Annotated in this window: 218 protein-coding genes, 3 tRNA genes, 1 other RNA gene and 1 riboswitch (2 of these 223 only partly in view); of the genes, 138 read left to right on the top strand and 84 right to left on the bottom strand. The window is 64.1% G+C overall.

Going from position 1 to position 226,560, the window contains the following annotated elements; genetic code table 11:
- Positions 1–344 carry the 3' portion of a Sir2 family NAD+-dependent deacetylase gene (gene cobB, locus AC1RRE_RS05295; protein ID WP_492980055.1) on the top strand. 370 nt of this gene lie to the left of the window's left edge, so 344 of the gene's 714 nt are visible here — the last part of the coding sequence; its start codon lies beyond the left edge, outside the window; the stop codon is at positions 342–344.
- A 118-nt stretch (positions 345–462) separates the two neighbouring features.
- Positions 463–1,884 (top strand): sensor histidine kinase, encoded by a 1,422-nt coding sequence (locus tag AC1RRE_RS05300; RefSeq protein WP_492980056.1) that lies wholly within the window; start codon positions 463–465, stop codon positions 1,882–1,884.
- Positions 1,885–1,887: 3 nt separating this feature from the next.
- On the opposite strand, the gene AC1RRE_RS05305 is transcribed toward AC1RRE_RS05300, so the two are convergent.
- Complete coding sequence (locus tag AC1RRE_RS05305) at positions 1,888–2,316, bottom strand: metallopeptidase family protein (RefSeq protein WP_492980057.1); 429 nt, start codon at positions 2,314–2,316, stop codon at positions 1,888–1,890.
- On the opposite strand from AC1RRE_RS05305, the gene AC1RRE_RS05310 reads away from it, so the two are divergent.
- The 8 genes from AC1RRE_RS05310 (at position 2,287) to AC1RRE_RS05345 (ending at position 7,771) form a co-directional block, all read left to right on the top strand.
- Positions 2,287–2,733 (top strand): 4a-hydroxytetrahydrobiopterin dehydratase, encoded by a 447-nt coding sequence (locus tag AC1RRE_RS05310; protein ID WP_492980058.1) that lies wholly within the window; start codon positions 2,287–2,289, stop codon positions 2,731–2,733. The genes AC1RRE_RS05305 and AC1RRE_RS05310 overlap by 30 nt on opposite strands.
- An 11-nt stretch (positions 2,734–2,744) precedes the next feature.
- Positions 2,745–3,362: an SCO family protein gene (locus AC1RRE_RS05315; RefSeq protein ID WP_492980059.1), complete on the top strand. Its 618-nt coding sequence runs from the start codon at positions 2,745–2,747 to the stop codon at positions 3,360–3,362.
- 215 nt (positions 3,363–3,577) lie between these two features.
- Positions 3,578–4,819 (top strand): polyhydroxyalkanoate depolymerase, encoded by a 1,242-nt coding sequence (locus AC1RRE_RS05320; protein ID WP_492980060.1) that lies wholly within the window; start codon positions 3,578–3,580, stop codon positions 4,817–4,819.
- Between the two features lie 67 nt (positions 4,820–4,886).
- Positions 4,887–5,357: a YcgN family cysteine cluster protein gene (locus AC1RRE_RS05325; RefSeq protein WP_492980061.1), complete on the top strand. Its 471-nt coding sequence runs from the start codon at positions 4,887–4,889 to the stop codon at positions 5,355–5,357.
- A 125-nt stretch (positions 5,358–5,482) separates the two neighbouring features.
- On the top strand, positions 5,483–5,830 hold the full coding sequence (locus AC1RRE_RS05330) for a hypothetical protein (protein ID WP_492980062.1): 348 nt from the start codon (positions 5,483–5,485) through the stop codon (positions 5,828–5,830).
- Entirely contained in the window at positions 5,830–6,222 is a 393-nt protein-coding gene (locus AC1RRE_RS05335) for a hypothetical protein (RefSeq protein WP_492980063.1), read from the top strand. Before AC1RRE_RS05330 ends, AC1RRE_RS05335 begins: the two co-directional genes overlap by 1 nt.
- A gap of 106 nt (positions 6,223–6,328) precedes the next feature.
- A complete protein-coding gene (locus tag AC1RRE_RS05340; protein ID WP_492980064.1) occupies positions 6,329–6,826 on the top strand; it encodes a KdsC family phosphatase in 498 nt (165 codons plus the stop codon).
- Positions 6,827–6,859: 33 nt separating this feature from the next.
- The gene (locus tag AC1RRE_RS05345) at positions 6,860–7,771 is read left to right on the top strand and encodes an SDR family oxidoreductase (protein WP_492980065.1); all 912 of its coding nucleotides are present in this window, start codon (positions 6,860–6,862) and stop codon (positions 7,769–7,771) included.
- A gap of 4 nt (positions 7,772–7,775) precedes the next feature.
- On the opposite strand, the gene AC1RRE_RS05350 is transcribed toward AC1RRE_RS05345, so the two are convergent.
- Complete coding sequence (locus AC1RRE_RS05350; protein WP_492980066.1) at positions 7,776–9,056, bottom strand: 3-deoxy-D-manno-octulosonic acid transferase; 1,281 nt, start codon at positions 9,054–9,056, stop codon at positions 7,776–7,778.
- A gap of 112 nt (positions 9,057–9,168) precedes the next feature.
- Between AC1RRE_RS05350 and AC1RRE_RS05355 the strand changes: the two genes are divergently transcribed.
- Positions 9,169–9,939 (top strand): crotonase/enoyl-CoA hydratase family protein, encoded by a 771-nt coding sequence (locus AC1RRE_RS05355; RefSeq protein WP_492980067.1) that lies wholly within the window; start codon positions 9,169–9,171, stop codon positions 9,937–9,939.
- Here AC1RRE_RS05355 and mutY read toward each other — a convergent pair.
- The gene (gene mutY, locus AC1RRE_RS05360; protein WP_492980068.1) at positions 9,896–11,005 is read right to left on the bottom strand and encodes an A/G-specific adenine glycosylase; all 1,110 of its coding nucleotides are present in this window, start codon (positions 11,003–11,005) and stop codon (positions 9,896–9,898) included. The two genes, AC1RRE_RS05355 and mutY, sit on opposite strands and share 44 nt — an antisense overlap.
- 113 nt (positions 11,006–11,118) lie before the next feature.
- Here mutY and AC1RRE_RS05365 point away from each other — a divergent pair, with 113 nt between their 5' ends.
- The 4 genes from AC1RRE_RS05365 to AC1RRE_RS05380 all read left to right on the top strand — a co-directional run bounded on the left by AC1RRE_RS05365 (position 11,119) and on the right by AC1RRE_RS05380 (position 17,745).
- Entirely contained in the window at positions 11,119–12,276 is a 1,158-nt protein-coding gene (locus tag AC1RRE_RS05365) for an ABC transporter substrate-binding protein (RefSeq protein WP_492980069.1), read from the top strand.
- Between the two features lie 29 nt (positions 12,277–12,305).
- Positions 12,306–12,839: a DUF721 domain-containing protein gene (locus AC1RRE_RS05370; RefSeq protein WP_492980070.1), complete on the top strand. Its 534-nt coding sequence runs from the start codon at positions 12,306–12,308 to the stop codon at positions 12,837–12,839.
- A gap of 106 nt (positions 12,840–12,945) precedes the next feature.
- A complete protein-coding gene (locus tag AC1RRE_RS05375) occupies positions 12,946–13,563 on the top strand; it encodes a DsbA family protein (RefSeq protein WP_492980071.1) in 618 nt (205 codons plus the stop codon).
- Positions 13,564–13,620: 57 nt separating this feature from the next.
- Complete coding sequence (locus AC1RRE_RS05380) at positions 13,621–17,745, top strand: AAA family ATPase (protein WP_492980072.1); 4,125 nt, start codon at positions 13,621–13,623, stop codon at positions 17,743–17,745.
- 74 nt (positions 17,746–17,819) lie between these two features.
- Here the strand turns inward: AC1RRE_RS05380 and AC1RRE_RS05385 are convergent, their stop codons facing one another.
- The 6 genes from AC1RRE_RS05385 to AC1RRE_RS05410 form a co-directional block, all read right to left on the bottom strand.
- Positions 17,820–18,743: a pentapeptide repeat-containing protein gene (locus AC1RRE_RS05385; protein ID WP_492980073.1), complete on the bottom strand. Its 924-nt coding sequence runs from the start codon at positions 18,741–18,743 to the stop codon at positions 17,820–17,822.
- Positions 18,744–18,822: 79 nt separating this feature from the next.
- Entirely contained in the window at positions 18,823–19,815 is a 993-nt protein-coding gene (locus tag AC1RRE_RS05390; RefSeq protein ID WP_492980074.1) for a 2-hydroxyacid dehydrogenase, read from the bottom strand.
- Positions 19,816–20,018: 203 nt separating this feature from the next.
- Positions 20,019–20,639, bottom strand: a complete 621-nt coding sequence (locus AC1RRE_RS05395; RefSeq protein ID WP_492980075.1) for a hypothetical protein — start codon at positions 20,637–20,639, stop codon at positions 20,019–20,021.
- 193 nt (positions 20,640–20,832) lie between these two features.
- Positions 20,833–21,756, bottom strand: coding sequence for an Hsp33 family molecular chaperone (locus tag AC1RRE_RS05400; RefSeq protein ID WP_492980076.1), 924 nt, complete (start codon positions 21,754–21,756; stop codon positions 20,833–20,835).
- Positions 21,757–21,788: 32 nt separating this feature from the next.
- Positions 21,789–22,733, bottom strand: coding sequence for an ornithine carbamoyltransferase (argF, locus tag AC1RRE_RS05405; RefSeq protein ID WP_492980077.1), 945 nt, complete (start codon positions 22,731–22,733; stop codon positions 21,789–21,791).
- Positions 22,730–23,920 carry an aspartate aminotransferase family protein gene (locus AC1RRE_RS05410; protein ID WP_492980078.1) on the bottom strand — a complete coding sequence of 397 codons (1,191 nt, stop codon included), beginning with the start codon at positions 23,918–23,920 and terminating at the stop codon, positions 22,730–22,732. The genes argF and AC1RRE_RS05410 overlap by 4 nt, the downstream gene beginning before the upstream one ends.
- Positions 23,921–24,169: 249 nt before the next feature.
- On the opposite strand from AC1RRE_RS05410, the gene AC1RRE_RS05415 reads away from it, so the two are divergent.
- From AC1RRE_RS05415 to AC1RRE_RS05430, 4 genes are all read left to right on the top strand, one after another.
- On the top strand, positions 24,170–25,336 hold the full coding sequence (locus AC1RRE_RS05415) for an iron-containing alcohol dehydrogenase (protein WP_492980079.1): 1,167 nt from the start codon (positions 24,170–24,172) through the stop codon (positions 25,334–25,336).
- A 17-nt stretch (positions 25,337–25,353) separates the two neighbouring features.
- Positions 25,354–25,797, top strand: a complete 444-nt coding sequence (locus AC1RRE_RS05420; RefSeq protein ID WP_492980080.1) for an acyl-CoA thioesterase — start codon at positions 25,354–25,356, stop codon at positions 25,795–25,797.
- A gap of 239 nt (positions 25,798–26,036) precedes the next feature.
- Positions 26,037–26,417 carry a RidA family protein gene (locus AC1RRE_RS05425; RefSeq protein WP_492980081.1) on the top strand — a complete coding sequence of 127 codons (381 nt, stop codon included), beginning with the start codon at positions 26,037–26,039 and terminating at the stop codon, positions 26,415–26,417.
- A gap of 148 nt (positions 26,418–26,565) precedes the next feature.
- Positions 26,566–26,754 (top strand): hypothetical protein, encoded by a 189-nt coding sequence (locus AC1RRE_RS05430; protein WP_492980082.1) that lies wholly within the window; start codon positions 26,566–26,568, stop codon positions 26,752–26,754.
- 234 nt (positions 26,755–26,988) lie between these two features.
- On the opposite strand, the gene AC1RRE_RS05435 is transcribed toward AC1RRE_RS05430, so the two are convergent.
- Positions 26,989–27,798 (bottom strand): ABC transporter permease, encoded by an 810-nt coding sequence (locus AC1RRE_RS05435; protein ID WP_492980083.1) that lies wholly within the window; start codon positions 27,796–27,798, stop codon positions 26,989–26,991.
- An 80-nt stretch (positions 27,799–27,878) separates the two neighbouring features.
- Here AC1RRE_RS05435 and meaB point away from each other — a divergent pair, with 80 nt between their 5' ends.
- The 4 genes from meaB to AC1RRE_RS05455 all read left to right on the top strand — a co-directional run bounded on the left by meaB (position 27,879) and on the right by AC1RRE_RS05455 (position 32,444).
- A complete protein-coding gene (meaB, locus tag AC1RRE_RS05440; protein WP_492980084.1) occupies positions 27,879–28,826 on the top strand; it encodes a methylmalonyl Co-A mutase-associated GTPase MeaB in 948 nt (315 codons plus the stop codon).
- Between the two features lie 13 nt (positions 28,827–28,839).
- Positions 28,840–30,003, top strand: a complete 1,164-nt coding sequence (locus tag AC1RRE_RS05445; protein WP_492980085.1) for a pyridoxal phosphate-dependent aminotransferase — start codon at positions 28,840–28,842, stop codon at positions 30,001–30,003.
- A gap of 17 nt (positions 30,004–30,020) precedes the next feature.
- On the top strand, positions 30,021–31,169 hold the full coding sequence (locus tag AC1RRE_RS05450) for an acyl-CoA dehydrogenase family protein (protein ID WP_492980086.1): 1,149 nt from the start codon (positions 30,021–30,023) through the stop codon (positions 31,167–31,169).
- Between the two features lie 90 nt (positions 31,170–31,259).
- Complete coding sequence (locus tag AC1RRE_RS05455) at positions 31,260–32,444, top strand: acetyl-CoA C-acyltransferase (protein WP_492980087.1); 1,185 nt, start codon at positions 31,260–31,262, stop codon at positions 32,442–32,444.
- Here the strand turns inward: AC1RRE_RS05455 and AC1RRE_RS05460 are convergent.
- On the bottom strand, positions 32,441–32,878 hold the full coding sequence (locus AC1RRE_RS05460) for a DUF3293 domain-containing protein (RefSeq protein WP_492980088.1): 438 nt from the start codon (positions 32,876–32,878) through the stop codon (positions 32,441–32,443). The two genes, AC1RRE_RS05455 and AC1RRE_RS05460, sit on opposite strands and share 4 nt — an antisense overlap.
- Complete coding sequence (locus tag AC1RRE_RS05465; RefSeq protein ID WP_492980089.1) at positions 32,875–33,582, bottom strand: lipid-binding SYLF domain-containing protein; 708 nt, start codon at positions 33,580–33,582, stop codon at positions 32,875–32,877. The genes AC1RRE_RS05460 and AC1RRE_RS05465 overlap by 4 nt, the downstream gene beginning before the upstream one ends.
- Positions 33,583–33,737: 155 nt before the next feature.
- Between AC1RRE_RS05465 and AC1RRE_RS05470 the strand changes: the two genes are divergently transcribed.
- The 28 genes from AC1RRE_RS05470 (at position 33,738) to AC1RRE_RS05605 (ending at position 62,032) form a co-directional block, all read left to right on the top strand.
- The gene (locus tag AC1RRE_RS05470) at positions 33,738–34,022 is read left to right on the top strand and encodes an exodeoxyribonuclease VII small subunit (protein ID WP_492980090.1); all 285 of its coding nucleotides are present in this window, start codon (positions 33,738–33,740) and stop codon (positions 34,020–34,022) included.
- Between the two features lies 1 nt (position 34,023).
- A complete protein-coding gene (locus AC1RRE_RS05475; protein WP_492980091.1) occupies positions 34,024–34,944 on the top strand; it encodes a polyprenyl synthetase family protein in 921 nt (306 codons plus the stop codon).
- A gap of 28 nt (positions 34,945–34,972) precedes the next feature.
- Positions 34,973–36,895 (top strand): 1-deoxy-D-xylulose-5-phosphate synthase, encoded by a 1,923-nt coding sequence (dxs, locus tag AC1RRE_RS05480; protein ID WP_492980092.1) that lies wholly within the window; start codon positions 34,973–34,975, stop codon positions 36,893–36,895.
- An 11-nt stretch (positions 36,896–36,906) separates the two neighbouring features.
- Complete coding sequence (locus tag AC1RRE_RS05485) at positions 36,907–38,247, top strand: MATE family efflux transporter (protein WP_492980093.1); 1,341 nt, start codon at positions 36,907–36,909, stop codon at positions 38,245–38,247.
- Entirely contained in the window at positions 38,244–38,999 is a 756-nt protein-coding gene (locus tag AC1RRE_RS05490; RefSeq protein ID WP_492980094.1) for a TlyA family RNA methyltransferase, read from the top strand. Before AC1RRE_RS05485 ends, AC1RRE_RS05490 begins: the two co-directional genes overlap by 4 nt.
- Positions 38,992–40,272 carry a class I SAM-dependent RNA methyltransferase gene (locus tag AC1RRE_RS05495; RefSeq protein WP_492980095.1) on the top strand — a complete coding sequence of 427 codons (1,281 nt, stop codon included), beginning with the start codon at positions 38,992–38,994 and terminating at the stop codon, positions 40,270–40,272. Before AC1RRE_RS05490 ends, AC1RRE_RS05495 begins: the two co-directional genes overlap by 8 nt.
- Positions 40,273–40,335: 63 nt before the next feature.
- Positions 40,336–40,409 (top strand) — tRNA-Gln (locus AC1RRE_RS05500).
- A 247-nt stretch (positions 40,410–40,656) separates the two neighbouring features.
- Positions 40,657–41,100: a hypothetical protein gene (locus tag AC1RRE_RS05505; protein WP_492980096.1), complete on the top strand. Its 444-nt coding sequence runs from the start codon at positions 40,657–40,659 to the stop codon at positions 41,098–41,100.
- 4 nt (positions 41,101–41,104) lie between these two features.
- Positions 41,105–42,022, top strand: a complete 918-nt coding sequence (gene dapA / locus AC1RRE_RS05510; RefSeq protein WP_492980097.1) for a 4-hydroxy-tetrahydrodipicolinate synthase — start codon at positions 41,105–41,107, stop codon at positions 42,020–42,022.
- A gap of 37 nt (positions 42,023–42,059) precedes the next feature.
- Complete coding sequence (locus tag AC1RRE_RS05515) at positions 42,060–42,218, top strand: hypothetical protein (RefSeq protein WP_492980098.1); 159 nt, start codon at positions 42,060–42,062, stop codon at positions 42,216–42,218.
- Between the two features lie 13 nt (positions 42,219–42,231).
- Positions 42,232–42,321, top strand: a complete 90-nt coding sequence (gene kdpF, locus AC1RRE_RS05520; protein WP_492980099.1) for a K(+)-transporting ATPase subunit F — start codon at positions 42,232–42,234, stop codon at positions 42,319–42,321.
- 12 nt (positions 42,322–42,333) lie between these two features.
- Entirely contained in the window at positions 42,334–44,031 is a 1,698-nt protein-coding gene (kdpA, locus tag AC1RRE_RS05525; RefSeq protein WP_492980100.1) for a potassium-transporting ATPase subunit KdpA, read from the top strand.
- A gap of 10 nt (positions 44,032–44,041) precedes the next feature.
- Positions 44,042–46,069 carry a potassium-transporting ATPase subunit KdpB gene (gene kdpB, locus AC1RRE_RS05530; protein WP_492980101.1) on the top strand — a complete coding sequence of 676 codons (2,028 nt, stop codon included), beginning with the start codon at positions 44,042–44,044 and terminating at the stop codon, positions 46,067–46,069.
- Between the two features lie 10 nt (positions 46,070–46,079).
- Positions 46,080–46,652 (top strand): potassium-transporting ATPase subunit KdpC, encoded by a 573-nt coding sequence (gene kdpC, locus AC1RRE_RS05535; RefSeq protein WP_492980102.1) that lies wholly within the window; start codon positions 46,080–46,082, stop codon positions 46,650–46,652.
- A 9-nt stretch (positions 46,653–46,661) separates the two neighbouring features.
- Entirely contained in the window at positions 46,662–49,385 is a 2,724-nt protein-coding gene (locus AC1RRE_RS05540) for an ATP-binding protein (protein WP_492980103.1), read from the top strand.
- The gene (locus tag AC1RRE_RS05545; protein WP_492980104.1) at positions 49,378–50,064 is read left to right on the top strand and encodes a response regulator; all 687 of its coding nucleotides are present in this window, start codon (positions 49,378–49,380) and stop codon (positions 50,062–50,064) included. Before AC1RRE_RS05540 ends, AC1RRE_RS05545 begins: the two co-directional genes overlap by 8 nt.
- 366 nt (positions 50,065–50,430) lie before the next feature.
- The gene (locus AC1RRE_RS05550) at positions 50,431–51,219 is read left to right on the top strand and encodes an ABC transporter ATP-binding protein (RefSeq protein WP_492980105.1); all 789 of its coding nucleotides are present in this window, start codon (positions 50,431–50,433) and stop codon (positions 51,217–51,219) included.
- A 13-nt stretch (positions 51,220–51,232) separates the two neighbouring features.
- Positions 51,233–53,164, top strand: a complete 1,932-nt coding sequence (locus AC1RRE_RS05555; RefSeq protein ID WP_492980106.1) for an AMP-dependent synthetase/ligase — start codon at positions 51,233–51,235, stop codon at positions 53,162–53,164.
- 13 nt (positions 53,165–53,177) lie between these two features.
- A complete protein-coding gene (locus AC1RRE_RS05560; protein WP_492980107.1) occupies positions 53,178–54,065 on the top strand; it encodes a branched-chain amino acid ABC transporter permease in 888 nt (295 codons plus the stop codon).
- A gap of 3 nt (positions 54,066–54,068) precedes the next feature.
- Positions 54,069–55,142: a branched-chain amino acid ABC transporter permease gene (locus AC1RRE_RS05565; protein ID WP_492980108.1), complete on the top strand. Its 1,074-nt coding sequence runs from the start codon at positions 54,069–54,071 to the stop codon at positions 55,140–55,142.
- 51 nt (positions 55,143–55,193) lie between these two features.
- Complete coding sequence (locus tag AC1RRE_RS05570) at positions 55,194–56,444, top strand: ABC transporter substrate-binding protein (protein WP_492980109.1); 1,251 nt, start codon at positions 55,194–55,196, stop codon at positions 56,442–56,444.
- Between the two features lie 6 nt (positions 56,445–56,450).
- Entirely contained in the window at positions 56,451–57,236 is a 786-nt protein-coding gene (locus AC1RRE_RS05575; RefSeq protein WP_492980110.1) for an ABC transporter ATP-binding protein, read from the top strand.
- 76 nt (positions 57,237–57,312) lie between these two features.
- Positions 57,313–58,122, top strand: coding sequence for an alpha/beta hydrolase (locus AC1RRE_RS05580; RefSeq protein ID WP_492980111.1), 810 nt, complete (start codon positions 57,313–57,315; stop codon positions 58,120–58,122).
- 85 nt (positions 58,123–58,207) lie between these two features.
- A complete protein-coding gene (locus AC1RRE_RS05585) occupies positions 58,208–59,407 on the top strand; it encodes a multidrug effflux MFS transporter (protein WP_492980112.1) in 1,200 nt (399 codons plus the stop codon).
- A 207-nt stretch (positions 59,408–59,614) separates the two neighbouring features.
- Complete coding sequence (locus tag AC1RRE_RS05590; RefSeq protein ID WP_492980114.1) at positions 59,615–59,917, top strand: HU family DNA-binding protein; 303 nt, start codon at positions 59,615–59,617, stop codon at positions 59,915–59,917.
- 194 nt (positions 59,918–60,111) lie between these two features.
- Positions 60,112–61,011, top strand: coding sequence for a UDP-2,3-diacylglucosamine diphosphatase (locus tag AC1RRE_RS05595; protein WP_492980115.1), 900 nt, complete (start codon positions 60,112–60,114; stop codon positions 61,009–61,011).
- A gap of 186 nt (positions 61,012–61,197) precedes the next feature.
- Positions 61,198–61,521, top strand: a complete 324-nt coding sequence (locus AC1RRE_RS05600; protein WP_492980116.1) for an FKBP-type peptidyl-prolyl cis-trans isomerase — start codon at positions 61,198–61,200, stop codon at positions 61,519–61,521.
- Between the two features lie 76 nt (positions 61,522–61,597).
- Positions 61,598–62,032: an FKBP-type peptidyl-prolyl cis-trans isomerase gene (locus AC1RRE_RS05605; protein WP_492980117.1), complete on the top strand. Its 435-nt coding sequence runs from the start codon at positions 61,598–61,600 to the stop codon at positions 62,030–62,032.
- Positions 62,033–62,120: 88 nt separating this feature from the next.
- On the opposite strand, the gene acnA is transcribed toward AC1RRE_RS05605, so the two are convergent.
- On the bottom strand, positions 62,121–64,790 hold the full coding sequence (gene acnA, locus AC1RRE_RS05610; protein ID WP_492981332.1) for an aconitate hydratase AcnA: 2,670 nt from the start codon (positions 64,788–64,790) through the stop codon (positions 62,121–62,123).
- 637 nt (positions 64,791–65,427) lie between these two features.
- On the opposite strand from acnA, the gene AC1RRE_RS05615 reads away from it, so the two are divergent.
- From AC1RRE_RS05615 to AC1RRE_RS05715, 21 genes are all read left to right on the top strand, one after another.
- Positions 65,428–67,437: an AMP-binding protein gene (locus AC1RRE_RS05615; RefSeq protein WP_492980118.1), complete on the top strand. Its 2,010-nt coding sequence runs from the start codon at positions 65,428–65,430 to the stop codon at positions 67,435–67,437.
- Complete coding sequence (locus tag AC1RRE_RS05620; protein WP_492980119.1) at positions 67,434–68,243, top strand: ABC transporter ATP-binding protein; 810 nt, start codon at positions 67,434–67,436, stop codon at positions 68,241–68,243. Before AC1RRE_RS05615 ends, AC1RRE_RS05620 begins: the two co-directional genes overlap by 4 nt.
- An 11-nt stretch (positions 68,244–68,254) precedes the next feature.
- A complete protein-coding gene (locus tag AC1RRE_RS05625) occupies positions 68,255–69,139 on the top strand; it encodes a branched-chain amino acid ABC transporter permease (RefSeq protein ID WP_492980120.1) in 885 nt (294 codons plus the stop codon).
- Between the two features lie 15 nt (positions 69,140–69,154).
- Positions 69,155–70,219 (top strand): branched-chain amino acid ABC transporter permease, encoded by a 1,065-nt coding sequence (locus tag AC1RRE_RS05630; RefSeq protein WP_492980121.1) that lies wholly within the window; start codon positions 69,155–69,157, stop codon positions 70,217–70,219.
- 91 nt (positions 70,220–70,310) lie between these two features.
- Positions 70,311–71,618 carry an ABC transporter substrate-binding protein gene (locus tag AC1RRE_RS05635; RefSeq protein WP_492980122.1) on the top strand — a complete coding sequence of 436 codons (1,308 nt, stop codon included), beginning with the start codon at positions 70,311–70,313 and terminating at the stop codon, positions 71,616–71,618.
- Positions 71,619–71,679: 61 nt separating this feature from the next.
- Positions 71,680–72,489 (top strand): ABC transporter ATP-binding protein, encoded by an 810-nt coding sequence (locus AC1RRE_RS05640; protein WP_492980123.1) that lies wholly within the window; start codon positions 71,680–71,682, stop codon positions 72,487–72,489.
- Between the two features lie 20 nt (positions 72,490–72,509).
- Entirely contained in the window at positions 72,510–73,847 is a 1,338-nt protein-coding gene (locus AC1RRE_RS05645) for a phenylacetate--CoA ligase family protein (protein WP_492980124.1), read from the top strand.
- A gap of 30 nt (positions 73,848–73,877) precedes the next feature.
- The gene (gene ccmA, locus AC1RRE_RS05650) at positions 73,878–74,510 is read left to right on the top strand and encodes a heme ABC exporter ATP-binding protein CcmA (protein ID WP_492980125.1); all 633 of its coding nucleotides are present in this window, start codon (positions 73,878–73,880) and stop codon (positions 74,508–74,510) included.
- Positions 74,507–75,172 carry a heme exporter protein CcmB gene (ccmB, locus tag AC1RRE_RS05655; protein WP_492980126.1) on the top strand — a complete coding sequence of 222 codons (666 nt, stop codon included), beginning with the start codon at positions 74,507–74,509 and terminating at the stop codon, positions 75,170–75,172. The genes ccmA and ccmB overlap by 4 nt, the downstream gene beginning before the upstream one ends.
- Before the next feature lie 24 nt (positions 75,173–75,196).
- Complete coding sequence (locus tag AC1RRE_RS05660) at positions 75,197–75,931, top strand: heme ABC transporter permease (protein ID WP_492980127.1); 735 nt, start codon at positions 75,197–75,199, stop codon at positions 75,929–75,931.
- Between the two features lie 83 nt (positions 75,932–76,014).
- Positions 76,015–76,203: a heme exporter protein CcmD gene (gene ccmD / locus AC1RRE_RS05665; RefSeq protein ID WP_492980128.1), complete on the top strand. Its 189-nt coding sequence runs from the start codon at positions 76,015–76,017 to the stop codon at positions 76,201–76,203.
- Positions 76,200–76,664, top strand: a complete 465-nt coding sequence (ccmE, locus tag AC1RRE_RS05670) for a cytochrome c maturation protein CcmE (RefSeq protein ID WP_492980129.1) — start codon at positions 76,200–76,202, stop codon at positions 76,662–76,664. The genes ccmD and ccmE overlap by 4 nt, the downstream gene beginning before the upstream one ends.
- Positions 76,661–78,634, top strand: a complete 1,974-nt coding sequence (locus AC1RRE_RS05675) for a heme lyase CcmF/NrfE family subunit (RefSeq protein WP_492980130.1) — start codon at positions 76,661–76,663, stop codon at positions 78,632–78,634. The genes ccmE and AC1RRE_RS05675 overlap by 4 nt, the downstream gene beginning before the upstream one ends.
- A 4-nt stretch (positions 78,635–78,638) precedes the next feature.
- Complete coding sequence (locus tag AC1RRE_RS05680; RefSeq protein ID WP_492980131.1) at positions 78,639–79,193, top strand: DsbE family thiol:disulfide interchange protein; 555 nt, start codon at positions 78,639–78,641, stop codon at positions 79,191–79,193.
- Positions 79,187–79,654, top strand: coding sequence for a cytochrome c-type biogenesis protein (locus AC1RRE_RS05685; protein ID WP_492980132.1), 468 nt, complete (start codon positions 79,187–79,189; stop codon positions 79,652–79,654). The genes AC1RRE_RS05680 and AC1RRE_RS05685 overlap by 7 nt, the downstream gene beginning before the upstream one ends.
- Entirely contained in the window at positions 79,654–81,036 is a 1,383-nt protein-coding gene (gene ccmI / locus AC1RRE_RS05690) for a c-type cytochrome biogenesis protein CcmI (RefSeq protein ID WP_492980133.1), read from the top strand. Before AC1RRE_RS05685 ends, ccmI begins: the two co-directional genes overlap by 1 nt.
- 112 nt (positions 81,037–81,148) lie before the next feature.
- Positions 81,149–81,436 (top strand): hypothetical protein, encoded by a 288-nt coding sequence (locus AC1RRE_RS05695; RefSeq protein WP_492980134.1) that lies wholly within the window; start codon positions 81,149–81,151, stop codon positions 81,434–81,436.
- Between the two features lie 121 nt (positions 81,437–81,557).
- Positions 81,558–82,592, top strand: a complete 1,035-nt coding sequence (locus AC1RRE_RS05700) for an ABC transporter substrate-binding protein (RefSeq protein ID WP_492980135.1) — start codon at positions 81,558–81,560, stop codon at positions 82,590–82,592.
- Between the two features lie 22 nt (positions 82,593–82,614).
- Entirely contained in the window at positions 82,615–83,388 is a 774-nt protein-coding gene (locus AC1RRE_RS05705) for an ABC transporter ATP-binding protein (protein ID WP_492980136.1), read from the top strand.
- Entirely contained in the window at positions 83,381–84,172 is a 792-nt protein-coding gene (locus AC1RRE_RS05710) for an ABC transporter permease (RefSeq protein ID WP_492980137.1), read from the top strand. The genes AC1RRE_RS05705 and AC1RRE_RS05710 overlap by 8 nt, the downstream gene beginning before the upstream one ends.
- 11 nt (positions 84,173–84,183) lie before the next feature.
- A complete protein-coding gene (locus AC1RRE_RS05715) occupies positions 84,184–85,488 on the top strand; it encodes an FAD-dependent oxidoreductase (protein ID WP_492980138.1) in 1,305 nt (434 codons plus the stop codon).
- Between the two features lie 12 nt (positions 85,489–85,500).
- On the opposite strand, the gene AC1RRE_RS05720 is transcribed toward AC1RRE_RS05715, so the two are convergent.
- Complete coding sequence (locus tag AC1RRE_RS05720; protein WP_492980139.1) at positions 85,501–85,977, bottom strand: MarR family winged helix-turn-helix transcriptional regulator; 477 nt, start codon at positions 85,975–85,977, stop codon at positions 85,501–85,503.
- 187 nt (positions 85,978–86,164) lie between these two features.
- Between AC1RRE_RS05720 and AC1RRE_RS05725 the strand changes: the two genes are divergently transcribed.
- On the top strand, positions 86,165–86,704 hold the full coding sequence (locus tag AC1RRE_RS05725; RefSeq protein WP_492980141.1) for an NUDIX hydrolase: 540 nt from the start codon (positions 86,165–86,167) through the stop codon (positions 86,702–86,704).
- Here the strand turns inward: AC1RRE_RS05725 and ftsY are convergent.
- From ftsY to AC1RRE_RS05750, 5 genes are all read right to left on the bottom strand, one after another.
- On the bottom strand, positions 86,698–87,633 hold the full coding sequence (gene ftsY / locus AC1RRE_RS05730) for a signal recognition particle-docking protein FtsY (protein WP_492980142.1): 936 nt from the start codon (positions 87,631–87,633) through the stop codon (positions 86,698–86,700). The genes AC1RRE_RS05725 and ftsY overlap by 7 nt on opposite strands.
- The gene (gene mtaB / locus AC1RRE_RS05735; RefSeq protein WP_492980143.1) at positions 87,630–88,895 is read right to left on the bottom strand and encodes a tRNA (N(6)-L-threonylcarbamoyladenosine(37)-C(2))-methylthiotransferase MtaB; all 1,266 of its coding nucleotides are present in this window, start codon (positions 88,893–88,895) and stop codon (positions 87,630–87,632) included. The genes ftsY and mtaB overlap by 4 nt, the downstream gene beginning before the upstream one ends.
- Before the next feature lie 4 nt (positions 88,896–88,899).
- On the bottom strand, positions 88,900–89,754 hold the full coding sequence (gene dapF, locus AC1RRE_RS05740; RefSeq protein WP_492980144.1) for a diaminopimelate epimerase: 855 nt from the start codon (positions 89,752–89,754) through the stop codon (positions 88,900–88,902).
- Positions 89,755–89,855: 101 nt separating this feature from the next.
- Positions 89,856–90,362, bottom strand: coding sequence for an Hpt domain-containing protein (locus AC1RRE_RS05745; RefSeq protein ID WP_492980145.1), 507 nt, complete (start codon positions 90,360–90,362; stop codon positions 89,856–89,858).
- A 9-nt stretch (positions 90,363–90,371) separates the two neighbouring features.
- On the bottom strand, positions 90,372–90,863 hold the full coding sequence (locus AC1RRE_RS05750) for a response regulator (RefSeq protein WP_492980146.1): 492 nt from the start codon (positions 90,861–90,863) through the stop codon (positions 90,372–90,374).
- A gap of 220 nt (positions 90,864–91,083) precedes the next feature.
- On the opposite strand from AC1RRE_RS05750, the gene AC1RRE_RS05755 reads away from it, so the two are divergent.
- Positions 91,084–91,800, top strand: a complete 717-nt coding sequence (locus AC1RRE_RS05755) for an MFS transporter (RefSeq protein ID WP_492980147.1) — start codon at positions 91,084–91,086, stop codon at positions 91,798–91,800.
- Complete coding sequence (locus AC1RRE_RS05760; protein WP_492980148.1) at positions 91,794–92,282, top strand: MFS transporter; 489 nt, start codon at positions 91,794–91,796, stop codon at positions 92,280–92,282. Before AC1RRE_RS05755 ends, AC1RRE_RS05760 begins: the two co-directional genes overlap by 7 nt.
- A 15-nt stretch (positions 92,283–92,297) precedes the next feature.
- On the opposite strand, the gene thyX is transcribed toward AC1RRE_RS05760, so the two are convergent.
- A complete protein-coding gene (gene thyX, locus AC1RRE_RS05765; protein ID WP_492980149.1) occupies positions 92,298–93,236 on the bottom strand; it encodes an FAD-dependent thymidylate synthase in 939 nt (312 codons plus the stop codon).
- Between the two features lie 130 nt (positions 93,237–93,366).
- Between thyX and ssrA the strand changes: the two genes are divergently transcribed.
- The 3 genes from ssrA to AC1RRE_RS05780 all read left to right on the top strand — a co-directional run bounded on the left by ssrA (position 93,367) and on the right by AC1RRE_RS05780 (position 96,051).
- Positions 93,367–93,725, top strand: a transfer-messenger RNA (tmRNA) gene (ssrA, locus tag AC1RRE_RS05770).
- Between the two features lie 134 nt (positions 93,726–93,859).
- Positions 93,860–94,381, top strand: coding sequence for an SspB family protein (locus AC1RRE_RS05775; RefSeq protein WP_492980150.1), 522 nt, complete (start codon positions 93,860–93,862; stop codon positions 94,379–94,381).
- Positions 94,382–94,437: 56 nt separating this feature from the next.
- Complete coding sequence (locus AC1RRE_RS05780; RefSeq protein WP_492980151.1) at positions 94,438–96,051, top strand: fumarate hydratase; 1,614 nt, start codon at positions 94,438–94,440, stop codon at positions 96,049–96,051.
- 55 nt (positions 96,052–96,106) lie between these two features.
- Here AC1RRE_RS05780 and AC1RRE_RS05785 read toward each other — a convergent pair whose 3' ends face one another.
- The 9 genes from AC1RRE_RS05785 to AC1RRE_RS05825 form a co-directional block, all read right to left on the bottom strand.
- Positions 96,107–96,814, bottom strand: a complete 708-nt coding sequence (locus AC1RRE_RS05785; protein WP_492980152.1) for an ABC transporter ATP-binding protein — start codon at positions 96,812–96,814, stop codon at positions 96,107–96,109.
- A complete protein-coding gene (locus AC1RRE_RS05790) occupies positions 96,811–97,542 on the bottom strand; it encodes an ABC transporter ATP-binding protein (protein WP_492980153.1) in 732 nt (243 codons plus the stop codon). Before AC1RRE_RS05790 ends, AC1RRE_RS05785 begins: the two co-directional genes overlap by 4 nt.
- On the bottom strand, positions 97,539–98,540 hold the full coding sequence (locus AC1RRE_RS05795; RefSeq protein ID WP_492980154.1) for a branched-chain amino acid ABC transporter permease: 1,002 nt from the start codon (positions 98,538–98,540) through the stop codon (positions 97,539–97,541). Before AC1RRE_RS05795 ends, AC1RRE_RS05790 begins: the two co-directional genes overlap by 4 nt.
- Before the next feature lie 13 nt (positions 98,541–98,553).
- On the bottom strand, positions 98,554–99,423 hold the full coding sequence (locus AC1RRE_RS05800) for a branched-chain amino acid ABC transporter permease (RefSeq protein WP_492980155.1): 870 nt from the start codon (positions 99,421–99,423) through the stop codon (positions 98,554–98,556).
- A 35-nt stretch (positions 99,424–99,458) separates the two neighbouring features.
- The gene (locus AC1RRE_RS05805; protein ID WP_492980156.1) at positions 99,459–100,688 is read right to left on the bottom strand and encodes an ABC transporter substrate-binding protein; all 1,230 of its coding nucleotides are present in this window, start codon (positions 100,686–100,688) and stop codon (positions 99,459–99,461) included.
- A gap of 17 nt (positions 100,689–100,705) precedes the next feature.
- Entirely contained in the window at positions 100,706–101,305 is a 600-nt protein-coding gene (locus tag AC1RRE_RS05810) for a MarR family winged helix-turn-helix transcriptional regulator (RefSeq protein ID WP_492980157.1), read from the bottom strand.
- Positions 101,306–101,581: 276 nt separating this feature from the next.
- The gene (locus AC1RRE_RS05815) at positions 101,582–102,172 is read right to left on the bottom strand and encodes a response regulator (protein ID WP_492980158.1); all 591 of its coding nucleotides are present in this window, start codon (positions 102,170–102,172) and stop codon (positions 101,582–101,584) included.
- Between the two features lie 58 nt (positions 102,173–102,230).
- On the bottom strand, positions 102,231–103,085 hold the full coding sequence (dapD, locus tag AC1RRE_RS05820; RefSeq protein ID WP_492980159.1) for a 2,3,4,5-tetrahydropyridine-2,6-dicarboxylate N-succinyltransferase: 855 nt from the start codon (positions 103,083–103,085) through the stop codon (positions 102,231–102,233).
- 101 nt (positions 103,086–103,186) lie between these two features.
- A complete protein-coding gene (locus tag AC1RRE_RS05825; RefSeq protein ID WP_492980160.1) occupies positions 103,187–103,906 on the bottom strand; it encodes a pyrimidine 5'-nucleotidase in 720 nt (239 codons plus the stop codon).
- Between the two features lie 109 nt (positions 103,907–104,015).
- Here AC1RRE_RS05825 and AC1RRE_RS05830 point away from each other — a divergent pair, with 109 nt between their 5' ends.
- The gene (locus AC1RRE_RS05830) at positions 104,016–105,272 is read left to right on the top strand and encodes a sensor domain-containing diguanylate cyclase (RefSeq protein ID WP_492980161.1); all 1,257 of its coding nucleotides are present in this window, start codon (positions 104,016–104,018) and stop codon (positions 105,270–105,272) included.
- Positions 105,269–106,531 (top strand): DUF2336 domain-containing protein, encoded by a 1,263-nt coding sequence (locus AC1RRE_RS05835; RefSeq protein ID WP_492980163.1) that lies wholly within the window; start codon positions 105,269–105,271, stop codon positions 106,529–106,531. The genes AC1RRE_RS05830 and AC1RRE_RS05835 overlap by 4 nt, the downstream gene beginning before the upstream one ends.
- A gap of 11 nt (positions 106,532–106,542) precedes the next feature.
- Here AC1RRE_RS05835 and xdhC read toward each other — a convergent pair whose 3' ends face one another.
- From xdhC to AC1RRE_RS05860, 5 genes are read right to left on the bottom strand one after another with little or no spacing between them, the layout of a single operon-like run.
- Positions 106,543–107,343, bottom strand: coding sequence for a xanthine dehydrogenase accessory protein XdhC (gene xdhC, locus AC1RRE_RS05840; protein ID WP_492980164.1), 801 nt, complete (start codon positions 107,341–107,343; stop codon positions 106,543–106,545).
- Positions 107,340–109,658 (bottom strand): xanthine dehydrogenase molybdopterin binding subunit, encoded by a 2,319-nt coding sequence (xdhB, locus tag AC1RRE_RS05845; RefSeq protein WP_492980165.1) that lies wholly within the window; start codon positions 109,656–109,658, stop codon positions 107,340–107,342. The genes xdhC and xdhB overlap by 4 nt, the downstream gene beginning before the upstream one ends.
- Complete coding sequence (gene xdhA / locus AC1RRE_RS05850; protein WP_492980166.1) at positions 109,655–111,127, bottom strand: xanthine dehydrogenase small subunit; 1,473 nt, start codon at positions 111,125–111,127, stop codon at positions 109,655–109,657. Before xdhA ends, xdhB begins: the two co-directional genes overlap by 4 nt.
- Positions 111,128–111,164: 37 nt before the next feature.
- A complete protein-coding gene (locus AC1RRE_RS05855) occupies positions 111,165–111,938 on the bottom strand; it encodes an ABC transporter permease (protein WP_492980167.1) in 774 nt (257 codons plus the stop codon).
- The gene (locus AC1RRE_RS05860) at positions 111,935–112,729 is read right to left on the bottom strand and encodes an ABC transporter ATP-binding protein (protein WP_492981333.1); all 795 of its coding nucleotides are present in this window, start codon (positions 112,727–112,729) and stop codon (positions 111,935–111,937) included. The genes AC1RRE_RS05855 and AC1RRE_RS05860 overlap by 4 nt, the downstream gene beginning before the upstream one ends.
- A gap of 205 nt (positions 112,730–112,934) precedes the next feature.
- Here AC1RRE_RS05860 and AC1RRE_RS05865 point away from each other — a divergent pair, with 205 nt between their 5' ends.
- Together AC1RRE_RS05865 and AC1RRE_RS05870 are read left to right on the top strand one after the other, a co-directional pair.
- Positions 112,935–114,140: an MFS transporter gene (locus AC1RRE_RS05865; RefSeq protein ID WP_492980168.1), complete on the top strand. Its 1,206-nt coding sequence runs from the start codon at positions 112,935–112,937 to the stop codon at positions 114,138–114,140.
- Between the two features lie 280 nt (positions 114,141–114,420).
- Positions 114,421–116,682, top strand: coding sequence for a methyl-accepting chemotaxis protein (locus tag AC1RRE_RS05870; RefSeq protein WP_492980169.1), 2,262 nt, complete (start codon positions 114,421–114,423; stop codon positions 116,680–116,682).
- Here AC1RRE_RS05870 and AC1RRE_RS05875 read toward each other — a convergent pair whose 3' ends face one another.
- The 4 genes from AC1RRE_RS05875 to AC1RRE_RS05890 form a co-directional block, all read right to left on the bottom strand.
- Positions 116,683–117,759, bottom strand: a complete 1,077-nt coding sequence (locus AC1RRE_RS05875; RefSeq protein WP_492980170.1) for a PepSY-associated TM helix domain-containing protein — start codon at positions 117,757–117,759, stop codon at positions 116,683–116,685.
- Positions 117,760–117,788: 29 nt separating this feature from the next.
- Positions 117,789–119,924 (bottom strand): TonB-dependent receptor family protein, encoded by a 2,136-nt coding sequence (locus AC1RRE_RS05880; protein WP_492980171.1) that lies wholly within the window; start codon positions 119,922–119,924, stop codon positions 117,789–117,791.
- Positions 119,925–120,069: 145 nt separating this feature from the next.
- Positions 120,070–122,271: a xanthine dehydrogenase family protein molybdopterin-binding subunit gene (locus AC1RRE_RS05885; RefSeq protein WP_492980172.1), complete on the bottom strand. Its 2,202-nt coding sequence runs from the start codon at positions 122,269–122,271 to the stop codon at positions 120,070–120,072.
- 2 nt (positions 122,272–122,273) lie between these two features.
- The gene (locus AC1RRE_RS05890) at positions 122,274–122,735 is read right to left on the bottom strand and encodes a (2Fe-2S)-binding protein (protein WP_492980173.1); all 462 of its coding nucleotides are present in this window, start codon (positions 122,733–122,735) and stop codon (positions 122,274–122,276) included.
- A gap of 306 nt (positions 122,736–123,041) precedes the next feature.
- On the opposite strand from AC1RRE_RS05890, the gene AC1RRE_RS05895 reads away from it, so the two are divergent.
- Complete coding sequence (locus AC1RRE_RS05895) at positions 123,042–123,470, top strand: winged helix-turn-helix transcriptional regulator (RefSeq protein WP_492980174.1); 429 nt, start codon at positions 123,042–123,044, stop codon at positions 123,468–123,470.
- A 4-nt stretch (positions 123,471–123,474) separates the two neighbouring features.
- Here AC1RRE_RS05895 and AC1RRE_RS05900 read toward each other — a convergent pair whose 3' ends face one another.
- Together AC1RRE_RS05900 and efp are read right to left on the bottom strand one after the other, a co-directional pair.
- On the bottom strand, positions 123,475–123,957 hold the full coding sequence (locus AC1RRE_RS05900) for a PAS domain-containing protein (protein ID WP_492980175.1): 483 nt from the start codon (positions 123,955–123,957) through the stop codon (positions 123,475–123,477).
- Between the two features lie 233 nt (positions 123,958–124,190).
- Positions 124,191–124,763: an elongation factor P gene (efp, locus tag AC1RRE_RS05905; RefSeq protein WP_492980176.1), complete on the bottom strand. Its 573-nt coding sequence runs from the start codon at positions 124,761–124,763 to the stop codon at positions 124,191–124,193.
- A 131-nt stretch (positions 124,764–124,894) separates the two neighbouring features.
- Here efp and epmA point away from each other — a divergent pair, with 131 nt between their 5' ends.
- The 9 genes from epmA (at position 124,895) to argE (ending at position 134,335) form a co-directional block, all read left to right on the top strand.
- Positions 124,895–125,965, top strand: coding sequence for an EF-P lysine aminoacylase EpmA (epmA, locus tag AC1RRE_RS05910; RefSeq protein ID WP_492980177.1), 1,071 nt, complete (start codon positions 124,895–124,897; stop codon positions 125,963–125,965).
- A complete protein-coding gene (locus AC1RRE_RS05915; protein WP_492980178.1) occupies positions 125,944–126,609 on the top strand; it encodes an extensin-like domain-containing protein in 666 nt (221 codons plus the stop codon). Before epmA ends, AC1RRE_RS05915 begins: the two co-directional genes overlap by 22 nt.
- Positions 126,610–126,661: 52 nt before the next feature.
- Entirely contained in the window at positions 126,662–127,996 is a 1,335-nt protein-coding gene (locus AC1RRE_RS05920; protein ID WP_492980179.1) for a Y-family DNA polymerase, read from the top strand.
- A 117-nt stretch (positions 127,997–128,113) separates the two neighbouring features.
- On the top strand, positions 128,114–129,136 hold the full coding sequence (locus tag AC1RRE_RS05925; RefSeq protein WP_492980180.1) for a glycosyl hydrolase family 28-related protein: 1,023 nt from the start codon (positions 128,114–128,116) through the stop codon (positions 129,134–129,136).
- Between the two features lie 108 nt (positions 129,137–129,244).
- Positions 129,245–129,326, top strand: a riboswitch (SAM riboswitch).
- A gap of 79 nt (positions 129,327–129,405) precedes the next feature.
- Positions 129,406–130,620: an O-succinylhomoserine sulfhydrylase gene (metZ, locus tag AC1RRE_RS05930; RefSeq protein ID WP_492980181.1), complete on the top strand. Its 1,215-nt coding sequence runs from the start codon at positions 129,406–129,408 to the stop codon at positions 130,618–130,620.
- Positions 130,621–130,781: 161 nt separating this feature from the next.
- Positions 130,782–131,816 carry an OmpA family protein gene (locus AC1RRE_RS05935; RefSeq protein WP_492980182.1) on the top strand — a complete coding sequence of 345 codons (1,035 nt, stop codon included), beginning with the start codon at positions 130,782–130,784 and terminating at the stop codon, positions 131,814–131,816.
- Between the two features lie 185 nt (positions 131,817–132,001).
- Positions 132,002–132,394: a Co2+/Mg2+ efflux protein ApaG gene (apaG, locus tag AC1RRE_RS05940; protein ID WP_492980183.1), complete on the top strand. Its 393-nt coding sequence runs from the start codon at positions 132,002–132,004 to the stop codon at positions 132,392–132,394.
- A gap of 20 nt (positions 132,395–132,414) precedes the next feature.
- Positions 132,415–133,047, top strand: a complete 633-nt coding sequence (folE, locus tag AC1RRE_RS05945; RefSeq protein WP_492980184.1) for a GTP cyclohydrolase I FolE — start codon at positions 132,415–132,417, stop codon at positions 133,045–133,047.
- A gap of 82 nt (positions 133,048–133,129) precedes the next feature.
- Positions 133,130–134,335 (top strand): acetylornithine deacetylase, encoded by a 1,206-nt coding sequence (gene argE / locus AC1RRE_RS05950; protein WP_492980185.1) that lies wholly within the window; start codon positions 133,130–133,132, stop codon positions 134,333–134,335.
- On the opposite strand, the gene AC1RRE_RS05955 is transcribed toward argE, so the two are convergent.
- Positions 134,312–135,691 (bottom strand): formimidoylglutamate deiminase, encoded by a 1,380-nt coding sequence (locus AC1RRE_RS05955; RefSeq protein ID WP_492980186.1) that lies wholly within the window; start codon positions 135,689–135,691, stop codon positions 134,312–134,314. The two genes, argE and AC1RRE_RS05955, sit on opposite strands and share 24 nt — an antisense overlap.
- Positions 135,692–135,762: 71 nt before the next feature.
- Between AC1RRE_RS05955 and hutI the strand changes: the two genes are divergently transcribed.
- Both hutI and AC1RRE_RS05965 read left to right on the top strand, forming a co-directional pair.
- Positions 135,763–137,007, top strand: a complete 1,245-nt coding sequence (gene hutI, locus AC1RRE_RS05960) for an imidazolonepropionase (RefSeq protein WP_492980187.1) — start codon at positions 135,763–135,765, stop codon at positions 137,005–137,007.
- Positions 137,008–137,116: 109 nt separating this feature from the next.
- Entirely contained in the window at positions 137,117–137,461 is a 345-nt protein-coding gene (locus AC1RRE_RS05965) for a hypothetical protein (protein WP_492980188.1), read from the top strand.
- 9 nt (positions 137,462–137,470) lie between these two features.
- Here the strand turns inward: AC1RRE_RS05965 and AC1RRE_RS05970 are convergent, their stop codons facing one another.
- Positions 137,471–138,253, bottom strand: a complete 783-nt coding sequence (locus AC1RRE_RS05970; RefSeq protein WP_492980189.1) for a creatininase family protein — start codon at positions 138,251–138,253, stop codon at positions 137,471–137,473.
- A gap of 134 nt (positions 138,254–138,387) precedes the next feature.
- Between AC1RRE_RS05970 and AC1RRE_RS05975 the strand changes: the two genes are divergently transcribed.
- Positions 138,388–140,310 carry an RsmB/NOP family class I SAM-dependent RNA methyltransferase gene (locus tag AC1RRE_RS05975; protein ID WP_492980190.1) on the top strand — a complete coding sequence of 641 codons (1,923 nt, stop codon included), beginning with the start codon at positions 138,388–138,390 and terminating at the stop codon, positions 140,308–140,310.
- Here AC1RRE_RS05975 and AC1RRE_RS05980 read toward each other — a convergent pair.
- The 3 genes from AC1RRE_RS05980 to AC1RRE_RS05990 form a co-directional block, all read right to left on the bottom strand.
- Positions 140,251–141,012 (bottom strand): glutamine amidotransferase-related protein, encoded by a 762-nt coding sequence (locus tag AC1RRE_RS05980; RefSeq protein ID WP_492980191.1) that lies wholly within the window; start codon positions 141,010–141,012, stop codon positions 140,251–140,253. The two genes, AC1RRE_RS05975 and AC1RRE_RS05980, sit on opposite strands and share 60 nt — an antisense overlap.
- A gap of 112 nt (positions 141,013–141,124) precedes the next feature.
- Positions 141,125–141,886, bottom strand: coding sequence for an SDR family oxidoreductase (locus AC1RRE_RS05985; RefSeq protein ID WP_492980192.1), 762 nt, complete (start codon positions 141,884–141,886; stop codon positions 141,125–141,127).
- Between the two features lie 74 nt (positions 141,887–141,960).
- A complete protein-coding gene (locus AC1RRE_RS05990; protein ID WP_492980193.1) occupies positions 141,961–143,187 on the bottom strand; it encodes a threonine ammonia-lyase in 1,227 nt (408 codons plus the stop codon).
- Between the two features lie 133 nt (positions 143,188–143,320).
- On the opposite strand from AC1RRE_RS05990, the gene AC1RRE_RS05995 reads away from it, so the two are divergent.
- Positions 143,321–143,827 carry a DUF2244 domain-containing protein gene (locus AC1RRE_RS05995; RefSeq protein WP_492980194.1) on the top strand — a complete coding sequence of 169 codons (507 nt, stop codon included), beginning with the start codon at positions 143,321–143,323 and terminating at the stop codon, positions 143,825–143,827.
- On the opposite strand, the gene dapB is transcribed toward AC1RRE_RS05995, so the two are convergent.
- From dapB to dnaK, 3 genes are all read right to left on the bottom strand, one after another.
- Positions 143,824–144,633: a 4-hydroxy-tetrahydrodipicolinate reductase gene (dapB, locus tag AC1RRE_RS06000; RefSeq protein ID WP_492980195.1), complete on the bottom strand. Its 810-nt coding sequence runs from the start codon at positions 144,631–144,633 to the stop codon at positions 143,824–143,826. The two genes, AC1RRE_RS05995 and dapB, sit on opposite strands and share 4 nt — an antisense overlap.
- A gap of 87 nt (positions 144,634–144,720) precedes the next feature.
- Positions 144,721–145,872, bottom strand: a complete 1,152-nt coding sequence (dnaJ, locus tag AC1RRE_RS06005) for a molecular chaperone DnaJ (protein ID WP_492980196.1) — start codon at positions 145,870–145,872, stop codon at positions 144,721–144,723.
- Positions 145,873–145,981: 109 nt separating this feature from the next.
- Entirely contained in the window at positions 145,982–147,934 is a 1,953-nt protein-coding gene (dnaK, locus tag AC1RRE_RS06010) for a molecular chaperone DnaK (protein WP_492980197.1), read from the bottom strand.
- Between the two features lie 198 nt (positions 147,935–148,132).
- Between dnaK and rarD the strand changes: the two genes are divergently transcribed.
- The 3 genes from rarD (at position 148,133) to AC1RRE_RS06025 (ending at position 150,610) form a co-directional block, all read left to right on the top strand.
- The gene (rarD, locus tag AC1RRE_RS06015) at positions 148,133–149,107 is read left to right on the top strand and encodes an EamA family transporter RarD (RefSeq protein WP_492980198.1); all 975 of its coding nucleotides are present in this window, start codon (positions 148,133–148,135) and stop codon (positions 149,105–149,107) included.
- 83 nt (positions 149,108–149,190) lie between these two features.
- Complete coding sequence (pncA, locus tag AC1RRE_RS06020; protein WP_492980199.1) at positions 149,191–149,925, top strand: bifunctional nicotinamidase/pyrazinamidase; 735 nt, start codon at positions 149,191–149,193, stop codon at positions 149,923–149,925.
- A 52-nt stretch (positions 149,926–149,977) separates the two neighbouring features.
- Positions 149,978–150,610: an alpha-ketoglutarate-dependent dioxygenase AlkB family protein gene (locus tag AC1RRE_RS06025; protein WP_492980200.1), complete on the top strand. Its 633-nt coding sequence runs from the start codon at positions 149,978–149,980 to the stop codon at positions 150,608–150,610.
- Here the strand turns inward: AC1RRE_RS06025 and AC1RRE_RS06030 are convergent.
- The 7 genes from AC1RRE_RS06030 to AC1RRE_RS06060 form a co-directional block, all read right to left on the bottom strand.
- On the bottom strand, positions 150,564–151,796 hold the full coding sequence (locus AC1RRE_RS06030; protein WP_492980201.1) for a sensor histidine kinase: 1,233 nt from the start codon (positions 151,794–151,796) through the stop codon (positions 150,564–150,566). The genes AC1RRE_RS06025 and AC1RRE_RS06030 overlap by 47 nt on opposite strands.
- 162 nt (positions 151,797–151,958) lie before the next feature.
- Complete coding sequence (grpE, locus tag AC1RRE_RS06035; RefSeq protein ID WP_492980202.1) at positions 151,959–152,558, bottom strand: nucleotide exchange factor GrpE; 600 nt, start codon at positions 152,556–152,558, stop codon at positions 151,959–151,961.
- A 90-nt stretch (positions 152,559–152,648) separates the two neighbouring features.
- Positions 152,649–153,683 carry a heat-inducible transcriptional repressor HrcA gene (gene hrcA, locus AC1RRE_RS06040; protein ID WP_492980203.1) on the bottom strand — a complete coding sequence of 345 codons (1,035 nt, stop codon included), beginning with the start codon at positions 153,681–153,683 and terminating at the stop codon, positions 152,649–152,651.
- 53 nt (positions 153,684–153,736) lie between these two features.
- Complete coding sequence (locus tag AC1RRE_RS06045) at positions 153,737–154,108, bottom strand: nuclear transport factor 2-like protein (RefSeq protein WP_492980204.1); 372 nt, start codon at positions 154,106–154,108, stop codon at positions 153,737–153,739.
- Entirely contained in the window at positions 154,105–154,896 is a 792-nt protein-coding gene (locus AC1RRE_RS06050) for a transporter substrate-binding domain-containing protein (protein ID WP_492980205.1), read from the bottom strand. Before AC1RRE_RS06050 ends, AC1RRE_RS06045 begins: the two co-directional genes overlap by 4 nt.
- The gene (locus AC1RRE_RS06055; protein ID WP_492980206.1) at positions 154,897–155,706 is read right to left on the bottom strand and encodes a transporter substrate-binding domain-containing protein; all 810 of its coding nucleotides are present in this window, start codon (positions 155,704–155,706) and stop codon (positions 154,897–154,899) included.
- A gap of 129 nt (positions 155,707–155,835) precedes the next feature.
- Positions 155,836–156,432 (bottom strand): hypothetical protein, encoded by a 597-nt coding sequence (locus tag AC1RRE_RS06060; protein WP_492980207.1) that lies wholly within the window; start codon positions 156,430–156,432, stop codon positions 155,836–155,838.
- Positions 156,433–156,541: 109 nt separating this feature from the next.
- Between AC1RRE_RS06060 and AC1RRE_RS06065 the strand changes: the two genes are divergently transcribed.
- Complete coding sequence (locus AC1RRE_RS06065; RefSeq protein ID WP_492980208.1) at positions 156,542–157,471, top strand: LysR family transcriptional regulator; 930 nt, start codon at positions 156,542–156,544, stop codon at positions 157,469–157,471.
- Between the two features lie 34 nt (positions 157,472–157,505).
- On the opposite strand, the gene AC1RRE_RS06070 is transcribed toward AC1RRE_RS06065, so the two are convergent.
- Positions 157,506–157,580: transfer RNA gene (locus AC1RRE_RS06070), tRNA-Gly, on the bottom strand.
- 302 nt (positions 157,581–157,882) lie between these two features.
- On the opposite strand from AC1RRE_RS06070, the gene AC1RRE_RS06075 reads away from it, so the two are divergent.
- Positions 157,883–157,958 (top strand) — tRNA-Glu (locus AC1RRE_RS06075).
- 92 nt (positions 157,959–158,050) lie between these two features.
- Here AC1RRE_RS06075 and AC1RRE_RS06080 read toward each other — a convergent pair.
- Positions 158,051–158,899 carry a hypothetical protein gene (locus AC1RRE_RS06080; protein WP_492980209.1) on the bottom strand — a complete coding sequence of 283 codons (849 nt, stop codon included), beginning with the start codon at positions 158,897–158,899 and terminating at the stop codon, positions 158,051–158,053.
- Positions 158,900–158,979: 80 nt separating this feature from the next.
- Complete coding sequence (locus tag AC1RRE_RS06085) at positions 158,980–159,477, bottom strand: Lrp/AsnC family transcriptional regulator (RefSeq protein ID WP_492980210.1); 498 nt, start codon at positions 159,475–159,477, stop codon at positions 158,980–158,982.
- Between the two features lie 378 nt (positions 159,478–159,855).
- On the opposite strand from AC1RRE_RS06085, the gene AC1RRE_RS06090 reads away from it, so the two are divergent.
- The 4 genes from AC1RRE_RS06090 to AC1RRE_RS06105 all read left to right on the top strand — a co-directional run bounded on the left by AC1RRE_RS06090 (position 159,856) and on the right by AC1RRE_RS06105 (position 166,176).
- The gene (locus AC1RRE_RS06090; RefSeq protein WP_492980211.1) at positions 159,856–161,877 is read left to right on the top strand and encodes a hypothetical protein; all 2,022 of its coding nucleotides are present in this window, start codon (positions 159,856–159,858) and stop codon (positions 161,875–161,877) included.
- A gap of 202 nt (positions 161,878–162,079) precedes the next feature.
- Complete coding sequence (trxB, locus tag AC1RRE_RS06095) at positions 162,080–163,045, top strand: thioredoxin-disulfide reductase (protein WP_492980212.1); 966 nt, start codon at positions 162,080–162,082, stop codon at positions 163,043–163,045.
- 42 nt (positions 163,046–163,087) lie between these two features.
- On the top strand, positions 163,088–163,984 hold the full coding sequence (locus AC1RRE_RS06100; protein WP_492980213.1) for a LysR family transcriptional regulator: 897 nt from the start codon (positions 163,088–163,090) through the stop codon (positions 163,982–163,984).
- Between the two features lie 2 nt (positions 163,985–163,986).
- On the top strand, positions 163,987–166,176 hold the full coding sequence (locus tag AC1RRE_RS06105; RefSeq protein ID WP_492980214.1) for a PAS domain-containing sensor histidine kinase: 2,190 nt from the start codon (positions 163,987–163,989) through the stop codon (positions 166,174–166,176).
- Between the two features lie 260 nt (positions 166,177–166,436).
- On the opposite strand, the gene AC1RRE_RS06110 is transcribed toward AC1RRE_RS06105, so the two are convergent.
- The 5 genes from AC1RRE_RS06110 to AC1RRE_RS06130 form a co-directional block, all read right to left on the bottom strand.
- Positions 166,437–167,081, bottom strand: a complete 645-nt coding sequence (locus AC1RRE_RS06110) for an HAD family hydrolase (protein ID WP_492980215.1) — start codon at positions 167,079–167,081, stop codon at positions 166,437–166,439.
- A gap of 24 nt (positions 167,082–167,105) precedes the next feature.
- Positions 167,106–168,059: a protein-methionine-sulfoxide reductase catalytic subunit MsrP gene (msrP, locus tag AC1RRE_RS06115; protein WP_492980216.1), complete on the bottom strand. Its 954-nt coding sequence runs from the start codon at positions 168,057–168,059 to the stop codon at positions 167,106–167,108.
- Between the two features lie 149 nt (positions 168,060–168,208).
- On the bottom strand, positions 168,209–168,688 hold the full coding sequence (locus AC1RRE_RS06120; RefSeq protein ID WP_492980217.1) for a Dps family protein: 480 nt from the start codon (positions 168,686–168,688) through the stop codon (positions 168,209–168,211).
- Between the two features lie 168 nt (positions 168,689–168,856).
- Positions 168,857–169,933: a bifunctional DNA-binding transcriptional regulator/O6-methylguanine-DNA methyltransferase Ada gene (ada, locus tag AC1RRE_RS06125; RefSeq protein WP_492980218.1), complete on the bottom strand. Its 1,077-nt coding sequence runs from the start codon at positions 169,931–169,933 to the stop codon at positions 168,857–168,859.
- A gap of 71 nt (positions 169,934–170,004) precedes the next feature.
- On the bottom strand, positions 170,005–171,795 hold the full coding sequence (locus AC1RRE_RS06130) for an acyclic terpene utilization AtuA family protein (protein WP_492980219.1): 1,791 nt from the start codon (positions 171,793–171,795) through the stop codon (positions 170,005–170,007).
- A 98-nt stretch (positions 171,796–171,893) separates the two neighbouring features.
- On the opposite strand from AC1RRE_RS06130, the gene AC1RRE_RS06135 reads away from it, so the two are divergent.
- The 3 genes from AC1RRE_RS06135 to AC1RRE_RS06145 are packed head-to-tail and all read left to right on the top strand — an operon-like array spanning position 171,894 to position 173,840.
- A complete protein-coding gene (locus AC1RRE_RS06135; RefSeq protein ID WP_492980220.1) occupies positions 171,894–172,670 on the top strand; it encodes a ComF family protein in 777 nt (258 codons plus the stop codon).
- A 37-nt stretch (positions 172,671–172,707) separates the two neighbouring features.
- The gene (grxC, locus tag AC1RRE_RS06140; RefSeq protein ID WP_492980221.1) at positions 172,708–172,965 is read left to right on the top strand and encodes a glutaredoxin 3; all 258 of its coding nucleotides are present in this window, start codon (positions 172,708–172,710) and stop codon (positions 172,963–172,965) included.
- A gap of 23 nt (positions 172,966–172,988) precedes the next feature.
- A complete protein-coding gene (locus AC1RRE_RS06145; protein ID WP_492980222.1) occupies positions 172,989–173,840 on the top strand; it encodes a carbon-nitrogen hydrolase family protein in 852 nt (283 codons plus the stop codon).
- Here AC1RRE_RS06145 and AC1RRE_RS06150 read toward each other — a convergent pair.
- From AC1RRE_RS06150 to AC1RRE_RS06160, 3 genes are all read right to left on the bottom strand, one after another.
- The gene (locus AC1RRE_RS06150) at positions 173,798–174,628 is read right to left on the bottom strand and encodes an inositol monophosphatase family protein (protein ID WP_492980223.1); all 831 of its coding nucleotides are present in this window, start codon (positions 174,626–174,628) and stop codon (positions 173,798–173,800) included. The two genes, AC1RRE_RS06145 and AC1RRE_RS06150, sit on opposite strands and share 43 nt — an antisense overlap.
- Positions 174,629–174,692: 64 nt before the next feature.
- On the bottom strand, positions 174,693–175,247 hold the full coding sequence (locus AC1RRE_RS06155; protein ID WP_492980224.1) for a GNAT family N-acetyltransferase: 555 nt from the start codon (positions 175,245–175,247) through the stop codon (positions 174,693–174,695).
- Positions 175,244–175,681 carry a class I SAM-dependent methyltransferase gene (locus AC1RRE_RS06160; RefSeq protein ID WP_492980225.1) on the bottom strand — a complete coding sequence of 146 codons (438 nt, stop codon included), beginning with the start codon at positions 175,679–175,681 and terminating at the stop codon, positions 175,244–175,246. The genes AC1RRE_RS06155 and AC1RRE_RS06160 overlap by 4 nt, the downstream gene beginning before the upstream one ends.
- A gap of 169 nt (positions 175,682–175,850) precedes the next feature.
- Here AC1RRE_RS06160 and AC1RRE_RS06165 point away from each other — a divergent pair, with 169 nt between their 5' ends.
- Positions 175,851–176,270, top strand: a complete 420-nt coding sequence (locus AC1RRE_RS06165; protein WP_492980226.1) for a DUF1178 family protein — start codon at positions 175,851–175,853, stop codon at positions 176,268–176,270.
- Here AC1RRE_RS06165 and ubiG read toward each other — a convergent pair.
- Complete coding sequence (gene ubiG, locus AC1RRE_RS06170; protein ID WP_492980227.1) at positions 176,267–177,010, bottom strand: bifunctional 2-polyprenyl-6-hydroxyphenol methylase/3-demethylubiquinol 3-O-methyltransferase UbiG; 744 nt, start codon at positions 177,008–177,010, stop codon at positions 176,267–176,269. The genes AC1RRE_RS06165 and ubiG overlap by 4 nt on opposite strands.
- A 153-nt stretch (positions 177,011–177,163) precedes the next feature.
- Between ubiG and AC1RRE_RS06175 the strand changes: the two genes are divergently transcribed.
- From AC1RRE_RS06175 to AC1RRE_RS06210, 8 genes are all read left to right on the top strand, one after another.
- Positions 177,164–178,384 carry an aspartate kinase gene (locus AC1RRE_RS06175; protein WP_492980228.1) on the top strand — a complete coding sequence of 407 codons (1,221 nt, stop codon included), beginning with the start codon at positions 177,164–177,166 and terminating at the stop codon, positions 178,382–178,384.
- A 66-nt stretch (positions 178,385–178,450) separates the two neighbouring features.
- Positions 178,451–180,724 (top strand): phosphoenolpyruvate--protein phosphotransferase, encoded by a 2,274-nt coding sequence (ptsP, locus tag AC1RRE_RS06180; RefSeq protein WP_492980229.1) that lies wholly within the window; start codon positions 178,451–178,453, stop codon positions 180,722–180,724.
- 62 nt (positions 180,725–180,786) lie between these two features.
- Positions 180,787–181,896, top strand: coding sequence for a helix-turn-helix domain-containing protein (locus AC1RRE_RS06185; RefSeq protein ID WP_492980230.1), 1,110 nt, complete (start codon positions 180,787–180,789; stop codon positions 181,894–181,896).
- Positions 181,897–182,010: 114 nt separating this feature from the next.
- The gene (gene ispG / locus AC1RRE_RS06190; protein ID WP_492980231.1) at positions 182,011–183,144 is read left to right on the top strand and encodes a flavodoxin-dependent (E)-4-hydroxy-3-methylbut-2-enyl-diphosphate synthase; all 1,134 of its coding nucleotides are present in this window, start codon (positions 182,011–182,013) and stop codon (positions 183,142–183,144) included.
- 30 nt (positions 183,145–183,174) lie between these two features.
- The gene (gene hisS / locus AC1RRE_RS06195; protein WP_492980232.1) at positions 183,175–184,416 is read left to right on the top strand and encodes a histidine--tRNA ligase; all 1,242 of its coding nucleotides are present in this window, start codon (positions 183,175–183,177) and stop codon (positions 184,414–184,416) included.
- Between the two features lie 2 nt (positions 184,417–184,418).
- Positions 184,419–185,510, top strand: a complete 1,092-nt coding sequence (gene prfA / locus AC1RRE_RS06200; protein ID WP_492980233.1) for a peptide chain release factor 1 — start codon at positions 184,419–184,421, stop codon at positions 185,508–185,510.
- A complete protein-coding gene (gene prmC, locus AC1RRE_RS06205) occupies positions 185,503–186,366 on the top strand; it encodes a peptide chain release factor N(5)-glutamine methyltransferase (RefSeq protein WP_492980234.1) in 864 nt (287 codons plus the stop codon). Before prfA ends, prmC begins: the two co-directional genes overlap by 8 nt.
- Positions 186,367–186,636: 270 nt before the next feature.
- Complete coding sequence (locus AC1RRE_RS06210; protein WP_492980235.1) at positions 186,637–187,146, top strand: DUF4167 domain-containing protein; 510 nt, start codon at positions 186,637–186,639, stop codon at positions 187,144–187,146.
- Between the two features lie 83 nt (positions 187,147–187,229).
- On the opposite strand, the gene AC1RRE_RS06215 is transcribed toward AC1RRE_RS06210, so the two are convergent.
- Entirely contained in the window at positions 187,230–188,273 is a 1,044-nt protein-coding gene (locus tag AC1RRE_RS06215) for an alpha/beta hydrolase family protein (RefSeq protein WP_492980236.1), read from the bottom strand.
- A gap of 292 nt (positions 188,274–188,565) precedes the next feature.
- Here AC1RRE_RS06215 and trxA point away from each other — a divergent pair, with 292 nt between their 5' ends.
- Positions 188,566–188,889 carry a thioredoxin TrxA gene (gene trxA, locus AC1RRE_RS06220; RefSeq protein ID WP_144068820.1) on the top strand — a complete coding sequence of 108 codons (324 nt, stop codon included), beginning with the start codon at positions 188,566–188,568 and terminating at the stop codon, positions 188,887–188,889.
- Here trxA and AC1RRE_RS06225 read toward each other — a convergent pair.
- From AC1RRE_RS06225 to pyrF, 6 genes are read right to left on the bottom strand one after another with little or no spacing between them, the layout of a single operon-like run.
- Positions 188,886–190,205: a bifunctional folylpolyglutamate synthase/dihydrofolate synthase gene (locus AC1RRE_RS06225; protein ID WP_492980237.1), complete on the bottom strand. Its 1,320-nt coding sequence runs from the start codon at positions 190,203–190,205 to the stop codon at positions 188,886–188,888. The genes trxA and AC1RRE_RS06225 overlap by 4 nt on opposite strands.
- Positions 190,177–191,121, bottom strand: a complete 945-nt coding sequence (accD, locus tag AC1RRE_RS06230) for an acetyl-CoA carboxylase, carboxyltransferase subunit beta (RefSeq protein ID WP_492980238.1) — start codon at positions 191,119–191,121, stop codon at positions 190,177–190,179. Before accD ends, AC1RRE_RS06225 begins: the two co-directional genes overlap by 29 nt.
- 16 nt (positions 191,122–191,137) lie before the next feature.
- On the bottom strand, positions 191,138–191,959 hold the full coding sequence (gene trpA, locus AC1RRE_RS06235) for a tryptophan synthase subunit alpha (RefSeq protein ID WP_492980239.1): 822 nt from the start codon (positions 191,957–191,959) through the stop codon (positions 191,138–191,140).
- Positions 191,956–193,167: a tryptophan synthase subunit beta gene (gene trpB, locus AC1RRE_RS06240; RefSeq protein ID WP_492980240.1), complete on the bottom strand. Its 1,212-nt coding sequence runs from the start codon at positions 193,165–193,167 to the stop codon at positions 191,956–191,958. The genes trpA and trpB overlap by 4 nt, the downstream gene beginning before the upstream one ends.
- Positions 193,168–193,177: 10 nt before the next feature.
- Positions 193,178–193,819 carry a phosphoribosylanthranilate isomerase gene (locus tag AC1RRE_RS06245; protein WP_492980241.1) on the bottom strand — a complete coding sequence of 214 codons (642 nt, stop codon included), beginning with the start codon at positions 193,817–193,819 and terminating at the stop codon, positions 193,178–193,180.
- A 1-nt stretch (position 193,820) separates the two neighbouring features.
- Positions 193,821–194,543 (bottom strand): orotidine-5'-phosphate decarboxylase, encoded by a 723-nt coding sequence (gene pyrF, locus AC1RRE_RS06250; RefSeq protein WP_492980242.1) that lies wholly within the window; start codon positions 194,541–194,543, stop codon positions 193,821–193,823.
- Between the two features lie 84 nt (positions 194,544–194,627).
- On the opposite strand from pyrF, the gene AC1RRE_RS06255 reads away from it, so the two are divergent.
- The 3 genes from AC1RRE_RS06255 (at position 194,628) to AC1RRE_RS06265 (ending at position 197,621) form a co-directional block, all read left to right on the top strand.
- Positions 194,628–195,650: a polysaccharide deacetylase family protein gene (locus AC1RRE_RS06255; RefSeq protein ID WP_492980243.1), complete on the top strand. Its 1,023-nt coding sequence runs from the start codon at positions 194,628–194,630 to the stop codon at positions 195,648–195,650.
- A 101-nt stretch (positions 195,651–195,751) separates the two neighbouring features.
- Positions 195,752–196,504: a substrate-binding domain-containing protein gene (locus tag AC1RRE_RS06260; protein WP_492980245.1), complete on the top strand. Its 753-nt coding sequence runs from the start codon at positions 195,752–195,754 to the stop codon at positions 196,502–196,504.
- Positions 196,505–196,772: 268 nt separating this feature from the next.
- On the top strand, positions 196,773–197,621 hold the full coding sequence (locus tag AC1RRE_RS06265) for an alpha/beta fold hydrolase (RefSeq protein ID WP_492980246.1): 849 nt from the start codon (positions 196,773–196,775) through the stop codon (positions 197,619–197,621).
- Positions 197,622–197,646: 25 nt separating this feature from the next.
- Here the strand turns inward: AC1RRE_RS06265 and AC1RRE_RS06270 are convergent, their stop codons facing one another.
- Positions 197,647–198,225 (bottom strand): TetR/AcrR family transcriptional regulator, encoded by a 579-nt coding sequence (locus tag AC1RRE_RS06270; RefSeq protein ID WP_492980247.1) that lies wholly within the window; start codon positions 198,223–198,225, stop codon positions 197,647–197,649.
- 152 nt (positions 198,226–198,377) lie between these two features.
- A complete protein-coding gene (locus AC1RRE_RS06275) occupies positions 198,378–198,740 on the bottom strand; it encodes a nuclear transport factor 2 family protein (protein WP_492980248.1) in 363 nt (120 codons plus the stop codon).
- Positions 198,741–198,855: 115 nt separating this feature from the next.
- On the opposite strand from AC1RRE_RS06275, the gene AC1RRE_RS06280 reads away from it, so the two are divergent.
- From AC1RRE_RS06280 to ybaL, 5 genes are all read left to right on the top strand, one after another.
- Positions 198,856–199,728 (top strand): AraC family transcriptional regulator, encoded by an 873-nt coding sequence (locus tag AC1RRE_RS06280; protein WP_492980249.1) that lies wholly within the window; start codon positions 198,856–198,858, stop codon positions 199,726–199,728.
- A gap of 1 nt (position 199,729) precedes the next feature.
- Positions 199,730–200,140: a hypothetical protein gene (locus AC1RRE_RS06285; RefSeq protein ID WP_492980250.1), complete on the top strand. Its 411-nt coding sequence runs from the start codon at positions 199,730–199,732 to the stop codon at positions 200,138–200,140.
- 237 nt (positions 200,141–200,377) lie between these two features.
- Positions 200,378–201,598, top strand: coding sequence for a threonine--tRNA ligase (gene thrS, locus AC1RRE_RS06290; protein WP_492980251.1), 1,221 nt, complete (start codon positions 200,378–200,380; stop codon positions 201,596–201,598).
- A gap of 4 nt (positions 201,599–201,602) precedes the next feature.
- Positions 201,603–202,088: a P-loop nucleotide/nucleoside kinase family protein gene (locus tag AC1RRE_RS06295; RefSeq protein WP_492980252.1), complete on the top strand. Its 486-nt coding sequence runs from the start codon at positions 201,603–201,605 to the stop codon at positions 202,086–202,088.
- Between the two features lie 136 nt (positions 202,089–202,224).
- Complete coding sequence (ybaL, locus tag AC1RRE_RS06300) at positions 202,225–203,937, top strand: YbaL family putative K(+) efflux transporter (protein ID WP_492980253.1); 1,713 nt, start codon at positions 202,225–202,227, stop codon at positions 203,935–203,937.
- Here ybaL and AC1RRE_RS06305 read toward each other — a convergent pair.
- Complete coding sequence (locus AC1RRE_RS06305) at positions 203,928–205,400, bottom strand: alginate export family protein (RefSeq protein WP_492980254.1); 1,473 nt, start codon at positions 205,398–205,400, stop codon at positions 203,928–203,930. The genes ybaL and AC1RRE_RS06305 overlap by 10 nt on opposite strands.
- A gap of 166 nt (positions 205,401–205,566) precedes the next feature.
- Between AC1RRE_RS06305 and rph the strand changes: the two genes are divergently transcribed.
- From rph to hemW, 3 genes are read left to right on the top strand one after another with little or no spacing between them, the layout of a single operon-like run.
- The gene (gene rph / locus AC1RRE_RS06310) at positions 205,567–206,283 is read left to right on the top strand and encodes a ribonuclease PH (RefSeq protein ID WP_492980255.1); all 717 of its coding nucleotides are present in this window, start codon (positions 205,567–205,569) and stop codon (positions 206,281–206,283) included.
- Between the two features lie 2 nt (positions 206,284–206,285).
- Positions 206,286–206,897 (top strand): RdgB/HAM1 family non-canonical purine NTP pyrophosphatase, encoded by a 612-nt coding sequence (rdgB, locus tag AC1RRE_RS06315; RefSeq protein ID WP_492980256.1) that lies wholly within the window; start codon positions 206,286–206,288, stop codon positions 206,895–206,897.
- Entirely contained in the window at positions 206,881–208,086 is a 1,206-nt protein-coding gene (hemW, locus tag AC1RRE_RS06320; protein WP_492980257.1) for a radical SAM family heme chaperone HemW, read from the top strand. The genes rdgB and hemW overlap by 17 nt, the downstream gene beginning before the upstream one ends.
- Here the strand turns inward: hemW and AC1RRE_RS06325 are convergent.
- The 4 genes from AC1RRE_RS06325 to AC1RRE_RS06340 all read right to left on the bottom strand — a co-directional run bounded on the left by AC1RRE_RS06325 (position 208,083) and on the right by AC1RRE_RS06340 (position 214,044).
- Positions 208,083–209,192, bottom strand: coding sequence for a DUF2855 family protein (locus AC1RRE_RS06325; RefSeq protein WP_492980258.1), 1,110 nt, complete (start codon positions 209,190–209,192; stop codon positions 208,083–208,085). The genes hemW and AC1RRE_RS06325 overlap by 4 nt on opposite strands.
- Positions 209,193–209,302: 110 nt before the next feature.
- Complete coding sequence (locus AC1RRE_RS06330; protein WP_492980259.1) at positions 209,303–212,446, bottom strand: efflux RND transporter permease subunit; 3,144 nt, start codon at positions 212,444–212,446, stop codon at positions 209,303–209,305.
- Between the two features lie 27 nt (positions 212,447–212,473).
- A complete protein-coding gene (locus AC1RRE_RS06335) occupies positions 212,474–213,595 on the bottom strand; it encodes an efflux RND transporter periplasmic adaptor subunit (protein WP_492980260.1) in 1,122 nt (373 codons plus the stop codon).
- Positions 213,596–213,708: 113 nt separating this feature from the next.
- A complete protein-coding gene (locus tag AC1RRE_RS06340; protein WP_492980261.1) occupies positions 213,709–214,044 on the bottom strand; it encodes a GIY-YIG nuclease family protein in 336 nt (111 codons plus the stop codon).
- Between the two features lie 79 nt (positions 214,045–214,123).
- Here AC1RRE_RS06340 and AC1RRE_RS06345 point away from each other — a divergent pair, with 79 nt between their 5' ends.
- The 4 genes from AC1RRE_RS06345 to AC1RRE_RS06360 all read left to right on the top strand — a co-directional run bounded on the left by AC1RRE_RS06345 (position 214,124) and on the right by AC1RRE_RS06360 (position 218,125).
- A complete protein-coding gene (locus tag AC1RRE_RS06345; RefSeq protein WP_492980262.1) occupies positions 214,124–214,699 on the top strand; it encodes a DUF2239 family protein in 576 nt (191 codons plus the stop codon).
- A 4-nt stretch (positions 214,700–214,703) separates the two neighbouring features.
- The gene (locus AC1RRE_RS06350; protein ID WP_492980263.1) at positions 214,704–215,153 is read left to right on the top strand and encodes a DUF488 domain-containing protein; all 450 of its coding nucleotides are present in this window, start codon (positions 214,704–214,706) and stop codon (positions 215,151–215,153) included.
- Positions 215,154–215,222: 69 nt separating this feature from the next.
- Entirely contained in the window at positions 215,223–216,179 is a 957-nt protein-coding gene (locus AC1RRE_RS06355; protein WP_492980264.1) for a TAXI family TRAP transporter solute-binding subunit, read from the top strand.
- An 86-nt stretch (positions 216,180–216,265) separates the two neighbouring features.
- Entirely contained in the window at positions 216,266–218,125 is a 1,860-nt protein-coding gene (locus tag AC1RRE_RS06360) for a TRAP transporter permease (RefSeq protein WP_492980265.1), read from the top strand.
- Between the two features lie 15 nt (positions 218,126–218,140).
- On the opposite strand, the gene AC1RRE_RS06365 is transcribed toward AC1RRE_RS06360, so the two are convergent.
- The gene (locus AC1RRE_RS06365; protein ID WP_492980266.1) at positions 218,141–219,580 is read right to left on the bottom strand and encodes an FAD-binding oxidoreductase; all 1,440 of its coding nucleotides are present in this window, start codon (positions 219,578–219,580) and stop codon (positions 218,141–218,143) included.
- Between the two features lie 25 nt (positions 219,581–219,605).
- Entirely contained in the window at positions 219,606–220,535 is a 930-nt protein-coding gene (locus AC1RRE_RS06370; RefSeq protein WP_492980267.1) for an L-threonylcarbamoyladenylate synthase, read from the bottom strand.
- Positions 220,536–220,633: 98 nt separating this feature from the next.
- Here AC1RRE_RS06370 and AC1RRE_RS06375 point away from each other — a divergent pair, with 98 nt between their 5' ends.
- The 4 genes from AC1RRE_RS06375 (at position 220,634) to AC1RRE_RS06390 (ending at position 225,091) form a co-directional block, all read left to right on the top strand.
- A complete protein-coding gene (locus AC1RRE_RS06375) occupies positions 220,634–222,427 on the top strand; it encodes an acyl-CoA dehydrogenase (protein ID WP_492980268.1) in 1,794 nt (597 codons plus the stop codon).
- 127 nt (positions 222,428–222,554) lie between these two features.
- Positions 222,555–223,664 carry an MBL fold metallo-hydrolase gene (locus AC1RRE_RS06380; protein ID WP_492980269.1) on the top strand — a complete coding sequence of 370 codons (1,110 nt, stop codon included), beginning with the start codon at positions 222,555–222,557 and terminating at the stop codon, positions 223,662–223,664.
- 68 nt (positions 223,665–223,732) lie between these two features.
- Complete coding sequence (locus AC1RRE_RS06385; RefSeq protein ID WP_492980270.1) at positions 223,733–224,179, top strand: hypothetical protein; 447 nt, start codon at positions 223,733–223,735, stop codon at positions 224,177–224,179.
- Between the two features lie 69 nt (positions 224,180–224,248).
- Complete coding sequence (locus tag AC1RRE_RS06390) at positions 224,249–225,091, top strand: SDR family oxidoreductase (protein ID WP_492980271.1); 843 nt, start codon at positions 224,249–224,251, stop codon at positions 225,089–225,091.
- A 120-nt stretch (positions 225,092–225,211) separates the two neighbouring features.
- Here the strand turns inward: AC1RRE_RS06390 and AC1RRE_RS06395 are convergent, their stop codons facing one another.
- A complete protein-coding gene (locus AC1RRE_RS06395; protein ID WP_492980272.1) occupies positions 225,212–225,856 on the bottom strand; it encodes an OmpW/AlkL family protein in 645 nt (214 codons plus the stop codon).
- A gap of 463 nt (positions 225,857–226,319) precedes the next feature.
- Between AC1RRE_RS06395 and AC1RRE_RS06400 the strand changes: the two genes are divergently transcribed.
- A protein-coding gene (locus tag AC1RRE_RS06400) for a YMGG-like glycine zipper-containing protein (protein WP_492980273.1) crosses the window boundary here: on the top strand, positions 226,320–226,560 show its 5' portion. The gene runs 26 nt beyond the window's last position; only the first 241 of its 267 coding nucleotides appear in the window; it begins with the start codon at positions 226,320–226,322; its stop codon lies beyond the right edge, outside the window.

The following is a 226,560-nucleotide window of genomic DNA, read 5'->3' on the forward strand; positions in this document are numbered from 1 at the left end:
TGCTGGCCTGGCGCGAAGACCTCGATCTCTCCACCACCTGTCCGGCCTGCGCCACCACCGGCCGGCTGCGGCCGCATGTGGTCTGGTTCGGCGAGATGCCGCTGCATATGGAGGAGATTTACGCGGCGCTCGAGGCCTGCGATCTTTTTATCTCCATCGGCACTTCGGGGCAGGTCTATCCTGCCGCCGGTTTCGTGGCCGAGGTGCGACGGTGGCGGCGCGCCCATACGGTGGAGCTGAATCTCGATCCCTCCGATGGCGCATCGCTGTTTGCCGAGAAAATTTTCGGCCCCGCGACCGAAATCGTGCCGGCCTATGTGGCACGACTGCTCACCGGTGCCTAAGCCTGAGATTGACGGTCTGTCCCGCAGGCCCCTCCAAGGCTGCAGGGATGAGAAAACCGAACCGAAAGCAGGGGTTGCCGAGCGTATCCGCCTCTGCGTAGGGTCTGTCTAAGCCGTCATGACTGTTCCCTCCGCCACTGATCCCGCATCACCCGCGCCATCGCTGCGCTGGTACGATGCCGCCTTCTCCGATCCCGTGGTGGAGCGCGAATTCCATCAGGCCGAGGCCGGCGCGACGCAAATCTATGCGCGCTACGCGCTCTGCCTGGCCGCGGTGCTGTTCGCCAGCTTCGGCGTTACCGACTGGCTCTTCGCCACCGAGACCGCGCTCTGGATGATGCTGATCCGCGCCGCCAGCATCGCCGTACTGCTGGCCGGCATGGCGGCCACCTACCGCCCGGCACTGCTCGCCTACAATCAGTGGATCATGCAGATCGGCGCGCTGGCCGTGGGTCTGGGCTTTGTCGGTGTCATCGCGCTGACGCCGCAGCCGCTGCTCACGCTCTATCTCGATTGCGTGATCCTGGTGATCGTCGGTGTATTCGTGGTGTTGCGCCTGGGCACGCTGCGCGCCGTGGTCGCCAACCTGATCATTATCGTCGTGCTCGATGCCGTCTATCTCTCTCAGAACCTTGGTGGTCCGCAGGAATTCGCTGTCTACCAGTTCATGATGTCGGCCGCCTTCGCCATCGGCCTGTTCAGCAATTATGTGGTCGAACGCCAGCGCCGCATCACCTATATCGGGCGTCGCGCCGCCGAGCACCAGGCCGAGAATCTGGCGCAGGCGCTGCGCCATCGCGCCGAGGCGCAGATGCGCGCCGAACAGGCAGCCCGCGTCAAAAGCGATTTCGTCGCCCATGTCAGCCATGAGCTGCGCACGCCGCTGAATGCCGTGATCGGTTTCGGCGAGGTGCTGGAGCGTGAGGTCTTCGGCCCGATCGGCCATCCCAAATACGCCGAATATGCCCGCGACATCCGCGAGAGCGGCCAGCATCTGCTGTCGCTGATCAACGACGTGCTCGATCTGTCCAAGATCGAGGCCGGCCGCATGGAGCTGCATCGCGAGATGCTGGCGCCGCATGAACTGGTTCGCGCCAGCCTGGTGCTGGTCTCCGGGCTGGCGCAGATGCGCGGCACGGCGGTGCGCTGCGAGGTCGACGAAAGCCTGCCGCTGGTACTGGGCGAGGCGCGTGCGATCAAGCAGATGCTGGTCAACCTGCTGTCCAATGCCCTGAAATTCACGCCCTCGGGTGGCGATGTGCGCCTGATTGTGGCGGCAGAGGTCGGCGCGGTGGTTTTCACCATCAGCGACAATGGCCCCGGCATGAGCCCGGAGCAGATGCAGGTGGCGCTGACGCCCTTTGGCCAGGTCAGCGGCATGGTGGCCCAGAACGAGCGCGGCACTGGCCTGGGTCTGGCGCTGGCCAACCGCCTGGCCGAACTGCATGGCGAACCATTGCTGATCGAATCCGCGCCCGCTCAGGGCACGCGTGTCAGCCTGCGCCTGCCGCGCGCCGATATATCGCCGACGGGGTCTTGAGTCTCAGGTCACGCTGTCTTCGATGCGGTGCATGTCCTCGTCGGACAGGCCGACATGATGGCCGATCTCGTGGATGAGCACATGCCGCACCACGTCGCGCAGCGCTTCGCCGGTCTCGCACCAGTAATCCAGCAAGGGTCGGCGATAGAGAAAGATCATCGCCGGCATGGTGCCGGTCTCGCCGCGATCCTCGGCCAGGATGCTGCCGCCGACATACAGTCCCAGCAGGTCGTAGGGCGTGTCGCAGTTCATCTCTGTCAGCGTCTCGTCATCGGGGAAATCCACCACCTGGATCGGCACGCCGTCGATATACTGGGCCAGCGCGAAGCGCAGGCGTTTCAGCTCGGTTTCGCCAATCACGGCGATGTCATCCAGGCTGGGGGCCAGGTTCGCGGCTTTGAGGTGTTGGCTGGCGGGGGCGGTCTCGGTCATGCGGCGGCCTTCTGCGGCGGATCGTCTCAAGCTGACGGGCGGCGGTTGAAGCGGGGCAGGGCGCGCGCTAGCTTGCGCCTGTCTCGTCGCGAGGAGGATGGCATGGCGATCCGCAAACTGGAAGGCGCCGCACGCAGCAGTGCGCTGCAGACGTTCGCCAGCTGGGCCCATGATTCCGGCCGCGACGCGATCAGCAAGACCTTCGTCTTTGCCGATTTCAACACCGCCTTCGGCTTCATGAGTCGCGTGGCGCTAATGGCCGAGAAGCTGGATCATCACCCCGAGTGGTTCAACGTCTATAATCGCGTCGAGATCACGCTGACCACCCATGACGCCAACGGCCTGAGCGAGCGCGATGTCGCGCTGGCCGGTTTCATCGAAGACGCCGCCGCCGCGCTCGGCGGCAAAGCCAAGTAGGAAACACCATCATGTCTGCTGCCACACGCGGCCTGCAACGCGGCATCCTGATCGTCGCGGTCATTGTGGTGGTCGGCTTTCTCACCTTCCTCGGTCTGCAGTGGTTCGGGCCGAAAGGCAGCGAAGACGGCGCCGGCAGCGGCCCGGTCGCCATCGGCGGCGCCTTCACGCTGACCGATCAGGACGGCAAGACCGTTTCCGACCGGGATTTCGCCGGCAAGCTGATGCTGGTGTATTTCGGCTTCACCAACTGCCCCGATATCTGCCCCACCGGCCTGCAGACCATCGCCATCGCCATGGACCAGCTGGGCGCGGCCGGCGCGCAGGTGCAGCCGATCCTGATCACCGTCGACCCCGAGCGCGATACGCCGCCGGTGATGAAGGAGTATGTGCAGGCCTTCCACGAGCGCATGATCGGCCTGACCGGCACCCCGGAGCAGATCGCCGCCGTGGCGCGGGCCTATCGCGTCTATTACCAGAAGGTGCAGCTCAAGGATTCGAGCCTTGGCTATTCGGTCGACCATTCGGGCTTTATCTACCTGATGGACGGCCAGGGGCGGTATCTGGCGCATTTCCGCCATGATGCAACGCCGGATCAAATGGCCCAGCGCATCAAGGCCAAGCTTTAACCATTACCAATCAGTAACTTGCCGGCAGTGCACGCATATGTTGCGATGCAAAATATATTTGTACGGCTACTGAGGAATCAGGATAAGCTGCGTTATGTCAGATATCAGCTGATCGGTTCGGCACCGGCTTTGGTGACGGTTCGATAACAGCTTTATCCGACGATTGTTGCGCGACGGCCCAGTTTACGCCGCGCTTTGGCATCAGGGTGGGACCTATGCTCTACCAGCTCTTCGAAATGCAACAGGCTGCCCTGCAGCCCTTCCGGGTTCTCGCCGAGGCGCAGACCAAGGCGCTGAAGCTGCCCTATCTGCCGATGAACTATTCGCCGGCGGCGCGCACATGGGCGGCCGGGTTGGAAGTCTTCACCAATATCACCCGCCGCTATCCCAAGCCGGAATTCGGCCTCGCCACCACGCTGGTGGATGGCAAGGAGCGCGCGGTGACCGAGGAATATGTCCTCGATCTGCCCTTCTGCCGCCTGAAGCATTTCGTGCGCGAAGGCTGCGAGGATCGCAACGATCCCAAACTGCTGATCGTGGCGCCGCTGTCGGGCCACTACGCCACGCTGCTGCGCGGCACGGTCGAGGCGATGCTGCCGCATCACGAGGTGTACATCACCGACTGGGTCGATGCCTGCGAAGTGCCGCTCAGCGACGGCAGCTTCGATCTCGACGATTATATCGACTACGTGCGTGAATTCTTCGCCACGCTGGGCCCGGGCAGCCATGTCATGGGTGTGTGCCAGCCATCCGTGCCGGTTCTGGCCGCGATTGCCCTGATGTCGGCCGAAAATGACGGCAACCTGCCGCGCTCGATGACGCTGATGGGGGGGCCGATCGACACCCGCATCAGTCCCACCACGCCGAACAACCTGGCGCAGGAACATTCCATCGAGTGGTTCGAGCACAGTGTGATCAACCGCGTGCCCTTCCCGCACGCGGGTTTCATGCGTCCAGTCTATCCGGGCTTCATCCAGCTCACCGGCTTCATGACCATGAACCTGGACCGCCATGTCGGCGCCCATGTCCGCCTGTTCCACCATCTGGTGAAGGGCGATGGCGACAGCGCCAAGGCGCATAACGACTTCTATGACGAATATCTGGCGGTCATGGACCTGCCGGCCGAATACTACCTGCAGACCGTGAAGGTGGTGTTCCAGGAGCACCAGCTGCCGCGCGGTGTGATGACCCATCGCGGCGTGCCGGTGGACTGCACCGCGATCAAGAAGACCGCGCTGCTGACCGTGGAAGGCGAGAAGGACGATATTTCCGGCGTCGGCCAGACCATGGCCGCGCATGATGTCTGCCCGAACATCCCGGCCACCAAGCGTGCGCATCATCTCCAGTCGGGGGTGGGCCATTACGGCGTGTTCAACGGCCGCCGCTGGCGCGAGGAAATCGCCCCGCGCGTGACCGCCTTCATCCGCCAGCATGACGGCAAGCCCGGTCAGAAATAAGGCCAGTCAGAAAAGCCGGCCGCAACCGCGCCTTTCTGAAAGCCCGGTTTCGGCGTAATCTGTCGTCATGTCCCGCGCACTTCCATTCTGGCGCCGCAAGCGCCTCGATCAGATGACCCAGTCCGAGTGGGAATCGCTCTGCGACGGCTGCGGCAAATGCTGCCTCTACCGGCTGGAAGATGAGGATACCGGCACGCTGGAACAGACCAACGTGGCCTGCAAGCTGCTCAACTGCGCCACGGGCCAGTGCAGCAACTATCCCAAGCGTAAGAAGATCGTGCCCGACTGCATCCAGCTCACGCCGGGCAAGGTGCAGAAGATGAACTGGCTGCCGGCCACCTGCGGCTATCGCCTGGTGGCGCAGGGCAAGGATCTGCCCTGGTGGCATCCGCTGAAAAGCGGCAGCCGCGAGACCGTGCATCAGGCCGGCGTGTCGGCCGCCGGACGCTGCATCTCGGAAAAGGATGCCGGCGAGCTGGAAGATCACATCGTTTATTGGCTCGACGACAAGGGTCCGCCGAAACCAAAGCGGCGCTGAACCAAACCAGACCCGGCAGCGTTTATAGGCCGAGGCAGGCTGCGCCTGTCTTGTCCCGCCCCAGCAATCTGCCGAAAATGGCAGCAAACCGGCGAGACCGTGCTTCATCAGCAAGGGAGTCGGTCATGTCGCGCCTTAATCTGGTTTTGACCCTGTCAGGCATGCTTGCCTGCACTACCCTTTATTCCCCATCCGGCCATGCCCAGTCGGACAATACCGAATGGGCCCGCCAGCAGGTGGAGGCCGAAACCCGTCGCAGTCAGGCCGAACGGGAGCAGGTGAGTGAGGATTTCATGCAACTGCAGCAGGATGTCGCCGAGCAGCAGGAAACCCGTCGTCGCATGGCGGCCGAGGAAGACCGTCGTCGCGGTCCTGATCGCGGCGCCGATGTCGACCCGCTGCGCGGGCGCGAAGATCCGCTGCGCGAGATCGAGGCCAAGCGCCAGCGCGTGGAGTCGGAGCGGTTCCAGTGATGAGGCCATGGCTGCTCTCTCTGGCTGTGTTGTGCGTCCTGGCAGCCGCGCCACTGGTCCTGGCCCAGCAACTGGTTCAGGCCGATCAGGCCGAGTGGAACCGCCAGCAGATGGAGCGTGAGAGCCGTCGCATGGAGCTAGAGCGCGAGCAGCGTTTCCAGGACGCCCAGCGCAGTCGGCAGGAGGATGCCGCGCGACAGGACCAGCAGCGGCAAATGAACATGAACGAGGACCAGCGCCGGCTCGACAGCCTGCAGCGGCGCCGGGCGAGCGAGGGCGCGAAGCGGGAAACCGAGACCCAGCGCCTGCAGCAAGACCAGCGTCGCCGGGCGCTGGACGCCGAACAGCGCCGCGACCGCCAGCAGCAGATGACCCGCACGCTGCAGAACTGACGTAACGATAAGCGGCAGGATCGTCGGCCCGACGCTGGCGCGGCCCCCGCCTTCCCCGTTAATCTCTCGCCAGGCCCCGCGGTTGTGGCGGGTGGGGGAGAATTCCATGCTCGATGCCGATCTCATTGCCCGGTTCCGGGCCATCAAGCTGCTGTCGGTCGATCTCGATGGCACGCTGACCGATGGCGGGCTTTATTATGCCGAGGACGGTTCGGAGCTGCGCAAATACCATGTCCAGGACGGTTTCGGCATGCTGTTGGTCAAGGATGCCGGCATTGAACTGGCGCTGATCACCCGCAGCGACACACCGGCCATCCAGAAGCGCATCGACCGCCTCAAAATCCGCTTCGGCCGCATGGGCATCCACGAAAAGCTGCCGGTGCTGAACGAAATCTGCAAGGAACTTGGCATCGGTCTGCACGAGGTCTGCCATGTGGCTGACGACGTGAACGACCTGGATGTGATGGGTGCCGTCGGCCTGCCGGTCGCGGTCGCCAATGCGCGCCCGCAGGTAAAGAAGGTTGCTGCCTATGTCACCGAGCTTGCCGGTGGCCATGGCGCCGTGCGCGAGGTCTGTGACCTGCTGCTCGAATACCGGGCCTGAGGGCCCACAGGATATTTCAATAGGGGGATACCAATGACTATCGATTTCAACGGCCGCGTGGCCATCGTCACCGGCGCGGGCGCCGGTCTGGGCCGCAGCCATGCATTGTTGCTGGCCTCGCGCGGCGCGAAGGTGGTGGTGAATGATCTGGGCGGCGCGCTGGACGGCACCGGCGGTTCGGCCAAGGCGGCCGATCAGGTGGTGGCCGAGATCACGGCTGCCGGCGGCGTCGCGGTGGCGAATTACGACAGCGTGTCGGAAGCCGATGCGGCCGCCAATATCGTGAAAACCGCAATGGATGCCTTCGGTCGTGTCGACATTCTGGTCAACAATGCCGGCATCCTGCGCGACAAGACCTTTGCCAAGATGGAACTGTCGGATTTCGAAACCGTCGTGAAGGTGCATTTCCTCGGTTCGGCCTATGTCAGCAAGGCGGTTTGGCCGGTGATGATGCAGCAGAATTACGGCCGCATCGTCATGACCTCGTCCAATGCCGGCATCTACGGCAATTTCGGCCAGTCGAATTACGGCGGTGCCAAATGCGCGGTCGTCGGCCTGATGAACGTGCTGAAGCAGGAAGGCGGAAAATACGGCATTCAGGTCAACACCATCGCGCCGGTGGCCGCCACCCGCATGACCGAAAGCTTGTTGCATCCGGCGATGCTCAAGCATCTCAAGCCCGACTATGTCAGCCAGGCTGTGGCCTGGCTCTGCGCGGAAGCCTGCAAGGCCAATGGTGACATCATCGCGGCGGGCGCGGGCTATTACGCCAAGATCCAGTTCATGGAATCCGAAGGCATGTTCTTCGGCGAGAATGCCAGCGTCAGCGTCGACGACATTGCGGCGAATTACGGCAAGATCACCGACATGAGCAAGCCGCGTGCCTTCGGCTCATCGATGGAAGAAGTCGCCCATATCGGCAAGCCCTTCGCCCCCAAGCAATAAGGGGCTAGGGCTGTGGCGGCAGGTGCTGCAGCACGGCGTTTGACAGTCGTTCGATGATTTCGGCCGGCCCGGCCGCATAGGTCTGGCCGGCGGCGGCCATGGCGCGTTGGCGCTTCTGGTCCTCGAACAGCGTCAGCACTTCGGCCGCCATTGCTTCCGCATCACCGACCTGCACCGCGCCGCCGGCTTGTATCAGGCCGACGCTGACCTCGACGAAATTGAACATATGTGGGCCCAGCAGCACGGCGCAGCCCAGGCGCGCCGGCTCCAGCGGATTGTGGCCGCCATGCGGGATCAGTGACCCGCCCATCACCACCAGCGGGCTGATGCGGAACCACAGGCCCAGTTCGCCCAGTGTGTCGGCGACATAGATATCGGTCTGCGCATCGGGCACTTCGCCGCGCGAGCGCAAACGGCTGATCAGGCCGGCCGATGCCATCTCGGCGGCGATCTCCACGCCGCGTTCGGGATGGCGCGGCACGATCAGCGTCAGCAGATCAGGATGCCGCCATTTCAGGCGGCGATGGATGTCGGCAACGATCTCTTCCTCGCCGGCATGGGTACTGGCGGCCAGCCACAGCGGCCGCAGGTCCAGTCGCCGGCGCCATTCCGCCAGGTCAGTGGCATTCACCGGCAAGGGCGGTGCTGCATGTTTCAGGTTGCCGGCCTCGATCACCTCGCCCACGCCGAGGCGGCGCAGACGTTCGGCGTCCTGCGCCGTCTGTGCATAGACGGCGGCAAAGCCCTGCAGCAGCCAGCGCGCCGTTTCCGGCATCGCGGCCCAGCGCCGGCAAGAGCGTTCCGACAGCCGCGCATTGATCAGCAGTGTGGGAATCTTGCGCTCGTGCAGCCCGTTCAGGATGCCGGGCCAGAAATCCGACTCGCTCCACAGCACCAGATCGGGCCGCCAGTGGTCGAGGAAACGATCGACGGCACCGGGCAGATCGACCGGCACATACTGATGCAGCACGCCGCTGACATTGCGTCGTTCGACCAGGGCGGCCGAGGTGACCGTGCCGGTGGTCAGCAGCAGCGTGACATCGGGGCGCAGTTCATGCAGATGCTGCAGCAGCGGCAGCAGGGCCTGGCTTTCGCCCACGCTGGCGCCGTGGCACCAGATCACTTGGCCGGCGGGTCGCGGTTTTCCGGCGTGGCCCTTGCGTTCGCCGATGCGGGCGCGGTCTTCCTTGCCGATGCGGGCGCGATGCTGCAGCCACAGGCCAACGGCCGGCGCGATCAGATGCCCGGTGCCGCGCCAGAGGGATCGCCGCCAGTCCATAGTCATGCACGCTGTGTAGCACGTCCCTGCCGTTAGGACAGCGCCCAGAGACCCTTGCGGCGCTGCCCGCGCACTGTCAGCCTGTGGCCATAAACGGGTTCAGGCGGGAGGAAAGATCATGGCCGTGCATGTCGAACGGAAGGGTGCCGTCACCACCGTCATCCTGGACCGGCCCGCGGCGCGCAACGCCGTCGATCGCCCCACCGCCGATGCACTGCGTCAGGCCTTCAAGGATTTCGATGCCGATGAAAACGCCAAGGTCGCCGTGCTCTGGGGCGCGGGCGGCACTTTCTGCGCCGGCGCCGATCTCAAGGCCGTGGCGGATGGCGACAAGCGCAACGATGTCTCGCCGGAATCGGAAGGCCCGATGGGACCGACGCGGCTGATGATGTCCAAGCCGGTGATCGCCGCTGTCTCAGGCTTCGCCGTCGCTGGCGGGCTGGAGCTCGCGCTGTGGTGCGACCTGCGCGTGGCCGAGGAAGGATCGACATTTGGTGTGTTCTGCCGGCGCTGGGGTGTGCCGCTGATCGACGGCGGCACGGTGCGGCTGCCGCGCCTGATCGGTCACAGTCGCGCGCTCGACATGATCCTCACGGGTCGTGCCGTGGACGCTCAGGAGGCCTTACAGATGGGCCTGGCCAACCGTGTGGTGCCGCAGGGCCAGGCGCGCGCGGCGGCGGAAGCGCTGGCCGAAGAGATCAGCCGCTTCCCGCAAGGGTGCATGCTGGCCGACCGCAGTTCGAGCTATCGCCAGTGGGACATGTCGCTGGATGCGGCGCTGCATGACGAGGCCGAGGGCGGCCTGCCGATCGTCGAGCAGGAGGCGATCAAGGGTGCGGCCCGTTTCAAGAGCGGGCTCGGCCGCCACGGCGACTTTTCGTCGATCTGACATCGTCGGGTAAAAGCCCCAGCATCTTTTTCATCACCGTGGGCAGCTGCGCCTCGCGCGGCGGCAGCCAGATGCCGTCCAGCTTGGCGGCGGCCTTCGCGGTGATGCGGCCGTGCAGGCCGGTGATCTTCAGCGTGAAATGCGTGAACACATGTTCGGCCGCGCGCTCGTCCAGCGGCTGCCAGGCCAATGCCGTCGGTGCATGGTCGAGCGCTTCGTCAGGCTTGGGCCAGGGCGTGTCGCGCCACGGCGTGCTCGGCACTTCCAGCATGCCACCCAGTAATCCGGTCGGCGGCCGGCGGCGCAGCAGCACCGCACCATCCTCGCGTTCCAGCAGGAAGGCCACCGCGTGGCGGACCGGGCGTTCGGCTTTCGGCGCCTTGCGCGGCAGTTCAGGCGCGATGCCGCTCTTATAGCCGGTGCAGATGGCCTGCAGCGGGCAGAGCAGGCAGTCGGGATTCTTCGGCGTGCAGACGGTGGCGCCGAGATCCATCATGGCCTGTGCGAAATCGCCGGGGCGTTGTTGCGGCGTCACCAGCGCGGTGAGTTTACGCAGCTCCGGCTTGGCCTGCGGCAGCGGCGTCTGCACGCTGTATACGCGCGCCAGCACGCGCTCGATGTTGCCGTCCATCACGGCGGCGGGACGGTTGAAGGCGATGGCGGCGATGGCGGCGGCGGTATAGGCGCCCACGCCGGGCAGTTCCAGCAGGCCCTCCTCGGTGTCGGGGAACTGGCCGCCGAGTTTTGCGCTCACCATTTGCGCGCATTTGTGGAGATTGCGGGCGCGTGCGTAATAGCCGAGTCCCGCCCAGGCTTCCATCACCTGCTCGACCGGTGCAGCGGCCAGATCCTGCACGCTGGGCCACAGGGTGAGGAACTTGGCGAAATAGGGCTTCACGGCAGGGACGGTGGTCTGCTGCAGCATGATCTCGCTGAGCCAGACGCGATAGGCCGGCATCGGCGGATGGCCGGGCGGGCTGCGCCAGGGCAGGCTGCGATGATGCCGGTCATACCAGGGCAACAGACGGGACGCGAGATCGGGCGCGGCATCGCGTTTCTTGGGCATGGCCGAACCATAGCATTGAGATTTGATAACTGTCACGGCATCGGGCCGATCCTGCCTTGCAAGAGACGGGGCGCATGCGTCATTTTTGGCCCCGGTTTCCAGCGGAGTTCATCATGCGTCATGCCTTTGTCGCCGTTGCCATCGCAGTCCTTGCCAGTCTTGGCGCGCAGGCGGCCGAACCCGCATCCCGCAATGACATCCTGATCGGCACCGTCACCGATCTTTCCGGTCCGGCATCGGCCTACGGTCATGCGGTGGTGAATGCGATGCGTTTGCGCTTCGACGCCGTGAATGCGGCTGGCGGCATCCGTGGCCGCAAGCTGCAGTTGATCGTGGAAGACCATCAGTTCCAGGTGCCGCGCGCCGTGCAGGCCGCCAACAAGCTGATCAAGCGCGACCGCGTGCATCTGTTCGTCGGCTCGCTCGGCACCGCGCAGGTGCAGGCGGTGTTGCCGCAGCTGCGCGAGGCCGGCCTGCTCAATCTCTTCCCCATGGCCGCCAGCCGCGAGCTGGTGCAGGCGCCTGATTCCGTCAGCTGGATTTCCGGCTCGCTCTATTACGACCAGATTCGCGCCGGCGTGAAATGGATGGTCGAGACGCAGGGCAAGCAGGCGGTCTGCGCGCTGGTGCAGAGCACCGATTACGGCGAGGAAGTGCAGCAGGCGCTGCGCGACCAGCTCGCCAAACACGGCCAGACGCTGAAGGCGGTGATCAGCCACCGTCCCGTCGATACCGATTTCACCGCCGCGATGACGCGCCTGCAGGCCACTGGCTGCGACCTCGTCGTGCTGGCCACCTTGCTGCGCGACACCATCCTGCCGATGACGACGGCAAAGACCATGGGCTGGAAGGTCGATTTCCTCGGACCGTCCACCACGCATGACTATCTGCTGGCCAATGCGCCGGGCGGCGCCACACAGGGGCTGTACAGCGTGTCGTCGATCGCGCTGCCTGACCGCGCCACGGCCTCGGCGGAGATCGTGGCCTGGATGGATGCCTACAAGGCGCGCTTCGGCCTGGAGCCCAATGCCGCCGCGATCTACGGCGCCACCATCGCCGATCTCGCCATCCTCACGCTGGACCGCACCGAAGGTGATACGACGGTGCCAAAGCTGAGCCGTGCGGTCGCCGGCATCCGGGGCTGGCGCGACCTGTTCGGCGGCACGCTGCAGGATTTCACCGATGGGGCGCGCCAGGGCACCCGGCAGGCCTATGTCTACCAGCTGCGTGGCGCGCGCTACGAAAAGCTGTCCGAGGCGCTCGGCTACTAATACAGGCGGCGGCGGCGTAGACTGCCGCCATGGTCGACGAGTCGAAGAAGCCTGAGCCGAAAAAGCCCGAAAAGCCGGATTTTACGCGGCGTACCAATGCGCCCAAGGCGCTGGGGCTTTCGCTCGGCCGTCTGACGCGTCCGCTGATGAAGCAGCGCGGCGCGGCGCTGGGTGAGGTGATCCACAACTGGAAAGCCATCGCCGGGCCGCTGCTCAGCGTCGAAACCCAACCGGAAAAAATGATCTATGCCTCGGGCGCGGGCCATGCCGCCACGCTGGAGATCGGCGTCACGCCGGCTTTCGCCCTGGAACTGCAGCATTTGAGCCCGCTGATCATTGAAAAGATCAACGGTTACTTCGGCTATCGCGCGGTCGAACGGCTCAGGCTCAAGCAGATGCCGATCCGTCCGTCCGAGTCGCGGGAAAAGCCCGCGCGCACGACTCGGCCGTTGACGGCAGGCGAGCGCGCGCAGCTTGAGAAAATGCTGGCCGGAGTCGAGGACAAGGCGCTTCGCCAAGCCCTTGAGAACCTTGGACGATCACTTCTGGGTGCGAGTCGCTGAGCTGCCTTGAGGCAGCCAGATTCTTGTGGATAAAGGCAGAGTCCGGTTGCAGGCCGGATCGTGCAACATAGAATGCCCCCTACATGTAGGGGGTCGGAGTATCTCTATGAAATATATACAGCGTTTGATGCTGACCCTGTCATTTGTGATTGCGGGTTTCCTCGGTGCCACTGCCTATGCGCAGGGGACAGCACCAGGTGGTGATCCGCGTCTGCAGGACGTCGTGCTTGGCAAGGCCGATGCGCCGATCACCATCATCGAATACGCCTCGCTCACCTGCCCGCATTGCGCGCGGTTCCATACCGACGTGCTGCCGACGCTGAAGACCGAATACATCGACACCGGCAAGGTGAAGCTGATCTTCCGCGATTTCCCGCTGGACCAGGCCGCCTTTGGCGCTGCCGTGCTGGCGCGCTGTGGCGGGCCGGAGAAGTACTACACCTTCCTCAACGTGCTGTTCGCGCAGCAGCGCCAGTGGGCGGCTGCGCCCGATCCGAAGGCGGCGCTGGTGCAGATCGGTCGTCTCGGCGGCGTCTCGTCGGAGCAGTTCGACAAGTGCCTCGCTGAAAAGCCGCTGGGCGACTACATCCTGAATTCGCGCCTGGAAGGCAATCAGAAGTTCAACGTCACATCGACGCCGACTCTCATCATCAATGGCAAGGCCGAAGCCGGCGCGCCGTCGATGGAAGAGTTGCGCAAGAAGCTCGACGCCCTGAAGCCTTAAGAGGGCAGGGGGCGAAGTCATCTTCGCCAGTCGCTACAGTATCGAAAGGGAGTTCCCGTGCAGTTTACGAAGTTGCGCTTGTCCGGTTTCAAATCCTTCGTCGAACCGACGGATTTTGTAATCCATCCGGGTCTGACCGGCATTGTCGGTCCGAATGGCTGCGGCAAGTCCAATCTTGTGGAAGCCTTGCGCTGGGTGATGGGCGAGAACTCGGCCAAGCGCATGCGTGGCACGGGCATGGACGACATGATCTTTGCAGGCACGGCCACCCGGCCGGCCCGCAATATCGCAGAAGTCACGCTCACCCTCGATAACAAGACGCGCACCGCGCCCGCCGCCTTCAACGAGATGGAGACGGTGGAGATCACACGCAAGATCGAGCGCGAGAAGGGTTCGGACTACGAGATCAACGGCAACGACGTGCGCATGCGCGACGTGCAGCTGCTGTTCGCCGATCTGGCGTCCGGCGCCAATTCACCGGCCATGGTCAGCCAGGGCCGCGTCGGCGCCATCATCAACGCCAAGCCGACCGACCGCCGCATGCTGCTGGAAGAGGCGGCCGGCATTTCCGGCCTGCATTCGCGTCGTCATGAGGCCGAACTGCGCCTCAAGGCCGCCGAGCAGAATCTGGAGCGCGTGGTCGATGTGATCGGCCAGCTCGACAACCAGTTGCAGTCGCTGAAGCGTCAGGCCCGTCAGGCCAGCCGCTATCGCAATATCGCCGGCCAGATTCGCCGCACCGAGGCGATCCTGTTCCATCTCAAGCATGACGCGCTGCGCCATGCCCTGGCCGAGGCCGAACAGGCGCTGCAGGCGGCCGAGCGTGAAGTGGCCGACCGCACGCTGCAGGTGTCCGAAGCCCATGAGGCCGAGCGCATCGCCGCCGAGGCGCTGCCGCCGCTGCGCCAGCATGAGGCCGAGGCTGGTGCCAAGCTGCATCGTCTGGTCGTCGCCCGCGAAGGCCTGGAAGCCGAAGCGCAGCGCGCGCAGGAAGCTGCCGATCAGGTGCGCCAGCGCCTGGAGCAGATCAATGCCGATACCGCGCGTGAAACCGCGCTGTCGGAAGATGCGCAGGCCACCGTCGCGCGCCTGTCCGAGGAAGACTCCGAACTGCAGGTGCAGCGCGCCGGCGAAGCCGAGACCCAGGCTGCGTCTGAAGCCGCTGTCACCGAGGCCGAAGGCAAGGTGGGCGAGCGCCAGGGCGAGCTGGATCGCCTGAGCGATCGCGCCGCGCAGGAGCAGGCCAACCGCGCCCGCCTGCGTCAGGCCATCGAGGACGGCGAACGCCGCCTCGCGCGCCTCAAGGGCCGCCTGGAAGAACTGGGTCAGGAAGAAGCCCGCCTGCAGGCGCAGACGGAATCGCTGGCTGAAGCCGAGGCCGTCAATGCCGAGGTCGAGACCAAGCAGGCTGCCGTGGAGACCGCCCGCGCTGCGCTGGATACGGTCGAGGGCGAGCATGCGCAGAAGATCGATGCCGCGCGTCAGGCCTACGAAGCCGTAGAAGCCGAGCAGGCTCGACTGATCGAGGCGGCCCGTGCGGCTCTTGAAGCCGTCGAGGCCGAGCACAGCCAGAAGGTGGAGGCCGCGCGCAGTGTGCTGGCCCAGGCCGGTTCTGAGCATGAGCAGAAGATCGAACAGGCTCGCGCCGGGCTCACCGCCGTCGAAGGCGAGCATGCGCAGAAGATCGAAGCCGCCCGCAGCGGACTCAACGCTGTCGAGGCCGAGCATGCCGAGAAGATCGCCGCCGCCCGTCGCGGTCAGGAATCAGCCGAGGCCCAACGCAACAGTGTGGCGCAGGCCGAGCAGGCGTCGCGTGATGCCTGGCAGGGCGTGCAGGGCGAGCTCACCCGTCTGAAGGCGGAAGAGGCCGGTCTGGCCAAGCTGCTGAAGATCGATGAAGGCAATCTCTTCGCGCCGCTGATCGACCAGATTCAGGTCGCGCCGGGCTTCGAGAAGGCGCTGGGTGCGGCGCTGGCCGATGAACTGAATGCCGCCACCGATCCCAATGCGCCGATGCACTGGGATGCGCTGCCGCCGCTCACCGATGCGCCGGGGCTGCCCTTTGGTGCCGAGCCGTTGTCGCGTCATGTCACCGGGCCGGCGGCGCTGCAGCGTCGCCTCAGCCAGATCGGTCTCGTGTCCGACGATGCCGATGGTGCCCGCCTGCGGGCCGACCTGAAGCTGGGCCAGCGTCTGGTCACCCGCTCGGGCGCGTTGTGGCGTTGGGACGGTTTCACGGTCAAGGCCGGTGCGCCGACCTCGGCCTCGGTGAAGCTGGAGCAGCGCAATCGTCTCGCCGATCTGCGCGTGGAGCTGCGCGATCTCGAAGGCAAGCTGGCCGATGCCCAGCGCGCCTATGAAGAGGCCAAGCAGGCCACGGAGGCCGCCGCTGCCGCCGAACGCGCCGCCCGTCAGGCCATCGCCGCCACCGAAGAAGAGCGCAATCGCGCCCGCCAGCAGGCCGCTGCCGTGGTGCAGACCGCCGAGCAGGCGCGCGCCGAGGCCCGCGATCAGGCGTCGCAGGTCGTCCAGGCAGCTGAACGCGCCGCCGCCGAAGCGCGCGACCGTGCCAGCCAGGCCGTCGCCGTGGCCGAGCGCGAGCGTCAGGGCGCCCGCGACCAGGCCAACCAGGGCGTCGCCCAGGCCGAGCGTGAGCGCAACACCGCCCGCGAGCATGCGACGCAAGGCATCACGGCCGCCGAGCGCGAGCGCAACACCGCCCGCGAACTGGCCAACCAGGATATCGCCCGCGCCGACCGCGAACTGGGTCAGGCCCGCGATGCCCAGGCCGAAGGCGTGCGCAAGGAGGCCGAGCGTCAGGCCCAGCTCACCGCGCTGGCCGAACAGAAGCAGCAGACCGAAGCCGAGATCGCCGAGGCCGAGCAGGTGCGCAGCGCCGATGGCGCGGCGCTGGAAGCCCTGCCGCCGGAAGACGAGGTGCGCCAGCTCATCGCCACCGTGCGTGGCGAACTCGATGCCCTGCGCCAGGCGCTGGTCGATGCCCGCACCACGCTGGAACAGCTCCGCCGTGAGTCCGAAAGCCGTGGTCGCCGTCTGGACGCCATCGTCATCGAGATGCGCGCCGCCAATGCGCGCAACCAGAGCGCCAGCCACCAGATCGCCCAGCTCTCCGCCCGCCGCGAAGAGGCTGATACCGAACTGACCCGTCTGGAACTGATCCCGCTGGAACTGGGCGACCGTCAGGCCGCGCTGCAGCAGCAGATCGATCTGGCCGAGGTGGACCGCAAGGAAGCCGCCGATCATCTGGCCAATGCGGAAGCCGCGCAGCAGCTTGCCGCCCGCACGGCACGTGAGATCGAGCAGTTGCTCGGCACCGGCCGCGAGGCGCGCGTGAAGGCGGAAGCCGACATGGAGCATCAGCGCGTCAGTATGGACGAGCTGGCGATCCGTGTGCGCGAGGTGCTCGACTGCACGCTCGACCAGGTGCTGAAGGCCGGCGAAGTGGACGAAGGTGAAGACTTCCCCGAACTGTCGCGGGTGGAAAACCAGCTCGAGCGTCTGCGCAAGGAGCGCGACAATATGGGCCCGGTTAACCTGCGCGCCGAGCTCGAATCCAACGAGGTGGAAGAGAAGCTCACCGCGCTCAGCACCGAGCAGACCGATCTGGTCACCGCCATCGAGAAGCTGCGCCAGGGCATTACCACGCTGAACAAGGAAGGACGCGAGCGCCTGCTGGAGGCTTTCCAGAAGGTCGACAGCCATTTCCAGAAGCTGTTCGTCGAGGTCTTCGGCGGCGGCAAGGCGCACTTGCAGTTGGTGGAAAGTGATGACCCCCTGCAGGCCGGTCTTGAAATCTACGCATCCCCGCCGGGCAAGCGCCTGCAGGTGATGTCGCTGCTCTCGGGCGGTGAGCAGGCCCTGACTGCGCTGTCGCTATTGTTCGCCGTGTTCCTCACCAATCCCGCGCCGATCTGCGTGCTGGACGAAGTGGACGCCCCGCTCGACGACGCCAATGTCGAGCGGCTGTGCAACCTGATGGAAGCGATGGCGCGCCAGACCCAGAATATGGGCGAGGGCACACGCTTCGTGGTGGTCACTCACCATCCGATCACCATGGCGCGCATGGACCGCCTGTTCGGCGTCACCATGGCCGAACGCGGCGTCTCGACGCTGGTCTCGGTTGATCTCGCTGGCGTGGAAACACTGCAGGCGATTGCGTAAGCAACCAGGATATCCTGAAACGAAAACGGCGCCTTGAATGGCGCCGTTTTTCATGATGAATGAGCGATGCGGCCTTACAGGCTGCCCACCGGCATGAAGCCGTGCGCGCCATCGAGCAGCGCGCCGCGGAAGTCAGCATTGGTTACGCGGGTGCGCGACAGGTTCGTGCCGCGCAGGTCCGTGCAGATCAGCCGCGCACCGGTCAGGTCGCAGCCGGTCAGGTTGGCGAGGCTCAGGTCGGCGCCGCTCAGGTCGACATCGACCAGCGAGGCGTTGACCAGATAGGCGCCGCGCAGGCCGGCCCGGATGCCGCGGTTGCCGTCGGTGGCAATCCACAGTGCGTGCTGGGCGATGATTTCCTGCAGCACGTCATGCTCCATGCGCGGGGCGAGTTTGCCGCCGGCCGCCGCGATGGCCTCGGCCATGCCTTCGCCCAGATCGGCCAAGGCGAATTCCACGCCGCGCAGGTCGGCACCCCTGAAGCTGACATTCTCCAGTCGGGCAAACGAGAAGTCGGCGGTTTCGAGTTTGGCCTTGTCGAAATTGGCGCCGAGGATCTGCGCGCGGGCGAAGCTGGCGCCCTGGATCACCGCGCCGTTCAGCTTGGCATTCTGGTTGCCGCTCTCGCCCGAATAGTAGCCGAGATGGGCTTCGGCGAAGTTGGTGCCGGTCAGCACCGCGCGGCTCAGGTCGGCGCCGCGCAGGTTGGCGCGAGCGAAATCCGCCTTGGTCAGGTCGGCGGCCGAAAGATCGCAGCCGGTGAGATCGGCGCCGGAGAAGTCGCTTTCGCGCAGGTCGGCGCAGGAGAAGCCGCAGAACGGCAGATGCACCTGCTTCATGAACTTCTTCTGCAGCTTGATGGCGCCGAAATCGACGCGCTCCAGACGCAGCTGCTTGCCCACGCGCACGGCACCGGTCTGCGACTGCAGATAGCGGCCATGAGCAGCGATCATGTCGAGGAAATCGGCGGGCGCGCGGGAATAGGCGATCTGTGTCATGGGTCCGGGCAGGCGTAACGGTGGGCCGAGACTAGGGAGCGCCGCGAATCTTGTATACAGAAAAGGTAGGCCGACTCGGTCAGAGCAGGCCGGCGATCACGCGATCGGGAGGGGCGTGGCCATCAGCGAAGGTCTTGATGTTGATCAGCACCTTCTCGCCCATGTCGATGCGGCCTTCCAGGGTGGCCGAGCCCATATGCGGCAGCAGGATGACGTTATCCAGCTCCAGCAGCTTCGGATTGACCGCCGGCTCGTGTTCGAACACGTCGAGGCCGGCGCCGGCGACTTCGCCCTTGCGCAGTTTTCGCACCAGAGCGTTCTCGTCGATGATCTCGCCGCGCGCGGTGTTGACCACATAGGCATGCGGCGGCAGCAGGTCGAGCCGGCGCGAGGACAGCAGGTGGAAGGTGGCCGGCGTATGCGGGCAGTTCACCGAGATGATGTCCATGCGGGCGAGCATCTGGTCGAGGCTTTCCCAGTAGGTCGCCTCCAGTTCCTGCTCCACGCTTTCATGCACGCGCTTGCGGTTGTGGTAGTGGATCGACAGGCCGAAGGCTTTCGCGCGGCGGGCGACGGCCTGGCCGATGCGGCCCATGCCGATGATCCCGAGCCGCTTGCCCCAGATGCGCTGGCCCAGCATCCAGGTCGGCGACCAGCCTTCCCACTTGCCGTCGCGCACGGCGGCCGCGCCCGCCACCAGGCGGCGCGGCACGGCCAGGATCAGCGCCATGGTCATGTCGGCGGTGTCTTCGGTCAGCACCCCGGGCGTGTTGGTCACGGTGATGCCGCGTTGGCGGGCGGCGGCGAGGTCGATGTGATCGACGCCGGTGCCGAAATTGGCGATCAGGCGGAAGTTCGGACCGGCATGGGCGAGGATCGAGCCGTCGATGCGATCAGTGATGGTCGGCACCAGCACATCGGCGGTCTTCGCCGCGTCGATCAGCTCGGCCTGACTCATCGGCTTGTCCGCCACGTTCAGACGCGTGTCGAACAGCTCCATCATCCGGGTTTCGATCGGATCCGGCAGCTTGCGGGTCACGATGACCAGGGGGCGCTTTTTCGGCGTCGGCATATGGCGTTTCCACTCCGCTACGGGGGAGGTTTTCTCGAGCCCTCTCTAGCAGATCGACCCGGCCGAGACAAACCTCGACCGGGCCGAAAACAGCTACCCTAAGGGCAGGCCCCGATTAGACATTCGGTTGACCGCCGGTAATCCTCCGTTCGCGTACGAACGGCAGCCGGAGGCCGTGCCGCCTGCCTGACCTTCAAGCCCATTTAACGGGCATACAGGGGCATATACTGGCGAATGTTGCGTTCCAGTTCGCGGTTCACATCCATCATGGTTTCACGCACCAGGCCATGGATGATGCGGTCGCGGTCGTTCAGCGTGGCCTTTTCGCTCATCGAGGTGGAGCGGCGGGCCGAGGCTGTCGCCTCGCCGACGCGGAAGCCGCGGGCATCGCGCACCTCGACGGCCATCTCGACCTCGGTGTCGAAGCGGGCGATCTGGTCTTCGGTGAAGCTGCCGCGCAGGCCCGGGGTCTTCTTCAGGTCGGTTTCGGTGACGCTGGCCTTCCGGACCACCACGGTGACGCGGTTCTGCTGGCTGTTGTCCAGCGCGACGCGGTCCCGCGTCCAGCGGGTGGCCACGCTTGCCGGCGGCTGCGGAATCGCCAGTTCGATATGCGGCGGCTGCGCGGTCGGCTGGTATTCCAGCACGGTCTCGACGGTGCTGGCGGCAAAGGTGATCTTGGGCTGATCGGCGAAGGTGATTTCGGGGAGAATGGATTTCTCCAGCGGGCCGCTGCAGGCGGCGACGGCGAAGGTCAATCCGAGGACAGCAAAAAGACGGGCTGAAAAGACTTTGGCGCGAGCGGTGGCAATGGGGGAGCGCATATGAGTTTCTCCTTGGTTTTCCGCCCTCAAATAGGCGGCGAATTAGGGCAAATTCAAGGCCCGGCCAAGACATTCGGTCGCGGAAAATACCGTATCCGTTAATGGACTGCCTGTGGCGGGATCATGAACCGGACGGCGGGAGAAACGGCGCAGCTTGGGTTTCGTCAGCCGCGGTAAACCAGTCTTTCGGGAATTAACCCCGGACCGCCTCGGCGGGGAAGCTGTAATGCTCGCTGCAGAACTGGCAGGTGACGGTGATCTGGCCGTCTGGCTGCGTCATGTCGGAGACTTCCTCGGCCGAGAAAGTCGTCAGGATGCCGCGTACCTTGTCCTTGGAGCAGGTGCAGCGGTCGGCCAGCGGGGCTGCATCGAAGACACGCACGCCATCCTCGTGGAACAGCCGGAACAGCAGGTCATTCTGGCTCAGCACCGGATCGGTCAGTTCGTCGGACTTGGTGGTGCCGAGCAGCGCCGTGACTTTCTCCCAGGCGAAGCCGCGTTCCTCCATCGAGAGCCCACCCGGCTGCAGCGGCAGCTGTTGCAGCAGCACGCCGCCGGCGCGCCAGTAGCGGTTGCCGTTGATGCCCTTGCGATGCGCAGCGCTCAGCACCACGCGCGCATTGAGCTGGTCCGACTGCGCGAAATAGGCATGGGCCGCGTCGGCCAGGGATGATCCGGCAAGATCGACGATGCCCTGATAGCGTTCAAGGTCTTCGTTGTTCGGATCGATGGTGAAGGCGAGATAGCCCTTGCCCAGCAGCAGCGGCACCAGTGCCGATGTGCCGCCCGGCCCGAGCTCAAGACCTTCGAGCCGTTCGGCATCAAAGCTGGCATAGCCGCGCAGATGGCCCGGTGTGCGGAAGTCGGCCAGCAGCGTGGAGACCGGCCCGTCGCCCTTGGCCTGCAGCGAGAAGACGCCGTCAAATTTCAGCGCCGTGCCCATGGTGGCGACCAGCACCAGCGCTTCGGCCAGCAGATGTGCGACCGGTTCAGGGTAGGCATGGCGCGCGAGAAGATGATCGATGGCCGGCCCCAGCCGCACCAGACGTCCGCGTGTGTCGCACTGCTCGATCTGGAACGGCAGGGACAGGTCATCAAGAAGAGGAATGCTGCTCACGGCGCTAATATAATCCGGCGCTTGACCCAAGCCTAGGCGCCGAAGCACCAGGCCAGGATTGCCTTTTGCGCGTGCAGGCGGTTTTCCGCCTCGTCGAACACCACCGAGCGTGGCCCGTCGATCACCTCGGCGGTCACTTCCTCGCCGCGATGGGCGGGCAGGCAGTGCATGAAGATGGCGTTCTTGCCAGCCTTGGCCATGAGGGCGGCGTTGACCTGATAGGGCGCCAGCAGTGCATGGCGCTTGTCGGCATCCTTCTGGCCCATCGACACCCAAGTATCGGTGATGACGCAGTCGGCATCGGCCACGGCTTCGGCCGGATCGGTGGTGACGCGAATCTGGCCCTGCCGTTCGGCGGCCCAGTCCAGCACCTTCTGCGATGGCTTGAGTTCCGGCGGGCAGGCGAGATCGAGGCGGAAACCGAACAGCACGGCCGCATGGATCAGAGACGTCGCCATGTTGTTGCCGTCGCCGACCCAGGCGATCTTGCGGCCCTTGATCGGGCCGCGATGCTCTTCAAAGGTCATCACGTCGGCCATCACCTGGCAGGGATGGCTGTCGTCGGTCAGGCCGTTGATCACCGGCACCGATGCATTGGCGGCCAGTTCAGCCAGATTCTGCGCCTTGTTGGTGCGCATCATGATGGCGTCGACATTGCCCGACAGGATCTTCGCCGTATCGGCGATGCTTTCGCCGCGGCCAATCTGCAGTTCGTCGGCGCGCACCACGATGGTCTCGCCGCCGATCTGGCGCATGGCGCTGTCAAAGCTCAACCGCGTGCGGGTCGAGGGCTTCTCGAAGATCATCGCCAAAATCCGGTCGCGGCCTGGCCGCGTCGGCTCGACGGTGCCCTTGGGCAGCCCGCGACGGCCGGCCTTCATCTGCGCCGCGTGGCTCAGGATGCCGCGCAGCGTCTCGGCCGGCAGGCGGTCGAGATCGAGGAAGTGACGGATGCCGTTCTGGCTGCCATTCATCATTCGGCGGCCGCCTTGCTCTTGTCCTGCAGCTTCTGGCAGGCGGCTTCCAGCCGGCGGATGCCTTCGGCGATATCCTTTTCCGGCACAGTCAGCGGCGGAATCAGGCGCAGGGTGTTATCGCCGGCCAGCACGCCCAGCACATGCTCGTCGCGCAGCGTCGCCTGGAACTCGGCGTTCGGCACCTTGGTCTTGATGGCCATCAGGAAACCCTGGCCGCGCACATCCTCGACCACATCGGGATAGCGATCCTTCAGCATGACGAGCTGCTGCATGAAATAGCTCGACCGCTTCTGCACGCCGTCGAAGAAGCCGTCTTCCAGCATCACGTCCAGCACGGCATTGCCGGCCGTCATCGCCATGATGTTGCCGCCGAAGGTGGTGCCATGGGTGCCGGGCGTCATGCCCTTGGCCGCCTCGGCGGTTGCCAGCACGGCGCCAACCGGGAAACCACCGCCCAGGCCCTTGGCCAGCGAGATGATGTCTGGCGTGATGCCCGACCATTCATAGGCGAACAGCTTGCCCGTGCGGCCCATGCCGGTCTGCACTTCGTCCAGGATCAGCAGCAGGTCATGCTCGTCGCAGAGCTGGCGCAGGCCACGCAGCATCTCGGTCGGAACCGAACGGATGCCGCTCTCGCCCTGGATCGGTTCGATCATGATCGCCGCTGTCTCCGGCGTGATCGCATCCTTGGCCGCCTTCAGGCTGAACGCGACCTGGTCAAAGCCTTCGACCTTGGGGCCGAAGCCTTCGAGATACTTGGCGTTGTTGGTCGCCGCCAGCATGCCCAGCGTGCGGCCGTGGAAGGCGCCTTCGAAGGTGATGATCCGGTATTTCTCCGGCTTGCCGCTCACGGCGAAATACTTGCGCGCGCACTTCACCGCGCCCTCGTTCGCCTCGGCGCCCGAGTTGCAGAAGAAGGCCTTGTCCGCGAAAGAGTTCGCCACCAGCCGCTCGGCCAGCTTCTCCTGCTCCGGAATCCGGAACAGGTTCGAGGTGTGCCACAGCTTGGCCGCCTGCTCCTGGATCGCCTTCACCAGATGGGGATGGCTGTGACCCAGGGCGGTCACCGCGATGCCGGAGCCGAAGTCCAGATAACGTCGACCGTCGGCGGTGTAGAGGTAGGAACCCTCGCCCCGCTCGAACGCAAGGTCAGTCCTTGCGTAAGTCGACATCAATGCTTCGGTCACGACACGCTCCTCTGAAATGGGTTCCGGATCATTCCGGACCCCAGAAAATAAGACGCCAGCCCCGGGTTTTACACGGCCGGGCTGGCGGTAAGGCCAGACTCTACGGGCGCTTAAGGGCTTATGTCAATTCGGCGAATGCATCCTGACATTGGCAGATTACTCATCTCTTACCGTAGCGTCCGAGGCTGGCAGGGCTTTTCGGCCCGGTGTTAATCTCTGGCCCCATAAGGGAAAAACCGGAGGCCTGTCATGACGACCCTCAGTTTCGAGACCACGCGGCGGGTCTATTGCGAGCCGGGCGCCAGCGCGAAGCTGGGCGCCCTGATGGCCGAACTGGGGTCCAGCCGGGTGGTGCTGGTCACCGATCCGGGCGTCATGAAACTGGGCCTGCCCGAGGCCGCCCTGGCCAGCCTGAAGGCCGCCAATATCGCCGTCACCATCTATGACAAGACCGAGGCCGATCCGCCGGAAAAGCTGGTGCATGAGGCTGTGCAGGTCGCGAAAGACTTCAAGGCCGACGGCGTGGTCGGCTTCGGTGGCGGCTCGTCGATGGATATCGCCAAGCTGGTGGCCTTCCTGCCGGTGGCGACGCAGCCGCTGTCCGAGATTTACGGCGTCGGCAATGCGCGCGGCAAACGCCTGCCGTTGATCCAGGTGCCGACCACGGCCGGCACCGGCTCGGAAGTCACCGGCATCGCCATCATCACGACCGGTGAATCCGAGAAGAAGGGCGTGGTCTCGCCGCTGCTGTTGCCCGACATCGCTCTGCTCGACGCCGATCTCACGCTGGGCCTGCCGCGGGGCGTGACGGCGGCGACCGGCGTGGACGCCATGGTGCATGCCATCGAGGCCTATACGTCGAAGAACAAGAAGAACGCGATGTCGGACGCGCTGGGTCGTGAGGCTCTGCGTCTCCTTTCAAAGAATATCCGCACGGTGTGTACGCCCGAAGGCATGAAGGATCGTGCGGCGCGGTCCGAGATGCTGCTGGGTGCGATGCTGGCCGGCATGTCATTCGCGAATGCGCCGGTGGCGGCCGTGCATGCGCTGGCCTATCCGGTGGGCGGCCATTTCCATGTGCCGCATGGCCTCTCCAACGCCTTGATGCTGCCGCATGTGCTGCGCTTCAACCTCGAAGTGCCGGCCGCTGCCGCGCAGTATGCCGAACTGGCCCCGATCCTGCTGCCGGGCAAGAGTTTCAATTCCGCATCCGCCGGCGCCGGTGCATTGCTGGCCGAGCTGGAGGCGATCATCGATGATGTGGAGCTGGAAAAGCAGCTCCGTCAGGTCGGCATCAGCCACAACCATCTGCCGATGCTGGCCAAGGACGCGATGAACCAGCAGCGCCTCTTGATCAACAATCCGCGCGAGGTCGCCTATGACGACGCGCTGAAGATTTATGAGCAGGCCCTATGAGTGGTGAGCTGTAAGCGATGAACGACGTCAAAGATCCGCGCACCGAGACGCGCGCCGATTACAAACACAGCCTGCTGATCCCGACGCGGCTGTCGGATATCGACGTCTACCAGCATGTCAACAACGTGCAGTATTACGCCTATTTTGACACGCTGGTGAATGACTACATGATCCGCTTCGGCGGGCTCGACATGGTCAGCGACCCCATCATCGGCCTGCTGGTGGAAAGCGGCTGCCGCTTCCACAAGTCGCTGAATTATCCTGAGACGGTGGAAGGCTGCCTGCGCACGGTGAAGCTGGGAAATTCCTCGGCAAAACACGAAATCGCGCTGTTCCGTGAGGGCGACCCGCATCCCGCGGCAACCGGGCATTTCGTGCATGTGTTTGTCGAACGCGGCGTGCAGAAGCCGGTGCCGATTCCGGCGAAAATCCGCGCGGCGCTGGAGAAGATTCTGGTCTAGCTTCACTCGTCACCCTCGGACCCAAGAAGATCATCTTGGCCGAGGGTCCATCTGTGCGTTCCGATGCGCGGGTGGTTGTGATGGATTCTTGGGACAAGCCCGAGGATGACGGGAGAGGTGTATCGTCTGCATGGCGTGCTTCACGGGCACGTGAAGCCTGATGGCGCGGAGTCGCCTCTTTCTCGGGCGGCGGCGCTGCTCTAGCGTTGCCTGCATATCGCGCAACGCCGGAGGCCATCGTGACCAGAGAGATCATTCGAACCGCTGCCGCGCCGTCGCCGCCGCCCAGCTACAGCCAGGCCGTGCGCGCCGCAGGCCTGGTCTTCGTCTCGGGCATCGCGCCGCAGGATCCGGCGACTGGAAAAATCGTCGGCGACACGATCCAGGACCAGACACGGCAGTGCCTGCAGAATATCTCCGCCATCCTCAAGGCGGCCGGCACATCGCTGGATCGCGTCGTCAGCGCCACGGTGATCATTCTGGAGGAAGCGGATTTCGCCGGCATGAATGAGGAATGGGTCAAATGGTTTCCGGCCAACCCGCCGGCGCGGCAGGGTGCGAAAATGCCGGTGCGCATTCCCGGCATGAAGGTGTCGATCGCGGTGATTGCCGAGGCGTGAAGCAGCAGCGCAGCTTGGCTGTAAGCCTGCGTCAAAGGTTACCGCACATTTAGCAGCGCGCTTCTCCGTCTTTGTGCATAGTGCGTGTGAGGCAGACATGGCGCGCCCCCGTAGGACGGACGGCACGCCGCTGAGTTGGATGGGAAGCATGTTCGATACGAAATTTCCGGCGATGCCGGGTGCAAAGGCCGTGATCGTGCTCGGCCTGCTGGCCTCTGTGATCGCCGGGGTGGCGATTGCCGAGGGCGACCGGGTGACGGCCGGCTGGGCCGGGGCGGCCCTGTTCATGGTCGGCCTGTGGCTGGTCTGGCCCCAGCCGGTGCAGCAGCGGCGTTAATCGCCGACGCTCGCGGAAATTGACTTTAATCCTATATACTGTACAATATATGTTCTTTTGCTGCTGCCGAGCTTCTCGGCAGATCACATACTAATGTATTCAGTCGGCTAGCTGTGACGCCGGTTAAGCGCGAATAAGAAGAAATAAGGGTCCAATAAGGACGAATAAGCCCCGAATAAGGACGAATAAGGGGGCAATAAGATCGAATAAGGGGTGAATAAGCCCGGATAAGGATCAGGGCAGCAGGCGGTAGCCGCGTTTCAGCAGCCGGTAGCACAGGCCCCAGAGCAGCAGGGCCACCACGCCCAGCACTGCGCCGCCCAGCAGCACGTCGCCGTCGGTATGGCCGGTGAAGCCATAGCGGAAGCCGTCGATCATGAAGAAGAACGGGTTGGCATGGGCTGCCGCATACCAGAAGGGCGGCAGCTGCTGCACCGAGTAGAAGGTGCCCGAGAGGAAGGCGAGCGGCGTGACGACGAAGTTGGTCACGGCGGCCATATGATCGAATTTCTGGCTCCACAGGCCGGCGATGATGCCGGTCAGGCTCAGGATCAGCGAGCCGGCGAAGGCGAAGTAGATGGTCGCGAACCAGTCGTGGACATGGATGGCCGAGAAGGGTGCGATCGACAGGGCGACCGCGCAGGCCACGGCCAGGCCGCGCGTGACGCCGGCGCCGGCATAGGCCAGCAGCAGTTCGCCCGGGCTGATCGGCGGCATCAGCACGTCGATGATATTGCCCTGCACCTTCGAGATCATGATCGAGGAGGAGGTATTGGCAAACGCGTTCTGCGTGGTGGCCATCATGATCAGGCCGGGCGCCAGGAATTCGATGAAGGGCATGCCGGCGACCTGCCGCACCGCGCCGCCCAGCGCCAGCGCGAAGACGGCGAAGAACAGCAGTGTGGTCACCACCGGCGCCAGCACCGTCTGGGTGATCACCTTCAGGAAGCGTTGCACTTCCTTGACGTAGAGCGTCCACAGGCCAAGCCAGTTCACGGGGCCGTAGCGGCGAGGGGTATAGGCGATGGCGGGACGGTCGGACATGCTGCTTTTTGAAGAGTTATGGGGCCGGGGAGCCTCGGGGGAACCTGTTCCCCGGGCTACATAGCGCGTAATCTGCCCCAATGCAAAACGCGACCGCCGATTCCGCCCTGCCGGACTGGTTGCCGGCCCTGCTGGCTGGCGAGCGCGCGGCTCTGGCCCGCGCCATCACGGCGGTCGAGAATGAGACCGACGAGGCCAGGCTGGTGCTGCAGGCCATCCGCGGCCGGCTCGGCCATGCGCTGGTCGTCGGCTTCACCGGCGCGCCGGGCGCGGGCAAATCCACCCTCGTCTCGGCCTATGTGGGCGAGCTGCGCCAGCGCGGCCTCAATGTCGGTGTCGTCGCCGTCGATCCGTCTTCGCCGCTCACCGGCGGCGCCATCCTGGGCGACCGCATCCGCATGAGCCAGCATGCCGCCGATCCGGGCGTCTTCATCCGCAGCCTCGCCAGTCGCGGCCATCTCGGCGGACTGTCGCGCACCGCCGCCCGGGTGATCGATGTCTTTGATGCTTCGGGCCGCGATGTCGTCGTCGTGGAAACCGTCGGCACCGGCCAGTCGGAAGTCGAGATCGCCGAGATCGCCGATGTGCGCGTCGTGGTGAATGCGCCGGGCCTGGGCGACGACATCCAGGCGATCAAGGCCGGTATCCTCGAAATCGCCGATGTGCTGGTGGTCAACAAGTCCGATCTTCCTTTTGCCGAACGCTCGGCGCGCCAGCTCGCCGCCATGAGCGCGCAGCGCGGCCATGGTCCGGTGCCGGTGCTGCAGACCAGCGCCACGGCCGGACAGGGCGTGGCCGAACTGGCCGATGCGATCCAGGCCATCGGCAAGCGCAAGCGTCCCGATCCGCGGGCGCGCACGCGGCGTCTGCTGCACAATCTGGTGCTGGATCGTCTGCGTCGGGGCCTGAGCGAACTGCCCACTGAAGATGTCGACCGCCTGTCTGATGCCGTGCTGGCCGGCAAGATGGACATCGACACCGCCATGCATGAAATGATTTCCATCCTCGCCTCCCGTCTCACCAGGTAAGCAAGACCGTCTCATGTCCGAAGCCAAGATCTGTTCGAGTATCCTCGATCTTCCCGGTTCCCGTATTCGCGTCGTCACCCGCGCTTCGGCCGATATCCCGGATGTCATCAAGCTGTGGTTCGGCGAGGGCGATGAGCCGACGCCGGCCTTCGTGCGCAAGGGTGCGGCTGCGGCGCTGGAGCGCGGCGAGACCTTCTACGCCGCCAATCGCGGCATCGCGCCGCTGCTGGATGCGATCGGCAGCTATCTCAGCCGCGCCTATGGCGTGGAGGTCGGTCACGATCGCATGGTGGTGACGGCATCGGGCATGAACGCCATCATGATCACCATCCAGTGCTTGATCGAACCCGGCGACAGCGCCGTGGTGATCGGCCCGATCTGGCCCAACGGCCGCGAGGCGATCAAGGCGATGGGCGGCGCGGTGCGCGACGTGTTTCTGCAGGCACAGGAAGACGGCCGCTGGAAACTCGACCTGCAGCAGCTGTTCGACAGCTGCGACGAGACGATCAAGCTGATCATGATCAACAGCCCGGGCAATCCCACCGGCTGGGTTGCCTCGGAAGACGAACTGAAGGCCATCCTGGATTTCTGCCGCGAGCGCGGCATCTGGATTCTGTCCGACGAGGTCTATGGCCGGATTATCTACGGGCCGGCCAAACATGCGCCGAGCTATTACACGCTGGCGCAGCCGGAAGATCCGGTGGTGATCGTCAATTCGTTTTCCAAGAGCTGGTCGATGACCGGCTGGCGACTGGGCTGGATCGTGGCACCGCCGCGCCTGTGCGCAGCCGTGGAAAAGATGACCGAGTTCAACATCTCGCATCCCACCACCTTTGTGCAGTGGGGCGGCGTCGCCGCGATGAACGATGGCGATGACTACGTACAGGGCCTCGTTGAACGATATAGTCGCGCTGCCGACATGGTCTATCAGGCGCTGGCGCCGCTGCCGCGTGTGAAACTGGCCAAGCCAGAAGGTGCCTTCTATGCCTTCTTCGCGCTCGATGGCGTGACCGACAGCGTACAGTTCTGCATGGACCTGGCGCGTAAATCTGGCGTCGGCCTCGCGCCGGGTGCGGCTTTCGGCCCGGCCGGCGAAGGGCGCATCCGCCTGTGCTATGCGGCCTCGCTGCCCAAGCTGTCGGAAGCGCTGGAACGACTGGTGCCGCAGCTGAAATAAAAAAAGCCGGAGGATGAATGCGGACGATCTACGAAAGCGACGATCACGCCGCCCTGCGTGACCAGATCGCCCGTTTCATCGACAACGAGGTCCGGCCCCATGGCAATGCCTGGGAAGAGGCCGGCATGGTGCCGCGCGAAACCCTGCGCAAGATGGGTGCGCTTGGCTTTTTCGGCATCCGCTATCCGGAAGCCTATGGCGGCAGCGAGCAGTCGCCGGTGGCCGCCGCGATCCTGGCCGAGGAATGCGGGCTGTCAGGATTCGGTGGGTTCTCCGCCACCGTATTGGTGCATACCGACATGGCCTCGCCGCATCTGGCCCATGCGGGCAATAAGCAGCAGCTCGACCGCTGGTTTTCCAAAGTCATCGCCGGTGAACTGATCACCGCCGTGGCCGTCACCGAACCCGATGCCGGCTCGGATGTCGCCGCGATCCGCACCCGGGCGAAGCGCGACGGCGACCATTACGTGCTGACCGGCAGCAAGATGTTCATCACCAATGGCGTGCATGCCGATCTGTATTTCGTCGCGGCCAAGACCGACCCGGACGCGAAAGGCTCGCGCGCCATCTCGATCTTCGCCGTTGAGAAAGGCACGCCGGGCTTCAGCGTCGGGCGTTCGCTGAAAAAGCATGGCTGGCTCTGCTCGGATACGGCCGAGCTGGTTTTTGATGGCTGCCGTGTGCCGGTTGAAAATCGTCTGGGCGAGGAGAACCGTGGCTTCTACGCCATCATGCGCAACTTCCAGAACGAGCGGCTGGTGCTGGGCGCCATGGCGGTGGGCGAATGCCGCCGCGCGTTGCAGATCACGCGCGAGTATGTGACGACGCGCAAGGCCTTCGGCGGCGTACTGGCCGACAAACAGGTGATCCGCCAGCGGCTGTCCATGCTGGAGGCCCGCACGGAAGCGGCGCGGCAGCTGGTCTATCACGCGGCCTGGTTGGTGGGCGAGGGCAAGGATGCCGTGCGCGAGGTTTCGATGGTCAAGGCGCTGTGCGGCGAACTGGTCAATGCCGTGACCTATGACTGCCTGCAATTCCATGGCGGCGCCGGCTACCTGCGGGACAGCGAGATCGAGCGCATGGCGCGCGATGCCCGTATCCATCCGATCGGCGGTGGTGCCACCGAGGTGATGCTGGAAGAGATCGCCAAACGCTGGCCGGCTTGACGTTCGCGTAAACTGCCGTAGCGGAACGTTTGCACCGCAAAAAGATTGGGGCTAGCGTTCGCCCCAGACCAAGTCTTGGGAGGACATAAAATGCGTGAAGCTGTCATCGTTTCCACCGCCCGCACGCCGATCGGCAAGGCCTATCGCGGCGCCTTCAACAATACCGACGCCGCCACGCTGGGCGCGCATGCGATCCGTGAAGCGGTGAAGCGCGCCGGCATCGAGGGCGGCGAGGTCGATGACGTGATCATGGGTGCGGCCCTGCAGCAGGGTTCGACCGGCGGTAACATCGCGCGCCAGGCCGCCATCGCCGCCGGCCTTCCGGTTTCCGTTGCCGGCATGAGCCTCGACCGCCAGTGCGGCTCGGGCCTGATGGCCATCGCCACGGCTGCCAAGCAGGTGATCCATGACAACGCGCCCATCGTGGTCGGCGGTGGTCTGGAATCGATCTCGCTGGTCCAGAACGAGCATATGAATACCTATCGCGCTCGCGACGAATGGCTGATGAAGAACAAGCCAGAGATCTACATGGCGATGATCGACACCGCCGAAGTCGTGGCCAAGCGCTACGGCATCAGCCGCGAGGCGCAGGACGAATATGCGCTGGAAAGTCAGCGCCGCACCGCTGCCGGTCAGGCTGCCGGCAAGTTCGATGCCGAGATCGTGCCGATGCCGAGCAAGATGGCGGTGGTCGACAAGGAGACCAAGGAAGTTTCCTACAAGGACATCACGCTGGCCAAGGATGAAGGCAACCGCGCCGACACCAAGCTGGAAGGCCTCGCCGGCCTGCAGCCGGTGCGCGGTCCCGGCAAGGTGATCACGGCCGGCAATGCCAGCCAGCTGTCGGATGGCGCGTCGGCCTGCGTGGTGATGGAAAGCAAGCTGGCCGAGAAGAAGGGCCTGCAGCCGCTGGGCATCTATCGCGGCATGGCGATCTCGGGCTGTGAGCCGGACGAGATGGGCATCGGCCCGGTCTATGCCGTGCCGAAACTGCTGCAGCGCTTCGGCCTCAAGATGGACGATATCGGCCTGTGGGAGCTGAATGAGGCTTTCGCCGTGCAGGTGCTGTATTGCCGCGACAAGCTCGGCATCCCGAACGACCGCCTGAACGTCAATGGCGGCGCGATCTCGATCGGCCATCCCTATGGCATGTCGGGTGCGCGCATGACCGGCCATGCCCTGATCGAGGGCAAGCGCCGCGGCGCCAAGTATGTGGTGGTGACCATGTGCATCGGCGGCGGTCAGGGCGGCGCCGGGTTGTTTGAGGTCGCCTAAAATCTCGACGTCGCGAGGCGGGTGAGGATCAGCTCCGCCACCCCCGCGCGTTCGTACCGTACGATCCCGAATTGGCCATAGGTCTGCGCAAGACCTGTGGCCTTTTCCGTTTCCAGGTCCAGCACCGCGAAACCGGGTTCAGCCTTCCAGTTGCGGCGATCCGGCACACCCAGCTGCGGCAGATGGAGCAGGCCGCGCGCCGTCAGATCACGGCGCAGGCGCTGGTGCGCCGCCATGTTGCGACCGGCATCCAGCCACTGGCTGCGCGGGTTCCAGGCGTTGATGCATGTCAGGGAGTGCGCCCCGCACTGGCGCAGATACGCGTCGGCCTGCGCGCTGGTTTCATTCAGGCGCAGGCCGGTCATCGTGCCATCAGGCCATGTCACCGCATAGGTCGTCGCGACATAGCCCTGCAATGTGGCCGGTGAAATCATCGCATCTCGGCAGAAGTGAGCGCTTGACGCAGCGCGGACGTACCGGGATTGCTCACTAGATTGTCGTAGAGGATGTTGCGCGGATGCGCTTCCTTGCCGTAGTAGGCCGTGTTGCGGCTGTGGCGCGCGGTGATCACCGCGCCTTCCACCGACACGCCGGCGGCCAGCCCCTTGGTCTTGGAGAAGGAGTAGATGTCGGCGCCGAAGTTCGTGGTGGTGGCGGCTTCCACGCCCATGCCGACCGGGCCGGCGGCGACGGTGGCATCGGCGCCAAGCTTGAACTCGTTGCGCAGGATGGCATCCACTGCCTTGTCGTTCATCAGCACGAGAATGACTTCCGAGGCCTCGCCGCCGATCTGCAGGCCGATCGAGCCCGAGCCCATGGTGTAGATCGCGGGTTCGCTCCAGCCGGTGCCGGTCTTGGCCATCAGCAGGCCTGAACCACCTTCGCCGCCGATAATGAAGCTTGCCTTCAGCAGCTGCGGCACCACGAAGACGCCCTTGGCCTGGGCCAGCTTGCGACGCAGGTCGCTCATCTGGCCGTCGGCGGTGAAATGCTCGACCGTGATGCGGGCGCTGTCGATCAGGCCCTGATCATCGGCGGCAAAAGCCGGTACGGGCGACATCAGGAGGGCGCCGCCAGCCAGGCTGGCAGTCATCAGGGAGCGGCGGGTCATGGCGGCGGAGAGTATCGGCTTGGACATGGTCAAACCCCTTTCCGGGTTGGCAAATCGCGAATCGCAATATATTGCTTCGGCCGCGCAGAATCACCCCAGGCGGCGAATCAGCCGGGGGCGCACGGGTTGTTGCAGCGCAAGCTAGTCCCTAAACTGTGGCGGCTTTGTGAAACGGAGGCGGCATGTCCAAGGCCAAGGAAGACGCCAAGGCAGATAGTGGTCAGGAGACCATCCCGGCGGACATCGCGGCGCTGAGCTTCGAGTCGGCGCTGAAGGCGCTGGACGAGATCGTTGCCAAGCTGGAAAGCGGTCGCGTCGATCTGGAAGAATCGATCGCCCTCTATGGCCGCGGCGCCCTGCTGAAGCGCCATTGCGAGGCCAAGCTGAAGGCCGCCGAAGAGAAGATCGAGAAGATCGTGGTCGGCGCCGATGGCCAGCCCGCCACCCAGCCCTTTAAGGCAGACTGATATGACCGACCAGCCGTCGCCCGCATTAGCGGCGGCCATGCAGGATGTCGGCGCGGCGGTGGACGCTGCGCTCGACCGCCTGCTGCCGGCCGTGGAAGGTTCGACACGCAAGCTCGATGAAGCGATGCGCTATGCGTCGCTTGGCGGCGGCAAGCGTTTGCGCGCGCTGCTGGTGGTTACAGGCGCCGATCTGTTCAAGGTGTCGCGCCCGCAGTCGCTGCGGGTCGCGGCCGCGATCGAGATGCTACATGCCTATTCGCTGGTGCATGACGACATGCCCTGCATGGATGATGACGACCTGCGGCGCGGCAAGCCCACCGTGCACAAGGCGTTTGACGAAGCGACCGCTGTGCTGGCGGGCGATGGCCTGCAGGCGCAGGCCTTCGCGGTGCTGGCCGATCCGGCCACTCATGCGGATGCCGCTGTTCGCGCCGGTCTGGTCGCCGGGCTCGCCATGGCCGCCGGCGCACGCGGCATGGTGGGCGGGCAGGCCATCGATCTGGCCGCCGAGGATCGCACGGCGGCCGGTAAGCCACTCTCCTATGACGAGATCGCGCATCTACAGGCGCTGAAGACTGGCGCGCTGATCGGCTTTTCGGCCGAAGCCGGCGCGATCCTGGGGCAGGCCAAGCCTGAGGATCGCGCGGTGATGCGCGCTTATGCCGCCGATCTGGGACTCGCCTTCCAGATCGCCGACGATATCCTTGATCACGAAGGCTCGGCCGCCGAAGTCGGCAAGGCGGTGGGCAAGGATGCCGCTGCCGGCAAGGCCACCTTTGTGGGCCTGCTGGGGCCCCCTGAGGCCCGGGCCAAGGCGCGGATATTAACGAATTCGGCCAAAGAGCGGGTTTCGTCGCATTTTGGTCCCGGTTCGGTGGTTTTACAGGAGCTGGCGGAGTTTGTTATAACCCGCCGCTCGTGACACGCTTAACGCCTCATGACAGGCAGCAATGATCAGTAACCGCACACCCCTGCTGGATACCGTTCGCACGCCGGCCGATACCCGGTCGTTCGATCTGGAACAGCTCAAGCAGCTCGCTGACGAGGTTCGTCGCGAGATGATCGATGCTGTCTCGGTCACCGGCGGCCATCTGGGCGCGGGTCTGGGCGTGGTGGAGCTCACCGTTGCCGTGCATCACGTCTTCGATACGCCGAGCGACCGCCTGATCTGGGATGTCGGCCATCAGGCCTATCCGCACAAGATTCTCACCGGTCGCCGCGACCGCATCCGCACGCTGCGCCAGCCGGGTGGTCTCTCCGGTTTCACGCGCCGTTCGGAAAGCGAATACGATCCTTTCGGTGCCGCGCATTCCTCCACCTCGATCTCGGCCGGCCTCGGCATGGCGGTGGCGCGTGACTTCAAGGGCGAGAGCAACAACGTCATTGCCGTGATCGGCGACGGCGCGATGTCGGCCGGCATGGCCTATGAAGCCATGAACAATGCCGGCGCGACCAACAGCCGGCTGATCGTCATCCTGAACGACAACGACATGTCGATTGCGCCGCCGGTCGGCGCGATGAGCGCCTATCTGTCGCGCCTGATGTCGTCGCGCTCCTATATCGGCCTGCGTCAGCTGGCAAAGCAGATCGGCGAGAAGATCCTGCCCAAGACGCTGACCTCGATTGCCGAAAAGGCCGAGGAGTATGCGCGCGGCATGGTGGCCGGCGGCACGCTGTTCGAGGAACTGGGCTTCTATTACGTCGGCCCGGTCGATGGCCATAACCTCGAGCATCTGGTGCCGGTGCTGAAGAATATCCGTGACACCGACAAGACCGGTCCGGTGCTGATCCATGTCGTGACGCAGAAGGGCAAGGGCTACGGCCCGGCCGAGGCTGCCGCCGACAAGTATCATGGCGTGGTGAAATTCGATGTCGTCACCGGCGCGCAGGCCAAGCCGCAGGCCGGTCCGCCGAGCTACACCAAGGTCTTCGCCCAGAGCCTGATCGCCGAAGCTGAGGCCGACGACAAGATCATTGCAGTCACGGCCGCCATGCCGTCGGGCACCGGGCTTGACCTGTTTGCCAAGAAATTCCCCAAGCGCTGCTTCGATGTCGGCATCGCCGAGCAGCATGCGGTGACATTTGCCGCCGGCCTCGCCACTGAAGGCTACAAGCCGTTTGCCGCGATCTACTCGACCTTCCTGCAGCGCGCCTATGACCAGGTGGTGCATGACGTGGCGATCCAGCGCCTGCCGGTGCGTTTCGCCATTGATCGCGCGGGTCTGGTGGGCGCCGATGGCGCGACTCACGCCGGCAGTTTCGACATCGCCTATCTCGCCTGCCTGCCCGACATGGTGGTGATGGCGGCGGCTGATGAGGTCGAGCTGATGCATATGGTGGCGACCGCTGCCGCCATCGATGACCGTCCGTCCGCGTTCAGGTATCCGCGCGGTGAAGGCAGCGGCTTGGCCCTGCCTGCCCGTGGCTCGGTGCTGCAGATCGGCAAGGGGCGCGTGATCCGCGAGGGCAGCAAGATCGCTATTCTCTCCTTTGGCACACGCCTGGCCGAAGCGCTGAAGGCAGCCGATGATCTGGCGGCCCATGGCCTGTCGACCACGGTGGCCGATGCGCGCTTCTGCAAGCCGCTGGATACCGATCTGGTGCGCCAGCTGGCCCGCAGTCACGAAGTGCTGATCACACTGGAAGAAGGCTCGGTCGGCGGCTTCGGCAGCCATGTGTTGCAGTTCCTCAGCCATGACGGCCTGCTCGATCATGGCCTGAAGATCCGGCCGCTGGTGCTGCCTGATCGCTTCATCGATCACGACAACCCGATGAAGCAGTATGACGAGGCGGGGCTGAACGCGCCGCAGATCGTCGCCACCGCGCTTGCCGCTCTGGGCCGTTCGAGCGACGTCCTTCCAGCCCGCGCCTGACAGGTTCCATCATGATCCTCAAGGAAGCGCGGGCCACGCTCACGCTGGCGCTGCCCATTGTCGGCACCCAGCTGGCACAGATGGCGATCCACACCACCGATGTCTGGTTGTTGTCGCATTACAGCGCCGAAGCCCTGGGGGCGGCTGCGCTCGGCGTCGCGATTTTCAGTTTTCTGTGGATGATGGGGCTGGGGCTGGCCATGGCTACGCCGGCACTCGCTGCGCAGGCGCGCGGCCATGATGCAGCTGATATGGAAGGCGTGCGGCAGGCCGTGCATGACGGCCTGATCACCACGGGCCTGTATGGCGTGGTCTGCACGGGCCTGCTGATGGTCAGCGAACCGTTCCTCAGGCTGATCGGCCAGCCCGAGGAACTGATCGCGCTGGCCTCGCCCTTCATGCAGGCAGTCAGCGGCATGTTCCTGCCGGCGCTGTGGTTCATGGTGCTGCGCGGCTTTGTTTCGGCGCTGGAACGGCCGCGCTCGGCGCTGCTGCTCACGCTCCTCGCGGTCGTGCTCAATGCCGCCGTCAACACCGTGCTGATCTTCGGCTTCTGGATCGTGCCGGCGATGGGCGTGGTGGGCGCCGGTCTGGGTTCCAGCCTGGTCAATATCGTCATCCTGCTGGTCTTTTGCTGGTACATCGCGCGCGATCCGCAATTCGGCCGCTATCACCTGGCGCGCGGCTGGTGGCGCAGCACGACGGCGCGTGTGACGGCCTTCCTGCGTGTCGGTGCGCCGATCGCGCTGGCGCTGGGCGCCGAGATCGGGCTGTTCTCGGCGGCGGCGCTGCTGATGGGCCGGCTGGGGGCGACCGAAGTCGCCGGCCATCAGGTGGCGCTGCAATGGGCGGCGCTGGCTTTCATGGTGCCGATGGGTCTGGCGCAGGCCGCCACCGTGCGCGTCGGCCTAGCTGCCGGGGCTCGCGACATTCCGGGCGCGGCGCGTGCCGGCTGGATCGCTATCATCATGGGCATGTCTTTCATGGCCTGCACGGCGCTGATCTTCCACTTTGCCGGTGCGTTGCTGATCACGGTTTTTGTGGCCGACAACACCGCGCCGGTCTTCACTATGGCGTTGACCTATCTCGGCATGGCGGCCTTGTTCCAGCTGGTCGATGGTGCGCAGGGCGTGGCCAATGGCGCGCTGCGCGGCCTGAAGGATACGGCCGTGCCGATGGTGATGACGCTGGTCGGCTACTGGCTGATCGGCTTTCCGGTCGCGATCTGGTTCGGCTTCTACACGCCGATGCGTGGCATTGGCGTCTGGGCCGGCCTGGTGGTGGGCTTGGCGGTGGTGGCCGTGCTGCTGCTCTGGCGTTTCGCCGTCATGACCCGTAGGCTGGCGCGATGAAGGCCCCGAAACTTCGCCTCGACCAAATGCTGGTGGAGCGCGGCCTGGCGGACAGCCGGGCCAAGGCGCAGGCCGCCATCATGGCCGGGCTGGTCTTCTCAGGCGAAAAGCGCCTCGACAAGCCGGGCGTCGCGCTGGCGGCCGATACGCCGCTGGAAGTGCGCGGCAAGCCGCATCCCTGGGTCAGTCGCGGCGGCGTCAAGCTGGCGCATGCCATCGAACATTTCTCACTCGATGCCAAGGGCCGCACCGCCATCGATGTCGGTTCGTCGACGGGCGGCTTCACGGATGTGCTGCTGCATCATGGCGCGGCCAAGGTCTTCGCCGTCGATGTCGGCGAGGGCCAGCTCGACTGGAAGCTGCGCAATGACGCGCGCGTCGTCGTGATGGAAAAGACCAATGCGCGGCATCTGACTGCCGCACTTATTCCCGATGCGGTTTCCTGTGTGGTCTGCGATGCCAGTTTCATCGGGCTGCAGACCGTGCTGCCGGCCGCTCTTGGTCTGGCGGGCGAAGGCAGCTGGGCCGTGGCGTTGATCAAGCCGCAGTTCGAGGTCGGCCGCGAGCGCGTCGGCAAGGGTGGCGTGGTGCGCGATCCCGCGCTGCATGACGAAGTCTGTGCGCGCATTCAGGACTGGTGGAGTGAACTGCCCGGCTGGCAGGTGATCGGCCTGGAGCCCAGTCCGATCCTGGGGCCTGAAGGCAACCGCGAATTCCTGATCGCCGCCCGGAAAGGCAATGCGCATGCGTGACGTGGATGGGGTGATCGAACGCATGGGCGGGCAGGGCCATGGCGTCCTGTCCAAGGATGATGGGCGCTATTACGTGCCCTTCACCGTGCCGGGCGACCGCATCGCCGCCAAGGTGGGCGAGGAGCGTGGCGATGGCCATGCCGCACATCTGAGTGTGCTGGAAGCGGGCGGACCGGATCGTGTGGATGCGCCATGCCCGCATTTCGGCGCCTGCGGTGGCTGCGCCTTGCAGCATTGGGCCGAGGCGCCCTATCGCGACTGGAAGCGTGGCAAGCTGGTGGCGGCGCTGCTCCGCCGCGATTTCGAGAATCCCGTGGTCGATGATCTGGTCTCGGTGCCCGATCAGTCGCGTCGCCGCGCCGAGTTCATTGCCCGTCGGGTGAAAGACAAGGTGCTGCTCGGTTTCCACGAGGCGCAGACGCGCAAGATCGTCGACCTGCAGACCTGCCTGGTGCTGCGGCCGGCCCTGGTCGCCATACTGCCGCAGCTGCGCGAAATGATGCTGCCGGTGTTGGGCGATGGCTGGGCCGTCGACCTTAAGGTCACCGAGACAGAGACCGGCCCCGATGTGCTGATCACCGGCAAGCTGAAGATGCGGGTGCAGGAACGTATCGAGCTGAGCAAGGCGGCCAAGCAGATCGGGCTGGGGCGTCTCAGCTTCCGCTTCGACATGCGCAGCGAGCCCGAAATGTTGTACCAGGGCGAAGAGCCGCCGCGCGTGTTGTTCGGCACGACGGCCGTGACGCTGGCGCCCGGCGGTTTCCTGCAGGCGACGGCCGAGGCCGAGCAGACGATGGCGGATGTCGCGCTGGAGGCCCTGAAGGACGCCAAGCGCGTCGCTGATCTATTCTCGGGCTGCGGCGCTTTTGCGCTGCGGCTGGCTGCAGCCGGCAAGAGCGTCTGGGCCGTGGATGCCGACAAGCCGGCAATTGCAGCCTTGGCCAATGCGGCGAAGGGTTTTGCCGGCAAGGTGACCGCCTCGGCGCGCGATCTGGAGCGCCAGCCGCTCAGTCGTGCCGAACTGAAGAAGCTGGATGCGCTGGTGATCGATCCGCCGCGCGCCGGCGCCAAGGCCCAGGTGCAGCAGATCGCGGAGGCTGCCAAGGTAGGCGATGCCCCGCCGCTGATCGTCATGGCCTCCTGCGATCCCTCCAGTTTCGCCCGCGATGCCCGGGTGCTGGCCGATGCCGGCTACCGCCTGGAGCGGGCGGTGCCGATTGACCAGTTCCGGTGGTCGCCACATCTGGAAATTGTCAGTGTTTTCAGGCGCTAGCGCGGCCAGACTGGGGGGTTGCAAAGCCCCTTTAGACGGGCTATATCCCGCCCCGATCCCTGCTGGGGGATCGTCTAACGGTAGGACCCCAGACTCTGACTCTGGTTGTCTAGGTTCGAATCCTAGTCCCCCAGCCATTCTTCCGGCTCATCCGACATTGTAATTGCGTGTCAGATGTCGGGTCTTTTGAGAATTTCCCAACTCTTATGAGAAATCGGACCGGCGTTTCCGAAGACGCCGACAAGAGCATTGTGACCGGCTATTAGACGGCCGGCCGCGGATTTCCTTATGTCCGCTTTATGAAAACGGCCCCAAAGCCGCATGGCGCCAATAGGCGGGGCGGCGCAACTCTTCTCCATCGACAATGTGAGAAGGAATGCATGCGTGTCATCCACCCCCAAGCGGTGCCGTTTCAATCTGGCGGCAGCTTATTCACCATCGACCATTGGCGACCTCGTCGCCGTCACGCCCACGATCCGCAGCGAAAGCATCGTCGTCATTGGCCGGGGCACGCTGCCATTCTTTCTGGCCTTTCTGAATCGCGGCTGCCGCAGCGCCGTGGAACTGCGCATCAGCACGGCCGCACCGGATGCCCAGCCCGCCGACCTGGCCTGGATCACAGGTATAGCCGAGCCGAAGGAATGCGACGCCGCCGTGCGAATGGCGCTGCGCCGGGTCGGTAAGGCTGGCCGCATTGCCATCGATGCGACCGTACTGGTCGCCCGCAAGGGGCTGGCGCGACTGCTGCAGTATATGAAACGCCTCGGCCTGCAGGTCGACAGCACGCATTGCATCGGCACATGTGTCGTCGTCCTGGCGCATGGGTGATGGCATGTCCCACCGCGAACGCCGTCTGCAGGGTTCCATCGTGGCGCTGGTCACGCCCTACCGGAATGGCTGCGTCGATGCGGACTGCCTGTCTGTCCTGATTGCGCGCCAGATCGAGCGTGGCACCAGCGCGATCCTGGTGGGCGGCAGCACCGGTGAGGGCGCCCTGCTGGCGGATGAGGAGCAGGCCCTGCTGGTCGAGACGGCGGCGGTCGTGGCTCGTCGGCGGGTGCCGGTGATAGCGGGCGTCGGGGCGCCGTCCACCGAGCGTGCCGTCTTCCTTGCCCGGCAGGCGGAGCGGCAGGGTGCCGATATCCTGCTGGCCAGCGCGCCGCCTTACATCCGGCCGACGCAAGCCGGACTGGCCCTGCATGTTCAGGCGATTCATGATGCCGTGCGCCTGCCGGTGCTGCTCTATGACGTGCCCTCGCGCACAGCCTGCCGCTTCGAAGATGATACGGTGGCGCGCCTCGCTGCGCTGCCGCGCGTGATCGGCATCAAGGACGCGACCGGCGATCTGTCGCGTCCGGCCAGGCTGCGGCGGCTCACCGGCGCGCATTTCCTGCAGCTGTCCGGCGATGACGCCACGGCGCTGCATCATCGCATCGCCGGCGGGCAGGGTTGCATCTCGGTGGCGGCCAATGTGGCGCCAGGCCTTTGCGCCCAGCTGCATGAAGACTTCGAATCCGGCGACCTGCCGGCAGCCATGCGGCTGCATGAACGGCTGCTGCCGCTTTCCCAGGCGCTGATGCTGGAGAGCAATCCGATCCCGGTGAAACGTGCCTTGTTCCGACTGGGGCTCTGTGCCGATGCCCTGCGCTTGCCGCTGACCCCGCTCTCCCCGTCCGCCGATGCGAGCCTGACCACTGCGCTCGAGCCGGTCTGGGCACTGGAGGAGGGAACGGCCCGGCAGTTGGCGTGAGGCGCACCGCCTGCCGGGCCGGCTTTATGAAATCCTTATGCCGACCGGCCGCCTTCCACATGGCGACCTGATCCGGCTCCACCCTAACTTCCGCTTACAGGAGCCATTTCCCATGCCCGATCTGCTTTTCCTACTTCTCGGCCTCGGCCTGTTCGCCGGCCTGATCGCCTACACCTATCTCTGTGAGCGCCTCTAGGAGCGCAGCCCCCATGACATTCGATTTCATCCTCGGCGGCAGCATTGCCGCCCTACTCGCCGTCTATCTCGTTTATGCGCTGCTGCGCGCCGAGAAATTCTGAAAAGGCGTGGCCATGACCCAGAATGACACTCTTCAATTGCTGTTGTTCATTGCAGTCCTGCTGGCGATGACGCCGCTGCTCGGCCGCTACATGACCCGGCTGTTCAACGGCGAAGCCGCCTGGCTGCGCCCCATCGAGCGACCGCTCTATGCACTGGCCGGCGTCGACCCAAAACGCGAGCAGCACTGGGTCAGCTATTCCGCCGCCTTGCTGGCCTTCAGCATCGCCGGCTTCGTGCTGTTCTACGCCGTGCTGCGTTTCCAGGACGTGCTGCCGCTCAATCCACAGGGGCTGCCAGCGCTGTCGCCGGACCTCACCTTCAACACGGTGGTCAGCTTCATCACCAATACCAACTGGCAGTCCTATGGCGGCGAAAGCACCATGAGCTATCTGAGCCAGATGGTGACGCTGACGGTGCATAACTTCCTATCGGCTGCCGCCGGCATCAGCATCGCGCTGGTGGTGATCCGTGCCTTCGCCCGCAAATCGGCAAAAACCGTCGGCAACTTCTGGGTCGATCTGACCCGCGCCACGCTGGGTCTGCTGTTGCCGGTATCGGTGCTTCTCGCGCTGTTCCTGATCTGGCAGGGCATGCCGCAGAATCTCGATCCCTATGTCACCGCCAATACTGTCGAGGGCGCCGAGCAGGTGATCGCCCAGGGGCCGGTGGCCTCGCAGGTGGCGATCAAGATGCTGGGCACCAATGGCGGTGGCTTCTTCAACGCCAATGCCGCGCATCCTTACGAGAATCCTACCGCGCTCAGCAATTTCATACAGATGCTGGCGATCTTCCTGATCGGCGCGGCACTGACCAATGTGTTTGGTCGCATGGTCGGCGATCAGCGTCAGGGTTGGGCGATCTTCGCCACCATGTTGCTGCTGTTCGTGATCGGCGTGCTGGTGACGGCCAACGTAGAGTCCGGTGGCAATCCGCTGCTGACCGCGCTGGGCGTCGATCCGTCGCTCGGCAACATGGAGGGCAAGGAAGTGCGTTTCGGCAGTTTTGCCTCCTCGCTCTTCGCCGTGATCACCACGGCGGCCTCCTGTGGCGCGGTGAATGCCATGCATTCCAGCTTCCTGCCACTTGGCGGCATGATCCCGCTGATCAACATGATGCTGGGCGAGGTAATCGTCGGCGGCGTCGGTGCTGGCTTCTACGGCATCGCCGTCTTCATCGTGGCGACGTTGTTCATCGCCGGCCTGATGGTGGGCCGCAGTCCGGAATATCTTGGCAAGAAGATCGAGGCGCGCGAGGCCAAGCTGGCGGTACTCGCCATCCTGATCTCGCCGATCGTCATCCTGGTCGGTACGGCGATTGCGCTGACCAGCGAAGCCGGCCAAGCCGGATTGCTGAGTGCCGGCCCGCACGGCCTGAGTGAAGTGCTGTATGCCTTCACGTCCGCCGCCGCGAATAACGGCAGTGCCTTTGCCGGCCTGACCGCCAATTCGGTCTTCTACAATATGGCGCTTGGCGTCGCGATGATGCTGGGCCGCTTCGCCATGATTGTGCCAGTGCTCGGCATGGCCGGCGCGCTGGCGGCGAAAAAGGCCGTTCCCGCCTCGGTCGGCAGCTTCCCCACGCATGGCCCGATGTTTGTCTGCCTGTTGGCCGGCACCATTCTGATCGTCGGCGGCCTGACCTTCTTCCCGGCGCTCGCGCTCGGACCGGTGGTCGAGCATCTGCTGCTGATCGCCGGCCAGACCTTCTGAGGATATTGTCATGAGCAAAGTTGTAAGCCAGAAACTCTTTGAGCCGGCGCTGGTGAAGACCGCCATCGGGCAATCCTTCGTCAAGCTGGATCCGCGTCAGCTTTGGCGCAACCCGGTGATGTTCGTGACTGCCGTGGTTGCCGCCGCCAGCAGCGTGCTGTTCGTCCGTGATCTTTTCGGCGGCGAGAACCCGGCGCTGATGGGTCAGATTTCCGCCTGGCTGTGGTTCACCGTGCTGTTTGCCAATTTCGCGGAAGCGCTGGCAGAAGGCCGCGGCAAGGCGCAGGCCGAATCCTTAAGGCGCGGTAAGACCGAAGCCATGGCCAAGAAGCTTGGCAATGATGGCCGTATCACCACCGTGCCGGCTACCGCGTTACGTATTGGCGATATCGTGCTGGTCGAGGTCGGAGACCCTGTGCCGGGCGATGGTGATGTGATCGAGGGCATTGCTTCGGTGGACGAATCCGCCATCACCGGCGAATCCGCACCGGTCATCCGTGAATCTGGCGGTGACCGCTCTGCCGTCACGGGTGGCACGCGAGTGCTGTCGGATTGGATCAAGGTGAGGGTCACCGTCAATCCGGGTGAAAGCTTCCTTGATCGCATGATCGGCCTGGTTGAAGGCGCCAAGCGGCAGAAGACGCCCAATGAAGTGGCGCTCACCGTACTGCTTGTCGGCATGACGCTGATCTTCCTGGTAACCACCGGCAGCCTGGAGGCGCTGGCGATCTATTCCGGCGTCGCGGTGCCTGTCGTTTACCTGATCGCGTTGTTGGTCACGCTGATCCCGACCACTATCGGCGGGCTGCTGTCGGCCATCGGCATCGCTGGCATGGATCGACTGATCCGCCACAATGTGATTGCCAAGTCGGGCCGCGCCGTGGAAGCCGCCGGCGATGTCGATACTCTGCTGCTCGACAAGACCGGCACCATTACGCATGGCAACCGTATGGCCTCGGCTTTTGTCGCCATGCCCGGCGTTTCGGACAGCGAGCTGGCCGAGGCCGCGCTGCTCGCATCGGTGGCTGATGAGACGCCGGAAGGCAAGTCGATCGTCGCGCTCGCCGTCGAGAAATACGGCCTTGGCCACGAGATAGAGAAAGCGGGCAAGGGCAGCTTTATCCCGTTCAGCGCCCAGACCCGCATGAGCGGTCTCGATCTGCAGGGCCGGGAGATCCGCAAAGGCGCCTTGGATGCCATGCTGCGTTATTCCGGCCAGCCTGCCACGCCGGCGCTCAGCACCGCTGTTGAACGCATCGCAAAATCCGGGGGGACGCCGCTGGTGGTGTCGGCCGACCGTCGGCTGCTTGGCGTCATCCACCTGAAGGATATCGTCAAGAGTGGCATCCGGGAGCGTTTCGCCGAATTGCGCCGCATGGGCATCCGCACCGTGATGGTGACCGGTGATAACCCGCTCACGGCGGCTGCCATCGCCGCCGAGGCCGGCGTGGATGATTTCATCGCCGAGGCCACACCAGAAAAGAAGCTGGAACTGATCCGCAAGGAACAGGCCGACGGCAAGCTGGTGGCCATGTGCGGTGACGGTACCAACGATGCACCGGCGCTGGCCCAGGCTGATGTCGGCCTGGCCATGAATATCGGCACCGCGGCGGCGCGTGAAGCCGGCAACATGGTCGATCTGGATAGCAACCCGACCAAGCTGATCGAGGTGGTGATGATCGGCAAGCAACTGCTCATGAGCCGCGGATCGCTCACCACTTTCAGCCTTGCCAACGACGTGGCGAAATACTTCGCCATCATCCCGGCCCTGTTCATCGCCGGCTATCCGCAGCTTGCTGCCCTCAATGTGATGCAGCTCAGCTCGCCGCAGAGTGCCATCCTCTCGGCGGTGATCTTCAACGCATTGATCATCATTGCGCTGATTCCACTGGCACTCAAAGGCGTGCGCTACCGGCCGCTGGCGGCCGCCGTGCAGCTGCGCCGCAATCTGGTGATCTACGGCGCCGGCGGCGTTGTGCTGCCCTTCATCGGTATCAAACTGATCGATCTGGCTGTCGCGGCCCTCGGTCTGGCGTAAGGAGGCTTCCATGCTCAGTCATATTCGTCCTGCTGTCGTCCTGATGGCTCTGTTCACCTTGATCACCGGGCTCGCCTATCCGCTGGCGATTACCGGCATCGGGCAGACCCTGTTTCCCGTGCAGGCGCATGGCAGCCTGATCGAACAGGAGGGCAAGGTGATCGGCTCGGTGCTGATCGCGCAGGGTTTCAGTAGCGCGCAGTATTTCCAGCCGCGCCCCTCGGCGGCCGGCAAGGAGGGCTATGACGCCACGTCCTCCAGCGGTTCCAACCTGGCCCCGACCGCCAAAGCGCTGGTCGAGCGCGTCACCACTGATGTGGGCACCTATAAGGGCGCCAACGGCACGGATGCCGTGCCGGCCGACGCAATCACTACCTCGGGCTCCGGCCTCGACCCGCATATCTCGCCGGCCAATGCGGCCCGGCAGATCGCACGGGTGGCCGAGGCGCGCGGCATGGCGGTGGCCGAAGTCCGCAGCCTGGTCGATCGTCATACCGAACAGCCGGGAATCTTCGGGGAGCCGGGCGTCAATGTGCTGACGCTGAACCTCGCCTTGGATAAGATCAGGCCGGTAGCGAAATGACCATGGCCAATGCCAGACGACCGATCTGATCGCGACAGCCGACCGTCGCCGGAAGCATTGCTGCAGGCGGCCGCGCAGGAAAAGCGCGGCCGCCTCAATGTCTTCCTTGGTGCCGCGCCCGGCGTGGGAAAGACCTACGCCATGCTGGAAGCTGCGCATCAACGCCAGCGCGAGGGTATCGACGTGGTGGTCGGCGTGGTCGAGACCCATGGCCGTGAGGAGACGGCCGTGCTGCTGCGCGGCCTGGAACAGCTGCCGCTGCGCCGCGTCGAATACCGTGGCCGGGTTTTCAATGAACTCGATCTGGAGGCGGTGCTGCGTCGCCGGCCGCAGTTGGTCCTGGTCGATGAACTGGCGCATAGCAATGTGCCGGGCAGCCTGCATGACAAACGCTATCAGGATATCGAGGATATCCGCGCCGCCGGGATCGACGTTTATACCGCGCTGAACATTCAGCATCTGGACAGCCTGAATGACGTGGTAGCGCAGATCACCCGCGTGAAGGTGCGCGAGACCATTCCGGATCAGGTGCTGGCGCAGGCCGATGCGATCGAGCTGATCGACCTGCCGCCGGAAGACCTGATCAGGCGGCTGAAGGAGGGCAAAGTCTATCTGCCCGAACAGGCCGCGCGCGCCGTGCATCATTTTTTCGCAGCAGGGAATCTGACAGCGTTGCGCGAACTGGCCTTGCGCAAAGCGGCTGACCAGGTCGACAGCCAGATGCTGTCGCATATGCAGAGCCACGGCATCAGCGGACCCTGGCCGACGCGCGACCGCATCATGGCCTGTATCAGCGCCAGCCCGCTGATGCCGCGACTGGTGCGCGCGGCGCGACGGCTGGCTGCCCGCCGCCATGCCTCCTGGATCGCACTTTATGTCGAGACGTCGGCGCATGACCGGTTGTCCGATGCCGAGAAGACGCAGATCAATCGGGCGTTGACGCTCGCCGAGGAATTCGGGGCCGAGGTCGTCACCGTGACGGCTGGCAACGTGCCGATGGAAATCCTGCGCCAGGCGCGCCAGCGCAATGTCACCGAGATCGTGGTGGCGCGGAGTCATCGGTCGTGGCTGGTCAATCGCCTGCGCGGCACGCTGACCGACCGGCTGGTCGAAGCCGGCGACGGCATCAACATCCATGTCGTCACCGGGGCGGCGGGTGAAGAATCTTGGCTCGGCGTGATGCGGGCGCGGCTGGAGAGCCTCGACTGGCACGGCTTTCTGCCGACAGGTGTCATTTCGCTGCTGGCGCTGGGCGCGGTTAAGCTGGCCGGTCCCTGGCTACCCGATTCCAGCATTCCGCTGCTGATATTGATCGCCGTTTTGCTCTGCGCGCTACGCTACGGCTATGCGGCGGCAGTGCTGAGTTCGGTGCTGGCGGTGCTGGGCTACAATTTCCTATTCCTGCCGCCGCTCTATACCTTCACGATCACTAACCCGGAAAATATCTACACCTTCTTCGTTTTCCTCGGCGTGGCGCTGGTCGCTAGCAATCTCACGGCGCGCATCCGTGCCCAGGCGGAAGCGGCGCGAATACGTGAAGCGCGCACCGCTTCGCTCTATGCCTTCAGCCGCACGGTGACCGGCGCGGCGGAGGAGGACGATATCCTCTGGGCCGTGGTGCATCATGTCGCGGCCCTGTCGAAGGCGCAGTCGCTGGTGCTGATCCCTAATAGCGCCAGCGGGGGGCGGCTGGAGATTCGCGCTGCCTATCCACCGGAAGACCAGATCGACGACAAGGCGCGCATCGCGGCCGATTGGGCCTGGGACAAGGGCGAGCCGGCTGGGCGCGGCACTGGCACGTTGCCGTCGTCGGACTGGCTGTTCCTGCCCCTGCGCACGGTGGAACGCAAACTGGGTGCGCTCGGGGTGCGCTTCCCCGATGCCGCGCCGGTTCTAGGACCGGATGACCGCCGTCTGCTGGATGCGCTGGCCGGGCAGGCGGCGCTGGCCATCGAACGCACCATCCTCAATCGCGATATCGAAGAAGCGCGCGTTTCCGCCGAGACCGAGAAGTTGCGTTCGGCACTGCTCTCCTCGATCAGCCATGACCTGCGCACGCCACTCTCGGCCATCATCGGCGCCGCCAGCAGTCTGATGAACTTCGGCGACCGCATCGAAGCGAAAGGCCGCGACGACCTGCTGGTCACCGTGCGCGATGAGGCCGAGCGGCTGAACCGCTTCGTCGGCAACCTGCTCGATATGACGCGGATCGAATCCGGCGCCATGCAGCCCAAGCTCGACTGGGTCGATCCGGAAGACCTCGTTGCCACCGCGGTGAAACGCGCAAGCCCGCTTACCATGGGGCATGCTGTGGAAATCGAGCAGGAATCCGATCTGCCACTGTTACGCGTGGATTACGTTTTGATCGAGCAGGTGATCATCAACCTGCTGGATAACGCCGCGAAATACTCCGATCGGGGCGCGCCGATCCGGCTGGCGTTGCGTCGGCTGGACGACCGCGTGGAACTGCGGGTGACGGATCGCGGCATCGGTATCTCTGCCGACGAACTGGAGCAGGTCTTCGACATGTTCCATCGCGTGCGTGCCGGTGACCGCCAGGTGGCCGGCACGGGACTTGGCCTTTCGATCTGCCGCAGCATCCTCACTGCCCATGGCGGCACTATCCGTGCCGAAAGCCCGGCACAGGGTGGCCGAGGCACCCGTATGGTCGTCACCCTGCCGCTGGAACAGCAGCCGGTGATGCCGCAAGAGGAAAAGACCAGTCATGGCTGACGGCGCACGCATCCTGGTCGTCGACGATGAACCGCAGATCCGTCGCCTGCTGAAAGTGAGCCTGGAGGCGCATGACTACCGGATCGTCGAGGCCGGCGGCGGACAGGAGGGCATCCGGCTCGCCGCATTGGAAAAACCAGATCTGGTGGTGCTCGATCTCGGCCTGCCGGATATCGATGGCCAGGATGTGATCCGGCGCATCCGCGAGTGGAGCGCCGTACCCATTGTGGTTTTGTCGGTTCGGGCCGATGAAAGCGACAAGGTCACGGCATTGGATGCCGGCGCCGATGATTATGTCACCAAGCCTTTCGGCACCGGTGAATTGCTGGCCCGCATCCGCGCCGCCCTGCGCCATACCGTCAACGCCGCTGCCGGGGCGCCGGTGTTCACCAGCGGCGACCTGCAGGTCGATCTGGAAAAGCGCCAGGTCAGCCTGAAAGGCGCGCCGGTGAAGCTGTCGCCTAAGGAATACGAGCTGCTGCGCCTGCTGGTTCAGCATGCCGGCAAGGTGCTGACGCATCAGTTCATCCTGCGCCAGGTCTGGGGCCCGGCGCACGAAAATGACGTGCAATACCTGCGGGTCTTCGCCCGTCAGCTGCGGCAAAAGATCGAGGCCGATTCCGCAAGCCCGCAGCTACTGCTAACCGAGCCGGGGGTGGGCTACAGGCTGGTGGGGTGATTGGCTGCCCCTGAGGACGTCCGGAATTCTCAGAATTCATGGTCATTTAGCCGGTTCTTCTCAGGAAACAGTGGTGCTTCTTATCAATACTCTAGATACGATTCGCCCGAATCGGCTGGTTTATTCTCAATTAACCTGAAATCTGACATTGCGACAGACGGCGCGAATTGTCCTGTCCGCCGGCATGCATAGAGTTTCGTTATAGGTGTCGATAGACGACCTGTATCGGGCCGTGCCGCGGACCCGGTCTGCTTGCACGGCATCTGTCCGCATGCTTATCATCTTTGCAGTCATCAGCTGAACGAGCATTCACACCATAAGCCAACGCTGATGACCCGGATGCTTCTGTGTCCGGGAGGAGACGGAATGGAAGCGGCGCCAATCAGTTTGGAATGCCAGGGCGTAGTGCGCAAATTCGGCGGCCTTGTGGCGCTGAAGGACGTGTCGCTGTCGATCGAACGCGGCCAGATCTACGGTCTGGTTGGCCCCAATGGCAGCGGCAAGACCACCATGGTCAATGCCGTCACCGGCTTCTATCCGCCGCAGCAGGGCCGCATCCTGTTCGAGGGCGAAGACATCACCGGCCGCAAGCCCCATGGCGTGGCGAAGCTGGGCATCGCGCGCACCTTCCAGAATCTCGCATTGTTCCGCGGCATGAGCGTGCTCGACAACATCATGATGGGCCGCCACATCCACATGAAGCCCAGTGCGCTGGCCACACTGTTTTACTGGTGGTGGGCGCGCCGCGATGAAATCCGCGAGCGCGAGGTGGTCGAGGAGATCATCGATTTCCTGCAGTTGCAGGACGTGCGCAACGAACCGGTGGAAACCGTGCCGCTGGGTCTGCAGAAGCGCATCGAGCTGGCGCGCGCCCTGGTGGCGGAACCGCGCCTGCTGATCCTGGACGAGCCGATGGCCGGCATGAATCAGGAAGAAAAAGAATATATGGCGCGCTTCATCCTTGATGCGCGCGAAGAGCGCGGCCTGACCGTGCTGCTGATCGAACATCACATGGATGTGGTCGCCGCGATCTGCGACCGCATGACGGTGCTGTGCTACGGCGAGAAGATCGCCGAGGGCAAGCCGGCCGATGCACTGGCCGATCCGAAGGTGATCGAGGCTTATCTCGGGAGCAAGAAGCGCCATGCGGCTTGAGGCGCGGGCAGACGTGGATTCGCAGGCCGTGCCGCGCGTGAATGCCGGACTCAAATCCGGCACGCTCGGCACGCTGCTGGCCGCCAATGCCGCGCAGCATCCGGCCGAGATCGCCATGCGCGAACGCGAGCATGGCATCTGGAAGGAATTCACCTGGGCGCAGTATCTGGATGCGACGTTGTCCTTTGCCGCCGCCGTGGACGCGCTGGGTTTCCGGGCCGATGAGGGCCTGCTGGTGATCGGCGATAACCGGCCGAAACTGTATTTCGGCATTGTCGGCATCGGCATGCTGCGCGGCCTGCCGGCGCCGGTCTTTTCCGATCTGCCGCCCGAGGAAATCCGGTTTTTCGCCGCCAACAGCCGGGCGCGTTTCGCGCTGGCCGAAGACCAGGAGCAGGTCGACAAGTTGCTGGAGCTGCGCGCCGATACCGGCGGCCAGCCCGAAATCATCATCTATGACGATCCGCGCGGACTGCGCGGCTACACGCAGCCGGGCCTGCTGGCTTGGGACGATCTGGTCAAGACGGGCGCCGCGCGGCTGCAGGCCGAGCCGGGTTTGCGCGACGACCTGATCAATCGTGCCAGGCCGAGTGATGCCGCCGTGCTGCTGCATTCCTCCGGCACCACGGGGAAGCCCAAGGGCATCGTGCTGCAGCATCGCCGCGCCATCGCCGCCGTGCGCAACGCTGCCGCCGCCGACTATTTCAAGGAGCGCGACGAGCTGATGGCCTATCTGCCGATGGCCTGGGTCGGCGACTTCGTCTTCACCTTGGCTGGCGGCATCGTGCTGCGCTTTTGCGTCAATATCCCTGAGCGCCAGGACACGGTGTTGTCCAATCTGCGTGAAGTCGCGCCGATGGTGTATTTCGCCTCGCCGCGCTCCTGGGACGGCATGCTGACCCATGTGCAGGTCGGCATGGCGGAATCGACACCGTTCAAGCGCCGGCTGTTTGGATATTTCATGCCGCTGGCGATTAGCATGGAGCGCGATCGGCTGGAGGGCCGCAGCAGCGGTATCGGTCGCCGCATCCTGCGGCAGCTGGGCGAATGGCTGGTCTATGCGCCGCTGCGCGATCATCTGGGTCTGGCGCGAGCGCGCCGGCCTTATACGGCGGGCGAGGCCATCGGCGAAGACACCTTCCTGTTTTTCCGCGCGCTCGGCCTCGACCTGAAACAGTTCTACGGCCAGACCGAGAATGCCGCGCTCACCGCTGCGCAGTTGAGCGGCAAGGTCAAGCTGCACACGGTGGGGCAGCCGCTGCCTGGCGTCGACATTAAGATCGCCGATGACGGCGAAATCCTGGTGCGGGCCGACAGCGTCTTCGATGGCTATCTCGGTGACGATGCGGCAACGGCGGCGTCGATGGCCGGCGGCTGGCTGCATACCGGCGATGCCGGCTATCTCGAACCCGACGGCGATCTGGTCGTGCTTGGCCGCGCCAGCGAGGTGGTGCATACCGCGGCCGGCGAGCGCTACATCCCCACCTATATCGAGAACCGCCTGAAATTCAGCTCCTATGTGAAGGACGCCGCCATCATTGGTGACGGCCGCGCGCATCTGTCGGCGCTGGTCTGCATCGACATGGCTGCCGTCGGCCACTGGGCCGAGGAAAACGGCGTGACCTACACATCCTTTGCCGATTTGTCGCAGCAGCCGCGTGTCTGCGACCTGATTGCCGGCGTGGTGAAACATGTCAATTCGCTGCTGCCGCCGGCGCTGGCCATCAGGCGGTTCGTCGACCTGCCCAAGGAATTCGATCCCGACGACGGCGAAGTGACGCGCACGCGCAAGCTGCGTCGCAACGTGATCGACGAACGCTATGCACCGGTGATCGATGCGCTGTATCGGCCGGGCGACAGCATCGAATACGAGACCCGTATCACCTACGAGACCGGTGCGACCGGCGTGCTGAAGCGCCACCTGCTGATCCGTACCGTGGCCTGAGGGGCAGTCGAGCATGGATATCTATTTCTTCCTCGAACTGGCCATCAACGGTGTGCTGATCGGGCTGATGTACACGCTGGTTGCACTTGGCATCGTGCTGATCTTCAAGTCATCGGGAATCGCCAACCTGGCGCAGGGCGCCATCGCCATGGTCGGCGCCTACGTCGCCTGGGCTCTGCTGGTGCTGGTCGGCGCGCCGATGTGGGTGGCGGTGCCGCTCAGCCTGATCATCATGTTCTTTGTCGGTGTCGGGGTCGAGCGCGTGGCGCTGCGCTCCATGATCGGCCAGCCGGTGATCATGGTGATCATGCTGACTCTGGGCCTGGAAATCCTGCTCCGCGGTCTGGCTCCGGCCGTCTTCGGCAGTGCCATCAAGCGCCTGGATCTCGGCATCCCGCAGGCGCCCATCATCATCGGCCCGATGCTGATCAACACGGCCTATCTGGTCTCAGGCGGCGTTGCGCTGGGTCTCGTGTTGCTGTCGATGGCCTTCTTCGGCACCCGTATCGGCACCGTGCTGCGCGCAGTGTCCAATGACCAGACGGCGTCATGGTCGGTCGGCATCTCGGTCGAGCGCGCCATCGGACTGTCCTGGGGGCTGGCCGGCATTGCGGCGGCCTCGGGCGGCATTCTCTGGGGCTCGGTGCAGGGCGTCGACTGGACGCTGTCGCTGTTATTGCTGAAGGCACTGGCGGTGGCAATTCTGGGCGGGCTCGACAGCATCGTCGGCGTGCTGATCGCCGGCATGATCGTCGGCATCCTGGAAAGCGTGATCCCGGCTTATCTCGATCCCTATGTCGGCGGCGGCAGCCGCGACGTGGTGGCCTCGCTGGTAATCCTGCTTACCGTCATCCTGCGACCGCATGGCCTGTTCGGCCGTGAAGACATCGAACGGGTATAAGCCATGTTCTATCGTCTCTCCGGCATCAAGCACACATCCTACCTGGCCGACCGCCAGCTCTGGCCGGTGCCCTTCGACCGCTATCTGGTGGTGATCGTGTTGCTGCTGGGTGCCGCCGCGCCCTTCCTGCTGTCGCCGCTGTATCTGGGCAGCTACATGCTGCCCTGGATCATCTGGGCTACCGCGGCGCTGGCGCTCAACCTGCTGATGGGCTGGGCCGGGCAGATTCATCTGGGCTTTGCCGCTGTCATGGCCATCGGGGCCTACAGCGCGATCCATCTGGCGCGCGCGGGCGTCCCTTTTGAACTGGCGCTGCTGGGGGCTGGGCTGGTCTCTGCCATCACCGGGCTGATCTTCGGTGCCGCCGCTTTGCGCGTGAAGGGGCTGTATCTCGCCGTCTCGACACTGGCGATGCAATATATGGTCGACTGGGTGATCTCGCATGTGCCGGCGATCAGCGGCGGCAGCCAGGCGACACTGCAGACGCCACCGATCCGCGTCTTGGGCTTTGCCGTCACGTCCGATGCCGGGCAGTATTGGGTTGCCTTCGGCATCTGCGTGCTGGTCACCATCTTCATGCTGAACGTGAAACGCACCAGCTTCGGCCGTGCGCTGGTCGCGGTGCGCGAGAAGGATTTCGCCGCCGCCATCATCGGCGTGAATGCCTTCTACTACAAACTGCTGGCCTTCTGGGTTTCGTCTTTCCTTGGCGGCATCGCCGGTGCGGTCCTGGCTTTCTGCTACTATCGCGCCGTGACGCCCGAGCAGTTCCATCTCGATGTCTCGATCCAGGTGGTAGCCATGGTGATCGTCGGCGGCATGGGCTCGATCCTGGGCAGCTTCTTCGGCGCGGCACTGGTGCTGCTGGCGCCCATTGTGCTGAACAATGGCGTCGGCGCCATTGTGAAGATGATCGGTATGTCGCTGTCGCCCGAGGTGCTGGCGCTGATCCCGCTCATTCTCTATGGCGGCCTGATCATGGGCTTCCTGCTGTTCGAGCCGCTTGGGCTCGCCAAGGTCTATGACAATATCCGCAACTATTTCCTGGTCTGGCCCTTCCGCCATGCCCGGCGTTAAAGCGTGCATTTGCGTACAACAAGAATAGTAAAAACACAGAGGAGAGACGCCATGAGCAAGAGTGCATTGAAGATGCTGGGAGTAGCGGCGGCACTTGCCGTTGCCGCCAGCAGCGCGCAGGCGCAGGACAAGGTGATCAAGATCGGCCTGGCCGAGGATTTCACCGCCGTCTACACCTTCGTCACCTCGGACTACAACCAGGGCCAGCGCGATTATTTCTCGCTGATCAACGAGCGTGGCGGCATCAAGGGCTACAAGATCCAGGCCGATGTGGTGGATACCGCCAACCAGCCGCAACGCGGCATCGAGGCTTACGAGCGCATGAAGAATGAAGGCGCCGTGATGGTCGACTTCCTGTCGACGCCGGTGTCGCGTGCCGTGGTGCCGCGCGCGCTCAAGGACCAGGTCAATATGCTGACCCTGTTCCATGGCCGCTCGGATGCCGCGGATGGTGAAACCTTCCCCTACATCTTCCCGATGACGCCGCTCTACTGGTCGCAGGCGACCAATATCCTGCAGTACATCAAGGAGCAGGAAAAAGGGAACCTGAAGGGTAAGAAGATTGCCCTGGTCGGCATCGACTCGCCGTTCGGCCGCGAGCCGCATCCGATCTTCCAGGCGCTGGCCGAGAAGGAAGGCTTCGAACTCGGCATCCATCCGTATCCCTCGCCGGGCAACGAGCAGTCGGCCACGTGGACGGCCGTGCGCCGTTTCCAGCCTGACTGGACCGTGATCTGGGGCGCCGGTGGTGGCCAGACCGTGTCGCTGCGCGAAGCTATCCGCAACGGCGTGAAGCTGGATCGCCTGCTGTCGGTGATCTGGCTCTCGGAAGTCGATACCGAGATCGCCGGCAAGGATGCCGCCAAGGGCGTGCTGCGTTTTGAAGGCGCGGCCTATGGCAAGGACGCTGCCGTGATCAAGGCAATCGATGCCGAGGTCGTGGCCAAGGGCAAGGGTGCGGGTCCCGCCGCCAAGGTCGGCTCGTCCTATTACAACATCGGCGTGGCAGGTGCTGCGCTGGTGGCGGAAGGCATCCGTCTGGCGCTGGAGAAGGACCCCGGTCCGCTCACTGGTCCCAAGCTGAAGGCCGGCCTGGAAAGCATCACCAACTTCGATGCGCAGGGCCTGATCCCGCCGGTGACCATTACATCCAAGGATCACCAGGGCGGCGGCAAGGGCCGTATCTCGCAATGGGATGGCAGCAAGTGGGTCCCCAAGACCGACTGGTATGCCGCCTCGCAGGATCTGGTCTGGGAGCTCGTCCGCAAGAACGCGGAAGAGTTCAAGAAGTCCGGGAACTGACCTGACATGCTGGCGCTGGAAAACATCGAAGTTGCTTACGACCGCGTCTTTCTCGCGATCAAGGGCGTTTCGCTGTCAGTCCCCGAGGGTGGCGCTGTCGCTCTCCTCGGGGCCAATGGCGCCGGCAAGAGTACGACTCTCAAAACCATCTCCGGCCTGCTGAAGCCGGAGCGTGGCGAGGTTACGCGCGGCAATATCCTGTTCCACGGACAGGACATTGCCGCGCTGTCCGCGCCGCAACGCGTGCGTCTGGGCATCGTGCAGGTGCTGGAAGGGCGGCGTGTCTTCGGCCATCTGACGCCGGCAGAGAATTTGATCGCCGCGTCCTCCATGCATGGCAGCCGGCAGAAGGTGTCGGAGCTGATGGAGATGGTCTTCACCTTCTTCCCGCGTCTGGGCCAGCGCGCCAATGCCAAAGCCGGCTATCTCTCGGGCGGCGAGCAGCAGATGCTGGCCATCGGTCGCGCGCTGATGACCGAACCCAAGCTGCTGATGCTGGATGAGCCCAGCCTGGGATTGGCACCCTATCTGGTGGACGAGATTTTCGGCACCATCAGCCGCATCAACCGCGAGCGCGGCATGAGCCTGCTGCTGGTGGAGCAGAATGCCACGGCCGCACTGGATATCGTTGATCAGGCCTACCTGATCGAAAACGGGCGTGTCGTCATGAACGGCAGCGCCGAGCAGCTGAAGCAGAATCCCGATGTGCAGGAATTCTACCTTGGCGGTACCGGCCGCGTGGATTATCACGCTGTGAAACACTATCGCCGCCGCAAACGCTGGCTGGCCTGACTGACATCGTCATTTTCCCTTGCCGCACGCGGCGTGCCGCTTCTAGGCTGCGGCACACCATGGGGGAATTCAGAAAATGCTGAAATCGGTTTTTGCGGCACTGTCGGTGCTGATCTGCGTGGCGCTGGCGAATGGCGCAGTGGCGCAAGACAAGATCGGCGTGTTGATGCTGCACGGCAAAAATCCGGGCAATCCAAACACGCCCAGCATGCAGACCCTGAAGTCGCGACTGGAAGCCGATGGCATCGTCACGCTGATCCCTGACATGCCCTGGTCGGCGAACCGCTATATCGACGGCGACCTGACCAAGGCGATGGATGAGGTCGCGGGCCATCTGGAAAAACTGAAGCAGCGCGGCGCGACGAAGCTGTTCCTCGCCGGGCATTCGATGGGCGCGGCCATCGGGCTTGCCTATGCGGCGCAGCGCGGCGATGTGGCTGGCGTGATCATGCTCGCCCCAGGTCATGCGCCTTATTACTACTACAACAGTCCGAACGGCCCCAATCCGGCCGTCCGCGCCAGTATCGACGAGGCCCGCGCGCTGGTCGCCGCTGGTAAGGGCGATACGCGCAAGGACTACATGGACAACAACCAGGGCAAGACGCTGGCCGTGCGCATCACGGCGCAGGCCTATCTCTCCTATTTCGATCCGGATGGCATGGGCGACATGGCTGTTGCCGCAACGAAGCTGCCGGCGACCATCCCCGTACTGGTCGCACTGGGCGACCAGGATCCGCTGACCACGGTGGGCAGGGCCTATATCTTCGACCGCCTGAAGCCGAACCCAAAGAACCAGTACCTGGCCATCAGCGCCAATCACCTCAATACGCCGGATGTGGCCAAGACCGAGGTGGTGGCCTGGATCAAGGCTGTCGCGGCACCGTAAGGCCGCAGCACAGTAGAAAGACGCCGCCGACAGCGGTATATGGGCGGGTCACGGCTTCCCGCCCTGTTCACCCCTGTATGCTCGCATGTCGGTTTCCGCCCCACGTCTGCCGTCTGTCGTAATCCTCGTCGCCATGTCGGCGCTGGGGCCGATGGCGATGAACATCTTCATGCCCTCGATGCCCGGGCTGGCCCGCGAGTTCGGTGTCGATTACGGCCTGGTGCAGCTGACGCTGACCTTCTACCTGATCGGCCTGGGCGCAGCGCAGCTGGTCTATGGACCGCTCAGCGACCGGTATGGCCGTCGTCCGGTTCTGCTCTGGGGGCTGGGCCTTTATTGTCTGGGCAGCATCGCCTGCGTTGCGGCACCATCGATCACGCTACTAATGCTGGGCCGTGCCTTGCAGGCCATCGGCGGCTGCGCCGGCCTGGTGCTCAGTCGCGCCATCATCCGCGACCTGTATGATCGCGAGCGGTCGGCCGCCGTCATCGGCTATGTCACCATGGCGATGACCCTCGCGCCCATGCTGGCGCCGGCGCTGGGCGGGTATCTCGATACGATGGCAGGCTGGCGCGCCAGCTTCGCCGCCTGCAGCATCGCCGGTTTCGCGGTCTTCGCCTGGGTATTGCATACCTTGCCGGAAACGCTGGTCCAGCGCGGCGAAGGCGAGGGTGTGATGGCCCTGCTGCGCGGCTATGCCGAACTGCTGCGCTCACCGGTTTTTTGCGGTTATGTGCTGCAGCTGGCTTTCACCTCTGGCGTCTTTTTCTCCTTTATTGCCGGCGCGCCCTTTGTGGTGGTGACGGTGATGGGCCTGCCACCATCAGATTACGGCCTGTGGTTCATCGTCGTGTCGACCGGCTACCTGATCGGCAACTTCCTCACCGGCCGTTTTTCCGTGCGTTTCGGCATCAACCGCATGCTGGCCGCCGGCGCCACCATGGGCCTGATCGGCATCACGGCGCTGGCGCTGGCCAGCTGGCTCGGGCCGCTCAGCCTGCCCGGTATCTTCCTGCCGATGATGCTGGTGGCGTTGTCGAATGGCCTGACCCTGCCCAACGCCACGGCTGGCGCGATCTCGGTCAATCCGCGTACGGCCGGTGCCGCAGCAGGTCTTTCGGGTGCCGTGCAGATGCTGACCGGCGCGGCCATGGCGCTGCTGGTAGGCTATGGCCAGGACCATGATCCGAGCCAGTATCCAATGATCTGGGCCATGCTCGGATGCGGCAGTTTGTCGGTCTTAAGCTTTCTGATCGCTTCGAAATTCCGCGCCAGCCGCCCCTGAACGGCACGTCTGTCCACAGGGGGATGCGACAAACCCGCGTGGTTTGCGGCTCCGATTCGTGCCGGTTCTCGAAACCCCGCATGGCTAGCGGTTTTTTTGCATTACCCGATGGGCAAAACCGCGGGGTGATGCTATGCAGGATTCGGGAATCAACCCCCGATTCGTTCAAAAACAACATCTGACTCATCAATTCCGAGGAGAGAGACCATGGCTAAGGCAGCCGCCACCAAGACGGTTACCGTCACTGCGAAGCAGATGGCTTCCACGCTGGCTGAGAAGCATGAGCTGCAGAAGAAGCTGACCCTCGCCCTGTTCGAGGACTTCTTTGCCGCCATCACCAAGTCGCTGAAGAAGGGCGAGCGCGTCCGTATGGGCGATATCGGTATCCTGCAGGTCCGCAAGCGCGCCGCTCGTATCGGCCGCAACCCGCAGACCGGCGAGCCGATCAAGATCAAGGCTTCCAAGAAGGTTGCCTTCCGCGCCTCCAAGGTGCTGAAGGAAGCCGTCTGATCCTTCTCTGAGGGATCAAGCTTCAAGGGCCTGCCTCGCGGCAGGCCCTTTTTCTTTGCGCGCTTTTCCGCGCTGCCGACTGTCATCGAACCGTCATTCCGGTCATCGAAAATTCACGGGACTTCGGGGAGTCCGCGATTCATCTTCCCGGCCAACGGATTACCTCAGATGGTGATTCGTCCAGCAGGTGACCGATGAATATGGCGCTCTTTCCGGCCCGTTACCGCACCATTTGGATATCCGACATCCATCTGGGCACGCGCGGCTGCAAGGCCGATCTGCTGCTGGAATTCCTCAAGCATACCGAGTCCGATACGCTCTACCTGGTCGGCGACATCGTCGATGGCTGGCGGCTCAAGCGGTCCTGGTACTGGAACCAGAGCCATAACGACGTGGTGCAGAAGCTGCTGCGCAAGGCGCGCAAGGGCACCGACGTGATCTATGTGCCGGGCAACCATGACGAGGCATTGCGCGATTTCATCGAGGGGGCCGGGTTGGCCTTCGGCGGGATCACCGTGCAGATGGAGGCGATCCACCAGACCGCCGATGGCCGGCGTTTCCTGGTCACCCATGGCGACCATTTCGACGGCATTGTCACCTGCGCCAAATGGCTGGCGCTGCTCGGCGACGCGGCCTATGGCTTCGCCCTCGACCTCAACACCTGGTTTAACCATATCCGCCGCCGCATGGGCCTGCCCTACTGGTCGCTGTCGGCCTACCTGAAGCACAAGGTGAAGAACGCGGTCGAATTCATCTCTGACTACGAGCAGGCGATCGCCGAGGAGGCCCGCCGCCGCCATGTGGACGGGGTGGTCTGCGGCCATATCCACCATGCCGAAATCCGCGAGATCGACGGCATCCTCTATTGCAACGACGGCGACTGGGTGGAGAGCTGCACCGCCCTGGTCGAGCATGCCGACGGCCGGCTGGAAATCCTGCGCTGGGCCGAATTGCGCGAGTCCATGGGCAGTTTCCTGACCGCCGACGGGCTGGACAGCCTGGAGCCGGCTATGTCCGAAGCCCCGATAAATGATCTGGTCCCGGAGGATATCGGGGCACTTGCAGGCGTTCAGCAGTCGGCAACGGTGGATTGATCGACTTTACACGGTGACGTGTATGCCCCCGAGTCGCAGGCATCAAGACCTGTGACAACTCTGGGCATCAGCAAATTTGCTTGGTATTCTAGGGGCATGGGAGTGCTTTCATCATTGCTCGGGGCCATCGGTCTCGGCGGCAAGCAAGAGGCCGTAAACCTGCGCCAGACTGCGTCTGGAATGCGCATGGGCGACGTCGTGCTCGGCACCGGCGCGAAAGCCGAACCGGGCAAGATGGTGTCAGTGCATTACGCCGGCTGGATTTGGGAAAACAGCAAGCCGACCCGCATGTTCGACAGTTCCTACAAGCGCGGCCAGCCCTTCGAGTTCGCGCTCGGCCAGGGCAAGGTGATCAAGGGCTGGGATGAAGGGGTCAACTACATGAAGGTCGGCGGCAAGCGTGCGCTGATCATTCCGCCGTATCTGGCCTACGGTGCGCGCGGCAACGGCCGCATCATTCCGCCCAACGCCACGCTGTTCTTTGAAATCGAATTGATCAACGTCCGCTGAGGCGGGCCATGCCATGCTGTCGCCGCATTCGCGCGGCAGCGTTCCCAACTCTGGAATCTTTCAGGAGCTGCCTGTAATGCTGTTGTCCCGCCGCGTCTTTGCCGCTGCCGCCATCCTGTTCGGCCTTGCCGCCGCCCTGCCGGCCGCGGCCCAGCAGGAAATCACCACGCCCAGCGGCCTGCGCTATATCGATACCAAGCCGGGCACCGGCGCCACCGCGCGCGCGGGGCAGACGGGCATCGTGCATTACACCGGCTGGCTTTATATCGCCGGCGAGAAGGGCCGTAAATTCGACAGCTCGCGCGATCGCGGCCAGCCCTTCGCCTTTCCGATCGGCGGCGGTCGGGTGATCAAGGGTTGGGATGAAGGCGTGGCCGGCATGAAGGTGGGTGGTCAGCGCACCCTGATCATTCCACCAGGCCTGGGTTACGGCGCGCAGGGCGCCGGTGGCGGCACGATCCCGCCCAACGCCACGCTGATCTTCGATGTCGAGCTGGTCGACCTCAAATAAGGTCGTCCTCTTTTCAGGGCATAAAAACGGCCGGCCAGGAGATATCCCGGGCCGGCCGTTTTCGTTTTCTGCGATCTGCAGTGTTCGCTTACGCGGCCTTGGCCAGGTTGCGCAGCACGTAATGCAGGATGCCGCCGTTCTTGTAATAGTCGATCTCGTCCAGCGTATCGATGCGGCACAGCACCTCGATGGTCTGGGTCGAGCCGTCGGCGCGGGTGATGGTTACCGGCGTCTTCATGCGCGGCTTCAGGCCAACGGCGATGCCGGAGATGTCGAACTTCTCCGAACCGTCGAGCTTGAGGTCGAAGCGGGTCATGTTGTTGAGGAACTGCAGCGGCAGCACGCCCATGCCCACCAGATTCGAACGATGGATGCGCTCGTAGCTCTCGGCGATCACCGCCTTGACGCCCAGCAGGATGGTGCCTTTGGCCGCCCAGTCGCGTGAGGAACCATTGCCGTATTCCTTGCCGGCCACGATCACCAGCGGGGTGGCGCTGGCCTTGTACTTCATCGCGGCGTCATAGATCGACATGACATCGCCGGCCGGCATGTGCTTGGTGATGCCGCCCTCGGTACCCGGCACCATCTCGTTCTTGATGCGGATATTGGCGAAGGTGCCGCGCATCATCACCTCGTGGTTGCCACGACGGGCACCATAGGAGTTGAAGTCGGCATAGGGCACCGTGTTGCCGGTCAGGTAGGAACCGGCGGGGCCGTCCTTCTTGATCGAGCCCGCAGGCGAGATGTGGTCGGTGGTGATCTTGTCGCCCAGGATCGCCAGCAGACGGGCGCCCTTGACGTCGGTGATCGGCGCCGGCGTCGCGCTCATGCCCTCGAAATACGGGGGATGCTGCACGTAGGTCGACTTGTTGTCCCAGCCATAGGTCTGGCCGCCATCGACCTTGATCTTGCGCCAATTCGGATCGCCCTTGAAGACGTCGGCATAGCGCTTCTTGAACATCGCGGGCGTCACGTACTTGCGCACGGTGGCGGCGATTTCCTTGTTCGAGGGCCAGATGTCCTTCAGGTAGACCGGCTTGCCCTTCTTGTCATGGCCGATCGGCTCGTTGGCGACATCCATGTTCAGGTTGCCGGCCAGCGCATAGGCCACCACCAGCATGGGCGAGGCGAGGTAGTTCGCCTTGGTCAGCGGATGGACGCGGCCTTCGAAGTTGCGGTTGCCCGAGAGCACGGCTCCGACGACGAAGTCGTTATCGGTGACAGCCTTCGAGATGTTGTCCGGCAGCGGGCCCGAATTGCCGATGCAGGTGGTGCAGCCATAGCCGACAACCTGGAAGCCCAGGGCGTCGAGGTCCTTCTGCACGCCCGACTGGGCGAGATAGTCGGTGACCACCTGGCTGCCCGGCGCAAGCGAGGTCTTCACCCACGGCTTGGTGGTCAGGCCCTTCTTGAGCGCATTGCGTGCCAGCAGGCCGGCACCCAGCAGCACGCTCGGGTTCGAGGTGTTGGTGCAGGAGGTGATGGCGGCGATCACGACGTCGCCATGACCCAGGTCGAACTTGGTGCCTTCGACCTTGGCGCGGAAGTCCACGGCGGTCTTCTTGCCGTAGAAATTGGTCATCGCATCCTTGAACTCGGCCGCAGCGCGGCTCAGCGGCACGCGGCCTTCAGGACGGGTCGGGCCGGCCAGCGAGGGTTCGACCGTCGAGAGGTCGAGTTCCAGCGTGTCGGTGAACACCGGATCGGGCGACTTCGGCGCGCGCCAGAAGCCCTGCGCCTTGGCATAGGCTTCGACCAGTTTGACGCGCTCGGGATCGCGGCCCGAGGCCTTCAGGTAGGCGATGGTCTCGCCATCGACCGGGAAGAAGCCGCAGGTCGCGCCGTATTCCGGCGCCATGTTGGCGATGGTGCAGCGATCAGCGGTCGACAGCTCGTCTAGGCCGGGGCCGTAGAATTCGACGAATTTGTTGACCACGCCCTTCTTGCGCAGCATCTGCGTCACGGTCAGCACCAGATCGGTGGCCGTGGTGCCTTCCTTCGGCTTGCCCGAGAGGCGGAAGCCGACGACTTCCGGCAGCAGCATGGAGATCGGCTGACCCAGCATCGCGGCTTCGGCCTCGATGCCACCCACGCCCCAGCCCAGCACGGCCAGGCCATTCACCATGGTGGTGTGGCTGTCGGTGCCGACCAGCGTGTCGGGATAGGCGACCTCATCCTTGCCATCCAGACCCGTCCACACGGTCTGTGCCAGGTATTCGACGTTCACCTGGTGGCAGATGCCGGTGCCCGGCGGCACAACGCGGAAGTTGTCGAAGGCGGTCTGGCCCCAGCGCAGGAACGCATAGCGTTCACCATTGCGCTCGTATTCCAGGTCGACGTTCTTCTGGAAGGCGTTCTTGGCGGCCGAATAGTCCACCATCACCGAGTGGTCGATCACGAGGTCGACCGGCGAGAGCGGATTGATCTTCTTGGTGTCGCCGCCCAGATGGGTCATGGCGTCGCGCATGGCGGCCAGATCGACGACGGCGGGCACGCCGGTGAAGTCCTGCATCAGCACACGGGCCGGACGATAGGCGATCTCGCGATCCGAGCGCTTGTCCTTCAGCCACTGGGCGACGGCCTTGAGGTCGTCCACGGTGACGCTGCGGCCGTCTTCATAGCGCAGCAGGTTTTCCAGCAGCACCTTCATCGAATAGGGCAGGCGGGTCAGGTCGCCCAGGCCGGCCTTTTCGGCAGCCTTGATGCTGTAATAGGCGTAGGACTTGTTGCCGACCTTCAGGGTGCGGCGGGTCTTCATGGTATCCTGGCCGACCACGATCGGCACGGAGCGGGCGGCGCCAATGGTCTTCTTGGCCGCCGGGCTCTTCTTCGCTACCGCGGCGGTCTTCTTGGCGGCGCTGCGCAGAACCTGCTTCTTGGCAGCCTTCTTCACGGCCTTGCGGATGACGGCCTTCTTGGCGGCCTTCGCAGCCTTCTTGACCTTCACAGCCTTTTTCTTGGCGCTCTTGATCGCCTTCCTGGCCGGCTTCTTGACCGACTTGGCGGCCTTTTTGGATTTCACGGCCTTCTTGGCCTTCACGACCTTCTTGGCCTTGGCCGGGCTCTTCGCCTTTGCGGCCTTGCGCTTGGTCTTCTTGGAGGCTTTCACGGGGCAATCCTTTCGTAGCGGAAACGTCAAATATTGAAAGGCTGGTCAGAGCGGGCTGGTCCCGCATCGGTTGGGGCAATTGGTGCCGTAAAACCATGGCTTTGCCAAGCTCTTTCGGCTGGAAGAAAGTTCAACCGGGGTCGAAATTTAAGCAATGGATGCAGGGGGTGAAGGCGGTACGTCCTGCCACTTCCATGACCCCTTGACGGGCAAAGGTCCGTGCCCTTATCAACGATGTAACAATGACGGTGTTGGCTACGGCTGCACCGCGTTTGAGGAGGCGAATATGTCCGAGACGTCGGTGAAGACCGGCGGGCACGGGGCGCATGGGGAAATGCCCCATGGCCGCGATCCGTTGGGGCGTGACACGATCCCGAAATATCTCGCCTACAACGCGCAGCATCGTCGCGACCGCCCGGCCATGCGCGAGAAGGATCTCGGCATCTGGCAGAGCTGGACCTGGGGCGAGGTGGCCGAGCAGGTGGAAGCCATCGCCGGCGGCCTGAAGGCGCTGGGTCTGCGCCGCGGCGACAAGATGGCGATCATCGGCGACAACCGTCCGCAGCTCTACTGGGCGCTGGGTGCGATCCAGGCGCTGGGCGGTGTGCCGGTGCCGGTCTACCAGGACAGCGTAGCCGACGAAATCCAGTATGTGATCGAGCATGCCGAGGCCCGCTTCGTGCTGGCCGAGAATCAGGAGCAGGTCGACAAGCTGCTGTCGGTGCGCGACCGCCTGCCGAAGCTGGAGCTGATCCTGTTCGCCGACCCGCGCGGCATGCGGCATTACACCCAGCCTTTCCTGCACAGCCTCGATGTCGTGATGCAGAGCGGCCGGGCCTACGGCCAGCAGAATCAGGGCTTTTTCAAAGCCGAGATCAATCTGGGCCAAGGCAGCGACCTGTCGCTGATCTGCTATACCTCGGGCACAACGGGGCGCCCCAAGGGCGTGATGCTGAGCCAGGACAATGTCGTGCGTTCGGCCAATCTGGCGATCAGTTTCGATCGCATCGACGAGCGGGATGAAATCCTCGCTTATCTGCCGCTGGCCTGGGTGGGCGACAACTTCATCTCCTATGCCGAGGCGACCATCGCCGGCTTCTGCGTCAACTGTCCGGAATCGGGCGAGACGGTGCTGACCGATTTGCGCGAGATCGGGCCGACGTATTTCTTCGCGCCGCCGCGCATCTTCGAGAACCTGCTCGCTACCGTGATGATCCGCATGGAAGATGCGGGCGGGTTCAAGCGCGCGATGTTCAGATACTTCATCGGTGTGGCCAAGCGCGCCGGCCGCAGCATCCTGGAAAAGAAGCCGGTTGGGCTCGTTGACTGGCTGCTGTATGCCGTGGGCGACCTGCTGGTGTACGGCCCGCTGAAAAACGTGCTGGGCCTGAGCCGCCTGCGTCTGGCCTATACCGCCGGCGAGGCCATCGGACCTGACATTTTCGATTTCTTCCGGGCGCTGGGCATCAACCTGAAGCAGCTCTATGGCCAGACCGAGAGCACGGTCTATCTCTGCCTGCATACGGATGTCGACGTGAAGGCCGATACGGTCGGCCCGCCCGGTCCCGGCATCGAACTCTATATCGACGAGAAGACGGGCGAGGTGATGTACCGCAGTCCCGGTGTTTTCGTGGGCTATTACAAGAACCCGGAAGCCACGGCCGAGACCAAGACGGCCGATGGCTGGGTGCATACCGGCGATGCCGGCGTGTTCACTGACGATGGCCATCTGCGCATCATAGATCGCGCCAAGGATGTTGGCCGCCTGAACAGCGGTGCGCTGTTTGCGCCGAAATTTGTCGAGAACAAACTGAAATTCTTCCCCTCCATCAAGGAGGCCGTGGTCTTCGGCAACCAGCGCGACCATGCCACCGCCTTCATCAATATTGATCTGGCCGCGGTGGGCTCATGGGCCGAGCGCAAGGCCATTCCCTATACCTCCTATACCGATCTCGCCGGCCGACCCGAGGTCTATGCGCTGGTGAAGGGCTGCATCGAGCAGGTCAATCGTGACCTGGCGTCTGACAGTTCGATGGTGGACAGCCAGATTCGACGCTTCCTGATCCTGCACAAGGAGCTGGATGCCGATGACGGCGAGCTCACGCGCACCCGCAAGGTTCGGCGCCGTACCATCGCCGAGCGCTACGGCGACCTGATCGAAGCCCTGTATACCGGCCAGCCCGATGTGGCGGTGGATGCGAGGATCACCTTCGAGGACGGCCGTACCGGCAGCTTCAAGGCCCAGCTCAGGATCGACGACGTGGCGGTGCAAAACCCCATGCGGAAGGCGGGATGATGACGGCGAGGATGGCCGAAAAGAACGGCAAGACCATCGGCGACGTCATGCTGAAGGTGGAGAATATCTCGCTCAGCTTCGGCGGCGTGAAGGCGCTCACCGATATCAGCTTTGAAATCCGCGAGCGCGAGGTTCTGGCCATCATCGGGCCGAATGGCGCCGGAAAATCCTCGATGCTGAACTGCATCAACGGGTTCTATCACCCGCAGCAGGGCACCATCACCTTCAAGGGCACGCCGCGCCAGCGCATGCGGCCGCATGAAGCGGCCAAGCAGGGCATTGCCCGCACCTTCCAGAACATCGCGTTGTTCAAGGGCATGTCGACGCTGGACAACATCATGACCGGCCGGCTGCTGAAGATGAAATCCGGCCTGTTGGCCTCGGCCTTCTACAAGGGGCCGGCGGAGCGCGAGCAGGTGGAACACCGCGCCTTCTGCGAGAAGATCATCGACTTCCTGGAGATCGAGGCGATCCGCAAGGTGCCGGTCGGACGCCTGCCTTATGGTTTGCAGAAGCGCGTCGAGCTGGCCCGCGCGCTCGCCGCCGAGCCGACGCTGCTGCTGCTGGATGAGCCGATGGCCGGCATGAACCTGGAAGAGAAGCAGGACATGTGCCGCTTCATCCTGGATGTGAATGACGAATTCGGCACCACCATCTGCCTGATCGAACATGACATGGGTGTGGTGATGGATATCTCGGACCGCGTGGTGGTACTGGATTACGGCCGCAAGATCGGCGACGGCACTCCCGACGAGATCAAGAACAACAAGGATGTCGTCGACGCCTATCTCGGCGTGCAGCACTAGGACAGGCAGGCATGGCATTTTTTCTCGAAGTCCTGATCGGCGGCCTGATGGCCGGGGTGATGTATTCCCTGGTGGCGCTCGGTTTCGTGCTGATCTTCAAAGCCTCCGGTGTGTTCAACTTCGCTCAAGGGGCCATGGTGCTCTTCGCCGGCCTGTTCTTCGTCGGCTTCATCCAGAAGGGTGCACCGATCTGGCTGGCCATTATCCTGACCCTGGTCGTGATGACATTGCTCGCCATCGCCATCGAACGCCTAGTGTTGCGCCATCTGGTCAACCAGGAAGGCATCATCCTGTTCATGGCCACCATCGGCGTTTCCTTCTTCATCGACGGTTTCGGCCAGTCAATCTGGGGGTCGGGCGTGCAGACGATCGATGTGGGCATTCCCACCGATCCGATCCTGCTGATGGACGGCGATATCTTGATCCAGTCCTTCGATCTTTGGGCTGCCGTCGTTGCCGGCTCGCTGCTGACCGGTCTCGTGCTGTTCCAGAAGACCCGCATCGGCCGCGCCCTGCGCGCGGTCGCCGACGACCATCAGGCGGCGCAGTCGGTCGGCATTCCGCTCAATGTGATCTGGATCATCGTCTGGGCCATCGCCGGCATGGTCGCGCTGGTGGCCGGCGTGATGTGGGGTTCCAAGCTGGGCATGCAGCCGGCCATTGTCGGCTTGGCGCTGAAGGCGCTGCCGGTGCTGATCCTGGGGGGCTTCACCTCCGTGCCGGGCGCCATCATTGGAGGTCTGATCGTCGGTGCCGGCGAAAAGCTGGCCGAAATCTATATCGGTCCGTATTTCGGCGGCGGCATCGAGAACTGGTTTGCCTATGTGGTCGCGCTGGGCTTCCTGCTGATCAGGCCGCAGGGCCTGTTCGGCGAACGTATCATCGAGCGCGTCTAGGGAAGGGCGAAGCAGATGCTGTATCGCGAGTCCGGCCAATTCAAGACCAGCTATCCCGCCGATCAGGCGATCTTCACCATTCCGCAGGATCGCGTCTTCTTCGCGCTGCTGATGCTGGCGGCCTTCATCGGTGTGCCGCTGGTGGCGACCGACTACCTCTACACCGCACTGATCATCCCCTTCCTCTGCATGGCGCTGGCCTCGCTGGGGCTGAACATCCTGACCGGGTATTGCGGTCAGGTGTCGTTGGGTACCGGTGCCTTCATGGGCGTCGGCGCAGTGGCAGCCTGGAATCTGGTGTTCCGCATTCCTGAGCTGAACCTGCTGGTCGCGTTTATTCTGGCGGGCCTGATCGCCGCGCTGGTCGGCGTGATCTTCGGTTTACCCAGCCTGCGCATCAAAGGCTTCTATCTGGCCGTGGCGACGCTGGCGGCGCAGTTCTTCCTGCCCTGGCTGTTCGTGAAAATCGGCTGGTTCACCAATCACAACCCGTCCGGCGTCATCACCGTGCCGCGGCTCGACCTGTTCGGCTGGGTAATCGACACGCCGATGGAGAAATATCTCTTCGCGCTCGGTGTCGTGTCGGTGCTGGCGCTGGCGGCCAAGAACATGGTGCGCAGCAATCCCGGCCGGCAGTGGATGGCGATCCGCGACATGGACATCGCCGCCGAGATCATCGGCATCCGCCCGGTGGTGGCCAAACTCACCGCCTTCGCCGTCTCGTCCTTCTACATCGGCATCGCCGGCGCGCTGTATTTCTTCGTCTATCTCGGCTCGGCCGAACCTGACGGGTTCAATATCAATCTGTCCTTCCAGGCGCTGTTCATGATCATCATCGGCGGTCTGGGCTCTATCCTGGGCAGTTTCCTCGGCGCCTTCTTCATCCTGCTGGTGCCGATCTTCCTGACGCGTGGCCTGCCGCTGGTCGGCCTCGACATGTCGACAGCCGCGATTGCCCATACCGAATTCATGGTCTTCGGCGCGATGATCGTCTTCTTCCTGATCGTCGAACCGCATGGCCTTGCCCGCCTGTGGCAGATCACCAAGGAAAAACTCCGGGTCTGGCCGTTTCCGTATTGAAGTGCGTAAAACCCGACTTTGTCGGGTCAGTATCGCGTGTTAGGCTTCACTCAACCCGCCTGAACGGACGGGACAAACGGGAGGACTACAAATGCGTGCCAAACATTGGTGTCTGGCCTTCGTGGCCAGCGTAACGCTGCTCGGGGCGAGCTATACTGCTTCGGCGCAGGAACAGTTGATTCCCTCGATGGTGTATCGCACCGGCCCCTTCGCGCCGAGCGGCACGCCGACGGCGGATGGTTTCGCCGATTACATCGCGCTGCTGAACAACCGCGATGGCGGCCTCAACGGTGTTAAGCTGAAGGTCGAGGAATGCGAGACCCAGTACAACACCGAACGCGGTGTTGAGTGCTACGAGCGCCTCAAGGCGCAAGGCGGCACGATCTTCAGCCCGTATTCGACCGGCATCACCTATGCGCTGATCGACCGCGCGCCGAACGACAAGTCGGTGATCTTCTCGATGGCCTACGGTCGCGCTTCGGCGATGGTCGGCAACATCTTCCCCTGGGTGTTCAACGCCCCGGTGACCTACTGGTCTGGCGCTTCGGCGGCGATCCAGTTTTTCGCCAAGGAAGCTGGCGGCAAGGACAAGCTGAAGGGCAAGAAGATTGCCCATGTCTTCATCGATATCCCCTATGGCAAGGAGCCGAACCCGGTTCTGCAGAACTACGCCCAGGAACTCGGCTTCCAGCTTGAACTGGTGCCGGTGCCGGCGCCGGGTCTGGAACAGAAGTCGATCTGGCTGCAGGTGCGCCAGATGCGTCCGGACTTCGTCTACCTCACCGGCTGGGGCGCCATGAATGCTGTGTCGCTGAAGGAAGCGGCGGCTGTGAACTATCCGCGCGAGAAGATTCTCGGCGGTTGGTACACCTCGCAGGATAGCGATGTGACGGCAGCCGGCCCGGCCGCCAAGGGCTTCCGCGGCCTGACCTTCCATAGCGCCGATCGCGATCTGGAAGTGCTCAAGCAGGTGAAGTCGCGTCTGGTCGACAAGGGTCTGGCCAGCCAGAACGGCAAGCATCTGGGTGAGATCGGCTATGTCCGCGGCATCCTGAATGCCATGTTCACCACCGAGGCGCTTCGTACTGCCCAGGCGCAGTATGGCAACAAGGTGATGGATGGCGAGCAGTCGCGCTGGGGCTTTGAAAACCTGAATCTGACCGAGGACCGGCTGAACAAGCTGGGCCTGAAGGGTCTGATCCAGCCGATCAAGATTTCCTGCGACAACCATCAGGGCGACGGCAAGATGCTGATCGTCCAGTGGGAAGGCGACAAGTGGAAGACCGTCAGCGACTGGATCGCGCCTGAGAACCAGAAGCTGATGCCGCTCTACCTCGCCGGTGCCGAGCAGTATCAGCGCGAGAAGAACGTGGCTTCGCGCTCCTGCGCCAAGTCGTAAGCCAAGCCATCCCCGCCGGTCCGCCGGCGGGGATTTTCTTTCTCTCTGATCCGAGCCACCCATGACAGCCCAGCCGCTGCTCACCGTCAGCAATATCGAGGTGATCTATAATCACGTCATCCTGGTGCTGAAAGGCGTGTCGCTGCAATTGCCCAAGGGCGGCATCGTGGCCCTGCTGGGCGCTAACGGTGCTGGCAAGACCACCACGCTGAAAGCAATCTCCAATCTGCTGCGCGCCGAGCGTGGCGATATCACCAAAGGCCATATCGATTATCACGGCGAGCGTATCGACCAGCTCAATCCCTCCGTGCTGGTCAAGAAAGGCCTGATCCAGGTGATGGAAGGCCGGCATTGCTTTACCCATCTCACCATCGAGGACAATCTGCTGACCGGCGCTTACACTCGCAGCGACGGGAACAAGGCGATCGAGCGCGATCTGGAGATGGTCTATTCGTATTTCCCGCGGCTCAAGATACGTCGCAACTCGCTGGCGGGTTATACCTCCGGCGGTGAGCAGCAGATGACGGCCATCGGCCGCGCGCTGATGAGCAAACCCGACACCATTCTGCTGGACGAACCCTCGATGGGCCTGGCGCCGCAGCTGGTGGAGGAAATCTTCGAGATCGTGCACAAGCTGAACAAGGAAACTGGCGTCAGCTTCCTGATCGCCGAGCAGAATACAAACATGGCCCTGCGCTATGCCGATTATGGCTATATTCTAGAAAACGGCCGCATCGTCATGGATGGCCCGGCCGACAAGCTGCGTGAGAATTCCGACGTGAAGGAATTCTATCTGGGGCTTGGATCGGGCGGTCGCATGAACTTTCGCGATACCAAGCATTACCGCCGCCGCAAGCGCTGGCTATCCTGATTATCTGTGAGGAGACGAGTGTGGCGCGTGCAGTGAAAAAGGCCGTCAAGAAGCCGGCGAAGCCCCAGGCTAAAAACAAAGCCCCGGCCAAAAGCAGAATCCGGGCCGACGAATATCTCGACAAGCGTGAGACGCGAAAGCCGGCAGCCCGCCTGAAGGCGCAGCTGGCGGCACTACAGGCGCTGCTTGCCCATGCCAGGAAGGCCAGTCCGTATTATCGCGACCTGCTGAAGGATGTGAAGCCGGGCAAGCTCACCTCGTTGGCCGAGCTGGCGAAGCTGCCGGTCACCCGCAAGTCCGATCTGGCACCGCGCCAGCAGGCCAGGCCGCCGCTGGGCGGGCTTGATGCCGGCAAGCCGGGCGAGATCGCGCATTATTTCCAGTCGCCGGGCCCGCTGTATGAAGCCTATCCGCATCCGACGGCCAAGGCGAAAGACCCGTTCCGTTTCGGGCGTGCCATGTGGGCTGCTGGTTGCCGGCCCGGTAATCTGGTGCATAACACTTTTTCCTATCATCTCACGCCGGCCGGTCGCCTGACGGAGGGCTCGGCCCATGCCATCGGTTGTCCGGTCTTTCCGGCCGGTGTCGGCAATACCGAGCTGCAGATCGACGCCATCGCGCAGCTGCAGCCGCGCGTCTACTGCGGTACGCCGTCTTTCCTGAAAATCCTGCTGGAGAAAAGCCGCGAGCTCGGCAAGCCGGCGGCCTCGCTGAAAAAGGCGTTGGTCGGTGGCGAAGCCTTGCCGCCGTCACTCCGCGCCGAACTCAAGGCGCTCGGCGTCGATGTGCTGCAATCTTATGGTACGGCGGAGCTTGGGCTGGTCGCCTATGAGTCCTTCGCGATGGAAGGGATGATCCTGGACGAGGATGTGATCGTAGAGATCGTGCGACCGGGCACCGGTGATCCGGTCGCGCCGGGCGAGGTCGGCGAGGTGGTGGTCACCGTGCTCTCCAATCTGGTCTATCCGATGATCCGCTTCGCCACTGGCGACCTGTCGACCATCCTGCCGGGCGTCAGCCCCTGTGGCCGCACCAACAGTCGCATCAAGGGCTGGATGGGCCGCGCCGACCAGACGACGAAGGTGAAGGGCATGTTCATCACGCCGGGCCAGATCGCCCAGGTCGTGGCCCGTCACCCTGAATTGGCGAAGGCCCGGCTGGAGGTCAGCTCGCAGAATAACGTCGATGTCATGGTGCTGAAGGTCGAGCTGAAAAAGGGCGATGCTGCGGCCATCGGCAAGGCCGTGGCCGAGACCGTCCAGGCTGTCTGCAAGCTGCGCGGCCAGGTCGAGATCGTGACGCCGGGCAGCCTGCCGAACGATGGCAAGGTGATCGCCGATCTCCGTACCTACCAGTAAGCGCTGGAAACCGCTAAACTCCGCCGCATCATGGCGTTGGCAGTCCAAGGGCTCGCCTGCATCCGCGGCGAGCGTCAGCTTTTCTCCGATCTGAATTTCCGCCTCGCGGCCGGCGAGGCGCTCCTGCTGCGCGGCCCGAACGGCAGTGGTAAATCCAGCCTGCTGCGGCTGCTGTCGGGCTTTCTCGCGCCGGCCGCCGGCACCGTGCTGTGGAAGGACATTCCGGTCACTGAGGATGCCGATGCCCATCGCGCCCGGCTGCTCTATCTCGGCCATCAGGATGCGGTGAAGCCGCAGGTCACGCCGGTCGAGAATCTGGCGTTCTTCGCCCGCCTTCAGGGAGCGGCATCGGCGCTCGCCGAACAACAGGCGGTTGCTGCGCTGGACGCTGCCGGTCTGGCGCGGCAGCGTCGTCTGCCCTCGCGCTATCTGTCGGCTGGACAGAAGCGCCGGCTGGCTCTGGCCCGCCTGCTGCTCAGCCCGGCAAAGCTCTGGCTGCTGGATGAACCGACCAATGCGCTCGACACGGCCGCCACCGAATGGCTCGGGGCAATTCTCGATGCGCATCGCCAGCGCGGCGGCATGGTCATTCTGGCCAGTCATATCGCTGTGCCGTTGCCCGATGCGCGGCGTCTGGATCTGCCGGATGGACAGTTGGCATGAGTGCCTTTCTCGCCATCGTTGCGCGCGACCTGCGTCTGGGCTTCGGCGCCCAGGGCGCAATGCTCACCACGCTGCTGTTTTTCGTGCTGGCCGTCAGCCTGTTCCCGCTCGGCGTGGGGCCGGAACCGCAGATGCTGGCGCGCATCGCTGCCGGCGTGATCTGGGTCGCCGCCCTGCTGGCGGCCATGTTGTCGCTGGATCGCCTGTTCCAGACCGATCAGGAAGACGGCACGCTTGATCTGCTGGCGCAGGCGCCGCTGCCACTTGGCCTTGTCGCCCTGGCCAAGACGCTGGCGCATTGGCTCACGACCGGATTGCCGCTCAGCCTGATCGCACCCGTGCTGGCGCTGCTGCTGCAAATGGAGGTGTCTGCCATTCCGGTACTGTTGCTGGCGCTGCTGCTCGGCACGCCATCACTCAGCATGGTCGGCGCGATCGGCGCTGCGCTGACGCTGGGTGCGCGGCGCGGTGCGGTGCTGGTGCCGCTGCTGACCTTGCCGCTGGTGATTCCCGTGCTGATCTTTGGTGTCGGTGCTGTGGAGGCCTCGGCCTATGGCCTGTCGGCCACGCCGCACCTGCTGCTGCTCGGCGCATTCCTCGTTGCCGCCATCGTGCTCAGCCCCTTCGCCATCGCCGGCGCGATCAAGCTGGCCTTGGAATGACGCGCACCCTATAAACTCATGCCCATGTTTCATGCCCTCGCCAACCCTGCCCGTTTCCTGCGTCTGATGGCGGTTATCCGCCCCTGGGCCGCCGGCGTGGCCGTGCTCGGTCTTGTGATCGGCCTGGGCTGGGGCCTGCTCTATGCGCCGCCTGATTACCAGCAGGGCAACACGGCGCGCATCATGTATATCCATGTGCCCGCCGCCTGGATGGCGCTGTTCATCTATGCCGCCATGGCCGTCGCCTCGGGCGTCACCCTGATCTGGAAGCACCCGGTGGCCGAGCTGGTGGCCAAGGCTTCGGCGCCGGTCGGCGCGGCGTTCACGATGATTTGTCTGATTACCGGGTCGCTCTGGGGCAAGCCGATGTGGGGGGCCTGGTGGGTCTGGGATGCCCGGCTCACCTCGATGCTGATCCTGTTCTTCATCTACCTGGGCTACATCGCGCTCTGGGAAGCTTTCGATGACCCGACGCGCGCCGGCCGCGCCGCTGCCATCCTGGCGCTGGTAGGCGTGATTAATCTGCCGATCATCAAGTTTTCCGTGGACTGGTGGAATACCATGCACCAGCCGGCCAGCGTACTGACCCTGGATGGTCCGAAAATCCACCCCGACATCCTCTGGCCGCTGCTGATCATGGCGATCGGGGCCAAGGGATATTACGTCTGGCTGCTCAGCCTGCGGGTGCGGGCGGAAATCCTCAGCCGCCAGGCCCGTATCCTGCGGTTCAGCACCGCGACGGATCGCCGCGCCGGCTAGCAGCCGGGGTAGCCGCGGGAGGCGTAAGGCGGTATTTTCCGCTGGCTGGCCGCAAGGGGCCAGAAGAAACAAAGGGTTATTCCGTGTATTGGGCTTCGCTGGGTGATTTCCTGGCCATGGGCGGTCATGCGGCCTTCATCTGGCCGGCTTTTGCCGTGGCGCTGGCGGTCCTGATCGGCCTGGCGCTGCAGAGCCAGGCCGCCATGAAGGCGGCTGAACGCGAGCATGCCGAAGCGCGGCAGGATGCTGGTCGTGATGGAGCCGGAGCGTGACGCGCAAGCAGAAGCGCCTGATGGCCGTGCTCGGCCTGGTCGGCGGCCTCGGTGTCGCCGCCGCCCTCGTGCTGTCGGCCTTCAATGAAAATCTCGTTTTCTTCTATTCACCATCCGACATGGTGGAGAAGCAGGTGCAGCCCGAGAAGCGGTTCCGCCTCGGTGGCCTGGTGCAGCAGGACAGCGTGAAGAAGAATGGCCTCGTCACCGAATTCGTCGTCACCGATCTGCGTAACAGCGTGAACGTGCGTTATACCGGCATGCTGCCCGACCTGTTCCGCGAAGGGCAGGGCGTGGTGACCAATGGTCGGCTCGATGCGCAGGGCGTGTTCATTGCGTCCGAGGTGCTGGCCAAGCATGACGAGAAGTACATGCCGCCTGAAGTGGCCGATGCCTTGAAGAAATCCGGCCAGTGGAATGACGGGCAGAGTCCTGCTGCGGATCGTAAGCCCGGAACATGATCCCTGAATTGGGCCATATCGCGTTGATCCTGGCGCTCTGTCTCGCGCTGGTGCAGGGGCTGTTGCCGCTGATCGGCGCTGCGCGCGGCATCCAGAGCTGGATTGCAATGGCGCCGCAGGCCGCGATGGGTCAGGCGGTGCTGGTCGCCTTTGCCTTCGGCTGCATGACCTATGCCTATGTGACGTCGGATTTCTCGGTGCTGAACGTGGCCGAGAATTCCCACACCCTGAAGCCAATGCTCTACAAGGTCAGTGGCGTCTGGGGCAATCATGAAGGGTCGCTGCTGCTCTGGATCCTGATCCTGGTGATCTTCAGCGCCGCCGTCGCGCTTTTCGGCGGCAATCTGCCGGCGACGCTGAAGGCGCGCGTGCTGGGTATCCAGGGCCTGATCGGTGTCGGCTTTCTCAGCTTCATCCTGTTCACTTCCAATCCTTTCGCGCGCCTGCTGCCGGCGCCGCTGGAAGGGCGCGGACTCAATCCGCTGCTGCAGGATCCTGGCCTCGCTTTCCATCCGCCGTTTCTCTATCTCGGCTATGTCGGTTTCTCGGTGGCGTTTTCTTTCGCTGTCGCCGCCCTGATTGAGGGCCGCGTCGATCCGGCCTGGGCGCGCTGGGTGCGTCCGTGGACGCTGGCGGCCTGGTGCTTCCTCACCATCGGTATCGCGCTTGGCTCCTGGTGGGCCTATTACGAACTGGGCTGGGGCGGTTGGTGGTTCTGGGACCCGGTCGAGAATGCCTCCTTCATGCCATGGCTGGCTGGCACGGCGCTGCTGCATTCCGCCATCGTGGTGGAAAAGCGCGACACGTTGAAAAGCTGGACCGTACTGCTCGCCATTCTCACCTTCTCGCTCAGCCTGCTTGGCACCTTCCTGGTGCGCTCGGGCGTGATCAACTCGGTGCATGCCTTCGCCACCGATCCCACGCGTGGCGTCTTCATCCTGGCTTTCCTTGCCCTGGTCGTCGGCGGCAGCCTTGCGCTGTATGCGTGGCGCGGTCCGGCGCTGCAGGCCGTTGGTGTTTTCGCGCCGCTCAGCCGCGAGGGCGCATTGATCCTGAACAACCTGCTGCTGGCGGTGGCCTGCGCTGCCGTGCTGCTGGGCACGCTCTATCCACTGGCGCTGGATGCCATCAGCGGCGCTAAGGTCTCGGTCGGGCCGCAGTATTTCAATGCCGTGTTTGTGCCGCTGATGACGCCGCTGATCGCCGCCGTGGCGATAGGCCCGCTGCTGGCTTGGAAGCGCGGCGATCTGGCTGCAGCACTTGTTCGTCTGCTGCCGGCCGCCGTTGCCGTGATCGTGGCGCTCTGCATTGGCATGCTGATGCTGGATGGTCGTGGCTTCATGGCGCTGCTGGGCCTGAGCCTCGTCGCGTGGCTCGGTCTTGGTGTGCTCTGCGAACTGGCGCTGCGCGTCAAACTCTTTGCTGTGCCGCTCGCCGACAGCCTACAGCGCGCCCGCGGCCTGCCGCGTGCCGCCTGGGGCATGACGGTGGCGCATCTGGGTGTGGCATTGCTGGTGCTGGGCATCACGGTCTCTGAGACCTGGCAGGTGGAAGTGCAACAGGTGATGAAGCCCGGCGATATCGTGGTGGTTGGCCCGGTGCAATACCGCTTCCATGGGGTGACACCTGTGAAGGGCCCGAACTATACGGCGATGCAGGGTCGTTTCGAGGTGATCGAGGGCAGTGCTGTTGTGCGCGAGATGCTGCCGGCGCAACGTCGGTACCAGCAGCCGCCGATGGAAACCACCGAAGCCGCCATTCATTCCTCCGCCCTGGCCGATCTCTATGCCGTGGTGGGCGAGGGCGATGCGACGCGCGGTTGGGCCGTGCGGCTTTACTGGAAGCCGCTGGTCTCCTGGATCTGGCTCGGCGCCTTTATCATGGCCCTGGGGGGCTTTCTGTCCCTGAGCGACCGTCGTCTGCGCGTGGGCGCGCCACTGCGTCGTCGTGTGGCGGCTGCGGCGGAGTAGGTCGATGCGTCTGTCCTATCTTGTTCCGCTCGGACTGTTTCTGGTGATCGGCATCGGCCTTGCTGTCGGTTTGACTCTCAATCCACGCGACATTCCTTCCGCCCTGATCGGCAAGCCGGTGCCACAGTTCGACCTGCCGCCGGTGCAGGGCCGCATGCAGGGCTTGTCGACCACCGATCTGAAAAACGGCCAGCCGCAGGTAGTGAATGTCTTTGCCTCCTGGTGCGTACCCTGCCGGGTCGAGCATCCGCTGCTGATGGCGCTGAAGCGCGATGATCTCGCGGCGATCCACGGCCTGAACTACAAGGACGATCCGGCGGATGTGGCCAAGTGGCTCGATCAGCTCGGCGATCCCTTCACCCGCACCGGCGCCGACCGGAGCGGCCGTGTCGGCATCGACTGGGGCGTCTATGGCGTGCCTGAAACTTTCATCGTCGATGGCGAAGGCCAGATCGTCTGCAAGCATGTCGGCCCGCTGATGGAATATGACCTCGACAACAAGATCCGGCCGCTACTGCGCGACCTGAAGGCTGGCCGGCCGAGCAAGGTGAAATGCTGAAGCATCTTGGTCTCGCCCTGCTGTTGCTGGCATCTCCGGCTGCAGCCCAGCATCTGGATGACCGTCTGTCCGATCCGGCGCAGGAGTTGCGGGCCCGTGAGCTGTCGCGCGAATTACGCTGCTTGGTCTGCCAGAACCAGTCGATTGAGGATTCCAATGCGCCGCTGGCGCGCGATCTGCGCCGCATCGTGCGTGAGCGCGTGGAGGCCGGGGACAATGATCGCGCCATCCTCGACTTTTTGGTCACGCGCTATGGCGAATGGGTGCTGCTCAAACCCCGCTTCAATGCACAGACCTGGCTGCTCTGGCTCGGCCCGGCAGCCCTGCTGCTGGTCGGTGGTGGTGTGATCGCCCTGATGTACCGGCGGCAGCGTAAGACCGTGACGCCGACTGCTGTGGCGCTGGACGCCGCCGAGCAGAAGCGGCTGACCGACCTGCTGAAGAACGAGGAGCCGCGCTGATGCTGCTCTGGCTCGGTTTTGCCCTGCTGGTTGTTTTTGCCCTGGTGGTCCTGCTCTGGCCGGCGCTGCGTAATCGCCAGACGGAACAGTCGGACCGCAAGGTCCATGACATTGCCGTCTACAAGGCGCAGCTCAATGAAATTACCGAGGAACTGGCGCGGGGCGCGCTGACCGAGGCAGAGGCCGGCGCGGCAAAACTGGAAATCCAGCGCCGCCTGCTGCGTGCCGATGCTGCCGCCGATGCAGGGCCGGCGAAAACTGGCGGCGCGACGGCGGGCCTGCTGGCGGTGATGTTGCTGGTGCCGGCGCTGGGCGGCGGCCTGTATCTGATACTGGGCCGGCCCGAGGCCGCCTTCATCAATCAGGAAGAGGCACGCGCCCAGGCCGAGCGTAGCGAACAGCTGCGCCAGAATACCGAGCGCATGATCGTTCAGCTGCGCGAGCGTCTGGCGGCGGAGCCGAAACGCGCCGATGGCTGGCTGCTGCTCGGCCGTGCCCTGTTGATGACCGATCGGCCGGGCGAGGCTGTTGACGCCTTCACCCGTGTGATCGAGCTCGATCCGAACGATGCCGAAGTCTATGCCTATCGCGCTGAAGCATTGACGCTGGCTGCCGATGGCTCGGTGACTCCGCCGGCGCAGCGCGACTTCCGCACCGTGCTGGAACATGATCCGCAGCATCCCGGCGCGCGCTATTACCTCGGTTTGGCGCGCCTGCAGGAAGGCGATACACGCGGTGCTTATGACGACTGGTATGGCCTCGCTGCCGAGGCCACCGCCGACGCGCCCTGGCTGGAAACCGTCCAGGGCCGCCTGCGCGAGCTGGCGCCACGGCTGGGTGTGCCGCTGGCTCAGGCCGTACCGGTGCCCAAGCAGGCCCCGGTCGCTGTTGGTCCGACGCGAGAGCAGACCGAGGCGGCCCAGCAGATGTCGGCAGAAGACCGCAACGCCATGATCCGCGGCATGGTCGACAGTCTGGCCGCTCGCCTGCAGGACAATCCCGGCGACGTGGATGGCTGGCTGCGACTGGCCCGGGCCCGCGAGGTGCTGGGCGAGGGCGATGCCGCCCGTGAGGCGCTGCGTCGCGCCGTGGCCGCCGCGCCCGACCGGATCGACGCCCGGCTGGCGCTGGCTTTCAGCCTGGCCGGCGGCACGGTCACCAGCAGCGAACCGATGCCAGTGGAAGCCGTGGCTGAATTCGGCGCGATTCTGGAGCGCGCCCCGGACCACCCCCAGGCGCTCTGGTTCACTGGTCGGGGAGCCTATGAGGCCGGGGACAAGGCGGCTGCCGCCACCCGTTGGAAGCGCCTGCTGGCGCTGCTGCCGCCCGACTCGGCCGAGGCCCGGGAACTGACCGAACGGCTGGCCGGTCTGAACCGGTAGATTCCGCTTAACAGGCGATAACCTCGGTGCGCCGTTAATACCTGTTTAAGAGAGTCCTGCGCGTAATCGCCCTCGGGTTTGAAGGACCATTCCGGTCCGCAGGTTGGGTGGCATGGCAATCGCTCCGAGCAATAATCTTCTCTCTGCTCTTTCGCAGCTGCAGGGTGGTGCCCGTCCGGCCGCCCCGGCCCGGCCCCAGGCCTCCCAGCAGGCTCCCGTCGGTGGTGCTGCCCCCGTCAAGAACAGCTTCGCGGCCCAGTTGGCCAATACCGACAATGCGATCCGCACCCAGGTTGCAGAGCAGCGTCCGCTGGCGCCTCAGACCTTCTCTCCGAGCCAGCCCCGCCCGATTCCGACCCGCGGCGGTTATCTCGGCCAGCACGTCAATATCGTCGTCTGATCCCGGACGATTTTCCCGCATTTCCTGACTGGCGGCTTATCACGGCCGCTCTGATTGACGCGGTTTCAGTCGGCGTCTAGCTTGGCCCCAACGTCGTATACGAACGATCCGGGGAAACGTCATGCTGAAGCGCTTTACGCGTCGTACCGCCATTGCCATCGCTGCCACTCTTGTCCTGCCCGGCCTCGCGCTGGCGCAGTCCAAGGACAAGGTCACGATCTCGGCGCTGCCCTTCATTTCCACCGCGCCGGTCTTCATCGCCAAAGAGCGCGGCTATTTCGACGCCGAGGGCATCGACCTCGATATCAAGATTTTCAACGCCGCCCAGGCTGTGGCCGTGGCGGTTGCATCCAACGATGCCGATTTCGGCGTGACGGCCTTCACCGGCGGTTTCTTCAATCTCGCGGGCAAGGGCGTGCTGAAGGTGATCGCGGCCCAGAGCCGCGAGGAGCCGGGCTACAACTTCGTCGCCTATGTCGCTGGCAAGAAGGCTTACGAGGCTGGCTTCCGCTCGCCCAAGGATTTCGCCGGCAAGAGCGTGGCCGTCACCACGGTCGGCTCCAGCTTCCACTACAATCTCGGCATGCTGGCCGACAAATACGGCTTCAAGCTCGACAGCGTGCAGATGAAGCCGGTGCAGTCGATTCCCAACATGATGGCAGCGCTGGCCGGCGGTCAGGTCGATGCCACCATCCTGCCTGCCAACAACGCGATCAAGCTGCAGGACGATGGTGCGGGCGTGATCATCGGCTGGGTGCATGAGCATACGCCCTGGCAGCTTGGCGCACTGTTCGCCTCGTCCAAGATCGTCAAGGAGAAGCGCCCGCTGGTCGAACGTTTCGTCCGTGCCTACCAGAAGGGTCTGGCCGATTATGCGGCCGCGTTCCTGGCCAAAGATGCGCAGGGCAACCGCATGGTCGGTGAAAAGGCGCTAGCTGTGATGCCAATCCTGGAAAAGTGGGTCGAGCCCAAGCCGAGCATCGACACCGTGAAGGTGGCCGCCAATTACATGGACCCGCAGGGCCGCCTGCTGGTGAAGAATATCTACGACCAGGTTGCCTGGGGTCAGGCGCAGGGTCTGGTCGACAAGACGGTCAAGGCGGAAGAGTTCATTGACCTCAGCTTCGTGAAGGGTCATCTCGACCTGCCGAAGTAACGGCCGCGAGCAGGTTTCAGTCATGCAGGTGGTTCTCGAGGATGTCGGCTACGCCTATGGCGACCTGCCGGTCCTCGACGGCGTCAGCTTTACCGTTGCCGAAGGCGAGACAGCGGCCCTGATCGGGCCGTCGGGCTGCGGTAAGTCCACTCTGCTCAATCTTGTCGGCGGCCTGCTGCCGCAGCAGAAGGGCCGCATCGCCACGATCGGTGCTGCGCCGGTCGGCTGCCTCAATCCACTGACTTTTGTGTTCCAGGACTTCGCCCTGCTGCCCTGGCGCAGTGTCGCCGGCAACGTGGCCCTGGCGCTGGAGCATCACAAGCTGACCAAGGCTGAGCGTGCGGCTCGCATCGCCGAGGTGTTAGTGCTTTGCGGTCTGAGTGACTTCGCCGATGCGTTGCCCAAGCAGCTGTCGGGCGGCATGCGGCAACGCGTGGGTATCGCGCGCGCCATTGCCGTGAAGCCCGCGGTCATGCTGATGGATGAACCGCTCTCGGCGCTGGATGCCCAGACCCGCGAGCTGCTGATGGAAGACCTGCTCCGCATCTGGGCGCGCGAACGCACCACCACGCTCTATGTAACGCATAACCTGAATGAGGCTGTGCGGCTGGCCGACAAGGTGGTTGTGCTGTCGCGCCGGCCGGGCCGCATCAAGCGCATTGTATCCGTGCCGGTGCCGGTTGCCGAGCGGCAAAAGCCTGAACATGCCGGCATGCTGACCAGCCTGCATGACGAACTCTGGGGCCTCATCAAGGCGGAGGCCCAGGTGGCCGAGCGGGAGATGCAGGATGCCTGAGACCCAGAGCACCATTGCTTTCCGCGGCGCGGGCTTTGTGCCTGGCACAAAGCGCTGGGCGCCATGGCTGGCCTTCGCGCTGATCATCGGTTGCTGGGAAGGCGCTTGCCGCATGGGCTGGCTGCCGCCGCTGTTCATGCCGGCGCCCAGCGATGTGGTGAAGGCGCTGCATGCGCTGCTGGTCGATGGCAAGCTGGTTGCCCATATCACCGCGTCGCTCAAGCGTATTGTCTCGGGCTGGGTGCTGGGCAGCATTGCTGGTGTCGCCATCGGTTTCGCCATGGGTATTTTTGTTGTTGCCCGGTCTGTCGGTCTTCCCATCGTCTCGGCGCTGTTCCCGATCCCGAAGATCGCACTGCTGCCGCTGTTTATCCTGTGGTTCGGTATCGGTGAGCCGTCGAAGATCGCCACGATTGGCCTGGGTGTTTTCTTCCCCACGGTCGTCAGCGCTTTCTCAGCCGTCGACAATGTGCCGCGCAACCTGATCCGCATGGCGCAGAGCTTCGGACTGTCCACCCGCATGATCGTCTTCAAGGTGATCCTGCCCGGTGCCATGCCCGGTATTCTCGCCGGCTTCCGGATCACGTCCTCCATTGCGCTGATCCTGGTGGTCTCGGCCGAGATGATCGGTGCGCAGGTCGGGATCGGTGCCTTTGTGCTGGCGGCAGGCAACCTGATGCAGATCGACCAGTTGGTCGCCGGCGTGGTGCTGCTGTCGCTGCTGGGCCTCGCCGTCAGCGCGCTGCTCAGCCTGACCGAGAAGATCGTGCTGCGCTGGCGTTAAAGGATTCCGCGATGAGCGATTACCCGACCCCGGCAACCCGTATCGTCCGTCACTCTGCTGCCACACCGCGTGTGGTCGAGGCCGAGATCGTGGTGGTCGGCGCGGGCATCAGCGGCATCTCGGCGGCCCTGGAAGCGGCAAAGACCGGCCGCAAAGTGGCGCTGGTCGATGCAGGCCAGCAGCTCGGCGGGCAGTCCACCGGCTCCATGCTCGGCACCTTCTGCGGCTTCTATTCCAATGGGTCCGAACCCTATCAGGTTGTCTACGGCATCGTCGACGAGATGTTTGGCCACTTGAAGAAAGCCGGTGCTTTTCATCTGCGCCGCGGCCGCAACACCTATATCCCACTCTATCAAGAACATGTGCTGGTGCGCTGGGTCGAGCAGGCCGTGCATGCTGCTGGCATTCAGGTTCTGCTCGGCGCCACACTGCTGCAGGTGCGCCGCGATGGTGGGCGGATCACGGCGCTCGATATCGCCACCCGCTTCGGCCCCGTCGAACTGCGCGGCCAGGGCTTTGTCGACGCCTCGGGCGATGCGGCGCTCAGCTATCTTGCCGGCTTCCCCTGCCGCGAGCCGGTCAGCCCGATCATGGGTACGCTGATGTTCACGCTCGAAGGTTTCGATGAAGCCGCGGCGCTGAAACTTGATCGCTGGGCGGTGCAGAAGCGGTTGGGCGAGCAGGGCGGTAAATACGGTCTGGTGCGGCGGGACGGCTTCGTCTTCGCTTTCCCCGGCAGGGGCCATGCGACCGTGAACATGACCCATGTTGAAACGCCGCTGGATGCCGAAGGCTATGCGGCCTCGCAGACGGAAGGCCGCGCGCAGGCCGATCGCGTGGTTGATTTCCTGCGCGGCGAATATCCTGAGGTCTTCTCAGAGGCGCGTGTGCGGCAATACGGCTTCCTCGGCATCCGCCAGACGCGCTGGATTGTCGGCCAGCACAGCATCGCCATCGAGGACATCCGCAAGGGCGCGCGCCCCAATGACGCTATCCTGCGCTGCTCCTGGCCAGTCGAGTTGCATAACCGGCCCGAGGATGTGCACTGGGAAGAGTTCGGCGACGATCATCTGCATTACGTGCCCTTCCGCGCCATGTTGCCGGAAGCGGCTGACAATCTGGTCGCGGCCGGTCGCTGCATCGACGGCGATCCCGCGGCGCTCAGCTCTGTGCGCGTGATGGGGCCCTGCATCGCCATGGGCGCGGCAGCAGCCCAGGCGTTAGATCTGGCCGGTGCGGGTTCGGTACGGCAGATCGATATCGCTGCTCTGCAGGCGCGGTTAAGCGACAACCTGCAGCGCAGCGACAAACCTTGAAAAGCGGCGGCGTTAGCCGCGCGCTTCGAGGTTATCGACCAATTGGCGCAGCAGCGCGATGAACTCGGCACGCTTGGCGCTCGGGATCGGATCGAGAATCCGGTCCTGTGCCCGCGCAACACCCGGCTGTGCCGCCCGCAGTTGCCGTTCGCCTTCCGGCGTCAACGCCAGCGCGTTGGTTCGCCGGTCAGCTTCAGTGCGCTGTCGCACCAGCAGGCCGCGCTTGATCAGGCGCGCCACCATTTCGGCAACGGTCGAGCGATCGATGCCGGTCTGACGCACCAGATCGACCTGGCTGATGCCGGCCTTCTGGTAGATCGCGAGCAGCAGTGCGAATTGTCTTGGTGTGAGCCCGTTGCTGCCGACTTCAGCCGTATAAAGATCGACCGCGAGCTGCTGGCAGCGTCGCAGCAGATGCCCCGGCGCATCCTGCAGCGTGAAAACCCCGAGGATATCCCCGGTGTTATGGGCGGCTTTGTCCCCCGACATGGAACCTCCCCTTTCTTATGTTTTTATCCAAGCCTACCTGTTACTGGGCAGGAGTTTTCCCCTGCTTCTCAGTCCACTGATAAAACGCTATTCGATGGCCTCCCGTCCAGAGGAACCCGCAACAATTTGCGGTGTCTGGGGAAAACTCGCTACCATTGATCTTTGAGATTGCAAGCATCGGTCCGATATGCAGCAGAACCCCAAAGACTTCCGTTTTTCTAAGCAGGTGCCTGCGGATGACAACCGTGAACGGTTGGTTTGCGGCGATTGCGGCTGGATTCATTACGTCAACCCCAAGATTGTGGTCGGCGCCGTTGTCACCCATCAGGGGGATATCCTGTTATGCCGCCGGGCGATCGAGCCGCGCCACGGCTTCTGGACGATACCGGCCGGTTACATGGAAGAACGTGAGACTTCGGAAGCTGGCGCCATGCGCGAGGCCAGGGAAGAAGCCTGCGCCGAGATCACGATTGATGCGTTGCTGGCGGTATATAACATTCCGCGTATCAGTCAGGTGCAGCTGATCTACCGCGCCACACTGGCCCATCCGGACTTCGCGGCCGGGCCGGAATCGCTGGAAGTGAAGCTGTTCAAGTGGGATGACATCCCCTGGAACGACCTGGCTTTCCCGTCGGTGCACTGGGCGCTGAAGCAGTATCAGGCGGTAATAGGTCAGCAGAGCTTCCCTACTTTCACCAATCCGCCGGGTGAATTCGGAAACTACTGATCGAGTCCGGCGAGTGCGCGCGCGAAAGCTTGCGCCGAGAAGGGCTGCAGATCGGCCGCCTGTTCGCCGACACCGACGAAATGCACTGGCAGGCCGAATTTGTCGGCGATCGCCACCAGCACACCGCCGCGTGCCGTGCCATCCAGCTTGGTCACGACCAGGCCGGTGACGGCGCAGATTTCTTTGAAGGTGGCGACTTGGTTCACCGCGTTCTGGCCGGTGGTGGCATCCAGCACCAGCAGCACATGATGCGGGGCATCGGGAACCTGCTTTTTCAGCACGCGCACGATCTTGGCCAATTCGGCCATCAGGTCGGCCTTGTTCTGCAGGCGGCCGGCGGTGTCGATCATCAGCACGTCGCGATTCTGTTCGCGCGCCTGCGTCAGTGCATCAAAGGCCAGGCTGGCCGCATCGCTGCCGGTCTCGCTGGCCAGCACCGGCACGCCTGCGCGCTCGCCCCAGATTTTCAGCTGCTCGATGGCGGCGGCACGGAAAGTGTCGCCGGCAGCCAGCATCACGCTCTTGCCTTCGTCGCGCAGGCGCGTGGCGATCTTGCCGATCGTCGTGGTCTTGCCCACGCCGTTGACACCGACGACGAGGATCACCTGTGGTTTTTCACCGGACAGAGCCAGCGGCTGTTCCACCGGTTGCAGCAGGCCGGCCACTGATTCAGCCAGGGCCGCGCGGATTTCCTCAGATGAGATATCCTTGTCGAAGCGGTCCTTGGCGATCGCCTGCACGATCTTCGCCGCCGTCGTGACGCCAAGGTCGGCACCGATCAGGGTTTCTTCCAGCTCGTCCAGCGCATCCTGATCCAGCTTGCGCTTGGTGAACAAAGCGCCGATCTGCTCGCCCAGTTGTCCAGCCGAACGCGACAGCCCCGCCTTCAGGCGACCGAACCAGCCCGCTTTCTTTTCAGACTCGCTCATGCAGCCTCCAGCCACAGCTTGCCGTCTCGTGCGGCGGCAATGCGCGCAGCAATGATATCGCCCTTCGCCAGGTGGGCAGGCAGGGCAACCGGGGCATAGGTCTCGTCGCGGCCCAGGCCTTCCTGTTCGACCAGGATGCTGGCTTCGACACCGATGCGGTTCTGCAGGAAACGGTTCATCGCCTGTGTCGCCGTCTCGCGCAGAGCCGCAGCACGGATGCGCCGCAACTCAATGGGTAGTTGTGGCATGCGCGCTGCTGGCGTGCCGGGGCGCGGTGAATAGGGAAAGACATGCACAAAGGCGAGGCCGGCTTCCTCGATCAGGCTGCGACTCTGCTCGAAGGCGGCGTCGCTTTCAGTGGGAAACCCGGCGATCAGATCGGCGCCGAGCGCGATGCCGGGGCGGAGCTGTTGCAGTCGTGCGGTCACATCCAGCACCTGCTGACGACTGTGCCGGCGCTTCATGCGCTTGAGGATCAGATCGTCGCCGGCCTGGATACTGAGATGCGCGTGCGGCATGACGCGCGGCTCATTGGCATAGAGGCGATAGAGATCGTTGTCGATTTCGGCCGGATCGAGCGAGGAGAAACGCAGCCGTTCGATCTGCGGCACCAGGTCCAGCAGCCACCGCACGGCGGAGCCCAGCGTGGGGCGACCTGGCAGGTCATGGCCGTATGAGGTGATATCGACACCGGTCAGCACGAATTCGCGATAGCCGCGTGCGGTCATGGCTTTCGCCTGTTCGACCACCGCACCCAGCGGCAGCGAACGGCTGGGGCCGCGGCCAAACGGAATGATGCAGAAGGTGCAGCGATGGTCGCAACCCTGCTGGATTTCCAGATAGGCGCGCGGCCGGCCAGGGAAATGGCTGACAGCGGGCAGCGCCGCCGGCGCATCGGTCAGGATGTCGCCCACAAAGACACGCGGGCTGGAGGCGGCAATCCCGCTCCACAGGTTTTCATCCAGTTTCTCGCGGTTGCCGATCACGTGGTCGACTTCCGTCATGGCGGCGAAGGCCTGCGGATTGATCTGGGCGGCACAGCCGGTGACGACAATGCGGGCATCGGGACGGTCGCGGCGCAGGCGGCGGATAGCCTGGCGGGCCTGCTTCTCGGCTTCCGCCGTCACCGCGCAGGTATTCACCACCACGATGTCGTCGCGGCCATGCTTGGTCAGGGATGCGCGGATCGCTTCGCCTTCATAGGCGTTGAGGCGACAGCCGAAATTCAGGACATCTGCGGTTTCACGCGTGGCATCCGTCATCGGATCACGCCGCGTCGTTCAGCGCAGTCCAGAAGCTCGACGGCACTTCACCCCGGAAGGCCTCGGTGGCCGGACCGGTCATGTAGATATGATTGTCGGCGGCCCATTCTATGGTCAGCACGCCACCATCCAGCACGATATCGGCCTTGCGTTCGGCCAGGTCGCGGCGGGCGGCGGCCACCAGCGTGGCGCAGGCGCCGGTGCCGCAGGCGCGTGTGATGCCGACGCCACGTTCCCAGACCCGCATGCGAATCTGGCGACGGTCGATCACCTGCGCGAATTCGACATTGATGCGCTGGGGGAACAGCGGGTCATGCTCGATCTTGGGGCCGATCTCGGTGACCGGCACGGCTTCGGCGTCGCCGACGAAGAACACCACATGCGGATTGCCGACATTCACCGCGCCGGGCTTGTCGTATCCGGCATGGCTGTAGGCCATGTTCATGGTGTTCATCTCGCGGGCGAGAGGAATGCCCTGCCAGTCGAAGGTCGGCTCGCCCATGTCCACGGTGATCAGGCCGCTGGCGCCGGTCTTGGCTTGCAGCCAGCCGCCCGCGGTGTCGATGGTGACGGCGTCGCGGCCATTTTCGCGCATCAGCAGGGTGGCGACGCAGCGGGCGGCATTGCCGCAGGATTCGACTTCCCCGCCATCGGCATTATGAATGCGCATCAGCACATCGGCCTTGGGTGATTTTTCCAGAATGATGAGCTGGTCGAAGCCCACGCCGCGCTTGCGGTCGGCCAGCAGCTTCACGGCCGCCAGATCGAGCGGCAGGCTATGCGCGCGCGCGTCCAGCACGATGAAATCGTTACCGAGACCGTGCATCTTGACGAAGGGAAGGGGGCTTGCCGGGTGCATGCGGGGGTTATAGGGCGGGGGCGGGGGAGTGTCCAGAGAAGGCCATCACAGCCGGGCCTTCTGGGGGCCTTCTGGCAGGCGAATGGCTGGAAACCGGCTGATCAGGCCTTGGCCGCGAGGGCGGCCGGTTTGGCCTTGTCGATGGCGGCCTTCAGGGAGGCGCGCAGCTGGGCCTCGAGCGGGCCGCCCGAACCCTTGATCCGGTGCGACACCACCACATAGAGGGTGTCGATGTGAATGCTCACGATTTCCTGCTGCAGCTCGTCCAGAACGGTGAGCTCTTTCATGAAATCGTGCAGCGACTTGGCAAACTCGGTCAGCAGCGGAAAACCGAAGACGCCGCCCATGCCCTTGATCTGGAACGCCTCCTCGCGGATATGCTCCAGAACTTCGGCGCGGCTTGAAGGATCGGCGGCGGCGCGGCTCAGCTGTTCGCGCAGGGTCTTGAGAACCTCGACCGTCGCATCGAGGAAATGACCCGAGGATTTCTCCAGCAGGTCTTCCATCTTCTTCAGCGTTTCCTCGTCGAGCTTCAGGCTCAGGCCGGTCTTGTAATTGACCGCCTTGCGCTTCAGGTCGCCGCGATTGGGGATGATGTTTCGACGCATGATGATGGCCTAATCCAGCTTCCGACGATCGACGCCTTCGAAAGGAATTTGCTGACGCCGGCGATCCGGGCCGAAATAGCCCTTCACGCTGACGAAATCGCGCGGCCGTGCAATCACCGAGACCAGGCGGCGATAGACGCCATCGGCGGTGAAGGGTTTGGCGAGGAATTCGGTTACGCCCTTGTCGCGCGACTCAATGACGTATTCGACCTCGGAATTGGCGGTCAGCATGATCACCGGCATCATGCGATCGGGCGAGGTGCCATCGGTGCGCACCCAATCGAGCAGTTCAAGGCCCGAGCGCGGCTTCAGGTTCCATTCGCTGATCAGAACGTCAACGCCGCCGGAACGCATGCTGGCGATCGCCTTCTCGCTGTCGCGTGCGGTAGCCACCTGCGTTGCGCCCAGCATCATCAGGATGTCCTTGATGATCTGGCACATCAGTTTGTTGGTATCCACGACGAGGAAACGGACGTGGCTGAAATCGATTTTTTCCGACATCCCGTATTCCGATTGCCCCCTGCCGCCTGATTGAGGATTTTCCTCAACTCCAGTGGCCCTGCCCGGTGGCCGGCATTGGTGCCGGTCCTCTCGAGAATCATAGAAATACTTGCGCGATCATATATATACTGGGGACGGAGCGAAGCCAACCGATCCGTGACACCGGAAATAGGATTGGCCGGCCCATCATTCTACCTTGGCTCTGCCTCGCCTGTCCCCCATGTCGAAACCACCGCCCCCTGCCGGTCTTCTGCCGCTGCTGACCATCCTGTTTGCCAACGGGATCCTGGCGGCCACCATGTATCTGCCCTCGCTGCCCGCCATCGGCCTTCAGCTTGGCATAGCAGCGGATGCCCTGCCTCTAACCCTAGCGGTGTATTTCATCACCTTTGCCGGCGGTCAGCTGATTTATGGGCCTCTGAGCGACCGTTATGGCCGTAGGCGCCTGCTGCTGGGCGGCCTGGCCGTCATGGTGGTTGGCTCGACGGCCTGCGCGCTGGCCGACAGCCTGGACGACCTGCTCTGGAGCCGGGCGCTGCAGGGGTTGGGGGCTGCCAGCGCCATGGCCACCGGCCGGGCGATCATCAACGACGTCTACGACCGGCCGGCCGCCGCCCGGGCCACCTCCACGGTCAGCGCCGCTCTGGCCATCGCCCCCATTGTCGCCCCGATACTGGGCGGCCTGGTCGAGCAATATCTCGGCTGGCAGGCCACCTTCTGGATCAGTGGGGCGATCACCCTGGGCGTGATGCTGGTCCTGCTGCTGCGCCTGCCCGAAACCCATCCTCCGACGGGCGAAACCGGGCCATTGCTGCGCGGCATCATGCGGGCCTACGGCTTCCTGCTGACCAACCGCGCCTTCCTGACCTTCGGCCTGCTCAACCTGGGAATCTTCGCCGGGCTGCACAGCTTCAATGCCGGGCGCCCTCGGTGCTGATCGGCAGCATGGGACTGGCGCCGGTCACCTACGGCATCCTGATTGCACTGGGCAGCGGCGGCTTTTTCATCGGTGCGATGTTGTCCTCGCGGCTGGGCGGCCGCATCGGCATGCTGCGTCTGGTTGATGCCGGCGTGATCTGCATGCTGGCCGGCGCAGCCGGGCTGGCGATCTATGTCGAGCTGTTCGGTGCCGATGTTGCCGCCATCGTGACGATGCGCGTGTTGTGGGCCGTCGGCATGGGGCTGGCGCTGCCGAACTCGGTCGTTTCGGCGGTGGGTGTCAATCCGGCCACCATTGGTGCGGGCTCTGCCTTATCGGGTTTCTTGCAGACGGCCGGCGGCGGCATGGGTTCGGCGGTGAACGCACTGGTACCAGCCGGCGATGCGTTGTCGCTGGGACTGGTCTTTGCTGGCACGGCCCTGTTCGGCGCCGTGGTCTGGTGGATGAATCGCGCGGATGCCGGCCGCGCGATGCTCTGATAAAGCTGGTTTAACTCAGCTTTCTGGCTTCAGCACGGCCATCAGCTCGCGCCATTCGCGCGCGCTCAGGCCCGACGAGGCCTGGTCGACATTTTCGCCATCCAGCATGCGCCGCACGATCTTCAGCGCCGTGGCCGACAGGCTGGCGCCGCCGATGCGGTATTCCATGAAGGCGTCGTAGCAGGCCGGCACCCAGCGCTTCACGGTTTCCAGCATGGCTTCTGCATAGACGCGGATTTCATACTGGGCGTGGCTGTCGGCGCGCAGCGAGAGGAAGTGCAGCAGGTTCAGCAGGTCGGTCTTCCAGTACCACTGGGTATAGAAGTTGACCGTCAGGTTCATGCGCGCCAGTTCGCGCGCCAGGCCTTCGCGGCCCTCGTCACGCTTGCTGCCGTCGGGACCCTCGTTGAGCATCTCCTCGTAGGAAGCATAGCTCTGGCTGGCATCGCGCTTCAGCAATTCCAGCACGCGGGCGGCCTCCGGACCGGTCAGCACGTCGCCGCGGCCTTGACGGTTCGAACTCGACTGCGAGGCGAGCTGGTCCGGAGCGGGGATGTAGAACTCGTTGTCCAGGATCGAGTAGCGCGCCGAGTATTCGTTGACGTTGGCGGTGCGATGGCGAATCCACTGGCGCGCGACAAAGATCGGCAGCTTCACGTGGTACTTGATCTCGCACATCTCGAAGGGCGTGCTGTGCCGGTGCCGCATCAGGTAGTTGATGAGGCCGCGATCCTCGCTGACCTTCTTGGTGCCGCGGCCATAGGACACGCGGGCGGCCTGCACGACGGCAGCATCGTCGCCCATATAGTCGATGACGCGGACGAAGCCATGGTCGAGCAGCGGCAGCGGTTCGTAGAGGATTTCCTCCAGCGCCGGCACGGTGGCGCGACGGGTGGTCTGGCTCTGGCTGCGCAGGGCCGCAATCTCGGCGGCCTGCTCCGGCGTCATGGTCATACGGCAATCTCCGGCACATTCCGGCGACTCGGGTCGCCGGGCGAAAGGCAGGTGGTTATAGACCGGCTGGCCGAGTCCCCAAAAGCCCCGGCAGGGCCCGGAAATACCCTCCGGCGATAGCCGGCCGGGAGGGCTTCAAAAACAACCCCGGACACCCTAAGTTAGTCCTGTCGGGTAACCGACTATGGCGATAAACGCTGTTCAGAATAAGCGTAATGGACCCGGGGGCAGTACCCGGCGCCTCCACCATGAGCCCAGCCTGTGGATAAGGGCGGGAAACGGCCTTTCGGCTATGGATTTAGGTCCCGGGCTGCTGGGTTGATGATGGGGGCGAATAGATTTGACATGCGTAGTAAAGGTCCAGCTTTTGCCCGGCATGATACCGCCGTTATCGGGTCAATCTCTAAGTGCCAACGACAATAGCGTTGCACTCGCTGCCTAATAGGTAAGCGCGGCTCGGGGGGCGCCGGGCAACAGAAGCCCCCCACTATAACACCGAAAAATCAGCGCTTATTTGTGGATGACTGGGTCCGGAGCAGCGGCTTGGAATTGAATGGCCGGGCTACGAAGCGTAAAATGGGCGTAAGAGTAATGACCGCATTGAGCTCCCGAGAAGATTAGGCATGGCCGGCAAGCTGCTCGATTACAACCAGATGGTGGAGAACGCCCTGCGGGGCGCGGTGCGCGAGGCGATCAAGCGCGCCTCCGAATTCGGCCTGCCCGGCAACCACCATTTCTACATCACCTTCCGCACCGACCACCCTGGTGTGCAGCTGCCCGACTACCTGCATGAGCGCTATCCGGAAGAGATGACCATCGTGCTGCAGCACCAGTACTGGGGTCTGGAGCCGGGTGAGGAGTCCTTCCAGGTGACGCTCAGTTTCAACAAGGTGCCCGAACGCCTGATTATCGCCTATGCCGCGCTCACGGCTTTCGCCGATCCCAGCGTGCAGTTCGGCCTGCAGTTCCGCGTCGCGCCCAATGCCGATGCGCCGGCGCGCAGCGGTGCGGCCACTGTGCTGCCCGTGGGTAATCTCGCCGATGGCGATGCCCCGGCAGTTGATGGCGAGGCGGCCGAAGGTGATGCCGAACGCAAGACCGGTGATGTCGTGGCGCTCGACGCCTTCCGCAAGAAGAAGACCTGATTTCCCGTCCGGCCTGCCGTCACGCGGGCCCACCAGCATAAGCCCCGGAGACCACAATGCCCGAGTTCCGTTACGAGGACCTGCTTCCGCTTGGCCCTGACACCACCACCCCGTATCGCAAGCTGGATACGGATGAGGTGAAGGTAGTCAAGGTCGGTGACCGTGAAGTACTGCAGGTCACGGACAAGGCGCTCGGCGATCTGACCTTCAACGCGATGCGCGATATCGCGCATCTGTTCCGTCCTGGTCATCTGGCGCAGCTCAAGGCCATCCTGGACGACAAGGATGCCTCGCCGAACGACCACTTCGTGGCGCTGGAGCTGCTGAAGAATGCCAATATCTCGGCCGGCATGATCCTGCCGAGTTGCCAGGATACCGGCACCGCCATCGTCATCGGCAAGAAGGGCCAGTATGTCTGGACCTCGGGCAAGGATGAGGAGGCGTTGAGCCGCGGTATCTATCGCACCTATACCGAGACCAACCTGCGCTACTCGCAGCTGGCGCCGCTGACGATGTTCGAGGAAAAGAACACCGGCACAAACCTGCCGGCGCAGATCGAGCTCTATGCCACCGATGGCGACGCCTACAAGTTCCTGTTCATGGCCAAGGGCGGCGGTTCGGCCAACAAGACCTACCTGTTCCAACAGACTCCGGCGGTGCTGCGCGGCGATGCGCTGCTGAAATTCCTCGACACTCAGATCAAGACGCTCGGCACGGCGGCCTGCCCGCCCTATCACTTGGCCATTGTGATCGGCGGTCTCTCGGCCGAGCTCAATCTCAAGACCGCCAAGCTCGCCTCGGCCCGCTATCTTGACAACTTGCCGACCAAGGGCAGCCCGTCGGGCCATGCCTTCCGTGATGTGGAGTTCGAGCAGAAGATTCTCGAACTCACACGGAATAACGGTATCGGCGCACAGTTCGGCGGCAAGTATTTCTGCCACGATGTGCGCGTGATCCGCATGCCGCGCCACGGTGCCAGCGTGCCAATCGGCATGGCCGTGTCCTGCTCGGCCGACCGCCAGATCCTGGGCAAGATCACCCGCGACGGCGTCTTCCTCGAGCAGCTGGAAACCAATCCGGCGCAGTATCTGCCCGAGCATGAGGACAAACTGTCGGCCGAGGTGGTCAAGGTCGACCTCAACCAGCCGATGGGCGCGATCCGCAAGCAGCTGTCGCAGTATCCGGTGAAGACGCGTCTGTCGCTCAGTGGCACGTTGATCGTCGCCCGCGATCTGGCGCATGCCAAATTTGCCGAACGTATCGAACGCGGCGAGGGCCTGCCGGACTATGTGAAAAACCACATGATCTATTACGCCGGCCCCGCCAAGACGCCGGAAGGTTATGCCTCGGGCTCTTTCGGCCCGACCACGGCCGGCCGCATGGACTCATATGTAGGCGAGCTGATGAAAAACGGCGGCGGCTTCATCAGTCTGGCCAAGGGCAACCGGTCCAAGCAGGTGACCGATGCCTGCAAGGAATACGGCGGCTTCTATCTCGGCTCGATCGGCGGCCCGGCCGCGATCCTGGCCAAGAACTCGATCAAGCATATCGAGACGCTGGAATACCCCGAGCTTGGCATGGAGGCCGTATGGCGCATCCAGGTGGAAAATTTCCCGGCCTTCATCATCGTGGATGACAAGGGCAACGATTTCTTCGCCACCATCAAGTAACGGCGCGGACCGCAGACATGAAAAAGGCCACCGCAGGGTGGCCTTTTTTTGTTGGTCAGAGGCCCAGATAGGCCTGCCGCACCCGGTCATCACGCAAGAGCTGCTCGCCGCTGCCCTGCATGACAATGCGGCCGTTTTCCAGCACATAGGCGTGGTCGGCCAGCTTGAGCGACACGGCGACATTCTGCTCGACCAGGATGACTGTCATGCCGCGCTCATGCAGCAGCTTGATGATGCGGAAAACCTCCTGCACCACGGCCGGTGCCAGACCCAGCGACGGCTCGTCGAACATGATCAGCTCGGGCTGGCCCATCAGGCAGCGGCCGATGGCCAGCATCTGCTGCTCGCCACCTGACATGGTGCCGGCCAGCTGGTCGCGGCGTTCGGCCAGGCGCGGGAAAAGGCTGAAGACTTCCTCGAGTGTGGGCTTTTCCTTGCCCCGGGCGCGCGGCAGCAATGCGCCCATTTGCAGGTTTTCCATCACGCTGAGCGAGGGGAAAATCTGACGGCCCTCGGCCACTTGGCCGATACCGAGATTGCAGACCTTGTAACTGGGCAGGCCGCCGATTTCGGCGTCGTTGTAGCGGATGGTGCCGGCGCGCGGCCGTTCGATGCCGGCGATGGTGCGGATCAGGGTCGATTTGCCGGCGCCATTGGCGCCGATGATGGCGACGATGCTGCCGCTGGGCACGGTGAGCGACACACCATCCAGTGCCTGAGCATCGCCATAAAAAACATCGAGTCTGTCGAGGGTGAGGCTCATGCCACGGCCTCCTCACCCAGGTAACATTCCAGCACGGCCGGATCGCGCACGACATCTTCCGGCTTTCCGCGCGAGATCACCTCGCCATGGTGCAGCACGATCACCTGCTGCGACAGCGCCATCACAGCGCGCATCACGTGTTCAATCAGCAGGATGGTCATGCCATGTTTCGCATTGAGTTCGCGGAAGACGGCGACCATCTGGTCGGTCTCGGTGGGGCGCAGGCCCGCCATCACTTCATCCAGCAGCAGCAGCTTGGGGTCGGTGGCCAATGCGCGGGCCACTTCCAGGCGCTTGCGCTCAGGGAGGGTGAGCTGTGCTGCTGGCTGATCGCGCTTGTCCAGCATGCCGAGCTGGTCGAGCACGGCTTCTGCCTTCTTGCGGGCGATAGTCGTGCTGCTTTCGCGCAGCAACGCGCCGACCATGACATTCTCTAGCGCGGTCAGGTCCTTGAAGGGCTTCACGATCTGGAAGGTGCGGCCGATGCCGGCATGGCAGATTTGGTCCGGCCGTAGCCCGGCGATGCTCTTGCCGCCAAAGCTGATGCGGCCTTCATCGGGGCCGAACACGCCGGCGATCATGTTGAAGCAGGTGGTTTTGCCGGCGCCGTTCGGGCCAATCAGGCTGACGATGCCGCCCTCGGGCACGGTGAGCGATGCCTGATGCACGGCGCGCAGGCCGCGAAAGCTTTTCGAGATGCCCTCGACGCGGAGAATCGGCTCGATCATAGCCGTTCTCCCAAGCCGAGCTTCTTGCGCAGCGGTGGCCAGATGCCGTTGGGCAGCCACATGATCACTGCGGCGAGGCAGAGGCCGTAAAAGACCAGCTTCACACCCGGCAGTTCGTAACCGAAATGCGACATGATCTCGTTCAGGCCATCGGCCAGCGCAGTCAGTACGAAGGCGCCGAGGATTGGCCCGAACAGCGAGCCGACGCCGCCTATAATGGGGCCGAGGATCAGTTCGATCGAACGGTTCATGCTGAAGATCTGCTCGGGGAACAGGTTGTTGTAGTAGAAGGCAAAGAACACGCCGCTGAGCGCGGTCATGCCCGACGAGATCGCCACCGCGATCATCTTGTAGCGGAAGATGTTGATGCCCAGAGTCTGGGCCGCTTCGGGCTCTTCGCGGATCGCCAGCCAGTAATAGCCGATGCGACCGGTTAGCAGCCAGCGGCAGAAGACGAAGGCCAGGGCAGTGATGCTCAGCAGGATATAATAGAACATCACCGGTGAGCCGCGCAGGTTCAGCGGATCATTGACGCTGTACTGCGCCACCGGCAGGAAGAAGCCGCCCGAGCCATTCACCCAGGTGAAATGATCAAAGCCGACGCGGGTGAATTCGGAAAAAGCGATGGTCAGCAGGGCGAAGTACACGCCGCCGATGCCGAAGCGGAAGGCAAGGAAGCCGATCACCAGGCCAGCGGCCATGCTGACCAGGATGGCGACCCAGACACCGGCCCAGGGCCCGATGCCGAAATGCACATAAAGTGCGGCAGCCGTGTAGGCGGAGAGGCCGACATAGAGCGAATGGCCGAGGCTGAGCTGCCCGGCGAAGCCCATCATCACGTTCCAGGCCTGGCCGGTATAGGCGAAATACAGCACCAGGATCAGGATCGAGAGGCCGTAGCTGCCGATGAATAGCGGCGCCAGTACCAGCACGGTCAGCAGCAGGCCAAGCAGGATGAGGGCGCGCCGCGGCACGCCGTTGGTCAGTCTTGCAATCATGCCCAGTATTCCATTAGGCCCGGCGCCCCAGCAGGCCCTGGGGCCGGAACAGCAGCACCAGAATCAGGATGGCGATGCCGAACATGCTCTTGGCCGATGGCGCGAAGAACAGCCCGGCCATGGCTTCCGACAGGCCAATCAGCAGGCCGCCGAGCAGCGCGCCAGGCATCGAACCCAGGCCGCCGACGATGACAATGACGAAGGCCTGCAGGGTGAAGGCCGGCCCGATATTGGGCGTGGTGTCGATGAGCAGCGCCATCATGGCGCCGGCGGCGCCGACGCAGGCCGAGCCGAGGCCGAAGGTCAGCGCATAGAGTCGCTTGACGTTCAGGCCGACGACCAGTGCACCCATATGATTGTCGGCGCAGGCGCGGATCGCCTTGCCGGTCCGGCTGAGCTTGAAGAAGGCAAACAGCCCGGCGGTGATCGCCATGGCGAGAACGGCAGTGATCACGCGGACTTTGTCGATCAACAGAGGGCCGAGCTCGATGGAGTCGAGGGCGTAATCGACCAGCACGTTGCGGGCGTCGGGCCCGAAGATCATCAGCAGGCCGTTGACCATGATCAGGGCCACGGCGGCCAGCAGCATGAACTGGCTGTGTTCAGGCCGGTTGATGAAGGGATTGATCAGCACGGCCTGCATGACATAGCCGAGCGCGAAGAGAATCACCGCAATGGGCACCATGGCCACCAGCGGATCGATATTCCAAGTGCCGAAGGCGATGATCGCCGCATAAGAGGCGATCGTCATCATCTCGCCATGGGCGAAGTTGACCACGCGCACCACGCCGAAGATCACCGACAAGCCGAGCGCCATCAGGCCATAGACCAGTCCGGTCAATATGCCCTGGATGGCAACGTTGAAAATAAGCTCAGCAGGCATCGGTGTTCCGGCAGGTGCGCGTGGTCAGAGTCATGTTACCGCTTGGTCCAGCTGGGCATCGGCAAAGTCAGGTTGTCTTCCGCGATATCCAGCGGCAGCACCACCTTCGGGCGCTGCTCCAGATTCTGCAGCGTCACCGACTTGATGTTGACGTTCTGGCCCTTGGCATCGAACTGCAGCGGGCCGCCCGCCATCACGTGGTCGGTGATGTTGGTCTTGCGGATCGCATCGGCGAGCGCCGCACCAGCCGTCGACTTGGCGTTGTTGAAGGCGGTGACGGCGATCATCACGGCTTCGAAGGAGAAGCCGACGTTCAGTTCGAACAGCTCGCCCTTGTAGGTCTTGGTGAACTCGTCAAGCAGCTTCTGGGTGATGCCCGAACGCGGGTTGTACCAGGGCACGTTGGTCAGCAGGTAATTGGAGAACTTGCCCAGCGTCTTGTAGAACTGGCCCTCGTAGAAGCCCGGCGCGCCGGGGCTCATCACGATTGGCGGTTCCCAGCGCTGCTTCACCATCTCGCGGATCATCAGGATAGCGTCGTTCAGGCGGGTCACCGGCATCAGCATGTCGGCGCCGGTCGCCTTGGCCTTGGCGATTTCCACCGACAGGTCCTTAGCCTGCGGATCGTAGGCGATGGTGTCAACGATCTGGAACGGCAGGTTAAAGCGCGGAGCCATCGCCTTGATGGCGCCCTGCATCGACTGGCCAAAGGTGTCGTTGACGCTCATCAGGACGGCGGTTTTCGGTGTGATACCGCTCTTCTCGAACACGCCCTTCATCAGATTCAGGCCGTCACCCACCAGCATCGGCGCGGTGGGGAAGTTGCGGAAGACGAACTTGTAGCCCTGCTCGGTGATCTGCGGGGCGGCGGCCACGTTGATGATGTAGGGCACGCCTTTCTGTTCGGCGACCTGGGCGATGGCGGCCGATTGACCACTGTCGAAGGCGCCGATCAGCACGTTGGCACCGTCATTGATCAGTTTCTCGGCGCGGCTGCGGGCCACGTCGACGTTCGACTCAGTATCGGCATTCATGATCTCGACATTGGCGTCGATTCCCATGCCCTTGAGCACGCGCGGCGCCAGGTCGATGCCGCGCTGACAGGCGATGCCGAGCTGGGCCTGGAAGCCCGAACGCGGATGGATCGAGCCGATCTTCAGGGTGCTGCTCTGCGCCCGGCCGATGTTGAAGGGTGCGGTGCCAGCGAGCAGAGCTGCGCCGGCGGCGGTGGCCGTGAACTGACGGCGTGTGACTTTGACGCTCATGGTGGTTCCTCCCGTTTTTACGATTGATGAGGGCGTCGCCCACCCTGGGCGGCCCGCTTGGTACGCGATGCTACAGGATCGTTTTCGCCATCGGAAAGCATTGCGCCGGCTTTCTCTTCGGCAATTGGCGCCGCCGCGGCGACGAACTTGCGCAGGAGCTGCATCAGGGTGCGATGCTCCTCCGGCGACAGCACGGCATTGATCAGGGTGTCATGCACTTTCACCCGGGCGATCAGGTCCTGCACCTGGCGTTCACCCGGTACAGTCAGGAACAGGCCGTAAGCGCGGCGGTCATTGGGGTCAGCGCGGCGCTCGACCAGACCCAGGTGCTCCAGTCGGTCGACCATGGTCATGGCGCCGGACCGGGCGACACCTAGTGCTTCACCCAGGCGGCTTTGCTGCAGGCCGGGATTGCGTTCGACCAGCATGAGGGCCGAGAACAGCGCCGGGCTAATGCCGGTTGCGCCCAGACGGCCATAAAAATCTTCCCAGACCCGCAGCTGGGCCAGTCGCAGCAGATAGCCGACATGATGGGGCAGGCTGCCGTAATCGATACGGGGAGCGGGGGCCGCGCGGCGCTCGCTTTTTACTCCAGTACGCGCAGCGGATGTCGCCACGATGCCAGTCCTCCCACGGTCGTTTTTTTGAGCCGGCTGCGTGGCCAGTCTCGTATTTGCGCGAGATTGTAGCTATGCGTGACAGTAATGCAAGCAAACTAAATTGCCTGCCGGGTCGATTGCAGCCCGGGTCGATTACAGCAAAGCCGACGGCTTCACGCCAGAGTCACACCAGAGTCATGGCGGATGGCTAGGCTGCAGGGACTCGGCGCCAGTTGCGGGCGTCCGGCCGGCTCGATGTCCCCGCCTCGACCGGCCTTTTTTTATGATCGGAAGTCAGGGTGTAGGTTTGCGCCGGCGGTCGGTAGCGCTGCGGCGGCTGACCCTTTCACGCCGTTCGGGGTCCATGTCCAGCAGGCCGATCATGCGGCGGTCCATGCGACGACGTTCGCTCAGCCGGCGGCGATCGGGACCCAGATAGCCCGGACTGCGGATGAAGGGACGTGGCGACTTCAGTACATGCATCAGCCGCAGCACCAAGGCATTCATGGCCACCGGCTTGATCACCATTTCATTCACGCCGGCATCGCGCGCAGCCGCCACCAGTGTGGCATCGGGCGACTGCGTCATCAGGATGATCGGCAGATCGTCGTTGTCGCGACGCAGGCGGCGGGTCAGCGTCAGGCCGTCGCCGTTGTTGCTGCCGGGCAGCTTGTGATCCAGCAGCACCACGCTTGGCCGCTGCTCCACGATCTGGCGCATGGCTTCGGCCGAGGTGCCGGCGAGGATGATGGACGGGAAGCCCATGCCCAGCAGCACGTCGCGCAGGGTGCGGCGCAAGGCGCGGTCTCCCTCGGCGACCAGGATGGTCGCGTGACGGAAGGCATTGGGATCGATGCGGCGCGGCTTGGCGAGAATCTCTGACATGGCCTGACTCGGAATAATCGAGCCTGCAGTCTCGCCGTGTCGCGTTAATGAAAGGTTTTTAGTCGCGGAGAAGATCGTTGATGGACGTCTTGGACCGGGTCTGCGCATCGACGCGCTTGACGATCACGGCGCAATAGAGCGACGGACCCGGCTGGCCGTTGGGCAGCGGCTTGCCCGGGATATTGCCCGAGACCACCACTGAATAGGCCGGCACGCGGCCGACGAAAACTTCGCCCGTGGCGCGATCAATGATCTTGGTGGTCGCGCTGAGATAGACGCCCATGGACAGGACAGCGCCTTCCTCGACGATGACACCTTCCACCACTTCCGACCGCGCACCAATGAAGCAGTTGTCTTCGATGATGACCGGATTGCCCTGCAGCGGTTCCAGCACGCCGCCGATGCCGACGCCGCCCGACAGGTGCACATTCTTGCCGATCTGGGCGCAGGAACCGACGGTGACCCAGGTGTCCACCATGGTGCCGCTATCGACATAGGCGCCGAGATTCACAAAGCTCGGCATCAGGATCACGCTCGGCGCGATATAGGCGGCGCGGCGCACCACGGCGCCCGGCACGGCGCGGAAACCGGCGGCGCGAAAGCGCTGTTCATCCCAGCCAGCGAATTTCGACGGCACCTTGTCGAACCAGTTGGCGCCGCCCGGCGCATCCGAGATCAGCATGTTGTCGGTGAGGCGGAAGCTCAGCAGTACAGCCTTCTTGGCCCACTGGTGCACGGCCCACTTGCCGTCAATCTTCTCGGCCACGCGCAGCTTGCCCTCGTCGAGCGCATTCAGTGTGGCATCCACGGCGTCGCGGACCTCGCCCTTGGTCTGGAAGTTGACCTGGTCGCGGGCATCCCAGGCGGCGTCGATGACGGGCTGAAGCTGCTTGGCGAGAACGGCGTCGGACATGGAAATTCCTCGGGAAAATGGCAGTCTGGTGGGATCGCGAGACAATAGCCGCCAAGGCCGATGAGTCAACCCGCTGGCCCGCCGGGAGGGCGGTCCGGCCGTCAGCCCGGCAGGCCGGACAGGAAGGCGGTGAGGTCGGGTGCGGTATGGTGGATATGGCTGCGATCATCCCCGGCCGGCTGCGACCAGACTTCCGATGTCGGCACCCACACCGTAGTCATTCCCAGTGCGGCGGCAGGCACCAGATTGCGGGCCATGTCTTCCACCATCACGGCCCTGGCGGGGTCGACGCCGTGACGCTGCAGCATCACGCGGTAGGGGGCGATGTCGGGCTTGGGCAGATACTCGGACGCGACAATGTCGAAGGTCGCCTCGAAGCGGTCGCGAATCCCCAGTTTCGTCAAAATGCGGTCGGCATGGGCGACTGTGCCGTTGGTGTAGATCAGCTTGCGGCCCGGCAGGCGGTCCAGTGCCGCGCCCAGGTCCGGCATTGCCGCCACCACGCTCAGGTCAATGTCGTGCACGTAATCCAGGAAGGTGACGGGATCAATGCGGTGCTCGACCATCAGGCCGCGCAGAGTCGTGCCATGGCTATGGAAGAACTGTTTCTGCCGCCGGCGGGCCTCGTCCAGATCGACGGAGAGGGTGCGGGCGATGAACTCACCCATGCGGCGTGACACCTGATCGAACAGGTTGCACTGCGCCGGATAGAGCGTGTTGTCGAGATCGAAGACCCAAGTGGCCGCGCCCCGCAATGACGAACCTGTGAGCGGCCGGGTGGCGACAGGGGTGGAATCGGGGTGTGCGGCGGAGGAGATCACAGTTTCGCACCATAGGCGGTTCCGGCTAAAATGGCGAGTATCCGGTCCGCCATCCGCATTACGGTGGCCCGCAGGGAGGGAAGCCGCAGTGGGCGGAAGCAGTGCAGCGATGGACGGGTCCGGATTGAATCCGGAAATCTTGGTACCGCAGTTTCCCGGGCCGGCCGTGCTGTTCGATCATGCTGGCCGCGTGCAGCAGGCCAACGAATCCGCCGCCGCCTTGCTGGAAGCGCTGGCTGCCGGCCAGTTACCCGGCCTCGCCACTCTGATCGATGCCTGCCTGAAGGACGGTCAGGCGCGCCAGGATCGCGCCGATATTCCCGGTATGCGTGGTGGCACGGCGCTGCAGATGACCCTCATGGTGCTTGGCGATGCGAAAGTCCGCCGTCTGTTGCTGCTGGGGCGCGATGCCACCCTGGAACGTAACCTGATCCAGGCACTGATGCAGTCGCGCCAGCTGTTCAAGGATCTGGTCACCTGTTCCACCGACTTCGCCTGGGAGACCAAGGCGGATGGCAAGTTCGGCTTCGTTTCACCGCGCGGCGCGCTGGGCTTCAGCGCCCGTGATCTGGAGGGCCGCAGCGCGCGTGATTTCGTGGCCGAAGACACGCCTGCCACACCGATGCCGTCGGTCTGGCCCTTCGAGGCGCAGGATGCGCTGGATGCGGCCGAAGTGTTTCTGCAGCGCAAGGATGGCGGCATTGGCTGCTTTGAGGTTGCCTGCCTGCCGGTGCGCGACGCCAAGGGGGTGTGGACCGGCACGCGCGGTGTGGCGCGTGATGTGACCGAGGCGCGCGAACGCGTGGAGGCCCTGCGTCGCGCGCACAAGCAGCTTGACAAGCTGGCCAGCACTGACGGCCTCACCGGTATGCTGAACCGTCGTGCCTTCCTGGCCGAACTGGACAAGCGCCTGAGTCGGCATCTGCATAACGGCAAGCGCGGCACACTGATCTATTTCGACCTGGATAACTTCAAGAAGGTCAACGATGTGCGTGGCCATCAGGCAGGCGACGATGTTTTGCGCGGCGTAGCCGAGATTACCCGGCGGCTGCTGCGTGGCGTCGATCTGGCCTCGCGCATCGGCGGCGACGAATTCCTGCTCTGGCTTGAGGAGGTGGATCGCGACCGGGCCGAACCGATCGCCGCGCGCCTGCATGAAGCTGTGCGTGAGCTGGACAAGGAATTCGGCGTCGAAGGCACGCCGCTGGGCTTCTCCATCGGTGCGGTCTTCTCGCGTCTGGACGGTCCGGAAACAACCGAAGCGCTGATCGCGCGCGCCGACGAAGCCATGTATACCGCCAAGAAAGGCGGCAAGGGCCGCAGCCATATTGCGCTGCCGCCGGACCAGAATGGAGTGGTGGCGTGAGCGGCAAGGGCATCGAATACGACAAGGCCAAGGCGCTGGCCGCATCCAGCGATCAGGCCCAACGACTGAAGCTGGCGCAGCGCGCCGACACCCAGCCCGAGATTCTGTACTACCTTGCCAACGACGAGGTGGAGTCGGTGCGCCGCGCCATCGCCGAGAATGAGGCGACGCCGGCGCAGGCCCATCTGCTGCTCGCCAGCGATTCCTCGGTCGAGGTGCGGCAGCGCCTGGCCGAGAAGGTGGCCCGCCTGCTGCCCGACATGCCGGCCGATGAGGCGGGCAAGGCGCGCGAGCTGGCGATCCAGACGCTGGAGCTGCTGGCAATGGACGAGCTGGCACGCATCCGCGCCGTGCTGTCTGAAGCGCTGAAATCCGCCACCGATGTTCCACATCGTCTAATCCGGCAACTGGCGCAGGATGTCGAGCTGATTGTCTCGACCCCGGTATTGCAATTCTCGCCATTGCTCACCGATGAAGATTTGCGCGAGATCGTTGCTTCCTCGGCGCAGTCAGGTGCGCTAACGGCGATTGCCCGCCGTATCGGGCTGTCCGCAGGCGTGTCGGATGTGATTGCCGCGACACGCGATGTCTCGGCGGTCACGGCGTTGCTGGCCAATGACTCGGCCCAGATTCGGGAAGAGACGCTCGACCTGATCCTTGATGCTGCCCCCAGCGTGGAGGCCTGGCACGAGCCGCTGGTGCAGCGGCCCAACCTGCCGGGCAAGGCGGCCAAGCGTATCGCCGGCTTTGTGGCCTCTTCGCTGCTCAGTCTGCTGGCCAGTCGCAAGGATCTGCCGGCCGATGCATTGGCTTCCGTACGCGAGGTGATGGAGAAGCGCCTCGATGTGAAGCTGGAGGAAGAGGCTGCCGAAGACGATGAGGCAGCGGCAGAAGAGGAGAGTCAGTCCTCGATGTCGGACGCTGAGACCAAGGTCAAGAAACTGATCAAGGCCAAGCAGCTCGATAATGATGCGGTCCAGGACGCCATTGAGCGGAACGAGCGTAATTTCGTGTTCCAATCACTGATCCAGAATGGCCGTATTCCACTCTCGGTGATTCAGAAGGCCATCGAAGCCCGCAATGGTCGCCTGATCACGGCCCTGGTCTGGCGCGCGAAATTCTCCATGCGCACGGCGGTGATGATCCAGCGCGACATTGCCCATGTCCCTCCGCGGATGATGCTGAACGCCCGCAACGGCACGGATTATCCGATGAGCCAGGCGGAACTGGAAGAACAACTGAAGATTCTCGGCCTCTAGGTCGCCCGATCTCAGGCGGCGCTGTCGTCCACGACACGCAAGGTTTGCCGACGTGTTTCCCGCAATTGCAACAGCTGTGCCGCCGTGGCGATGGCGATCTCGCCTGGATGCTTGCCGCTCACCCCATCGATACCGATGGGGCAGGTGAGCTGGGCGAGCTGCTGCTCGGTCAGCCCCAGTTCACGGAATCGCTTGAGGAAGCGCGCGCGCTTGGTCTCAGAGCCGATCAGGCCGACATAGGCGAAACGATCTTCCTGCAGTGCCTTGGCGGCGATCCCTAGATCGAGCGCATGGCTGTGGCTCATGATCAGCAGCCAGGCGTCGTTGGGCAGGCCGGCGATCTCGCGTTCGGGGGCATTGGTGACCTCGACGCTCACGCCGGGCGGTATGTGATCGGGGAATTCGTCGGGGCGCGGGTCGAACCAGCGAATTCTGCAGGGCAGGGCGGACAGCACCTGTACGATGGCTTTGCCGACATGACCGGCGCCGAACAGCGCCACGGTGAACAGGTCGGGCCGCTGCGGTTCGAATAGCAGCGTCATCGAACCGCCGCAGCACTGGCCCAACGACGGCCCGAGTGGAAACTTGCGCAGGTCCGGGCCGCGCTTGGTGGCCAGCATCTGGCGGGCGATCTCGATGGCGCGGAATTCCAGCGTACCGCCGCCGATGGTGCCGATGGTCTCGTCCGGCGTCACCACCATTTTTGTACCGGCTTCGCGCGGCGCCGAGCCGTCGGTCGCAGCCACGGTGATCAGCACGGCGGGGATGCCGCGCCGGTCGAGATCGCCGAGTGCATTGAGCCAGTTGGTCATTTCGCCGCCATGCTGTTGCCTGCCGCAGTCTGCCTGCGCGCAGCCTCGATCGCCAGCAGCACGCGTTCGGGCGTCGCTGGTGCATCCAGTCGCAGCTTCGCTGTACCGGCGGCGGCAATGGCGGCATCCTTCAGGGCCAGCCAGGCCGAGATGCCGAGCATCAGGGGCGGTTCGCCCACGGCCTTGGAGCGGAACACGGTGGCGGCCGGATTGGCGCGGCCCGACACAAGCTGCACGCGGAAGTCTTCCGGCAGATCGCGCGCGGTCGGAATCTTGTAGGTGCTGGGTGCATGGGTGCGCAGGCGACCTTTGTCGTCCCACCACAGTTCCTCCATGGTCAGCCAGCCCAGGCCTTGCATGTAGCCGCCTTCTACCTGGCTCATGTCGATGGCAGGGTTGAGCGAACTGCCGCAGTCATGCAGCAGGTCGGCGCGGGTGAAGCGGTATTCGCCGGTCAGCGTATCGAGCAGCACTTCGGTCGCCGCCACGCCATAGGCGAAATAGTAGAAGGGTTGGCCGCGTCCGTTGACCCGGTCGAAGTTGATATCCGGTGTCGCATAGAAGCCCGAGGCCGAGAGCTGCACACGGCCCATCCAGGCCTTGTGCGCCAGCTCGGCAAAGGAAATCGCCTTGCCGCCGCCCTTCGCCTGACCATTGGCAAACACGATTTGCTCGGCCGCCACGCCCAGGATCGGGGCTGCAACAGTGGCAAGGCGTCTGCGAATCTCCAGGGCTGCTGCTTCGGCTGCCTTGCCGTTCAGGTCGGTGCCGGCCGAAGCTGCTGTGGCCGAGGTATTCGGCACCTTGTCCGTGCGCGTGGCGGTGATGCGGATCCTGTCCAGCCCGATGCCGAAGGTCTCGGCCACCACTTGCGCCACCTTGGTATAGAGGCCCTGGCCCATCTCGGTGCCGCCATGGTTCAGCTGCACCGAGCCATCTTCATAGACCAGCACCAGCGCACCGGCCTGGTTCAGGAAGGTGGTGGTGAAGGAAATGCCGAACTTTACCGGCGTCAGCGCCAGGCCCTTCTTGAGGTGCGGGCTCTGTGCATTGAAGGCATCGATCTGCTGTCGGCGCGCCTTGTAGTCGCTGCTGACCAGCAGTTCGCCAATCAGGTCGGGCAGGATGTTGTCTCTGATCGTCTGGAAATACGGTGTGACATTGTTGATTGTCGTGCCGTAGAGGTTGATCAGTCGTATCTCGAGCGGATCGCGCTGCAGGTAGCGCGCAATCTCATCGATCACATATTCCGTCGTTGCCATGCCCTGCGGTCCGCCGAAACCGCGAAACGCGGTGTTGGAAACCGTATTGGTCTTGCAGCACAGGCCAGTGATGGTGACATCGGGCAGCCAGTAGCTGGAATCAGCATGGAAAACGGCACGGTCCACCACCGCACCAGTCAGGTCTGCCGTCCAGCCGCCACGACCCGCCAGCGTCACCTCGTAGCCGAGGATGCGGCCGGCATCGTCGAATCCGACGGAATAGCGGCTGAGGAAATCGTGGCGCTTGCCGGTGATCGCCATGTCTTCGTCGCGATCGAGCCGCAGCTTCACCGGCCGGCCGGTCTTGGTCGCCAGCACGGCGGCGAGACAGGCGAATTGCGCCGCCTGGGTCTCCTTGCCGCCGAAGCCGCCGCCCATGCGCCGGCATTCCACGGTGACGCTGTGCAAAGGGGTGTCCAGAACGCGCGCAACGAGCTTCTGGACTTCGCTGGGGTGCTGCGTCGAACAGCGCACCATCATGTCGCCGTCTTCGCGCGGTTCGGCCAGACTGACCTGGCCCTCCAGATAGAAATGATCCTGGCCACCGATGTGCAGTTCGCTCTGCAAATGATGCGGCGCCTTCGCGATGGCCGATGCGGCATCGCCGCGCTTCAGGCCCAGGGGCGGCAGCAACAGTGCATTCTTTTCAATCGCGTCGGCAATGCTCAGGATCGCCGGAAGGTCTTCATAGGTCACGCGCACCAGCCTGGCCGCACGCCGCGCTGTGGCCAGGTCTACGGCGGCGATGGCGGCTACCGGCTGGCCGTGGAACTCGATCACCCCATCGGCCAGTACTGGTTCAGGGCCGACGACCGGTGCGATATCGGGATTGCCGGGCACATCCGTCACGGTGATCACCGCGATCACGCCGGGCAGGGCGCGGGCCGCGGTTAAGTCAATGGACAGGATTTTCGCATGCGTGCGGTCGCTCAGATGCAGGGCGGCATGCAGCAAGCCTTCAGGCTCGGGCAGGTCGTCGATATAGCGCGCCGTGCCGGCCACATGCTTGGTGGCGCTGTCATGCTTGACCGGCTTGTGCACGACGGCGGTCATTCGGCTGCCTCGACGCTGATCGTCTTGCCGCCACTGACTTCAAGGCAGAATTTGCGCAACAGGTTCTGCGCCGCCAGCAGGCGGTATTCCGCCGAGGCGCGCATGTCGCTCATCGGCTGAAAATCTTCAGCCAGCGCGGTCGCCGCCGCTTCGATATCGGCCACAATGAAACGCTTACCGGTCAATGCTGCTTCGGTCCGGGTGGCGCGGGCCGGAATGCTGGCCATGCCACCGAAGGCCAGTCGTGCGCTTCTGACGGTCTTGCCATCCAGCGTTACATGGAAGGCGGCCAGCACAGCCGAGATATCCTGGTCGAAGCGCTTGGACAGTTTGTAGATGGCGAAGCGGCTGTCGGGCTTTGGCTTCTGTACCGTGACATTCTCGACGAACTCGCCGGACTTCAGCGCCGTCTTGCGATAGGCGAGGAAGAAGTCTTCCAGCGGCAGGCTGCGGCTGCCGGCTGCCGAGCGGAGTGTCAGCGTGGCGCCCAACGCGATCAAGGCTGGTATGCTGTCGCCGATTGGGCTGCCATTGGCGATATTGCCGCCGATGGTGCCGCAATTGCGAATTTGCACCGAGCCCAGCCGGCGCACCATGCGGGCAAAATCCCGGTGCAGGCTTTCGATGGCAGTGAAGGCCTCGCTGTAGGTGGCGCCGGCGCCGATCTCGATGGTCGCGCCATGATCGGTGATACGCTTCAGCTCGGGCACTTGGCCGATATGCACGATGTTGCGCGGTGTGCGTTGCTGCTTGGTCACCCAGAGCCCAACATCGGTGCCGCCGGCCAGAATCCAGGTCTCGCCGTCGGGCAACGCAGCCAACGTTCCGGCCAGTTCATCGGCGCTGCGTGGGCTGAGGAAATCTCCCTGCGGCGTGGCATGACGCAGCATGCGCTCGCGCTTCAGGCTGCCGATCTGCGCCAGCAGCGCAGCTTCCTGCGCGGCGAAGCGGTCGTCGCGGCCGGCCTCGAACATGCGCTGGCCGGCCTCCAGGATAGGACGGTAGCCGGTGCAACGACAAAGATTGCCGGCCAGCGCGTCCTTCAGGCTGGCGTCATCCGCCTGGTCATGGGTCTTGTAATATCCGAACAGCGCCATGACGAATCCGGGCGTGCAGAAGCCACATTGCGAGCCATGGGCGTCGACCATGGCCTGCTGTACGGGATGCAGGGTGTCGTGCCCCTCTTCATCTCTGTGGGCAAGATCGTCGACGGTGAACAGCGCCTTGCCGTCGAGTTGATGGATGAAGAGGATGCAGGCATTGACGGCGCGATGCTTCAACTTGCCGTCTTCGGCGGCCTCGGCCACCACCACGGTGCAGGCGCCGCAATCGCCTTCGGCGCAGCCTTCCTTGGATCCGGTGCGGCGCAGGCGGGTGCGGAGATACTCCAGGACCGTCATGGTGTGGGGAATATCGGGTTCCACCGCCACCACCTGGCCGCGTGATACGAACCGGACAGGTTCAGACATGCCGCCTCCGGTCTTAGCCCCCCGCGAACGGCGGGGATCAGCTCATCAGGTCGCTGCCGCGGAAGGCCCAGCCGGTCATGCGGCGCTCGAACCAGACCGCTACAGCATACATCAGCACGCCCATCACCGCGACAACGATCAGGCCAGCGAAAACCAGCGGCACATTGTAGCTGGAAGATGCCGACAGCATCAGGTAGCCGATCCCCTCATTGGAGGCGACGGTCTCGGCGATCACCGAGCCGACAAAGGCCAGCGTGATGGCGATTTTCAGTGACGCAAACAGGTAGGGCATGGCTCGTGGCAGGCCAACCTTGGTCAGGATTTCCGTCTTGGTGGCGCCCAGGCTACGTAGCACATCGCGCAGCTCCGGCTCGATGGTGGCGAGCCCGGTGGCCACATTCACCACGATGGGGAAGAAAGAGATGACAAAGGCAGTGATGATCGCCGGCACAGTGCCGATGCCGAACCAGATCACCAGCACGGGCACCAGGGCGACCTTGGGGATCGAGTTGAAGCCGACCAGAACCGGATAAAGCCCGACATAGACCAGGCGCGAGGCGCCGATGAACACGCCGAGCAGGCCGCCGCCGACCACGCCCAGTATGAAGCCTGCCGTGGTGGTCATCAGGGTCTGCAGCGAATGATGGGCGATCTGCGGCGCGAACTTCACCATTGCCTCGAAGACCACGGTGGGCTTGGGCAGAATGAAGGTCTCGACCTGCGTCACCACGCAGATGATTTCCCACAGCAGGAACAGGCCGATGGTGACCAGCCAGGGCATGGCCCGGATCAGATTCTTCTCGTTCATCATGATTCGCGCACCGAGTGGATGTGCTCGCGCAGCTCATGCACGATCGAACCGAAATGCGGTTCGAAGGTGGTGTCCAGCGTGCGCGGACGCGGAATATCGATTTCCTTGGACAGGATGATCTTGCCCGGCCGCTTGCTCATAACGAAGACGCGGTCGGCCAGGTAGGTGGCCTCGCGCAGGTCGTGGGTGATCAGAATGGCGGTGAAGCGCTTCTTCATCCACAGCGTCTGCATCACGCCCCACAATTCCTCGCGGGTGAAGGCATCGAGCGCGCCGAAAGGCTCGTCCAGCATCAGCAGGCGCGGTTCATGGATGATCGAGCGGCAGACATTGGCGCGCTGCTGCATGCCGCCAGACAACTGCCAGGGGAACTTGTCGGCGAAATCGCGCAGGCCCACGGTGCCGAGCAGGTCCAACGCCTTCTCGACATAGGCTTTCTTTTCCTTGCGCAGGCGGCGTTTGTGCGGCTCGACGATTTCGAGCGGCAGCATCACGTTGTCCAGCGTGGAGCGCCAGGGCAGCAGGGTGGAATTCTGGAAGGCCATGCCCACGCCCTGTACCGGACCGCTCACGGGCTTGCCGCCGATGGTGATGCTGCCGTTGGTGCAGTTCAGCAGGCCGGTCACCAACTTCATAAGGGTCGACTTGCCGCAACCAGACGGCCCGACCACGGCGACGAACTCGCCCTCCTGGATATCGATATTGAGGCCTTCGACGGCCAGCGTCTGCTCTTCGGCCTGCTGGTAGACAAGACTGACTTCGCTGATCTTGACGAAAGCGGGGCCTTGCATCACGGCTGCTCCTGGCTGTTGTCAGCCGTGTGGCCGTGTAAGACTGTCATCGCCTGCATCTGCGATTTGCCCCCTGTCGAAATCCTGTCGGATTTGCCCCCGCTGCGGCGATGCGTGCATCGCGCTTAAAGGGATTGTAAACACTGTTGTCGCGCAATTGTAAACAGTTTTCCCCCGCCTGATTCTGCGGCAACCGGAGCGCTTGATGAGCGACCATACGGCAATCGCCGCGATACAGGATCGCCGCGTGATTTCGTGGCGGACCAGCCTGTATTTCGCGATTCTTTTTATCGGCCCCGGCGTCTGGCTGCCCTTTTGGCCGGTCTGGCTGGAATCGCGTGGGCTGAGCGCGCTGGAAATCTCGGCCGTGGTGTCGAGTGGCATCTGGGTGCGTCTGTTCGCGGGTCCGATGGCTGCGCATCTGGTCGACCGCAGTGGCGCGCGCCGACAGGCGATCATCATGCTGTCCTGGGCATGCCTTGTGCTGTTCGCCTTCTTCTGGTGGACGCATGGCTTCTGGTCGATCTTTCTGCTGGCGATCGCTTATGCGATTGCCTGGTCCCCGATCACGCCCTTCAGCGAGAATATCGCGGTGCTGGCAGCGGGGCGCTACGGCCTGCAATACGGCCGCATCCGCCTCTGGGGCAGCCTCAGCTTCCTGGTCACCGCCTATGCCGCTGGCCTGTGGCTGAAGGGGCGTGACGATGACTGGATCTATGGCCTGATGCTGTTCGCCATGGCCTGTCTGGCGCTGGGCAGCCATCTGCTGCCCGACCTGCGCCTACCGCTCGACCGCCCGAAACTGGCTGGCGCGCCGATGCGGCTATTGCTCGGTAACCGCCTGTTCCTTGCCTTCCTGGGTGCCAATGCCTGCCTGCAGTCCAGCCACGCGATGCTTTATACCTTTGGCACGCTGCAGTGGCGCAATGCCGGCCTGTCTGACGCACAGATCGGTTTCCTCTGGGCCGAGGGTGTTCTGGCTGAAGTGATCCTCTTCGCGGTCGGCCAGCGTGTCGCCCTGAGGATGGGCGGTGTCGGCCTGCTGCTGCTGGCCTGTCTGGGCGGAGCGCTGCGCTGGAGCCTGACCGGCCTGACCACCGACTTCACCTGGCTGGTGGTGCTCAACCTGCTGCATGCGGCGACTTTCGGCTGCGCGCATCTCGGTGCCATGCGCCTGCTGGCAGAGGGTATTGATCCGCAGGCTTCAGCGACCGCACAGACACTCTACACCGCCGCCAACGCTTCGGTGCTGGCCACGGTGACTTTGCTGATCGGGCCGCTGTTCCCGCAGGCTGATGGTCTGACCTATCTCGCGATGCTGCCGCTGTCATTGGCGGGCGGCGTTTGCGCCATGCTGCTGTGGCGTCGTCGCCATGTCTTGCGTTTCACCGGTGTCACGCCGGTTTCGTGATTGTATCAGCATGATTGGTTCGCGGTGGTACAGCAGCCGTGATCTTAATGTTGTCGCAAATGTTTCCGGAATCTCAGCCCACCGGGGCTATTGAGATGCCTTGTGGTTGTGCGCGACTGTGTCAGGTATGCGTTACATGCTGCTGTTGCGACTCAAACAGGCTTAATGCCTATTAAATGCGCAGTTAAGGGCTAACTGAAAAATTAGCAATTAGGCATGTGCAAAAAAATATAACGTTAGATTGCGCGGTTAAATTGAATTCAGTTGGCGGGGAATCCTGATGCGTCTCGGCATCGCTGCAAAAATCATCATCGCTGTCGCCATCCCGGCGCTCGGCTTCATCGGCATGTCGGCCATATCGGTGTATGACCGCTGGCAGGTTCTGCAAGAAGTCGAGGCGACTGAGCAGGCCTTCGCCTATGCGGTGGCAAGCAGTGGGCTCGTGCATGAGCTGCAGAAGGAGCGTGGCGCCAGTGCGCTGTTCATCGGTGCTCGTGGCGCACAGTTCAGTGCCGAACTGAAAACCCAGCGCGCCGATACAGACAAGGCGGCGGCAAGCTTTGCCACAGCACTGCAGCGCCTGAAGCAGACTGCCAGCCTGCGCGCCCTTACCGTACTGGGCGACAAGACCATGCAGGCGCTGGAAGTGTTGCCGGCGCGCCGTAGCCAGATCGACGCGCTTACTCTGCCGGGGCCGCAGTCCTTTGCCGGTTATACGCAGACGATCCGTGCGGCACTGAGTGGCATCCATGGCCTGTCGGATGTGACGCGCCATCCTGACCTGACTGCCGCACTGGGCGCCTATCTCGCCGTGCTGGAAGGCAAGGAAAAGGCCGGCCAGGAACGCGCCACCGGCGCGGGCGCCTTCGCCGCCAAGAGCTTCGCGCCCGAGGTCTATCAGCGCTTTGTTGGCCTGGGTCTGACCCAGGAAGCCGATTTCGCCGACTTCGCCGAGCGGGCGAAGCCGGAGCAGGTTGCCTATTACAAGCAGATACAGGCGCATGCCTCCTTCGCCGAAGTGCAGCGCCTGCGCAAGATCGGCTACGATTTCATCGCTACTAACAACACCGGCGATATTGCGGGTCCTTACTGGTTCCAGACCACCACCCAGCGCATCGACCAGCTCAAACTGCTGGAAGACCGCCTGGGCAACGATCTGCTGGCGCTCTGTGCGCAGATCCGTAGCGCCGAACGCGGCACGCTGAGCACCGAGGCTATCGTTGTCCTGTTGCTGCTGGTCGTTGCCGCCCTGCTGAGCGGCCTGATCATTCGCGGCATCACTGTGCCGCTGGCTGCCGTTGTGGGCGCCATGAGCCGACTGGCCGGAGGTGACACCGGCGTGACGATCGCGACCAAGGCGCGCCAGGACCAGATCGGTGATCTGGTCGAAGCCTATGAAACCTTCCGCACCAATGCCCAGCAGAAACAGGAACTGGAAGCCACCGCTACGGCCCAGCGCAATGAAGCCGAGCGTGCGCGTGGCATGCGCGAAATCCGCGAGCAGGCCGCGGCAGCCGAGATCGGCGCCCTCGTCAACGGTATCCTGTCGGGCGATCTGTCCACCCGGTTGGACGAACAGGGCAAGGAAGGCTTCTTCCTGGATGTGACCCAGCGCCTCAATCGTCTGGCGGAAATGCTGCAAAGCATAGTCGGCAACATGGCCAGCGTGATGGCGGCGCTTGCCGATGGCGATCTGCGCAAAAGCATGCAGGGCGATTATGCCGGTGTGTTCGGCGAACTGAAGGACAACACCAATCGCATGGGTGAACGACTGCAGGATTTCGCCAGCCGGCTTTCGGTCAGTGCCGATGCCGTGCATGCAGCGGCATCTGAAATTTCATCCGGCAGCCTGGATCTGGCCAGCCGTACGGAAAGTCAGGCTGCCAGCATCGAAGAGACGGCTGCGTCGATGCACGAGATCACCACGACCGTGCGCCAGAATGCCGACAATGCCCAGGCCGCCAACCAGCTGGCGACCGCCGCGCGCGACACGGCCGAAAAGGGCGGCAGTGTGGTGGCGGATGCGGTGAAGGCTGTCAGCCAGATCGAAGGCAGTGCCCGGAAGATCAGCGACATCGTCGGCCTGATCGACGAGATCGCCTTCCAGACGAATCTCCTTGCGCTCAATGCCTCGGTGGAAGCCGCGCGTGCGGGTGAAGCCGGCAAGGGCTTTGCCGTCGTTGCACAGGAAGTGCGGGCACTGGCGCAGCGGTCTGCCAACGCATCGAAGGACATCAAGGCGCTGATCTCGGAATCCAATGCACAGGTCAAGTCCGGCGCCGATCTGGTGAACCAGACCGGCGCCTCGCTGGTTGATATCGTGGCCGCTGTGAAGAAGGTGACCGATATCGTGGCTGAAATCGCGGCGGCGTCGCGCGAGCAGGCTACCGGCCTTGATCAGGTCAATACTGCCGTCGGCACCATGGACGAGATGACCCAGCGCAACGGTGCCCTGGTCGAGGAGACCTCGGCTTCCGCCCAGGCACTGGCCGGTCAGGCGCAGGAACTGGCGCGGCTCGTCGGCTTCTTCAAGCGCGCCTGATCAGCGGGCGCGTGGCGGGCGGCGCCTGAGCCAGAGCACGATTCCGGTAACGAACAACAGCGCCGGCAGCAATCCGCTGATGAACACGACCAGCCGGCCGGCCTCGCCGAACAGATAGCCGGTATGCAGCGGATAGGGCAGCTGGTCGAAAACCAGGTTGGCTGCGGGCAGGTCCGTGACGCGCTGCAGGTCCTGCACCTTGCCGGCGGCATCGAACAGCACATAGCTGCGGCCATTCTGATGGATCTCGCCGGGCTGGCGCAGGCGGATGCGCGTGGTGGCCCCCGGCCGCGCCGGGGGCGAGATGAAGACGATGCGGGCACCCGGCATAAGGCGCAGTGCCTCCGCCACCAGGTCGTCCAGCGGGGCGACAGGACCCGTATGTGCAGCCTGCTGCGGCCGGCCCTGCGGCTGGCCGCCCAGCGCCGCCATCACCGGCAGCAACGCTTCGCGAAAGCAGATGGCGCTGCCGCTCAGGGCCAGCAGCAGCAGCGGGACGGCCGTGGTCGCGCCACTGACCTTGTGCAGGTCGAAGCTGCGGCGGAACCATGACATGTTCCGCCAGCGCATGGTGAGGGCCTGTCGCCAGTATCCGGCGCGTGGCCACCACAGAATGATGCCGGTGATGGCACTGATCGCGAAGATCACACCGAGCCAGCCGATGAGGGGCCGGCCATTGCCGATCTCCAGCAGCAAGCGGCTGTGTAAATCGAACATGACGGTGAAGACGCGGCCGGGCAGGGGGCCCAGCACGGTCAGGGCATAGGGATTCACCAGCAGGGTCTGGCGAGCGCCATCGGGCAGTGCGACCACGGCCTGCACGGCATGGCCGGCATCTTCGGGATAGCGCAACTGGGTGACGCGACCTGCGGTGGCCTGCTGGGCTGTGGCAATGATCTGCGACGGCGACGCTATGGGGCCCTGCGGCTCCGCATGCATGACGTCGGGATAGAGAAGGCCGAGGATTTCATCCTGGTAGACCAGGATGCTGCCGGTCAGGCCCAGCATCACGAAGAGGAGGCCGCCGGCGAGACCGATCCAGAGATGAAGGCGGCGCCAGAATTGTCGAATAGTCACTGGCGCCGCCTTGTCTGGGGATGCCTACATCAGAACACGAACTTGGTCATAACATAGGCGGTACGCGGCGCGCCGGCAAAGATGCCGCCGTTGGCTTCGATGCTGGCCCGGGTGTAGTAAGGCTGATCGAAGATATTCGCCACGCCGAAGGCCACGGTCGGGCCATTGGCGAAGTCATAGGCCGCCTGGCCGTTCCAGAGCACGTAGCCGGGAATGCGGCCGAACTTGCCATTGGCGCTGGCAGCTTCGGTATTCGCATCGTCGGCATACTGCTTGGACTGGCCATAGGCATTCAGGTTGAAGGTCCATTCCTGAACGCGGTAGCGGGCGCCAAGGGTGGCGACATGCGGTGAATAGAGCTGCAGGTCATTGCCCTTGTTGGGACCCTGCATGCGCTCAGCCTTGGTGAAGGCATAGGTGCCGTAGATGCTAAGGCCCTTCATCGCGGCGTTCAGCGCGCCGAGGTCGTATTCAGCCGCCGTTTCGATGCCGCGATGGCGGGTTGCACCGGTATTGATGTTCTGACCGCCCGGACCATTCGGCTCGATCTGGTCATCGAAATCGATCCAGAACAGGCCACCTTCCAACGACACCGGGCCGGCCTTGTAGCGTGCGCCGAGTTCATAGGTCTTGGCCCGCTCGGGGTTCAGCCTGGAACCGCCAGTCACCGCGTTCTCGCCCAGTGCCAGATGAGTCACCGGGTTGAACGAGGTGGAATAGTTGGCATAGCCGAACAGTTCCTTGCTGATTTCCCAGCCGATGCTCAGCGACGGCAGCGGTTCCTCGTACGTCTCGGTGTCGCGGAAACCGGTCAGCATGTTGCTGCGATCCACATCAACCTTCTCGAATCGGATACCGGGCGTCACCGTCACAGTGCCCAGCTTCATGGCATCATCGACGAAGACGGCATGTGCCTCGGTCGAGCCGTCGGTATAGCGGTTGCGCACTTCAGGGAGCGTGAAGGGATTGGTGCCGTCCGGAGTGGCGGCGCCGCCGCGACGGAACCGTTTCTCGTCCGTCGATTCCATCATGTAGCGATAGCCGATCGAGGCGGCATGCTTGACCGGGCCGGTTTCGGCCAGGGCCGTGAAGCGCGGCTCGAAGCCCCAGACGCTGTAATTGCGCGGAATGCGGTCCAGCACGTTCAGTGTGGCGTCGCTGCCGCCTGCGATGGGCGCCGGGTTGTCGATATTCGAAGCGATCGTGAGTTCGCGGAAGCTCTGGGTATGGAAGCCAGTGGTTTCCAGACGATAATTGCCGTTGAACTCGTTCACGTACTTCAGCACGTATTCATCACGTTCGCCGAGGAAGCGCTCGTAGGAATGCGTCGACTGGTAGGGATTGGCGCTGTAGGCCGCCTGGGTTAGCGGACCGGGCGTGCTGGCATCAGCGTTGTAATGACGCAGACGGGTTTCCAGCCGGCTGTTCTCGGTCAGCGCGAACCGACCCTTCAGCATGAAGTCGTCGATCTTGTGGTCGGCGTTATCGCGATAGCCTTCGCCGTTGTTGCCGGAATAGAACACGGCCATGCCGCTGCCGTTCTGCAGCGAGCCGCCGAACATAAGATCGGCCTTGCCGACCATGCGGCCGTCATTGCGGTCGCTGGCCGTGCTGTCGCCGCGCAGGCTGACTTCGCCGCCATAAGGCGAGGTCGGGATGTCCTTTGTGACGAAGTTGACCACACCGCCCGAGGTGCCGGGGCCATAGCGCACGGAGCCGCCGCCCTTGACCACGTCGATGGCCTTCAGCATGCCGAGCGATACTGCGCCCAGCGAGGTTTCGGGCTGGCCATACAGCGCATTGGCCAGCGGGACGCCGTCCATCAGGATGGTGGCGCCGGCGCTGAGGCGCGAGGTCATGCCGCGAATGCCGATATTGAGGGCGTAGTCGCCGCCCCCGCTGCCGTTGGGCGGCGGGGTCTGCACGCCGGGGATGGCGCGGATCGCATCGGTCACCGTGGCGGCACCGCTCTGCTCGAACTGGTCCTGACGCACGACGCTGCGGCCGCCCGCATGGGTGCGCACGACCTCTTCATTGGCGTCGCCGAGCCAGTCGCCGGCCACCTGAAGGGCCTGCAGCTGGACGGGCTGGTTATCCTGAGCGAAAGCCGGCAGTGCCAGCAGAAGGCCAAGAGCAGTGGCCGTACCCCCAAAAAGCTTATTCATTGTGAGACTCATTCTTATTATCAGAGAAGGCTCTTATTTCCTCCGATTGCCCGTGTATGTCAAGGCTGGGTTTGCTTAACTCTCTGGGGCGCAAACAGAAAAGCCCGCAATTCCTGCGGGCTTTTCAAGGGTTCCTATGCGCGGGTCACGCCGATTTGACGCCCTCGCCCGGCAAAGGCAGGGCCCGGAAGACCTGTCTGGTACCCGACATCAGGGCGTTGGCCACCGCCGGGGCCACCGGCGGAGTACCCGGTTCGCCCACGCCGGTCGGCTTTTCCTTCGACGGGACGATATGCACGTCCACCTGCGGCATCTCGTGGATGCGCAGCACTTCGTAGTCATGGAAGTTCGACTGCTCGACTTCGCCGCCCTTCATGGTGATGCCGGGCTTGATGGTAGCCGAGAGGCCGTAACCGATACCGCTCTCGATCTGCGCGCGGATGATGTCGGGGTTGATCGCGATGCCGCAATCGACGGCAGCGACGACCTTCTCGACTTTCCAGGTACCGTCGGGCTTCAGCGACACTTCCGCGACTTCCGCCACATAGGACGAGAAGCTTTCATGGACGGCGATGCCGCGCATGCGGCCCTTGGCCAGTGGCTTGCCCCAACCGGCCTTTTCGGCGGCCAGATTCAGCACGCCGAGATGCCGCGGATGCTTGGCCAGCAGCTTCCGGCGCAGGGCCAGCGGGTCCTGCTGTGTCGCCATCGCGATCTCGTCCAGGAAGACCTCGGTGGCAAAGGCGGTGTGCGTGCTGCCGACCGACCGCCACCACAGTACCGGCACGCCGACCTTGGTGGTGTGCAGCTCGACGCTCATGTTGGGGATGGCGTAGGGCAGGTTGGCCGCGCCTTCCACCGATGTGGCATCGATGCCGTTCTTGACCATGAAGGGCTCGAAAGATGTGCCGGCGATGATCGACTGACCGACGATGCGATGCTGCCAGGCGGTGATGTTGCCCTTGTCGTCCAGCCCCGCCTTCAGCGTGTGGTGATACATCGGGCGGTATTTGCCGCCGCGGACATCATCCTCACGCGTCCAGATCAGCCGCACCGGTGCGCTGCCACCCATCGCCTTGGCGATCTCCACGCCTTCGACGATGTAATCGGAGTTCGGCGTGGCGCGCCGGCCGAAGCTGCCGCCGGCATAGAGCGTGTTGATCTTCACCTGCTCAGGCTTGATGCCCAGCACCTTGGCCGCGTTCATCTGGTCAGGCGTCTGGAACTGGTCGCCGGCCCAGATTTCGCAGCCGTTTGCGTCGATCTTCACCACGCAGTCCAGCGGCTCCATCGGTGCATGCACCAGATAGGGGAAGTCGTAGGTCGCCTCGATGATCTTGGCGGCCTTGGCGAAAGCCTCATCGACATTGCCGTCCTTGCGGGCCGGCAGACCTGGTGTCTTGGCCAATTCCTTGTATTCGGCCAGGATCTGGTCGGTGCCGCGCTTCTCGGCGTTGGTGTTGTCCCAGACCACCTCCAGCGCCTCACGGCCCTGCTTGGCAGACCAGAAGTTCTTCGCCACCACGGCGACGCCGTTGGATACCTGCACCACATCCACCACGCCCGGCACGGCTTTGGCCTTGCTGGCGTCGAAGCTTTTCACCGTGGCACCAAACAGCGGCGCGCGCTGCAGCACCGCGGTCAGCATGCCGGGCAGTTTGACGTCGATGGTGTATTGCGCGGTGCCGTTGCTTTTGGCTTTGGCATCCAGACGCGGCGTCTTCTTGCCGATCAGGCCGAACTTGGCCGGATCCTTCAGCGGCACGTCTGCGGGCGGCGTCACGCCTGCAGCCTTCTTGGCGAGCTGGCCGAAGGTGGCTTGCCTGCCTGACGGATGGCTGACAACGCCCTTGGATACGGTGATCTCCTTCGCCGGAACCTTCCATTGTTCGGCAGCCGCAGTCACCAGCATGGCGCGCGCGGTGGCGCCGGCCTTGCGCAGCTGGTCCCAGGAATTGGCCATCGCCGTGCTGCCGCCGGTGCCCTGCATGCCGAAGGCGAGGTTGGCATAGAGCTTGGCATCGGCCGGTGCGCCCTCGGTGCGCATCTGGCTCCAGTCGGCATCCAGCTCTTCGGCCACGATGGTGGCGAGGCCGGTATAGGTGCCCTGGCCCATCTCCACATGTTTGGACAGTACAGTGACGGTGTTATCCGGCGCGATGCGGATAAAGGCGTTGATCATCTGCGGCTGGCCGGTGGCTTTCGTCTGGGCCAGTGCATTGCGTGGCACCCAGTGGAAGCCGACAACGAGGCCGAGCGATGCGGCGCCCGCGTCCTGCAGGAAACGACGACGGGATGCTTCAGGCAGTTTGATCTTGCCCAATTGAATCTTGCTCTGCTCGGTCATGATCAGGCCCTCACGGTCTTGGCGGCATCATGGATGGCGGCGCGGATGCGCACATAGGTCGCGCAGCGGCAGATGTTGCCCTGCATGGCCTCGTCGATCTGCGCGTCGTTCGGCTTCGGCGTCTCGGACAGCAGCGCCACGGCCGACATGATCTGGCCTGACTGGCAGTAGCCGCATTGCGCGACCTCGTGCTTGACCCAGGCATTCTGTACGGCCTGAGCGATCTTGCCGTTCAGGCCTTCGATGGTGGTGACCTTTTGGCCTTCGATGGCCGAGAGTGGCGTGGAGCAGGCGTGCACCGGCTGGCCCTCCACATGCATGGTGCAGGCGCCGCATTGCGCCATGCCGCAGCCGAACTTGCTGCCGGTCAGGCCGATCTCGTCGCGCACGGCCCAGAGCAGCGGCATGTCGGGATCGACATCGAGGCTGACGGAACGTCCGTTGAGGGTAAATGCAATAGCCATGGAGTCCTCCACTGGGGCGGTGAAGAGAGAAGGGCGGATGCGATCCGCGGTGATGAATTTTGAAAACGGGGCATTTGGGCGGCCCCTGCTGGTCAGCGCAGTATATTGCAGCGGGCGTCGCCGGCCTCGTGATTTTTTGACTGAAGTTTGTGATCGCAGACAATGATCATCACATGGACGGATGAAAAACCGGTGGTCACGGCCGTCGTCATGCGATTATCTGTCTGCATGACGCAATCATATAAAACGCTGGTTTCCATGAGCAATAAGGCACTTGAATCGACTGATAGGCACCTGGCAGAAACCATGCCCGCCATGGCATCGCCGGCAACTGCCTCTGCGGTTTGTGACGGCGCCTGCGTCGTCTCGCCGGAGGCGGAAAACCTGGTGCGCGATCTGCTGGTGCGCTTCGGGGACAAGTGGAGCATGCGGGCGATGGATGAGCTTTACGAGCGCGGCGCGCTGCGCTTTTCGCGCCTGCGCGACCATCTGCCCGGCATCAGCCAAAAGATGCTGACACAAACCCTGCGTCAGCTCGAGCGCGATGGTGTCGTCGCGCGTCGTGTCTATGCGGAAGTACCGCCGCGCGTCGATTATGAACTGACTCCGGCCGGTGTCGCGTTGGCCGAAGCGCTCTGTGGCGTCTGGGAATGGGCGATCCGGAATACCGCGCTGGTTGATGCGGCGCGCCTGGCTTTCGATGCACAGGTCAAGCCGTCGCGGCAGGACGGCTGAGGTTTCAGCCAGCCAGCGCGTAGCTGCCGATAGCGTCGGACATGTCGTTGTTGGCCTGCAGCGGATAGATCGCCACCAGGATGCGGTCGACGGTGACGCCGTCTTCGCTGAGCGGCAGCAGCAGCTTGCCCATCGCCTTGTAGATGGCGCTGTTGGGCGAGTTGTCGTGCAGGAAGTGTACGGGCGCGCCGGTAGCCACGCAGGTCTGGTAATGCGGGCTGGTGGCGGAGATGTTGTGGCAGATCTCATCGATATAGCGGCCGGTAATGCTGTGCCCGCGATACTCGTCCAGTCGCGTGCCCGACAACACGACGCGGAACCGCAGGTCGTCGGTCTCGCGCTCGACCGTCACGATGCCGATATTGCCCAACCAGGGTCGCAGATGCTCGGGCGCGAAAGCGGCGCGCGCGGGCAGGGCGCCACGGCTGTCCCGCTGCGCGGTCCAGTATGCTTCGAGCGAGGTCAGTTCTTTCGGGCAAGACGACATGACTTGGCACTCCCTTCATGCGGCCTGGCTGCATGACGCGCAGATGCAGGCCAATGGTGGGCGGGACTCCGTAAGTCGATTTTGGAAAGCGGATGGATGATTGGTGTGGCGGTGTTATAGGCCGCAGGCGGCTGGCTGGCTGTGCCGCTGATCACAGAAGCGTGTAAACCAGCAAAAACCCCGCCGCATCGCTGCGGCGGGGTTTGTTGCAACTGCAACAGTCTGATGAGCGATCAGTCCTTGGCGCGTTCCATGTAGGTGGCACCTTCGCTGATGTTGATCACGATGCGCACGCCGGACGAGACATGCGGCGGCACCATCACGCGCTGGCCGTTCTCGACGATGGCCGGCTTGTAGGACGACGACGCGGTCTGGCCCTTCACGGTCGGCTCGGTATCAGTGATCTCCATGATCACGGTCTGCGGCAGCGAGACCGACACCGGCTTGCCTTCATGCAGGCTGATGTCGACCTTCATGCCTTCCTGCAGCCAGACGGCCTGCTCGCCCACGACTTCGGACGGCACGCCGACCTGTTCGTAATTCTCGACATCCATGAAGGTGATCATGTCGCCTTCAGTGAACAGGTAGGTGAACTCGCGGGTATCGATGAAGACGCGCTCGACACCTTCGGTGGTGCGATAGCGCTCGGTGGTCTTGATCCCGGTCGACAGGTCGCGCAGGTCAAGCTGCATCACCGGCGTGCCCTTGCCCGGCTGGATGTTCTGCGCCGTGATGATGGCCAGCAGCTTGCCGTTAATCTCAACCACGTTGCCCTTGCGGAGCTGGTTGGCGTTTACCTTGGGCATGGAAGCGTATCTCCGAAAAACCAATAGCGGGTTCCTGCATGGACCCGCTTGCGAAAAAACCGCGCGGAAACTATCAGGTTGGGACCCCCACCTCAACCCGAGTCGCCGCGAAAAGCGCTCCGAGAGACGCCGTGGATCAGCCGCCCAAAGCTCCGTCGTCCGGCCCGAACTGGTGGCATCCGGCGCTTTATGCCCGGCGGAGGCCGAATCTGCTGGTCCGGCAGGCTGTCCTGCGCGCTCAGCGGGAGGCCTTCACCAGCCTGGATTTCGTCGAGGTCGAGACGCCGGCCCTGCAGGTTTCGCCCGGACTGGAGCCGCATCTGAAGGCTTTCGAGACTCGGCTGGAGCATCCCGACGGCAGCGCCCGGCCGCTCTATCTGCACACTTCGCCCGAATTCGCCATGAAGAAGCTGCTGGTGGCGGGCGAGCAGCGGCTGTTCCAGTTCGCACCGGTTTTTCGCAACGGCGAACGGGCGGCCACCCATCATCCGGCTTTCCTGATGCTGGAATGGTATCGCGCCAGCGTGGACTACCGCGTCATCATGCGCGACTGCGAAACGCTGCTGCGCCATGTTGCTACCGCCACCGGGCGGACGCAGCTGCAGTGGAATGGCCATGCCGCGGATGTGATGCAGCCCTGGCAGTATCTCACTGTGAGCCAGGCCTTCGAGCGGTATGCGCAGCTGGACCTGACGGCCTGCATTGGCACCGATCCGCACCGGCCCGACCTGGTCCGGATGCGCGAAGCCTGCGCCCGCATCGGTGTCCGTGTCGATTCAGGCGACAGCTGGGACGATCTCTATTTCCGCGTGGCGCTGGAAAAGGTCGAGCCGATGCTGGGCCTGGATGCGCCCTGTATCCTGCATGACTACCCGATCCATATGGCGGCGCTGAGTCGACCCCGGAAAGATGCGCCGCATCTGGCCGAGCGGTTCGAGCTCTATGCCTGCGGCATGGAACTGGCCAATGCCTTTTCCGAACTCACCGATGCCGCCGAACAGCGCCGCCGTTTCGAGGCCGATATGGCACTCAAGAAGCGGCTCTATGGCTATGATTATCCGATCGATGCGGATTTCATCGCCGCGCTCGATCACGGTCTGCCCGATTGCGCCGGCATTGCGCTGGGCATCGACCGTCTTGTCATGCTGCTGACCGGCGCCGCCCGGATCGAGGAGGTGCTGTGGCTGCCCGTCTCGGAATAACCCTTCTCTGCCTGCTGCTGGCTTCGGCCTGCGCACCGCGCCAGTCGAGCCGTACGTCGCTGCCGCAGCCGACCCAGCCGCCGGCCAGCACGCAATGGATCGGCCGCGACGTGATCCAGGCGGCCTGTCTGAACGACCTGGTCGCGACGGGTGCGAAATTCGAACTGATCGCCCAGGCCGAGGCCGGCAAGGACGGCTGCACGCTCAACAATGGCGTGCGCCTGATCAGCACCACGGTCGAACTTGTGCGGCCGGCCGAGATGACCTGCCCGATGGCGGTGCGTCTGGTGCAGTTCGAAAAAGAGGTGCTGGTGCCCGAGGCGCAGCGCGTCTTCGGCCAGCCGCTAGGGCAGATCAACCATGCGGGTGCCTTCACCTGCAAGCGCATGACCGGCAACAGCAGCAAGATCAGCGAACACGGCCATGGCCGTGCCTTCGATGTCTGGGGGTTCCTGCTGCGCGATGGCACCCGCATTTCGGTGGACCAGCATTTCCGGGCGCGCGGCAAGGAAGGGCAGTATCTGCGCGAGGTCAATCGCGCCGCCTGCCGCTATTTCTCGGTGGTGCTTGGCCCCAATGCCGATGCGGCCCATGCCAAGAGCTTCCATTGGGATATCGGGCCCTGGAATAGGTGCGGAGCCTAGCGGGGATAACCTTCCTATTCTGCAGGACGGACGGGCGCGCTAGATTGCCGCCATGACCATGCCGCCCCGTTCAGAGTCCGATGTTGCCGCGCGAAAGGCCTGGGGTGCCTCGTCGCTGCGCTTCCTGTATCTCGACTTGAACAGTTTCTTTGCCAGCGTCGAACAGCAGGATAATCCCGAACTCCGCAATCGCCCGATCATCGTCGTGCCGGTAATGAGCGATACCACCTCGGCCATCGCCGCTTCCATCGAGGCCAAGCAGTTCGGCATCAAGACCGGCACGCCGGTCTGGGAGGCGAAGGAGAAATGCCCCGGCATCGGCATCGTCAATGCGCGGCATGACCGCTATGTCGAGGTGCATCATCTGGTAGAGGAAGAGATCGACCGTCATATCCCGGTCTACAAGACATGGTCGATCGACGAAGTCTCCTGCGAACTGATGGGGCCGCAGCGCCTGAAGGATAACGCGATCGCGCTCTCGCACCGAATCCGGGCCGGCCTCCGCGACAACGAAAAACTGGGTGAATGCATCCGGTGTTCGATCGGCATCGCGCCGAACCAGTTTTTGGCCAAGCTCGCCTCCGATATGCAGAAGCCCGATGGTCTGACCATCATCGAAGCGCACGACCTGCCCGGTCGCATCCTGCCGCTGGTTCTGCGTGACCTGCCCGGCATCGGCCACAATATGGAGCAGCGCCTGCGGGATGCCGGTGTTGATAGTATCCAGCAGCTCTGGGACATGAAGCCGGAAGAGGCGCGTCGCATCTGGGGCAGCAAGGAGGGCCCGGCCTTTGTTCAGCGCCTGCGCGGCATCGGCGATTACGAACAATCGAATGCCACGCGCACGATCAGCCACGAACATGTGCTGCCGCCGCAGAATCGCGATGTCGAATCCGCCTATCTGATCCTGCGACGCCTGGGCGTGAAGGGCGGTGCACGGCTGCGGCGTCTGGGGTTTGTCGCCAGCAGTCTCGGCGCCAAAGTGCGGTTCGACGACGGCACGCGCTGGGCCGCCGATTTTCGCCTGACGCAGACGCAGGACAGCTTCGTCATTCTCGATGCCATCACACGGCTGTGGGAGCAGATGCTGCGCGAGACGAAAAAGCCACGCGGCCGCTATATGAAGGTGGGGATGTGGCTCAGCGGTATGGTGCCGCAGGACGAAGTGACGCTCGACCTGTTCGGCGGTGCGTCCGGGCTGGAACAGGATGATGCTGAAGCCGCAGCCAAGCGCGCCAAGCTGTGGAGCGCGATGGACAAGCTGAACCAGAAATATGACAAGAAGGATACGGTCCGTATCGGTCCCCTGCCCAAGCACCGTTCCGATTTCATGGGCGCCAAGATCGCCTTCAATCGCATTCCCAAAAAAGAAGAGTTCAAGGAGTGATGCGGTTACTGCTGTAATCACGGCTCTGTGCAGCTACCTGTGACCGTTTGTAAGGTGGGAAACTAACCCCGCGACGTCCAGTTTCCGGTCCTCCATGCCACTTATGGAGGATTGCTCATGGCGCTGCTTGCTCCTGTCAAACGTATGTTGTCCGCGGTCGATTTCGGTGCGGTCGGTGACGGCGTCGCTGACGATACCGCCGCGATACAGGCTGTCCTGGACCGGATTTCCGCCGATCCGGGCACCTTTGTCGATATCCCGCCCGGCACCTACAAGATTACGGCCACCCTCAATATCGCATTCGCCCAGGATTCCGCCGCCCATGTCGGCATCATCGCGCATGGCGCAACGCTGCTGTCGGCCATTACCAACAGCACGCCGGTGCTGCAGGTGATCAGCAACGCCGTGGTGCGCTTCTTCCTGATCGAGGGCCTGCAGATCAAGGGCAACGGGCAGGAAAGCCATGGCCTGGTGCTGCGCGCCGATAACCAGGCTGTCTTCCTCTACAACATCTGCCTGCGCGACATCTTCATCGAAGGCTGCGGCGGTGATGGCTGCCAGATGCTGGGCAACATCTTCGAATCCCAGATCGACAACAGTTTCTTCCGTCAGAACGAGAATGGCCTCAGCATGGGCAACTCGCCCAGCGGCGGCATTCTCTCGGCCATGCATCTCTATGGCTGCGTCTTCGGGCAGAACCGGCAGGTCGGCTGCCAGCTGGTCAACGACGCTACCGACGCCGGATTCCACGGCTGCTATTTCCTCGAGAACGGTACCTGGGGCGCCAACTGCCCGAACGGTTTCACCCTGATGTCGAATTGCGGCTTCGAGAATAACTGGATGTCGGCGGGCAGTTTCGGTGCCGGCAATGCCGGCGTGGGTTTCCAGAATTTCGGCAATATGGTCGCCTGCAGTGCCACCTCGCGGCATTACCAGACGCATCTGGTGCGCGGTTATGTGACCAGTATCTTCTCGATGATCGGCTGTTTCCGGTCCGGGGTTGAGACCGCCGGTACCATGCACCTCTCCAGCCTGAGCGGCACGCCCGGGGCCAAGGCCAGCATCGTCAGTTGCAACGGCGAGCGGGATTACCGCGACGGCTTCCAGACCCGGGCCACGGAGATTGCCTCGATCCCCTGACCATGAATGGCCAATGATTAACGCCGGCAGGGCCGGGTTTGCCCTGCCGGCCGCCATTCGGGCTTGACGGGCAGGGGCCCCAGGCCGTATCACGCTTGCCACGCCCAAGTGGGGCGTCGTGGTGATTTGGAGCCGACCGGCTTGCGGACCACGTAAAACAAACCGCTAAAGAGGTCGGGCGGTTTTCAAAAAACCCCGGGCCTCATGGTGCCGGGGTTTTTTGTTGTCCGCGGCAGTGGCGGGCGAGACGTGGGAAAGAGGCAAGGGCGATGAGCAAGAAAGAGCATGAAAAGACCTGGCGTCCGGCGACCCAGATGGTGCGCGGCGGCTTGATGCGCACCAGCTTTGGCGAAACCTCCGAGCCGATCTTCATGACCTCGGGCTTCTGCTATGACAGCGCCGAAGCTGCCGAGCGCCGCTTCAAGAACGAGGAGCCGGGCTTCGTCTACAGCCGCTTCGGCAATCCCACGGTCGAGATGTTTGAACAGCGCATGGCGCTGCTGGAAGGGGCCGAGGCCGCGCGCGCCACCGCCACCGGCATGGCTGCGGTGAATGCGGCGCTGATGTGCCAGCTCAAGGCCGGCGATGAAGTGGTGTCCGCCCGCGCCGTCTTCGGCTCGATCCGCTACATCATGGAAGAGCTGCTGCCGCGCTTCGGTGTGAAGACGCATCTGGTCGATGGCACCGACATCACGGCCTGGGAGCGGGCCATCAACCCCAAGACCCGGGTGGTTTTCCTGGAGACACCGGCCAATCCGACGCTGGAAGTGGTCGATCTGCTGGCCGTCGCGGCGCTGGCGCATAAGCATGGTGCCCGCGTGGTGGTTGATAATGTCTTTGCCACCCCGGTGCTGCAGAAGCCGCTGCAGCTGGGTGCCGATATCGTCGTCTATTCGGCGACCAAGCATATCGACGGGCAGGGCCGCTGCCTGGGCGGCGTGGTGCTGGGCAGCGAGGAGTTCGTGGTCAATGAGCTGACCCCTTATCTGCGCCATACTGGCCCGGCGCTGAGCCCGTTCAATGCCTGGGTCATGCTGAAGGGCCTGGAAACCCTGGAGCTTCGCATAACCCGGCATGTCGAGTCGGCCGCTCGGCTGGCCGACACCCTGGCCGGACACCCCGGTCTGGCTCCCGCCACCAATGTTCCGGCGCTGCTCTATCCTGGCCGGGCCGACCATCCCCAGTCGGCGCTCGTCCGCAAGCAGATGAAGGCCGGCGGCAACATGCTGGCGATCCGGGTGAAGGGCGGGAAGGCCGGGGCCTTCCGGTTTCTCAATGCTCTGAAATTGGTGGATATCTCGAATAATCTCGGTGACTCGAAAAGCCTGATCACCCATCCCGCCACCACGACGCACCAGAGGTTGAGCGCCGAGGAACGAGGCCGGCTGGGCATCGGGGACGACCTTCTGCGCCTGTCGGTCGGCCTGGAAGACCCGCAGGACTTGATTGACGATCTGACTCATGCCCTTGAAAAGGCGGGCTGATCTGTTGCCGGAATGCAACAGGGGCCGGGATTCGCAAGAGTCTGAGGCCTAAGGCTTTTTCCGGCCGGCACGCCTGCTGCTATAGTCCGTTTGGGTTGAGGCATTGCCGGAGTATCGTCCTGATGACGACCTCCAATCATTTTTTCTTGAGGAGACTCTCGATGAACATTCGTGTCGCTCTGCTGGCTGGTGCTGCGCTGGTTGCGTTGGCTTCCGCTCCGGCCATGGCGCAGCCCTATATCGGCGTTGGCCTTGGCGCGTCGATGATGGAAGACGCCGACATCAAGAATGGCGGCGCTGTCACCAATCTTGAATTCGACACCGGCTACGCTGCTCTGATCAAGGGTGGTTATGCCTTCGGTGGCGGCTGGCGCGCTGAAGGCGAACTCGCCTGGCGTCAGTACGGCCTCGACAGCGCCAATGGCGGTGCCAGCGTCGATGGCGACGCTCGCATGTACACCCTGTTCCTGAACGGCCTGTATGACTTCATGCCGGACAACAGCTGGAGCCCCTACCTTGGCGCCGGTGTCGGCATGGCCCGCTTCTCGGGTAACGGCGCTCGCGTCGGCGTCGCCACCACGGACGACCAGGAAAGCACCTGGGCCGTGCAGGGCATCGCCGGCGCCTGGTTCGCTCTGGACCAGAACTGGCTGATCAGCGCTGACTATCGCTACCAGTACCATGGCGACGTCAACCTCGCGAGCAACACTCCTGCCAGCGTCGATCTGGGTAACCAGATCCACACTGTCATGCTGGGTCTGACCTACAAGTTCGGCGCTCCGGCTGCGAAGCCGATGCCGGCTGCTGCTCCGGCCCCGGCTCCGGCCCCGGCCGCTGCTGCCCCGGCTCCGGCGGCTCGTGCGCCTGAGACCTACATCGTGTTCTTCGCGTTCGATAAGTCGGACATCAGCCCGGTTGCGGCGCAGGTGCTTGATCGCGCCATCGCTGACTACCGTGCCACCGGTTCGACCAACGTGCGCATCGAAGGCAACGCTGACCGTTCGGGCGGCAACGCCTACAACCAGCGTCTGTCGCAGCGTCGCGCTGCTGCGGTCGCTTCCTACCTGAGCTCGAAGGGCATTGCCCAGAACGCCATTCAGACGGTTGCCAACGGCGAAGAGAAGCCGCGCGTCCCGACTGCTGACGGCGTCCGCAACGACGAGAACCGCAACGCGCAGATCTATCTGCGCAAGTAATCCTCGCGGTTTACGCTTAACGGCACGGCCGCCCCTCACGGGGCGGCCGTTGCTGTTTCAGGGTTGTTTCAAGGGTAATTGAACGCTCGCCGGCTGGACATTCCGGCGTCCCCCCCTAATATTTTTACGAATGGCGCCGCTGCGGCTGTGCTTCGTCACTGGCGCGCCCGGGAATACCCGACACCATGTACAATCAGACCACGCATCATATCTCGGTTACCGTGCAGCCCATCTATCTCGACGAGCAGTCCTCGCCGGAGGAGAATTACTATGTGTGGGCCTACAACGTGAAGATCGAGAATAGCGGTCCGGAGACCGTCCAGCTGCGCAGTCGCTACTGGAAGATCACCGATGCCCAGGGCCGTGTGCAGGAAGTGCGTGGACCGGGCGTGGTGGGCGAACAGCCTGTGCTGGCACCGGGCGACAGTTTTGAATACACCAGCGGCACGCCGCTGCCGACCTCGTCGGGCTTCATGGTGGGCACCTACCAGATGGTCAGCGACAGCGGCGAGCAGTTCGACGTGGCGATCCCGGCCTTTTCCCTCGACAGCCCGCATGAGGCGCGTCGGGTCAACTGATCCCTAGTGGAGTATCCATCGTGAGCAGTGCACCGAAGTCCCTGAACAAGGCCAATGATGATGCGCGGCCGAGCCGCGCCGAAGCCGAAGATGCCGTGCGCACACTGATCCGCTGGGCGGGTGACGATGCGACGCGCGAGGGCCTGCGCGGCACGCCCGATCGTGTCGTGCGCTCCTATGAGGAGTTCTTCGCGGGCTATCGTGAGGATCCCAAGTCGCTGCTGGAACGCACCTTCGAGGAGATCGAAGGCTATGACGAGATGGTGGTCCTGCGCGACATCCGCCTGGAAAGCCATTGCGAGCATCACATGGTACCGATCATCGGCAAGGCCCATGTCGCCTATCTGCCGCAGAAGCGCGTGGTCGGCATCTCCAAGCTCGCCCGTGTGGTCGAGGTCTATTCCAAGCGGCTCCAGATACAGGAAAAGCTGACCGCGCAGATCGCCAACACCTTCCACGAGGTGCTGCAGCCGCGCGGCGTCGCCGTGGTGATCGAGGCCGGCCACCAGTGCATGACCACCCGTGGCGTTCACAAGCACGGCGTCACCATGGTGACCAGCCATATGCTGGGCGCTTTCCGGGATGATTCCCGCACCCGGCAGGAATTCCTCTCCATGATCGGCAGCAGCGGCCGCGGCCTGCGCGACGACTAGGCTGCGGTAACTTGGGGTGGTCCGCGATGGTCCGGGCCCGGTAATCGTTGACCCGGACCCGATCCGCTCCTAAACCGGTTTCATGACCAAGACACCGCCCGCCTCCCAGGCCTCGCTCGACTGGATTGCGCGTCTGATCGGCTTCGATACCACCAGCCGGTTGTCCAATCTGGAACTGATTGACTGCATCGCCGACTATCTGGCGCAGCACGGCGTCGCCTGCGACAAGATTTTCGACGAGAGCGGCAAGAAGGCCAATCTCTACGCCACCATTGGCCCCAGGGATGTCGGCGGCATCGTGCTGTCGGGCCATACCGATGTCGTGCCGGTCGACGGCCAGGCCTGGTCAACCGACCCCTTCACGGTGGTCGAGCGCGACGGCAAGCTGTTCGGCCGCGGCACGTCGGACATGAAATCCTTCATCGCGCTCTGCCTGGCGTTGCTGCCCGAGATGCTGGCCAAGCCGCTCAGCGTGCCGCTGCATTTCGCTTTCTCCTACGATGAGGAAGTCGGCTGCCTCGGCGTGCATGGCATTGTCGAATTCATCAAGCGCGGTGGCCCGGCCCCGCGGCTGGCCATCATCGGCGAACCGACCGACATGCAGGTGGTCAACGCACATAAAAGCGTCTGCGCCTGCAACACCATGGTGCATGGTCTGGAAGCGCATTCCTCAGCCACCCATCAGGGCGTCAACGCCGTCCAGGTGGCGGCCGAGCTGATCGCCGAGATGAACCGCATCCAGGTCGAATACCAGAAGCCCGAACATCAGGACACGCGGTTCCAGCCGCCCTACACCACGATCACGGTGGGCGAAATCCATGGCGGCACCGCGCGCAACATCCTGGCCAAGGAGTGCAAGGTCGTCTGGGATATCCGCTCGGTGAAGCCGGAACATGACGAGGCGATTCTCCATGCGGTGAAGCGCTACGGCACCGAGACGCTCGAGCCGGTGATGAAGAAGATTCACGCCGGCGCCAAGGTCGATACGCAGATGGTGGCCTATGTGCCGCCCTTCCTGCCGATGGGCGTCAACCCGGCCGAGACCGTGGCGCTGAAGCTGGCGGGCCAGAACCAGACCCATGCGGTGTCTTACGGCACCGAAGCCGGCATCTTCCAGGTCGGCGGTGTGCCGGCAGTGGTTTGCGGTCCGGGCAATATCCGCGAGGCGCATAAGCCCGATGAGTATATCGAGCTCAGCCAGGTCGCCGAGGGTGAAGCCTTCCTGCGTCGCCTGATCGCCTTCTGCCGCGATCCCGGCAGCCGCTCATTCCTGGATCAGGCGGGCTAAGACCTTCCTGTACGCCGCAGCCGACGCTTCGCCGTGGATATGGCGGCCGCCTTCAACCACGCGGCGGCCGGCGACATAAACCTCTGAAACCGGCGAATGCACCTGGCTGGCGAAGATCCAGGCATCCAGGATGGCATCACCGTCCTTGCCGGCCAGTGCCGGCGCATCCTTGTCCAGCAACACGAAATCGGCGCGGCGACCCACACTGATCATGCCCATCGGCTGGCCGATCGCCTGGGCGCCGCCGCTGGCCACCGCATCGAACAGGCGACGGCCGGTCGACCGGTCAGGTCCACCGGCCAGCAGGTTGCGGCTGCGCGAGACAAGGCGCTGGCCGTATTCCAGGATGCGCAGCTCTTCCGCGGCATGCACGCTGATATGGCTGTCCGAGCCGATGCCGATGCGGCCCTGTGCGGCCAGATAATCGACGGCAGGAAACAGCCCATCGCCCAGATTGGCTTCCGTCGTGGGGCAGAGGCCGGCCACGGCTTTCGAGGCGGCAAGGCGCTGCATTTCGTCCGGCGTCAGATGCGTGGCATGCACCAGGCACCAGCGCGCATCAACAATGCCCTGGTCCAGCAGCCATTCCACCGGTCGTTTGCCGCACCAGGCGATGCAGTCATCCACTTCCGCCGTCTGTTCGGCGATATGGATATGGATCGGTGCGCCATGATCGATGCGGTTCAGCGCCGCGATGGCCTCATGCAGCATCTCGGATGAGACGGCGCGCAAGGAGTGTGGCGCGATGCCGAGGCGACGGTCGGCGCGGTTCCGGAATGCAGGCGCCAGACTATCCAGCAGCCGCGCGTAAGCATCGCTGTCATGCAGGAAGCGGCGCTGGCGCTCCTGCGGTTCCTTGGCGCCGAAGCCGCCATAGCGATACAGCACCGGCAGATGCGTATAGCCGATGCCGGCGGCATCGGCGGCGGCCAGCACGCGGCGGCTCATCTCGGCTGGATCGGCGTAAGGCTGCCCGCCGGGCTGGTGATGCAGGTAATGGAATTCCGCCACCGCCGTGTAACCGGCTTCCAGCATCTCGGCATAAAGCTGCGTGGCGATGGCCTCGACATCTTCCGGCGTCAGCCGCGATGCGAAGCGGTACATCAGCTCGCGCCAGGTCCAGAAGCTGTCATTACCCGGCCCCGCGCGCTCGGCCAGGCCAGCCATGGCGCGCTGGAAGGCATGGCTGTGCAGGTTGGCCAGACCGGGCAGAGCAGGGCCGTCCAGAACGGTTGCGCCATCAGCCTGCGCCTGCGGTGCGACGGCGGCGATCATGCCGGCGGCATCGACGGTAACCAGCACATCCTTGTGCCAGCCATCGGACAGCAGGGCCTGACGCAGCAGGAAGCGAGGCATGACGGGGTCTCCCAACTTGTATATATAAGTTGGCAGAAACCGCAGGATCACGGAAGACGTAGAGGCGAGGGATGCCCGAGTTCTGGGACAGCGTCTGGCGCGGTGCCGATCTGGCCACCATGGCCGGGAAAACCGGCGACGACGGCTTCGGCGCCATCACCAAGGGCGCCATCGCACTGAAGGACGGCCGCATCACCTGGATCGGCCCGGCCGCCAACCTGCCCAGGGATGGCATCGGACCGCAGACCGCCGTGCATGATGTCGGCGGCTGGATTACGCCGGGGCTGATCGATTGCCACACGCATCTGGTCTATGGCGGCAACCGCGCTCATGAATTCGAGCTGCGGCTGAATGGCGCGACCTATGAAGAGATCGCACGGGCCGGTGGCGGTATACGCTCCACCGTGACGGCGACCCGCAATGCCGATGAGGCTTCCTTGTTGGCGCAGAGCCTGCCGCGCCTGAAGGCGATGCTGGCCGAGGGCGTAACGACGCTGGAGATCAAATCCGGCTACGGCCTCGATCTCGACAATGAACTGAAATGCCTGCGGGTGGCGCGTTGCATGGGCGAGACACATCCGGTGCGCATCGCGACGACGCTGCTGGCCGCGCATGCGCTGCCGCCGGAATATGCCGACAATGCCGACGGCTATATCGACCTGGTCTGCCAGACGATCATTCCGGCCGCGAAACAGGCCGGCCTTGCCGATGCGGTGGATGCCTTCTGCGAGACCATCGGCTTCACACCAGCCCAGACGCAACGCGTGTTCGAGGCGGCCAAAGCCGCCGGCCTGCCGGTGAAGCTGCATGCCGAGCAGTTGAGCAACCAGAATGGCGCAGCGCTGGCTGCATCCTTCAGTGCGCTGTCGGCGGATCATCTCGAACATCTGGACGAGGCCGGGGTGCAGGCGATGGCAAAGGCCGGCACGATCGCCGTGCTGCTGCCCGGCGCCTATTACATCCTGCGTGAGACGAAGCTGCCGCCGATCGATCTGCTGCGCCGCCATGGCGTCGGCATCGCCATCTCCACCGACTGCAATCCCGGCACCTCGCCGGTCACGTCCTTGCTGCTGATGCTCAGCATGGCCTGCACGCTGTTCCGCCTGACTCCGGCCGAGGCCTTCGCCGGCGTGACGCGACAGGCCGCCCGGGCACTGGGACGAGCCGATTCGGTCGGCACGCTCGAAGTGGGGAAAATGGCGGATTTCGTGGTCTGGGACATCGAGCGGCCGGCAGCGCTGGCCTATCAGGTCGGCCTCAATCCGATTCGCCAGGTGGTCTTTAACGGTCGTCCTGTGAGCGGCATCACCCGTTAACCACCCAAAGGCGTGATTGCGCGGAAACCTTTTCCCCCTATATCCTGTTTATGTCGTGATAACGCGGCAAGTCCGGACATGGTAGAATGCCGATGTCGGAAGGTGATGTATGAGCGACTGGTTCTATGTGATGGGTGGCGGCATCGTCCTGCTCTGGCTGGGATCATGGCTGCTTTTGCATCTGGGCAATTTCGAGCAGCGCATCAGCCAGATTCGCATCACGCTTGAAACCCGCATGGGCGGCATCGAGAAACAGTTCGCCGCCTACAACAAGTTCTTCGCCGACAACGAGCGCGCCGCGCAGCTCACCTATGGTGAACTGGGCGATATCAAGAGCGAGATCGCCGAAGTGAAGGCGCAGCTCGACGAAGTGAAGCGCGCCATCAATGTGCTGGAAGTCGCGGTCAACGACCTGAAGCTGCGCAACAACGCGCGCAACCTGCGCATCGTCTGACCGCCTGCGCTAGATATCCGGCCAGAGCTGTTTCAGGTCGACGGTAATTTCGTCGACGATCGCCGACAGAATCTTTTCACCCTTTTCCGCTGTCGCGCCGCTCGCATCACCCGTGGTGCCACTGCGGTTCAGCAGGCCGCCGGGCCGTTCCTCCGGCGTGTAGCGCATGGGCAGGCGCAGGCTCAGCAGCTGCGGCTCGTCATGTTCGAAGCCATCCTCATCATCGTCGTCTGACTCGGTCGCGCGCAGACGGTCCAGCCGCACCAGCGCCGGCTGGATCGCCAGCAGCAGCGAGGTCTGGCGTTCGTCCAGATCATCGCTGGAGGCGACGGCGGTGCCGAGCCGCGGCAGATCGGCGGTGGCGATGCGGATGCCATGCTGGTGCAGGATGGCCTGCGCCGCCAGCTTCAGCGGCGCTTCGGTCGAGATGCCGTTGTTCAGGATCAGGATGCGTTCGGCGCCATGGCGCAGATAGCCTTCCACGATCTCGGTCACCACGGCCTGGAAGGTGTCGGCCTTGATATGCTGGCTACCCGGATAATCCATGAAGGCCGGATGGAAGCCCTGGTTGATACAGGGAGCGACCAGTACGGGAAGGCTGGCCAGCAGCCGCTCGGCCACGGCCTCGACGATCAGCCGGTCGGCGCCCAGCGGCAGATGCGGGCCATGGGCACGGCTGGCGGCCCCGATGGGCAGGATGACCGGCAGGTCGTCTCCCAGCAGGTCGGCGGCTTCGGTCCAGGTCAGGTCGGCCAGGCGGTAGCCGGAGCGCGGGCGGGGAGAAGCGGTCACGATGGATTAACGCGGTCTCTCGAGATTGGTTGCGGCAAGCTTAGCATGGGGCAGGGGCCAGACCAGATGCTTGTCGTGGGGGCCGCCGGAGCCTATGACAGGGCCATATTTCCCCTAAAGCAAACGAGCCTGCCGTGCCCCGTCCGCCCTCCGGCCGTCGCCCATCCTCTGATCGCCCGTCTTCCAGCCGGCCGTCCTCAGGCCGTCCTGCCGGCCAGAAGCCGCGCGGCGAGGGGCCGGCACGCGAATCCCGGCCCGGCGGCAAGGCCGGAACCAAGCCTGGCGCCAAGCCGGGCGGTTCTGCCCGCTCCGAAGGCTTCAAGTCCAAATCCGACGGTTTCAAGAAGGATGGCTTCAGAAAGGGCGGCAGCGCCAAGGCTGCTCCCGGCACCAAGCGGCCGCCAGCCAAGGATGCTCGCGCCAAGGACACCCGTCGTCCGGAACGCCCGGTGGAGGAGCCGCGCACCGACGGCCATCGCACTGATCGGGGCACCGATCGGGCGCGCAAGCCGCCCAAGCCGGATACGCGCCATCCCGACGATCGTCATCCGGGCAATCGGTTCGGCGGCAAGCCTGCCCGTCCATCCCGGGATGACAGCCGGGGCGATCGCGACGCGCGGAGTGAGCGCGGCCCGCGCCGCGATGATCGATCTCGCGACGACCGTCCGCGCCGCGAAGACCGTTCGGCCTTCCGTCCTGATCGTCCGGAGCGCGACAGCCGCACCGTGAAGGGCGGCAATGGTCTGAAGGATCGCCGTCCCAGCCATCTGCGCCCGATGGGCAGCCGCAAGGTCTCCGAGGGCGCGATTGCGTTGCTGGATGCCATCTCGTCCAGCCGCGAGCCGGCTGATCGCGTGCGCCACAAGTGGATGCGCGATCATCATCGCGGCTTCGACGAGGCCGAACGCGATGCGCTGATCCAGTTGTCGGAAGACGTGCTGCGCCTGCGCGGTCGCATCGACTGGTGGATCACGCAGGGGAAAACCGCGCTGCCGCCCGACAACCGCCTGCGTCTGTCTGCCTACCGCATCCTGCAGATGGGCGCCAAGGCCGATGGCCTGCTGCAGATGTTCGCGCCCGACGATGCTGTCGAGGCACTGCTGCGCCGGCTGGAAGGCCATACACTGGAGCATCCCGACATGCCGCTTTCGGCGCGCATGAGCGTGCCCGACTGGATCATGCCGCTGTTCAAGCAGCGTTTCGGCGCCGATCTGGAACTGGAGCTTGCCGCCATGCTGCGGCCGGCGCCGCTTGATCTGCGCGTCAACACGCTGAAGACCACGCGCCAGGCCGCAACCGCCGCACTGCAGTCCGAAGGCTTGTCCAGCCAGCACGCGCCCTATTCGCCGGTGGGCCTGCGGCTGTCGCCGCGCGCCTATGCCAACAATACCAAGGCCTATGCCGAGGGCCTGGTCGAGCCGCAGGACGAGGGCTCGCAGCTCGCGGCCCAGCTTGTCGATGCCAAGGGCGCGAAATTCGTGGTCGATTACTGCGCGGGTGCCGGCGGCAAGACGCTGGTGCTGGCTGCTGCCATGGGCAACAACGGTCGTCTGGTCGCGATGGATGTGAATGTCGGCCGGCTGACGCAGGCCAAACTGCGGCTGCGCCGCGCCGGCGTGCATAACGCCGAAACGCGCGAGATCGACGGCAAATGGGTGAAGCGTCATGCCGGCAAGGCCGATCGCGTGCTGGTCGATGCACCCTGCACTGGGACTGGCACATGGCGGCGCAAGCCGGATGCGAAATGGCGTCTGGAGCAGCGCGACCTGAACGAGCTGGTGCCGCGCCAGGCCGAAATCCTGGATCGCGCCGCAAAGCTGGTGCGCGATGGTGGCCGGCTGGTCTATGTCACCTGCTCGGTGCTGCGCCAGGAAAACGAGGAGCAGATCGAGGCCTTCATGAAGCGCAATCCGGATTTCCGGATCGTCGCGGTCAATGAGGTCTGGGCGAAACTGCTGGGCAGCGCCTGCCCGGTGCCGGGGCCTTATCTCAGCCTGTCACCCGGCCGCCAGGGCACCGACGGATTCTTTGCGGCGATCCTGCAGCGCGACACCTGACCGCGCGCCTGACTCGAGCCAGCGCGTCAGGAAGCCATCGAGCCAGCTGCTGATTCCGGCATCGTATCTGGCGCAGTTGGCGCGGAGCTGGTCGCGCGCCTGCGCGCCGGGCAGCACCAGTCGATGGCCGGCGCCGCGCGCCCAGCGTTCCATCATGTCTTGCGTCACTTCCGGGTGGAATTGCAGGCCGAAGGCGGTCTTGCCGATGCGCATGGCCTGGTTGGGGAACCAGCCGGTAGAGGCCAGCCGCACGGCGCCGCGCGGCAGATCGAAGCCTTCACCATGCCACTGGAAGATCGGCAGCGGCGCGGGGATATAGGCGCGGCCGCGCGCGGTCGGCTTGATCGTGTAATAGCCGATCTCATGCCAGCCATCCGGGTGAGGCGCGACTTTCGCGCCGCCGGCACGCGCCAGCAACTGCGCACCGAGGCAGATGCCCAGGTAAGGCTTGCCGCTGGCGACAGCCTTGGGAATGAAGTCGATTTCGCGGCGGATGAAATCCAGATGGTCGTCATTGGCCGACATCGGTCCGCCGAAGACAACGCAGCCGTCATGGCCGTCCATGCTGGTCGGCAAGTCCTGCCCCAGGCAGGGCCGGCGGATGTCGAGATGGTAGCCAAGGCCGCGCAGCTTCTCGCCGATGCGACCGGGATCGGAGCTTTCCTGATGCACGATCATCAGGATGGAAGGCCTGTCCGCCATGGCGTTCATGCCTCGACTATGGCGGGTTTCGCCTGATCTGAGAAGATTACTTGCCAGTCACCTGTGACCGCTGCCACGGACCAGCGCCGATTGGTCCGGACAGGTGTCCCGGTTACTGGGCGGTAATGCCGCCATCCAGTACGAATTCCGTACCGGTGACGAATTTCGACTCATCCGACGACAGGTACAGGATGCAACTGGCCACGTCGTCAGCTTCGCCCAGGCGGCCGAGAGGCACCTGCGCTTCCAGCTTGCGGCGACGTTCTGCCGGATCGCCGCCAGCATGGATCATGCCCTGCACCATCGGCGTGTCGATGAAGGTGGGGTGCACCGAGTTGCAGCGGATGTTGTAGCCGCGCTTGGCGCAATGCAGCGCCGTGGTCTTGGCCAGCATGCGCGCGCCGGCCTTCGAGGTGTTGTAGGCCGACATGTTGTGGCCGGCGATGATGCCCGAGACCGACGAGATAATGATGATCGAGCCCGGCGCATGGGCCTTCATGCGCGGCAGGCCGTGCTTGATGCCGAGGAAGGGGCCGTGCAGGTTCACGTTGTGGACGAAATGCCATTCCTCGACGCTGATGTCTTCCACGCTTTTCATCACGCCGACGCCGGCGGAATGCACCATGACGTTCAGCTTGCCGAAAGCGGCATCCACGACGTCCAGCGCGGCGAGCCACTGCTGCTCATTGGTGACGTCCAGGCTGACGGCGATGGCGGCCTTGCCGATCTCGTCGGCGACAGCGCGCGCGCCATCCAGGTTGCGGTCGGCGACGGCGACTTTCGCGCCTTCCTTGGCCAGCATGATGGCGGTGGCCTTGCCGAGCCCCGAGGCTCCGCCGGTGATCAGCGCGACTTTATTGGCTACGCGGCCCATGATGTCCTCCCGGTTTCTTTGACCGGAGGATAGCCGGGTTCTTGGCGACGGGGCAAACCTGCCGCAACGTCAATTCAGTCCGCTTCCTCGATCTTGGCCGGCAGGCCGGCTTCGGCCAGCGCTTTCAGCAGGTCCTGCAGGTGGGCGCGGTCGCGGGCTTCCACCACGAATTCGATCTCGGTGGATTTGGCCGAGGCCAGGGTGAACAGGCGCTGATGCGCCACCTCCACGATATTGACGCCGGCCGCGCCGATCACGCCCGACGCCTTGGCCAGACGGCCCGGCGCATCATCGGTGGTGACCAGCACGCGGGCCAGCCGTCCATCGCGCACCAGCCCGCGCATCAACACCGAGGCGAGCAGTCGGGTGTCGATATTGCCGCCGGTGATGACGATGCCGACATGGCGATCCTTGAAGCGTTCGGGCTGGGTCATCAGCGCGGCCAGGCCGGCTGCGCCGGCGCCCTCGGCGACGGTCTTCTCGATCTCGACCAGCGCCACGATGGCGCGTTCGATATCGGCCTCGCGCGCGATCAGCACGTCATCCACCAGCCGGCGTGCCACATCCATCGGCGCCAGGCCGATGTCGCGCACGCTGATGCCCTCGGCGATCGAGATGCCGCCAACGCTGACCGGCATGTTGTGCATCTGCTGGTACATCGCGGTGTAAAGCTCGCCCTCGACGCCGAAGATGCGCAGATCGGGCTTCAGCGACTTGGCTGCCGTGGCGATGCCGGCGATCAGCCCGCCGCCGCCGACCGGCACCAGCAGGTCCTGGATGCTCGGGGCCTGTTGCAGCATCTCCAGCACCGCCGTGCCCTGGCCGGCGATGATTGCGGGGTCATCGTAAGGATGCACGAAAACGAGGTTCTGCTCGGCGGCCAGTTTGTGTGCGATGGTGGCCGATTCCGCCAGCGTCTCGCCTTCCAGCACCACACGGGCGCCGAAGGCGCGCACATGGCGGATTTTCACAAAGGGCGTGATCTTCGGCATCACGATGGTTGCCGGTATACCGAGGCGACCCGCATGATAAGCCACGCCCTGCGCATGGTTGCCGGCCGACATGGCAATGACGCCGCGCTTGCGTTCGGCCTCGGTCAACTGCAGCAGCTTGTTCAGCGCGCCACGCTCCTTGAAGCTCGCCGTGAACTGGTGGTTTTCGAATTTCAGCCAGACCTGCGCGCCGGTCAGGTCCGACAGCGTGCGCGAATGCAGGCAGGGCGTTTCGGCGACCGCGCCGCGGATGCGGTCGGCGGCGGCGCGCACGTCGCTCAGGGTGATGGTGGGGGCGAGACTGGTCATCGAACGGGTGTCCTGAAGGCGTTGATTACATGAGTATAATCGAGGCTTTCCCGGGGGTCACGGCGATTTGATGGCCGGCTGGATGGTTCACTTCCGCTTGGCGGATTGGTTCGGCCGGATTAGCCTGCCTGTCATGGAAACGACGCCTGTTCAGCCGCCGGTCTTCGAGATCATGCTGAAGCCGCATCGCTCGCTGGGGCCGCGCGGCTTCATCAGCCTGATGGTCTTCGTGGTGCTGGTGAACTTCGCCGCCGGCACGGCCTTCTGGCTGTTCGGCGCCTGGCCGGTCTTCATGTTCTGCGGTGCCGATGTGGTGCTGGTCTGGCTCGCCTTCAAATACAGCTATCGCCAGGCTCGGGCGCGCGAATACATCCGGCTGGAGCGCGAGGCGCTGGTGGTGCGCCGGGTCGATCTCTACGGCCGGGAAAAGGTCTGGCGGCTGCAGCCCTACTGGTTGCGGGTCGAATGCGAGGATGACGACAGTGCCCGGCTGCGTGTCTGGAGCCATGGCCGCGCGCTCACGCTCGGCGCCTTCCTGAGCCCCGACGAACGCCGCGTGCTGGCGGAAGCGCTGCGTCAGGCGCTGTGGCGCTGGCGCCAGCCGCCCGATGCCGGCATCCGCGACCTCGAAACCGTCTAGTTCAGGCCCAGCACATCGGCCATGCGGTACAGGCCCGGCAGCTTGCCATGGGTCCAGACCGCCGCCCGCACCGCGCCGCGCGCGAAGATGCTGCGGTCGGTCGCCTTATGGGTCAGTTCGATACGCTCGTTATCGGCGGCGAAGATCACGCTGTGCTCGCCAGCGACATTGCCGCCGCGCAGCGCCGCGAAACCGATGTCGCCCTTCTTGCGGGCACCGGTGATGCCGTCGCGGCCGCGATCGGAAATCTTGTCCAGCGGCTTGCCGCGGCCCAGCGCCGCCATCTCGCCCAGCAGAATGGCAGTGCCGCTTGGCGCATCGACCTTCATGCGATGATGCATCTCGACGATCTCGATATCCCAGTCCTCGCCCAGCGAGGCCGCCACCTGGCGCGTCAGGCCGGCCAGGATGTTGACCCCCAGGCTCATGTTATAGCCCTGCACCACGGCGCAGTGATGCGAGGCCTTTTCCAGGGCGGCGAAATGTTCGGCCTCCAGACCCGTCGTACCGACCACATAGGCGGTGCGGCCCTGGGCGGCCAAGGCGGCATGCTGCGGCAGCAGGGCGGGAACGGTGAAGTCGAGTACGGCGTCCACATTGCCGAACATCACGGCCGGATCGTCGATGATCTGTACGCCGGTCGCATCCACGCCGGCCAGCAGGCCGGGATCCTTGCCGAGGAATTCCGAGCCGGGACGCTCCGTGCCGCCGCCGACGGCGGCGCCGGGCGTATTGGCGATCTCGCGCACCAGCGCCTGGCCCATGCGGCCGGCGATGCCGACGATGCCGATGCGAACTGCGGACATGAACTTTCCCCTCGGGCGGACAAACGAAAACGGCCGCCAGTCTAGCGACTTGGCGGCCGTTCGTCACGGGTAGGAGAGGGGCTGTGCCTACTCGGCCTTGCCGCCGAGCATCTCCTTGACCTTATCGAAGAAGCCGGTGCTTTCCGGGCTGCTTTCCTCGCCGTCGAGCTGGGCGAATTCTTCCAGCAGCTCGCGCTGGCGCTTGGAAAGTTTCACCGGCGTCTCGACCATCACCTGGATGTAAAGGTCGCCATGGCCGGCACCGAAGCCTGACTGCTGCAGCGAGGGCATGCCCTTGCCGCGCAGGCGGAACTGCTTGCCGGTCTGGCTGCCTTCCGGAATGGTGATGCGGGCCTTGCCGCCATCCAGCGTCGGTACTTCCACGCTGCCGCCCAGCGCCGCCGTGGTCATCGAGACCGGCACGCGGCAATGCAGGTGCTGGCCTTCGCGGCGGAACAGCCGGTGCGGCTGCACGCTCAGGAAGACATAGAGGTCGCCCGGTGCGCCGCCGCGGATGCCGGCCTCGCCTTCGCCCGAAAGCCGGATGCGGTTGCCTTCATCCACGCCGGGCGGGATGTCGACGCTGAGCGTCTTTTCCTTATGCACGCGACCAGCACCGCCGCAGACCTTGCAGGGCTTTTCGATCACGCGGCCGGCGCCGCCGCAGGTGGGGCAGGCGCGTTCGATGGTGAAGAAGCCCTGCTGCGCACGCACCTTGCCATGGCCTTTGCAGGTCGGGCAGGCGATCGGCTGCGCGCCGGCCTCGGCACCCGAGCCGTCGCAGGATTCGCAGGCGATCGAGGTCGGCACGCGGATGGCCGCCGCCTTGCCGCGATAGCAGTCTTCCAGGGTGATCTCGAGATTGTAGCGCAGGTCCGAGCCGCGATTGGCGTTGCCGCGTCCGCCGCGCGCACCGCCGCCACCCATGAACTCGCCGAACAGGTCGTCGAAGATGTCGGAGAAGGAGGTGAAGTCGAAGCCGGCACCGCCAGCGCCACCGCCGCGACCACCCTCGAAGGCGGCATGGCCATACTGGTCGTAGGCCGCGCGCTTCTGGTCATCCTTCAGGATTTCGTAGGCCTCGCTCAGTTCCTTGAACTTGTGCTCGGCCTCCTTGTCGCCCGGGTTCTTGTCGGGGTGATGCTGCATCGCCAGCTTGCGGAAAGCCTTCTTCAGGTCTTCCGCATTGACGGTCCTGGCCACCCCAAGAATTTCGTAATAATCGCGTTTGGTCGCCATCAAGCTGGTCCCGGGCGCCACGCCCTAATTCAGAAAATAATTTGCCCCCGAAGCAAAACCGGGCGCCGCTTGGATTTCGCGGCGCCCGGGCTGGCCGGTTGCCCGGCGCTTACTTCTTTTTCTTGTCGTCTTTCACTTCTTCGAAGTCGGCATCGACAACGTTGTCGTCCTTCTTCTCGGCTCCGGCGGAGGCTCCGCCGCCGGCTGCCTGTTCGCCGCCGGCCGCAGCTGCGCCGTCAGCGCCGGCTGCATCGCCCTGGTTCTTGTACAGCGCCTCGCCCAGCTTCATGGCGATCTGGCTCAAGGACGTCGCCTTGGCTTTGATCGCCTCGGCGTCGTTGGACTCGATCGCCGCCTTCAGCTCGGTGATGCCGGTCTCGGCTTCGGCCTTTTCCGCCGCCGGAGCCTTGTCACCCAGATCGGCGATGGTCTTCTCGGTGGCGTGGATCAGGGCTTCGGCCTGGTTCTTCACTTCCACAGCTTCACGGCGCTTCTTGTCCTCGGCGGCATTCTCCTCGGCGTCGCGCACCATCTTCTTGATGTCGTCTTCCGAGAGACCGCCCGAAGCCTGGATGCGAATCTGCTGTTCCTTGCCGGTGCCCTTGTCCTTGGCCGAGACATGCACGATGCCGTTGGCGTCGATGTCGAAGGTGACCTCGATCTGCGGCACGCCGCGCGGGGCCGACGGGATGCCGACCAGGTCGAACTGGCCCAGCAGCTTGTTGTCGGCTGCCATCTCACGCTCGCCCTGGAAGACGCGGATGGTCACCGCGCCCTGGTTGTCCTCGGCGGTCGAGAAGACCTGGCTCTTCTTGGTCGGGATGGTGGTGTTGCGTTCGATCAGCTTGGTGAACACGCCGCCCAGCGTCTCGATGCCGAGGCTCAGCGGGGTGACGTCGAGCAGCAGCACGTCCTTGACGTCGCCCTGCAGCACGCCGGCCTGGATCGCGGCGCCGATGGCGACCACTTCATCCGGGTTGACGCCCTTGTGCGGCTCGCGGCCGAACAGCTGCTTCACCAACTCGATGACCTTGGGCATGCGGGTCATGCCGCCGACCAGAACCACCTCGTCGATGTCGCCGGCCGTCAGGTCGGCATCCTTCAGCGCCTTCTTGCAGGGTTCCATCGTGCGCTGGATCAGGTCGTCGACCAGGGCTTCCAGCTTGGCGCGGGTCAGCTTCATCACCAGATGCTTCGGACCCGAGGCATCGGCGGTGATGAAGGGCAGGTTGATTTCGGTCTGCGTCGCCGACGACAGTTCGATCTTGGCCTTTTCGCCGGCTTCCTTCAGGCGCTGCAGCGCCAGACGGTCGCTGCGCAGGTCGATGCCCTGCTCCTTTTTGAACTCGGTCGCCAGATAGTCGACGATGCGCAGATCGAAATCTTCGCCGCCGAGGAAGGTGTCGCCGTTGGTCGAGCGCACTTCAAACACGCCGTCGCCGATCTCGAGGATCGAGACGTCGAAGGTGCCGCCGCCAAGATCGTAGACGGCGATCTTCTTGCCGTCGCTGGTCTTGTCCAGACCATAGGCCAGCGCGGCCGCAGTCGGCTCGTTGATGATGCGCAGCACTTCAAGGCCGGCAATGCGGCCGGCGTCCTTGGTCGCCTGGCGCTGGGCGTCGTTGAAGTAGGCCGGCACGGTGATCACGGCTTGGGTCACGGGTTCGCCCAGGAAGCTCTCGGCGGTTTCCTTCATCTTCTGCAGGATGAAGGCCGAGACCTGGCTCGGGCTGTATTTCTTGTCCTGGACTTCCACCCAGGCGTCGCCGTTGTCGCCCTTGGCCACCTTATAGGGGACCATCTCGGTGAAGCGGCGGGTCGCGTCATCGGTATAGGCGCGGCCGATCAGGCGCTTCACGGCGAACAGCGTGTTTTCCGGATTGGTGACGGCCTGGCGCTTGGCCGGCTGGCCGACAAGGCGCTCGCCGTCCTTGCTGAAGGCGACCATCGACGGCGTGGTGCGCGCGCCTTCGGCGTTCTCGACAACCTTCGGCGTCTTGCCATCCATGATGGCGATGCAGGAATTGGTGGTACCCAGGTCGATGCCAATGACTTTGGCCATAATCTCACTCCTTTTGGCGGCGGTCCGAGACGGCCTTCATGAGGGAAGCGCCGGGGCGGACCCCTTTTGGTTCAAGCGTTCGCGGGGTATGTAAGAGGGCCCCCTCCGTCCCGCAACGGGTGGGTCGAAAAAATGTCCAGAAAAGCGGGCCATACGGGCGATTTGCCCACCCCGGGCCCGGAGTTTTGAGGAAACCCGATGTCCGAGAGCGCCCCCCAGCCGGCCCCGACTCGCCCGGCCGGTCCCGGCCATTCCGCCACCTCGGCATCCGGCATCCCCTGGTCCGGCATTACGCTGGGCCTAGGTGGTTATTTTCTTTGGGGAATTTCGCCGATCTATTTCAAGGCCACCGGCGCGGCCGGGATTCCGACCCTGGAATTGAATGCCCATCGTATCCTGTGGTCCTGCCTGCTCTGCCTCGGGCTGGTCCTGGCCTTCGGCAAGCGGCGCGAATGGTGGGCAATCCTGAACAATCCCCGCCTGCGGCTGGTGCTGGCCGGCACGGCGGTCTTCCTGGTGATCAACTGGCTGACCTTCGTCTGGGCCATCGATCGCGGGCAGGTGATGGCCTGCAGTCTGGGCTATTACATCAACCCGCTGTTTGCCGTGCTGCTGGGCCGGCTGGTACTGAAAGAGCGCGTCAGCGCCGTGCAATGGGGTGCCTTCGGCCTGGCCGGCATCGGCGTGCTGGTGCTGCTGGCCGGCACCGCCGATGATGGCTTCTACCTGTCGATCCTGATTGCGGTCACCTGGGGCTTCTATGGCCTGCTGCGCAAGCGCTTCCCCGTCGATAGCCTGATCGGCCTGACTATCGAGACCATGGTGCTGCTGCCCTTTGCGCTGGGCTACCTCTTCTGGCTGGGCGGGCAGGGCACCGGTGTGTTCGGCGCTGCCGATGGCTGGACGCATGTGCTGCTGTTGCTGGCCGGGCCGGTCACCGCTGCGCCGCTGGTGCTGTTTGCCGCCGGCTGGCGGCGGCTCAAGGTCGCGACCATGAGCCTGCTGCAGTATCTGTCGCCCAGCCTGCAGTTCCTGCTGGCTGTCCTGCTGTGGGGCGAGGCCTTCACCGCGATTCATGCCGTAGCGTTTGGCTGCATCTGGGGCGCGCTGCTGATCTACAGCGCGCATTCCTGGCAGGCTGCCCGCAAACCGGCCGTCACTCTGCCCGAATAGCAAGCAGCGAAAAAAGCATTGGACGCCCGGAAACAAAGGGCGTTTGCTTGGTCCCGGCTATTCACCAACAGCGGGGATGTCTCATGATCAACCGGCGTCACATGATGATGGGTCTGGGTTCGATGTATTGGGGTGCGAGCGCTCTGTCGCTCGGCCTGGCGAACGGCGGCTTTGCGGCTGCCAAGATCAAGCCCGGCAACGGCAGCGTGCTGATCGTGGTCGATGTGCAGAACTGCTTCGTGCCCGGCGGCAGCCTCGCCGTGAAAGAAGGCGACGTGATCGTCCCGCTGATCAACAAGATCGCCAAGGGCTTTGAGAATGTGGTGCTGACGCAGGACTGGCATACGGCCGACCATGTGTCCTTTGCTTCGCAGCATAGCGGCAAGAAGCCGTTTGAAGCCGTGAAACTGCCCTATGGCAACCAGGTGCTGTGGCCCGACCACTGCGTGCAGGGCACCGAGGGCGCGTCTCTCGTGAAAGACCTCAGCATCCCGCATGCACAGCTGGTGATCCGCAAGGGCTACCACAAGAACGTCGACAGCTACTCCGCCTTCATGGAGGCCGACGGCAAGACTTCGACCGGGCTCGGTGGCTATTTGAAACAGCGCAGCATCAAGCGCGTCTTTGTGGTCGGCCTGGCCACCGATTTCTGCGTTGCCTGGACGGCGATGGATGCGCGCAAGCAGGGTTTCGAGACCTTCGTGATCGAGGATGCTTGCCGCGGCATCGATGCGCAGGGCTCGCTGGCCAAGTCATGGACCTCGATGAAGGCCGCCGGCGTGAAGCGAATCCAGTCAGGCGACCTCGCCATCGCCTGAGCCCGCCGGAGTCGGCACTGGACAGCGGGCGGCAGCGCGCCACATTGGTGCCATGCCCCCGCGCGAGTCTCTGGATGGCTTCCGTCTCTTCCCCGGTCTGCTCGACCGGGAGCGTCAGCGCGCGCTCGCGCAGACGGTGCTGACCCTGCTGGAAGTCGCGCCGCCTTACCACGCCATGATGCCGAAGACCGGCAAGCGCATGAGTGTGGCGATGAGCAATGCCGGCCCGTTGGGCTGGTATTCCGATCAGGCCGGCGGCTACCGCTACATCGCCGAACACCCCGAGACCGGCCTGGCCTGGCCGCCGATCCCTGAATCGCTGCTGTCGGTCTGGTGGTCGGTGGCCGATTACGACCATGTGCCGGAATGCTGCCTGATCAACCGCTACGATTCAAAAGCGAAGATGGGCCTGCATCAGGATCGCGACGAGATCGACATGACTGCGCCGGTGGTCTCGATCTCGCTCGGCGATGACGCGCTGTTCCGCATCGGCGGCACGGCCCGGAAAGATCCGACGCGCTCGTTCAAGCTGGCATCCGGCGATGTATTGGTGCTGAGCGGCAAGGCGCGGCTGGCCTATCACGGCATCGACCGCGTGATGGAAGGCACCAGCCGGCTGATTCCCGGCGGTGGCCGCATCAATCTGACATTGCGGCGGGTGACGCGCCCGTCAGCGTCGACATGATGGTCTGATTGCCGCCCAGAATGCCTCCGGGGGGTGGCGGGAACCAGGCGCGCATGGTGGTGCCTTCGCCCAATGCCGAATTGATCTCGAAGCGACCGCCATGCATCTCCACCAGTGACTTCACCAGCGGCACGCCCAGGCCGGTGCCTTCATACTGGCGGGTCAGGTCGTTCTCGACCTGGCCGAACGGCGCCAGCACGATGGAGATATGCTCGGGCGCGATGCCGATGCCGGTATCGGTGACCCAGACGGTGAAGCCGCCATCCTCGTCGGGCGCGGAGCCCACTTCGATGCGACCGCCGGGCGGCGTGAATTTCACGGCGTTGGACACCAGGTTGAGCAGGATCTGCCGCAGTGCCTGGCGATCGACAAAGCCCTCGAACAGCCGCGCATCCACCATCATGCTGATGAACACGCCACGGCCTTCGGCGCGTTCGCGGAAGGTGCGGATGCAGGCTTCCATGATCTCGGCCGGATCGGTCATCTCGGGCTGGATGCGCCAGCTGCCGCTCTCGATCTTCGACATGTCGAGGATGTTGTTGATCAGGCCCAGCAGGTGCTGTCCGCTGGACTGGATGTCGTTGACGTATTCGACATAGCGGTCATTGCCCAGCGCGCCGAAAATCTGCTTCTGGATGATCTCGGCGAAACCGATGATGGCGTTCAGCGGCGTGCGCAGTTCGTGGCTCATGTTGGCCAGGAAGCGCGTCTTGCTCAAAGACGCTTCCTCGGCCTGCTGGCGGGCGCGGTCGAGCGCGCGATTGCGCCGTTCGCTGCGCGCCATGCCGAGCTGCAGCAGCGACAAGGCCGTGCCGACGCCGTAATAACGGTCGGCGCGGGTGACGATGAAGCCGCGTAAGAGTGCGCTCTGGTGTTCGTCGGCGATCAGGCTTTCCAGTTTGTCGACGCTGATGCTGGCATCGACGATCAGCGGGTTGCGGTCCATCAGGTCGCCGACCGGCTTCTTGGCATAGAGCGCGCGGCCGAAATCGCGGGAGAGCTGGGTGATCAGGTCATAGCGGTTGATCAGGCCGACGGGGCGCGTGCCGTCCACCACGGCCAGCGCGCCCAGGTCGGGATCGGCCTGGAACCGGAGATCGACATCCTCGCAGCGCATGGTGGCGGGTACGGGCGGCAGCGGCACGGCCACCGTCCCGATCGTCTCGAGCGCCTCGGATGTCATCATGTCCACCGGTGATCCCCCGTCGTTCGGGGGGACTATCGGTCAGGCAGATTGCGCTTTTTTGACAAAGGCGGATGTTTACCCGGATTTGTCGAGGTGTGTGACGGGAACCGCAATTCCCGTCCACTTCAGCGTGTGGCTGGCCAGTTAACTCATCTGGGCGATTCAGACCTGCGTATTGATGGTTTGGCCGGCTTGGGCATCGGGCTGTGGCCCGCCCTTGGATACGCCCACCATGGCGGCGCGCAGCAGGCGGCCCTGCTGCACATAGCCCGCCGCGATCACCTGCAGCACCGTACCTGCGGCCACAGTCGGGTCCTCGATCTCGAACATCGCCTGATGCAGGTTGGGATCGAAGCGCTGGCCCTTGGGGTCGATGCGGGCGATGCCGTGCCGCTCGAACACCGACAGCAGTTCCCGCTCGGTCGCCTCGATGCCGGCAACCAGATTCTGCACTGGCTCGGATGTCCCGGCCTCTTTCGGCACATTCTCCAGCGCGCGGCGCAGGTTGTCGGCGACGCTCAGGACGTCCTTGGCGAACTTGCCCGACGCGAACTTGACCGCGTCTTCCTTCTCGCGATCCAGGCGCTTGCGCAGGTTCTCGGCATCGGCGGCCTGACGCAGCAGGCGGTCCTTCAGCTCGGCCACCTCGGCCTGCGCCTTCGCCAGCGCGTCCTCAGCGGGCGCGGCCTGCGGCTGGGTCTCGGCCTGCTGGGGGCCGGTCGACAGGGTGGGTTCAATGCGGTCGTTATCGGTCTGGCTCATGATCTTCGGGTCTCTTTACAGGCCCCTGCATATACGGAGAGCGGGGCCGGTTTAAAAGGGGTGGGCGGGCAATCCGCCGTCAAAATACAGTCAGCCGAGCAGGCGGCCGACCACCTGGGCCGTGAAATCCACCATCGGCACCACGCGGGCGTAATTCATCCGCGTCGGCCCGATCACGCCGATGGCGCCGACGATGCGCTGCTGCTGGTTCTGCAGCGGCGCCACGATCAGCGAACAGCCGGCGCGGCGGAACAGCGTATTCTCCGAACCGATGAAGATGCGCACGCCTTCGCCGCCCTGGGTCAGCTCGATCAGCCGCAGCATCTCTTCGGTATTCTCAAGCTCTTCCATCAGATTGCGGATGCGTTCCAGGTCGGCGATCGCCGCCACGTCATCCAGCAGGTTGGCGCTGCCGCGCACGATCAGCGTGCCGCGATCCGGCTCGCCGCCCCACACGGCCAGCCCGGCTTCCACCACGCGCGCCGAGAGCTGGTCGAGTTCGGCGCGGCGCTGCTCCAGCTCTTTCAGTATCTCGCTGCGGCCGATGGCCACGGTGCGGCCCTTCAGGCGCTGCGACATGAACTGCCCGGCTTCGGCCAGCGCTTCGGCCGTGAAGCCGGTCGGGATGTCCAGCATGCGGTTCTCGACCTGGCCGGAGTCCGACACCATCACCACCAGCGCCTTGCCCGGGCCCAGCGGCACGAATTCGACATGGCGCAGCGGCGCATCCACCTTCGGCGCCACCACCATGCCGGCATGACCCGACAGACCCGACAGCACCGTGGTCGCCTCGGTCAGCACATCCTGGAAGCCGCGGCCCGACGACATGCAGCGGCCCTCGATCGAGCTGCGCTCGTCCTGGGTCAGGTCGCCCATCTGCAAAAGACCGTCGACGAACAGCCGCAGCCCGCTTTCGGTCGGCAGTCTGCCTGCCGATGTATGCGGGGCATAGAGCAGGCCGGCCTCTTCCAGATCGGCCATGGTGTTGCGGATGCTGGCCGGCGACAGCCGGTGTTCCAGCTTTTTCGACAGGAAGCGCGAGCCCACGGGCTCGCCCGTGGTCATGTAGGTCTCGACCACAAGCCGCAGGATGTCGCGGCTGCGCTGGCTCATTTCCTGGATCATGCCACCAGACTTAAGAAGATGCCGGGGCCCAGTCAATCCCGGTGAGGCCCGGGTCAGTCTCTGTCGGCCGGCGGCGGGCCGAAAAAGCCGATCATGCGGATCAATCGCCCATCCGGCCCCAGTTCGCCGATATCGATTGACTTCGGCCCCGGCGTGCCATCGGCGGTGATCAGCCGCCAGTGAAAGCGCAGCAGGCCGTGGTGATGCTCCACGCCGCTCAGCAGCACCAGCCTGGCGCCCGGCCGCTCGGCCTGCTTCATGCCGATGCGCGCGCTCAAGGCCGCACGGCCGGTCAGATGCACGCCGGGATCGGTGTAGATGCCATCCTCGGCCCAGCAGCTTTCGAGCAGCGTCATGCGCTTTGCCGCGTCCGCCTCGTTCCAGGCGGCCATATAGGCATCGATGATCGCGGCGGCGTCAGTCATGGCTTCAGGCCTGCGGGTGCAACAGTCGAACTGGTCAGTCCCATGGCATCCAGCGCGCGTCGCACAGCGCCACTGGCTTTCTGTGCCTCGATGAAGGCGCTGACAAACGCAAGCGCCTTGGCGCGGCCCTTCGGCACGGCGACGGCGGTCGGCGTTTCGAGGAAGCTTTCATCCAGCACGCGCGTGCCCGGCACCTGCGCCTGCAAGCCCAGCAGCGACTCCCGGCCCAGCGCGATGCCGTCGGCCTTGCCGTCCTTCAGCAGTGCGGCCGCCTCGGCCACGCCGCGTTGCGGCAGCAGCGTCGCCTGCTTCAGATACAGCGCGGCGGCACGCGCCGTTGCTGCACCTTCCACGCCGGCGATGCGGATGCCGGGGCGATCCACGTCAGACAGCCGCGTGATGCCGCTCTGCGCCGTCACCAGAAACGTGCTCTGCTGCAGGTGATAGGCGTTGCCGAAATCGATGGCGCGGGCGCGCTGGGCCTCATGCGGCATGAAGGTGACGTCCCAGGCATCCTGATCGCCGGCGCTCACGATCTCGGCGGTCGCCGGATAGACCACGAACTGCACCGGCCGGTTGATCGCCGCCGCCAGCGCCTTGCCCAGGTCGACGGTGACGCCTTTGTATTGCCCGTCCGGCTCCTGGACCGCATAGAGCGCGGATGCCGCGGGCGAGACGGCGATGGCGACGCGCAAGGCCCCCTTCGGCGTCAGTTCCTCATACGGCTGCGCGACGGCCGCGCCGCCGATCAGCGCCGTCGCAACAGCAATGATCGCCGCGCGCAGCACTTATTGCGGCTTCATGCCGGCGGGTGCCACCTGCGAGCTTTTCAGGTCCATGGCGTCGAAATATTTGCGCACATTGCCGTTGGCTTTTTCGTCCTCGACGAAAGCGCTGACATAGGCGAGCGAGGCGGCCTTGCCCTTCGGCACGGCGACGGCGGTCACCGAGTTGAGGAAGCCGCCATCCAGAATCCGCGAGCCCGGAATCTTGTCGAGCAGCCCGGTCAGCGACTCCCGCGACAGCGCGATGGCTTCCGCCGCACCGGCATTCAGCATGGCCACGCCGGCATCGACGCCGGGAATCGAGATGATCTTCGCCTGCTTGAGCGAGGCCGCCGCCGCGCGGCCGGTGGCGGTGCCTTCGACGCCGGCGATGCGCACATCGGCGCGGTCCACCTCGGCCAGGGTCTTGATGCCGCTTTTGGCGGTCACGAGATAGGTGCTCTGCAGCAGGTGATAGGCGCTGCCGAAATCCACCGCTTTGCCGCGCGTGGCATCATAGGGCATGAAGGTGACGTCCCAGGCGTCACTGTCGCCGGCCACCGTGATCTCGCCCGAGGCGAGATACGGCACGAACTGCACCGGCCGGCCGATCTTCTTCGCCAGCGCATTGCCCAGATCCACCGTCACGCCCTTGAAACTGCCATCCGCGGTCTTGATCGCGTACAGCGCCGAGGGTGCGGGCGAAATGGCGATGGCGACGCGCACCGGGCCCTTCGGTGCGAGTTCATTCAACGGCGGCGCGCCTTGCGCCATGGCATCAGCGGTGAACAGAAGTGCCATCGCCAGGACGGCCTTGCAAAGCATCGCACGCATCGTTTCCTCCAGCCGGCTTGAGTGCCCCAAGGCCTCAGCCTGTGAAGGGAAGTCTAGCGGGGATGCGATGCCTGCGGCAGGTGGAAAGATTGGTCCGGAATGGGTTCGCCCAGTCCTCAGCGTAACCGCTCACGCGCCGTTGAAGGCGAAGACGAGGAAGCAGGCACCATAAGCGGTGATGATGAAGGCGGCGACGCCATCGGCCACATAGGCCGGCATGCGGCGCAGCAGGCCGGTGCTGCTGAAAGCCCAGCCCATCAGGCCGAGGATGCCCAGGCCCAGCATCAGCTCTGTCGATACGGGCCAGGCCTTGTCCAGAGAGGCGGGACCCTGCCAGGTCTCCAGCACCGCCAGCCCCTGCGCCACCGCGGCCCAGGCGGCCAGGATCAGGCCGGGCAGATTGGCGCGGTGCCGCCAGCCGACATTGTTCACCGTCGGCACGGGCCTGCCGGCATCGCGCAGGTCGAGGCCGCCGAGGAACACATGCTGCAGATAGATGCCAAAGGCGAGCAGCAGCAGGGCCGAGAGCCAGTGCGTCGCGATGCCGGCATCGCCGGGCTCCAGCAGCGGCGCGACCAGCAGCGTGATGCCGATGCCGGCCATGATGCCCAGCGCCGTGCTGCGCCAGCCAAAGCGATAGGACACCACGGCGGTCACGTTGATGGCGATGAACAGGTCGGCGAAAACGGCGGCATCCAGAAGGGACAGCGACGGGAACGGGGACATGACGGGCTCCTGCGGCAAGAGAATGCGCGGCCTCCAGAATCCGTCGCCTGATAAGATTTGGATAATGAATTCCATTGCAATTTATCAGCAAGAATATTGATATGAATCGATGGATATCGATCTCGCCCGCACCTTTCTGGAAATCGTGCACAGCGGCAGCTTCATCGCCGCCGCCGAGCGCCTGCATCTGACCCAGACGGCGGTCAGCGCGCGCATCCGGGCGCTGGAGGATGCGCTCGGCAGCCGGCTGTTCGTGCGCAACAAATCCGGCGCGCGCCTGACCGCGGCGGGCGAACGCTTCCAGCGCGACGCGCTGACGCTCGTGCAGGTCTGGGAACGGGCGCGCCAGCGCGTGGCGCTGCCGGCGGGCCATGCCAGCGCGATCAGCATCGGCGGTGAATCGAGCCTGTGGAGTCCGCTGCTGACCAACTGGCTGATCTGGATGCGGCAGCAGCATCCGCAGACGGCATTGCGCGCCGAGGTCGGCCCGCAGGCACCGCTGCTCGACAAGGTGCAGAACGGTTCGCTCGATCTGGCCGTGGTCTACAGCCCGCCGCCGCTGGCCGATCTCGCGGTCGAACTGCTGGCCGAGGAAAAGCTGGTCATGGTCAGCACCTCGCGCACGGCCGCGCCCAGCCATGACAGCTATGTGCATGTCGACTGGGGCCCGGCCTTCGCCACCAGCCAGCAGGCGGCGTTTCCCGATCTGGTCAATCCCGGCGTCTCGATCTCGCTGGGGCCGCTGGCGCTCGGCTATCTGCTCAGCGCCGGCGGCAGCGGCTATCTGCGCTACAGCGTGGCGCGGCCGTATCTGCTGGAAGGCCGGCTGCATCTGGTGGCTGGCGCGCCGGAGTTTTCCTATTCGGTGCATGTCGTCTATTCGACGCGCGGCGATGCCAGGAACGGCGGCGAGGCGGGCCTGATCGACGCGGCGCGCGCCGGCCTGCGCGCCTGCCTCGATGCGGCGACGCAGCGCGATGTGCCGGCGGGCCAAAAAAGCAAAAGCGGCGCGCGCAGGACGAAAGCCCGCAAAGCCTAGAGGCTGCGGCGATCATTCAGTGCGTTTGGAAATTTGGAGCGGGCGAAGGGATTCGAACCCTCGACCCCAACCTTGGCAAGGTTGTGCTCTACCCCTGAGCTACGCCCGCTCGGCGTCCGGCTGAACCGGTGTCGTCATGTCCGGGAAACCCGGCCGGTCCCTAAAGACCGGTCAACCGGCGGGGTGCCGGTTGCAGGCGCGCACTATACCCAGCCGAAAACCCGATGCAAGCGTCTCGTTTAACAAAATAAAGCGCCCGGCCAAGGACTTCCGGCTCACTCGGCATGGCTGGCAAACCGCTGGCGGGACTGGGGTTATTGCCGGACTGGTGGGGGAAACCCCTTGCGCCTGCGGGGGACGTCCTGTATCTGGTGCGACCTCGCGCAGGCTCCGGCCCGCTGCGGCTTATGGGTCCCCATCGTCTAGAGGCCCAGGACGGCGCCCTCTCACGGCGCAAACCGGGGTTCGAATCCCCGTGGGGACGCCACTTTTCGGAAAATTTGATAGCGATACCATGTGCTCTTGCCGCATCAAGAGCTGCTGTTTCCAATCCGATTTCAATCGGTATCTATTTTGGAGTCAGCTCTTGATATCTATCCGAGGGTCAATCCTCAGCACTTCAGACTCTGTGGCGTCTTTCCGATACCCTACAACAACTCGCTTAAGTTTTGTGGGTGGTGCTCCATTCGCAATCACAGCGTCATTTGCTCTGCGAGCTGCATCGTGGGCGATTTCTGTAGTGAGACGACTGCCGTTTGAACCCGGCAACGGCATGATACGGAGCTCAATGATAGTGTTTTGGGCCACTTCAATTGGCAGGGTCAGTTCGAGATGGATGCCTTTCTTCTCTAAAGCGGGCTGTGTGTTGTTAAGAAGGCTATTCAGGCGGGGTGCAATCTGGCTTTTAAATGCCTCATCAAAAGCTGCGTCGGCAAATTTTTTGAACAACCATGTACCAGCGCCATAGACCCCCATTACGAGCAACGCACCGATTGTGAGTTCAGCAGATTTTTGCAGCCACTTGCCAACATCTAGCTCTGAATCAGAAGCTAGATCGGCAATCAACTGTTCGTCCTTGTAATGTGGATAGGGTAAGAAAATAGCGGCGTCTGCCTCTTCTCGCTCGAACAAACGCCGTGTCATGGAGATGCTAAAGCCGCCTTTCACTTCTTCTAAAGTGTCGGCTAGCACCGTAATGTCGCCGATCAGGTCCCATTCACCCGCTTCAATCTTTGATGGCACTACACGTAGGTTTTCAATAAAGCCAGCAGGGGGCATGGCCATGTTATGGTGGCTGTGTAGAAGCTGGCGCCCCGACATTTTAGCGCTGTAATGTTCAAGGTCGTCTTTAGTAAAACGCTCACCATGCCGGTCTAGGCGAGTTCCCCCAACAATCTGGTCTTTGAATAGCTGCGTATTCTGGCCCATGCGTCCCTGCGTACCGTCAACTTTGAATTATGACAGCAAACACGATTCGCAAGGCAGTATTTTTCTATGCGAGAGCAGCTTCACCCCGCAGCGTCTTCGCCCACCGGCATATCCACCGGCACGCCGGGTTCGCTTTTCGAGCAGCGGATGGTCAGCGCGGTTTTGACATGCGCGACATTGGTCAGCGCCGTCAGCTCCTTGGTCAGGAAGGTCTGATAGGCGTCCCAGTCGCGCGCCACGATCTTCAGGATGAAATCATTCTCGCCGGCCAGCATGAAGCACTCGCGCACCTGGGCCCAGCCGGCCACGGTCTGCTCGAAGGCCACGAGGTCATGCTCGGCCTGGCTGTTCAGGCCGACCATGGCGAATACGGTGACGCCATAGCCGAGCTGCTGCGGGTTCAGGTCGGCGTGGTAGCCCTTGATATAGCCAGCCTCCTCCAGCGCGCGGACGCGGCGCAGGCAGGGGGGTGCGGAGATGCCGACCCGCTGCGCCAGCTCGACGTTGGTCATGCGGCCGTCGGCCTGCAGGTCCGTCAGAATCTTGCGGTCAATCAGGTCGAGTTTGACGCGTTGCATGGAATTTTCTCGGTTTGGGAGGTTGACGCAATAATATTATAAAAACGCGCAAGAATCCAAGGGTGCGTGTCGAAATAATATTACCGGCATCCGGATTTGACTTTATTCCCATATAATGTACATTATATGTTCTATTTCAGGGCCTTGGCCCGATCCGGCACTTTCCGGCCGAACCCAAACGAAGCAAAACGAACCGAAACGAATGCAAACGAAGCGAAACGAACCAAAACGAAGACAAACGAAGCGGAAGGAAGCCGGGCCGACAAAGTGGGGACATGCCGATTCCCACCATCCGGCCCAGATGCTAAAGCTGCCCTGCAGGCCGGGGCGGGGGCACCGGAGTTACAGTGCCGAATCAAGATTCAGTGACGGGGCCAGATGGCGCTCAAGATCGACACCTTTACCAACAACGACGCCAAGGGCGGCTGGCGGCCGGGCAACAATTTCGGCGGCCACAGCCTGTTCAAGGCGCTGGGCCATCCGAAGAGCGCCACGCTGGCGCGCCAGTTGGTCGCCGACCTCAGCCCCTTTGCCCGCCTCGCCGTCTACGACCCCGAGCCGCAGCCGGTGGCCGAGCATTTCGACACCTTCTTCCCGATCCCGCGCGCCAATCTCGCCGGCGTGTTCGTGCAGCGCGTGGAAGACCTGGGGCAAACCCGTCTGGGCCAGAGCGTGCAGACGGTCCTCGCCATCGGCGCGGCAAAGCCCGACGCGGTGCTGATCGCGGCCTTTGACGCCGAGATTCACAAGGCGCAGATCGCGCGCCTGCTGCCCCCGGGCTGCAAGGTCTTCACGCTGGATGCGATGCGGCTGCCGAAGGAATGGCTGTCCAATCCCGGCCGCTATCTCGATCCGATCAACTTCGCCACCAACTTCGCCTTCCTGCGCGACGGCAGGGATGACGACGGCGTCGATATGCTGCACACGCAGGTTGTCACCGCGAATTACTGGACCGGCTATGGCGCCGCCGACCCGGCGCTGTGGCTCTGCCTGTTCGCGCCCGATGGCAGCGTGCTGGCCGAATGGACGGAATCGCTCTCTACGGCAACGTCCGGCCCGTTTCATAGCGTGCTGATCGACAGCCGCGATGTGCGCAAGCGCTTCGGTCTCGATGACTTCGCCGGCTCGCTGTTCATCCACGCCATCCGCATCAAGGGGCATGACGTCGTGAAATACGCGCTCGACTGCTTCTCGGACTCCGGTCGCCAGTTGAGCTGCAGCCACGACGCCAATGCCTGGCCGGCCGATTTCTATGCCGGCATTCCCTCGCCGAAAGACGGCGAGCGTTTGCTGCTCTGGGTGCAGAACAGCCATCCGGTCGCCATTCCGGCCGGCGGCCTCGGCATCAATATCGTCGGCTCGCAGGATACTGCCTGGTATCCGGAAGAGGTGCCGCCGTTTGGCACCACCCCCGTCGACCTGGGCAGGCTGCTGCCCAATGCCAAATTCCCCGACCAGATCGAACTGCAGGCCGGCCGCTACCTGATCCGGCCGCGTTACGAGATCGTGCAGAAAGCGAATGGCCAGAATGGATCAATGCGGGCGGGCAAGCGCCGCATCGCCCATGCCAATGTCGAGCGCACCGATCTCAAGCCCGATGCCAACCTGCCCAAGCTGGAAGCGCTGCTGGGGAAGGGCTACATCATGCCCCTGCCGGTGCTGCCGGTGCAGGACTGGAAGACGGTCACCCTGCCCACGCCGATGGCGACCACGCAGCATGAACTGCCGCTGCGCGTCGTGCTCTATGATGCTGATGGCAGCGTGGCGGCCGAGAAATACATGGGCCGGCTGGCGCGCCGCGATTCCCATCCGGTCGATACCGATGCCTGGCTGAAGGAGGCGAGCGCCTCGCTGCGCTCCGGCTACGGCCATATCGAATATCTCTACGATTTCCGCGATGGCGGCGAGGGCGATGGCTGGCTGCATGCGCTCGGTTTGTATGAGCAGCGCAGCTCCGGCCATGCGGCCGAGACGATCTTCGGCGCGCATATCTACAACATGCCGATCACCTATCGCGACGAGCCGCAGAGCTACACCCATCGTCCGCCGGGCCTGACCACGCGTCTGTTCCTGCGTCTGGGCGAAGCGCGCTTCGATGCGATCTGCCATCTGGTCTATCCGGCCTCGCTGCCCAAGGATGCTTACGGCCAGGACGTGTCGCAGACCACGCTGACGCTGTTCAATGCCAAGGCCGAGAAGGTGGCTGAACGCCCGCTCGCCATTCCCTATGGCGGCTCGCGTTTCTTCCGGGTTTCGGAAACCTTCACGGCGGCCGAACGCCAGACGGCAGGCGCGGGCGGCTGGGTGCAGGTGCGCGATGCCAGTTGCCGCCTGTTCGGCTTCCACGGCCTGCAGAACGGCGCCGAGAGCTTCTGCATCGATCACATGTTCGGCTTTTAGGCCGGCAACCCCCGGCGGGCTGCCCTATATGGTTGTTCGCGAGTCGCGGGAAGCGCGTCACAGTCCCGTCATTTGATGGGGCGAAAAAGCCGCATTCCCAGCCACTTGCCGGGCTTCCTCTTGGCGCTGGCCCGCACGGCTGCCATAATCGCCAAACAGCCGTTTTCAGCGCCCTAAACACCGAGTCCGGAGTCCGACTTCCATGGCCACGACCCATCGCACCAAGGTTCTTATTCTCGGCTCCGGCCCGGCCGGCCTGACGGCGGCGATCTATGCCGCGCGCGCCTCGCTGCAGCCGATCCTGGTGCATGGCCTGCAGCCGGGCGGCCAGCTCACCATCACCACCGATGTCGAGAATTATCCGGGCTTCGCGCAGACCATCCAGGGCCCCTGGCTGATGGAGCAGATGGAGGCGCAGGCCAAGCATGTCGGCACCACCATCATCAACGACTACATCGTGTCGGTCGATCTTTCCAAGCGGCCCTTCGTCGCCAAGGGCGATGGCGGCGACACCTATATCGCCGAGACGCTGATCATCGCCACCGGTGCCCAGGCCAAATGGCTGGGCCTGCCAAGCGAACAGGCCTTCCAGGGCTTCGGCGTGTCGGCCTGCGCCACCTGCGACGGCTTCTTCTACCGCGGCAAGAAGGTTGTCGTGGTCGGCGGCGGCAACACCGCCGTGGAAGAGGCGCTGTATCTCACCAACCACGCCACTGAGGTGGTGCTGGTGCATCGTCGTGATTCCTTGCGCGCCGAAAAGATCCTGCAGGAGCGGCTGTTCAAGCATCCCAAGATCAGGGTGATCTGGGATCATGCGACCGACGAGATTCTCGGCGCCGAGGGCCAGGGCGTCACCGGCGTGCGGCTGAAGAACGTCAAGACCGGCGCCACGCAGGAGATCGCCACCGACGGCTTCTTCGTCGCCATCGGCCATACGCCGAATACCGAACTGTTCAAGGGCCAGCTGCCGCTGGACTCCGAAGGCTATCTCACCACCAAGCCCGGCACGGCGCAGACCAGCATCGCTGGCGTGTTCGCCGCCGGCGACGTGGCCGACAAGATTTACCGCCAGGCCGTCACGGCGGCCGGCACTGGCTGCATGGCCGCGCTGGAGGCGGAGAAGTTCATCGCGCATCACGCGCAGCCGGCGGCCGAAGCGGCGGATTGACGCCGCCCGTTCGGGCGGGGGCCGGTTATTTGAGGGGGACGTATGTCAGCGCTTGATTGGGACAAGCTGCGCATCTTTCATGCTGTGGCCGAGGCCGGCAGTCTGACTCATGCGGGTGAATCTCTCGGCCTGAGCCAGTCGGCGGTCAGCCGCCAGATCGGCGCGCTCGAAAGCCAGCTCAATGCCACGCTGTTCCATCGCCACGCCCGCGGCCTGATCCTGACCGAGCAGGGCGAGCTGCTGTACCGCACCGCGCGCGAGATCTTCGCGCGTCTGGCCGTCACCGAAGCCATGATCGCCGACGCCAAGGACAAGCCGTCGGGCGAGCTCTGCGTCACCACCACGGTGGCGTTTGGCACCGTCTGGCTGGCGCCGCGGCTGAAGGAATTCATGGACCTCTATCCCGATATCCGCATCGAGATGGTAGTGGACGACCGCGAACTTGATCTCTCCATGCGTGAGGCCGATGTGGCGATCCGCATGTGGAAGCCGACCCAGGTCGACCTGATCCATCGCAAGCTGCTGACCGTGCACAATCACGTCTATGCCGCGGTCGATTACGTCACCCGCCACGGCGCGCCGCAGAATATCGAGGACCTCGATCGCCATCACCTGATCGTCTATGGCGAAGAAGCGCCGGCGCATTTCAACAACATCAACTGGCTGCTGAAAGTAGGCGACCCGGTGTCGCCGCGCGACCCGATCCTGACCGTCAACAATGTCTATGGCGTGATGCAGTCGGTGGCCAGTGGACTGGGCATCGCGGCGCTGCCCGATTACATGGTCGAGGGCAATCCGCGCATCGTGCGCGTCATGCCCAATATCGACGGCCCGAGTTTCGATACCTATCTCGTGTATCCGGAAGAGCTGCGCAACACGAAGCGGCTTGCCGTCTTCCGCGACTTCCTGCTGCGCAAGGTGGCGGACTGGCGCTACTGACCATGCCGTGGCAATCCGATCCGGGCAGCGGCAGCGCAGGCCGTAACGAACTGCTGATACGCGTTCGCCGGCCTGTCGACATGCTGGCGCAGGTTGCGGTCGCCCTGGCCGTCGCCTTCCTGCTGCAGGGCTATCTTGAGCAGACCATGCGTCTGGCCTATCTGGCCGCCACCATCTGCGTCGTCGGCCTGCAATATCTGACGCATCGCGCGTTCATGGCCGATCGTCGTCGGCGCACCATCCCGCAGGTGTGGCGCTGGCGTCTGGTCGCCGTCTATGCCCTCAACGGCATCGTGCTGGGCGTGGCGCTGGCCTTCGTGGTGCGGCTGCCGGTGCTGCCGGGGCCGATGCTGGCGCTGGTCTGCCTGATCTGCAGCATCGCTTCGCTAAGCCTCACCGCTTCGGTGCAGTTCACGATTTCCGCGACCGTCATTATTCTGGCGGTGCTGCCTGGCAGCATCCTGTTGCTGCTCAGCCCAGTTGGCGATGACCAGTTGCTGGGCTGTATCGGCCTGGTCGGCATCCTGCTGCTGCTCAGCTTCTCCCTGCGTCTGAACCGGTATTTCCGCCGCACCACCGACATGGTGGCGCGCCTGCGCACCACGCTGCAGGACCGAACACGCGTCAGCGCCAATGCCGAAGAAGCCCAGCGTCGCCTGCGCTCGATTCTGGATACCGCACCATTCCCCATCGTGGTGGCGCGACGCAAAGACGGCGCCTTCCTCTACAGCAACCGGCCGGCGGCCGAGCTGTTCGGCATCGAGGATGGGGGCGCATCTTCATCCACGCCGCGCTATGTCCTCGACCCCGCCCATCGCGGCCGCATTTTCGCCGAACCGGCGCAGCCGGCCGAAGAGGTGCAGGTCGCCACCGCGCAGGGCAATGTGATCTGGGCGACCATGGCCGCCGTGCCGATGCATTATATCGGCGAGGATGCAGCCCTGGTGGTGGTGAACGACATCACCAAGCGCAAGGCCTCGGAGCAGAAACTGCGCGAGGCGGAGCAACGGTTGAGCGATGCACTCGCCGTCGGCCCCGATGGCGTGGCTCTGTTCGACCAGGATGCCCGGCTGCTGGTCTGCAACAAGGCCTATGCCGATATCATCGGCGTGCCGCTGGCTCAGATCGGCGGCCTGTCACATGAGGACATCTGCCGCGCCTCGGTGGCCGTGCGGCCGACGCCTGCTGCAGCCGGCGTCTATACCGATTACGAAGACTGGGCGGCCACGCGCATGCGCATCTTCAGCGCCGCCCGCGAAGAGCCGCATATCTTCTACGATACGCGCGACAAGCGCTGGCTGCAGATTCGCGACTTCCGCCTGGCATCGGGCGGCACGGCCTCGCTGATCACCGACATCAGCCCGCTGAAACGCAGCGAGCGGGAATTGCGCGAGGCCAATGACAGTCTGGCTGCCCGCACCGAGACGCTGGAGGCGGCGCGCACGGCGGCGCTCAAGGCGCATCAGGACGCCGAATATGCCAACCGCGCCAAGAGCCAGTTCCTGGCGCATATGAGCCACGAGCTGCGCACGCCGCTGAATGCGATCATCGGATTCTCCGAGATCATGTCGCTGCAGCTGCTGGGTGCATCCGGTGTGCCGCAGTATGATCGCTATTCGAACGACATCCTGGCTGCTGGCCGCCATCTGCTGGCGGTGATCGACGACATCCTCGATCTTTCAAAGGTCGAGGCCGGCAAGATGAAGCTGGTGCCCGAATATATGAGCTGGGCCCGGCTGGTCGAAGACTGCACCACCCTGCTGCGGCCGATGGCGGCCGACCGGCTGGTCACCCTGCAGGCCGATCCGGCGCCCGAAAATGTCAGGCTGTTCGCGGACGAGCGACTGGCCAAGCAGATGCTGGTCAACCTGCTGTCCAACGCCGTCAAATACACGCCGTCTGGCGGCCAGATCCGTTTCGGCATCACCACCGGCGCCAATGGCGGCGCCGTGGTCGCGGTGACGGATACCGGCGTCGGCATGGATGAAACCGACGTACAGAAGGCGCTCGAGCCTTTCGGCCGGATCGATTCCGCCCTGGTGTCGCAGATGCGCGGCACCGGCCTGGGTCTGCCGCTGGTCAAAGCCCTGATTGAATTGCATGGCGGCAGCCTGGAAATCGACAGCGCACCAGGCCGCGGCACCACGGTCCGCCTGCATTTCCCACCGGGACCGAGCGCGGTAATCCGCTGATTCGACTACGCTTTAATTCACCAACCAGTTATGCACGGGCCGCATACCTGAGTTGCCAATTCTCTGGATACTCAAAGCAGTCGACAGGCGGTAAATCATTGCCTGTCAGATGTTGCGTCGCAGCATCTCCCGGTTTTTGGCTTCGGCCAGAAACTTGGCCGCGACAGCTCCCCCGCTGTTTCGGCCGTCCGCGCGTCTCGCGCGGAGCCTCCCTGTTAAGACTTTGCCGGCCTGTAACCCAGGCCGGCTTTTTTTTGCCCTTAAGCCAGCAGCGCCGGCAGGTCGCGCATGTCGCCAAAGACTCGGCAGCCCATGGCGGTGAAGGCTTCGCCATCGCCATCGGGCCGGTAGGCAAACACCGTCATGCCGGCGCGGATGCCGGCGGTGGCGCCGGGCAGGCTGTCTTCCACGGCCGCACAGCGCGCCGGCGGCACATTGCCCATGCGGGCTGCGGCATAGAGATAGAGATCGGGCGCGGGCTTGCCGTGCTTCACCTGCTGGGCGCTGAAGTAATGCGCGCCGAAATGATGGCTGAGGCCGCAGAGTTCCAGGCTGAGGGCGATCTTGTCCAGCTCGGATGATGACGCCACGCATCTGGGTGCGCTCACCTGGTCCAGCATGGCCGGGGCGCCGGGAATGGGCTTCAGGTCGCTGCGCAGGCGGCGATAGGTTTCGGCCTGCAGGTCATCCTCGAAATCATCGGGCAGGATGATGCTGTAGCGCTCGCGCAGGAAGGCGTAGCAGCTCGGCAGGCTGAGGCCGGTCAGGTCGCGGGCGAGGCAGGCCTCGTCCACGTCCTTCGGCAGGCCATGCGGCTGCAGCTTCTCGTGAAACACGCGGTTGGCGAGCGGCTCGCTGTCGACCAGCGTACCATCCATGTCGAAAATGATCAGATCGAAGGCCATCCGTGATGGATAGCCGAGACCGGATTACATGAAAAGCTTCTCGCCCGGCCCGGCATTCTTGTAGAGGTCGGCAACCTGTTCGCCGTAGCCGTTGAACATCTGCGTCGGCACACGCTTGCCGGTGCCGATCAGCTCCTCGCTGGCCTGACTCCAGCGCGGATGCGCCACTGTCGGGTTCACGTTGGCCCAGAAGCCGTATTCGCTGGGGCCCAGCGCTTCCCAGAAGGTCTTGGGGCGCTGGTCGGTGAAGGTGAAGCGCACAATCGATTTGACCGACTTGAAACCGTATTTCCACGGCAGCGCCAGACGCAGCGGCGCGCCCATCTGCTTGGGCAGCGGCTTGCCGTAGACGCCGGTGGCGATATAGGCCAGTTCGTTGCGGGCCTCTTCGATGGTCACGGCCTCGACATAGGGCCAGGGATACCAGAACTGCTTCTGGCCGCTGGCTTCCTGCGGACGCGAGAAGGTTTCCATCTTGAGGTATTTCGCGCCCGAGGTGGGCTGCGCGTAATCGACCAGCGCCTTCAGCGGGAAGCCGCTCCACGGCACCGCCATGCCCCAGGCCTCGACGCAGCGATGACGGTACAGGCGTTCATCCAGCGGCATCTTGCGGATCAGGTCTTCCGCATCGACGGTCATTTCCTTGGCGACCATGCCGTCGATCTTCACCTGCCAGGGCTTGATGGTCAGCGCCTGCGCCGGCTTGACGATGTTCTTGCTGGTGCCGAATTCGTAGAAGTTGTTGTAGGTGGTGGCGGTCTTTTCCTCGGTGATCTCGCGATCGAGCTTGTAGGTGTCGATGCGCTTGGCCGGGTAGAGGTCGGTGGCGGTCTCGGCGCGGGCGCCCTTGAGGCCGGTGGCGCCGATCAGGCCGGCGGCGCCGAGGCCGAGCAGCAGCTTGCGGCGGTCGAAGAACAGCGCCTCCGGCGTGGCCATCGATTCCGGCAATTCCCAGCCACGACGACGTTTGATCAGCATGATGCGTGCTCCGCTCCCGAAAATGTCCGGCCTGCAACCGGTAGGGGTGAACCTAATGGGTCGCAGGCCGGCTTCCAATCAAGCTTCGGTGAGACGGGGCGAAACGTTACAGGGTCACCGAAGTATTTTTAGGGACGTATTTTAGGCGCTTACTTCTTTTCCAGCAGGCTGCGCAGCATCCAGGCGGTCTTTTCATGGATCTGCATGCGCTGGGTCAGCAGGTCGGCGGTTGGCTCGTCGGAGGATTTTTCCACAACCGGGAAGATCGCCCGGGCGGTCTTGCTGACGGCTTCGTTGCCCTTGACCAGGTCCTTGATCATGTCCTGCGCCGCCGGAACGCTGGTTTCCTCCTTGATGGAAGACAGCTTGGCGTATTGCGCATAGGAGCCCGGTGCATAATGGCCGAGCGCGCGGATACGTTCGGCGATCAGGTCCACGGCCAGGGCGAGTTCGGTGTACTGCACCTCGAACATGGTGTGCAGCGTCTGGAACATCGGGCCTTCGACATTCCAGTGATAGTTATGGGTCTTGAGATAGAGCGTGTAGGTGTCGGCCAGAAGGCGCGACAGGCCATCGGCGATTTTCTTGCGTTCCTTATCGGCAATGCCGATGTCGATTGCGACAGCCATGGGGCACTCCTTCCTGATTTTTTGGCCTGATTTTCCGGGCCGGATTATTAATTTAGAACTATTCTAACCGACTGCAAGCGCCCGACAATGCATGGCCGGCAGGACGTTCCGGCAAGGATATACCCCAATTGTGACTTCGGAAATGCGACGACTGGTTTTGCCCGGCGTTTATTCGGCCGGTTCGAATTCGACGCCTTCGGTGCTGAGCAGCTTTTCCTTGCGGTCCAGCCCCCAGCGATAGCCGCCCAGGCTGCCGTCGCTGCGCAATGCGCGGTGACAGGGCACCAGCACGCCCAGGATATTGTTGCCGCAGGCCGAGCCGACGGCGCGAGAGGCTTTCGGGTCTCCCACGGCGGCGGCGATCTGCTGATAGCTGCGAGTCTCGCCGGCCGGGATGGCTTGCAGGGCGGTCCAGACCTTGATTTGAAACGGCGTGCCGCGCAGGTCCAGTCGCAGGCCGCGCGGAGCAGGTTTGCCGGCCAGGATGGAGTCCAGCGCCGTATAGGCGGCAGCGCCGGCCTTGTCGTTGCGACGGATTTCGGCAGCGGGGAATTCATCGCGCAGTTCGGCCAGCATGGCCTTGTCGCTCTGGCCGAACAGCAGGGCCGCGATGCCGCGCGGGCTTTCGGCCACCAGCGTCGGCCCCATCGTGGTGCGGCGGATCGCGACTTCCAGCGTGAGACCTTCACCGCCACGGCGATAATCGGCCGGGGTCATGCCAAGCCAGCGGTCGGCCTTTTCATAGACGCGGCTGGCTGCGCCGAAACCGGCGCCATAGATCGCATCGGTCACGCCGCTGCCCTGGCGCAGTTCCTGCTTCAGGTTGGTCACGCGCTGTGCTTCGGCATAGGCGCGCGGGCTGAGACCGTAGGTTGCCGCAAAGCGGCGCTGCAGATGTGTCGCACCCATGTGAGCCTCCTTGGACAGTTCGGTGAGCGTGGGGGTGGGTTCCCCGGCGGCAAGCCGGCGGTCGATCAGGGCGCGGGCGCGTTCCAGCCGCGCATCGGCCTTCGGCATCTGGTCCGGGCGGCAGCGCTTGCAGGACCGATAGCCGGCTTCTGTTGCAGCTTCCGTCGTGGCGAAGATGCGGACATTCTCGCGCTTGGGGGCGCGGCTGATGCAGGAGGGGCGGCAGAAGATTTTCGTGCTGCTGACGCCGTAGAAAAACCGGCCGTCGGCTGCGCTGTCATTGCTGCGGATCGCTGCGAATTCGATATCTGTGGGCAGTCGCTGTGCTTTTGTCATGGGACCAAGATAGGGCCGGTGCCCCGGCCACACTATCCGCCTTTTGCGCAGCCATTAAAGCCCCCCAACTCTTACAGATTCCAGGAAGCCGGTACCGGCACCGGGAAATCCAGCAGCATCTGGGCAAAAGCCTTGCCCTGCGGGTCGTTGCGCAAGGATGCGATGCCGCCACCGCCCAGCGCCCCATGCATGAGGAAATTCAGCCCGTGGATGCCGGGCCATTCGAACCGCTCGACCGGACCCTCGACCAGATGGCTGAAATACCCGGCCACGGCGGCCTCGGTCAGCGCCGCGCGGATGGCGGGCAGGTAATCGGGCCTGCGCGCGATCACGCCGATATTGCTGTCATTGCCCTTGTCGCCTGACCGTGCGTAAGCCAATCGGATCAGCGGTACGGTCGCAGTCGTGACGGGCAGGGCGCCTTGTACCGGCTTGCCGGCGGGCGCGCCGATGGTGTCACCGCTGATCAGCGGAATATCCAGGGGGACTGCCATACCGGCCATATCCAGCGTCAGCGGCAGCGCGGTCTTGACGATGAAGCAGGAGAACAGTTTCACAATCGGCTGCGGGCTTGGCCGGCCACCGAAGAAGCCGGTGGTGCCGGGTGAAAACGACGTGCCGGCCGGCGCGATCTCGCGGCTGAAAATCTCCAGCGCCGTCTTGCTCTCGTGACTGACCGCCAGCTTCATCACGACCTCGCGGCTGGCGCGCGCATGCGAACCGGCTTGCGAACCATACATTGCCTCGGCACCGAGGATTTCAATCGAGATGGCACGATAGTCGCCGAGATTGAGCTGGGTGAAGATGCGTCGTGTGCGCTTCAGGATCGCCTCGGCCGAGCGTTCGGCCTTGGCGCGTGCATCGATGCCGCCGATGGTCATATGGGCGACGGCACGGAAGCCGTCCATATAGGTAGCCGAGACCTTGTAGCGATCCGATGGCGGGCGGCCTTTCGCGCCGGAAACACGCACGCGATGTTCGGCGATCTCCTCGATCTGCACGGCTGTGAAATCGCAAGTGACATCGGGCAGTTGATAGCAGGCCGGATCGCCGATCTCGTAGACCAGCTGCTCGGCCACAGTGCCAAAGCTGACCAGGCCGCCGGTATCCTTGGGCTTGGTGACGACGAAGCTGCCGTCTTCGGAAATCTCTGCGATGGGGTAGCCGATGTTGTCCCAGTCCGGCACGCTCTGCCAGTCGGTGAACAGGCCGCCCGAGGCCTGCGCGCCGCATTCGATGATATGGCCGGCCAGACTGCCGGCGGCGAGGCGGTCGAAATCCTGCAGGTCCCAGCCGAATTCATGCAGCAGCGGGCCAAGGCAGAGCGCGGAATCCACACAACGGCCGGTGACCACGATATCCGCGCCTGATTTGAGCGCGGCGGCGATCGGCGCGGCGCCCAGGTAAGCATTGGCCGACATGAAGCGCTCCGGCGCCACCGCGCCTTTGTCCATCGGTTCAAGCTGTGGCTTCAATGTGTCGATATCGGCCATCAGGTCGTCGCCCAGCACCACGCCGACTGTCAGCGACAGCCCGGCCTCCGCGATCAGCGCGCGGATGGCGGCGGCGCAGGCGGCGGGATTGACGCCGCCGGCATTGGCCACGACCTTGACCTTGCGTCGCGCCAGCTCAGGCAGCAGGCGCTTCAGGGTGACCGCGACGAAATCGGTGGCATAACCCTGTGTGGGGTCTTTCGCGCGCATGCGCGCCATGATCGACATGGTGATCTCGGCCAGATAATCGAAGATCAGATAGTCGACCTGACCCGACGCCAGCAGCTGCGGCGCGGCCACCATGCTGTCACCCCAGAAGGCCGATGCGCCGCCGATGCGTATGGTCCTGCCCGTTGTCTGGCCGCTCATGCTTTCGTTTCCTCCGCACCGCTTTTCTGCCACCATACCGGGACCGGCTGCGCGCGTCATGCATCCTTATGCCGGTCTTCCGTTGCGTCATACCGACCATGCTGCAGATCGAAAACCCTTTGCTGCCCATGCGGGCGCTACGCCGGTTCTGGCGCGGCGCGGTCGACACGTTGCTGCCGCCGCAATGCATGCTTTGTACCGTCACCGTGGACGAACCCGGCCGGCTCTGCGCGCAGTGCTGGCCCGACGTCGGCTTCATTGCCGCGCCCTGCTGTCCCACCTGCGGCTTGCCCTATGCGATGCCGGTGCCCGAAGGCCTGGTCTGTGCCGCCTGCCTGCAGACGCCGCCGCGCTTTGATCGCGCACGCGCGGTCTTCACCTATGCCGGCGGTGGTCGCGATCTGGTTCTGCGGTTCAAGCGCGGCGACCGCACTGATCTGGTGCCGGGACTTGCTGCGTTGATGCAGACAGCCGGCGCGGAACTGCTGCAGGACTGCGACCTGATCGTTGCCGTGCCGCTGCATCGCTGGCGGCTGTGGCGGCGGCGCTTCAACCAGTCGGCCCTGCTGGCGGCACAGCTTGGCCGGCTTGCGGGAAAACCGGTGCGGTTCGATCTGCTGGAACGGCCAAAGCCGACCCGCAGCCTGGGGCGGCTCAGCCGGGCCGAACGGCGGCGGGTGCTAGCCGGGGCGATCACGCCGGGCGAGGGCGCGGCCGAGGCGATCCGGGGTCGGCGCGTGCTGTTGATCGATGATGTTTTCACCACCGGGACAACGGTTTCCGCCTGCTGCCGGGTTTTGCGCCGGAGCGGGGCGGCGGCCGTGGATGTGCTGACGCTGGCGCGGGTTGTTCGCGCCGAACAGGGCACCATATAATCGGGTCGGAAGCTGAGGGGCTTCAAACGAGGATGTCATGGCCGATATCGTGATTTATACCACTTTCATGTGCCCCTATTGTGCGCGCGCCAAGGCGCTGCTCGAGAAGAAGGGGCAGACCTACGAGGAGATCGATGTCTCTTACGATGCTGCCAAGCGCGACGAGATGACGCAAAAGGCCGGCGGTCGCCGCACCGTGCCGCAGATATGGATCAATGGCCAGCATGTCGGCGGCAGCGACGACCTGTACGAACTGGAACGCGCCGGCAAGCTCGATCCGATGCTGGCGGCTTAACAAGCAAACCAAACGGGGCGGCGATGACGAAGGTCAAGATCGGTCTGGTACAGCCCAATATCTGGGATGACATGAGCACGAATATCGCGCATGTCTCGGCCCTGGTTCGTCAGGCGAAGAATGACGGCGCTGAATTCATCGCCACGCCGGAGAATTCCGGCTTCATGGGCGTGAATGCCGCCGCCAGCGTCGCTGCCGGCCGGCCGGAAGAGAGCCATCCGGCGCTGCAGGCATTTCGCGCGCTGTCGGCCGAGCTGAAGACCTGGCTGCTGATCGGCTCGCTGGCCATCAAGCCCGAGGGTGCCAACCGCAACTTCAACCGCTCATTCCTACTCGATCCGGACGGCAAGATCGCGGCGCGCTACGACAAGATTCATCTCTTCGATGTCGACCTGCCGTCAGGCGAAACCTATCGCGAGTCCAACTCGATCGCGCCGGGCGCCGATGGCGTGGTGGTGCCGCTGCCCTTTGCCCATCTCGGCATGTCGGTCTGCTATGACCTGCGTTTCCCCGGTCTCTATCGCGGTTTGGCGCAGGCCGGCGCGGAAGTGATCTCGATCCCGGCTGCCTTCACGCGCACCACTGGCAAGGCGCACTGGCATGTGCTGATGCGGGCGCGCGCCATCGAGACGGGGACCTTTGTGGTTGCGCCCGCCATGTGGGGCGATCATCCGGGCAACCGCCAGACCTACGGTCATTCGCTGGTCGTCGATCCCTGGGGACGCGTGCTGGCCGATATGGGTGAAGGCGTCGGCGTCACGGTGGTCGAGATCGATCTGGCGGACGTGGCCAAGGCGCGGGCGCAGATTCCGGCCTGGAACCACGATCCGGTCTATGCGTTGCCGACGCGTCTCTCGGGCCGCGCCGCCGAATAGGCAGGCAGGGACAGGTTCATTGCCTTGGCGAAGGGTGCCCATAGTGCGCCATTGAGCGCCAGCACCGGCTCGGCCTTGGTCTGGCCGTCGAAATCGTAATCGTTGGTGATGCCGCCGGCTTCGCGCACCATCAGCAGGCCGGCCAGCGCATCCCAGGGCTTCATCCGCGCTTCATAGAACCCATCCAGTGCGCCCTCGGCGGCCAACGCCATCAGCAGCAGGCCGCTGCCCAGGCGGCGATACTGGCAATGGGCACGCAGCAGCCTGTCGATGATGGCGGCATGGATGTCGGCCGGTTCGCCATGGCCATAGCCGACGCCGATGCAGGCGCGCTCGATCTGCTGGGTGCCGCTCACCATGATCGGCTTGCCGTTGCAGAAAGCGCCATGGCCGCGCCGCGCCGTATACAGCCGGTCGCTCATCACATCGTAGATCAGGCCGAGTTCCAGCGTGTCGCGCACCACCAGCGCGATGGCGATGCACCAATACGGTAGTCCGCGCACGTAATTCGCGGTGCCGTCGATGGGATCGATCACCCAGAGTGCATCGGTCTCGCCGCCGCGCCGGCCGCGTTCCTCGCCCAGGATGCCGTCATGCGGGAAAGCCGACAGCAGGCGTGAGGTGATCAGGTCTTCGGTTTCCGAATCTGCCTGGCTGACAAAGTCCTGCACGCCCTTGAGCTGGATCACCAGCTCCTTGCGATTGTCGTAGAAGCCGCGCGCCAGCTTCCCGGCTTCGCGGATCACCTGGATGGCATGCTGCAGGCGTTGCTCGATATCTATCGTCATGAGCGCGATGCTACGCCTCACGGACGCGCGGCCCAACAGCAAATTTCGGAAATCAGGATCGCGCTCAGGAACGTGCGCTTTGCGGTTGCGTTGTGTTCCAGCTTTCACGCGGCAAACTGAACCAGCTGACAATCCGCTCCCATAGCGGCTGTTCGCCGGCATAGGCAAAGCCAAGTTTAGCCAGCACGCGTTGCGAATTGCGGTTTTCCGGCGCGGTCAGCGCGATCACGGCGGAGAGCTGTGCAGTCTCGAAAGCGTAACCGAGGACGGCGTGGCCGGCCTCGGTGGCGAGGCCGCGGCCCCAGACGGTCTTGTTGAAAAGGTACAGCAGTTCTGTCGCTTCGGCTTCCGGAATCCAGCGTAGGCCGCACTGGCCCAGCAGGCGTCCGCTGGCGCGATCGGTCACCGCCCAGACACCATAGCCGCGCCGGTCCCAGTGGTCGTTGAAATTGTGGATGTTGCTCTTGGCGCGGTCCTGCGCCTGTTCGCGGGACAGGCCGCGGCCGGGCAGCATGTGGCGCATCACCTGGTCGTCGGCATAAAAGCGCGCCAGCCCCTGCCAGTCGGTGCCATTGAAACGGCGCAGCCGCAGGCGTTCGGTCTCGATGTCCAGACTCACAGCTTCACCGCACAAATCTTCTGGCGCACGCTGCTCGTCTCTTCGCCCTGCTCGAAGGCGCGGATATCGAAGCCATCCTTGCAGACCTCGGTCAGTTCATTGGGTTTGAGCAGGAAGTCCGGGTTGCTTGGTTTGCCGAAGCGTTCGTTGCCGCGCATGAAGGTCTCGTAGAGCAGCAGGCCGCCGGGCTGCACGGCTTCCAGCAGTGCAGGAAACAACGGCCGCCAGAGATAGTTGGTCACGACGACGGCATTGAATTGACGATCTTTCAGGGGCCATGGGCCGGCCTCTATATCGGCTTCGATCAGTTCAGCGCGCACATCGCCCTTGAGGTCGAGCACGCCGCGCAGATCGCGATCGAGAAAAACCACCGGATGATTGTGCCCCAGAAACAGTCGGCCATGGCGCCCGCTGCCGCAGGCGACATCGAGCACGCTGCCGCCGGCTGCAACCTGCGGCGCGAACCGCCGGATCCAGTCCGACGGCGCAGGCCTATTCCCGTCCTGAGCCCCTTGTTGCACGGCTACGACTGCCCCATGTATAAACTGTTACATCCCCTGAGAGACTTGGCGCAGCGCCGAATCACCCAATCCTGCCGTCGCGATGATCAAATACGAACTCAAATGCCGCAAGGACCATGTCTTCGAAGGCTGGTTCTCTGACAGCGCCGCCTATGACGAACAGGCGGCGTCGGGCAAGGTTGTCTGTCCGGTCTGCAACTCGCGCAAGGTGAGCAAGGCGCCGATGGCGCCGCGCATCGGCAAGTCGAAAGCGGAAAAGGCAGCCTCGGAAGCAAAACAAGTCGCGATGATGCGCCAGGCGCTGACCGAAATCCGCGATCATGTCGAGAAGAACGCCGATTATGTCGGCGACCAGTTCGCCGAAGAGGCGCGCAAGATTCACTACGGCGAAACCGACAAGCGCAACATCTACGGCGAAGCGACTAAGGAAGAGGCGAAAGAGCTGGTGGACGAGGGCGTCGACGTTGCCATGATCCCCTGGCTGCCGCGCAGCGACGCCTAGGTGTCCTTCGTCGCCATCAGCATGTAATTCACGCTTGTATCCGTGCCCACGCTCCAGCGGTCGTTGAGCGGATCGTAGCTCACCCCGGCGACCTCTTTCAGGGTCAGGCCGCTGTGGCGCAGGCTGCCGGCCAGTTCATGCGGCTTGAGGAACTTCTTCCAGTCATGCGTGCCGCGCGGCACCCAGCGCAGGATGTATTCGGCAGCCACAATGCCGAGCGCGAATGACTTGGGCGTGCGGTTCAGCGTGGCGGCGATCAGCAGCCCGCCCGGCTTCACCATCTGGCCGCAGGCGGCCAGGAAGCCGGCCAGGTCGGCCACATGCTCCACCACCTCCAGTGCCAGCACCACGTCGAACTGCTCGCCCGCCTCGGCCAGGGCCTCGGCGCTGGTGCAGCGGTAATCGACCGCCACCCCGGCCTCGGCCGCATGCAGGCTGGCCACCCCGATATTGCGTTCCCCAGCGTCAGCTCCGGTGACCGCCGCGCCCAGCCGGGCCATCGGCTCGGAAACCAGACCGCCGCCGCAGCCGATATCCAGCAGCCGCAGGCCGGTCAGGGGGCCGTCTGACGCAACGTCCCGGCCGAAATGCGCAGCGATTCGGTCGCGGATGAAACCCAGCCGGACGGGGTTGAATTTGTGCAGGGGACGGAACTTCCCCTGCGGGTCCCACCACTCGGCCGCGAGGGCGGAAAAACGCTCGATTTCGGCAGGGTCGATACTGGCGGCAGTCTGGGTCATGAGGGTCCGGCAAGATCAGGCAAAAACAGGGGATTTTTACGTTTGGTCGGCTTGCTCCGGGCCGGCCCCGAGAGTATTAAGGACCCGCCTTTTTGCCGGCAAGGTTCCGCCGGTCAGCTATCGACAACGTATCGTGAAACGGGATCGAGCGACATGGCGCGCTTGGTGATGAAATTCGGCGGCACATCGGTTGGTTCGGTCGACCGGATCAAGAATGTGGCCGCCAAGGTGAAACGGGAAGTGGACGCCGGCAACCAGGTTGCCGTGGTGGTCTCTGCCATGTCCGGCGAGACCAACCGCCTGGTCGACCTGTGCAAGCAGATCGATCCGGTCCATGACCAGAAGGAATACGACACGGTCGTCGCTGCCGGCGAGCAGGTGACCACCGGTCTGGTCTCGATCGCCCTGCAGGCCGCCGGCCTGAAGGCCCGGTCCTGGCAGGGCTGGCAGGTGCCGCTCCGCACCAATGACATGCATGGCCGGGCCCGGATCGAGGAAATCGACGGTGCCGCCATGATCAAGGACATGACCGCGGGCGTGGTGCCGGTGGTGGCGGGCTTCCAGGGCGTTGGCCCGGGCGAGCGGATCGCTACCTTGGGCCGCGGCGGCTCGGATACCTCGGCCGTGGCGCTGGCCGCGGCGCTGAAGGCCGACCGGTGCGACATTTATACGGACGTGGACGGCGTATACACAGCCGATCCGCGCATCGTGAAAAAAGCCCGCAAGCTGGATAAGATCACCTACGAGGAGATGCTGGAACTGGCCTCACTGGGGGCCAAGGTGCTGCAGACCCGCTCGGTGGAAATGGCGATGAACCACCGGGTGCGCACCCAGGTTCTGTCGAGTTTCGCGGATGTTGCCGGCACGCTGGTTGTCGATGAGGAAGAGATCGTGGAAAAGCAGATCGTTTCGGGTGTCACCTATTCCGCCGATGAAGCCAAGGTCACCCTGATCGGCGTGGCGGATCGTCCGGGTATTGCGGCCGGCATTTTCGGGCCGCTGTCGGATGCCGGCATCAACGTCGACATGATCGTCCAGAACATCTCCGAGGACGGCAAGAAGACCGACATGACCTTCACCATGGGTCGCGGCGATCTCGATCGCGCGGTGCAGATTCTGGAGAAGCAGGAAAAGAGCCTGGGCTGGGCCAAGCTGGTGCCGGATCGCAATGTGATCAAGGTGTCGGTGGTCGGCGTGGGCATGCGCAGCCATGCAGGCGTCGCGCATATCATGTTCAAGGCGCTGGCCGAGAAGAACATCAATATCCAGGCCATCACCACGTCTGAAATCAAGGTCAGCGTTCTGATCAGCGCCGACTACACTGAACTTGCGGTGCGCGCTCTGCACACCGCCTTCGGCCTCGACGCCGAATGACCCCGGAGGGCCGATGCGGGGAGGGCAGACCAGACCAGCCTCTCCGGTAAAGAGCGGAGAAGGGCTGTGACGCCGACGGGACGGGCATCAGCACCCGGGCCGCGTGGCCTGCTGCGCCGTCTGCGTGAGGTGATGGCGGAAGCCGGCACCGTCGACGAACGTCTGGCCCGCGTGGTGCGCAATATCGGCGCCAACATGGTCGCCGAAGTCTGCTCGGTCTATCTGCTGCGCAATGACGAACTCGAACTCTACGCCACCGAGGGTCTGAACCCCGACGCCGTGCACAAGACGCGCCTGCGCGTGGGCGAAGGTCTGGTCGGCGATATCGCGGCGCATGCGCGTCCGTTGGCGCTGGCGGATGCGCAGAACCATCCGCAATTCGCCTACAAGCCGGAAACCGGCGAAGAAATCTATCACTCGCTGCTCGGCGTGCCGCTGCTGCGCGACAATCGCGTCATCGGCGTGCTGGTCGTGCAGAACAAGACGCGCCGCCAGTATGCCGACGAGGAAACCGAGGCGCTGGAAACCATCGCCATGGTGCTGGCCGAGATGGTGTCCTCGGGCCAGCTCTCGGGCGGCGAGGATATCGCGGCGACCAATCGCATTTCGACGATGCCGTTCCGCGCCGATGGCCGCGTGCTGTCGGAAGGCCTGGCGATCGGCATCGCCGTGCTGCACGAGCCGCGCATTCATATCGAAAAGACCATGGCCGACGATATTCCGTTCGAGAAGGAGCGGCTGGATGCGGCCGTTACCTCGATGCGGGACCAGGTCAACAAGATGCTGGATGCGCCCGACAGCGACATTGTCGGCGAGAGCCGCGACATCCTGGAAACCTACAAGATGTTCGCCCATGACACCGGCTGGCTGTCCAAGCTGCATCAGGCAGTGGAATCCGGCCTGACGGCCGAGGCCGCCGTGCTGCGCGTGCAGGGCGATACGCGCCACCGCATGCAGGCGATCACCGATCCTTACCTGCGCGAGCGCCTGGCCGATCTCGACGATCTGGCCAACCGCCTGCTGCTGCATCTGACCGGCAAACCGCAGCATTCGGCGGCCGAGAACCTACCTGACAACGCGATCCTGTTTGCGCGCCAGATGGGGCCGGCCGAGCTGCTGGACTATGACCGCCGCAAGCTGCAGGGCGTGGTGCTGGAAGAAGGCTCCAGCGTCAGCCATGTCGCCATCGTGGCGCGTGCGCTGTCCATTCCGGTGCTGGGTGGTGTCGAGGGCGTGATCGCCAAGGTCGAGCCGGGCGATACCGTCGTGGTCGACGGCGACCATGCCCAGGTCTTTGTCCGTCCGGTCTCCGATGTCGTCAACGCCTTCCACCAGAGCGTTTCCTTGCGCAAGGCGCGGCTGGCAAAATACGCCGCCCAGCGCGAAGACCCACCGGTCACGCGCGACGGTATGCGCGTCGCCATGCTGGTCAATGCGGGCCTGCTGATCGATCTGAGCCATCTCGACGAGACCAATGCCGATGGCATCGGGCTCTATCGCACCGAGCTGCAGTTCATGGTGCGACCGACCTTGCCCAAGGCCGAAGCGCAGACTGCGATCTACCGCCGCGTCATCGAGCATGCCGGCGACCGCCCGGTGGTGTTCCGCACGCTGGATATCGGCGGCGACAAGGTGCTGCCGTATCTGGTGAAGTATCCGGAAGAGAATCCGGCGATGGGCTGGCGTGCGATCCGCCTGGCGATGGATCGTCCCGGCCTGCTGAAGGTGCAGCTGCGCGCGATGCTGGAGGCGGCGGCGGGCCGCAACCTGCATGTGATGTTCCCGATGATTGCCGAGGTGGATGAATTCCGCCGCGCCCGTCGCCTGCTGGACCGCGAGGTGCAGCGTCTGGTTAATCTGCGCAAGGTCGTGCCGCTCAAGGTCTCGGTCGGCACCATGCTGGAAGTGCCGGCACTGGCCTGGCAGCTGCCGGCGCTGCTGCCGCTGGTCGATTTCATCTCGGTCGGCTCGAACGACCTGATGCAGTTCATGTTCGCCGCCGACCGCGGCAACCCCAAGCTGGCCGACCGCTATGATCCGCTGAGCCCGGCCATGCTCGGCTTCCTCCACTGGGTGGTGCAGCAGTGCCATGCGGCCGAAAAGCCGGTCACCATGTGCGGCGAGATGGGCAGCCGCCCGCTCGAGGCCATGGCCCTGCTGGGCCTGGGCTTCCGCCGCCTGTCCATGCCGGCCAATGCGATTGGTCCGGTCAAGGAAATGCTCCGTAGCCTGGATGTTCCCCGTTTGGCTGATTTTATGGCTAAGCACTACGGTTCACCCGAGCGTAGTATGCGGGCCGCCCTGGAAGAATTTGCCCGGGAAAATGGCGTAATTGTTTGAAATAGCTGGCTTCATTGCCCAATTGACGTAAAATGGCCATACGAACAAGGCGGGCGAAAACAATGAATAGCCAGTCCGGCGAACAGTCGGCCGTAGCGGGCGCCCTCGGTGTCGGGGGACGTTACGAGGGGGTCGGCCATAGCCTGAAGGTTGTGCGTGAGCGGCGAAACCTCGCCCTTGCTGATGTTTCCGCACGCCTGCGTATTCGTCGTCCCTATCTGGAAGCCATCGAGGAAGGCCGCTTCGCCGAATTGCCCGGCGCGGTCTATGTCAGCGGCTTCCTGCGCCAGTATGCAGAATTCCTTGGCCTCGATCCCGAACAGGTCCTGAAGACCTATCAGGGCGAAGCCGATGGCACGGTGCAGCGTACCGTGCTGAACTTCCCGCTGCCGCGCCCGGAAGAACGCACGCCGCGTCTGTGGCTGGTGCTGGGCGCGCTGGTGATTGCCGCCGTCGCTTACGGCCTGTGGTATCGCCATCAGGAAGCACTGCGCATCGGGCATGAACTGATCGAGGCCGTGCCGTCGCGTCTTGCCGATCTGGTGCCCAGTCCGCAGCCGATCGCACCCTCTGTCCCCATGGTGCTGCCGCCGCCGGTGTCACCGCCGGTCGTGGCCACCGCGCCGTTGCCTGTGCCGTCGCCCGCACCGGCAGCGCCTGCCCAGACCCCGGCTCCTGCGGCCACGCAGACCGTGACGCCGCCCCCCGCAGCCTCGTCACCGCCCGTGGTGACGGCCGCCCCGCCGGCGCCTGCACCCGTGCCGACGCCTGCAGCCCCGACTTCGACAGCCTCGGTCCCCGCTATCCCGGCGCCTGTTGCCCAGATGCCGCCGGCCGTTGCCGCCGCGCCCGCAACCGCTCCGTCTGCCGCCACCAGCTATGGCGCCACCGAGGCCGCCAGCCGCATCCGCCTGGAGGCGGTCGCGCCGTCCTGGATCCAGGTGCGCGGGCCGAACAACGAACAGGTTTTCACCCGGCTGCTGAATGCCGGCGAACGCTATCAGGTGCCTGACCGCGCCGGCCTCACCCTGCTGACCGGCAATGCCGGCGGCGTGCGGATCGTGGTGGATGGCCAGACCATGGCTCCGCTGGGCAACGAGGGCGAGGTGAAGCGCGGTATTTCGCTGGATCCCGAGCGCCTGAAGAACCCGGGCGGCGAGCGCCAGGGCTAGCGTCCAGGAAGGCTTCCGGCAGGTGGCCACCTTGCCATCACCCGGTAAAGACGCCATGTTACGCCGCGTCCGCAGGCCTCTTGAGTCCCAGCTGAGCCGGACGGAAACCAGACCATGAGCATCCGACCCTATCGCGATATTCAGCGCCGCAAGTCGCGGCAGATTTTCGTCGGCAAGGTGCCGGTGGGCGGCGACGCGCCGATCACTGTGCAGACCATGACGAACACGCTGACCAGCGACGTGGCCGCCACGGTGGACCAGATCCGCCGCTGCGAGGAGGCCGGCGCCGATATCGTGCGCGTCTCCTGCCCGGATGAGGATTCGACCAGGGCGCTGAAAGAGATCGTGCGCCAGTCGAAGGTGCCGATCATCGCCGACATCCATTTCCACTATAAGCGCGCCATCGAGGCCGCCCAGGCTGGCGCTGCCTGCCTGCGCATCAATCCCGGCAATATCGGCAGCGCCGACCGTGTACGTGAGGTGGTGAAGGCCGCCAAGGATCACGGCTGCTCGATGCGTATCGGCGTCAATGCCGGTTCGCTGGAAAAGCACCTGTTGGAGAAATATGGCGAGCCCTGCCCGGAAGCCATGGTCGAAAGCGCCATGGATCATGCACGCATCCTGGAAGACCATGACTTCCGCGAATTCAAGATCAGCGTGAAGGCATCCGATGTCTTCCTGGCCGTCGCCGCCTATCAGGGTCTGGCCGAGGCCTGCGACTATCCGCTGCATATCGGCGTGACCGAAGCCGGCGGCCAGCGCATCGGCACGGTGAAATCCTCCATCGGTCTGGGCATGCTGCTGTGGTCGGGCATCGGCGATACGCTGCGCGTGTCGCTCTCGGCCGCACCCGAAGAGGAAGTGCGCGTCGGCTTCGACATGCTGAAGTCGATGAACCTGCGCCATCGCGGCGTGAACGTGATTTCCTGCCCGTCCTGCGCGCGCCAGAATTTCGATGTGATCAAGACGGTCGAGGTGCTGGAGCAGCGCCTTGGCCATATCACCACACCGATGACGCTGAGCGTGATCGGCTGCGTGGTCAACGGCCCGGGCGAGGCGCGCGAGACCGATATCGGCTTCACCGGCGGCGGCAAGAATACGCATCAGGTCTATCTCGCCGGCCAGCCGGCACACCGGCTGCAGAACGAGGACATCGTCGCGCATCTGGTTGAGCTGGTCGAGAACAAGGCGCGCGAGATCGAAGCCGCCAAGAAGCAATCCGAAGACGCGGCCGACGCCGCGTCTTAGCTATCCACCTTTCAAAGACGGAGACACGCCGTGGCCCAGCAGCTGCAGCCCGTGCGCGGTACGCATGACATCCTGCCTGACGATTATGACCGTTTCCGCCATGTGGTGGACACGGCGCGCAAGGCTGCATTCCTGTTCGGCTATCGCGAGATGTCGACGCCGATCTTTGAATTCACCGATGTCTTCGCGCGCTCGATGGGCGAGACCTCGGATGTCGTCTCCAAGGAGATGTATTCCTTCACCGACAAGGGCGGCGAGGGCTTGACGCTCCGTCCGGAATACACCGCCGGCATCTGCCGCGCCTTCATCTCGAACGGCCTGCTGCAGCATGTGCCGTTCAAGACCTTTGCCTGGGGTCCGATGTTCCGCTTCGAGCGGCCGCAGAAGGGCCGTCAGCGTCAGTTCCACCAGATCGACGTGGAAGTGCTGGGTGCGCCCGAGCCGCAGGCCGATGTCGAAGTGATCGCGCTGGCCGCCGAGATCCTGCGCCGGCTTGGCATTCTCGACAAATGCGTGCTGGAGCTGAACACGCTGGGCGATCCGGAAAGCCGCGTCGGTTACCGCGATGCGCTGGTGAAGTATTTCGGCGGCCATGTCGACAAGCTGTCGGAAGACAGCCGCAAGCGCCTGGAGAAGAACCCGCTGCGTATCCTCGACTCTAAAGACGAGGGCGACCGCGCGTTGGTGGCCAATGCGCCGCTGATCCAGGAATACCTGACGCCGGAAGCGCGCGATTTCTTCCAGGCCGTGCAGGATGGCCTCACCGGCAATGGCGTGCCGTTCAAGGTCAGCCCGCGTCTGGTGCGTGGCCTGGATTACTACACGCATACGGCCTTCGAGTTCACCACCGACATGCTGGGTGCGCAGGGCACGGTGCTGGCCGGCGGACGCTATGACGGTCTGGTCGAGCAGCTGGGTGGCAAGCCGACGCCGGGTATCGGCTGGGCCGGTGGCATCGAGCGTCTGGTTATGCTGAGCGACCCCAAGCCGGTGCTGGCCGATACGGTCGCGATCATTCCGATCGGTGAGAAGGCCGAAGCCGCCGCCGTGAAGATTGCTGCCGATCTGCGCCGCGCCGATATCGCCATCGAGCTGGCCTACAAGGGCAATGCGGGCAAGCGCTTCAAGCGCGCCGACAAGATGGGCTGCACGCATGCCGTGGTGATCGGCGACGACGAGCTAGCCAAGGGCGTGGCCAAGCTGAAGGACCTGAAGAGCGGCACGGAAACCGAAGTCCCGCTCGCCAATCTTGCCGCCAGCCTGAAGGCCTGATCATGGATGCTGCCGGCCTGCCGGAGGCCAAGCTCGACAAGGTGATCGAGCGCTACGAGATGCTGCAGGCGCAGATGTCCGCCGGCGGTCTTGCGGCCGATGCTTTCGTCAAGCTGTTGAAGGAATATGCCGAGATCGAGCCGCTGGTGCAGGCGATTGCCGAATGGCGGCGGCTGCGGCAGGAGGTCGCTGATCTCCTCGTGATGCGCGACGATCCGGCATCTGATTCCGAGATGCGCAGCCTGGCCGAGGCCGAGTGGAAGGCCGCGCAGGCGGTGCTGCCCGAGGCCGAGCGCCACGTGCTGATCATGCTGCTGCCCAAGGACGAGGCGGACGAGAAGAACGCCATCCTGGAAGTGCGCGCCGGCACCGGCGGTGACGAGGCGGCGCTGTTCGCGCGTGACCTGTTCGAGATGTATCGCGGCTATGCCGCCAAGCATGGTTGGCGCTTTGAAGTGGAAAGTATCGCCGATACCGAACTGGGCGGTTTCCGCGAAGCGATTGCGACGATCTCCGGCCGCAGCGTCTTTGCGCGGATGAAATTCGAGTCCGGCGTGCATCGCGTGCAGCGCGTGCCCGATACCGAAACGCAGGGCCGCATCCATACCTCGGCCGCGACGGTGGCCGTGCTGCCCGAGGCCGAGGATGTCGATATCGACATCAACGAGAGCGATCTGCGCATCGACGTCTATCGTTCCTCGGGCGCTGGCGGCCAGCATGTGAACACCACCGATTCCGCTGTGCGCATCACCCATATCCCGACTGGCATTGTGGTGGCGCAGCAGACCGAGCGGTCGCAGCACAAGAACAAGGCCAAGGCGATGAAGCTGCTGCGTGCCAAGATGTACGAGGCCGAGCGCGAGCGTCTGGCCTCCACGCGGGCCGCCGACCGCAAGGGCCAGGTTGGCTCGGGCGATCGCTCGGAGCGCATCCGTACCTACAATTTCCCGCAGGGACGCGTGACCGATCATCGCATCAATCTCACGCTCTATAAAATCGAGCAGGTGGTGACGGGCGAGGCGCTGGACGATGTGATCGAGGCGCTGATCGCCGAGGATCAGGCCAGTCGTCTGGCCGAACTCAACAATGCCTGAGAAACAGACGATCGGTGCGGTGATCGCGGCCGCCACCGAGCGTCTGAAGCAGGCCGATGTGGCCGAGACGCCGCGTCTGGATGCCATCCTGCTGCTGGAGCAGGCGAGCGGCATCAGCGCCAATCGCCTCCGTCTCGATTCCGCCGCCTTGCTCACACCGGAAGCCATCGCTGCCTTCGAAGCGCTGCTGGTGCGACGGCTGCAACACGAACCGGTTTCGAAGATCATCGGCCGCCGCGAATTCTGGAGCCTGGAGTTTCGCACCAGCCATGATGTACTCGATCCGCGCCCTGATTCCGAAACGCTGGTCGCCGGCGTACTGGCGGCGGTGCCGGACAAACAGGCGGCGCTGCGCCTGGTCGATTTCGGCACCGGCTCGGGCTGCCTGCTGCTCAGCCTGCTGCATGAACTGCGTAACGCCAGCGGTCTTGGCGTCGATCTGTCGCCGGCCGCGCTCGCCATCGCGCAGGAGAATGCGGCAAGCCTCGGTCTCTCGGCGCGCGCTGCCTTCCGGCAGGGCAGTTGGGGCGCGGGCGTCGAGGGCGCTTTCGACATCCTGATCAGCAATCCGCCCTATATCGAAAGCGCGGTGGTGCCAACGCTGGAGCCCGAAGTCAGGCATTACGATCCGCATCTGGCGCTGGATGGCGGTGCCGATGGCTTGGACGCCTATCGGCTGCTGATGCCCGATCTGGCGCGCCTGGCGGCGCCCGGGGCCATCGTGGCCCTGGAAATCGGCATGGGACAAGATGCCGCAGTGAGCACCCTGCTGGCCGGGGCGGGCTTTGCTGAAATCGCGGTCCTCCCCGATCTGTCGGGCATCGGGCGCGTCGTTACCGGTCGCAAACCGGCCTGAATTCAGGCCTCAATTGTGACGAAGCCTCGGGAATTCCCTGAAAAAAGGGTTGGCATGGCCTCTGCCCCCGCTTATCTTGGGATTCGGGGTGACGCGGTCCCAAGGAACCCGCCTTCGGGTGTTAACCAGGGGCGAATAAGGCAGGCAGCGTCATCGCCTCTTCGACTGAAGTTTCATCGAGAGGCCGACCGCATGGCGCGCGGTAGCGACGCAATGCGTGTGCGCATGATGCCTGACCGCGCAATTTACTGAAAACAAGTGAGATGACCCGTGAACAATAAGAATCGTCAGCGTGGCGGCCGTCCTCAGGGCCGGAGGCCGCATAATGGTGGCGGCGGAGGCGGCGGAGGCGGCGGCGGTAACAACAGCGGAATGAACAATTCCCACCGCAACTTCGACTCCAATGGCCCCGAAGTGAAGGTGCGCGGCACCGCCACGAATATCTTCGAGCGTTACTGCCAACTGGCACGCGACGCCAATGCCTCGGGCGACCGCGTCGCCGCCGAGAATTACCTCCAGCATGCGGAACACTATTACCGCATCATGCTGGCCCAGGGCGTGACGCCGATGCAGCGCGCCGCCAATCAGCAGCAGAATGGCAACCAGCAGCAGCCCCAGCAGGGCGGTCAGCAGGCCCAGCAGCCGGCAGCTGATGGCAACACCGGCAACGCCGCCGATGGCGGCAATGGCGAGCAGCCGAGCCTGGAGCGCGAACTGGAAGCGGTCCTCGATCCGGAAGCCAAGGCTGCCGCCGAGCGCGACGAAGCCAACGCTGCGTAAGCAGCCGCAAGTCTGAATGACAAAAAAAGGCCGCTGGTTACCAGCGGCCTTTTTTAATGCGTGATGAATGAAAGCCGCGTGGCTCAGTTGCCGGGGATGGCGGCGGCGGCGCCCTGTTCGGCCTGGGCCCACAGCGCTTCGTCGGCGATGGTCAGCGCGCGGATCGGCAGCGTCTCGGCCTCCGGCACCACCGGCGCCAGTGCCAGGTCGATCTCCAGCTCCTTGTCGAGCAGGCCGCGGTCGGTGCCGAGATAGCGCTCGAAGAAGCCGACGGTGCGGGTGATGCTGTCGCTCTGGGCATCGCCACGGAAGGTGTGGCCCTGGCCCTTGTAGATCATGACTTCGTGTTCGGCGCCGACTTCGCCCAGCAGGTTGGCGAGTTCATAAGCGCGGCGCACCGGCACGGTGGCATCCTTGTCGCCATGCAGCACCAGCGTCGGCGGCATGCGGTGCACGCCACGACGCTGCACTTCCGACGGCATCGCGCCGACGACGTTGACCACGGCCTGGATGCGCGGATCGCGGCTGCCCAGCGCCAGCGCATGGAAGCCGCCCAGCGACAGGCCGAAGACGCCGATGCGGTCGGAATCGACATAGGCCTGCTTGGAAACGTAGGACACAGCCTCGGCGATCACCCGCTCGCGCTCGTCATGCAGCGTGGGGGCGGCCTTGCGGGCCTGCGGAATGCCATCGAAGTAATGGATGACGAAGGCGGTGATGCCCTTTTCGGCCAGCGCCTTGGCCTGCGGGTAGAACAGCGAGCCGTCGCCCAGGCCATGGGCGCCGTGCAGGATCAGCACGGCCGGGGTCTTGCCGTCCGGGCCCAGCATGTCGGTCTCGGCCTTCACGATATCGACGCGCACGCGGCGGCCATCGATGGTGAAGCCGGTACTGTCGGCCTCGGCGGCGCGACGGGCCGGTTCGGCGGACTTCAGCTTGCGCGGGGCAGTGGCCTTGGCAGGCTTGGAATCGGGCTTGGGGGCAATCGAGGACTTGGTCTGGCCGGCGCGCGGCTGAGCGTCAGCAGTCGGCGCATAGGCGGCGACACTGCCCAAAAGCAACGCAAGAGCGGAAATTCGGCAGAGGCTGCGGAACTGACGCAGCGTCTGTGCGTATCCCCCTGTCATCCTTCCCCCGTAACTCTTCAATTATTAACAAAAGCAGGCCTTGGCCCGCTGGACTGTAACCAGTTGTAACAACCCGAAACGCGGCTTGTCCACCCTTGATTTTCTCTAAATTTCCCTGCTTTTCCAGTAATATCATGGGGTTGGGCAAAATTTGCCGAGTACTGGCCCGCCCCCGGCGCTGTGATGGGCGTCAGCTTGACGGTCTCCGGGGGGCTACTTACCTTTAACCTTCGATGGTCGGATTCGTTGTGTCATGGCGACTCCGGCCCAACCATTCCAAAGAGGTTCCCCCATGTCCGCGCCGACCAAAGTTACCGACGCCTCCTTCGAGAGCGACGTCCTGAAGTCCTCTGACGCTGTGCTCGTCGACTTCTGGGCCGAATGGTGCGGCCCGTGCAAGCAGATCGCCCCGGCGCTGGACGAGATCGCCAGCGAGATGGCCGGCAAGCTGACCATCGCCAAGGTCAACATCGACGAGAACCCGATGACTCCGTCGAAGTTCGGCGTGCGCGGCATCCCGACACTCATCCTGTTCAAGGATGGCAAGCCGGTGTCGACCAAGGTCGGCTCGATGCCGAAGAGCCGCATCGTCGAGTGGATCAACTCGGCGATCTAAGAATTATCGGATAAGACCCGGCCCGCGAGGTACAGCGAGCCGGAGATAATGACGCGGGCCGGTGCTGAAGCAGCATCGGCCCGTATCGTTTGTGCGATCTGCCGGATGGCAGCTTCGGCGCTGCCGGCGGGTTCTGCTGCCAGACCGATACTGCGGGCGGCATCCGCGAGGTCTTCGGCCGACAGGCTGTTGGCCTCGTCCGGAATGGCGATGCAGCGCGCGCCCTGCAGGCCGGGCGCCAGGGGGCGGAGGAAACCTGACGCATCCTTGGTGTTCAGCATGCCGGCCAGCAGCCAGGTCGGCCGTGGTGGCAACTGCTTCAGGGTATCGGCCAGCGCCTCGCCTGCCATGGCGTTATGCGCGCCATCTAACCATAGTTCTGTCCCGGGCGGCAGCAGATCCACCAGCGGTCCCTTGGTCAGTTGCTGCATGCGGGCCGGCCAGTCGACTTGGCGCAGGCCGGCGGCGATGGCGTCCGGGGAGATGGTGAAACCGGGCAGGTGCCGGGCGCAGGCAATCGCGATGCCGGCATTGATCACTTGATGCGCGCCCAGCAGGGCCGGGCGGGGCAGGGTCAGTTCCACCATGCTGTCGCGCCAGACCAGACCATCAGCCGTCTCGCGCACCGTCCAGTCGCGGCCATGGCGGAACAGCGCCGAGCCGGTTTCGGTGGCGCGTGCAGCGATGACAGTGATGGCGTCCGATGGCTGCGGGCCGACCACGCAGGGCACGCCGGGCTTCAGGATGCCTGCCTTGTTGGCAGCGATCTTGGTAATCGTATCGCCGAGGAAGGCGACATGATCGATGCCGATCGGCGTCAGCGCCGTCAGCGCCGGCTGCGGGATGACGTTGGTGGTGTCGGCGATGCCGCCCAGTCCTGTTTCCAGCAGCACCAGATCAGCCGGCGTCTCCGCGAAGGCGAGATAGGCTGCCGCCGTGGTGATCTCGAAGAAGGTAATCGGCATGCCGGCATTGACGCGCTCGCACTGTTCCAGCAGCGCGACCAGCCGGTCATCGTCGATCAACTGGCCGGCCAGCCGGATACGTTCGTTGAACCGCACCAGATGCGGCGAGGTATAGGCATGCACGCGATAGCCGGCGGCCTCGGCCATGGCCCGCAGGAAGGCGGTGGTCGAACCCTTGCCCTTGCTGCCGGCCACATGGAACACCGGTGGCAGATGCAGATGTGGATCGCCCAGCCGCGTCAGCAGGGCGCGGATGCGGTCCAGCGAGAGGTCGATCGCCTTGGGATGCAGCGCCATCAGGCGCTGCAGGATCGGGTCCGGTTTAGCGGGCGCGTTTGCCGGCGGAGCCATGCGGAATCTCGCCGGTCGGCGGAATCTCCAGGCCCGGGCGCGGCAGCGCCACCACATCGGCCTTCGGCTGCGGGTCGAGCAGCAGGGCGACGATACGCCCCAGCGTTTCGCGCAGCTCGCGGCGATGCACCACCATGTCCAGCATGCCGTGCTCCAGCAGGTATTCAGCGCGCTGGAAGCCGGTGGGCAGGGTCTCGCGGATGGTCTGTTCGATCACGCGCGGGCCGGCAAAGCCGATCAACGCGCCCGGCTCTGCGACCTGGATGTCGCCCAGCATGGCGTAAGAGGCCGTGACACCCCCGGTGGTCGGATCGGTCAGCACGACGATGAAGGGCAGATGCGCCTCGCGCAGGCGCTGCACGGCGATCACCGTGCGCGGCATCTGCATCAGGCTGAGGATGCCTTCCTGCATGCGCGCGCCGCCGGCGGCGGCGAACAGGATCAGGGCGGCATTCTGGTTGATCGCCAACGTGGAGGCGGTAATCAGCGCCTCACCGGTGGCCATGCCCATCGAGCCGCCCATGAAGGCGAAGTTCTGTACGGCGATGACGACATCCTGGCCGGTCAGCGTGCCATGGGCGACGGCGAAGGCATCCTTCTGGCCGGTCTTGTTGCGCGCATCCTTCAGGCGGTCGGGATACTTCTTGGAATCGCGAAAGTGCAGCGGGTCCTGCACCACGTCGGGTAGTTCGATGGTCTGGTATTCGCCCCTGTCGAACAGCGCGGCAAAGCGCTCCTTCGGTCCGACGCGCATGTGATGATCGCATTTCGGGCAGACATGCTGGTTCTCTTCCAGCTCCTTGGCATAGATCATCTGCTGGCAGTTCGGGCATTTGCGCCACAGATTGTCCGGCGTGTCCTTCTTCGCGGTGAATTCGCGGATCTTCGGCAGGACGGTACGGGTCAGCCAGTTCATCGCAATCTTCCTTGCTTTAAGCCGCGACCTTGGCGACGCCGCGTACGGCTGCGCTCAGTTCGCGTACCAGTTCCAGCACATGCTTGGCCGGATCGATTTTCTTAATCTGGGCCTCGGCCACGCGTTCCACAAGGGCCGTGCCCACCACGGCGGCATCGGCCACCGCGGCGATTTCGGCGGCGCGCTTGCCGTCACGGATGCCGAAACCGACGGCCACCGGGATTTTCGTGTGCTGCTTGATTCGCGCAACCGCCTTGCCAACCGCATCGGGATCGGCCGCTGCCGCGCCGGTGATGCCGACAATGGAGACGTAGTAGAGGAAGCCCGAGGTATTCGCCAGCACGGCGGGCAGGCGGGCCGCGTCGGTGGTCGGCGTCGCCAGGCGGATGAAGTGGATGCCGGCTTTCACGGCGGGCAGGCAGAGTTCGCTGTCCTCTTCCGGCGGCAGGTCGACGATGATCAGGCCATCCACGCCGGCGGCCTTGGCATCGGTCAGGAACTTGTCGACACCGTAGGCCGAAATCGGATTGAAGTAGCCCATCAGCACGATCGGTGTCGCGTCGTCCTTCTTGCGGAAGTCGGTCACCAGCTTCAGCGTCGTCTTCATGCTGGCACCGTTGGCGAGTGCACGCAAACCCGCTGCTTCAATAGACGGGCCATCGGCCATCGGGTCGGAAAACGGCATGCCCAGCTCGATCACATCGGCGCCGGCAGCCGGCAGCTCGGCCAGCAGGCGGGCACAGGTGGCGTGATCCGGATCGCCGGCGGTGATGAAGGTGACCAGGCCGGCACGGCCCTGGTTTTTCAGGTCAGCGAAACGCTTGTCGATGCGGCTCACAGCGTCACTCCCAGGGCTTTCGCCACTGTATAGATGTCCTTGTCGCCACGGCCCGACAGGCAGACCGCCATCAGATGATCCTTCGGCAGCTTGGGCGCCAGCTTGATCACCTGCGCCAGCGCGTGGCACGATTCCAGAGCCGGAATGATGCCCTCCGTCCGGGACAGCAGCTGGAAGGCATCCAGCGCCTCGCGATCGGTGGCTGACAGATATGTCACGCGGCCGACCTCATGCAGCCAGGCATGCTCCGGGCCGATGCCGGGATAGTCGAGGCCAGCGGAAATAGTATGCGCCTCGGTGATCTGGCCGTCCTCGTCCTGCAGCAGGAAGGTGCGGTTGCCATGCAGCACGCCGGGCACGCCCTTGGCCAGCGAGGCCGCATGGCGCGCCGTCTCCAGCCCTTCGCCGGCGGCTTCGACGGCATAGATCTGCACGCTGCGCTCATCCAGGAAGGGATGGAACATGCCGATGGCATTCGAGCCGCCACCGATGCAGGCGACCAAGCTGTCCGGGATACGGCCCTCGCGCTCGATCATCTGCTCCTTGGTCTCTTCGCCGATGATGCACTGGAAGTCGCGCACCAGCTGCGGATAGGGATGCGGGCCGGCCGCCGTGCCGATGATGTAGAAGGTGTCGTGCACGTTGGTGACCCAGTCGCGCAGCGCCTCGTTCATCGCGTCTTTCAGCGTCTTCGAGCCGGATTTCACGGCGCGCACTTCGGCGCCCAGCAGGCGCATGCGGAAGACGTTGGGCTGCTGCCGCTCGATATCCACTTCGCCCATATAGATCACGCAGGGCAGGCCGAAGCGCGCCGCCACGGTCGCCGTCGCCACGCCATGCTGGCCGGCGCCGGTCTCGGCGATGATGCGCTTCTTGCCCATGCGCTTGGCCAGCAGAATCTGGCCGATGCAGTTGTTGATCTTGTGCGCGCCGGTGTGGTTCAGCTCTTCGCGCTTCAGGTAAATCTTCGCGCCACCCAGATGCCGGGTCAGCGGCTCGGCGTAATACAGCGGGTTCGGGCGGCCGACATAGTCGCGCAGCAGATAGTCCATCTCGGCCTTGAAGGCGGGATCGGCCTTGGCCTGCTTGTAGTGCTTCTCCAGCTCCAGGATCAGCGGCATCAGCGTCTCGGCGACGAAACGCCCGCCGAACTTGCCGAAATGGCCGTTCTCATCGGGGCCGGTGCGATAGGAATTGATCGCCGTCATCACTTGCCTCTTACAAAGTCTTGGCCGCGGCCAGGAAGGCCTCGATCTTTTTCGGGTCCTTCTTGCCGGGCGCGCTTTCCACGCCAGAAGATACGTCGACGGCCTTGGCACCGGATTGCTGGATCGCCTGCGGCAAATTGTCCGGCGTCAGGCCGCCGGACAGAATCCACGGCCGCTTGAATTCCGCGCCCTTCATGATGGTCCAGTCGAAGGCGATGCCGTTGCCGCCGGGCAGCTTGGCATCCTTGGGTGCCTGGGCGTCGAACATCAGCCAGTCGACGCAATCCTCGTAATCCTTGGCCTTCTTCAGGTCGGCTTTGGTCGAGACCTTGATCGCCTTGATGATCGGCAGGCCGAAATAGACGCTGATGGCGCGGCAGCGTTCCGGCGTCTCGTCGCCATGCAGCTGCAGCAGGTCGAGGCGGGCTTTCGCCAGGATGGTGTCGAGGAAATCGGTTTCCGGATCGACGAAGACGCCGACGCGGTCGATGCCGCTGGGCACCAGGTTGAGCAGGGCTTCCGCCTGCTCGGCCGAGAGATTGCGTGGCGAGGGCGGGAAGAAGATGAAGCCGAGCATGTCGGTGCCGTTATCCACCGCGGTGGCGAGACCGGTCTCGTCGTTCAGGCCGCAGATTTTGGTGAACAGCGCCATGTCAGGCGGCCTCTGCCAGTTCCTGCGCGATGGCGCGCGCGCTGGCTTCCGGATCGGGCGCTTCGGTGATCGGCCGGCCGATGACCAGATGGTCGGCGCCCAGCCTGATCGCGTCGCCCGGCGTCATCACGCGCTTCTGGTCGCCGGCAGCACTGCCCTTGGGGCGGATGCCGGGCACGACCAGCTTGAAGTTCGGGCCGCAATTCTGGCGCAGCAGCGAGATTTCAGTGGCGGCGCAGATCACGCCGTCGGCGCCGTTATGCTGGGCCAGGCGGGCGAGGCGGATCACATGCTGGCTGACATCGCCGGTGACGCCGATGGCGGCCAGGTCGGCAGCGTCCAGCGAGGTCAGCACGGTGACGGCCAGGATCAGCGGGCGCGGGGCGCCGACCGACTTGGCGGCCTCGACGGCAGCGCGGATCATCGCCGGGCCGCCGGAGGCATGCACGGTCAGCATCATCGGGCCCATCGCCGCGGCGGCGGAGCGCACGGCGCCGGCCACCGTATTGGGGATATCGTGGAATTTCAGGTCCAGGAACAGCGGTGTTCCGGCCGGGACCACGGCGCGCACATCGGCCGGGCCGCGGGCGGTGAAGAATTCCTTGCCGAGCTTGACCCCGAAGCCGGCAGCGGAGGCGGCGCGGGCGCAGCGGGCGGCAAAATCCATGTCCACGGTGTCGATGGCGCAGAAGACCGGCGCCGGGTTTTTCGCGAGGGCGTTCATGGGCCGGGCTTATAACGGAAATGCCCCGGGGAGTCTCCCCTCAGACACTCCCCCAGGGGGGCCGATAGGGCTACACTCCCGGCCATGAAATCCCGACTCAGCACCATCCTGCCCGCCTTGGTTCTGCTCTCCGGCCCGGTCCTGGCCGCGGATCATGCCAGCATCCTGATGTACCACCGCTTCGGCGAGAATACGGTGCCCAGCACCAACATCCGGCTGGAGCAGTTCGACGCCCATATCGCCGAGCTGAAAAGCGGCCCCTACAAAGTGCTGGGACTGCCCGAGATCGTGGCGAAGCTGAAAAGCGGCGAGGCGCTGCCCGACCGCGCCGTCGCCATCACCGCTGACGATGCCTATATCTCCGCCTTCACCGAAGGCTGGCCGCGCCTGAAAAAGGCCGGGCTGCCGTTCACGCTGTTCGTCGCCACCGAACCGGTGACCAGCAAGCTGAAGGGCTACCTGACCTGGGACCAGATTCGCCAGATGAAGGCCGAGGGCGTCACCATCGGTGCGCACAGCCATCGTCATCCCTCGCTGCCCGCGCTCAGCCCTGAAAAGGCGCGCGAGGATCTCGAAACATCCATGGCGCTGTTCGAGAAGGAACTGGGCGAGAAGCCGACGCTGTTCGCCTATCCTTTCGGCGAGTGGGACCTGAAGACGCTGAAACTGGCGAAGGATATCGGCTACAGCGTCGCCTTCGGCCAGCATTCCGGCGTCGCGCATCCCAAGCACGATATGTTCTGGTTGCCGCGCTTTCCGATGAACGAGCATTTCGGCAGCGTCGACCGCGTGCGCCAGGCGCTGAATGCGCTGCCGCTGCCGGTGACCGATGTCGAGCCCGCCGACGTGCTGGTGAAGCTGGGCCAGACCACCAATCCGCCGACACTGCGTTTCACCGTGGCGCCGGGCATCGAGCGGCTGAACCAGATGGTCTGCTATACCGGCGAGGGCAAGGCGATCCAGCCGAAAGTCATCACCGAGCGCCGCTACGAACTGCATGCACCGGACGCGCTGAAGCCGCCGCGCGACCGCATTTCCTGCAGCGTGCCGAGCAGCGAACAGGGCCGCTTCCGCTGGTTCGGCATCCAGTTCACGGTTGTGAAGTAACGGGCGTGAAATAACGGCCGCATAAACTCACAGCGACGTGATGCCGCCCGTTCTGCGGGCGGGCGTACAACAGCCTTCCAGATAAAACTGGGAGGTCCGTCATGATCCGCATGCTTTCTGCCCTGCTGCTTGTCCTCCTCGCATTGCCTGCGCAGGCGGCCGAGATCAGCATGCTCACCGCCGGCGCTTTCAAGCAGGTGCTGCTGGCTGCGCTGCCCGGCTTCGAGGCGCAGAGCGGCCATAAGGTGCTGGTCGATGGCGACACCGCTGGCGGCCTGGCGCGCCGCATCGAGGGCGGCGTCACTTTCGATCTCGTGGTGATGACGCCGGCCACTATCGAAGGCGTGATCGCCAAAGGCTTCGTCCGGCCCGAGAGCAAGACCAACCTTGCCCGCGTCGGCATCGGCGTCGGCATCAAGGAGGGCGCGGCGAAACCCGATCTCTCCAATGCCGAAGGCTTCAGGCAGCTGGTGCTGAAGGCCAAGGGCATCACCTATGTCGATCCGGCGTCCGGCGGCACCAGCGGCATCTATCTGGCCAACCTGTTCAAGCAGTGGGGCATCGCCGAGCAACTGGCGCCGAAATCGGTGCTGGTGCCGGGCGGCTTCTCGGCCGAGAAGATCGTGACCGGCGAGGCCGAGGTGGCGATCCAGCAGATCAGCGAAATCCTGCCGGTGAAAGGCGTCGTGCTGGCCGGTCCGCTGCCGCCCGATATCCAGAGCTACACCACCTATACCGCCGGCCTGAGCGCTAAAGCGGCCCAACCGGCGGCGGCGAAAGCCCTGCTGGACTACCTGGCGGGGCCGCAGACGGCGAAAATCCTGGCCGAGAAGGGCATGCAAACGGCTAACTAGCTGGTTCTACAGAAACTATTCTGGCCCCGGGGTGCCGCACCGGGGCCAGTCCGGGGCCAATTCGGGCCCGTTCAGAGCCAATTGGAGCCCATTCAGGGCCAATTGAGTCCCATTCAGAGCCAATTCTGTCCCATACGGAGCCAAGCCGGGCCAAGTGAAGCCCGTTCAGACGGCATGGTGTGATTCACGATTTCCGACAGCAGAAATGAGAACATAAAGTGTACATCAATCATGGCCGCCGGGGAACGGTTTTGTTAAAACCCCGGGGATGAGCATTCCCGTCGCCGATCCCGTCCAGCGCAGCCGCCGCATCAACGGCTATGACCTGTCGTATCTCGAAGCCGGCAATCCGTCGGCCACGCCGCTGCTGCTGGTGCATGGCTCGCTCTGCGACCAGCGCATCTGGGCCGCGCAGATGCAGCCGTTCGCCCAAGACTATCGCGTGCTGGCACTCAGCCTGCGGCATTGCTGGCCGGAGCGGTGGAATGGGGAAGGCGATGGTTACGAGATTCACCGTCATGCCGAGGATATCGCGGCGCTGATCTGGGACCTCGGCGCCGGGCCGGTGCATCTGGTCGGCCATTCGCGTGGCGGTCATGTCTCTTTCCGCGTGGCCCAGCATCACCCGGAGTTGCTGCGCAGCCTGGTGCTTTGCGAACCTGGTGGCCAGCTCGATCCGGTTTTGAGCGATGATGGCGCGCCGCCGCCGGGCGCGGGCCTGGGCAAGATGTTTGCCGACAGCGCCGACCTGATCGCGCGCGGCGATGTGGAGGCGGGACTGGAACTGTTTGTCACCGCGGTGGGCGGGCCGCGTGCCTGGAAATACGGCAGCGAACGCTTTCGTCAGATGGCGCGCGACAATGCAACGACATTGATCGGCCAGCAGCGCGAGGCACGGCCGTCCTTCATGAAAGACGAGATCGAAAGCATCGCGATGCCGGTGCTGCTGGTCGGCGGCGCACTGACCAAGGGCCACTTCCCGAAAGTGCTGGATGCGATGGAGCGGCTGCTGCCTGATGCGCAGCGGCTGCTGATCGAGGGTGCGGGCCATCCGATGTACGAGCAGCGCCCGGCCGTGTTCAATGCGGCGGTGCTGGCGTTTCTCAACGCGCGCTGACCTGCGCCGGGCGCGGGGACGCCGGTTACGGCTTCTCGATGCCGCGCATCATGATGTCGAAGCCCGCCAGCACCGGGTCGGGCCTTTTCGTGCCCCATGCCACGACAACACCGCCTTCAAGCGTGCTCATCAGCGCATTCGCCATGGGAACGGGATCGATATGAGGTGCGATCTCGCCGCTGGCGATGCCTTCCTTCAGCACGCCGGCCAGCCAGTTGATCTGCATCTCCAGCATCCCGGTGATCTTCGGATGGACGGACTCGGGCACGGCCATGAGATCGACTACGAGGGCGCAACAGACCGGCAGCTTTCCTTCATGGAAGTAGAGCAGGAAAACCTCACCATAGGCGTGCAGGCGCCGTACCGGGCTCGGGTGCTGGTGGTCGAGATCCTTGAGGAACTGGTCGGTGCGCAGGTTGCAGTCGTTGACCAGTTCCTTCAGCAGGTCTTCCTTGGTGGCGAAGTGGTAATGGACGCTGGCTTTGGTGATGTTGGCTTTCGTGGCGAGGTCGGCATAGCTGAATGCCGGATAGCCCCGCGTACGGATCAGGTGCTCCGCTGTCTCCATGATGGTGACGCGGGTATCTTTGCCTGTCTTGCTCATGGGTACTGTACGGTCCTGCGGCAAATCTTACTGGTGATCGCAGCGTTCGGAGTGTCCGCATCGACCTGGCAGCGCTGTATGGAGTGTCGCCATGACCGGTTGCAAGTTCAGTTTTCATACTATGCGTCGGACGGCCGGCTGGCGCAGGCGCGCTAGCCGCGCGTCACATGAGCGGCGACGCAGAGCCAGGTGCCGGCGCCAGCCTGCTTCATCCAGATATCGGTATAACGGCCCTGGCCGGCATTGCCGTCGGGCTTGGTATAGACCGTGCGCGCATGGATCAGCGCGGTGTTGCCCATGATGCGGATGCGCACATCCTCGCAACGCAGGTCCTTTGCGGCCGAGGGCTTGGCGATCTGCGCCAGAAAGCCGGCGCGGTCGGCCAGCGTGCCATCGGGATTGGAATTCAGGAAATCGGCGGACAGGTTCTGTTCGAACCAGACTGTATCGGACTCGGCCACGCTGCGGATGTAGTTTTCGTTGAGGCTGTACAGCGTGTCGTGCTCGGTAGCCATTGTTCACGAACTCCAGTTTTCCGGGCGGCCATCCTGTGGGAACCGGCCGCATCTTCGCAAGATTTATCAAACGGCCCCGTGCTAGCGTTTCTTTATCAGACAGGAACACCCGAGCATGACCGACTTCACAACATCCGATTCAACCAATCAGGCGAGCTATATCCGGCGCTTTACCCGTGTGACGGAATATATCTATGCCAACCTGGATGCCGAGCTGGACCTCAACACGCTGGCCGATGTGGCCGCGCTGTCCCCCTGGCACTGGCACCGCATCTGGCAGGCGGTTTATGGCGAGACCGTGGCTGCCACGGTGAAGCGCCTGCGCCTGCAGCGCGCCGCCGCCGATCTGGCGCAGACACAGATGGCGCTGGACGACATCTGGCCGCGCGCCGGCTATGGCAGCCTCGCCGCCTTCAGCCGCAGCTTCAAGGACGCCTATCACATGCCGCCGGCGGAATACCGCAAACGCGGCAGCCATACCCGCTTCACCATGCCGTCTTCGCCCAAAGGAGTGTCCATCATGCGCGATGTCGCCATCAAGACGCTGAAGCCCGCCGAGCTGGCCGTGATTCCGCACAAGGGTTCATACATGGAGATCGGCCGCGCCTTCGAGACGCTGTTCGGCACACTGGCCGCGCGCAACCTGATCCGGCCGGGCCTGTGCATGAAGGGGTTGTTCTACTCCGATCCCACATCGGTGCCGGAAGCGGAGCTGCGCTCGGCCGCCGGCGTGATCGTGCCGGATGGTGATTTTCCGGTCGAGCCGCCGCTGGAGCGCGCGGATTTGCGTGGCGGCGACTACGCCGTGCTGCGCCACAAGGGGCCTTACTCGGACATGAAGGCGGCCTATGACTGGCTCTATGGCGAATGGCTGGTGCGATCGGGCCGTGAGGCCGCCGATGCGCCGGTGTTCGAGGATTATCTCAACAATCCGCGCGAGGTGCCGCCCACCGAACTGCTGACCGATATCTGTCTGCCGCTGAGGTGATATGCCGAAGAGCTGGACCGACAAGCTGCGTGATGGCCGGCCGCACCAGGTGAAGCCGGTACCCATCGATATCGCCGGCATGAAGCGCGGCCAGGTCATGCTGGTGCCTTCGCCGCAGGTGGTCGATGCCTTCATCCGCAGCATTCCGCGCGGGCAGGGCATGGATATCCCGACGCTGCGACAGCGGCTGGCCCGCAAATACAGGGCACAGGTCACCTGCCCGATCACCATGGGCTTCATGCTGCGGATCGTGGCCGAGGCCATGCTGGAGGCGCAGGCGGCCGGCGCGCCGGCGAAAAGCCTGACGCCGGTCTGGCGCGTGCTGGATGAAACGGCACCGGTGCTAGGCCGGCTGGCAGGCGGCAAGGCCTTCATTCTGGCGCAGAGAAAACGCGAAAAGCTGGCACCGTAATTTTCTTGCTTGACGCATTCCCGCTCTCCGCTTACCGTCCGCGCACCATGCAGAGCATTATTCTCACCGTAGCTACCATTAAGGTTACCGCCACCGGCGGTGCCCTGGGTCGTTGCGCGTGAAGAGATAAACGCACAAGCAGTGAAACCCAGAGGCCCCGCCGGCGACGGACGGGGCCTCGGTGTTTCTGGGGTCCCGTTCATCACCGGCAGGTCTCTTCCACGATGGAGACCCAAGATGAACAGCCTGAATCCAGGACGATTTTCGGAGATGGACGCCTACGACCACCGGGTGCTCGGCACGCGGCTGGACCTCTTCCACCAGCAGGAGGAAGGCCCCGGCATGGTGTTCTGGCATCCGCGCGGCTTCGCGCTTTATCGCGTGGTGGAGGATTACATCCGCCGCCGCATGCGCGAGGCGGGATTCGCGGAAATCCGCACCCCGCAGCTGCTGTCCTACAGCCTGTGGGAACAGAGCGGCCATGCCGAGAAGTTCGCCAATGAAATGTATCGCCTCAGCAGCGGTAATCGCCCCTTTGCGCTGAAGCCGATGAGCTGCCCGGGCCACGCCCAGGTGTTCTCCAAGACGCTGCGCTCGGTGCATGACCTGCCGATGCGCTATTGCGAATTCGGCGCCTGCCACCGCGACGAACCGTCGGGCGCCTTGCAGGGGCTGATGCGCACGCGCAGCTTCACGCAGGATGACGCGCATATCTTCTGCACGGAAGAGCAGGTCGAGCAGGAGGTGCAGCGCTTCTGCGAGCTGTTGCGCAGCATCTACAGCGATTTCGGCTTCGGCGCGCCGCTGGTCTTCTTTGCCACGCGGCCGGCCAAGCGTGCGGGTGACGATGCGACCTGGGATCGTGCCGAGGCTGGCCTTGCCATGGCGGCGCGGCGGGCGGGGCTGGATTTCGCCATCAAGAGCGGCGACGGCGCTTTCTATGGCCCGAAGCTGGAATTCCATCTGCGCGACAGCCATGACCGCTCCTGGCAATGCGGTACGGTGCAGCTCGATTTCGTGCTGCCCGAGCGGCTGGATGTCAGCTATGTGGCCAGCGACGGCAGCAGAAAAAGACCCGTGCTGATCCATCACGCCGTGCTGGGCAGCATGGAGCGTTTCATCGGCATGCTGCTGGAGCATTACCAGGGTGCGCTGCCACTCTGGCTGGCGCCCGAGCAGATCGTGATCGCCAATGTAACCGATGCGCAGGAGGGTTATGCCCGCAAGGCGGTGGCGGCGCTGGGCCGCGAGGGCCTGCGTGCGGTAGCCGACAGCCGGCAGGAACGTCTGGGCCGCAAGATCGCCGAGGCGCATGAGCAGGGCGTGCCGCTGGTCGGCGTGGTGGGCGAGCGCGAGATGGAGCGCGGCACGCTGTCGCTGCGCTGGCGCGGCGGCAAGCAGGAGGAGATGTCGCTCAACGATGTGGCGCGCCGGTTGCGGCCGGATGCGGTGAAGTGAAGCCATGCCGCCCGTCCTGCATCTCCTGTGCGGCAAGATCGCGGCTGGAAAGTCCACGCTGTCGGCCGAACTCGGCGCCATGCCGGATACGGTGACGATTGCCGAGGATCACTGGCTGGCGCGGCTTTATCCGGGCGAGATTGTCTCGGTGGCGGATTACGTCCGCTGCGCCGGACGCCTGCGCGCCGTGATGGGTCCGCATGTCGAAAGCCTGCTGTCGGCCGGCCTGTCGGTGGTGCTCGACTTTCCCGCCAATACACGCAGCAGCCGGGCCTGGATGCGCGACATCATCGACCGCGCCGGCGTCGATCACCGGCTGTATTACCTCGATGCACCCGACGAGGTCTGCCGTGCGCGGTTGCGGCAGCGCAATGCTGAAGGCCGGCATGACTTCACCGCCAGCGATGCCGAGTTCGATGTCATCACATCGTATTTCCTCGCGCCGCAGCCGGACGAGGGCTTTCATGTGGTGCATCGCAGGGTCGTATGATGGTGAATGTTCCGCGATGTTCTCAAGATTTGCGCGGATCGTCGCGATAAACGCATGCACGTTCGGTTGAAGTGAGGGGATGCGCGCCATATTTTAAACGGCACAGATAAAATCAAATGAGGGGGGCTCCCGAAGGATGCCGCATCACACACCGCTGATTGCCACCATCGTGATGGGCCTGGTGCTCGCCTTCATCTTCGGCGCCATCGCCAATCGCCTGCGGGTCTCGCCGCTGGTGGGCTATCTGCTGGCCGGTGTGTTCGTCGGTCCCTTCACCCCGGGCTTCGTCGCCGACCAGGGCCTGGCCAACGAGCTGGCCGAGATCGGTGTGATTCTTCTCATGTTCGGCGTCGGCCTGCATTTCTCGCTGAAAGACCTGCTGTCGGTGAAGGCCATCGCCATCCCGGGCGCGGTGGTGCAGATCGCCGTCGCCACCCTGCTGGGCATGGGACTGGCCTGGGCGATGGGCTGGGGCATGGGCGCCGGCTTCGTCTTCGGCCTGGCTTTGTCTGTTGCATCCACCGTCGTGCTGCTACGTGCCATGCAGGAGCGCCGGCTGGTGGAAACCGATCGTGGGCGCATCGCGGTCGGCTGGCTGATCGTCGAAGACCTGGCCATGGTGCTGGCGCTGGTGCTGCTGCCGGCACTCGGCGGCCTGATGATGCCTGATGGTGCCGGGCCTGCACCGCAGACTGCCGATATCCTGAAGACGGTCGGCATCACGCTGGCGAAGGTCGCGGCCTTCGTGGTGCTGATGGTGGTGGTCGGCCGCCGCGTCATTCCCTGGATTCTGCATTACATCGTGCATACCGGCTCGCGCGAGCTGTTCCGGCTGGCGGTGCTGGCGATTGCGCTGGGCGTGGCATTCGGCGCGGCCAAGCTGTTCGGTGTGTCGTTTGCGCTGGGCGCGTTTTTCGCCGGCATGATGATGAGCGAGTCGCCGCTCAGCCATGAGGCAGCCAATGAATCGCTGCCCCTGCGCGATGCCTTCGCCGTGCTGTTCTTCGTCTCGGTCGGCATGCTGTTCGATCCGGTGATCCTGCTGGAAAACCCGCTGCCGGTGCTGGCGACGCTGGGGATCATCGTGATCGGCAAGTCGCTGGCGGCCTTTTTCATCGTGATCGCCTTCCGCCACCCGCTGGGGACGGCGCTGCTGATCTCGGCATCCCTGGCGCAGATCGGCGAATTCTCCTTCATCCTCGCGGCGCTCGGCACCGAGATGAAGTTGCTGCCAGAAGAGGGCCGTGACCTGATACTGGCCGGCGCGATCCTGTCGATCCTGCTCAATCCGCTGCTGTTCGTGATGCTGGACAAACTCAAGCCGCGGCTGGAGCGCAAGCTGGGCAAGGATATCGGCAAGACGGCATCCGCGCCGCAGGCGACAGCGGCATCCGTCTCACCCGATCCCGATCTGGTGCCGGTGAAGACGGGGCTGAGCGGCCATGTGGTGCTGATCGGCTATGGCCGGGTCGGCAGCCTGGTGGGCGCCGCGCTGCGCCAGCGCAAACTGCCCTTCCTGGTGATCGAGGATTCCGAAAAGCTGGTGCGCGAGCTGAAGGCTCAGGGCATCGAGGTGATCGTCGGCAATGCGGCGCGGGCCGACATGCTGGCGGCGGCCAACTTGGCGCAGGCCAGGCAGCTGATCCTCGCCATTCCCAACGTCTTCGAGGCTGGGCGCATCGTGCAGGCGGCGCGGGCGGAGAATCCGAGTTTGAGCATCGTGGCGCGCGCCCATGCCGATGCCGAGGTCGACCATCTGGTCGAGCATGGCGCCGGCACGGTGATCATGGGCGAGCGCGAGATCGCGCGCGCGATGATCGAGATGTTACCCGCGCCCGCTCAGAACTGATAGGCGAGGATGAACTGGCCGAGCCAGGTGGTGCGGTCGGTGGCATCAGCATTGCCCTGCGACTGACGACGGCCATCGCCGGCTTTCGCCGCGCCCAGCACGGCATTGACGCTCAGGCCTTTCAGCGGTGTCTCCCAGACGGCAAAAAGATTCACCTCGTCCAGCAGGCGGTCGCTAGTGACACCGTTGGCAGTGTCGGGCTTGTCATATGAATGGCGGTAGTAGATCGCGCCCAGGCTCAGGTCGTCGGCCGGCTGCAATTTCAGCTGCACCATATGGGTGTTGAGGTTGGTGTTGGTGCCGACATAGCGCTGGTAGATCTCGCCCTGGTCCCAGCTGCCATAACCGCGCGGCCCGCCGGCCATGAACAGCGTGTCCCAGGCCGTGCTGCGATTGTCGGCCGCGTTGCCGTCGCCGCTGAAATGCGCGTAGCGATAGCTGATGCGCGGCGTCCAGGGCAGGTCGCCGAAGCGATACTGCGGCTCGACATACCACGCATTGGCACGCACGGTCGTCGCCCCCACATCGTTGCTCTGCCGCGCATATTCGCTGTAGAGCGCGAAATCCTTGAACATATCGCTGAGTGGCGCGAACACCGTGCCACCCGAGCGGACCGACCAGACGCTGAGTCCGTCACGGTTGGCATTCACGCCGCGATCGGCGTCATGGATTTTCAGCGCGGTGGCGCCGAGATACCACAGGCGTTCGGTATACTCGGCGCGGCCATGGTCCTTATGCGCCGAACCGAACCATTCGACGTTGCCGCCGTAGAGGCTGGTCGCGGCGTCGTCCTGACCACGCAGGAAATCCTGATCGCTGCCGTTGCGCAGGTGGAAGACATCGGCGCGTACCGGTGCGGTGTTGAGTCGCGCGATCGCCGTGCGGTCGAAGCCGGCGCGCGGGCCGATCACGTAGTTGCCGCGCCGGAAGCTGTCGAGTGTACCGTCGGCAATGAGAAAGCCGTCGCCGATCACGAAGCCCTGACGGCCGGCCGAGACATCGACGGCATCCTCGCCCAAAGTTGCAAACGCCAGGCCGGACTTCCAGCCGATATAGGCCTCATCCAGCTCCAGCGCTTCGGGCCGCCGGCCAGTGACGCTGGTGCGCTGGGCCTCGCCTTCGCCGCGTGTGGCCGAGCCGAGCAGCTTCAGGTTGCCGTAGATCGTCGTGTCATTGAGGTGATAGTCGAGCGCGAGGCCTGGCGCGATGAAGCCCTCGGCCCAGTCGCGGCCGCCCCGGCGCTTGGCCCCGGCCGACAGGCTGCCCAGGCCATTCTGCGCATTGGCGACCGAAAAGAGCCCGAAGGCAGCATCCAGGTTCAGCGTGATGTCGAGATCGCCGACCGCATAGGTCTTGCCGGGCTTGTCATGCTCGTCGTCCTCGGCGGCCCGGACGGCGGGAGCGGTCAGAATCAGGCCCGGCATCAGGATGGCGGCGGCGAGCAGGCAAAGCGGACGCGACATGATGTTTCCCCCTGATGGCGGCGGGTTGCTGGTCCGGCGGGACGCCATCGGTTATGCTCCGGTGATATTGCATCGGGCCGTCCGGCTCAAGCGCGGCTTGTCCTATGCATGCATTTGCAATAGAAAAGCCGCTGCTTTTCAGAGTTATTCGCGAAGGAATACCGCCATGCGCCCGAGTGGCCGCACCGCCGATCAGCTGCGCCCCGTCCGTCTCGAAGCGGGCTTTGCCAAATATGCCGAAGGCTCCTGCCTGATCAAGTTCGGCGAGACCCATGTGCTCTGCGCTGCCACCGTCGAAGAAAAGGTGCCGCCCTTCCTGCGCAACACCGGCCGCGGCTGGGTGACGGCGGAATACGGCATGCTGCCGCGCTCGACCCATACCCGCACCGACCGCGAGGCCTCGCGCGGCAAGCAGTCCGGCCGCACCCAGGAAATCCAGCGCCTCGTCGGGCGTAGCCTGCGCGCCGTCACGGACCTCAGCGGCTTCGGCGAGCGTCAGATTCGTCTCGACTGCGACGTGCTGCAGGCCGATGGCGGCACGCGCACCGCCGCGATCACCGGCAGCTGGGTGGCACTGCATCTCGCCTTCGCCAAGCTGCTGAAGGATGGCGCGATTGCCAAGATTCCGCTGATCGGCCAGGTTGCCGCCGTCAGCTGCGGCCTGTGCGACGGTGTGCCGGTGCTCGATCTGGATTATCCGGAAGACAGCACGGCGCAGGCCGATGCCAATTTCGTGCTGACCGATACCGCCGCCATCGTCGAGGTGCAGGGCACCGCCGAGAAGAATCCCTTCTCGGAAGCCGAATTCACCGCGATGCTGCAACTCGCCAAGAAGGGCGTCGGCGAACTGATGATCCTGCAGCGCCAGGCGGTGGGGAAGTAACCATGCGTCGCCGTTTCTCTGGGGAAACGCTGGTCATTGCCAGCCATAACCAGGGCAAGGTGCGCGAGATCGGCGACCTGATCGCGCCCTACAAGGTGCGCGCCATCTCGGCCGGTGAACTGGGCCTGCCCGAGCCGGAAGAAACCGGCGACACGTTTATCGCCAATGCCGAACTGAAAGCGCTCGCCGCCGCGACTGCTGCCAATCTGCCGGCGCTAGCCGATGACTCAGGGATGAGCGTTGATGCGCTGGATGGTGCACCGGGGATTTACTCCGCGCGCTGGGCCGGGGCTTCGAAGGATTTCGGCAAGGCGATGGACAAGGTCTGGCGCGCCGTGGAAGACAAGGGCGCCGAGCCGCCGTTTGGCGTGCAGTTCGTCTGCGCGCTCAGCCTGGCCTGGCCCGACGGCCATGTCGAAAGCTTTGAGGGCATCATCCAGGGTCGGCTGATCTGGCCGCCACGCGGCCTGCATGGCTTCGGCTATGATCCGATGTTCCGGCCGCATGTGAATGACGAGACGCGCACCTTCGGCGAGATGCCGGCGGCCGAGAAGCATGCGATCAGTCATCGCGCGCTGGCCTTCCGGCAATTGATCGATGCCTGCTTCGGCTGATCCGCACAAAGTCCCCCGGCGCGGCTTCGGCCTCTATGTGCACTGGCCATTCTGCGTCTCCAAATGTCCCTATTGCGACTTCAACAGCCATGTGCGCGAGCAGGTGGATGCCAGGCGCTGGCAGGCGGCTTACCTAACCGAGCTCGATCATTATGCCGAGAACGGCGTAGGTCGCGGTGAAACCATCACCTCGATCTTTTTCGGCGGCGGCACGCCCTCGCTGATGCCGCCGGAGACGGCGGCGGCAATCCTGGAACGCATTGCCCGGCACTGGACTGTTGCACCCGATGCGGAAGTGACGCTGGAAGCCAATCCGAATTCGGCCGAGGCCGGTAAGTTCGCCGCTTTTGCTGCGGCCGGCGTCAACCGGTTGTCGATTGGCGTGCAAAGCTTCGATGCTGCGGCATTGAAATTCCTCGGTCGTGCCCATGATGCGGGCGAGGCGCGCCGCGCCATTGAAGCCGCGCAGAAGGCCGTGCCGCGCTACAGCTTCGACCTGATCTATGCCCGGCCCGGGCAGGATGAGCAGAGCTGGCGCGCCGAACTGACCGAAGCGTTGAAGCTGGCTGGCGATCATCTCTCGCTCTACACCCTGACCATCGAGCCCAATACCGGCTTTGCCGGATCGGTGGCGCGCGGCGTGCTGCATCCGATGGAAGCCGATGCGCAGGCGGCGCTTTATGACGTGACGCAGGCGATCATGGAAGATGCCGGCATGCCGGCCTATGAGATCTCCAATCACGCCCGGCCTTCTTCAGAAGGGATGGTCGGCGGTGAGAGCAGGCACAATCTCGTCTACTGGCGCAGCGGCGATTACATCGGCGTCGGTCCCGGTGCCCATGGTCGCATCCTTCGTGATGGGCACTGGGCCGGCATCACGACGCGGCGCAAGCCCGAGGCCTGGCTGGAGCAGGTGGAAGCTTTAGGTCATGGCCGCGAGAGCGAGACGCCGGTCAGCCAGGCCGAGCGCGCCGAAGAAGCCCTGATGATGGGGCTGCGCCTGCGCGAGGGCGTCTATGCCGAGAATTTCCGCGCCGCCACCGGCCTCGATCTGAATGCGGTGGTGCCGGCAGAGCGCAGCGCGCCGCTGGTGAAGGCCGGCCTGCTGGAGCGCAGCCCGGAGAAGATCGTCGCCACCAAAGACGGCCGCGCTGTGCTGGACGGATTGCTGGCCAAGCTGCTGGCTTAATCCCACAGGCTCAGCATGTGGCCTTCATCAGGGTTCATCCTGCCGGCCAGCGCCGCCTGGTAGACGGCTTCCACATTCGACAGGCCATTACCCACACGCACCGTCATGGAGCGTTGCAGGAACGGCATGAAATCGCTCCAGGCGGTTGCCAGTTTCATCTCTAGGGCACCGGGGCCCCAATCCTTGTTGCGCTTGACGACATGGTCGGGCACGAAGAAGAAGATCGGCGCGGCACCGGGCAAGTTCTTGCCGCCTGGCGGATTCAGGTCGCCATGTGACAGGCCCACGGCACAGCTGTATTTCAGGTCGTCGCGGAAATGCTCATGCACGGTGCGCCGTAGGTCGCTGCTGCCGGCCAGATCGACATACACGGTGGGCTGCTTCGGCAGGCTGGCCAATTCGCCATAGGCGATCACGCGGTCATAGCAGCCCAGGCCCTCAACGAAGGCGCGGTTCTTGGCCGAGGTCACACCGATCACTTCCACCGTCTTGCGCTTGTGCAGATCGTGGGCAAGGCCGAAGGCAGTCTTTGATGAGGCGCTGGAAATCACCACGGTCTTCGCACCGAAGAAATCATTGTCGGCGAGGAAGTCGTCGATGAAGAAGGATGTGGCATATAGCGGGCGCAGCAACGGCTGCCACACGCCGATCGGATCGGCGAAAGCTGGATCGCTGGTCACCCGCATATAATGATTGTAGGTCGGCGGCAGCTTGGCGCGATGCGGCGCGAATTCGCGGAAGGCGTTGTCAGTGATCTTGCCTGGCTGCATCACCGCATGGCTGGCCATCGGAAAGTAGCCATAGATGCGTTCGTCCACCGTGATCCCGTCGGCATTGGAGGCGATCACATCGCCGAAGCCCCAGACCGGGATGCTGCCCCAGGCTGCATCGCCAGTAGGGAAGAAGGCCCAGTAGGACATCTGCTCGCCCAGGCCGGCATAGGTGATGTTGTTGGTGGTGAAGGCGAAGCTGTCGACCTTCAGGAGGATTTCGCCGGGCTTCAGGTCGCCAGCCTGCAGGGTGGTGTTGACGATACGGGTCTTCGCCAGGTCCTGTTTGTTGACCTCGAAACTGGTGATCGTTGTCGCTGCAGCGGTCTGGGCCATGCTGTCCTCCCGTTTTTATCCGTCCATGATGATATGGGCGGACGACAGGTATGTGACAAGCGCGATGGATCGATCAAGTTCGGTTTTTAGGCCGATTATTCGGTCCCCGGTTATTCGGTGGGGTGTTTTGCCCCAACGTCATCAAGGGCACTGGCATGGCTGGATTTCAGCTTGCGGCTGGCCCAGGCGCCCAGATCATCCAGATAGGTGAAGATCACCGGCGTCACGATCAGGGTCAGCAGCGTCGACGAGATCAGGCCGCCGATCACCGCATGGGCCATGCCGGCGGTCTGCTTGGCGCCTTCGCCGATCGCGAAAGCCAGCGGCAGCATGCCGAAGATCATGGCCAGCGTGGTCATCATGATCGGGCGCAGGCGGATTTCGCCGGCTTCCAGGATGGCGTCGGTGCGCGACAGGCCTTCGCGGCGGGAGTGGTTGACGAAGTCGATCAGCAGGATGGCGTTCTTGGTCACCAGACCCATCAGCATGATGAAGCCGATGATGGCGAACATGTTCAGCGTCGAACCCCAGGCCCAGAGGCCGAGGATCACGCCGATCAGCGACAGTGGCAGCGACACCATGATGGCGATGGGCTGCAGGAAGCTGCCGAACTGCGAGGCCAGGATCAGGTAGATGAAGATGATCGCCAGCAGCAGGGCGGCGGCCGCATAGCCCGCGGATTCCTTCATGTCCTTGGAAGCGCCGCCGAACCAGAAGCGGTAGCCCGGCGGCATGTCCATCTCTTCCAGCTTGGCCTGGATGGTGCGGCTGACCTCGCCCACCGGGCGGCCGTCAGTGGCAGCGGTGAGCAGCACTTCGCGCGCCAGGTCGCGGCGGTTGATCTGGGTCGAGCCGAACGAGGGCGTGATCTTCACTACCTGCGACAGTGCCACCATCTTCGGATTGCCGTCGGCATTCGTCTGCGTGGAGGCAACATAGATGCGGTTCAGGTCGGGCATGCCGGTGCGGTCGTCGCGCGGCAGCCGCACGAAGACATCATAGTCTTCCGAATCCGGCGCCTTCCAGGTGCCGGCTTCCTCGCCGGCCAGCAGCGGGCGCAGCGTGGCCGCGATGGCATTGGTGCTGACGCCCAGATCGGCAGCCAGCGCGCGGTCGACGTCCAGCGCCACCGTGGGCTTGTTGGCCTTCAGGCTGGATTCCAGATCGACCACGCCGGGCACGGTGCGCATGATGGCCATGGCGTCTTGCGACAGCTTGTCGAGCTGGGCGATGTCCTGGCCCTTGAGCGCGATCATGATCGGCTTGTTCAGGCCGCCGCCCAGATTGGGCAGGCCGATGTTGATGTTGTCGATGCCGGCGATCTGGCCCAGGCGTTCGCGGAACTGCACGGCCATCTGCTGCGGCGTCTTGCTGCGCTGGTCGATCGGGATGAAGCGCACATAGAGCGAGGCAACGTTGCGACGCGAGAACGGCCCGGCATTCAGCGAGCCGAAGGAATATTCGACTTCGGGGAATTCCTTCAGTGCATCCTGCGCCTGTCGCAGCTTGGCTTCGCTGTAGTCGATGGCGGCGCCGGGCGGCGTGGTGATTTCGACCAGGATTTCCGACAGGTCGGGTTCGGGCAGGAATTCGGTGCCGAGTTTGGACAGCAGGGCGAAGCTGCCGAAGAAGCTGACGGCGGCGATCACCAGCACGACCCAGCGCCAGCGCAGGCTCCAGCCCAGGATGCGGCGATACACGCGACCCAGACGCTCCATGCCCTTGTCGACCAGGCCGACCATTCGCCCGACGGGGCCGCGCTTGGGGTTGGGCATGCTGTCGGGGTCATGCCAGACACTGGACAGCATCGGGTCGAGCGTGAACGACACGAACAGCGAGATCAGCACGGCAACCGTGACGGTGATGCCGAACTGCAGGAAGAAACGCCCGATGATGCCGCCCATGAAGGCGACCGGCAGGAAGACGGCGACGATGCAGAAGGTGGTGGCCAGGACGGCCAGACCGATCTCGTTAGTGCCATCCAGCGCCGCCTGACGATGGCTTTTGCCCATGGCGACATGACGCGTGATGTTCTCGCGCACCACGATGGCGTCGTCGATCAGGATGCCGATGGCCAATGAGAGCGCCATCAGGGTCAGCTTGTTGAGCGTGAAACCGGCCGCGTGAACGGCGGCCAGCGTGCCGATAACGGCAATCGGGAGCGTGAGCCCGGTGATCACGGTGCTGCGCCAGGAATTCAGGAACAGGAAGACGATCAGCACGGTCAGGATCGCGCCTTCGATCAGGGTGCGCTGCACGCCGTTGACCGAAGAGAGAATGGCGCGGCTGTCGTCGCGCATGAACTGCATCGAGATGTCGGACGGCAGGTCGGCCTGCAGGTCCTTCATGGCCTGCTTCAGGCCGGTGATGACCTGCAGCGTGTTGGAGCCCTGCACCTTGATGAAACTGATCGAAAGCTGGCGGTCGCCATTGAACATGGCGACGGCTTCCTTTTCCTCGGAGCCGTCCTCCACAGTGGCGATGTCGCCCACAGTGACCGAGGTATTGCCGCGCCGCGCGATCACCAGTTCGGCCAGCCGGTGCGGGTCGATGACGCGGCCCTCGATCTGCACGATGAATTCGGTCTGCGGGCGGGTGAGGGTGCCCAGCGGAATCTGCTGGTTCTCGGATTTCAGCACGGCGACGAGCTGGTCCAGTCCCACGCCATAGGCCTGCATCTTTTCCGGATTGGGCAGGATGTTGATGCGACGCTTCACGCCGCCGACGATGAAGGCCTGGCCCACGCCGCGCACGGTCTGCAGGCGCTTGAGCACCACCTGGTCGGCCAGCGTGGTCAGTTCGCGCAGGTCGCGGCGCTCGCTGCGCACGGTGATCGAGGCGACCGGCTGGCTGTCGGGCGAGAAGCGGGTAATTTCGGGCGTCTTGATCTCGTCGCGGAATTTCGGCGTTACCTGCGCGATTTTCTCGCGCACATCCTGCACGGCGGCGATGGCATTGACGGTCAGTTCGAATTCGATGATGACGCTGGAACGGCCCTCCAGCGAGCGCGAGGTGAGCGTACGCACGCCGCTGATGGTGTTTACGGCGTCTTCGATGGGGCGCGAGACTTCGCTTTCCACGCTTTCGGGCGTGGCGCCGGGGTAGGCGGTGCTGACCACGACGATGGGGAATTCGACATCGGGGAACTGCTCGACGCTGAGCTTGACATAGGCGAACAGGCCCACCACCAGCAGCGACGCCATCATCATGGTGGCGAAGACCGGGTTATTGACGCTGATGCGGGTCAGCCACATGACGCTGTTCTTTCTCCAGGGCCGGCTTTAGCGGCCGGCAATACGGGCGGCGAGGCCGTCGTTCAGGCGCAGGCCGGGCGTGGCCACCACCGTTTCGCCATCCTCGACGCCCGACGAAATGCCGATGCGGCCTTCGGCGGTGCCGCTGATCGCGACGGTGACGGTGCGGCGCTGCAGGCGGCCGTCCTTCAGCACATAGACGATGGCATCGTTGTTTTCCCGGCGCACCGCTTCCTGCGGCAGGGCGATGATGCCGGCGGCCTCGGCCAGCACGGCATCGCCGGCGCCGAACATGCCGCCGCGCAGCACATGATTGGGGTTGGGCAGCAGGATGAAGACCGGGATCGAGCGCGAGCCGGTCTGCGCTGTCGGATTGATGCGGTCGATCTGGCCGTCGAAGACGCGATCGGCGAAGCCCTCGACATGCAGGGCCACCTTCTGGCCGACCTTCAACTGCGGCACGTCACGCGCCGGCACCAGTGCCTCGACCTCGATATTGTCGAGATCGGCGATGGCGAAGAGCTTGGCATCCACGGCGACGCGCTCGCCCGGATTGACCAGGCGGTCGGCCACCAAGCCGTCGATGGGCGCATAGATGGCGGCGTCGTTCACCGCCTTGCGCGCCATGGTGAGCTGCTGTTCCTGCGCCGCGACGGTGGCGCGGGCATTGCGCCAGGTATTCTCGGCTTCATCCATGGCGGTTTGCGACTTGATGCCGCGCTGGCTCAGCGTGACGGCTTTGTCGCGATTGATCTGGGCGAGGTTGAGCGCGGATTTCGCGCTGTCGAGATTGCTCTGCTTCTCGCGCAGGCGGGCGGCGAGATCGGCGGTGTCGAGGCGGGCCAGCAGCTGGCCCTTCTTCACGCGCTCGCCGCGCCGCACGGTGATCTCCTGCACCACGGCAGCCACTTCGGCGCGCACGATGCTCTGGTTCAGCGGCTGCAGGCTGCCGCTCAGCCGCACCACCTGGCGCAGGTTGGCGCGGTTGGCCTGCACCAGATCGGCAGGCGAGAATTCCAGGCCGTCGAATTTGGTCGTGGCGGTCACCACAGCCTTGGCCGGCTGGCGCCCCTTCACGAGATAAAGTCCGGTGCCGGCCAGCACGGCCAGAGCCAGGACCGAAAGGCCGATCTTGACGCGACGCTTCATTGTGTAATCCCCCAAGGTCCGGCTGCCTGTCTTCCGGACTGGCCCGTATATATTGAAACGGATCAACCCCGTCGAATCATGCTATGGTTACCGTTAGGTAACAGTGATTTGTATCACAAAGGCTCCGCCTTGAGCGTGGTACACCACCGCGCCAGCCGCTCTTTCAGAATCCGTTCGCGCGCATAGGCCACGTCTTCCCCCGCGATCCGCTCGATTTCCTCGAAGGAAAAGGCCTCCGCACCGCAGGTCTGCCACGCGGCCTGCAGGCTGCGATGCCGGTGGTTGCCTTGCCGCAGCGAAAACCAGATCCGATTCTGGATGGTCCCCAGATCAGGGGCCTGACCGACCCAGCATTGGCCGGTCGGCCGGCAGCGGATGGCGAAGATGCCGGCGGCGGTCTTGCGCTCCTTGTAGGCGGCGAGGGCTGCCTTGCGATGCTGCTTATCCATGATGAGGCTCCAGTCGGGAGCGTGGATATATCACCCGGATAATATTGACACAATGATTTTATCCGGGTAAATATTCGACATGTCCGATCCGATCCCCCATCTCTGTACCGCCTTTGCCGGCCACACCCACCTTGCCAGTGGCGCGCTGCCCGCTGTGGCGCTGGCGGTCAAAGCCGCGCTTGCCGGCAGTCCCACGGTTGCCATTCTCACTTTCGACGACGCGACCGGCGCGGTGATCGACCTCGACCTGCGCGGTAGCGATGCCGAGATCATCGCGCGGCTGGCGCCACCGCCGCTGGCCGAGGCAGCCGGGCGTGGTCGCGGCCGGCCCCGGCTGGGCGTCGTCGCGCGCGAGGTGACGCTGCTGCCGCAGCACTGGGACTGGCTGGCGGCACAGCCCGGCGGCGCTTCGCATGCCTTGCGTCGGCTGGTCGATCGCGCCCGGCGCGAGGATGGCGGCCAGAGCCAGACGCGCGCTGCGCAGGAGACCGCCTATCGCTTCATGTCGGCCATGGCGGGTAACCTGCCGGGCTTCGAGGAGGCGACGCGCGCGCTGTTCGCGGCGGATCGCCAGCGTTTCACGGAGCATACGGCGGCCTGGCCGCCGGATATCCGCCGGCATGCGCACCGGCTGGCCTGGGGCGAGGAAGGCTGAACGCGTGGAGATCACCGTCTTCAGCATCGGTCATTCCAACCAGACGGCGGAACAGTTCGTCGCCCTGTTGCAGACGCACGGCATCCGGCTGCTGGCCGATATCCGCTCGGCGCCTGCCTCCCGCTTCGCCCCGCACTTCAACCGCGAGGCGCTGCGTCGCAGCCTGGAGGCGGCGGGGATCGAGTATCGCTGGCTGGGCGCGGCGCTGGGCGGCAAACCGCGTGCGCCGGAGCCGGTTTTCGGTGCCGGCATCGGCGAACTCCTTGATCTTGCTGCCGCTCAACCCACAGCGATGATGTGCGCCGAGCGCGATCCGCGGCATTGCCATCGCACCCATCTGGTGACGCCGGCCTTGTTGCAGCGCGGTGCGAGCGTTGTGCATATCCTGGGCGATGGCGCGCTGCTGCCGCATGACGCGCTGCAACAGGCGCCGAAACAAGGCAGCCTGTTCTGATCTCTGCTTGACGCAGCGATAACGCATACGCAGACTTCCCGCATAAAAATTACATAAAGGGAGGACGACATGCAGTATGGCAGCATCACGCGCGCTATCGGCGTCGCGACTATTCTTACCGGACTGGCCGCAGCCGGTGCGGAAGCCCAAACCTACAAGCTGATGACCGGACCGCAGGGCGGCGTCTGGGTGCCGATGGGCGGCACCTTCAAGGCGATGTTTGAGAAAGCGCTACCGGGCAGCACGATCCAGACTCTGCCGGGCGCCGGTATCGCCAATGTGAAAGGCATCGAGGAAGGCAAAGTCGAGTTCGGCTTCGGCAACTCGACTTCCACCGTCGATGCGCTGGAAGGCCGTGCGCCTTTTGATAAGAAGGCGAGCAACGTCTGCCAGATCGCCAATCTCTATCCGCAGTATTTCCAGATCGTCAGCCTGCCCGACGCCAAGATCGAGAAGGTGGCCGATACCAAGGGCAAGACGATTGCCGTGCAGACCCGCGGCAACACGGCGGAAGCCATCTCGGCCGACATCCTGAAAGCCAACAGCCTGTCGTATAACGACATGGCCAAGGTCAACTTTATGGCATCGTATAATGATGCTGCTGCTTTACTACAGGACGGTCATGCGCAGGTGTTCACGCTGGGCACCACCATTCCGGCGGCCTCGGTGATGGACCTGGCTTCATCGCGCGGCGTCAAGCTGGTCCCGGTGTCTGACTCGGAAGTGGCGGCGATGAAGAAGATCAACGCCGGCTATGTGAAGGGCACCATCCCGGCCGGCACTTATCCGAAGCAGGATTCCGATGTGCCGGCGATCGCTTATTCGGCGCATTTCATTACGTCGTGCAAGCTGCCCGAGGACAAGATCTACGCCATTACCAAGGCGATGGCGACGCAGATGTCCGACATGGTGGCGATCAACAAGGCGATGGCCAAGATGACAGTGAAGGACATGGCCGAGGATATCGGCGTCCCCTTCCATCCGGGTGCGGCGAAATATTACCGCGAAGTCGGCACGCTGAAATAACCGCCGATGTGATCAGTTGAGGCGACTGACCGGTGCCGTCTATACGGCGGCGCCGGTGCTTTTTTTGATTCCGGGGGGAGCGTGACATGGAAGGCAGGACCCTGATCGGGCGCATCGTGATGCCGATCGGCGTGACGATGGCGCTGTATCATATGTGGGTGATCGCCATGGGCCCGCCCCAAGCGCTGATCTTCCGCGGCACCCATCTGGCCTTTGCGATGGTGCTGATCTACCTGCTCTATCCTTTTGTCAGTGTGGGCGAGGACGGCAAGCGGCGTTTCGCGTGGCTGGATGCCCTGTTCTTTGCCGGTGGCGCGCTGGCGCTGGGCCACCTATTCATCAACTACGACTATTTCATCAACCGCATCATCTATATCGACGACCTCAAGCCGCTCGATATCGTTGCCGGCCTGGCGCTGGTGATCGTGGTGCTGGACGCTACCCGTCGCGTCATCGGCTGGGCTCTGCCAATCACAGCGCTGGTCTTCATGGCGCATGCGCTGTTCGTCACCAAGGTCGACCCGCTGACGCTGCTCGACCAGCTCTACATGACCACCGAGGGCGTGTTCGGCTCGACGCTGGCCGTCTCGGCCTCCTATGTCACCATCTTCGTTGTTTTCGGCAGCGTCATGGAGCGCACCGGCACCGGCAAGCTGTTTATGGATTTCGCTCTCGCCCTGACCGGTCGCCAGGCTGGCGGGCCTGGCAAGGTCTCGGTGGTGTCGAGTTCGCTGTTCGGCACCATCTCGGGCTCGGCGGTCGCCAATGTGATGGTCGACGGCCCGATCACCATTCCGCTGATGAAGCGCACCGGTTTCACCAAGCATTTCGCCGCCGGCGTCGAATCCGTCGCCTCCACCGGCGGCCAGATCATGCCGCCGATCATGGGCGCAGCCGCCTTCGTGATGGCCGAGTTCCTGGCGGTCAGCTATTTTCAGGTCACGGTCTGGGCGCTGATCCCCAGCCTGCTCTACTACGTCGCCTGTTTCGGTGCCGTGCATTTCGAGGCCAAGCGCCAGGGCCTGCTCGGCCTGCCGGCGCATGAAGTGCCAAAGCTGCTGCTGGTGCTGAAAGAGCGGGGCCATCTGTTCATCCCGATCGCCATCATCCTTGGCGGCATGATCATGGGCTATTCCGCGCCATACTGCGCGCTGGCCGGCACGCTGGCCTGCTTCCCGGTGGCGCTGCTGCGCGCCAGCACGCGCGAGGGCCTGCGCTGGGATCTGATCCCCGAGGCACTGGAAGACGGCGCGCGCAACACGCTGTCGGTGGCGATGGCCTGCGCCTGCGCCGGCCTGGTGATCGGCTCGATCACGCTGACCGGCCTTGGTCTCACCTTCACCAACTGGTTGATCGGCCTGTCGCAGAACAGCCTGCTGCTGGCGCTGGTGCTGACAGCCGTGGCCGGCATCATCCTCGGCATGGGCATGCCAACCACGCCGGCCTATATCGTCATGGTGTCGCTGATGGTGCCGGCAATCATGAAGCTCGGCGTGATCGAGCCGGCCGCGCACATGTTCGCCTTCTACTTCGCCATCCTTTCGGCCATTACGCCGCCGGTGGCGCTGGCGGTGTATGCCGCGGCCTCACTGGCCAAGGCGGATTTGTGGAAATCCGGATGGGCAGCAGTGAAGATCGGCGCCGCCGGTTTCATCGTGCCGTTCATGTTCGTGTTCCAGCCGGCGCTGCTGATGATCGGCGAGTGGCATGAAATCCTGCACGCCACCATTTCGGCCTGCATCGGCATCGCCATGCTAGCCGGCGGCCTGCACGGCTATTTCCGCATGCATCTACGCTCTTACGAACGCGCCATGTTGATTGCTGGCGCGCTGGCGATGACGTTGGTGCCAGGCTGGATCGGCGATCTGGGCGGCATCGTGCTGCTGGCGCTAGTGTTAGCCGGACAGAAGCTGTTGCCCAACCGGGCAGTGCGGGCAGCCGAGTGAGAGGGCAGGTGAACCTTACGGGTTCACGACCTTGCCCGGATTGAGGATGTTGTCGGGGTCGAAGGCGCGCTTGATCTTGCGCATCATCTCGATCTCGATGGCCGACTTGTAATGCACGATCTCGTCGATCTTCATGCGGCCGACGCCATGTTCGGCCGAGATCGAACCCTGCATGCCATGGGTGATGTCATGCACGATTTGGTGCACGGAATCCCAGTTCTTCAGGAATTCCGCGCGCTCGGCGCCAACCGGCTGCGACACGTTGAAATGCACGTTGCCGTCGCCGATATGGCCGAACGCCACCACGCGGCAGTCCTTCACATGTGCTTCGACCGCCTTGGTGGCGCGCTCGAGGAATTCGGGCATGCGCGACACCGGCACCGAGATGTCGCATTTGATCGAACCGCCCTCGGGCTTCTGCGAGCTGGACAGCAGTTCGCGGATTTTCCAGAAAGCGGCGCGCTGGGTGTCTGACTGCGCAATTGCCGCATCCAGCACCAGGCCCTTCTCAAAGCCCTCGGCCAGCACGGACTCCATGGTCTCGCCGATATTGCCGTCGTCGCGGCCCGACGAATATTCCATCAGCACATACCAGGGATGCTTCTCCGCCAGTGGATCGACAGTGCCGGGATTGTGCTTGAGTGCGAAATCCAGCGGCAGGCGCGCCATCAACTCGAAGCCGGTGACCTGGCCGCCGGTGGCGGCCTTGGACAGCGCCAGCAGTTCGATGGCGGCAGCGGGATTCGGCACGGCCGTGAAGGCCGTCGCCATCGCCTTGGGCAGCGGATGCAGCTTCAGCACCGCGGCCGTGATGATCCCCAGCGTGCCCTCGCCGCCGATGAACAGGTCCTTCAGGTCGTAGCCGGTATTGTCCTTGCGCAGGGCGCGCAGGCCGTTCCAGATTTGGCCGTCGGCCAGCACGACCTCGAGCCCCAGCGCCAGTTCGCGCGTATTGCCGTAGCGCAGCACGGCATTGCCGCCGGCATTGGTGGAGAGATTGCCGCCGATGGTGCAGCTGCCTTCCGAGCCGATGGAGAGCGGGAACAGCCGGTCATTCTCGCGGGCGATCTGCTGCACCTGCTGCAGGATGCAGCCGGCTTCCACCGTGATGGTGTCGTTCAGCGGGTCGATCTCGCGCACCTTGTTCATGCGCTGCAGCGACAGGATGATCTCGTCATTGCCCATGAAGGGAATATTGCCGCCGACCAGACCGGTATTGCCGCCCTGCGGCACCAGCTTGGTTTTGGTTTCGCGCGCCAGCTTCACGATGGCGGCCACTTCTTCCGTATTGGCCGGACGCAGCAGCATCGGCGCGATGCCGATATACAGATCGCGCGGCTCGCGGAAATGCGGCGCCAGCATGTCGGGATCGGTGATCCAGCCCTTCGGGCCGACGAGGGCCTTGAAGCGGTCGAGCAGGGCGGTGGAAAGCGGTGTGGCGATCGGTGCGTTCATGGTGAATATATTAGCGCTTTGAGGGTCAGCGTCCACGGGCTGCGCGGGCGAGGCGGTCATTGATCGCAAGGCCGACACCCTGCTGTGGAATGGGCATGACGGCAATGCCATCCAGTCCCGCGACCTGATCCAGTGCATGCAACCCGGCATAGAGTTTGGCTGCCGCTTCATGCAGGTCGCCGGTCTCGCTTAAAGCAAACACCGTGGCATAACCGGCGGGCGGCCTGCCGAAGCTGAGCAGGCCTTCCTTACCTTGCGGTGCAGCAGCATTGAGCCGCACCGGCAGGTGCGGGGCGTAATGCTTGAGCAGCATGCCGGGCGACTGGATTTTCGCATCCTGCGGTGCGCCCAACTTTTCACCCAACACGGCTTCGATCTGGTCGGCTGTCACGCCACCGGGCCGCAGCAGCAGGGTCTCGCGGCCGGCAAGACCCACCACGGTGGATTCCAGACCCATCGGACAGGCGCCGCCATCCAGCACGGCGATCTCCGGCCCCAGGCTGTCGCGCACATGCTGCGCCGTCGTGGGCGAGACATGGCCGGATTTGTTGGCCGACGGCGCGGCGACGGGACGGGCGACGCGCGCCAGCAGGTCGCGCGCCAGCGGGTGCGCTGGCATGCGCAGCGCCACCGAGGGCAGGCCCGCCGAGACAGTATCCGTAATCGGGCAGGCCGGTTTGCGTGGCAGCACCAGGGTCAGTGCGCCAGGCCAGAAGGCTTTCGCCAGCAAGCGGGCGCGATCGTCCAGCAGCACCAGCTCGTCGAGCTGGGCGATATCGGCGACATGGCTGATCAGCGGATTGAAATCGGGGCGTCCCTTGGCGGCGAAAATCTTCGCCACCGCAGACGCATTGGTAGCGTCGGCGGCCAGTCCGTAGACGGTTTCGGTGGGGATCGCGACCACCTCGCCGGCCAGCAGTCGCGTGCTAGCCTCTGAAATCGTTATGTCAACCATGGCCGTAGTCTATGCGGAGGCGGCTCGGCCTTGCTAGGCATCCCGGACCATATTATCCCTGCTGTAAGAACGAGAGATTGCGGTCAGGGAGACCCGAGATGGATTACGCTGCCCCCCTCAAGGACATGCGCTTCACGCTGGAGCAGATCGCCGGCCTGGACGAACTGGCCACGCTGCCCGGTCTGGAGAATGCCGATGGCGAGACCGTCTCGGCGGTGCTGGAAGAGGCGGCGAAATTCGCGGCTGGGGTACTGTCGCCCCTCAATCGCGGTGGCGACCAGCATGGCGCCAAGATCGACAATGGCGTGGTGCGCACCGCGCCCGGTTTCAAGGATGCTTACAAGAAGTTCGTGGATGGCGGCTGGAACGGCATGCCGTTCGCTGAGGAGCTGGGCGGCGGGGCCATGCCCTGGGCCGTCACCATGGCGGCGCAGGAAATGGTGCAGGCCTCCAATATGGCTTTCTCGCTTTGTCCCTTGCTGACCCAGGGTGCCATCGACGCGATCATCGCGCATGGCACCGACGAGCAGAAGGCGATGTATCTGCCCAGGATGGTGTCGGGCGAATGGACCGGCTCGATGAACTTGACGGAACCGCAGGCGGGGTCGGATGTCGGCGCGCTGAAGTCCAAGGCCGTGCCGGTGGGCGATGGCACCTACAAGATCAAGGGGATGAAGATCTTCATCACCTATGGCGAACACGACATGGCCGAGAATATCGTGCATCTGGTGCTGGCGCGGCTACCGGATGCGCCACCCGGCACCAAGGGCATCTCGCTGTTCATCGTGCCCAAGTTCATTCCCGATGCGAATGGCAAGCCGGGCAAGCGCAACGATGCGCGCGTCGTCTCGCTGGAACACAAGCTGGGCATCCATGCCAGCCCGACCTGCGTCATGAGCTATGGTGACAATGACGACTGCATCGGCTGGCTGCTGGGCGCCGAGAATCAGGGCATGCGCTGCATGTTCACCATGATGAACAATGCGCGCCTGTCGGTGGGCTGCCAGGGTCTGGCGATTGCCGAGCGCGCCTACCAGCAGGCGCTGGATTACGCCGAGCAGCGCAAGCAGGGCCGTCATCCCGGCATGAATGCCGAGCAGCATGTGGCGATCATCGAGCATGCCGATGTGCGCCGCACCCTGATGCTGATGCGCAGCCTGACTGAGGCTTGCCGCAGCCTGATCTATCTCAACGCTGCTGCCATCGACCGCGCGCATCATCATCCCGACGAGGCCGAGCGCAAAAATTGGAAGGCGATGGTGGAACTGTTCACGCCGTTGTCGAAATCCTGGGCCACCGATATCGGTTGCGAAGTCGCGTCCATGGGGCTGCAGCTGCATGGCGGCATGGGCTTCATCGAGGAGACCGGCGCAGCGCAGCACTATCGCGATGCCCGTATCCTGCCGATCTATGAAGGCACCAACGGTATCCAGGCCATCGATCTGGTGATGCGCAAGCTGCCGCTGAATGGCGGCGAGACAGTGAAGGCGCTGTTCACGCAGGTCGCCGGAACGGTCGCTGAACTCGCCAAAGCCGGCGAGGGCTTTGGCAGCATGCAGGCCAATCTGGATGGTGCGCTGAAGTCGCTCGCCAAGGCTTCGGTCTGGATGGGCGGCCAGGTGGCCAAAAACCCCGAAGCCGCTCTTGCCGGCGCCACGCCCTTCCTGCGCGCCTTCGCCACTACGGTGGGCGGCTGGCTGCTGGCACGTCAGGCGCTGGCCGCAAAAGCCGAGATCGCGGGCGGCAGTTCCGATCCGTACTTTGCCGCCAAGATCGTCTCGGCGCGCATTTTCGCGGAGCAGGTGCTGAGCAGCGTGGATGGCCTGTGCCGTGGCGCCACCGAAGGCAGCGCCGTGCTGGCCGACGTGACGCCCGAGTTGCTGCGCGCATAAGTCGCAGTTAATCCGTCACGGATACTGGCGCTGACGCTACGTCATCGCTGGACTTCGCTTGTTTGCTGCTTACGTAAACGGCAGACTGGGGAAAACAGCCCCATGACTTTTAACCAGGACCAGCCGCGTGGCCGATAGTGCCCCCAATATCGACGGTACCGCCGTCTCCGATCAGGGCAGCCTGACCTATCCCTTCGCCGCCGTTGGCGCGGGGCGTCCGGGCGATGCCGAAGTGATGGAGATGCGCCCCGGTGTGCTGTGGCTGCGGATGCCGGTGCCGATCCCGGGCCTGGATTACATCAATCTCTGGCTGATCGAGGAAACCGAAGGCTGGACGCTGGTGGATACCGGCCTGCGTTCGTCGAAGCTGCAGGCGATCTGGGAGCAGGTGGTGGAGCGTCACCTGAAGGGCAAGCCGATCACGCGCCTGCTCTGTACGCATTTCCATCCCGATCACCTGGGCCTGGCCGGTTGGCTGCACGAGCGCTTCAACGCACCGCTGTGGATGACATTTGGCGAATGGAGCTTCGGCCGCATGCTGGAGCTGGAAAGCTCGCCCGACGTGCCCGAGGATGTGATCGCCTTCTACAAGCGGCTGGGCTTCTCGGCCGAGCAGCTCGAGGCGCTGAAGGCGCGTGGCTTTGGCAATTTCGCCAAGGCGGTGACGCCGATCCCGCGCAGCTTCCACCGTATCGTCGAAGGCGAGCCGCTGCAGATCGGCGGCCATGAGTGGCAGGTGATCGTCGGTCGGGGGCATTCCCCCGAGCATGCCTGCCTATACAGCCCGGCGCTGAACCTGCTGATCTCGGGCGACCAGATTCTGCCGCGCATTTCGCCGCATATCGGCGTCTATCCGGGCGAGCCTGAAGCTGGGCCGCTGACGCAGTATCTCGACTCGCTGGACAAGTTCGCGCAGCTGCCGGCCGATGTGCTGGTGCTGCCGGCCCATGGCGATCCCTTCATCGGCGTGCATCTGCGCACGGCAATGCTGAAGCAGCATCACGATGTGCGGCTGGAGGCGCTGGTCGCGGCGCTGCGCCAGAAGCCCCATACGGTGGTCGAAACGCTGCCGTTGCTGTTCCGCCGCGATGTGAAGGACCATATGACGCTGGCGGCCGGCGAGGCGCTGGCGCATCTGCATCATCTGATGCGCGGCGGCCGCATCCAGCGCCGTGAGACCGCAGCCGGTCTGTATGAGTTCTACGCCGCCGATACGGCGGCTGAAGCGGCGCAGTAGCCTTAACATTACCGCATTTCGGCATTATGAATGCCGGGCATACATTTTCCACTTCAAGGACATTGGCAATGAAATCCGCTTCCTGGCTGGCCGTCATCCTCGGCTTGGCTCTGTTTGCATCCTCGTCATCCGTGTTTGCCCAGGCGTGCCAGCAGACCGTCGATCTGGCCAAGTCTGGCGGTCCGAAGATGGTGCAGTGCCATGAGGTGATTGAGATGCCGATCGCCACCCTCGACAACATGTGTCGTCCCGTGTCGAACGAGCAGCTCACACTCGTGCCGATGAAACTGACCAAATGCCCGGCCAGCGCGGTCGGCTCCTGCACCACCACGTTGCGGAAGGCCCAGGCCAATATCCGCCAGATGCAGGGACAGGAGCCCGGCGACCTGAGCCAGATTCCGGAAAAGGCCGCGATCAAGACCTATTTCTATGAAGGTGCGGCGCCCGATATCGGCCCGCAGTGCACCCGCAGCGGCGGTGTCTGGGTGGGAGCCAAGGCTCCGGCCAAGAAGTAACCCTACGGCCGTCTTTGCCCCTGTTCGCCGCCGCGCTAGAATGGCGCAAAGATAAAGGGGAGGGACGTCATGACCGAAGTCATCAAGACCGGGTCGCTTAAAGGCCGCCGGCTGTTCATCACCGGCGCCAGCCGGGGCATTGGCCTTGCCATCGCTCTGCGGGCAGCGAAAGACGGTGCCAGCATCGCCATCGCCGCCAAGACCACCGAACCGCACCCCAAGCTGGCTGGCACCATCTACACGGCGGCCGAGGCCATCGAGAAGGCTGGTGGCAAGGCGCTACCGCTGGTGGTGGATGTGCGTGAAGAGGCCGTGGTCGAAGCGGCCATGGCGCAGGCAGCAGAAGCTTTCGGCGGCCTAGATATCCTGGTCAACAATGCATCCGCCATCTCGCTGACCGGCACGCTTGAGACGCCGATGAAGCGCTACGACCTGATGCACCAGATCAATATCCGCGGCACTTACATGTGCAGCCAGAAGGCGCTGCCGTATCTGTTGAAATCCGACAATGCGCATATCCTCAACCTGTCGCCGCCGCTGAACATGGAAGAGCGCTGGTTCGAGCCGCATGTCGCCTACACCATGGCCAAGTTCGGCATGAGCATGTGCGTGCTGGGCATGGCCGGTGAATTCCGTAAAAAAGGCGTTGCCGTGAACGCGCTCTGGCCGCGCACCGCCATCGACACCGATGCGATGAACGTGATCACCGGGCCGGAGCTGCGCAAGAAATGCCGCAAGGTGGAGATCATGGCTGATGCGGCCCATGTGATCCTGACCAGGCCATCGCGTGAGACCACGGGGCAGTTCTTCATCGACGATGAGGTGCTGCGCAGCGCCGGCCTCACGCATTTCGAGCGCTATCGCTATCCCGGCACCGCCGAGACCGACCTGATCCCGGATTTCTTCGTCTAAAACCACCAGTCTTCGTTCGGCCGGACATGAAAACGCCTCCGCCAGTTCTTGGCGGAGGCGTTGCGCCGTCCGGGGCGTGACGTGCCCGGAATGTGGGGTTGGCGCGGCGCTACGGGTTTCTCAGAACTTGTAGCCGACACCGACGCCGACCACCCAGGGATCAAGATCGACATCCGCGCGCACGGCACCGCCGTTGATCTTGGCAGTGGTGCTGATGAACAGCTTCTTCACGTCGGCGTTCAGATACCAGTTGTTGCCCAGGCTGTAGTCGAGGCCGACCTGCAGTGCATAGCCCAGGTCATTCTCGTAATCGATGCTGTTGAGCTGGCCACGGCTCTGGTTGTAGTAGATCGCATAGGTCAGGCCGGCGCCCACATAGGGGCTCAGTGTCGCCGCCGGGAAGGGGTGGTACTGCACCGTCAGCGTCGGCGGCAGGACCCAGACATCGCCGGCATCGACATTGCCGATGGCGGTATTCTGTGCGCGCACAGAATGCTTGGTGGTGGCGGCGATCAGCTCGAAGGCCACGTTCGGCGTCAGGAAGTAGCTGACGTCGACTTCACCGGTCCAGCGATTGCCGACATCGACGTTCCCGCCAATGGTGGTCGACGAGCTCTCGTCGGGCAGCACGCCGATCAGGCGACCGCGCAGCATGATGTCGCCGGCCTTTTTCTCATTCACCTGTTGGGCCGCAGCATCGAAGCCGATGCCGGTCATCGCCAGGCTGGCGATGAATGCCAGCTTGCAGATCATGTGGAAACGCATCCGGTTTTTCTCCTTGAAGATTGGTGCGCGACAGGGCTGCTGCGCGGGATGCGTCTGGGGAAGACCGCAACCATGACGACCATGCTGTGGTCGAAAAAGTGAAGTCAAACAGAGGGTGGTTTCGGATGTTTCGGCGCGAGGTTTCAATTTTGTCACGTGGCCGATGCGCCACAGAAAGCCTGTCTTCGCGCCAGAAAATGCGCCCATGAGGAGTATTCCGCGCTGCGACGTCGCGACGACTCGCAGGTGCGGTTTCATCGCGGATTCCGGGCATCATTCCTGTGAGATTTGTGGGATCAAGCGGTTTCCACCGCTTGGTCGCCGCAATTGGCGCCCATATGACATTCATCGGATGACTCGCATCCGGTAACGGCCGGAACCACAAGCGTAACCAGCCGTTTGTTAAGAAACGCCACGGCATGGCTCCGCTTGCGGTGTTTGTGCCGATGCCAAGGAGGCAGTCATGATCAATCTTTCGAAAAATCGTCTTATGGCCGCGGCTGCGGCCGTTGCGCTGATCGCGGCCAGCGGCGCATTGGGTGCTTGCGGCCAGTCCAAGTCAGACCGTGCTATTTCCGGTGGCGCCATCGGCGCCGGCGTAGGTGCCGTGGGTGGCGCGCTGACCGGCAATACGCTGGGCGGTGCGGTGCTGGGCGGTGCGGCCGGCGCGGCCACCGGTGCATTGACCGACGAAGACGACATCA

It is taken from the genome of Ferrovibrio sp. GW821-FHT12D07, assembly GCF_058807275.1.

Coding starts and splice junctions, on each gene's coding strand:
- AC1RRE_RS05925 (WP_492980180.1), top strand. CDS start 128,114: ATGGCGCTGCTTGCTCCTGTCAAACGTATGTTGTCCGCGGTCGATTTC.
- AC1RRE_RS05830 (WP_492980161.1), top strand. CDS start 104,016: ATGGACGGGTCCGGATTGAATCCGGAAATCTTGGTACCGCAGTTTCCC.
- AC1RRE_RS05715 (WP_492980138.1), top strand. CDS start 84,184: ATGAGCGATTACCCGACCCCGGCAACCCGTATCGTCCGTCACTCTGCT.
- AC1RRE_RS05800 (WP_492980155.1), bottom strand. CDS start 99,423: ATGCCTGCTGAGCTTATTTTCAACGTTGCCATCCAGGGCATATTGACC.
- AC1RRE_RS06260 (WP_492980245.1), top strand. CDS start 195,752: ATGATCCGCATGCTTTCTGCCCTGCTGCTTGTCCTCCTCGCATTGCCT.
- grpE (WP_492980202.1), bottom strand. CDS start 152,558: ATGAGCCAGACCGATAACGACCGCATTGAACCCACCCTGTCGACCGGC.
- AC1RRE_RS06365 (WP_492980266.1), bottom strand. CDS start 219,580: ATGAACGCACCGATCGCCACACCGCTTTCCACCGCCCTGCTCGACCGC.
- ispG (WP_492980231.1), top strand. CDS start 182,011: ATGAGCATCCGACCCTATCGCGATATTCAGCGCCGCAAGTCGCGGCAG.
- AC1RRE_RS05805 (WP_492980156.1), bottom strand. CDS start 100,688: ATGAGCGTCAAAGTCACACGCCGTCAGTTCACGGCCACCGCCGCCGGC.
- AC1RRE_RS05300 (WP_492980056.1), top strand. CDS start 463: ATGACTGTTCCCTCCGCCACTGATCCCGCATCACCCGCGCCATCGCTG.
- mtaB (WP_492980143.1), bottom strand. CDS start 88,895: ATGACGGATGCCACGCGTGAAACCGCAGATGTCCTGAATTTCGGCTGT.
- AC1RRE_RS05965 (WP_492980188.1), top strand. CDS start 137,117: ATGAGCGACTGGTTCTATGTGATGGGTGGCGGCATCGTCCTGCTCTGG.
- AC1RRE_RS06330 (WP_492980259.1), bottom strand. CDS start 212,446: ATGTGGCTGACCCGCATCAGCGTCAATAACCCGGTCTTCGCCACCATG.
- ybaL (WP_492980253.1), top strand. CDS start 202,225: ATGCCGCATCACACACCGCTGATTGCCACCATCGTGATGGGCCTGGTG.
- AC1RRE_RS06045 (WP_492980204.1), bottom strand. CDS start 154,108: ATGACTGACGCCGCCGCGATCATCGATGCCTATATGGCCGCCTGGAAC.
- AC1RRE_RS05545 (WP_492980104.1), top strand. CDS start 49,378: ATGGCTGACGGCGCACGCATCCTGGTCGTCGACGATGAACCGCAGATC.
- AC1RRE_RS05385 (WP_492980073.1), bottom strand. CDS start 18,743: ATGACACAGATCGCCTATTCCCGCGCGCCCGCCGATTTCCTCGACATG.
- AC1RRE_RS06105 (WP_492980214.1), top strand. CDS start 163,987: ATGCCGTGGCAATCCGATCCGGGCAGCGGCAGCGCAGGCCGTAACGAA.
- AC1RRE_RS05550 (WP_492980105.1), top strand. CDS start 50,431: ATGGAAGCGGCGCCAATCAGTTTGGAATGCCAGGGCGTAGTGCGCAAA.
- AC1RRE_RS05395 (WP_492980075.1), bottom strand. CDS start 20,639: ATGCGCTCCCCCATTGCCACCGCTCGCGCCAAAGTCTTTTCAGCCCGT.
- kdpC (WP_492980102.1), top strand. CDS start 46,080: ATGCTCAGTCATATTCGTCCTGCTGTCGTCCTGATGGCTCTGTTCACC.
- AC1RRE_RS05980 (WP_492980191.1), bottom strand. CDS start 141,012: ATGGCGGACAGGCCTTCCATCCTGATGATCGTGCATCAGGAAAGCTCC.
- AC1RRE_RS06390 (WP_492980271.1), top strand. CDS start 224,249: ATGACCGAAGTCATCAAGACCGGGTCGCTTAAAGGCCGCCGGCTGTTC.
- AC1RRE_RS05755 (WP_492980147.1), top strand. CDS start 91,084: ATGTCGAAACCACCGCCCCCTGCCGGTCTTCTGCCGCTGCTGACCATC.
- mutY (WP_492980068.1), bottom strand. CDS start 11,005: ATGCCCAAGAAACGCGATGCCGCGCCCGATCTCGCGTCCCGTCTGTTG.
- AC1RRE_RS06275 (WP_492980248.1), bottom strand. CDS start 198,740: ATGGCTACCGAGCACGACACGCTGTACAGCCTCAACGAAAACTACATC.
- ftsY (WP_492980142.1), bottom strand. CDS start 87,633: ATGAGCGAGTCTGAAAAGAAAGCGGGCTGGTTCGGTCGCCTGAAGGCG.
- trxB (WP_492980212.1), top strand. CDS start 162,080: ATGGCCACGACCCATCGCACCAAGGTTCTTATTCTCGGCTCCGGCCCG.
- dapD (WP_492980159.1), bottom strand. CDS start 103,085: ATGTCCGACGCCGTTCTCGCCAAGCAGCTTCAGCCCGTCATCGACGCC.
- AC1RRE_RS05920 (WP_492980179.1), top strand. CDS start 126,662: ATGACCATGCCGCCCCGTTCAGAGTCCGATGTTGCCGCGCGAAAGGCC.
- AC1RRE_RS06280 (WP_492980249.1), top strand. CDS start 198,856: ATGACCGACTTCACAACATCCGATTCAACCAATCAGGCGAGCTATATC.
- AC1RRE_RS06165 (WP_492980226.1), top strand. CDS start 175,851: ATGATCAAATACGAACTCAAATGCCGCAAGGACCATGTCTTCGAAGGC.
- pncA (WP_492980199.1), top strand. CDS start 149,191: ATGATCAACCGGCGTCACATGATGATGGGTCTGGGTTCGATGTATTGG.
- AC1RRE_RS06090 (WP_492980211.1), top strand. CDS start 159,856: ATGGCGCTCAAGATCGACACCTTTACCAACAACGACGCCAAGGGCGGC.
- AC1RRE_RS05490 (WP_492980094.1), top strand. CDS start 38,244: ATGAAGGCCCCGAAACTTCGCCTCGACCAAATGCTGGTGGAGCGCGGC.
- AC1RRE_RS05390 (WP_492980074.1), bottom strand. CDS start 19,815: ATGCCGACGCCGAAAAAGCGCCCCCTGGTCATCGTGACCCGCAAGCTG.
- AC1RRE_RS05890 (WP_492980173.1), bottom strand. CDS start 122,735: ATGGCTATTGCATTTACCCTCAACGGACGTTCCGTCAGCCTCGATGTC.
- AC1RRE_RS06080 (WP_492980209.1), bottom strand. CDS start 158,899: ATGGGCCAGAATACGCAGCTATTCAAAGACCAGATTGTTGGGGGAACT.
- kdpF (WP_492980099.1), top strand. CDS start 42,232: ATGACATTCGATTTCATCCTCGGCGGCAGCATTGCCGCCCTACTCGCC.
- AC1RRE_RS05990 (WP_492980193.1), bottom strand. CDS start 143,187: ATGACCAGTCTCGCCCCCACCATCACCCTGAGCGACGTGCGCGCCGCC.
- AC1RRE_RS05430 (WP_492980082.1), top strand. CDS start 26,566: ATGTTCGATACGAAATTTCCGGCGATGCCGGGTGCAAAGGCCGTGATC.
- AC1RRE_RS05485 (WP_492980093.1), top strand. CDS start 36,907: ATGATCCTCAAGGAAGCGCGGGCCACGCTCACGCTGGCGCTGCCCATT.
- AC1RRE_RS05725 (WP_492980141.1), top strand. CDS start 86,165: ATGCAGCAGAACCCCAAAGACTTCCGTTTTTCTAAGCAGGTGCCTGCG.
- AC1RRE_RS06385 (WP_492980270.1), top strand. CDS start 223,733: ATGAAATCCGCTTCCTGGCTGGCCGTCATCCTCGGCTTGGCTCTGTTT.
- AC1RRE_RS05595 (WP_492980115.1), top strand. CDS start 60,112: ATGAATATGGCGCTCTTTCCGGCCCGTTACCGCACCATTTGGATATCC.
- AC1RRE_RS05540 (WP_492980103.1), top strand. CDS start 46,662: ATGCCAGACGACCGATCTGATCGCGACAGCCGACCGTCGCCGGAAGCA.
- AC1RRE_RS06325 (WP_492980258.1), bottom strand. CDS start 209,192: ATGGCCCAGACCGCTGCAGCGACAACGATCACCAGTTTCGAGGTCAAC.
- AC1RRE_RS06175 (WP_492980228.1), top strand. CDS start 177,164: ATGGCGCGCTTGGTGATGAAATTCGGCGGCACATCGGTTGGTTCGGTC.
- AC1RRE_RS05880 (WP_492980171.1), bottom strand. CDS start 119,924: ATGAATAAGCTTTTTGGGGGTACGGCCACTGCTCTTGGCCTTCTGCTG.
- msrP (WP_492980216.1), bottom strand. CDS start 168,059: ATGCTGATCAAACGTCGTCGTGGCTGGGAATTGCCGGAATCGATGGCC.
- pyrF (WP_492980242.1), bottom strand. CDS start 194,543: ATGAACGCCCTCGCGAAAAACCCGGCGCCGGTCTTCTGCGCCATCGAC.
- AC1RRE_RS05590 (WP_492980114.1), top strand. CDS start 59,615: ATGGCTAAGGCAGCCGCCACCAAGACGGTTACCGTCACTGCGAAGCAG.
- ccmI (WP_492980133.1), top strand. CDS start 79,654: ATGCTGCTCTGGCTCGGTTTTGCCCTGCTGGTTGTTTTTGCCCTGGTG.
- AC1RRE_RS05475 (WP_492980091.1), top strand. CDS start 34,024: ATGACCGACCAGCCGTCGCCCGCATTAGCGGCGGCCATGCAGGATGTC.
- AC1RRE_RS05455 (WP_492980087.1), top strand. CDS start 31,260: ATGCGTGAAGCTGTCATCGTTTCCACCGCCCGCACGCCGATCGGCAAG.
- acnA (WP_492981332.1), bottom strand. CDS start 64,790: ATGAAGACCCGCCGCACCCTGAAGGTCGGCAACAAGTCCTACGCCTAT.
- AC1RRE_RS05675 (WP_492980130.1), top strand. CDS start 76,661: ATGATCCCTGAATTGGGCCATATCGCGTTGATCCTGGCGCTCTGTCTC.
- apaG (WP_492980183.1), top strand. CDS start 132,002: ATGTACAATCAGACCACGCATCATATCTCGGTTACCGTGCAGCCCATC.
- AC1RRE_RS05815 (WP_492980158.1), bottom strand. CDS start 102,172: ATGTCAGAGATTCTCGCCAAGCCGCGCCGCATCGATCCCAATGCCTTC.
- dapF (WP_492980144.1), bottom strand. CDS start 89,754: ATGCACCCGGCAAGCCCCCTTCCCTTCGTCAAGATGCACGGTCTCGGT.
- metZ (WP_492980181.1), top strand. CDS start 129,406: ATGAGCAAGAAAGAGCATGAAAAGACCTGGCGTCCGGCGACCCAGATG.
- AC1RRE_RS05785 (WP_492980152.1), bottom strand. CDS start 96,814: ATGAGCCTCACCCTCGACAGACTCGATGTTTTTTATGGCGATGCTCAG.
- AC1RRE_RS06355 (WP_492980264.1), top strand. CDS start 215,223: ATGCAGTATGGCAGCATCACGCGCGCTATCGGCGTCGCGACTATTCTT.
- AC1RRE_RS05780 (WP_492980151.1), top strand. CDS start 94,438: ATGCCCGAGTTCCGTTACGAGGACCTGCTTCCGCTTGGCCCTGACACC.
- AC1RRE_RS05470 (WP_492980090.1), top strand. CDS start 33,738: ATGTCCAAGGCCAAGGAAGACGCCAAGGCAGATAGTGGTCAGGAGACC.
- AC1RRE_RS06085 (WP_492980210.1), bottom strand. CDS start 159,477: ATGCAACGCGTCAAACTCGACCTGATTGACCGCAAGATTCTGACGGAC.
- AC1RRE_RS05460 (WP_492980088.1), bottom strand. CDS start 32,878: ATGATTTCACCGGCCACATTGCAGGGCTATGTCGCGACGACCTATGCG.
- AC1RRE_RS05340 (WP_492980064.1), top strand. CDS start 6,329: ATGCTCGATGCCGATCTCATTGCCCGGTTCCGGGCCATCAAGCTGCTG.
- AC1RRE_RS05745 (WP_492980145.1), bottom strand. CDS start 90,362: ATGCGTCGAAACATCATCCCCAATCGCGGCGACCTGAAGCGCAAGGCG.
- ada (WP_492980218.1), bottom strand. CDS start 169,933: ATGACAAAAGCACAGCGACTGCCCACAGATATCGAATTCGCAGCGATC.
- ccmA (WP_492980125.1), top strand. CDS start 73,878: ATGGCGTTGGCAGTCCAAGGGCTCGCCTGCATCCGCGGCGAGCGTCAG.
- AC1RRE_RS05955 (WP_492980186.1), bottom strand. CDS start 135,691: ATGCCTCGCTTCCTGCTGCGTCAGGCCCTGCTGTCCGATGGCTGGCAC.
- AC1RRE_RS05355 (WP_492980067.1), top strand. CDS start 9,169: ATGGCCGTGCATGTCGAACGGAAGGGTGCCGTCACCACCGTCATCCTG.
- xdhB (WP_492980165.1), bottom strand. CDS start 109,658: ATGACCGCCGTCGTGCACAAGCCGGTCAAGCATGACAGCGCCACCAAG.
- hemW (WP_492980257.1), top strand. CDS start 206,881: ATGCCTGCTTCGGCTGATCCGCACAAAGTCCCCCGGCGCGGCTTCGGC.
- AC1RRE_RS05720 (WP_492980139.1), bottom strand. CDS start 85,977: ATGTCGGGGGACAAAGCCGCCCATAACACCGGGGATATCCTCGGGGTT.
- AC1RRE_RS05630 (WP_492980121.1), top strand. CDS start 69,155: ATGCTGTATCGCGAGTCCGGCCAATTCAAGACCAGCTATCCCGCCGAT.
- kdpA (WP_492980100.1), top strand. CDS start 42,334: ATGACCCAGAATGACACTCTTCAATTGCTGTTGTTCATTGCAGTCCTG.
- AC1RRE_RS06335 (WP_492980260.1), bottom strand. CDS start 213,595: ATGAAGCGTCGCGTCAAGATCGGCCTTTCGGTCCTGGCTCTGGCCGTG.
- AC1RRE_RS06265 (WP_492980246.1), top strand. CDS start 196,773: ATGAGCATTCCCGTCGCCGATCCCGTCCAGCGCAGCCGCCGCATCAAC.
- AC1RRE_RS05350 (WP_492980066.1), bottom strand. CDS start 9,056: ATGACTATGGACTGGCGGCGATCCCTCTGGCGCGGCACCGGGCATCTG.
- AC1RRE_RS05315 (WP_492980059.1), top strand. CDS start 2,745: ATGTCTGCTGCCACACGCGGCCTGCAACGCGGCATCCTGATCGTCGCG.
- AC1RRE_RS05325 (WP_492980061.1), top strand. CDS start 4,887: ATGTCCCGCGCACTTCCATTCTGGCGCCGCAAGCGCCTCGATCAGATG.
- dxs (WP_492980092.1), top strand. CDS start 34,973: ATGATCAGTAACCGCACACCCCTGCTGGATACCGTTCGCACGCCGGCC.
- efp (WP_492980176.1), bottom strand. CDS start 124,763: ATGCCCAAGGTAAACGCCAACCAGCTCCGCAAGGGCAACGTGGTTGAG.
- AC1RRE_RS06255 (WP_492980243.1), top strand. CDS start 194,628: ATGAAATCCCGACTCAGCACCATCCTGCCCGCCTTGGTTCTGCTCTCC.
- AC1RRE_RS05985 (WP_492980192.1), bottom strand. CDS start 141,886: ATGGGCCGCGTAGCCAATAAAGTCGCGCTGATCACCGGCGGAGCCTCG.
- AC1RRE_RS06185 (WP_492980230.1), top strand. CDS start 180,787: ATGAATAGCCAGTCCGGCGAACAGTCGGCCGTAGCGGGCGCCCTCGGT.
- AC1RRE_RS06130 (WP_492980219.1), bottom strand. CDS start 171,795: ATGAGCGGCCAGACAACGGGCAGGACCATACGCATCGGCGGCGCATCG.
- AC1RRE_RS06110 (WP_492980215.1), bottom strand. CDS start 167,081: ATGGCCTTCGATCTGATCATTTTCGACATGGATGGTACGCTGGTCGAC.
- AC1RRE_RS05565 (WP_492980108.1), top strand. CDS start 54,069: ATGTTCTATCGTCTCTCCGGCATCAAGCACACATCCTACCTGGCCGAC.
- AC1RRE_RS05935 (WP_492980182.1), top strand. CDS start 130,782: ATGAACATTCGTGTCGCTCTGCTGGCTGGTGCTGCGCTGGTTGCGTTG.
- ccmB (WP_492980126.1), top strand. CDS start 74,507: ATGAGTGCCTTTCTCGCCATCGTTGCGCGCGACCTGCGTCTGGGCTTC.
- argF (WP_492980077.1), bottom strand. CDS start 22,733: ATGATGAATGGCAGCCAGAACGGCATCCGTCACTTCCTCGATCTCGAC.
- kdpB (WP_492980101.1), top strand. CDS start 44,042: ATGAGCAAAGTTGTAAGCCAGAAACTCTTTGAGCCGGCGCTGGTGAAG.
- AC1RRE_RS05680 (WP_492980131.1), top strand. CDS start 78,639: ATGCGTCTGTCCTATCTTGTTCCGCTCGGACTGTTTCTGGTGATCGGC.
- AC1RRE_RS06030 (WP_492980201.1), bottom strand. CDS start 151,796: ATGATGACATCCGAGGCGCTCGAGACGATCGGGACGGTGGCCGTGCCG.
- prfA (WP_492980233.1), top strand. CDS start 184,419: ATGGATGCTGCCGGCCTGCCGGAGGCCAAGCTCGACAAGGTGATCGAG.
- dnaJ (WP_492980196.1), bottom strand. CDS start 145,872: ATGGCGACCAAACGCGATTATTACGAAATTCTTGGGGTGGCCAGGACC.
- AC1RRE_RS06055 (WP_492980206.1), bottom strand. CDS start 155,706: ATGCGTGCGATGCTTTGCAAGGCCGTCCTGGCGATGGCACTTCTGTTC.
- AC1RRE_RS05795 (WP_492980154.1), bottom strand. CDS start 98,540: ATGATTGCAAGACTGACCAACGGCGTGCCGCGGCGCGCCCTCATCCTG.
- AC1RRE_RS05885 (WP_492980172.1), bottom strand. CDS start 122,271: ATGACCGAGCAGAGCAAGATTCAATTGGGCAAGATCAAACTGCCTGAA.
- AC1RRE_RS06100 (WP_492980213.1), top strand. CDS start 163,088: ATGTCAGCGCTTGATTGGGACAAGCTGCGCATCTTTCATGCTGTGGCC.
- AC1RRE_RS05445 (WP_492980085.1), top strand. CDS start 28,840: ATGTCCGAAGCCAAGATCTGTTCGAGTATCCTCGATCTTCCCGGTTCC.
- AC1RRE_RS05335 (WP_492980063.1), top strand. CDS start 5,830: ATGAGGCCATGGCTGCTCTCTCTGGCTGTGTTGTGCGTCCTGGCAGCC.
- AC1RRE_RS05420 (WP_492980080.1), top strand. CDS start 25,354: ATGAACGACGTCAAAGATCCGCGCACCGAGACGCGCGCCGATTACAAA.
- AC1RRE_RS05560 (WP_492980107.1), top strand. CDS start 53,178: ATGGATATCTATTTCTTCCTCGAACTGGCCATCAACGGTGTGCTGATC.
- AC1RRE_RS05345 (WP_492980065.1), top strand. CDS start 6,860: ATGACTATCGATTTCAACGGCCGCGTGGCCATCGTCACCGGCGCGGGC.
- AC1RRE_RS06345 (WP_492980262.1), top strand. CDS start 214,124: ATGTCCGATCCGATCCCCCATCTCTGTACCGCCTTTGCCGGCCACACC.
- AC1RRE_RS05775 (WP_492980150.1), top strand. CDS start 93,860: ATGGCCGGCAAGCTGCTCGATTACAACCAGATGGTGGAGAACGCCCTG.
- AC1RRE_RS06295 (WP_492980252.1), top strand. CDS start 201,603: ATGCCGCCCGTCCTGCATCTCCTGTGCGGCAAGATCGCGGCTGGAAAG.
- meaB (WP_492980084.1), top strand. CDS start 27,879: ATGCAAAACGCGACCGCCGATTCCGCCCTGCCGGACTGGTTGCCGGCC.
- trpB (WP_492980240.1), bottom strand. CDS start 193,167: ATGACGGCGATCAATTCCTATCGCACCGGCCCCGATGAGAACGGCCAT.
- AC1RRE_RS05625 (WP_492980120.1), top strand. CDS start 68,255: ATGGCATTTTTTCTCGAAGTCCTGATCGGCGGCCTGATGGCCGGGGTG.
- AC1RRE_RS06060 (WP_492980207.1), bottom strand. CDS start 156,432: ATGTCCCCGTTCCCGTCGCTGTCCCTTCTGGATGCCGCCGTTTTCGCC.
- hrcA (WP_492980203.1), bottom strand. CDS start 153,683: ATGATCCAGGAAATGAGCCAGCGCAGCCGCGACATCCTGCGGCTTGTG.
- AC1RRE_RS05660 (WP_492980127.1), top strand. CDS start 75,197: ATGTTTCATGCCCTCGCCAACCCTGCCCGTTTCCTGCGTCTGATGGCG.
- AC1RRE_RS05895 (WP_492980174.1), top strand. CDS start 123,042: ATGCCCGCCATGGCATCGCCGGCAACTGCCTCTGCGGTTTGTGACGGC.
- AC1RRE_RS06285 (WP_492980250.1), top strand. CDS start 199,730: ATGCCGAAGAGCTGGACCGACAAGCTGCGTGATGGCCGGCCGCACCAG.
- AC1RRE_RS06395 (WP_492980272.1), bottom strand. CDS start 225,856: ATGCGTTTCCACATGATCTGCAAGCTGGCATTCATCGCCAGCCTGGCG.
- AC1RRE_RS05495 (WP_492980095.1), top strand. CDS start 38,992: ATGCGTGACGTGGATGGGGTGATCGAACGCATGGGCGGGCAGGGCCAT.
- AC1RRE_RS05435 (WP_492980083.1), bottom strand. CDS start 27,798: ATGTCCGACCGTCCCGCCATCGCCTATACCCCTCGCCGCTACGGCCCC.
- AC1RRE_RS05330 (WP_492980062.1), top strand. CDS start 5,483: ATGTCGCGCCTTAATCTGGTTTTGACCCTGTCAGGCATGCTTGCCTGC.
- AC1RRE_RS06305 (WP_492980254.1), bottom strand. CDS start 205,400: ATGTCGCGTCCGCTTTGCCTGCTCGCCGCCGCCATCCTGATGCCGGGC.
- AC1RRE_RS06375 (WP_492980268.1), top strand. CDS start 220,634: ATGGATTACGCTGCCCCCCTCAAGGACATGCGCTTCACGCTGGAGCAG.
- AC1RRE_RS05750 (WP_492980146.1), bottom strand. CDS start 90,863: ATGTCGGAAAAAATCGATTTCAGCCACGTCCGTTTCCTCGTCGTGGAT.
- AC1RRE_RS05870 (WP_492980169.1), top strand. CDS start 114,421: ATGCGTCTCGGCATCGCTGCAAAAATCATCATCGCTGTCGCCATCCCG.
- AC1RRE_RS05580 (WP_492980111.1), top strand. CDS start 57,313: ATGCTGAAATCGGTTTTTGCGGCACTGTCGGTGCTGATCTGCGTGGCG.
- AC1RRE_RS05900 (WP_492980175.1), bottom strand. CDS start 123,957: ATGTCGTCTTGCCCGAAAGAACTGACCTCGCTCGAAGCATACTGGACC.
- AC1RRE_RS05695 (WP_492980134.1), top strand. CDS start 81,149: ATGGCAATCGCTCCGAGCAATAATCTTCTCTCTGCTCTTTCGCAGCTG.
- trxA (WP_144068820.1), top strand. CDS start 188,566: ATGTCCGCGCCGACCAAAGTTACCGACGCCTCCTTCGAGAGCGACGTC.
- AC1RRE_RS05575 (WP_492980110.1), top strand. CDS start 56,451: ATGCTGGCGCTGGAAAACATCGAAGTTGCTTACGACCGCGTCTTTCTC.
- dapB (WP_492980195.1), bottom strand. CDS start 144,633: ATGTCCGCAGTTCGCATCGGCATCGTCGGCATCGCCGGCCGCATGGGC.
- AC1RRE_RS06025 (WP_492980200.1), top strand. CDS start 149,978: ATGCCCCCGCGCGAGTCTCTGGATGGCTTCCGTCTCTTCCCCGGTCTG.
- accD (WP_492980238.1), bottom strand. CDS start 191,121: ATGAACTGGCTGACCCGTACCGTCCTGCCGAAGATCCGCGAATTCACC.
- AC1RRE_RS05465 (WP_492980089.1), bottom strand. CDS start 33,582: ATGTCCAAGCCGATACTCTCCGCCGCCATGACCCGCCGCTCCCTGATG.
- AC1RRE_RS05320 (WP_492980060.1), top strand. CDS start 3,578: ATGCTCTACCAGCTCTTCGAAATGCAACAGGCTGCCCTGCAGCCCTTC.
- AC1RRE_RS06270 (WP_492980247.1), bottom strand. CDS start 198,225: ATGAGCAAGACAGGCAAAGATACCCGCGTCACCATCATGGAGACAGCG.
- AC1RRE_RS05710 (WP_492980137.1), top strand. CDS start 83,381: ATGCCTGAGACCCAGAGCACCATTGCTTTCCGCGGCGCGGGCTTTGTG.
- AC1RRE_RS06215 (WP_492980236.1), bottom strand. CDS start 188,273: ATGACAGGGGGATACGCACAGACGCTGCGTCAGTTCCGCAGCCTCTGC.
- prmC (WP_492980234.1), top strand. CDS start 185,503: ATGCCTGAGAAACAGACGATCGGTGCGGTGATCGCGGCCGCCACCGAG.
- AC1RRE_RS06145 (WP_492980222.1), top strand. CDS start 172,989: ATGACGAAGGTCAAGATCGGTCTGGTACAGCCCAATATCTGGGATGAC.
- argE (WP_492980185.1), top strand. CDS start 133,130: ATGACCAAGACACCGCCCGCCTCCCAGGCCTCGCTCGACTGGATTGCG.
- AC1RRE_RS05705 (WP_492980136.1), top strand. CDS start 82,615: ATGCAGGTGGTTCTCGAGGATGTCGGCTACGCCTATGGCGACCTGCCG.
- AC1RRE_RS05615 (WP_492980118.1), top strand. CDS start 65,428: ATGTCCGAGACGTCGGTGAAGACCGGCGGGCACGGGGCGCATGGGGAA.
- AC1RRE_RS06150 (WP_492980223.1), bottom strand. CDS start 174,628: ATGACGATAGATATCGAGCAACGCCTGCAGCATGCCATCCAGGTGATC.
- thyX (WP_492980149.1), bottom strand. CDS start 93,236: ATGACCATGACGCCGGAGCAGGCCGCCGAGATTGCGGCCCTGCGCAGC.
- AC1RRE_RS05450 (WP_492980086.1), top strand. CDS start 30,021: ATGCGGACGATCTACGAAAGCGACGATCACGCCGCCCTGCGTGACCAG.
- AC1RRE_RS05790 (WP_492980153.1), bottom strand. CDS start 97,542: ATGATCGAGCCGATTCTCCGCGTCGAGGGCATCTCGAAAAGCTTTCGC.
- rdgB (WP_492980256.1), top strand. CDS start 206,286: ATGCGTCGCCGTTTCTCTGGGGAAACGCTGGTCATTGCCAGCCATAAC.
- grxC (WP_492980221.1), top strand. CDS start 172,708: ATGGCCGATATCGTGATTTATACCACTTTCATGTGCCCCTATTGTGCG.
- AC1RRE_RS05370 (WP_492980070.1), top strand. CDS start 12,306: ATGGTCGACGAGTCGAAGAAGCCTGAGCCGAAAAAGCCCGAAAAGCCG.
- AC1RRE_RS05860 (WP_492981333.1), bottom strand. CDS start 112,729: ATGCAAGGCCCCGCTTTCGTCAAGATCAGCGAAGTCAGTCTTGTCTAC.
- AC1RRE_RS05620 (WP_492980119.1), top strand. CDS start 67,434: ATGATGACGGCGAGGATGGCCGAAAAGAACGGCAAGACCATCGGCGAC.
- dapA (WP_492980097.1), top strand. CDS start 41,105: ATGTCCCACCGCGAACGCCGTCTGCAGGGTTCCATCGTGGCGCTGGTC.
- AC1RRE_RS06360 (WP_492980265.1), top strand. CDS start 216,266: ATGGAAGGCAGGACCCTGATCGGGCGCATCGTGATGCCGATCGGCGTG.
- AC1RRE_RS06340 (WP_492980261.1), bottom strand. CDS start 214,044: ATGGATAAGCAGCATCGCAAGGCAGCCCTCGCCGCCTACAAGGAGCGC.
- AC1RRE_RS05605 (WP_492980117.1), top strand. CDS start 61,598: ATGCTGTTGTCCCGCCGCGTCTTTGCCGCTGCCGCCATCCTGTTCGGC.
- AC1RRE_RS05600 (WP_492980116.1), top strand. CDS start 61,198: ATGGGCGACGTCGTGCTCGGCACCGGCGCGAAAGCCGAACCGGGCAAG.
- AC1RRE_RS05635 (WP_492980122.1), top strand. CDS start 70,311: ATGCGTGCCAAACATTGGTGTCTGGCCTTCGTGGCCAGCGTAACGCTG.
- AC1RRE_RS05685 (WP_492980132.1), top strand. CDS start 79,187: ATGCTGAAGCATCTTGGTCTCGCCCTGCTGTTGCTGGCATCTCCGGCT.
- AC1RRE_RS05305 (WP_492980057.1), bottom strand. CDS start 2,316: ATGACCGAGACCGCCCCCGCCAGCCAACACCTCAAAGCCGCGAACCTG.
- AC1RRE_RS05640 (WP_492980123.1), top strand. CDS start 71,680: ATGACAGCCCAGCCGCTGCTCACCGTCAGCAATATCGAGGTGATCTAT.
- AC1RRE_RS05865 (WP_492980168.1), top strand. CDS start 112,935: ATGAGCGACCATACGGCAATCGCCGCGATACAGGATCGCCGCGTGATT.
- AC1RRE_RS05995 (WP_492980194.1), top strand. CDS start 143,321: ATGGAAACGACGCCTGTTCAGCCGCCGGTCTTCGAGATCATGCTGAAG.
- xdhA (WP_492980166.1), bottom strand. CDS start 111,127: ATGTCTGAACCTGTCCGGTTCGTATCACGCGGCCAGGTGGTGGCGGTG.
- AC1RRE_RS05855 (WP_492980167.1), bottom strand. CDS start 111,938: ATGATGAACGAGAAGAATCTGATCCGGGCCATGCCCTGGCTGGTCACC.
- thrS (WP_492980251.1), top strand. CDS start 200,378: ATGAACAGCCTGAATCCAGGACGATTTTCGGAGATGGACGCCTACGAC.
- AC1RRE_RS06225 (WP_492980237.1), bottom strand. CDS start 190,205: ATGGCTCCGCCGGCAAACGCGCCCGCTAAACCGGACCCGATCCTGCAG.
- hutI (WP_492980187.1), top strand. CDS start 135,763: ATGCCCGAGTTCTGGGACAGCGTCTGGCGCGGTGCCGATCTGGCCACC.
- ubiG (WP_492980227.1), bottom strand. CDS start 177,010: ATGACCCAGACTGCCGCCAGTATCGACCCTGCCGAAATCGAGCGTTTT.
- AC1RRE_RS05415 (WP_492980079.1), top strand. CDS start 24,170: ATGACGACCCTCAGTTTCGAGACCACGCGGCGGGTCTATTGCGAGCCG.
- rarD (WP_492980198.1), top strand. CDS start 148,133: ATGTCCGAGAGCGCCCCCCAGCCGGCCCCGACTCGCCCGGCCGGTCCC.
- AC1RRE_RS06370 (WP_492980267.1), bottom strand. CDS start 220,535: ATGGTTGACATAACGATTTCAGAGGCTAGCACGCGACTGCTGGCCGGC.
- AC1RRE_RS05570 (WP_492980109.1), top strand. CDS start 55,194: ATGAGCAAGAGTGCATTGAAGATGCTGGGAGTAGCGGCGGCACTTGCC.
- dnaK (WP_492980197.1), bottom strand. CDS start 147,934: ATGGCCAAAGTCATTGGCATCGACCTGGGTACCACCAATTCCTGCATC.
- AC1RRE_RS05700 (WP_492980135.1), top strand. CDS start 81,558: ATGCTGAAGCGCTTTACGCGTCGTACCGCCATTGCCATCGCTGCCACT.
- AC1RRE_RS05365 (WP_492980069.1), top strand. CDS start 11,119: ATGCGTCATGCCTTTGTCGCCGTTGCCATCGCAGTCCTTGCCAGTCTT.
- AC1RRE_RS05375 (WP_492980071.1), top strand. CDS start 12,946: ATGAAATATATACAGCGTTTGATGCTGACCCTGTCATTTGTGATTGCG.
- xdhC (WP_492980164.1), bottom strand. CDS start 107,343: ATGACCAACTGGCTCAATGCACTCGGCGATCTCGACCGGCGCGGCATC.
- AC1RRE_RS06120 (WP_492980217.1), bottom strand. CDS start 168,688: ATGGCTGTCGCAATCGACATCGGCATTGCCGATAAGGAACGCAAGAAA.
- AC1RRE_RS06245 (WP_492980241.1), bottom strand. CDS start 193,819: ATGGCGCTGTTCACCAAAATCTGCGGCCTGAACGACGAGACCGGTCTC.
- rph (WP_492980255.1), top strand. CDS start 205,567: ATGCGCCCGAGTGGCCGCACCGCCGATCAGCTGCGCCCCGTCCGTCTC.
- AC1RRE_RS06135 (WP_492980220.1), top strand. CDS start 171,894: ATGCTGCAGATCGAAAACCCTTTGCTGCCCATGCGGGCGCTACGCCGG.
- AC1RRE_RS06065 (WP_492980208.1), top strand. CDS start 156,542: ATGGATATCGATCTCGCCCGCACCTTTCTGGAAATCGTGCACAGCGGC.
- AC1RRE_RS05585 (WP_492980112.1), top strand. CDS start 58,208: ATGTCGGTTTCCGCCCCACGTCTGCCGTCTGTCGTAATCCTCGTCGCC.
- AC1RRE_RS05515 (WP_492980098.1), top strand. CDS start 42,060: ATGCCGACCGGCCGCCTTCCACATGGCGACCTGATCCGGCTCCACCCT.